At 71.6% G+C, this 224491-nt stretch carries 218 protein-coding genes and 4 tRNA genes (2 of these 222 running past the window's edge); 92 read left to right on the plus strand and 130 right to left on the minus strand.

Annotation, left to right across the window (positions count from 1 at the left end):
- Positions 1-487: the final stretch of an MFS transporter gene (locus tag D7D94_RS09770; RefSeq protein WP_425486970.1), read on the plus strand. 920 nt of this gene lie to the left of the window's left edge; 487 of the gene's 1407 nt are visible here — the last part of the coding sequence; the start codon falls outside the window, past its left edge; the stop codon is at positions 485-487.
- A complete protein-coding gene (locus D7D94_RS09775) occupies positions 484-1323 on the plus strand; it encodes an HAD family hydrolase (protein WP_173024282.1) in 840 nt (279 codons plus the stop codon). Before D7D94_RS09770 ends, D7D94_RS09775 begins: the two co-directional genes overlap by 4 nt.
- A 122-nt stretch (positions 1324-1445) precedes the next feature.
- Here the strand turns inward: D7D94_RS09775 and D7D94_RS09780 are convergent, their stop codons facing one another.
- Positions 1446-2015, minus strand: a complete 570-nt coding sequence (locus D7D94_RS09780) for a MarR family winged helix-turn-helix transcriptional regulator (RefSeq protein ID WP_156242423.1) — start codon at positions 2013-2015, stop codon at positions 1446-1448.
- Between the two features lie 114 nt (positions 2016-2129).
- Between D7D94_RS09780 and D7D94_RS09785 the strand changes: the two genes are divergently transcribed.
- Positions 2130-2735, plus strand: coding sequence for a MarR family winged helix-turn-helix transcriptional regulator (locus D7D94_RS09785; RefSeq protein ID WP_156242424.1), 606 nt, complete (start codon positions 2130-2132; stop codon positions 2733-2735).
- Positions 2732-3097: a YchJ family protein gene (locus tag D7D94_RS09790; RefSeq protein WP_156242425.1), complete on the plus strand. Its 366-nt coding sequence runs from the start codon at positions 2732-2734 to the stop codon at positions 3095-3097. The genes D7D94_RS09785 and D7D94_RS09790 overlap by 4 nt, the downstream gene beginning before the upstream one ends.
- A 3-nt stretch (positions 3098-3100) precedes the next feature.
- Here the strand turns inward: D7D94_RS09790 and D7D94_RS09795 are convergent, their stop codons facing one another.
- Positions 3101-3826 carry a lytic murein transglycosylase gene (locus D7D94_RS09795; protein ID WP_246171762.1) on the minus strand — a complete coding sequence of 242 codons (726 nt, stop codon included), beginning with the start codon at positions 3824-3826 and terminating at the stop codon, positions 3101-3103.
- Between the two features lie 83 nt (positions 3827-3909).
- On the opposite strand from D7D94_RS09795, the gene D7D94_RS09800 reads away from it, so the two are divergent.
- The gene (locus tag D7D94_RS09800) at positions 3910-4449 is read left to right on the plus strand and encodes an NUDIX domain-containing protein (RefSeq protein ID WP_156242427.1); all 540 of its coding nucleotides are present in this window, start codon (positions 3910-3912) and stop codon (positions 4447-4449) included.
- Between the two features lie 22 nt (positions 4450-4471).
- Here D7D94_RS09800 and D7D94_RS09805 read toward each other — a convergent pair whose 3' ends face one another.
- Positions 4472-5944 carry an AAA family ATPase gene (locus tag D7D94_RS09805; protein WP_173024283.1) on the minus strand — a complete coding sequence of 491 codons (1473 nt, stop codon included), beginning with the start codon at positions 5942-5944 and terminating at the stop codon, positions 4472-4474.
- A 1-nt stretch (position 5945) separates the two neighbouring features.
- The gene (dcd, locus tag D7D94_RS09810; protein ID WP_173024284.1) at positions 5946-6551 is read right to left on the minus strand and encodes a dCTP deaminase; all 606 of its coding nucleotides are present in this window, start codon (positions 6549-6551) and stop codon (positions 5946-5948) included.
- A gap of 66 nt (positions 6552-6617) precedes the next feature.
- Here dcd and D7D94_RS09815 point away from each other — a divergent pair.
- Positions 6618-6691, plus strand: a tRNA-Gly gene (locus tag D7D94_RS09815).
- A gap of 41 nt (positions 6692-6732) precedes the next feature.
- Here the strand turns inward: D7D94_RS09815 and D7D94_RS09820 are convergent.
- The 5 genes from D7D94_RS09820 to D7D94_RS09840 form a co-directional block, all read right to left on the minus strand.
- Positions 6733-7527 (minus strand): anti-sigma factor, encoded by a 795-nt coding sequence (locus D7D94_RS09820; protein ID WP_156242429.1) that lies wholly within the window; start codon positions 7525-7527, stop codon positions 6733-6735.
- A complete protein-coding gene (locus tag D7D94_RS09825; protein ID WP_156242430.1) occupies positions 7514-8071 on the minus strand; it encodes an RNA polymerase sigma factor in 558 nt (185 codons plus the stop codon). Before D7D94_RS09825 ends, D7D94_RS09820 begins: the two co-directional genes overlap by 14 nt.
- A 34-nt stretch (positions 8072-8105) precedes the next feature.
- Positions 8106-8843: a class F sortase gene (locus D7D94_RS14525; RefSeq protein ID WP_156242431.1), complete on the minus strand. Its 738-nt coding sequence runs from the start codon at positions 8841-8843 to the stop codon at positions 8106-8108.
- Positions 8843-9670 (minus strand): DUF4397 domain-containing protein, encoded by an 828-nt coding sequence (locus tag D7D94_RS09835; RefSeq protein WP_156242432.1) that lies wholly within the window; start codon positions 9668-9670, stop codon positions 8843-8845. Before D7D94_RS09835 ends, D7D94_RS14525 begins: the two co-directional genes overlap by 1 nt.
- Before the next feature lie 107 nt (positions 9671-9777).
- Entirely contained in the window at positions 9778-10536 is a 759-nt protein-coding gene (locus tag D7D94_RS09840) for an SDR family NAD(P)-dependent oxidoreductase (protein ID WP_156242433.1), read from the minus strand.
- A 136-nt stretch (positions 10537-10672) separates the two neighbouring features.
- Here D7D94_RS09840 and D7D94_RS09845 point away from each other — a divergent pair, with 136 nt between their 5' ends.
- Genes D7D94_RS09845 through D7D94_RS09855 form a run of 3 tightly spaced genes read left to right on the plus strand, consistent with a single transcriptional unit; the run spans position 10673 to position 13371 of the window.
- Entirely contained in the window at positions 10673-11035 is a 363-nt protein-coding gene (locus D7D94_RS09845) for a VOC family protein (protein WP_156242434.1), read from the plus strand.
- Positions 11036-11087: 52 nt separating this feature from the next.
- Positions 11088-11981 (plus strand): alpha/beta fold hydrolase, encoded by an 894-nt coding sequence (locus tag D7D94_RS09850; RefSeq protein ID WP_156242435.1) that lies wholly within the window; start codon positions 11088-11090, stop codon positions 11979-11981.
- On the plus strand, positions 11974-13371 hold the full coding sequence (locus D7D94_RS09855) for a DUF2254 domain-containing protein (protein WP_173024285.1): 1398 nt from the start codon (positions 11974-11976) through the stop codon (positions 13369-13371). Before D7D94_RS09850 ends, D7D94_RS09855 begins: the two co-directional genes overlap by 8 nt.
- Positions 13372-13378: 7 nt before the next feature.
- On the opposite strand, the gene D7D94_RS09860 is transcribed toward D7D94_RS09855, so the two are convergent.
- A complete protein-coding gene (locus D7D94_RS09860) occupies positions 13379-15388 on the minus strand; it encodes a PP2C family protein-serine/threonine phosphatase (protein ID WP_156242437.1) in 2010 nt (669 codons plus the stop codon).
- Positions 15389-15676: 288 nt separating this feature from the next.
- Between D7D94_RS09860 and D7D94_RS09865 the strand changes: the two genes are divergently transcribed.
- Both D7D94_RS09865 and D7D94_RS09870 read left to right on the plus strand, forming a co-directional pair.
- A complete protein-coding gene (locus D7D94_RS09865) occupies positions 15677-16975 on the plus strand; it encodes a cation:proton antiporter (protein WP_156242438.1) in 1299 nt (432 codons plus the stop codon).
- A gap of 88 nt (positions 16976-17063) precedes the next feature.
- Positions 17064-17759 (plus strand): hypothetical protein, encoded by a 696-nt coding sequence (locus D7D94_RS09870; protein WP_156242439.1) that lies wholly within the window; start codon positions 17064-17066, stop codon positions 17757-17759.
- 2 nt (positions 17760-17761) lie between these two features.
- On the opposite strand, the gene D7D94_RS09875 is transcribed toward D7D94_RS09870, so the two are convergent.
- Complete coding sequence (locus D7D94_RS09875) at positions 17762-18520, minus strand: MBL fold metallo-hydrolase (protein ID WP_156242440.1); 759 nt, start codon at positions 18518-18520, stop codon at positions 17762-17764.
- A gap of 191 nt (positions 18521-18711) precedes the next feature.
- Here D7D94_RS09875 and D7D94_RS09880 point away from each other — a divergent pair, with 191 nt between their 5' ends.
- Positions 18712-19641, plus strand: coding sequence for an SDR family NAD(P)-dependent oxidoreductase (locus D7D94_RS09880; protein ID WP_173024286.1), 930 nt, complete (start codon positions 18712-18714; stop codon positions 19639-19641).
- 77 nt (positions 19642-19718) lie between these two features.
- Positions 19719-20153, plus strand: coding sequence for an SRPBCC family protein (locus tag D7D94_RS09885; protein ID WP_173024287.1), 435 nt, complete (start codon positions 19719-19721; stop codon positions 20151-20153).
- Positions 20154-20168: 15 nt separating this feature from the next.
- Here D7D94_RS09885 and D7D94_RS09890 read toward each other — a convergent pair whose 3' ends face one another.
- Both D7D94_RS09890 and D7D94_RS09895 read right to left on the minus strand, forming a co-directional pair.
- Positions 20169-20711: a DUF488 domain-containing protein gene (locus D7D94_RS09890; RefSeq protein ID WP_156242443.1), complete on the minus strand. Its 543-nt coding sequence runs from the start codon at positions 20709-20711 to the stop codon at positions 20169-20171.
- Positions 20712-20744: 33 nt separating this feature from the next.
- Positions 20745-21536 (minus strand): helix-turn-helix transcriptional regulator, encoded by a 792-nt coding sequence (locus D7D94_RS09895; protein WP_246171763.1) that lies wholly within the window; start codon positions 21534-21536, stop codon positions 20745-20747.
- A 73-nt stretch (positions 21537-21609) separates the two neighbouring features.
- On the opposite strand from D7D94_RS09895, the gene ilvD reads away from it, so the two are divergent.
- Positions 21610-23466 (plus strand): dihydroxy-acid dehydratase, encoded by a 1857-nt coding sequence (gene ilvD / locus D7D94_RS09900; protein ID WP_156243411.1) that lies wholly within the window; start codon positions 21610-21612, stop codon positions 23464-23466.
- Positions 23467-23482: 16 nt separating this feature from the next.
- Complete coding sequence (locus D7D94_RS09905) at positions 23483-23995, plus strand: GNAT family N-acetyltransferase (RefSeq protein ID WP_156242444.1); 513 nt, start codon at positions 23483-23485, stop codon at positions 23993-23995.
- Between the two features lie 278 nt (positions 23996-24273).
- Here D7D94_RS09905 and D7D94_RS09910 read toward each other — a convergent pair whose 3' ends face one another.
- The 5 genes from D7D94_RS09910 to D7D94_RS09930 all read right to left on the minus strand — a co-directional run bounded on the left by D7D94_RS09910 (position 24274) and on the right by D7D94_RS09930 (position 28334).
- Positions 24274-24444, minus strand: coding sequence for a CsbD family protein (locus tag D7D94_RS09910; RefSeq protein WP_156242445.1), 171 nt, complete (start codon positions 24442-24444; stop codon positions 24274-24276).
- 102 nt (positions 24445-24546) lie between these two features.
- Positions 24547-24861, minus strand: a complete 315-nt coding sequence (locus D7D94_RS09915; protein WP_156242446.1) for a DUF7882 family protein — start codon at positions 24859-24861, stop codon at positions 24547-24549.
- A gap of 16 nt (positions 24862-24877) precedes the next feature.
- The gene (locus D7D94_RS09920; protein ID WP_156242447.1) at positions 24878-25327 is read right to left on the minus strand and encodes an SRPBCC family protein; all 450 of its coding nucleotides are present in this window, start codon (positions 25325-25327) and stop codon (positions 24878-24880) included.
- Positions 25328-25437: 110 nt separating this feature from the next.
- A complete protein-coding gene (locus D7D94_RS09925; protein ID WP_156242448.1) occupies positions 25438-27081 on the minus strand; it encodes a RecQ family ATP-dependent DNA helicase in 1644 nt (547 codons plus the stop codon).
- Entirely contained in the window at positions 27078-28334 is a 1257-nt protein-coding gene (locus D7D94_RS09930; protein WP_156242449.1) for a cytochrome P450, read from the minus strand. The genes D7D94_RS09925 and D7D94_RS09930 overlap by 4 nt, the downstream gene beginning before the upstream one ends.
- 198 nt (positions 28335-28532) lie before the next feature.
- On the opposite strand from D7D94_RS09930, the gene D7D94_RS09935 reads away from it, so the two are divergent.
- Complete coding sequence (locus D7D94_RS09935; RefSeq protein WP_173024288.1) at positions 28533-28790, plus strand: hypothetical protein; 258 nt, start codon at positions 28533-28535, stop codon at positions 28788-28790.
- Between the two features lie 7 nt (positions 28791-28797).
- Here D7D94_RS09935 and D7D94_RS09940 read toward each other — a convergent pair whose 3' ends face one another.
- Positions 28798-29883: a carboxylate-amine ligase gene (locus D7D94_RS09940; RefSeq protein WP_173024289.1), complete on the minus strand. Its 1086-nt coding sequence runs from the start codon at positions 29881-29883 to the stop codon at positions 28798-28800.
- Between the two features lie 127 nt (positions 29884-30010).
- Between D7D94_RS09940 and D7D94_RS09945 the strand changes: the two genes are divergently transcribed.
- The 5 genes from D7D94_RS09945 to D7D94_RS09965 all read left to right on the plus strand — a co-directional run bounded on the left by D7D94_RS09945 (position 30011) and on the right by D7D94_RS09965 (position 37455).
- Positions 30011-30721 carry a cupin domain-containing protein gene (locus D7D94_RS09945; RefSeq protein WP_156242452.1) on the plus strand — a complete coding sequence of 237 codons (711 nt, stop codon included), beginning with the start codon at positions 30011-30013 and terminating at the stop codon, positions 30719-30721.
- Between the two features lie 105 nt (positions 30722-30826).
- Complete coding sequence (locus D7D94_RS09950) at positions 30827-32314, plus strand: DUF3375 domain-containing protein (RefSeq protein ID WP_173024290.1); 1488 nt, start codon at positions 30827-30829, stop codon at positions 32312-32314.
- On the plus strand, positions 32301-33080 hold the full coding sequence (locus D7D94_RS09955) for a DUF4194 domain-containing protein (protein ID WP_173024291.1): 780 nt from the start codon (positions 32301-32303) through the stop codon (positions 33078-33080). The genes D7D94_RS09950 and D7D94_RS09955 overlap by 14 nt, the downstream gene beginning before the upstream one ends.
- Complete coding sequence (locus D7D94_RS09960) at positions 33077-36397, plus strand: ATP-binding protein (RefSeq protein WP_156242455.1); 3321 nt, start codon at positions 33077-33079, stop codon at positions 36395-36397. Before D7D94_RS09955 ends, D7D94_RS09960 begins: the two co-directional genes overlap by 4 nt.
- Positions 36394-37455 carry an FUSC family protein gene (locus D7D94_RS09965; protein ID WP_156242456.1) on the plus strand — a complete coding sequence of 354 codons (1062 nt, stop codon included), beginning with the start codon at positions 36394-36396 and terminating at the stop codon, positions 37453-37455. Before D7D94_RS09960 ends, D7D94_RS09965 begins: the two co-directional genes overlap by 4 nt.
- A gap of 18 nt (positions 37456-37473) precedes the next feature.
- Here the strand turns inward: D7D94_RS09965 and D7D94_RS09970 are convergent, their stop codons facing one another.
- Both D7D94_RS09970 and D7D94_RS09975 read right to left on the minus strand, forming a co-directional pair.
- Positions 37474-38739 carry a serine hydrolase domain-containing protein gene (locus D7D94_RS09970; RefSeq protein WP_173024292.1) on the minus strand — a complete coding sequence of 422 codons (1266 nt, stop codon included), beginning with the start codon at positions 38737-38739 and terminating at the stop codon, positions 37474-37476.
- A gap of 106 nt (positions 38740-38845) precedes the next feature.
- Positions 38846-40222 (minus strand): ATP-dependent DNA helicase, encoded by a 1377-nt coding sequence (locus D7D94_RS09975; protein WP_173024293.1) that lies wholly within the window; start codon positions 40220-40222, stop codon positions 38846-38848.
- A gap of 107 nt (positions 40223-40329) precedes the next feature.
- Here D7D94_RS09975 and D7D94_RS09980 point away from each other — a divergent pair, with 107 nt between their 5' ends.
- Positions 40330-41448, plus strand: a complete 1119-nt coding sequence (locus D7D94_RS09980) for a hypothetical protein (protein WP_156242458.1) — start codon at positions 40330-40332, stop codon at positions 41446-41448.
- Between the two features lie 5 nt (positions 41449-41453).
- Here the strand turns inward: D7D94_RS09980 and D7D94_RS09985 are convergent, their stop codons facing one another.
- The 17 genes from D7D94_RS09985 to hxlB all read right to left on the minus strand — a co-directional run bounded on the left by D7D94_RS09985 (position 41454) and on the right by hxlB (position 55393).
- The gene (locus D7D94_RS09985; RefSeq protein ID WP_216648714.1) at positions 41454-43382 is read right to left on the minus strand and encodes a bifunctional copper resistance protein CopD/cytochrome c oxidase assembly protein; all 1929 of its coding nucleotides are present in this window, start codon (positions 43380-43382) and stop codon (positions 41454-41456) included.
- Between the two features lie 147 nt (positions 43383-43529).
- On the minus strand, positions 43530-43817 hold the full coding sequence (locus tag D7D94_RS09990; protein ID WP_156242460.1) for an HU family DNA-binding protein: 288 nt from the start codon (positions 43815-43817) through the stop codon (positions 43530-43532).
- A 454-nt stretch (positions 43818-44271) separates the two neighbouring features.
- Positions 44272-44577, minus strand: coding sequence for a 30S ribosomal protein S14 (gene rpsN, locus D7D94_RS09995; RefSeq protein WP_156242461.1), 306 nt, complete (start codon positions 44575-44577; stop codon positions 44272-44274).
- A gap of 2 nt (positions 44578-44579) precedes the next feature.
- On the minus strand, positions 44580-44750 hold the full coding sequence (rpmG, locus tag D7D94_RS10000; RefSeq protein ID WP_155049151.1) for a 50S ribosomal protein L33: 171 nt from the start codon (positions 44748-44750) through the stop codon (positions 44580-44582).
- Positions 44750-44986 carry a 50S ribosomal protein L28 gene (rpmB, locus tag D7D94_RS10005; protein WP_156242462.1) on the minus strand — a complete coding sequence of 79 codons (237 nt, stop codon included), beginning with the start codon at positions 44984-44986 and terminating at the stop codon, positions 44750-44752. Before rpmB ends, rpmG begins: the two co-directional genes overlap by 1 nt.
- A gap of 176 nt (positions 44987-45162) precedes the next feature.
- On the minus strand, positions 45163-46140 hold the full coding sequence (locus D7D94_RS10010) for a zinc-binding dehydrogenase (protein ID WP_156242463.1): 978 nt from the start codon (positions 46138-46140) through the stop codon (positions 45163-45165).
- A 42-nt stretch (positions 46141-46182) separates the two neighbouring features.
- Positions 46183-46770, minus strand: a complete 588-nt coding sequence (locus D7D94_RS10015; RefSeq protein ID WP_156242464.1) for a TetR/AcrR family transcriptional regulator — start codon at positions 46768-46770, stop codon at positions 46183-46185.
- A gap of 33 nt (positions 46771-46803) precedes the next feature.
- Entirely contained in the window at positions 46804-47487 is a 684-nt protein-coding gene (locus D7D94_RS10020; RefSeq protein WP_156242465.1) for a DNA-3-methyladenine glycosylase, read from the minus strand.
- A complete protein-coding gene (locus D7D94_RS10025; RefSeq protein ID WP_156242466.1) occupies positions 47484-48920 on the minus strand; it encodes an Ig-like domain-containing domain in 1437 nt (478 codons plus the stop codon). Before D7D94_RS10025 ends, D7D94_RS10020 begins: the two co-directional genes overlap by 4 nt.
- Positions 48910-49752 carry a TIGR03943 family putative permease subunit gene (locus tag D7D94_RS10030; RefSeq protein ID WP_173024294.1) on the minus strand — a complete coding sequence of 281 codons (843 nt, stop codon included), beginning with the start codon at positions 49750-49752 and terminating at the stop codon, positions 48910-48912. The genes D7D94_RS10025 and D7D94_RS10030 overlap by 11 nt, the downstream gene beginning before the upstream one ends.
- A gap of 16 nt (positions 49753-49768) precedes the next feature.
- Positions 49769-50791 (minus strand): permease, encoded by a 1023-nt coding sequence (locus D7D94_RS10035; RefSeq protein WP_156242467.1) that lies wholly within the window; start codon positions 50789-50791, stop codon positions 49769-49771.
- Positions 50788-51213 carry a Fur family transcriptional regulator gene (locus D7D94_RS10040; RefSeq protein WP_156242468.1) on the minus strand — a complete coding sequence of 142 codons (426 nt, stop codon included), beginning with the start codon at positions 51211-51213 and terminating at the stop codon, positions 50788-50790. Before D7D94_RS10040 ends, D7D94_RS10035 begins: the two co-directional genes overlap by 4 nt.
- A gap of 22 nt (positions 51214-51235) precedes the next feature.
- Positions 51236-52135, minus strand: coding sequence for a metal ABC transporter permease (locus D7D94_RS10045; RefSeq protein WP_156242469.1), 900 nt, complete (start codon positions 52133-52135; stop codon positions 51236-51238).
- Positions 52132-52965: a metal ABC transporter ATP-binding protein gene (locus tag D7D94_RS10050; protein ID WP_173024295.1), complete on the minus strand. Its 834-nt coding sequence runs from the start codon at positions 52963-52965 to the stop codon at positions 52132-52134. Before D7D94_RS10050 ends, D7D94_RS10045 begins: the two co-directional genes overlap by 4 nt.
- Before the next feature lie 62 nt (positions 52966-53027).
- Entirely contained in the window at positions 53028-54038 is a 1011-nt protein-coding gene (locus D7D94_RS10055) for a metal ABC transporter solute-binding protein, Zn/Mn family (RefSeq protein WP_156242471.1), read from the minus strand.
- Positions 54039-54145: 107 nt separating this feature from the next.
- Complete coding sequence (gene hxlA, locus D7D94_RS10060; RefSeq protein WP_156242472.1) at positions 54146-54769, minus strand: 3-hexulose-6-phosphate synthase; 624 nt, start codon at positions 54767-54769, stop codon at positions 54146-54148.
- Positions 54770-54820: 51 nt separating this feature from the next.
- Positions 54821-55393 carry a 6-phospho-3-hexuloisomerase gene (gene hxlB, locus D7D94_RS10065; protein WP_246171764.1) on the minus strand — a complete coding sequence of 191 codons (573 nt, stop codon included), beginning with the start codon at positions 55391-55393 and terminating at the stop codon, positions 54821-54823.
- A gap of 108 nt (positions 55394-55501) precedes the next feature.
- Between hxlB and D7D94_RS10070 the strand changes: the two genes are divergently transcribed.
- Positions 55502-56326 carry a helix-turn-helix transcriptional regulator gene (locus tag D7D94_RS10070; RefSeq protein ID WP_156243414.1) on the plus strand — a complete coding sequence of 275 codons (825 nt, stop codon included), beginning with the start codon at positions 55502-55504 and terminating at the stop codon, positions 56324-56326.
- A 20-nt stretch (positions 56327-56346) separates the two neighbouring features.
- Here the strand turns inward: D7D94_RS10070 and D7D94_RS10075 are convergent, their stop codons facing one another.
- The 4 genes from D7D94_RS10075 to D7D94_RS10090 all read right to left on the minus strand — a co-directional run bounded on the left by D7D94_RS10075 (position 56347) and on the right by D7D94_RS10090 (position 61253).
- Positions 56347-57735: a dihydrolipoamide acetyltransferase family protein gene (locus D7D94_RS10075; protein WP_156242474.1), complete on the minus strand. Its 1389-nt coding sequence runs from the start codon at positions 57733-57735 to the stop codon at positions 56347-56349.
- Positions 57736-57747: 12 nt separating this feature from the next.
- Complete coding sequence (locus D7D94_RS10080) at positions 57748-58728, minus strand: alpha-ketoacid dehydrogenase subunit beta (protein WP_156242475.1); 981 nt, start codon at positions 58726-58728, stop codon at positions 57748-57750.
- On the minus strand, positions 58725-59864 hold the full coding sequence (locus D7D94_RS10085) for a thiamine pyrophosphate-dependent enzyme (RefSeq protein ID WP_156242476.1): 1140 nt from the start codon (positions 59862-59864) through the stop codon (positions 58725-58727). Before D7D94_RS10085 ends, D7D94_RS10080 begins: the two co-directional genes overlap by 4 nt.
- Before the next feature lie 321 nt (positions 59865-60185).
- Entirely contained in the window at positions 60186-61253 is a 1068-nt protein-coding gene (locus D7D94_RS10090; protein WP_156242477.1) for a histidinol-phosphate transaminase, read from the minus strand.
- 61 nt (positions 61254-61314) lie between these two features.
- On the opposite strand from D7D94_RS10090, the gene D7D94_RS10095 reads away from it, so the two are divergent.
- Positions 61315-61713 carry a phage holin family protein gene (locus D7D94_RS10095; RefSeq protein WP_156242478.1) on the plus strand — a complete coding sequence of 133 codons (399 nt, stop codon included), beginning with the start codon at positions 61315-61317 and terminating at the stop codon, positions 61711-61713.
- Between the two features lie 7 nt (positions 61714-61720).
- Here D7D94_RS10095 and D7D94_RS10100 read toward each other — a convergent pair whose 3' ends face one another.
- A complete protein-coding gene (locus D7D94_RS10100) occupies positions 61721-63037 on the minus strand; it encodes a lipase family protein (protein WP_156242479.1) in 1317 nt (438 codons plus the stop codon).
- Complete coding sequence (locus D7D94_RS10105) at positions 63034-63294, minus strand: hypothetical protein (protein WP_156242480.1); 261 nt, start codon at positions 63292-63294, stop codon at positions 63034-63036. The genes D7D94_RS10100 and D7D94_RS10105 overlap by 4 nt, the downstream gene beginning before the upstream one ends.
- 200 nt (positions 63295-63494) lie before the next feature.
- Here D7D94_RS10105 and purB point away from each other — a divergent pair, with 200 nt between their 5' ends.
- Positions 63495-64877 (plus strand): adenylosuccinate lyase, encoded by a 1383-nt coding sequence (gene purB, locus D7D94_RS10110; RefSeq protein ID WP_173024296.1) that lies wholly within the window; start codon positions 63495-63497, stop codon positions 64875-64877.
- Positions 64878-64881: 4 nt separating this feature from the next.
- On the opposite strand, the gene D7D94_RS10115 is transcribed toward purB, so the two are convergent.
- Complete coding sequence (locus D7D94_RS10115; protein ID WP_156242482.1) at positions 64882-65343, minus strand: MerR family transcriptional regulator; 462 nt, start codon at positions 65341-65343, stop codon at positions 64882-64884.
- A 59-nt stretch (positions 65344-65402) separates the two neighbouring features.
- Here D7D94_RS10115 and D7D94_RS10120 point away from each other — a divergent pair, with 59 nt between their 5' ends.
- On the plus strand, positions 65403-66299 hold the full coding sequence (locus D7D94_RS10120) for an NAD(P)/FAD-dependent oxidoreductase (RefSeq protein ID WP_156242483.1): 897 nt from the start codon (positions 65403-65405) through the stop codon (positions 66297-66299).
- On the opposite strand, the gene D7D94_RS10125 is transcribed toward D7D94_RS10120, so the two are convergent.
- Entirely contained in the window at positions 66300-66602 is a 303-nt protein-coding gene (locus D7D94_RS10125; protein ID WP_246171765.1) for an amino acid transporter, read from the minus strand.
- Positions 66599-67258 (minus strand): acyl-CoA synthetase, encoded by a 660-nt coding sequence (locus tag D7D94_RS10130; RefSeq protein ID WP_156242484.1) that lies wholly within the window; start codon positions 67256-67258, stop codon positions 66599-66601. The genes D7D94_RS10125 and D7D94_RS10130 overlap by 4 nt, the downstream gene beginning before the upstream one ends.
- Before the next feature lie 103 nt (positions 67259-67361).
- On the opposite strand from D7D94_RS10130, the gene purU reads away from it, so the two are divergent.
- From purU to D7D94_RS10145, 3 genes are read left to right on the plus strand one after another with little or no spacing between them, the layout of a single operon-like run.
- Positions 67362-68237, plus strand: coding sequence for a formyltetrahydrofolate deformylase (gene purU / locus D7D94_RS10135; RefSeq protein WP_156242485.1), 876 nt, complete (start codon positions 67362-67364; stop codon positions 68235-68237).
- A 34-nt stretch (positions 68238-68271) separates the two neighbouring features.
- Entirely contained in the window at positions 68272-68925 is a 654-nt protein-coding gene (locus D7D94_RS10140; protein WP_156242486.1) for a ThuA domain-containing protein, read from the plus strand.
- A 56-nt stretch (positions 68926-68981) separates the two neighbouring features.
- Positions 68982-70679, plus strand: coding sequence for a long-chain-fatty-acid--CoA ligase (locus D7D94_RS10145; protein WP_156242487.1), 1698 nt, complete (start codon positions 68982-68984; stop codon positions 70677-70679).
- Between the two features lie 66 nt (positions 70680-70745).
- Here the strand turns inward: D7D94_RS10145 and D7D94_RS10150 are convergent, their stop codons facing one another.
- From D7D94_RS10150 to D7D94_RS10160, 3 genes are read right to left on the minus strand one after another with little or no spacing between them, the layout of a single operon-like run.
- Positions 70746-72686 carry a BCCT family transporter gene (locus tag D7D94_RS10150; protein ID WP_246171766.1) on the minus strand — a complete coding sequence of 647 codons (1941 nt, stop codon included), beginning with the start codon at positions 72684-72686 and terminating at the stop codon, positions 70746-70748.
- A 51-nt stretch (positions 72687-72737) separates the two neighbouring features.
- Positions 72738-73592, minus strand: coding sequence for a serine hydrolase (locus tag D7D94_RS10155; RefSeq protein ID WP_156242489.1), 855 nt, complete (start codon positions 73590-73592; stop codon positions 72738-72740).
- A 34-nt stretch (positions 73593-73626) separates the two neighbouring features.
- The gene (locus D7D94_RS10160) at positions 73627-75594 is read right to left on the minus strand and encodes a M13 family metallopeptidase (RefSeq protein WP_156242490.1); all 1968 of its coding nucleotides are present in this window, start codon (positions 75592-75594) and stop codon (positions 73627-73629) included.
- A gap of 54 nt (positions 75595-75648) precedes the next feature.
- On the opposite strand from D7D94_RS10160, the gene D7D94_RS10165 reads away from it, so the two are divergent.
- Complete coding sequence (locus D7D94_RS10165) at positions 75649-76968, plus strand: MATE family efflux transporter (protein WP_156242491.1); 1320 nt, start codon at positions 75649-75651, stop codon at positions 76966-76968.
- Between the two features lie 3 nt (positions 76969-76971).
- Here the strand turns inward: D7D94_RS10165 and D7D94_RS10170 are convergent, their stop codons facing one another.
- The 5 genes from D7D94_RS10170 to D7D94_RS10190 form a co-directional block, all read right to left on the minus strand.
- Positions 76972-77439, minus strand: a complete 468-nt coding sequence (locus D7D94_RS10170; RefSeq protein ID WP_156242492.1) for a VOC family protein — start codon at positions 77437-77439, stop codon at positions 76972-76974.
- A gap of 64 nt (positions 77440-77503) precedes the next feature.
- Positions 77504-78133 carry a TrmH family RNA methyltransferase gene (locus D7D94_RS10175; protein WP_156242493.1) on the minus strand — a complete coding sequence of 210 codons (630 nt, stop codon included), beginning with the start codon at positions 78131-78133 and terminating at the stop codon, positions 77504-77506.
- 18 nt (positions 78134-78151) lie between these two features.
- On the minus strand, positions 78152-80026 hold the full coding sequence (gene iolD, locus D7D94_RS10180; protein ID WP_156242494.1) for a 3D-(3,5/4)-trihydroxycyclohexane-1,2-dione acylhydrolase (decyclizing): 1875 nt from the start codon (positions 80024-80026) through the stop codon (positions 78152-78154).
- 75 nt (positions 80027-80101) lie between these two features.
- Positions 80102-80833 (minus strand): IclR family transcriptional regulator, encoded by a 732-nt coding sequence (locus tag D7D94_RS10185; RefSeq protein WP_156242495.1) that lies wholly within the window; start codon positions 80831-80833, stop codon positions 80102-80104.
- Entirely contained in the window at positions 80833-81612 is a 780-nt protein-coding gene (locus tag D7D94_RS10190) for an IclR family transcriptional regulator (RefSeq protein WP_156242496.1), read from the minus strand. Before D7D94_RS10190 ends, D7D94_RS10185 begins: the two co-directional genes overlap by 1 nt.
- Positions 81613-81725: 113 nt before the next feature.
- Here D7D94_RS10190 and D7D94_RS10195 point away from each other — a divergent pair, with 113 nt between their 5' ends.
- From D7D94_RS10195 to iolB, 3 genes are read left to right on the plus strand one after another with little or no spacing between them, the layout of a single operon-like run.
- A complete protein-coding gene (locus D7D94_RS10195) occupies positions 81726-82613 on the plus strand; it encodes a transketolase (protein WP_156242497.1) in 888 nt (295 codons plus the stop codon).
- Complete coding sequence (locus D7D94_RS10200) at positions 82610-83542, plus strand: transketolase family protein (protein ID WP_156242498.1); 933 nt, start codon at positions 82610-82612, stop codon at positions 83540-83542. The genes D7D94_RS10195 and D7D94_RS10200 overlap by 4 nt, the downstream gene beginning before the upstream one ends.
- Before the next feature lie 5 nt (positions 83543-83547).
- Positions 83548-84444: a 5-deoxy-glucuronate isomerase gene (gene iolB, locus D7D94_RS10205; protein WP_156242499.1), complete on the plus strand. Its 897-nt coding sequence runs from the start codon at positions 83548-83550 to the stop codon at positions 84442-84444.
- Between the two features lie 27 nt (positions 84445-84471).
- Here iolB and D7D94_RS10210 read toward each other — a convergent pair whose 3' ends face one another.
- The 6 genes from D7D94_RS10210 to D7D94_RS10235 form a co-directional block, all read right to left on the minus strand.
- Entirely contained in the window at positions 84472-85317 is an 846-nt protein-coding gene (locus D7D94_RS10210) for a sugar phosphate isomerase/epimerase family protein (protein WP_156242500.1), read from the minus strand.
- Positions 85314-86327 (minus strand): inositol 2-dehydrogenase, encoded by a 1014-nt coding sequence (gene iolG / locus D7D94_RS10215; protein ID WP_156242501.1) that lies wholly within the window; start codon positions 86325-86327, stop codon positions 85314-85316. The genes D7D94_RS10210 and iolG overlap by 4 nt, the downstream gene beginning before the upstream one ends.
- Positions 86328-86351: 24 nt before the next feature.
- On the minus strand, positions 86352-87365 hold the full coding sequence (locus D7D94_RS10220; protein WP_156242502.1) for a Gfo/Idh/MocA family protein: 1014 nt from the start codon (positions 87363-87365) through the stop codon (positions 86352-86354).
- A gap of 1 nt (position 87366) precedes the next feature.
- Positions 87367-88251: a sugar phosphate isomerase/epimerase family protein gene (locus tag D7D94_RS10225; protein WP_156242503.1), complete on the minus strand. Its 885-nt coding sequence runs from the start codon at positions 88249-88251 to the stop codon at positions 87367-87369.
- Between the two features lies 1 nt (position 88252).
- Positions 88253-89452 carry a Gfo/Idh/MocA family protein gene (locus D7D94_RS10230; protein ID WP_156242504.1) on the minus strand — a complete coding sequence of 400 codons (1200 nt, stop codon included), beginning with the start codon at positions 89450-89452 and terminating at the stop codon, positions 88253-88255.
- 126 nt (positions 89453-89578) lie between these two features.
- The gene (locus tag D7D94_RS10235; protein ID WP_156242505.1) at positions 89579-90595 is read right to left on the minus strand and encodes a LacI family DNA-binding transcriptional regulator; all 1017 of its coding nucleotides are present in this window, start codon (positions 90593-90595) and stop codon (positions 89579-89581) included.
- 50 nt (positions 90596-90645) lie between these two features.
- Here D7D94_RS10235 and D7D94_RS10240 point away from each other — a divergent pair, with 50 nt between their 5' ends.
- The 6 genes from D7D94_RS10240 (at position 90646) to D7D94_RS10265 (ending at position 95892) form a co-directional block, all read left to right on the plus strand.
- A complete protein-coding gene (locus tag D7D94_RS10240; RefSeq protein WP_156242506.1) occupies positions 90646-91413 on the plus strand; it encodes a M50 family metallopeptidase in 768 nt (255 codons plus the stop codon).
- Between the two features lie 4 nt (positions 91414-91417).
- Positions 91418-92050 carry a metal-dependent transcriptional regulator gene (locus D7D94_RS10245; protein WP_156242507.1) on the plus strand — a complete coding sequence of 211 codons (633 nt, stop codon included), beginning with the start codon at positions 91418-91420 and terminating at the stop codon, positions 92048-92050.
- Positions 92051-92130: 80 nt separating this feature from the next.
- Positions 92131-93051 (plus strand): ABC transporter ATP-binding protein, encoded by a 921-nt coding sequence (locus D7D94_RS10250; protein ID WP_156242508.1) that lies wholly within the window; start codon positions 92131-92133, stop codon positions 93049-93051.
- A gap of 12 nt (positions 93052-93063) precedes the next feature.
- Positions 93064-93888 carry a hypothetical protein gene (locus D7D94_RS10255; RefSeq protein ID WP_156242509.1) on the plus strand — a complete coding sequence of 275 codons (825 nt, stop codon included), beginning with the start codon at positions 93064-93066 and terminating at the stop codon, positions 93886-93888.
- 97 nt (positions 93889-93985) lie between these two features.
- Positions 93986-95233 carry a sensor histidine kinase gene (locus D7D94_RS10260; protein ID WP_156242510.1) on the plus strand — a complete coding sequence of 416 codons (1248 nt, stop codon included), beginning with the start codon at positions 93986-93988 and terminating at the stop codon, positions 95231-95233.
- Positions 95230-95892, plus strand: coding sequence for a response regulator transcription factor (locus tag D7D94_RS10265; protein WP_156242511.1), 663 nt, complete (start codon positions 95230-95232; stop codon positions 95890-95892). Before D7D94_RS10260 ends, D7D94_RS10265 begins: the two co-directional genes overlap by 4 nt.
- An 81-nt stretch (positions 95893-95973) precedes the next feature.
- Here D7D94_RS10265 and D7D94_RS10270 read toward each other — a convergent pair whose 3' ends face one another.
- Positions 95974-96963, minus strand: a complete 990-nt coding sequence (locus D7D94_RS10270) for an SDR family NAD(P)-dependent oxidoreductase (protein ID WP_246171767.1) — start codon at positions 96961-96963, stop codon at positions 95974-95976.
- 63 nt (positions 96964-97026) lie between these two features.
- Between D7D94_RS10270 and D7D94_RS10275 the strand changes: the two genes are divergently transcribed.
- Both D7D94_RS10275 and D7D94_RS10280 read left to right on the plus strand, forming a co-directional pair.
- Positions 97027-97845: an HAD-IIA family hydrolase gene (locus D7D94_RS10275; protein ID WP_156242513.1), complete on the plus strand. Its 819-nt coding sequence runs from the start codon at positions 97027-97029 to the stop codon at positions 97843-97845.
- Between the two features lie 63 nt (positions 97846-97908).
- The gene (locus D7D94_RS10280; protein ID WP_156242514.1) at positions 97909-98385 is read left to right on the plus strand and encodes a hypothetical protein; all 477 of its coding nucleotides are present in this window, start codon (positions 97909-97911) and stop codon (positions 98383-98385) included.
- 9 nt (positions 98386-98394) lie between these two features.
- Here the strand turns inward: D7D94_RS10280 and D7D94_RS10285 are convergent, their stop codons facing one another.
- Entirely contained in the window at positions 98395-99303 is a 909-nt protein-coding gene (locus tag D7D94_RS10285) for an ROK family protein (protein ID WP_156242515.1), read from the minus strand.
- Positions 99304-99309: 6 nt separating this feature from the next.
- Positions 99310-99888: an orotate phosphoribosyltransferase gene (gene pyrE / locus D7D94_RS10290; RefSeq protein WP_156242516.1), complete on the minus strand. Its 579-nt coding sequence runs from the start codon at positions 99886-99888 to the stop codon at positions 99310-99312.
- Positions 99889-99962: 74 nt separating this feature from the next.
- Between pyrE and D7D94_RS10295 the strand changes: the two genes are divergently transcribed.
- Positions 99963-100805 (plus strand): exodeoxyribonuclease III, encoded by an 843-nt coding sequence (locus D7D94_RS10295; RefSeq protein WP_156242517.1) that lies wholly within the window; start codon positions 99963-99965, stop codon positions 100803-100805.
- 18 nt (positions 100806-100823) lie between these two features.
- Here D7D94_RS10295 and D7D94_RS10300 read toward each other — a convergent pair whose 3' ends face one another.
- On the minus strand, positions 100824-101447 hold the full coding sequence (locus D7D94_RS10300) for a dihydrofolate reductase family protein (RefSeq protein WP_156242518.1): 624 nt from the start codon (positions 101445-101447) through the stop codon (positions 100824-100826).
- 4 nt (positions 101448-101451) lie between these two features.
- Positions 101452-101883, minus strand: coding sequence for a VOC family protein (locus D7D94_RS10305; protein WP_156242519.1), 432 nt, complete (start codon positions 101881-101883; stop codon positions 101452-101454).
- A gap of 153 nt (positions 101884-102036) precedes the next feature.
- Between D7D94_RS10305 and D7D94_RS10310 the strand changes: the two genes are divergently transcribed.
- The 3 genes from D7D94_RS10310 to D7D94_RS10320 are packed head-to-tail and all read left to right on the plus strand — an operon-like array spanning position 102037 to position 104162.
- Positions 102037-103332 (plus strand): sensor histidine kinase, encoded by a 1296-nt coding sequence (locus D7D94_RS10310; RefSeq protein ID WP_246171768.1) that lies wholly within the window; start codon positions 102037-102039, stop codon positions 103330-103332.
- The gene (locus D7D94_RS10315; protein ID WP_156242520.1) at positions 103329-103976 is read left to right on the plus strand and encodes a response regulator; all 648 of its coding nucleotides are present in this window, start codon (positions 103329-103331) and stop codon (positions 103974-103976) included. The genes D7D94_RS10310 and D7D94_RS10315 overlap by 4 nt, the downstream gene beginning before the upstream one ends.
- 9 nt (positions 103977-103985) lie before the next feature.
- Positions 103986-104162, plus strand: a complete 177-nt coding sequence (locus D7D94_RS10320) for a hypothetical protein (RefSeq protein ID WP_156242521.1) — start codon at positions 103986-103988, stop codon at positions 104160-104162.
- A gap of 7 nt (positions 104163-104169) precedes the next feature.
- Here D7D94_RS10320 and D7D94_RS10325 read toward each other — a convergent pair whose 3' ends face one another.
- From D7D94_RS10325 to D7D94_RS10400, 17 genes are all read right to left on the minus strand, one after another.
- Entirely contained in the window at positions 104170-105195 is a 1026-nt protein-coding gene (locus tag D7D94_RS10325) for a helix-turn-helix domain-containing protein (protein ID WP_156242522.1), read from the minus strand.
- Positions 105196-105251: 56 nt separating this feature from the next.
- The gene (locus D7D94_RS10330; RefSeq protein ID WP_156242523.1) at positions 105252-105404 is read right to left on the minus strand and encodes a hypothetical protein; all 153 of its coding nucleotides are present in this window, start codon (positions 105402-105404) and stop codon (positions 105252-105254) included.
- On the minus strand, positions 105397-105771 hold the full coding sequence (locus D7D94_RS10335) for a hypothetical protein (RefSeq protein WP_156242524.1): 375 nt from the start codon (positions 105769-105771) through the stop codon (positions 105397-105399). Before D7D94_RS10335 ends, D7D94_RS10330 begins: the two co-directional genes overlap by 8 nt.
- Complete coding sequence (locus D7D94_RS10340) at positions 105768-106781, minus strand: lantibiotic dehydratase C-terminal domain-containing protein (protein ID WP_173024297.1); 1014 nt, start codon at positions 106779-106781, stop codon at positions 105768-105770. Before D7D94_RS10340 ends, D7D94_RS10335 begins: the two co-directional genes overlap by 4 nt.
- Positions 106766-109183 carry a hypothetical protein gene (locus tag D7D94_RS14285; protein ID WP_216648654.1) on the minus strand — a complete coding sequence of 806 codons (2418 nt, stop codon included), beginning with the start codon at positions 109181-109183 and terminating at the stop codon, positions 106766-106768. The genes D7D94_RS10340 and D7D94_RS14285 overlap by 16 nt, the downstream gene beginning before the upstream one ends.
- Positions 109184-109185: 2 nt before the next feature.
- Positions 109186-110325 carry a zinc metalloprotease gene (locus tag D7D94_RS10345; protein ID WP_156242526.1) on the minus strand — a complete coding sequence of 380 codons (1140 nt, stop codon included), beginning with the start codon at positions 110323-110325 and terminating at the stop codon, positions 109186-109188.
- Between the two features lie 58 nt (positions 110326-110383).
- Positions 110384-110563: a thiocillin family RiPP gene (locus D7D94_RS10350; protein ID WP_156242527.1), complete on the minus strand. Its 180-nt coding sequence runs from the start codon at positions 110561-110563 to the stop codon at positions 110384-110386.
- Between the two features lie 48 nt (positions 110564-110611).
- Positions 110612-110788 (minus strand): thiocillin family RiPP, encoded by a 177-nt coding sequence (locus tag D7D94_RS10355; RefSeq protein ID WP_216648655.1) that lies wholly within the window; start codon positions 110786-110788, stop codon positions 110612-110614.
- A 40-nt stretch (positions 110789-110828) separates the two neighbouring features.
- Entirely contained in the window at positions 110829-111008 is a 180-nt protein-coding gene (locus D7D94_RS10360) for a thiocillin family RiPP (protein WP_156242528.1), read from the minus strand.
- A 34-nt stretch (positions 111009-111042) separates the two neighbouring features.
- Complete coding sequence (locus D7D94_RS10365) at positions 111043-111819, minus strand: nitroreductase family protein (RefSeq protein ID WP_156242529.1); 777 nt, start codon at positions 111817-111819, stop codon at positions 111043-111045.
- Positions 111816-113471 carry a nitroreductase family protein gene (locus tag D7D94_RS10370; protein ID WP_156242530.1) on the minus strand — a complete coding sequence of 552 codons (1656 nt, stop codon included), beginning with the start codon at positions 113469-113471 and terminating at the stop codon, positions 111816-111818. Before D7D94_RS10370 ends, D7D94_RS10365 begins: the two co-directional genes overlap by 4 nt.
- On the minus strand, positions 113464-114147 hold the full coding sequence (locus D7D94_RS10375) for a hypothetical protein (RefSeq protein ID WP_156242531.1): 684 nt from the start codon (positions 114145-114147) through the stop codon (positions 113464-113466). Before D7D94_RS10375 ends, D7D94_RS10370 begins: the two co-directional genes overlap by 8 nt.
- 59 nt (positions 114148-114206) lie before the next feature.
- The gene (locus D7D94_RS10380) at positions 114207-115559 is read right to left on the minus strand and encodes a YcaO-like family protein (RefSeq protein WP_156242532.1); all 1353 of its coding nucleotides are present in this window, start codon (positions 115557-115559) and stop codon (positions 114207-114209) included.
- A 50-nt stretch (positions 115560-115609) separates the two neighbouring features.
- Positions 115610-116653: an ABC transporter permease gene (locus D7D94_RS10385; RefSeq protein WP_156242533.1), complete on the minus strand. Its 1044-nt coding sequence runs from the start codon at positions 116651-116653 to the stop codon at positions 115610-115612.
- Positions 116650-117660 carry an ABC transporter ATP-binding protein gene (locus tag D7D94_RS10390; RefSeq protein WP_156242534.1) on the minus strand — a complete coding sequence of 337 codons (1011 nt, stop codon included), beginning with the start codon at positions 117658-117660 and terminating at the stop codon, positions 116650-116652. Before D7D94_RS10390 ends, D7D94_RS10385 begins: the two co-directional genes overlap by 4 nt.
- 41 nt (positions 117661-117701) lie before the next feature.
- Positions 117702-117872 (minus strand): hypothetical protein, encoded by a 171-nt coding sequence (locus D7D94_RS10395; RefSeq protein ID WP_156242535.1) that lies wholly within the window; start codon positions 117870-117872, stop codon positions 117702-117704.
- 298 nt (positions 117873-118170) lie between these two features.
- Positions 118171-118728, minus strand: coding sequence for an NADPH-dependent FMN reductase (locus tag D7D94_RS10400; RefSeq protein ID WP_156242536.1), 558 nt, complete (start codon positions 118726-118728; stop codon positions 118171-118173).
- 213 nt (positions 118729-118941) lie between these two features.
- Here D7D94_RS10400 and D7D94_RS10405 point away from each other — a divergent pair, with 213 nt between their 5' ends.
- The 3 genes from D7D94_RS10405 to D7D94_RS10415 all read left to right on the plus strand — a co-directional run bounded on the left by D7D94_RS10405 (position 118942) and on the right by D7D94_RS10415 (position 121708).
- Positions 118942-119826, plus strand: coding sequence for an ABC transporter ATP-binding protein (locus D7D94_RS10405; protein WP_156242537.1), 885 nt, complete (start codon positions 118942-118944; stop codon positions 119824-119826).
- Positions 119823-120944, plus strand: coding sequence for an ABC transporter permease (locus D7D94_RS10410; protein ID WP_156242538.1), 1122 nt, complete (start codon positions 119823-119825; stop codon positions 120942-120944). Before D7D94_RS10405 ends, D7D94_RS10410 begins: the two co-directional genes overlap by 4 nt.
- A 176-nt stretch (positions 120945-121120) precedes the next feature.
- Complete coding sequence (locus D7D94_RS10415) at positions 121121-121708, plus strand: nitroreductase family protein (protein WP_156242539.1); 588 nt, start codon at positions 121121-121123, stop codon at positions 121706-121708.
- 99 nt (positions 121709-121807) lie between these two features.
- Here the strand turns inward: D7D94_RS10415 and D7D94_RS10420 are convergent, their stop codons facing one another.
- The 4 genes from D7D94_RS10420 to D7D94_RS10435 all read right to left on the minus strand — a co-directional run bounded on the left by D7D94_RS10420 (position 121808) and on the right by D7D94_RS10435 (position 128527).
- A complete protein-coding gene (locus D7D94_RS10420) occupies positions 121808-123976 on the minus strand; it encodes an ATP-dependent Clp protease ATP-binding subunit (RefSeq protein WP_156242540.1) in 2169 nt (722 codons plus the stop codon).
- 82 nt (positions 123977-124058) lie between these two features.
- Entirely contained in the window at positions 124059-124661 is a 603-nt protein-coding gene (locus D7D94_RS10425) for a response regulator transcription factor (RefSeq protein ID WP_156242541.1), read from the minus strand.
- Positions 124658-125908, minus strand: a complete 1251-nt coding sequence (locus tag D7D94_RS10430) for a sensor histidine kinase (RefSeq protein ID WP_246171769.1) — start codon at positions 125906-125908, stop codon at positions 124658-124660. Before D7D94_RS10430 ends, D7D94_RS10425 begins: the two co-directional genes overlap by 4 nt.
- 90 nt (positions 125909-125998) lie before the next feature.
- The gene (locus D7D94_RS10435; protein WP_156242542.1) at positions 125999-128527 is read right to left on the minus strand and encodes a DUF222 domain-containing protein; all 2529 of its coding nucleotides are present in this window, start codon (positions 128525-128527) and stop codon (positions 125999-126001) included.
- Positions 128528-128771: 244 nt separating this feature from the next.
- Here D7D94_RS10435 and D7D94_RS10440 point away from each other — a divergent pair, with 244 nt between their 5' ends.
- On the plus strand, positions 128772-129320 hold the full coding sequence (locus tag D7D94_RS10440; RefSeq protein WP_156242543.1) for a small multidrug efflux protein: 549 nt from the start codon (positions 128772-128774) through the stop codon (positions 129318-129320).
- 8 nt (positions 129321-129328) lie between these two features.
- Here D7D94_RS10440 and D7D94_RS10445 read toward each other — a convergent pair whose 3' ends face one another.
- The 5 genes from D7D94_RS10445 to D7D94_RS10465 form a co-directional block, all read right to left on the minus strand.
- A complete protein-coding gene (locus tag D7D94_RS10445; RefSeq protein ID WP_156242544.1) occupies positions 129329-130546 on the minus strand; it encodes a glycosyltransferase in 1218 nt (405 codons plus the stop codon).
- 5 nt (positions 130547-130551) lie between these two features.
- Complete coding sequence (locus D7D94_RS10450) at positions 130552-131754, minus strand: glycosyltransferase (protein WP_246171770.1); 1203 nt, start codon at positions 131752-131754, stop codon at positions 130552-130554.
- Positions 131755-131906: 152 nt separating this feature from the next.
- Positions 131907-133334: a CCA tRNA nucleotidyltransferase gene (locus D7D94_RS10455; RefSeq protein ID WP_156242546.1), complete on the minus strand. Its 1428-nt coding sequence runs from the start codon at positions 133332-133334 to the stop codon at positions 131907-131909.
- A 103-nt stretch (positions 133335-133437) separates the two neighbouring features.
- Entirely contained in the window at positions 133438-134484 is a 1047-nt protein-coding gene (locus D7D94_RS10460) for an NAD(P)-dependent alcohol dehydrogenase (protein WP_156242547.1), read from the minus strand.
- A gap of 38 nt (positions 134485-134522) precedes the next feature.
- Positions 134523-136046, minus strand: a complete 1524-nt coding sequence (locus D7D94_RS10465; protein ID WP_246171771.1) for a DUF7059 domain-containing protein — start codon at positions 136044-136046, stop codon at positions 134523-134525.
- Positions 136047-136199: 153 nt separating this feature from the next.
- Here D7D94_RS10465 and D7D94_RS10470 point away from each other — a divergent pair, with 153 nt between their 5' ends.
- The gene (locus tag D7D94_RS10470) at positions 136200-136631 is read left to right on the plus strand and encodes an Hsp20/alpha crystallin family protein (RefSeq protein ID WP_156242548.1); all 432 of its coding nucleotides are present in this window, start codon (positions 136200-136202) and stop codon (positions 136629-136631) included.
- A 58-nt stretch (positions 136632-136689) separates the two neighbouring features.
- Here D7D94_RS10470 and galK read toward each other — a convergent pair whose 3' ends face one another.
- Complete coding sequence (gene galK, locus D7D94_RS10475; protein WP_156242549.1) at positions 136690-137916, minus strand: galactokinase; 1227 nt, start codon at positions 137914-137916, stop codon at positions 136690-136692.
- Positions 137913-139061: a galactose-1-phosphate uridylyltransferase gene (gene galT / locus D7D94_RS10480; RefSeq protein ID WP_156242550.1), complete on the minus strand. Its 1149-nt coding sequence runs from the start codon at positions 139059-139061 to the stop codon at positions 137913-137915. Before galT ends, galK begins: the two co-directional genes overlap by 4 nt.
- A gap of 83 nt (positions 139062-139144) precedes the next feature.
- Between galT and D7D94_RS10485 the strand changes: the two genes are divergently transcribed.
- The 3 genes from D7D94_RS10485 to murJ all read left to right on the plus strand — a co-directional run bounded on the left by D7D94_RS10485 (position 139145) and on the right by murJ (position 144110).
- Complete coding sequence (locus D7D94_RS10485) at positions 139145-140128, plus strand: LacI family DNA-binding transcriptional regulator (RefSeq protein WP_156242551.1); 984 nt, start codon at positions 139145-139147, stop codon at positions 140126-140128.
- A gap of 102 nt (positions 140129-140230) precedes the next feature.
- Positions 140231-142486 carry a DUF6049 family protein gene (locus D7D94_RS10490; protein WP_156242552.1) on the plus strand — a complete coding sequence of 752 codons (2256 nt, stop codon included), beginning with the start codon at positions 140231-140233 and terminating at the stop codon, positions 142484-142486.
- Positions 142479-144110 carry a murein biosynthesis integral membrane protein MurJ gene (gene murJ / locus D7D94_RS10495; protein ID WP_156242553.1) on the plus strand — a complete coding sequence of 544 codons (1632 nt, stop codon included), beginning with the start codon at positions 142479-142481 and terminating at the stop codon, positions 144108-144110. Before D7D94_RS10490 ends, murJ begins: the two co-directional genes overlap by 8 nt.
- Positions 144111-144218: 108 nt before the next feature.
- On the opposite strand, the gene D7D94_RS10500 is transcribed toward murJ, so the two are convergent.
- The 4 genes from D7D94_RS10500 to D7D94_RS10515 all read right to left on the minus strand — a co-directional run bounded on the left by D7D94_RS10500 (position 144219) and on the right by D7D94_RS10515 (position 149492).
- Entirely contained in the window at positions 144219-146231 is a 2013-nt protein-coding gene (locus D7D94_RS10500) for a beta-galactosidase (protein WP_156242554.1), read from the minus strand.
- Positions 146232-146308: 77 nt separating this feature from the next.
- Positions 146309-147634: an ABC transporter substrate-binding protein gene (locus D7D94_RS10505; RefSeq protein ID WP_156242555.1), complete on the minus strand. Its 1326-nt coding sequence runs from the start codon at positions 147632-147634 to the stop codon at positions 146309-146311.
- A 48-nt stretch (positions 147635-147682) separates the two neighbouring features.
- Entirely contained in the window at positions 147683-148609 is a 927-nt protein-coding gene (locus D7D94_RS10510; protein ID WP_156242556.1) for a carbohydrate ABC transporter permease, read from the minus strand.
- Between the two features lies 1 nt (position 148610).
- A complete protein-coding gene (locus tag D7D94_RS10515) occupies positions 148611-149492 on the minus strand; it encodes a carbohydrate ABC transporter permease (RefSeq protein WP_156242557.1) in 882 nt (293 codons plus the stop codon).
- A gap of 233 nt (positions 149493-149725) precedes the next feature.
- On the opposite strand from D7D94_RS10515, the gene D7D94_RS10520 reads away from it, so the two are divergent.
- From D7D94_RS10520 to trxA, 3 genes are all read left to right on the plus strand, one after another.
- Positions 149726-150751, plus strand: coding sequence for a LacI family DNA-binding transcriptional regulator (locus tag D7D94_RS10520; RefSeq protein ID WP_216648656.1), 1026 nt, complete (start codon positions 149726-149728; stop codon positions 150749-150751).
- A gap of 48 nt (positions 150752-150799) precedes the next feature.
- Positions 150800-151768 (plus strand): thioredoxin-disulfide reductase, encoded by a 969-nt coding sequence (gene trxB, locus D7D94_RS10525; RefSeq protein WP_156243420.1) that lies wholly within the window; start codon positions 150800-150802, stop codon positions 151766-151768.
- A 64-nt stretch (positions 151769-151832) separates the two neighbouring features.
- Positions 151833-152159, plus strand: a complete 327-nt coding sequence (gene trxA / locus D7D94_RS10530) for a thioredoxin (RefSeq protein WP_156242559.1) — start codon at positions 151833-151835, stop codon at positions 152157-152159.
- Between the two features lie 75 nt (positions 152160-152234).
- Here the strand turns inward: trxA and D7D94_RS10535 are convergent, their stop codons facing one another.
- The 11 genes from D7D94_RS10535 to rpmH all read right to left on the minus strand — a co-directional run bounded on the left by D7D94_RS10535 (position 152235) and on the right by rpmH (position 161016).
- Positions 152235-152588: a tryptophan synthase subunit alpha gene (locus tag D7D94_RS10535; RefSeq protein WP_156242560.1), complete on the minus strand. Its 354-nt coding sequence runs from the start codon at positions 152586-152588 to the stop codon at positions 152235-152237.
- Between the two features lie 61 nt (positions 152589-152649).
- Entirely contained in the window at positions 152650-152907 is a 258-nt protein-coding gene (locus D7D94_RS10540; RefSeq protein ID WP_156242561.1) for a DUF7218 family protein, read from the minus strand.
- 13 nt (positions 152908-152920) lie between these two features.
- Entirely contained in the window at positions 152921-153838 is a 918-nt protein-coding gene (locus tag D7D94_RS10545) for an SDR family oxidoreductase (RefSeq protein WP_156242562.1), read from the minus strand.
- A 127-nt stretch (positions 153839-153965) separates the two neighbouring features.
- Positions 153966-154982, minus strand: coding sequence for a ParB/RepB/Spo0J family partition protein (locus D7D94_RS10550; RefSeq protein WP_156242563.1), 1017 nt, complete (start codon positions 154980-154982; stop codon positions 153966-153968).
- Positions 154982-155908 carry a ParA family protein gene (locus D7D94_RS10555; RefSeq protein ID WP_156242564.1) on the minus strand — a complete coding sequence of 309 codons (927 nt, stop codon included), beginning with the start codon at positions 155906-155908 and terminating at the stop codon, positions 154982-154984. The genes D7D94_RS10550 and D7D94_RS10555 overlap by 1 nt, the downstream gene beginning before the upstream one ends.
- Before the next feature lie 2048 nt (positions 155909-157956).
- Positions 157957-158598 (minus strand): 16S rRNA (guanine(527)-N(7))-methyltransferase RsmG, encoded by a 642-nt coding sequence (rsmG, locus tag D7D94_RS10560; protein WP_156242565.1) that lies wholly within the window; start codon positions 158596-158598, stop codon positions 157957-157959.
- Entirely contained in the window at positions 158598-159101 is a 504-nt protein-coding gene (locus D7D94_RS10565) for a Jag family protein (protein ID WP_156242566.1), read from the minus strand. Before D7D94_RS10565 ends, rsmG begins: the two co-directional genes overlap by 1 nt.
- 29 nt (positions 159102-159130) lie before the next feature.
- Positions 159131-160171, minus strand: coding sequence for a membrane protein insertase YidC (gene yidC / locus D7D94_RS10570; RefSeq protein ID WP_156242567.1), 1041 nt, complete (start codon positions 160169-160171; stop codon positions 159131-159133).
- A 5-nt stretch (positions 160172-160176) separates the two neighbouring features.
- Entirely contained in the window at positions 160177-160527 is a 351-nt protein-coding gene (gene yidD, locus D7D94_RS10575; protein ID WP_156242568.1) for a membrane protein insertion efficiency factor YidD, read from the minus strand.
- On the minus strand, positions 160524-160862 hold the full coding sequence (gene rnpA, locus D7D94_RS10580) for a ribonuclease P protein component (protein WP_156242569.1): 339 nt from the start codon (positions 160860-160862) through the stop codon (positions 160524-160526). The genes yidD and rnpA overlap by 4 nt, the downstream gene beginning before the upstream one ends.
- A 16-nt stretch (positions 160863-160878) precedes the next feature.
- A complete protein-coding gene (gene rpmH, locus D7D94_RS10585; RefSeq protein WP_156242570.1) occupies positions 160879-161016 on the minus strand; it encodes a 50S ribosomal protein L34 in 138 nt (45 codons plus the stop codon).
- 257 nt (positions 161017-161273) lie between these two features.
- Here rpmH and dnaA point away from each other — a divergent pair, with 257 nt between their 5' ends.
- The 7 genes from dnaA (at position 161274) to D7D94_RS10620 (ending at position 171347) form a co-directional block, all read left to right on the plus strand.
- Complete coding sequence (dnaA, locus tag D7D94_RS10590) at positions 161274-162668, plus strand: chromosomal replication initiator protein DnaA (protein WP_156242571.1); 1395 nt, start codon at positions 161274-161276, stop codon at positions 162666-162668.
- A 455-nt stretch (positions 162669-163123) separates the two neighbouring features.
- Positions 163124-164269: a DNA polymerase III subunit beta gene (dnaN, locus tag D7D94_RS10595; RefSeq protein WP_156242572.1), complete on the plus strand. Its 1146-nt coding sequence runs from the start codon at positions 163124-163126 to the stop codon at positions 164267-164269.
- A 160-nt stretch (positions 164270-164429) separates the two neighbouring features.
- The gene (gene recF / locus D7D94_RS10600; RefSeq protein WP_156242573.1) at positions 164430-165611 is read left to right on the plus strand and encodes a DNA replication/repair protein RecF; all 1182 of its coding nucleotides are present in this window, start codon (positions 164430-164432) and stop codon (positions 165609-165611) included.
- Entirely contained in the window at positions 165604-166089 is a 486-nt protein-coding gene (locus D7D94_RS10605; protein ID WP_156242574.1) for a DciA family protein, read from the plus strand. Before recF ends, D7D94_RS10605 begins: the two co-directional genes overlap by 8 nt.
- Positions 166090-166212: 123 nt before the next feature.
- A complete protein-coding gene (gene gyrB, locus D7D94_RS10610; RefSeq protein ID WP_156242575.1) occupies positions 166213-168285 on the plus strand; it encodes a DNA topoisomerase (ATP-hydrolyzing) subunit B in 2073 nt (690 codons plus the stop codon).
- Positions 168286-168393: 108 nt separating this feature from the next.
- The gene (gyrA, locus tag D7D94_RS10615) at positions 168394-170946 is read left to right on the plus strand and encodes a DNA gyrase subunit A (RefSeq protein WP_156242576.1); all 2553 of its coding nucleotides are present in this window, start codon (positions 168394-168396) and stop codon (positions 170944-170946) included.
- On the plus strand, positions 170943-171347 hold the full coding sequence (locus tag D7D94_RS10620) for a DUF3566 domain-containing protein (RefSeq protein ID WP_156242577.1): 405 nt from the start codon (positions 170943-170945) through the stop codon (positions 171345-171347). The genes gyrA and D7D94_RS10620 overlap by 4 nt, the downstream gene beginning before the upstream one ends.
- 10 nt (positions 171348-171357) lie before the next feature.
- Here D7D94_RS10620 and aztA read toward each other — a convergent pair whose 3' ends face one another.
- On the minus strand, positions 171358-172014 hold the full coding sequence (aztA, locus tag D7D94_RS10625; protein ID WP_246171773.1) for a zinc ABC transporter ATP-binding protein AztA: 657 nt from the start codon (positions 172012-172014) through the stop codon (positions 171358-171360).
- 55 nt (positions 172015-172069) lie between these two features.
- Between aztA and aztB the strand changes: the two genes are divergently transcribed.
- The 6 genes from aztB to D7D94_RS10655 all read left to right on the plus strand — a co-directional run bounded on the left by aztB (position 172070) and on the right by D7D94_RS10655 (position 176650).
- Positions 172070-172957: a zinc ABC transporter permease AztB gene (aztB, locus tag D7D94_RS10630; RefSeq protein WP_156242579.1), complete on the plus strand. Its 888-nt coding sequence runs from the start codon at positions 172070-172072 to the stop codon at positions 172955-172957.
- 17 nt (positions 172958-172974) lie between these two features.
- Complete coding sequence (locus tag D7D94_RS10635; protein ID WP_156242580.1) at positions 172975-174219, plus strand: ABC transporter; 1245 nt, start codon at positions 172975-172977, stop codon at positions 174217-174219.
- The gene (gene aztC / locus D7D94_RS10640) at positions 174216-175124 is read left to right on the plus strand and encodes a zinc ABC transporter substrate-binding protein AztC (protein WP_156242581.1); all 909 of its coding nucleotides are present in this window, start codon (positions 174216-174218) and stop codon (positions 175122-175124) included. The genes D7D94_RS10635 and aztC overlap by 4 nt, the downstream gene beginning before the upstream one ends.
- Before the next feature lie 22 nt (positions 175125-175146).
- The gene (gene aztD / locus D7D94_RS10645) at positions 175147-176370 is read left to right on the plus strand and encodes a zinc metallochaperone AztD (protein ID WP_156242582.1); all 1224 of its coding nucleotides are present in this window, start codon (positions 175147-175149) and stop codon (positions 176368-176370) included.
- Between the two features lie 119 nt (positions 176371-176489).
- A tRNA-Ile gene (locus tag D7D94_RS10650) sits at positions 176490-176563 on the plus strand.
- 14 nt (positions 176564-176577) lie between these two features.
- Positions 176578-176650 (plus strand) — tRNA-Ala (locus D7D94_RS10655).
- Between the two features lie 60 nt (positions 176651-176710).
- Here D7D94_RS10655 and D7D94_RS10660 read toward each other — a convergent pair.
- Both D7D94_RS10660 and D7D94_RS10665 read right to left on the minus strand, forming a co-directional pair.
- Positions 176711-176971 carry a hypothetical protein gene (locus D7D94_RS10660; RefSeq protein WP_156242583.1) on the minus strand — a complete coding sequence of 87 codons (261 nt, stop codon included), beginning with the start codon at positions 176969-176971 and terminating at the stop codon, positions 176711-176713.
- A gap of 69 nt (positions 176972-177040) precedes the next feature.
- Positions 177041-178042 (minus strand): LacI family DNA-binding transcriptional regulator, encoded by a 1002-nt coding sequence (locus tag D7D94_RS10665; protein ID WP_156242584.1) that lies wholly within the window; start codon positions 178040-178042, stop codon positions 177041-177043.
- Between the two features lie 107 nt (positions 178043-178149).
- On the opposite strand from D7D94_RS10665, the gene D7D94_RS10670 reads away from it, so the two are divergent.
- The 8 genes from D7D94_RS10670 to aroQ all read left to right on the plus strand — a co-directional run bounded on the left by D7D94_RS10670 (position 178150) and on the right by aroQ (position 185824).
- Positions 178150-179349 carry a Gfo/Idh/MocA family protein gene (locus D7D94_RS10670; RefSeq protein ID WP_156242585.1) on the plus strand — a complete coding sequence of 400 codons (1200 nt, stop codon included), beginning with the start codon at positions 178150-178152 and terminating at the stop codon, positions 179347-179349.
- The gene (locus tag D7D94_RS10675; protein WP_156242586.1) at positions 179346-180356 is read left to right on the plus strand and encodes a sugar phosphate isomerase/epimerase family protein; all 1011 of its coding nucleotides are present in this window, start codon (positions 179346-179348) and stop codon (positions 180354-180356) included. Before D7D94_RS10670 ends, D7D94_RS10675 begins: the two co-directional genes overlap by 4 nt.
- Positions 180357-180517: 161 nt before the next feature.
- Positions 180518-181780 carry a sensor histidine kinase gene (locus D7D94_RS10680; protein WP_156242587.1) on the plus strand — a complete coding sequence of 421 codons (1263 nt, stop codon included), beginning with the start codon at positions 180518-180520 and terminating at the stop codon, positions 181778-181780.
- A complete protein-coding gene (locus tag D7D94_RS10685) occupies positions 181768-182445 on the plus strand; it encodes a response regulator transcription factor (protein ID WP_156242588.1) in 678 nt (225 codons plus the stop codon). Before D7D94_RS10680 ends, D7D94_RS10685 begins: the two co-directional genes overlap by 13 nt.
- Entirely contained in the window at positions 182442-183317 is an 876-nt protein-coding gene (locus D7D94_RS10690; RefSeq protein WP_156242589.1) for a hypothetical protein, read from the plus strand. Before D7D94_RS10685 ends, D7D94_RS10690 begins: the two co-directional genes overlap by 4 nt.
- Positions 183318-183455: 138 nt before the next feature.
- Positions 183456-184940, plus strand: coding sequence for a threonine/serine exporter family protein (locus tag D7D94_RS10695; protein WP_156242590.1), 1485 nt, complete (start codon positions 183456-183458; stop codon positions 184938-184940).
- 9 nt (positions 184941-184949) lie between these two features.
- Entirely contained in the window at positions 184950-185369 is a 420-nt protein-coding gene (locus D7D94_RS10700) for an NUDIX hydrolase (protein ID WP_156242591.1), read from the plus strand.
- Between the two features lie 14 nt (positions 185370-185383).
- The gene (gene aroQ, locus D7D94_RS10705; RefSeq protein ID WP_156242592.1) at positions 185384-185824 is read left to right on the plus strand and encodes a type II 3-dehydroquinate dehydratase; all 441 of its coding nucleotides are present in this window, start codon (positions 185384-185386) and stop codon (positions 185822-185824) included.
- A gap of 2 nt (positions 185825-185826) precedes the next feature.
- On the opposite strand, the gene D7D94_RS10710 is transcribed toward aroQ, so the two are convergent.
- Together D7D94_RS10710 and D7D94_RS10715 are read right to left on the minus strand one after the other, a co-directional pair.
- A complete protein-coding gene (locus tag D7D94_RS10710) occupies positions 185827-186315 on the minus strand; it encodes an aminoacyl-tRNA deacylase (RefSeq protein WP_156242593.1) in 489 nt (162 codons plus the stop codon).
- A 139-nt stretch (positions 186316-186454) separates the two neighbouring features.
- Entirely contained in the window at positions 186455-186982 is a 528-nt protein-coding gene (locus D7D94_RS10715; RefSeq protein ID WP_246171774.1) for a DNA helicase, read from the minus strand.
- Positions 186983-187079: 97 nt separating this feature from the next.
- Between D7D94_RS10715 and D7D94_RS10720 the strand changes: the two genes are divergently transcribed.
- The 3 genes from D7D94_RS10720 to D7D94_RS10730 all read left to right on the plus strand — a co-directional run bounded on the left by D7D94_RS10720 (position 187080) and on the right by D7D94_RS10730 (position 189494).
- Positions 187080-187637 carry a peptidylprolyl isomerase gene (locus tag D7D94_RS10720; protein ID WP_156242595.1) on the plus strand — a complete coding sequence of 186 codons (558 nt, stop codon included), beginning with the start codon at positions 187080-187082 and terminating at the stop codon, positions 187635-187637.
- A 4-nt stretch (positions 187638-187641) separates the two neighbouring features.
- The gene (locus tag D7D94_RS10725) at positions 187642-188541 is read left to right on the plus strand and encodes a rhomboid family intramembrane serine protease (RefSeq protein ID WP_156242596.1); all 900 of its coding nucleotides are present in this window, start codon (positions 187642-187644) and stop codon (positions 188539-188541) included.
- Positions 188542-188909: 368 nt separating this feature from the next.
- Entirely contained in the window at positions 188910-189494 is a 585-nt protein-coding gene (locus D7D94_RS10730; protein ID WP_156242597.1) for a hypothetical protein, read from the plus strand.
- Here the strand turns inward: D7D94_RS10730 and D7D94_RS10735 are convergent.
- The 10 genes from D7D94_RS10735 to D7D94_RS10780 all read right to left on the minus strand — a co-directional run bounded on the left by D7D94_RS10735 (position 189446) and on the right by D7D94_RS10780 (position 202569).
- On the minus strand, positions 189446-190672 hold the full coding sequence (locus D7D94_RS10735; protein ID WP_156242598.1) for an MFS transporter: 1227 nt from the start codon (positions 190670-190672) through the stop codon (positions 189446-189448). The two genes, D7D94_RS10730 and D7D94_RS10735, sit on opposite strands and share 49 nt — an antisense overlap.
- Positions 190669-193092, minus strand: coding sequence for a helix-turn-helix transcriptional regulator (locus D7D94_RS14470; protein ID WP_156242599.1), 2424 nt, complete (start codon positions 193090-193092; stop codon positions 190669-190671). Before D7D94_RS14470 ends, D7D94_RS10735 begins: the two co-directional genes overlap by 4 nt.
- A 50-nt stretch (positions 193093-193142) precedes the next feature.
- Positions 193143-193379, minus strand: coding sequence for a cell division protein CrgA (locus D7D94_RS10745; RefSeq protein WP_156242600.1), 237 nt, complete (start codon positions 193377-193379; stop codon positions 193143-193145).
- A gap of 38 nt (positions 193380-193417) precedes the next feature.
- Positions 193418-195184, minus strand: a complete 1767-nt coding sequence (gene pknB / locus D7D94_RS10750; RefSeq protein WP_156242601.1) for a Stk1 family PASTA domain-containing Ser/Thr kinase — start codon at positions 195182-195184, stop codon at positions 193418-193420.
- A gap of 77 nt (positions 195185-195261) precedes the next feature.
- Positions 195262-197154 carry a protein kinase domain-containing protein gene (locus D7D94_RS10755; protein ID WP_156242602.1) on the minus strand — a complete coding sequence of 631 codons (1893 nt, stop codon included), beginning with the start codon at positions 197152-197154 and terminating at the stop codon, positions 195262-195264.
- Positions 197151-198614, minus strand: coding sequence for a peptidoglycan D,D-transpeptidase FtsI family protein (locus tag D7D94_RS10760; RefSeq protein WP_156242603.1), 1464 nt, complete (start codon positions 198612-198614; stop codon positions 197151-197153). The genes D7D94_RS10755 and D7D94_RS10760 overlap by 4 nt, the downstream gene beginning before the upstream one ends.
- On the minus strand, positions 198611-199984 hold the full coding sequence (locus tag D7D94_RS10765) for an FtsW/RodA/SpoVE family cell cycle protein (protein ID WP_156242604.1): 1374 nt from the start codon (positions 199982-199984) through the stop codon (positions 198611-198613). The genes D7D94_RS10760 and D7D94_RS10765 overlap by 4 nt, the downstream gene beginning before the upstream one ends.
- On the minus strand, positions 199981-201315 hold the full coding sequence (locus D7D94_RS10770; protein ID WP_156242605.1) for a PP2C family protein-serine/threonine phosphatase: 1335 nt from the start codon (positions 201313-201315) through the stop codon (positions 199981-199983). Before D7D94_RS10770 ends, D7D94_RS10765 begins: the two co-directional genes overlap by 4 nt.
- 10 nt (positions 201316-201325) lie before the next feature.
- Positions 201326-201838 carry an FHA domain-containing protein FhaB/FipA gene (locus tag D7D94_RS10775; RefSeq protein ID WP_156242606.1) on the minus strand — a complete coding sequence of 171 codons (513 nt, stop codon included), beginning with the start codon at positions 201836-201838 and terminating at the stop codon, positions 201326-201328.
- Positions 201835-202569, minus strand: a complete 735-nt coding sequence (locus D7D94_RS10780; protein WP_156243421.1) for an FHA domain-containing protein — start codon at positions 202567-202569, stop codon at positions 201835-201837. Before D7D94_RS10780 ends, D7D94_RS10775 begins: the two co-directional genes overlap by 4 nt.
- 211 nt (positions 202570-202780) lie before the next feature.
- On the opposite strand from D7D94_RS10780, the gene D7D94_RS10785 reads away from it, so the two are divergent.
- Positions 202781-202864, plus strand: a tRNA-Leu gene (locus D7D94_RS10785).
- A 60-nt stretch (positions 202865-202924) separates the two neighbouring features.
- Here the strand turns inward: D7D94_RS10785 and D7D94_RS10790 are convergent.
- Positions 202925-203770, minus strand: a complete 846-nt coding sequence (locus D7D94_RS10790) for a DUF2382 domain-containing protein (protein ID WP_156242607.1) — start codon at positions 203768-203770, stop codon at positions 202925-202927.
- Between the two features lie 267 nt (positions 203771-204037).
- Between D7D94_RS10790 and D7D94_RS10795 the strand changes: the two genes are divergently transcribed.
- Complete coding sequence (locus D7D94_RS10795) at positions 204038-205090, plus strand: YihY/virulence factor BrkB family protein (RefSeq protein ID WP_156242608.1); 1053 nt, start codon at positions 204038-204040, stop codon at positions 205088-205090.
- A 75-nt stretch (positions 205091-205165) separates the two neighbouring features.
- Here the strand turns inward: D7D94_RS10795 and D7D94_RS10800 are convergent, their stop codons facing one another.
- The gene (locus tag D7D94_RS10800; protein WP_156242609.1) at positions 205166-206500 is read right to left on the minus strand and encodes a M4 family metallopeptidase; all 1335 of its coding nucleotides are present in this window, start codon (positions 206498-206500) and stop codon (positions 205166-205168) included.
- Positions 206501-206580: 80 nt separating this feature from the next.
- On the opposite strand from D7D94_RS10800, the gene D7D94_RS10805 reads away from it, so the two are divergent.
- The 5 genes from D7D94_RS10805 (at position 206581) to D7D94_RS10825 (ending at position 212168) form a co-directional block, all read left to right on the plus strand.
- Positions 206581-207573 (plus strand): LacI family DNA-binding transcriptional regulator, encoded by a 993-nt coding sequence (locus D7D94_RS10805; protein WP_156242610.1) that lies wholly within the window; start codon positions 206581-206583, stop codon positions 207571-207573.
- Between the two features lie 218 nt (positions 207574-207791).
- Positions 207792-209399: a xylulokinase gene (locus D7D94_RS10810; protein ID WP_156242611.1), complete on the plus strand. Its 1608-nt coding sequence runs from the start codon at positions 207792-207794 to the stop codon at positions 209397-209399.
- 8 nt (positions 209400-209407) lie between these two features.
- A complete protein-coding gene (locus tag D7D94_RS10815) occupies positions 209408-210121 on the plus strand; it encodes an L-ribulose-5-phosphate 4-epimerase (protein WP_156242612.1) in 714 nt (237 codons plus the stop codon).
- Positions 210118-211638, plus strand: a complete 1521-nt coding sequence (gene araA, locus D7D94_RS10820; protein WP_156242613.1) for an L-arabinose isomerase — start codon at positions 210118-210120, stop codon at positions 211636-211638. Before D7D94_RS10815 ends, araA begins: the two co-directional genes overlap by 4 nt.
- 323 nt (positions 211639-211961) lie before the next feature.
- Positions 211962-212168, plus strand: coding sequence for a cold-shock protein (locus tag D7D94_RS10825; protein ID WP_156242614.1), 207 nt, complete (start codon positions 211962-211964; stop codon positions 212166-212168).
- An 89-nt stretch (positions 212169-212257) separates the two neighbouring features.
- On the opposite strand, the gene D7D94_RS10830 is transcribed toward D7D94_RS10825, so the two are convergent.
- Positions 212258-213535 carry a hypothetical protein gene (locus D7D94_RS10830; RefSeq protein ID WP_246171775.1) on the minus strand — a complete coding sequence of 426 codons (1278 nt, stop codon included), beginning with the start codon at positions 213533-213535 and terminating at the stop codon, positions 212258-212260.
- 10 nt (positions 213536-213545) lie between these two features.
- The gene (locus D7D94_RS10835; protein ID WP_156242615.1) at positions 213546-214238 is read right to left on the minus strand and encodes an HAD hydrolase-like protein; all 693 of its coding nucleotides are present in this window, start codon (positions 214236-214238) and stop codon (positions 213546-213548) included.
- A gap of 92 nt (positions 214239-214330) precedes the next feature.
- Between D7D94_RS10835 and D7D94_RS10840 the strand changes: the two genes are divergently transcribed.
- The gene (locus tag D7D94_RS10840) at positions 214331-217339 is read left to right on the plus strand and encodes an alpha-mannosidase (protein WP_156242616.1); all 3009 of its coding nucleotides are present in this window, start codon (positions 214331-214333) and stop codon (positions 217337-217339) included.
- Between the two features lie 14 nt (positions 217340-217353).
- Here the strand turns inward: D7D94_RS10840 and D7D94_RS10845 are convergent, their stop codons facing one another.
- Entirely contained in the window at positions 217354-218574 is a 1221-nt protein-coding gene (locus tag D7D94_RS10845; RefSeq protein ID WP_156242617.1) for an FAD-dependent oxidoreductase, read from the minus strand.
- A 72-nt stretch (positions 218575-218646) separates the two neighbouring features.
- Between D7D94_RS10845 and D7D94_RS10850 the strand changes: the two genes are divergently transcribed.
- A complete protein-coding gene (locus D7D94_RS10850) occupies positions 218647-219249 on the plus strand; it encodes a TetR/AcrR family transcriptional regulator (protein ID WP_173024301.1) in 603 nt (200 codons plus the stop codon).
- Between the two features lie 37 nt (positions 219250-219286).
- Here D7D94_RS10850 and nucS read toward each other — a convergent pair whose 3' ends face one another.
- Positions 219287-219982 carry an endonuclease NucS gene (gene nucS / locus D7D94_RS10855; protein ID WP_156242619.1) on the minus strand — a complete coding sequence of 232 codons (696 nt, stop codon included), beginning with the start codon at positions 219980-219982 and terminating at the stop codon, positions 219287-219289.
- 159 nt (positions 219983-220141) lie between these two features.
- On the opposite strand from nucS, the gene D7D94_RS10860 reads away from it, so the two are divergent.
- The 3 genes in view from D7D94_RS10860 to D7D94_RS10870 are tightly spaced (each overlapping or abutting the next) and all read left to right on the plus strand, a layout consistent with a single transcriptional unit that may run on beyond the window.
- Complete coding sequence (locus tag D7D94_RS10860; RefSeq protein WP_156242620.1) at positions 220142-223069, plus strand: Na+/H+ antiporter subunit A; 2928 nt, start codon at positions 220142-220144, stop codon at positions 223067-223069.
- Positions 223066-223617, plus strand: a complete 552-nt coding sequence (locus D7D94_RS10865; protein ID WP_156242621.1) for an NADH-quinone oxidoreductase subunit K — start codon at positions 223066-223068, stop codon at positions 223615-223617. Before D7D94_RS10860 ends, D7D94_RS10865 begins: the two co-directional genes overlap by 4 nt.
- A protein-coding gene (locus D7D94_RS10870; protein WP_156242622.1) for a Na+/H+ antiporter subunit D crosses the window boundary here: on the plus strand, positions 223614-224491 show its 5' portion. It continues 679 nt past the right edge of the window; 878 of the gene's 1557 nt are visible here — the first part of the coding sequence; the start codon lies at positions 223614-223616; its stop codon lies beyond the right edge, outside the window. Before D7D94_RS10865 ends, D7D94_RS10870 begins: the two co-directional genes overlap by 4 nt.

A 224491-nucleotide genomic window follows, 5' to 3' on the forward strand; every position in this document is an offset into this window, starting at 1 on the left:
GTTCGGCGCGGTCATCGCCGCCAACGTGTTCGGCTTCGAGTTCCTCGAGGTCGTCGTCTTCGGCGTCGCCGCCAACCTCATCGCCGGCGTCTCCACGATCCTCGCCGGACGCGTGGACGATCGCGTCGGCCCCAAGCGGGTCATCCTCTTCTCGCTCGCGGCGATGACGGTCGCGGGCCTCGCGGTCTTCACGCTCGCCGACGCCGGTCGGGTGGTCTTCTGGGTCGGCGGCCTCGTCCTGTGCGTCTTCGTCGGACCAGCCCAGGCCGCGTCCCGCTCGTTCCTCGCCCGCGTGACGCCCGCCGGGCGCGAGGGCGAGATCTTCGGCCTCTATGCGACGACCGGACGTGCGGCGAGCTGGATGTCGTCGGCGATGTGGTCGATCCTCATCGTCGTGGGGGGTGCCACCTCGTTCGGCATCCTCGGCATCGTCGCGGTGCTGCTCGCCGGCTTCCTCCTCCTGCTTCCCGTGCGGGCCGCGCCGTGACCGCGCCGTTCCGACGGCGGATCGTGTTCCTCGACATCGACGGCACGATCCTGCGGCACGACGGGACCATTCCCGCGGCGACGACCACGGCCATCCGCCGCGCCCGCGCGAACGGCCACCTCGTCTTCCTCGCGACGGGCCGCACGCCGTTGGAGATCGACGAGCAGGTGACCGACATCGGCTTCGACGGCGTCGTGGCGGGCGCGGGCGCCTTCGTCCAGCACGAGGACGAGTGGATCATCGAGCGGCTCATGCCGGAAGCGGCATGCCGGCGACTGCGCGAGGAGTTCGACGCACTCGGGCTCGACTACGTGCTGCAGGGTCGGGAATATGCGTATCCCACTCCGGGCATGCAGGCCCGCCTGCGCGCCCAGCTCGGGCTGCCGGAGCATGACGGCCGCGACGGAGCCGCCGAGCGAGGGCTCGGGCGCTACCTGGGACCGATCGCGCCACTCCGCCACGACCTCACGGCGAAGGCCGTCTTCTCGGGCGATGACCTGGGGGCATATGACGATGTGGTGCGGGCGGTGGGTGCCGAGTTCACCGTCATCACCGGCACCATCCCCGGCATGGGGACCGCGAGCGGAGAGGTGTCGATGCCCGGGGTGACCAAGGGAAGTGCGATCCTCGAGCTGCTGGACCGCATCGGCATGGACCCCGCGGACGCTATCGCCATGGGCGACAACAACAACGATCTGGAGATGCTGGAGGCCGTCGGTCTCGGCATCGCGATGGGCAATGGGACCGTACAGGCCAAGCAGGCGGCGGACGAGGTCACCGAATCCATCGACGAGGACGGCCTCGCCCGCGCCTTCGCCCGCCACCGGCTGATCTAGGGCCGCGCGCGGGCGAGGCGGGACACACCGCAGGAGATCTGAGGGGCTCGACCGCCCGCACCCGCGCCATGACGCGGCCCGCGGCTCGAACCCGAGGCGGATCTCCTGCGGTGTGTCCGGTGTCAGGGCGCGGGGCGGCGGCGCGGGTCGGGCCAGGCGTCGGCCAGCCGCCCCAGGAGATCGGCGAGTTGCGTGCGCTCCTCGGCCGTGAACCCCGCGAGCGCCTGCTCCACCGCCTCGGCGCGCGCGCCATGCGAACGGGCGGCGAGCGCGCGGCCCTCGTCCGTCAGCGCGATGAGGGTGCGCCGCGCATCATCCGGGTCGGCTTCGCGTCGCGCATGCGCGGTCTCCACGACCGCCTGCACGAGCCGGCTGGCGCGGGGCTGGTCCACACCGAGGCGCTCGGCGATCGCTCCGACCGACAGCGGCCCGTCGGCAGCCGCGAGCAGCTCGAGCAGGCGCAGCCGGGCCATCGAGCGCCCGAAGGGTCCGTGCATGTGCGCACCGTGATACGGGCCGTGCGGCCCGCGCTCCGCGTGCTCGCCATGGGGGTGATGCGGATGGCCGTGCTCCCCCGGTGACGGCCGCTCCGCCTGCGCATCTCCGTCCGCGGGAACCGGGCCCGGCCGCCCCAGGCGCAGTCGGGAGAGGGCCGTCGCGATGCGCGCGGTGGGATCCGCCGTCTCTGCCATGCCTCAAAAATACATGACACTTGACATGCACGCTGTTGCATGTCATTCTGCATATACATGACAGATGACATTGAACAGCGATCCGCTCCCGGATCGCCACAGGAAGAGGACCCCATGACCACGACCGATGACACCACACCCCGTCCGCTGCGCTTCTGGCTGAAGGCAGCCGCCGGCCGTCTCGCCGACGAGCTCGACGCCGCACTGCGGAGCGAAGCCCTCGACCGCCGCGAGTGGCGCCTGCTGAAGAGCCTCGCCCGCGCCGATTCCGCCGCCCTCCAGGAGAGGCTGGCCGACCGGCCTCACCGCCTCGAGCGCCTGACCCACCGCGGATGGGTCGCTCAGGCCGAGGACGGATGGCATCTCACCGACGACGGACGCGCGGGGCTCGAGCGCGTGAGCGCGCGTTCCGCGGCCATCCGCGACCGCGTGAGCGCGGCCGTCTCCCCCGACGATCTCGCCGTCACGACCGCTTCGCTCGAGGCCATCGCGCGCGAGCTCGGCTGGGAGGAAGGCCAGCACCACCGTCGCGATCACCGCCGCGGTCACCGTCGCGGTCACCGCGAGGGGCCCCGCCCGCACGGCCAGCACCACCCGCACGAGCAGGGCCATCCGCACCTGCGCAGCCACGGCCATCCGCACACGCCGGACCACGGCCACGAGCACGGCCATCACCACGATCACCCCTGCGCGCCTCGCGGTCGTACGCTCGAGGGATGAGCTTCGCCGAGACGTGCCCCTGCGGCAGCGGTCGCCCCTACCCGGCGTGCTGCGGCGCGCTGCACGCCGGGGCCCGCGTCGCGGCGACGCCCGAGGAGCTCATGCGCTCCCGATACAGCGCCTTCGCGAAGGGCGACGCGGACTACCTCGCCCTCACCTGGCACCCCCGCACGCGCCCCGCGGACCTCGCGCTCGACGCCGCCACCACGTGGACGGGGCTCGAGATCGTCGAGGCCGCGGGCGACGAGGTGTCGTTCATCGCGCACTTCACCGCGCCGAACGGCCCGGGCCGCCTCGCCGAGACGTCCCGGTTCGCGCGTCGCGGCGGCCGCTGGTTCTACGTCGACGGTGACGTCTCGTAGGGGTCAGCCGGCGTCGCCGTAGCGCGTCGCCGCCTCGGCGACCTGCCGCTGGTAGTCGCCTGTGTCGTTGTACGAGCGGATGGCCTCGATCCAGCTGGCCGCGCCGGTGAGGGTCGCGTGCTGCCGGCAGAGGTAGCGCGCGGCGGTCAGTGCCGCGTCGTCGATGTCGTGAGGATCCACGGCTCCGTCGCCATCGCCATCCACGCCCCAGGTCGTCCACGTCTCGGGGATGAACTGCAGCGGCCCCACCGCCCGGTCGCCCTCCGTGTCGCCGTCGAGCACGCCGCCGTCGGTGTCGGCGATGTCCATCGTCTGGTTCGTGCCGTCGAGGGGGATGCCGATGATGGCCGGCCGCGCGACTCCGTCGTCGTCGACGGCCCCGCCCTGCAGCGTGCCGTGCCGGCTCTCGACGTAGCCGATGCCGGCGAGGGTGTTCCAGCCGACTGTGCAGCCGAAGACCGAGCGGGCGTCGAGGTCGGCGCGGGCATAGGCGGCGAGCGCGCGCTCGGGGATCTCGGTCTCCGCGGACACGCGCTCGAGCCACTCCGCCTCGACGTCCGAGCCGTCCGCGGTCGGTGCTGCGGCTGCCGGAGACGCCGACAGCGGAGCGTCCGCCGCACTCGGCCGCGTGGCCACCGCGATCAGCCCGGCGATGACGGCGATCACCGCGACGGCGCATACCGCCGCGATCACCCCGCGCGCTCGCGCTCGCGCGCGTCTTCTCGTCACCCTCTCAGTGTGCCGCACCCGTCCGCCCGCCTGCCTCGGCCATCCGCGTCGGCCATCCCCGTCGTCGTCTCTACGATGGCGACATGGGCTGGCAGACGAGAAGCACGCGCGTGACGTACGAGAACCCGTGGATCCGCGTGCGGGAGGACGAGGTCGTGCGGCCCGACGGCGGGGACGGCATCTACGGCGTCGTGGAGCTGCGGCACCCGGCGGTCTTCGTCGTCGCCCTCGACGCGGACGAGCGCGTGCTGCTCGTCGAGGTCGACCGATACACGGTCGGCTCTTCGTGGGAGGTCGTCGCCGGTGGCAGCGACGGCGAGCCCGCCGAGACGGCGGCCCGGCGCGAGCTGCTCGAGGAGACAGGGCTCGAGGCCGACGAATGGGTCGAGGTCGGGCGGATGGACGCCCTCAACGGGATCTGCATCGCGCCGGAGACGGTCTTCCTCGCGCGCGGGCTGCGGCAGGTGGCGGATGCCGACGCGCACCGCGCCGAGGAGGGCATCACGCGCTCGCGCTGGGTGGCCATCCGCGACGCGCTGCGCATGACGGCGACGGGCGAGCTGACCGACGGCGAGTCGATCGCGGCCCTCGCGATGGCGGCCGTGCACCTCGGGAAGCTCTGACGCCGGGCGCACGTCCGCGCGGTCAGACACCGTCCGCCGGCTCGCCCTCGTCGGGCGTCGGCCCACCGCCGAGCGGCGACCAGCCGAAGCTCCCGGACGTCGACACCGCGTCGTCGGCTTCGAGGAGCGCCGGGTTCGACCCCAGCAGCGTGCGAGTCAGCTGATCGCGGGTGTCGAGCATCTCGTCCAGCGCCTCAGCGAGGTCCTCGTCTCGCGCGTCGCGTCCGCCGAGGACGGCGCGCAGCACGGTGCGACGGATCAGCTCCTTCGCGAACGACGCCGTCACCCCTTCTGCACGCTCGGCGGCCGCGTCGAGAGCAGCGCCCGACAGCGACGACCGCTCGCCGTAGAGCCGGAACAGGCGGCGACGTGCGGCCACGTCGGGCAGCGGGATCTCGACGGCGAGATCGACGCGGCCGGGGCGGGCGGCGAGGGCCGGCTCCAGCAGGTCCGCGCGGTTCGTCGTCATGAGGAACGCGATGTCGGCGTCCTCGCCGACGCCGTCCAGGGCATCGAGGATCTCGAACAGCAGGGGCTGCGGGCCCCCGAACATCCCGCGCTCCATCGCGATGAGGTCGATGTCCTCGAACACGAGCAGCGCCGGCGCCATGGCCCGAGCCAGGCGCGCGGCCTCGGCCACGAACTGGAGGCTGCCGCCCTGCAGGAGGATGGCCGTCCGCTCGGGGGTCGCGGTGAGCAGATGCTGCACGGTGAGGGTCTTCCCGGTGCCGGGAGGGCCGTACAGCAGCACCCCGCGCTTGAGGTGCTGACCGCTGGCGCGCAGCGAGGCGGAATGGACGCCGATGTCCACGACGTGGCCGGCGACGCGCGCCAGCAGCCCCTCCGGAAGGATGACGTCGGACGCGGCCACCTCGGGGCGTCGAAGGAAGGTGAAGCCGCCCGCGCCCTGTCCGAACTCGTCCGGCGTGAAGCTCACGACCTGGCCGCGGATGTGACTGAGCGCGTTCATCCGCCGTCGCACCTCGGCGAGGAGAGCAGCACCGGTTTCGGGGGTCGCCGCGAGCGCCTCGATGGTCACGGCCTCGCGGCCGTACATCGGCGCCGCTCCGCGGAGGAGAACCGCCACCGGCTCGGAGTCGACGTGCAGGAGGTGGATGCCGAACGACACGACCTGGCGGCTCGTGTCCGGACCCGTCGCCGCGGCGCTGTAGTCGACCGGACCCGGCGAGAACGCGGCGTACCGGTGCCGCAGGAACGCCGAGAAGTCCTCGTGGTTGCGCTCCTGACCGCCGGAGACGCCGATCAGCTCGGCATCCGGGTCCTCGGCGGCGAGCGAGTCGAGCGCGGTGCTGACGTCGGCCAGCCGGTGTCGCCCCACGGTGTCACGCGTGACGGGCAGGTCGTGCGCTTCGCGCCCGAGGAAGTCGGCGACGTGCTGTCCGAGGACGGTCGGCCGGGGCTCCCTGGTATCGGGAAGCTCGTTCAGGCGCTGCAGCAGCCGCTGCAGGCCGCCGAGGAGCTCCTCGTCACCCATCTCAGGCGCCCGCGGAGCCGGCGTCGCGCACCGAGACATCGGTGCGGTGGAAGCTCTGGAACGAGCGCGACGCGGTCGGACCGCGCTGACCCTGGTAGCGGTTGCCGTACGGGCCGGAGCCGTACGCGTTCTCGGCCGCCGAGCTGAGCTGGAAGAAGCACAGCTGGCCGATCTTCATTCCCGGCCACAGCTTGATGGGCAGCGTCGCGACGTTGGAGAGCTCGAGCGTGACGTGCCCGGAGAACCCGGGGTCGATGAAGCCCGCGGTCGAATGCGTGAGGAGTCCGAGGCGCCCGAGCGACGACTTCCCCTCGAGGCGCGCGGCGACGTCGTCCGGCAGCGTCACCCGCTCGAACGTCGACCCGAGCACGAACTCCCCCGGGTGCAGGATGAACGCCTCGTCCGGGTCGACCTCGACGAGGTGCGTGAGGTCGGGCTGGTCCTGCGCAGGGTCGATGAAGGGGTACTTGTGGTTGTCGAAGAGCCGGAAGTACCGGTCGAGCCGCACGTCGACGCTCGACGGCTGCACCATCTGCAGGTCCAGCGGGTCGAGGCCGATCCGCTCGGCGTCGAGCTGGGCCTTGATGTCGCGATCGGAGAGCAGCACGGTGCCAGCGTAGTGGGCCGCCCGCGCGCTCCTGTTATGCTGGCGGAGTCGCGTGCAGCGCGATGCGGGGCTGTAGTTCAATGGCAGAACTTCTGCTTCCCAAGCAGATAGCGCGGGTTCGATTCCCGTCAGCCCCTCCACCTTCTCTCCGGCGCCCGGAGTCGTCGGGAACGCCCTTCACTCAGATGAAGTCGAGCTCGCCGCGCACGATGGAGTCCCCGGAGTGCCCAGGGTCGCCGTCCAGCGGCTCGAACGAGATGTCGACGAGGTTGTACTGGCCGAGGTCGACTCCCTCCGGCACGAGGAACGAGCCGGACGCGTCCTCCAGCACGCCGAGACTGATGAGCGCCTCGCCGTCGTTGCGGATGAGCCAGACCTCGCGATAGTCGCCGGCCTTCTGCTCGTCGCCTTCGAGCGTCACCGTGAGCGTGCGCACGCCGTCGCCCTCGTCGGCGACCTCGGCCTCGCCGGCCGACTGCGGATGGTCGGGGAACGCATCGAGTTCGGCCGACGCCACGACCGCGGCCGGGGTGGACAGCGTGCGCACGACCCAGACGCCGGTTCCGAGCGCGACGACGAGAGCCGCCGACGCCGCGAGCACCCACAGGGTGCGCAGCGAGCGGCGAGCGCGCATGGTCGCCCGGCCGGGCACTGCTTCCGCAGCGGGCGCCGCCTCGGCTGCCGGCTCGGGTCGCAGCGACGGCAAGACGGATGGCTCGGGGGAGGCCGTCAGCGGATCCGCGGCGAGCGCCGCATCGAGCCCGAGCTCGCCGTGGATGCGAGACCACACCGCGCCCGGCGGCGTCTCGAGGCTCCCGTCGACGATGCTCGATCGGGCGACGAGCGCCGCGTGCGACAGCTCGTTCACCTCCGCCGCGCAGGCGCGGCACTCGGCGAGGTGCTGCAGGTCGGCGTCGGAGTCGATCCGCTCGCCCATCGCGAGCAGGGCGAGCGTCTCGTCGTCAAGATGCGACACGGTTCACCTCCAGTCGACCGCGCATGCGGGTGAGGCTCCGGCGGATGTGGCTCTTCACGGTACCGAGCGGCATGCCCGTCCGCCTGGCGATCTCCTCATGAGTCAGGTCGTCGTAGAACGCGAGCCGCATGACCTCGCGCGCGTCGGGCGCAAGCTGCTGCAGCTCGCTCGAGATGAGCAGCGTCTCCGACAGGTCGATCTCCTCGGAGACGAGCTCGCCGGGCGGTGTGATGCGCTCCAACTCGGCCTGCAGCTGCTGCACCTTCGCCCTGGCCTGGAAGGTGTCGGCGATGCGGCGGCGCGCGATGGCGATGAGCCAGGTGGAGAGCCGCGCCTTCGACGAGTCGTAGCTCGCGCGGGAGTTCCACGCCGACACGAAGGTCCGCTGTGTGACGTCCTCCGCGTCGCCGCGGTCGTTCAGCGAGCGCAGCGCGAGCGTGAAGACCACCGGCGACCATCGTCGATAGAGCTCTGCGAGAGCGCGTTCGTCGCCCGCGACGAAGCGCCGGTCGAGTGCCGATTCGGCCTCGGTGGCATCGTCCACCGGACCTCTCCTTCCCATGGTGGTCATGCTCGCCTCATCGCGGAACCGCCACCGCGACGACGTTATCGCGATAGTGGCCGGTCGCGCTGTCGAAGGGCCCGCCGCAGGTGATGATCACGAGGGCAGCAGGGCCGCTGCGGGCGAACAGCTCGTCGGCGGGGAGCGCCGTCTTCTCGTAGTACGTGAGCGACTGGATCTCGAAGTCTCGCGCCGCGCCATCCGCCATCGCGATCGATACGGTCTCCCCCTCGCGCACGTCGCGCAGACGGGCGAGCGGACCGATGGGGTACCCGACCTCATCGACATGCGCGGCGATCAGGATGCGCCCTTCCGCGCCCTGCGCGTCGGCGCCGTACCGGTACCAGCCGGCGACGGCGGGATCGTCGGGCAGCTCCATCTGCCCGGTCTCCGCCACACCGACGTCGATGACGCTCATGTCGACGTCGAGCGACGGGAGGGCGAGACGCACCGGCGGCACGACCTGCCGCGCTTCGGGCAGCGTGCCGGGACGGACCGGGACGGTCGGCCGGGGCGTCGGGGCCGGCGTGGGGACGACTGTGGGAGTCGCCGTGGGGATGGCTGTGGCCGCGTCGGGCGCCGTCGCGGCCGGGAAGGAGGCGGGCGAGGACGAGGCGGGGGTTGCCTCGGGAGCAGGGGGAGAGTCCTCGCCCGCCTCGGTCTGGGAGCACGCCGCGAGGCACGCCGCGAGCGCCACGGTCAGTGCCGCCGTGAGGCGCCGCCGTCCGCGTGCTCGCGGCGTGCCTCGGGACATCAGCGCACCGAGGCGCGACGGCGGACCATCAGGCCCGTCCCGACGCTCAGCGCGATCACGAGGGCGCCGGCGCCGCCGATGGCGAGTGCCGTGGTGGACGCGTCCTGCTGAGCGAGGTAGCCCGCGGTGCCGGAGGGCACGCCATCCGGAGCCGAGTGCAGGCCGCCGATGGTCTGCGCGGCGATGGCGAGGTTGCCGTCCTCGGCGCTGCCCCACGCGTAGAGGATGGTGTTGACGCCCTCCTGCACCTCGACGTCGGTGGGGCCGATGACCGGGTCGGTCGTGCCGGCCAGCGCCACCGCGGCGGAGACCGTGCCGGCCGCGAGGTCGAGCTTCTCGTCGTTCGGGTTCGTCAGACCCTCGATCACGGGCGAACCGCCGGCGAGGATGTCGACGGCGGGAGCGGCGGCGGTGTGACGGACGGTGAGACGCCCCTCACCCGGGGCCGTCGCGGAGACGTCGTTCGTGAACACGTCGAGACCGGGCTCGCCGGCCTCGGTGAGGTGGGCGACGGCCGTGTAGTCGGCGCCGCTCTCGAGCGTGACCGTGGCGGGGCCGAGGATGGGCTCGCTGTCATCGGCCGCATCCGGCGCGGTCAGGGCGACCTCGTAGTCGCCGGCGGGGAGCTCCAGCGGGCCCGCCAGGTCTCCGGGGGCGAAGTCGTCGAGGGTGAGGTCGCCGTCGACGTACACGTCCACGGGAGTGTCCGGGATGCCGTGCAGGACCGACAGCTGAGCTGCCTCGTCCGTGGCGGCGGTGGCCGGCATGGCCAGGCCCAGAGCGGTGATCATTCCGACGGCGAGGCCGGCGGCGGCTGTCTTGCGCATCTTCTTCCTCCTGAAACCCGGGGCTGCTCGGTGCTGCCCTTCATAGGAGTTGTTCCTCGAGCGACCCGATCTTGGATGCAGATGAATGAAGATTTCTTCGCGAGCCGCTAGCGCAGGTGCGAGGCGCCGTTGAGATCGAGCACCGCGCCCGACGCCCACCGCGCCTCCGCCGACGTCAGATAGAGGACCGCCGCGGCCACTTCCTCGGGCGTGCCCACCCGGCCGAACGGGCTCTGCGCCTTCACGGCCTCGCCACCCGGCCCCGCCAGTCGCACCTCCTGCCGCTCGGTCGCGATGAACCCGGGGGCGACCGTCGACACTGCGATCCCGTGCGGCGCGAGGGCGACGGCCAGGGACTGCCCGAGCGCGTGCAGGCCCGCCTTCGCCGCGCCGTAGGCGGGGAAGTCCGGCTCGCCGCGCTGCGCACCGCGCGATCCGATGTTGACGATCGCACCGGGGGTGCCGCTCGCGATCATCGCGTTCGCGACGAGGTGGCTCACGTTCGCGACCGCGAGGAGGTCGATGTCGACCATGCGCCGCCAGACGCGCGTCCAGGTGGCGTAGTCGGTCTCGTCCACACGGTGGTACGTGTCGTCGCCCGGTGCGATCGCCGCGTTGTTCACGAGGATGTCCAGGGATCCGAACGCCGCGAGCGTCTCGTCCACCACCCCCTGCGCCACCTCTGCGTCAGCGAGATCGCCGCCGACCAGACGATGCCCCTCTCCGTGCAGAACGGCGAGGGTCTCCTCCGCGGCGGCGGGGTCCGATCCGTAGTGCACCGCCACCTGATCACCGCGTCGACTCAGCGCGACGGCGATGGCGCGTCCGATGCCGCGAGATGCGCCGGTGACGAGTGCATGGGGCATCGAGGTGTCCTCCTGAATCGGGGCGATGGACGGCGGATGCACGTCACCTGTCGACGCTACCCGGCTCGGGCCCGTCGCCGCCCCGAGCGCTCCGAGACCCGTTGACCCGCTCGGGACCGCGCCGTACCCTCCCCCCGTGACCGTCGACACGCTGTTCCCGATCCTCCGCACGACCGACCTCGATCGGCTCGTGCGCTTCTACGAGGAGGCCTTCGACGGCGACGTGCGCTATCGCTTCGCCCCCGAGGGACGCGACGTCTACGTCTCCCTGGCGGTGGGCGGCGGCACCGTCGGCGTCGGGTTCGAACCGGACGCTGCGCGCGGCGATGCGATCGCCCTGTGGATCTACACGGATTCCGCCGACCGCGCCTTCGCGCGCGCGGTCGACGCGGGCGCGGCGCCGGTCAGCGCCCCCGAGGACACGGCGTGGGGCGAGCGGATGGCCCAGGTGCGCGATCCAGACGGCAACCTCCTGTATCTGGCCGTCGCCTCCGCCTGACCGGCCCGCGCAAGCCCTTCCCCCCGCCCCCGCCTCCAGGATGAACTGAGGCATGAGCTCCGCACGCCTCGAGACATTCCGTCGCGGCGACCTCGTCTTCGACGTCGCCGACACCGGGCCGGTCGACGGCCCTGTCATCGTCCTCCTGCATGGCTTCCCCGGATCGCGTCGGACCTGGGACGCCGTCACGCCCCTGCTCGAGGAAGGCGGCGCGCGCGTCGTCGCCTTCGACCAGCGCGGCTACTCCCCCGGCGCGCGCCCCCGTCGGCGGCGCGACTACCGCGCGTTCGACGTCGTGGGCGACGTGCTCGCCCTGCTCGACGCGCTCGACGTCGAGCGCGTGCACCTCGTCGGGCACGACTGGGGCGGATTCGTCGCGTGGCGGATGGCCGCGGTCGCGTCCGAGCGCCTGACCGGGATGACCGTGCTGTCGACGCCGCATCCGAAGGCCCTTGTCCGCTCCCTGCGCTCCTCCGCGCAGGCCCTGCGGTCGCTCTACATCGGCTTCTTCCAGCTGCCCGCGATCCCGGAGGCGGTGCTGCGAGGGCGCCTGGCTCGCTTGCTCGTCGCGATGGGCCTGCCGGCGCCCATCGCGGCGGAGTACCAGCGCTTCCTCGCCGGCCCCGGGGCGCTGCGGTCCGCTCTCCACTGGTACCGCGGCATGGCACTTCCCGACCGTCGAGCTCGCCATCGACCCGCCGGGCCGCGCACGCGCGTGCCCACGACGTACGTCTGGGGCAACGACGACCAGGCGCTCGGACGGCGTGCCGCCGAGCTCACCGGGCGGTACGCCGGCCCCCGGTACCGCTTCGTCGAGCTCGATGAGAACCACTGGCTGCCGGAGCGCGCCCCGTCGAGGGTGGCCGCCGAGGTGCTCGCGGACCTCGCCCCCGGCGGTGCTTCCACTGACGAGCGGCTCTCGAAAGAGGAGCACGGCGATGCCTGATGCACACCGCCGCTCCTCGCTGCGCCGCTGGTGGGCCGCGGTCGCAGAGTCGCTGGACTCTCGCCTGTGGCCCGTCCCCGTCGCCGTGGTCGTCGTGGCCGTGGCGCTCGGCATCGCCATCCCTCGAATCGACATCCTCCTCGACTCCCGCCTCCCGAACGAGGTGGACTCCGCGGTCTTCAACGGCGGCGCGGACACCGCGCGCTCGGTCCTGTCATCGATCGCCGGGTCGCTGATCACCGCCACGTCCCTGACCTTCTCCCTGACGGTGGTGGCCCTCCAGCTGGCCAGCAGTCAGGCGTCCCCGCGGGTGCTCCGGCTCTTCGCGCGGGACCGCCAGGTGCACTGGACGCTCGCGGCGTTCCTCGGCACGTTCGCGTATTCCATCGCCGTCCTCCGCGCGGTCCGTTCTGCGACCGAGTCGGACCCGGAGTTCGTACCCCGCATCGCCGTCACCGTCTCCTTCCTGCTGACGCTCGTCAGCGTGGTCATGCTCGTCTTCTTCCTGGCCCATCTCGCGGCCCAGCTGCGGGTCGAGACGATGCTGAAGGACATCCACGCGGATACCGATCGCACGATCGATCTCGTCGACGCGCGCGACTCCGGCGCGACCGCGTTCTCGGGCGCAGTCGAGACGCCGCGCCGCAGACGAGCGGTCGCGGCGGGCACGAGCGGCTTCGTCACCGGCCGCGACCTCGCCCTCCTCACGGACGTCGCCGTCGATCGAGGGATCGTCGTGGCAGAGGCGAAGGCCGTCGGCGACAACGTCGTCGCCGGGATGCCACTCGCGTTCTGGTGGACCGACGGCCGGAACGAGACCGGCGCGGAAGCAGACGCCGAGGCGACCGCCGACGCGCTCCGGCGCGCGTTCACCATCGAATACGAGCGGAACGCCGTCGAAGATGTCGGGTACGGCGTCCAGCAGATCGTCGACATCGCCCTGCGCGCGCTCTCACCCGGCGTGAACGATCCCGTGACGGCGGTCCACGCACTCGGGCACCTCACGGCGGTGACAGCGCGACGCATCGACATGGCGCGGCCCCCTGCGGCGGTCAGCGGCCCCGACGGAAGCCTCCGCGTCCTCACGCTGCCCCGCACGCCGAAGCAGGACGTCGACGCCGCCTTGACACCACTGCGGCACTACGGTGCCGGCGACCCCTTGCTCGTGCCGCGATTCCTGCAGTCGTGCCTCGAACTGTCCACCCTCTGCAGCGAGCCGTCGGTGCACGCAGCGCTCCTCGCTCAGCTCGCCGCGCTCGAGCGGCAGCTGCGGGCGAGCACCGCCGACCCCGCCCAGGTGACCGAGCTGCTCACTCTGTCGGCCCAGACCCGTCGGCAGATGCAGGAAGCGACCTCCGCTGTCGATGGAGGGCATGACGGCTCCTGCTGACCCGCCGTCACGTCTCCCGACGCAGGGCCAGCACCGTGAGGTCGTCGTCGATGTCCCCGGCTTCGGCCATCCGCACCACCGCCGCGACCGCCTCGTCAGCAGAGCGCGCGTCGGCGGCCGCTCGCCACGCCTCGGCGAGGTCGGCAAGAGACCCGCCGAGGGCGTCGAGCACGCCGTCGCTGACCACCACGAGCGTCTCTCCGACCTCGAGGCGGTCGGTCTCGATCTCGCGGGGCTCGTCCGGCGCGATCCCGAGCGGCAGCCCGTTCGCCCTCAGCCGTCGCACCGAGCCGTCCGGCCCCACGACAGCGGCCAAACCGTGGCCTGCGTCGGAGTAGGTGACGGTGCCGGACGGTCCGTGCACGAACGCGTGGAACAGCGTGACGAACGCGCCGGTGTTCTCGAGGTCCCCGGCCATGCTCCGCTCGGTCTCGACGAGCGGTCGCACGATCTCGTCGTCCCGTCCGTGCGCACGCAGCAGCGATCGCGCCGTGGCGGCGAGGATGGCCGCGCCCGCGCCCTTGCCCATGACGTCGGCGAGCGTCAGCACCACGCCGTGGTCGAGGCCATACCAGTCGTAGAAGTCGCCGCCGACCGACCCGGCGGGCACGACGCGCGCCGCCAGGTCGTAGCCGGCCAGGGAGGGCACCTCGGCCGGCAGCAGGCCCGCCTGAACCTGAGCAGCTCGCCGCAGCTCGGCGCGCTCCACGGTGACGTCGCGCATCATCGTGACGACGCCGCCACCCGCGCTCTCCGGCAGGCGCGCGGTGGTGAACGCGACCACCCGCTCGTCGTCGGGCTGCGCGCGGACCACCAGCGCGAGGTCGCGCACGTCCGTGCCGGCCAGCGACAGCGCGAAGGGCAGCTCCTCCGTGTCGAGGCCCGTGCCATCCAGATTGCGGATGCCCTGCAGGTCCGCCCGTCGCCCGGCCCCCGGCTCCTCCTCATCCGAGATCTCCGAGCCCAGCAGCAGGCGGGTGGCCGCGGCGTTCCGCAGCAGGACCTCGCCGTCGCGATCCACGACCCGCACCCCCTCCGCCATGGTGTCGACGATGGTCTCGAGCAGCTTCGCCTGCGCCTCGGCGTCGTCGCGTGATCGGGTGAGAGCCGAGGCCAGATCCGCTCGGTCGTCGCGTTCGAGGGCGAGCGCCAGACCGACCGCGCAGAACAGCACCCCGTACAGCTGAGCGGCCGCGATCTGCGTGGTCGCGTTGCCCGCCTCGAGGAACGGCCCGGCGCCGTGCGCCGTCAGCCCGATCGTGAGCGCGGCGACGAGACAGCCCTGGAGCGCGACGAGCTCTGCCGGCAGGCGACTGCCGCCCCAGCACGCGAGAGTGAGCAGCGGGAAGACGATCGTGAGCTGGCCCGGGGAGAGGAACCAGGCGAGGTGCACCAGCGGGGTCGCCACCAGCAGCGCGATCCACTCGACGGGCCGCGACCGCACCCGCGCGCCGAGCTGATCGAGAAGCGCACGACGGTCGGTCGTGCGCCGCCGCTGCAGGTGCTCGGCGGTGGCGAACACCAGCGGCACGAGGACCACGATGCTGCCCAGATTGCGCGCGAGCCACAGCAGGCAGACGTCCCATCGCCATCCCGGCCCGGCGAGAAGCGACTCGGCTTCGATCAGCGGCACCGACAGCACGGCTCCGGCGAGCGCGGCGAAGAAGAACCACCACAGCTCGCCGCGGTCGAGCACCCGGGCGCCCGAGTGCGAGCGGAGGCCGGGGCGGCGTCTCCGGAGGAGCGCGGCGGGGACCACCGCCTGCACGACCGCGGCCACGGACCCGAAGAGACTGCCGAGCCACGTTCCGCCGGTGGCGACGACGATCGCGCAGGTGATCGCCGCCATGAGCGCGATGTCCACCACGACACCGCGGCGGCCGATTCGCGCGACCATCCACAGCACCGACACGGCGGCGGCCGGCCAGATCAGGCCGAAGTTGCTCTCCGGCAGGACCGTCGCACGCCCCACGGCGACGGCGAACGCGTAGACGAGGGCAGCGCCCAGCGTGGTCACCAGCTCCGGGATCCCCAACCGTCGAGTCCGGGTCGACGCATGCGCCACAGCTCGGCCTCCGTTCGTGGTCGCCCACTGCCCCCGCCCCCGCGGAGGTGCTGCCTCGAGCCTAGAAGAGATCAGCGGCGGCGGCGCTGCGGAACGGCGGAAGCGGACGCTGTCAAGCACCGACGCACACGGTCTCCGGACCGCTACCGTGTGCGAGCGGCATCCGCTGAGACGTCGACGCGACGGACGCGGTCCGACGTCGGCACCGGCCCCGCGCCGACCGCCGTCAGGAAGGGCCTCATGTCGCTGGATCCCGTCGGGCTGCTCTATCTCGCGGCCAGCATCGCGACGCTGGTCGCCGCCCTCCTGCCGCGCCTGCTGGGGCGCGTGCCGGTGTCGATGCCGATCGTGTTCGTCGCGGCCGGCATGGGCGCGTTCGCCCTCTTCCCCGACCTGCCCGACCCGAATCCGCTGCAGCACCCCGACCTCACCCTGCATCTCACCGAGGTCTGCGTGATCGTCTCGCTGATGGGCGCGGGGCTCGCGATCAACCGCCGTTTCAGCTGGCGCACCTGGTCGACGACCTGGCGGCTGCTGGGGATCACCATGCCGCTGTCGATCGCGGCCGTCGCCTTCCTCGGATGGTGGGGGCTGGGCCTCGGCGTCGCCAGCGCCGTCCTCCTGGCGGCGGCGCTCGCCCCCACCGACCCGGTGCTCGCGAGCGAGGTGCAGGTCAGCGAGCCCCTCACCGATGACGAGGGCGGCGACGACGACGAGGCCCGCTTCGCCGTGACATCGGAGGCGGGGCTCAACGACGGCTTGGCCTTTCCGTTCACGTATGCGGCGATCGCGATCAGCCTGGCCGGGGTCGCGCCATCCGGCTGGCTTGGAAAATGGCTGCTGCTCGACGTGCTCTGGCGTCTCAGCGTCGGCGTGCTCGTCGGGCTGGGAGTGGGATGGCTGCTGCGGCGAATGTTCTTCTCCTCCGTCTCGCAGCGGCTCGGCTTCGCCGACCGGGCGGACGGCTTCATCGCCCTCGGCGCGACGTTCCTCGCGTACGGCGCGGCCGAGGTCGCGGAGGGCTACGGGTTCGTCGCCGTCTTCGTGTGCGCGTGCACCATCCGGGCCGGCGAGCGCGCGCACGGTCTCCATGCGGTCCTTCACACCTTCGTGGAGCAGGTCGAGCGCCTGCTCACGGTCGTCGTGCTCATCCTGCTCGGCGGCGCCGTCGCGCGCGGTCTGCTCGAGGCCGTCGCCATCGAGGACGTGCTGTTCGCGATCGTGCTGATCCTGATCATCCGCCCCCTGCTGGGGTGGCTCGGGATGACGCCCGGCAAGACCGGGCCGCGCGAGCGCGGCGCCATCGCCTTCTTCGGGGTGCGCGGCGTCGGGTCGCTCTTCTACATCGCCTACGCGCTCGAGCACGGCGACTTCCCGGGGGCCGAGCGGCTGTGGGCTGTCGCCTCCCTCGTCGTCCTCGGCTCGGTGCTCGTCCACGGGGTGGCGGCCACCCCGGCGATGGCACTGCTGGATCGCGCGCGACGCCGGCGGGCGAAGCAGCGCGGCGAGCAGACCGGCGAGGTGGACATCCCCGTCTGAGCGACGGCAGGGCTCCGCCGCCTCTGGCCTTCGGCCCGGGGGCTGTCAAGGCCTTCGGCCCGGGTCGCGGTGCTGATCGGATGGGTCCATGCCTCCTCTCGCCTCGGCCGCAGGTTCGCTCCTCGCGCAGTTCTTCGTGGCGCTGACCCGCGTGCGGCACCCGCGCCCCATCCATCCGCACGGCGTCGCTCTCGCGGGCGAGATGCGCTGGCTCGGCGCGAGCGCATCGGGCATCTCGTGGATCGACGAGCCGCCCGCCGGCGCGGTCGCCGTGCGCGCACGCCTCTCGCGCTCGATCGGGGTGCCGGCACCCCTGCCCGACGTCATCGGCCTCGCGCTGCGAGCCGAGGGGTCGGCGGGCCCGGTGGATATCGCCTTCGCGTCCACCGGCCGGGCGCGGTTCTCCCGCTTCGCCCTCCTCCCGCGCCTCTCGCCCTCCGCCGCGTGGTCGAGCACGATCCTCCCGTACCGAGGCAGCCACGGACCGGTCCTGCTCGCGGTGCGCCCGCTCGGTCCCGACGATCTGCCGTCCGACCCGGAGGACATCGCCCGGAGGCTGCGGACGACCCCCTGGCGTCTGCGGGTCTACGCGGCGCGACCGAGGGGGCGGTGGCATCCGTTCGCCGACCTCACGCTGCGCGCCGAGGAGGGCACGCTCGACACCGGCCGGCGCATCGACGTCGGGCGTCACACGCCGCCGGGAGCGACCATCGCGCCGTGGATCTCCGCCCTGCGCGACCCGTCCTACCGCTCCGTGCAGGGGCGCTCCGGCGCCCGCGGCTGACCTCAGCGGGCTCCGCCCGCGCGGGCGGCGGCGACGGCTGCCCGCACCCCGCCCGTCCACGGCTCGCCGTGGCCCGGCAGCATGATGCCCGCCTCGGTCTCCGCCAGCGCGTCGAGCGATGACAGGGCCGTGCGGCTGTCGGCCGTCGCGGCGTTCGCGACGACATGAGGGCCGGTCTCGCCGGTGTACGGGTCGAGCGTCACGATCGCGTCGCCGGAGAACAGCACGCCGAGCTCGTCGAAGAGCAGCGCGCAGTGGCCGTCGGTGTGGCCCGGCGTCCAGAGGGGAACGGGTGCGCCGGGCGCGTCCAGCGACTTCCCGTGCACGAACGACCCGTCGGCGTCCACGCCCTTCACGTTCAGCGCGCCGTTGCGCACCATGCTCGCGAGCACGGGCAGCGCCTGCGGGTAGCGCACGAGATATGGGGGTCGGGCGGCCTCGTGACGGTACCGATACGGATGGCGGGCGAGCCGGCCATCCCGCGGGTGGACCTTCACCGGCACCCGGTGCTGATCGTGCAGCCGGCGCGCCATGCCGACGTGGTCGAAATGCGCGTGCGTGAGGAGGAGCGCATCGATGTCACCGACCCGCGCGCCGAGGTGCTCCAGCAGCTGCTGGAGCGGCCCCCACGTGCGCGGCAGACCCGCATCGACGAGGGTCATCCCCTCCGGACGGACGACGAGATAGCAGTTGACCTCCGCCACGTTCAGGCGGAAGACGCCGTCGGCCGGTTCGCTCCACGGAGGTGTGCTCGTGCTCATGACAGCACCCTGCGGCACCGATCGCGCAGGTTACAGAGGCTTGCCGCCGCGTGCTCGCGGTGTTAGGCGGCATGGTGCCACGCGCCCGGCGATATCGGAACCCCCTGCCCTCGCGGCGGACGAGCGCCTTTCATATGCAGAAGACGCCACCTTCAGGAGGAGCGAATGCCGAGATCAGAATCGAGCGGGGAGTGAAGCGCGCCCTCGGCTCCGACACCGTGGTCGTGATCCTCGGCGCCTCGAGCGGCATCGGCCGCGCGGCCGCGCGCCGGTTCGCGAAGCGGCGCACGCGGCTCGTGCTGTGCGCGCGGTCGACGGAGAGCCTCGCCGCGGTCGCGGAGGAGTGCCGGAAGCGCGGCGCGAGCGACGTCCTCCCCATCGCGCTCGACATCACGGAGTCGGACGCGGTCAGCGAGATGCTCGCGACAGTCGAGGCCCGCTACGGGCGGATCGACGTGTGGGTGGGGTCGAGCTCCGTCTACAGCTTCGGCCCGTACGAGACCCTGCCGCCCGAAGTGGTCCGACGCGTGATCGAGGTCAACCTCATCGGCCAGATGCAGGCGGCCCAGGCGGCCATCCCGCTGCTCGAGCGCGGGCGGGGCGTACTGATCCTCATCGGCTCGGTGCTGTCGGAGCTCGCCGCGCCCTACATCGCCCCGTACGTCGCCAGCAAGCACGGCATCGCCGGCTTCGCCAAGGTCCTGCGTCTCGAGCTGCGCGGTCGCGTCGACGTGTCGCTGGTCCTGCCCGCCACCGTCGATACCCCGATCTACCAGCACGCGGCGAGCAGCACCGGCCGGAGGCAGCGCGCACTGCCGCCGGCCATCTCGCCGGCGCGGGTGGCGCGGGCCATCGTCAAGACCGCGCGGCGCCCGCGTCGACGGATGGTCGTGGGCCGCGCTCAGGGAGCGGCCCTATATCTCCGCCCCTTCAGCCCCGCGCTCGTCGACGGGTTCATGTCGGCGTACATGCGCGTCGTCGGCGTGCGCACGCGCTCGGCCGCCCCCACCGACGGCAATCTCTTCCGGCCGGAGCCCGGCGTCAATGCGGTCGACGGCGGATGGCGCTGGTGGCGCACCGGGGAGGCGAAGCAGAAGGAGCGCTCTCGTCAACCCCATTAAGGCGCGGGGCGAGCAGTGCATACCGTCGAGAGACGACACACCGAGAGAACGCATTCGACGAGATTCCGAGGCAGATCATGGCGACAGTGCTGACAGGACAGATCGACGTGGCCGCCCCTCCGGGGCAGGTCTACGAGTGCTGGACGGACGTGGCGTCCTTCCCGGACGTCCTCGAGATGGTCCAGTCCGTCCGCGTCGTGGATGAGGTGCGGTCGTTCTGGCAGGTGCGGATCGGACGCAGCGTGCAGGACTTCTACGCCGACATCGTGGATGCCGTGCCGGGCCGGCGCGTCGGCTGGCAGAGCACCGACGGCATCCTGCACTCCGGGCACGTCGAGATCGAGGAGCAGGGCGACAGCACGCACGTGACGCTCCGCGCGGTGTGGGATCAGCAGGACCCCTTCGCCGGCATCGGCCTCCCGGTCGCCATCGACCAGGACATCGCGCAGCGCGATCTCCAGCGCTTCAAGCGGATGGTCGAGGCCCGCGCCCGCAGCGACATCTCGCGCTGAGACTCGGGCAGCGGGTCAGGACGCCGGTTCCTCCTCCGGCGGATACCAGACCCGCTGCCCCTCCACGCGCGCGAACGACGTCAGCGTGTGGGGCCGATTCGACGTGCGGCTCATTATGTCGAGCACCTCGACGCCGCGCACCACGAGCGCGTCGCCGATGAGGGAGCGATGGCAGCGCCACGGCACCGCCTCCGCGCACATGATCGCCACGCGCCGCTCCTCCGCGAGCCCGATGAGCTCGTCCACGCCGCCGGCGAATGCCTCCGTCTGCATGTAGTCGGCGTAGCTCTGGAAGCTGTGGTTGCGCCACGCCCCGTTGACGGTGGGCTCGCCCACGCGCGTGTACCGCCGTCCGCCGAGATCCTCGAGGAGGCGATACCCGATGCCCGCGGCCTCCAGGGAGCGGGGCAGCTCGTCACGCCCGAACTGCGGGTTGCGGCGCGATCCCACCACCGAGCGCACGTCGCCGATGAGCTCGACGCCGTTGACCTCGAGCATCTCGAGGAACTCCTCCAGCGGATGGTTGGAGTGCCCGACCGTCAGCACCTGCGTCGTCATGGATCCTCCCTGCCGCCACGCTAGCAACCCGCGTCAGTCGGCGGCCGGCACGTACATCACGACGTGCAGGTCGACGGCGTCGGATGGCACGAGACGGTGATGATCGAAGGCGAGGAGACCCTCCTCGCGATGCCGGAACATCCGCCGCCGCGAGGCGAAGCGCGACACCTCCAGCTCCGACCACTGCTCGCGGAAGTCGAGGCTGGAGGCGAGGAGCCGGTCGACGAGCGCGCGATGTCGCGGTGCGCCGAGACGCACGCCCGCCTCCGCGCGGAACTCCGCCAGGAACCGACGGCTGTCGCGCGCCCAGTCCGGCAGCATCTCGCGGAGCTCCGGGTCGGTGTAGATGAGCCAGAGGAGGTTGCGGTCGGCGACGTCGAGCGTGGCGATGCGCGGATACAGCCAGGCGTACCGCGGGTTCCAGCCGGCGATCGCCCAGTCGGTGGCGACGACGAACGCCGGGAAGTCGAGCGCGTCGACCAGCCGCTGCAGATGCACCGGCACGCTGTCGCGGTCGGGGGCGGATGGCCCCGCCTCCTGCTCCGCGAGGGCGAGCACGTACTCGGTCTCGTCGGCCGTGAGCGCGAGCACACGCGAGACCGCGACGAGCACCTGCCGAGAGACGTTGATGTCGCGCCCCTGCTCGAGCCACGTGTACCAGGAGCCGCTCACCCCGGCGAGCGTCGCGACCTCCTCGCGGCTGAGTCCGGTGTCGCTGCGCCGCGCGGACAGCGGGAGGCCGAGCGCGGTCCGGCTCGCCGATCGCCGCCGCGCCCCGAGGAACTCTCCGAGCTGCTCGCGGCGAGGAGTGCGAGGGCGGATCACTCCCCGATGGTACTCGCAGTACCAGTACCGGCCGTGACTCCCCATGATCCGAGGAAGGTGCGTGACTGAGACCATGCCCGCACTCCGCTCCCGCACGATCACCCACGGCCGCAACATGGCCGGCGCCCGCGCACTGCTGCGCGCCGCCGGCGTTCCCGGAGCGGACATCGGGCGGAAGCCCATCATCGCCGTCGCCAACTCGTTCACCGAGTTCGTCCCCGGGCACACGCACCTCGCCCCCGTCGGCCGCATCGTCTCCGAGGCCATCACCGCCGCAGGCGGCGTGCCCCGCGAGTTCAACACCATCGCCGTCGACGACGGCATCGCCATGGGCCACGGCGGCATGCTCTACTCGCTGCCCTCGCGCGACCTCATCGCCGACTCCGTCGAGTACATGGTGAACGCGCACTGCGCCGACGCGCTCGTGTGCATCTCGAACTGCGACAAGATCACCCCCGGCATGCTCCTCGCCGCGCTGCGCCTCAACATCCCGACCGTCTTCGTCTCCGGCGGCCCGATGGAGTCGGGACGCGCGACGCTCGTCGACGGCACCGTGCGCACCCTCGACCTCGTCGACGCGATCTCGGAGGCGGTCAACGAGAACGTCTCCGACGCCGACATCCAGCGCATCGAGGAGGCGGCGTGCCCGACGTGCGGCTCGTGCTCCGGCATGTTCACCGCCAACTCGATGAACTGCCTCACCGAGGCCATCGGCCTCTCGCTCCCCGGCAACGGCTCGGTGCTCGCCACCCACACCGCCCGCCGCGCGCTGTACGAGAAGGCGGGCTCGCTCGTCGTCGACATCACACGCCGCTACTACGACGAGGACGACGCCTCGGTGCTCCCCCTCAACATCGCGACGCCGGCCGCCTTCGGCAACGCCATGGCGCTCGACATCGCGATGGGCGGCTCGACGAACACGATCCTCCACCTCCTCGCCGCCGCGCACGAGGCGGGCGTCGCCTTCGGCCTCGACGAGATCGACGAGGTCTCCCGTCGTGTGCCGTGCCTGGCGAAGGTCGCCCCGAACGTCGCGGACGGCCGCACCTACTACATGGAGGATGTGCACCGCGCGGGCGGCATCCCCGCCCTCCTCGGCGAGCTCCGCCGCGGCGGTCTGCTCGACGAGAACGTGCACACCGTCCACGCGCAGACGCTCGGCGCCTGGCTCGACGAGTGGGATGTCCGCGGCGGCTCCGCGAGCGACGAGGCGCGCGAGCTGTGGCACGCGGCGCCGGGCGGTCGGCGCTCGTCGACCGCGTTCTCGCAGTCGGAGCGCTGGCGGGAGCTCGACGTCGATGCGGCCGGCGGCTGCATCCGCGACGTCGAGCACGCGTACTCGAAGGATGGCGGCCTGGCGGTGCTGCGCGGCAACATCGCCGTGGACGGCGCGGTCGTGAAGACCGCCGGCGTCGACCCCTCGATCTGGACCTTCACCGGCCCGGCGGTCGTCTGCGAGTCGCAGGATGAGGCCGTGCAGAAGATCCTCGCGAAGGAGGTCGCGGAGGGCGACGTCGTCGTCATCCGCTACGAGGGCCCCAAGGGCGGCCCCGGCATGCAGGAGATGCTCTACCCCACGTCGTTCCTCAAGGGACGCGGCCTCGGCAAGAAGTGCGCGCTCATCACCGACGGCCGCTTCTCGGGCGGCACGTCGGGCCTGTCCATCGGACACGTCTCGCCCGAGGCGGCGGCCGGCGGGCTCATCGCGCTCGTGGAGGACGGCGACATCGTCTCGATCGACATCCCGACGCGCGCGATCTCGCTCGACGTGCCCGACGCGGAGCTCGAGCGGCGCCGCGCCGAGCTCGAGGCGAACGGCGGCTACCGTCCGAAGGACCGCGTGCGTCCGGTCTCGGCCGCCCTCCGCGCCTACGCCGCGTTCGCCCAGTCGGCGGACAAGGGCGCGGTGCGGGTCGTTCCGGAGATCTGAGAGAGAGGATGGTCGGGTGCTGCGCCCCGCCCTCATCGCCGATGCCCCGGCCATCCTCGACCTGCGCGATGCGCTCGCCGACTGGCATGCCTCGCGCGGCATCGGGCAGTGGCGCCGCGGTCAGATCCCGCTGCGCGAGATCGAGGCGCAGATCGCGGATGGCCAGTGGCACGTCCTCGACGGAGCCGCGGGCGTCGATGCGGCCTGCCGCGTGCTCGACGAGGATCCGACCTTCTGGGAGGACTCCGAGACCGCCGACGCCGGGTACATCCACGGTTTGATGGTGGCGCGATCGCGCTCCGGCGAAGGCCTGGGGGCGCGCGTGCTGGACTTCGCCGAGAGCCTCATCGCCGGTCGCGGCTGGTCGTCGTCTCGGCTGGATTGCATGGCGGCCAACCCCGGCCTCCGCACGTACTACGAGGGCCGGGGCTACGCCCTGCGCGGCGTCCGGGCGTTCCCGCCGGACTCGGGCCGCTATCCCGCCGCGCTCTTCGAGAAGAGCCTCGACGCGGACCAGCGATCGCGGTGAATCAGGTCACCGCCCCTTGCGACGGTAGTATCCGTCGGTGAGGGGCGGGAAGTGCGGGATCGGCACGGGCCTCTGAGAGGGGTGCCGTCCCGCCGCAGACGTTGCGCCCTGGGGCGAGCTGCGTCTGTGCGGGTCCGCGTTCGGCAGTGGTTCGATCATGATCCTGCGTCCTCGTCCATCGTCCGTGGATCGTCTTCGATCACGTGATGTCGCACCTGCCCGGCACGACGGCAGCGGGGGCCGCGCACGTGGTGCGCTGCCCCCGCTGAGGATGCCGTTTACTTGAAGGCGTCCTTGACGTTCTCGCCGGCCTTCTTGAACTGGGCGCCAGCCTGGTCGCCTTCGCCCTCGGCCTCGAGCTTCTCGTTGTCGGTCGCGTGCCCGGCAGCTTCCTTCGCCTTGCCCGCGAGGTCCTGACCTGCGTTCTCGATCTTGTCACCGAGTCCCATATGGGCCCCCTCTCGTCGTCCTGCGGTCGAGATCCCATATCACCACGCGCGGGGCGCGAAGGGAACGGGGTTGACAGCGTCTGAGCGAAGAGGCAGGACGGGTCAGGGCAGCTCGCCCGCGATGTGCTCCTCGACGAGGGTCACGCCGCCCAGCACGTTCGCGGAGACGGCGAGCTCTTCCAGCCAGGCGCGATTGAGCTCGGGCGCGACGGGCTCGTCGAATTCGAACCGCAGCGGCACCGCCGGATGGACCCAGATCGTGCTGCGCCCTGCGGGCTCGCCCTCGGGATGGCGCCATGACACGGCGAACCCCTCGTGGCGACGCAGCTTCGTGACGATCACGACCTTCAGATGCGCGAGGGTGCGGTCGTCGATGTGAATCGGAGCCGCTTCGGAGCCGTAGTACAGAACACCCACGGATCGACCCTACCCCTCAGGAGGCGAGGGACCGGTCCTCCACCGCGTCGCCGCCGGTCGCGAGGGCGTCCGCCTCCAGCCCGCTCTTGAAGCCCTCGAGCGCGCGCTGCAGATGCGCGTCGGCCATCTCGCTGCCGTCGGCGACCCCCTCGATGTCCCACGCCATGCGCAGCGTCACCCACGTGCCCGCGCCCTCGGGCGCGAGCTCCACGCGTCCGTTGTGCACGACGCCGTCGGTGCTCTGCCACACCAGCCGATCCGGCGCGACCTGCTCGACGACATCCACGTAGATGTCGTCGACGAAGCCGCCCACGGAGATCGTCCAGCGCGAGCGCACGTCGTCGATGCGCCGGACCGCGGTCACCGTGTCGATGAATCGCGGAAACGCCTCGACCTGCGCCCACTGCCGGTAGGTCTCGTCGATCGGCGCGGCGACATGGATCCGCGCCATCAGGGTCCTGGTCATGATCCCTCCCCAGGGTGCATCGGGCGTCGGGTCGCCCTCGGTGTCCAGATCCTAGACCCGGCTCCGACGTCGGCGCACGCGTTCTCGGCAGATGGACGAGCGCTCCATGGTCAGCCGACGTGCTCGACGAGTCCCTCGTCCTCGACGAGCTCGAGTGCGAGCACCCGGTAGCCGGCGCTCTCGAAGAAGACCGTCATGCGGTCGTCCTCGACGTCCATCACGGTGCCGTCGCCCCACTCGCGATGACGCACCCGATCGTCCACGCGGTAGCCGCTCTCCTGCCCCGACGCCTCGACGTCCGGCGTCTCGGCCGCATGGCCCTCCAGGCACGTGTCGCAGTTGCCGCAGGGGTCGGCGAGCTCCTGCCCGAAGTACCCCAGCAGCACCTGGCGACGGCACCTCCGCGTCTCGGCGTAACCGCGCAGCATCTCGATGCGCGACTGCTCGACGCGCTGCCTGTCCTCGACGTGCGCGAACGCCGCCGCCACCGCCTCCGCATCGTCGACGTGGGCCCGCAGGGAAGCGCCGCGCCGGTTCAAGCGCACCGATCCCGTGTCCGACAGCAGCGCGAGAAGCGCGACCGTGCGGCGCAGCGGGATCCCCGCGGCGTCGGCCACCGCCTGCCGCGCGTGGTGCCCGTCGCGCAGCGCGCCGAGCACGGCGCGGATGTCGTCGGCGTCGGTTCCGCGCGAGGCGAAGAAGCGGCGGATCCCCAGATCCTCCGGCCGATAGTGCAGGGTGGCGCGGGCGGAGCCGCCGTCGCGACCGGCTCGGCCGAGCTCCTGGTAGTACGCGTCGATCGACTCGGGCGCGTCCGCGTGCACGACGAAGCGCACGTCCTCCTTGTCGATGCCCATGCCGAACGCCGACGTCGCCACGACCACGTCGAGGTCGCCGTCGCGGAACTCCTCGTGCACGCGATTGCGCTCGCCCACGCGCAGACCCGCGTGGTACGCGGCCGCGCGCAGTCCGCGCTCCGCGAGCTCCGCCGCGTAGCGCTCGGTGTCGCGCCGCGTGGAGGTGTAGATGAGACCGGGGCCGGGAAGCCCCACCACCTCCTCGACCACCGCGTGCCGCTTGCCGGCGTCGTCGACGTGGCGACGGACATCCAGCGCGATGTTGACGCGGTCCATGTCGCCCACGAGCACCAGCGGATCGCGCATGCCGAGGCGCTGCATGATCTCCTCGCGCACGGGCGTGGACGCGGTGGCGGTCAGCGCGACGACGGGCGGGCGGCCGAGGCGCTCGGCGAGCGACCCGATGAGGAGGTAGTCCGGGCGGAAGTCGTGCCCCCAGGAGGTGATGCAGTGCGCCTCGTCGATGACGAGCAGCGAGATCTCGCGCTTCGCCAGCGCGCTGATCACGTCCTCCTTCGCGAGCTGCTCGGGGGCGAGGAGCACGTACTCCGCCTCGCCCTCCTCCAGCTGCCGCCATGCCTCGCGGCGAGCGCGGGCACCGCGTGCGGAGTTCAACGCCACGGCATGCGGAGCCGCCGGAGCGTCATCGAGGCCGATGAGCTGATCCTCCTGCAGGGCGATGAGGGGCGAGACCACCACCGTGATGCCGGGGAGAAGCGCTCCGGTCACCTGGTACACCGCCGACTTGCCGAAGCCCGTCGCCCACACGGCCAGGACATCGCGCCCCTGCGATGCCGCGTCGATTGCCTCGATCTGCTCCGGACGCAGCTGCTCGAGGCCGAAGCGCTCGCGCGCGGTCTCCTCGATCTCCGCGGTGCGCGGCACGGCCGGGCTCATGCGAAGATCACCGCCATCCCGCTCTCGGGCTGGGCAGGGATCCGCCGGAGACTGATCCGCAGGTCCTGGATCGGCACCTCGTAGGGGCGCCCGCTCACGAGCAGCGACAGCGCAGCGGCGACGAGATCCGACGTGGCGAGCTCGCCGGGGCAGCGGTGCGCGCCGAGCCCCTCCCCCGCTCCCTGCGCCACGATGGCCTTCGGCGAGGCGTCGGCGAACCGGAACGGATCGAAGGCGTCGGGCTGCCGCCACAGATGCGGCGAGTGGTCCGTGCCGTAGAGGTCCAGCAGCATCCACTGTCCGGCCGGAAAATCCACGCCGTGCAGGCGGAACGGATCGGTGGCCACGCCGCCGATCACAGGGAAGAACGGGTAGAACCGGCGCACCTCGTCGGCCATCCAGCGCGTGCTCGATTCTGCTCCCTCGCCTATACGCGCCTTCCAGTCGGGATGGTGGTGCAGCGCGTGCGCGGCGAAGGCGACGAAGCGGGCGACGGCGACGACCGGGCGCAGCAGATTCAGCAGCTCCACGGCGGCCACGGCGGTGTCCAGCCGGCGGCCATCCTCTTCGTGGTGCGCGAGCCGCCCCACGATCGTGACGTTCTCGCCGTGGGCCCTCGCGTCGTCGATCAGTCCGCCCGCCCAGTCCTCCATCCGCCGCCGCCGGGTGCGTGCGGCCCAGTTCACCGGGCCGACGCTCGCGGCGTGGTCGATCATCGAGCGGAGGTCCGCGGCGATCTCCTTCTCCTCGTCGGCGGGGAGCGCGAGACCCACCCAGCGCAGTGCGGCGCGGGCGAGTGCCACGCTGGCGAGATCGAGGAGCTTCACCCGCACCCCGCGGGACTTCTCCACCTCGGCCTCCCATTCGGAGCGGAAGAGGGAGACGAGCGTCCCGCGCCCGCCCTCGGCGAACTCCGTCATCAGGGCGCGCCGCTCGCGATGCCGCTCGCCCTCGAGCGCCTGGACGCTCCCCTCGTCCTGGAGGAGGTGCATCGTCGAGCGGGGAATGGCGCCGCTGCGGCGGAAGCCGCCCGCGCCGAAGACGTGCGCGGCCTCCGCTCCGCGCGCGACGACGACGGAGCGCCCCATCAGGCGCGTACGGAACGCGTCCGCGCCGACGTCGCGGTAGCCGCGGATGCCGAAGGCGTAGCCGTCGCGCACGAACCGCAGGGTGGCGTCTGCGGCGAGGGTCGGGACGCCTGCCTCTGCCGGGCGGTCGGACGGTCGCGGAGCAGCGGAGGCAGAGGCGGTCATGTGTCGAGGAAACCAGGACGCGGTGGCGCCCGCACGGGCTTGACAGCGGATCGCGCGCGGCGCATCGTGGGGTCACCTGGCGACGGCACACCGTCCACAGGGGTGTCAAGCCCGCTCCCCGCACGCGAGAGGCGGGTCGACACTGTCTCTCACGCTTCGCACGCGTTCGACGTCGTCGTCGAGATCGGAGGCACGAACATGAGTCTGTTGGCCGAACCTGCCCGCGATGGAGCTTCGAGCGGAGGTCGCACCGAGCCGCCCGGCCGCGTGCTGGGGGCGAAGGTCATCCCCGTCACGCTGACCCGCTATCAGGTGGCCGTCGGCGACGAGGTGCGGGGGTACCTCTGCTGCGCGGGTGAGGGCTGGGAGTGCTACGCAGGCCGATCCTTCGCGACCGCGGAGCCGATCGGGGTGCGCAAGACGCTGCGCGACGCCGTGCGCGCAGTGGTCGGCTAGCCGCTCGTCAGTCGTCGACCGCGCCGGCGCCGAGCGCGGCGCCGGCGAGCGAGCCCGAGAGCTCGCGGCGGGCGCGCTGCCGTTCGGCTCCCGTGCCGCGCACCAGGATCTCGCGCACGCCGATCTCCGCCGTGTCGGTGTCGCCGTTCGCGGCGAGCGCCGGCCGGACATGCGCGAGCAGCGCCTCGACGACCTCGGCGGCCGGAGCCGCACGACCGGTCCCCGGGTCGACGAGGTCTCCGCGCACACCCCAACGCGCGGCCATCCACGACGCCAGTCGGATGGCCTGGGCCGGCAGCGGGTTCGGCTCGTCGCCGCGCCGCCACTCGTCGACCGCGGTGTCGACGAGCCCGCGGATCAGGACGGCGAGCGTGATGGTGTCCTCGGGGTCGAGGCAGACATCGGCCACCCGCACCTCCACGGTGGGGTGCCGACGGGAGAGCCGGGCGTCGAAGTAGATCTGGCCGTCGTCGAGGATGCCGCCGGTCGCGAGGAGCGACTGCACGAGCTGCTCGTACCGCTCCGGAGTGCCGACGAGCTCGAGGGGCCCCGCGGTCGGCCAGAGGTGCCACACCACGTGCCGATAGCTGGCGAAGCCGGTGTCGGAGCCGTCGCGGAAGGGCGAGTTCGCGCTCAGGGCGAGGATGACGGGAAGCCAGACGCGGATGCGGTCGAGCACCGCGACGCCCTCCGCGGCGTCGTCGATCGCGACGTGCACGTGCAGGCCGCACTCGAGGGTCCCCTGCGCCATCCCGCGGAAGCGCTCGCGCACCGCCGCGTACCGCGGCCCCTCGCTCAGGTGCGTGCGCTGCGGGACGGGCGACGTCGCCAGGGCGAGCGCGCGACCGTCGAGCTCGCGGGCGAGGCCATCCGCCGTCTCGCGCCCGGCACGGACGGCGCGGCGCAGCTCGTCGGCGGTGCGGCAGGGCTCGACGACGACCTCGACCATCTCCTGCGCGACCTCGGAGGTCATCGCGAACCCGCGCAGCTCGTGCTCGCCGGACCGCTCCAGGATCTCCGGCGCGAGCGGCCGCGGCCGCCCCGTGGTCGCGTCGACGAGCAGCAGCTCTTCCTCCACACCGAACGTCCTCATGCTCCGAGTATCGGTGCGCGCGGATGCCGGATGCACGCGCTTGCCAGGGACGAGCCGCATCGGGTAACGCGGATGCGGCTCGTCCAAGATGGGATGCTTCTCGAGACCCACACCTCAGGAGGAGCGCATGCCCCGATCCAGCTTCCCCGGCGGGACCTCCGTCAGCCTGCTCGACATCTACGCGGATGCGGCCCCGGACGGCGTCTGCGGCGGCAGCCCGCATATGCACCTCGTCTCCACCGAGGCGTACATCGTCGTGGCGGGGCGGGGCGCGCTCCAGACCATCGACGCGTCGGGCTTCCAGGAGACTCCGCTGACGGAGGGCGTCGTGGTCTGGTTCACGCCCGGCACCATCCACCGCGCCGTGAACCACGGCGGCCTCCGCGTGGCGGTGCTCATGAGCAACGCCGGACTGCCGGAGGCGGGCGACGCGGTCCTCACCTTCCCCGCCGACGTCCTCGCCGACCCCGAAGCGTATGCGCGGGCGGCGGACCTCGGCGCCCCCGAGGGGCGGGGCGAGCGCGCAGCCCGACGCCGCGACCTGGCGGCGGCCGGCTTCGCCGACCTGCGGATGGCCGTGGAAGCGGGAGACGGATCCGCACTGGCGGCCTTCCATGAGCAGGCGGGCCGACTGGTGCGGGAGCGGTCGAAGGGGTGGGGCGAGCTCGTCGCCGAGGGTCCGCTCGCCCTGGCGCAGCAGAGCCTCGATCTCGTCCGCGCCGTCGAGGACGGCGACGCCCGCCATCTGTCGGAGGCGCGGGTGCGATCCGCATCGACGCCCGCCGAGCCCGGCTACGGCATGTGCGGGCGGTTGCGCCCGTTCGACGTCTCCGACTGAGCCCGCTCTCGGGGGCCCGGGCGCTCCCCGTGAGAGAATCGAGGGTTGCCGCACCCGCGGCGAGCGCCCGGGACCGGGCGCGGCGAGAGGATCGGAGCGGCCGACGTGAGCGGAGTCCCCCGGGATGTCGCGCGCCTCACGGAGGCGCGCGAGGGTGCCGCCCTCGGACTCGTCCGCAGCCGCTGGGCGCCGCTCATCATCGCGGTGTTCCACGCCTCCTTCTCGCAGGAGGTGAAGCGGGTCCGCGCGGAGCGCCTGCACGTGCAGGTCGACACCTATCTGCACGAGCTGCGCGACGCGGGCTTCGAGGTGCCGGCGCAGGAGGAGGGCCGCGCGCTCTGCCTCTCGTGGATGCGCAGCCAATGGCTCCGACGCGTCCCCCTCGACGACGGCGGCGAGGCGTACGAGCTCACCTCGCACGCGCTGGCTGCCATGCGCATGCACAGCGAGCTCTACCGCGAACGCGCGCTCCTCAGCGAATCGCGGCTCACGACCATCCTCGACGCGGTGCGCCGCTGGGCGACCGAGGCGAACCCCGACGAGACCGCCCGAGTCGCGGCGCTCGACGCGGAGATCGCGCGCCTCTCGGCTGAACGGGATCGGCTGGTCTCGGGCGGCGAGGTGGCCGTCGCCGATGACGAGCGCATGCTCGGGGGATACACCGACCTGGTCGAACTCCTCGACCAGCTCCCCGGCGACTTCCGTCGCGTCGAGGAGGCGCTGGACGCCATCCACGATCAGATGGTGCGCGACTTCCGCGCCGAGGAGCGCCCCAAGGGAGAGGTGCTCGCGGACTACCTCGCGGCCAGCACCCGGCTGGCATCGCAGACGCGCGAGGGACGGGCCTTCCAGGGCGCCCTCACGGTCCTCGGCGATGAGGAGCTCCTCGCGACGTTCCGCGAGGACCTCCGCGCGATCATGACGCATCCGTTCGCACGCGACCTGTCTGCGGAGGACCGCGCCGCCTTCGTGAACGCCGACGCCGTGCTGCGGCGCGGCCTCCGCGACGTGCAGACCCGGCAGCAGCGCGCCTCGCAGTCGCTCGCGGAGTACCTCGCCGCATACGACTCCATGCAGGAGCGCGAGCTCACCCGCACGCTGCGGCGCGTGGAGCAGGAGCTCGCGGTGTGGATGGAGACCGCCCGCGCGCGCGACACCGTCCCGCTGCCGTGGATGCCCGCGCGCCTGGAGATGGAGCACCTGCGCACGCGCTTCCACGACCCGAGTCGCGAGCGGCCGGCTCCGCCGCTCGAGGACGTCTCGGCGCAGGCGCCCGCGCCGCCGTCGCTCGACGACGTGCGCCGACAGGGCGGGCCGCTCCTCGGCGAGGTGCGACAGGCGCTCACCTCGGCGGCCGCTCGCGGCGCGGCGACGCTGTCGGAGGCGTTCAACGCGCTCCCCGACGACCTGCGCCGCCCCGTCGAGGTCTTCGGCGTCGCGCACCTCGCGGCCGAGCACGGCCTCCCCGCAGGGCTGGCGGACGATGGCGGGGTCGTCCGGACGATCCGCCCCGACGGCACCGTGCGCGCCTTCGCGCTCCCCGCCCTGCAGCCCCCGACCGAGACACCAGGAGACGGCCATGACGACGCCTGACCACGGCTCCGCTGACCACGACTCCACGGAGAACGCCTTCGCCGACGACGCCTTCACGGTCGCCGACCCGATCGAGGACGCGCCCGACGACACCCGGCTGTCGCTCTTCGAAGGCGACGAGGGCATGCTGACGCTCGAGCAGCGCCGGTGCCTCGTCGTCGTGCTGAAGCACCAGATCATCACCGACGACCGCGACGAGTGGCCTGTGCTCGTCCGCGACGCGCGGCTCATCCGCAGCCGGCTCAACGACCTCTTCCTCGACCTCGTGATCGACCGAGACCGCGGAGTCGCCTACAAGGTGCAGATCCGCTCCGGCGCGTCGGGCTACGTGCCCCCGCTTCTGCGCGACACCGCCTACACGCGCGAGGAGACGGTCCTCCTCGCCCACCTGCGGCAGCGCCATCTCGCCGAGCGCGGCAGCGGCCATCCGCACGCGCACATCGATCGCGACGACTGCCTCGCGGCGGTGGCCCAGTTCCGCCCGGCGACCGCGACCGACCGCTCGGGCGACGAGAAGAAGGCGGGCGCCGCCGTCGACGCCCTCGTCAAGGCCGGCATCCTCGTGAAGGCCGACGGCGACGACCGCTTCCTCATCTCCCCCGTGATCGAGACGCTGCTGCCGATCGACCGGCTCCGGGTCATCCAGGAGTGGCTGGCCGAGCAGAACCGGCCGGAGAACGCGCGGCGACGACGCGACGAGACGCTGCCCGATGAGCCGGACGACGCCCTGCCGGACGACGACGACGACGAGGAGGACGCCGCGTGAGCGACCTGTTGATCGCCGGCTACGACGACGAGACCGCCCAGTGGCGCGCCAGCCACCTGCAGGTGCTCAACTGGGGCGGCTTCCACGGCCACCACCGCGTCGACTTCGACCGCGACGCCACCCTCATCTCCGGCGGCTCCGGCACGGGCAAGAGCACCCTGCTCGACGCGTACATCGCGCTCATGATGCCCGCCACGGTGCCGTTCAACGGCGCCTCGAACGACGCCACCATCGGCCGCGCCCGCGGCGCCGACCAGCGCAACGTGCTGACGTACCTGCGCGGCAAGCGCGACAGCGTGCGCGACGTCGAGCGCGTGCTGCGCGGCGACGGCGCGAGCGTCTGGGGCATCATCTCGATGACGTTCGTCGACGGCTCCGGCCGCCGGTACACGGCGCTGCGCACCTACTTCGCCCCGGCGGGAGCGCAGCGGAGCACCGAGGTGCGCTCGCGGCACCTCACCCTCGAAGGCGACGTGCACCTCCCCGACCTGGCCGAGTTCGCGGACGGCCGCTTCGACCCGCGCGCGATGCGGGCGCGGCTCTCGACGCTGCGCTACCACGAGACCACCCAGGACTTCCTCGCGGCGGTCGCCGCGCGCCTGGGGATCGGCGAGGGCGGCAACAGCGACAACGCCCTGCGCCTCCTCTCCCGCATCCAGGCGGGGCACCAGGTGCGCACGGTCGACCGGCTCTACAAGGAGATGGTGCTGGAGGAGCCGCCCACGTACGCGGCGGCGGACGCGGTGCTCGCGCAGTTCCAGGCCCTCAAGCAGAGCCACGAGAGCCTCGCCGCCGACGAGGCCAAGGAGCGCATGCTCGCCGACATCGGGCAGCTGCACGAGGAGTACGAGAGCGCGCGCGGACGCGTCGCCCGCCTCGACCGCTACGGCCTCCTGCACGCCGACGAGGCATCGCCGTTCCGTCGCTGGGCGGCGGAGGCGGAGCACCGCCTGCTGGTCGAGGCCGAGGAGGCGAACAAGGCCGCCCGGGAGACGCAGAAGGAGGCGCTCGCCGTCGCGCGCGCGGCGGAGACCGCCCTCGCCGTCGAGGTCGAGGACCTCAAGGAGCAGCGCGCGCAGAACGGCGGCGACCTGCTCGCACGCCTCGACGCGCGCCTCGCGGATGGCCGTGCGCGCGTCGCGCGGGTCGCCGACGCCCGGCGCACCCTCGAGGAGCGCGTGGCCGCCCTCGACGTGGACCTCACGTCAGCCGATGCGCTGCGCGCGGCGCAGGATGGCGCGGCATCCTTCCTCGCGGAGGTCGACGACCGGCTCGCGGAGCTGAAGCGCCGGCGCGACGAGGACGTGCTCGCGGTCGGAGATCTCACGCGCAAGCGCCGTGGCGACCTCGCGGAGCTGGAGTCGCTGCGCGGCCGCGACAGCCTCGTGCCCGACGCCTACGACCGCATCCGGCGCGACATCGCCGAGGCCTGCGGCATCGACGCCGCCGACCTGCCGTTCGCCGCCGAGCTCATCGACGTGCACCCCGATCACGAGGCCTGGCGCCACGCGGCGGAGGTCACGCTCTCGGGCATCGGGATGACCCTCCTCATGGACGCGCGTCGGCAGCCGCAGATCCGCGAGGCGATCGAGTCGCTGCGGATCGGCCGGCGCATCCGCTTCGACGGCGTCGACCTCGCCGAGCGCGCGGAGACCCCGGCGGATCCGCGCTGGATCTCCGGCCGCCTCGTCTTCAAGGACTCCCCCTTCACCGACTGGGTGAAGCGCCGGGTCGTCGCGAGCGACCACCTCTGCGTCGACGGCCCGAGCGAGCTGGGCGGCGACGAGCCGAAGGTCACCGTGAACGGCCAGACCTCGCACGGTCGCCGCGGCGCCCACGGCCGCGACCCGCGCGAGCGCTCGATCCTCGGCTTCTCCAACGAGACGCGCCGCGCCGAGATCGAGGGCGAGATCGAGGCCGCCACCGCGCGGATCGCCGAGCACGAGGAGGCGCGAGCCCGGCACGAGCGCGAAGCGGACGAGGTGCAGCGCCTCGCCGAAGCCTGCCGACGCGTGCAGGACGTGGAGTGGGCGTCGATCGACGTCGCGGCCGTCGAGCGCGAGGTGAGCGACCTCGCGGAGCAGCGCGCGGCCATCCTCGACCGGTCGGACCTGCTGGGCGAGCTCGACGCGCGCCTCGTCGACGCGGCGGAGCGGCTCGAGGCGGCCCGCAGCGAGCGCTACCGCCGCGCGGCGGATCTCGAGGACCTGGAGCGGGTGTGGGGCGGCATCGTCGATCGGCAGGACGCCGTCGCCGCCGAGCGCGACCGTCTCGACGTCGTCCTGACCGACGAGGACGCCGCGCACCTGGACGCGGAGCTGCGGCGCATCGAGCCCGACGTCACGGCCGAGCGATTCGCGAAGACCCTCCCCCGCCTCATCGACGAGCTGCAGCTCGACGTGCGGCGCGCCCACGCCACGCTCGACGCCGCCGCCGCATCGCTCGAGCGCATCTTCGCCGCCTACAGCGAGAAGTGGCCCGACCCGAACCGCGGGACGACCGTGGAGGCGTACGACGAGTTCGCCGCGATCCACGAGGAGATCGCCCACCACGGCCTCTCGCAGCACCGGCTCGAGTTCCGCCGTCACCTGCAGGAGGTCAGCACCATGGACCTCAAGATGCTGAGCGACTCGTTCGGCCACGCGCTGCTGAGCATCGAGGAGCGCCTCGAGCCGGTGAACGACATCCTCCGCGACCTCCCGTTCGCGTCCGACGACGACCGGCTCCGCATCGAGATGCGCCACCTCCATCCGGAGCGCATCGAGACCATCCGCACGCAGCTGAAGGAGCTGTCGGCGGAGGTCACCGGCGAGTGGACGGCGGAGGAAGCCGACCGGCGCTTCGCCCGGCTGCAGGAGTTCATCGACCTCATCGACGCCTCGACCGCCAACCCGCGCCGCGACGAGGTGCTCGACGTGCGCCGCCACATCGAGATCACCGCGAGCCGCATCGACGCCGACGGGCGCGAGGTCAGCACCTACTCGACGCTCGGCGACAAGTCGGGGGGCGAGTCTCAGGAGCTCGTGGCGTTCATCGTCGGGGCGGCCCTGCGCTACCAGCTGGGCGACCAGACCCGCTCCTGGCCGCGCTTCGCGCCGGTCTTCCTCGACGAGGGATTCGTGAAGGCCGACAGCGCGTTCACGGGGCGGGCCATCCGCGCCTGGCTGGGGCTCGGCTTCCAGATCGTCGTCGTCGCGCCGCTCGACAAGGTCAACACGCTCGAGCCGCACATGGGTCTCAACCTCTCCGTGACGAAGAACGAGGCGGGGTACTCCTTCGTCACGCCCTTCCGCGACGCCGACGACAGCGCGGCATGATGGGGTCGTTCCTGCGAGACTTCCTCCGCATCCATCCCGCGCGCGGGGAATGGACCGTGGCCATCCGCGCCGCACTGTCGGTGCTGCTGCCGCTGCTCGCGCTCTGGGCGACCGGGCGGCTGGAGTGGGCGATGTACGCGTCGTTCGGCGCGCTGTCGTCGATCTTCGGCCGGACGCTGCCGCTGCCGCAGCGGCTGCGCGCGCAGGGCGAGGCCGGTTTCACGCTCGTCGCGGCCATCCTGATCGGAGTGACGGTCGCCCTCTCCCCCGTGCGCGAATGGGTGCTGATCCCCGTGGCGGCCGTCTTCGCGACCGGGATGGCCGTGGTCGCGCATCGACGCAACTGGCACCCGCCCGGGGTGCTCTTTCAGGTCTTCGCACTCGGCGCCTGCGCATCGACCCCGCATGTGGTCGCCGACCTCGCGCCCGCCGCCCTGGTGTCGATCGCCGCGCTCGCGCTGAGTCTCGCGCTGACGTACCTCACGTCGCTCGCCCGGCACCTCTGGCGCCGCCGGGCGGGCCGCGCGACGCCGGCATGGCCGCGGCAGACGCCCGCTCCCGGCACCCTGCCGGGCGACGGGCCGGAGTGGCCGCTGCGTCACTACGTCGTCCGGTACGCGGTCGGCATCGCGCTGGCGGGCGTCCTCGCGACGGCGGTCGGCGTGGGTCATCCGTACTGGGCGATCGTGTCGGTCGTCGTGCCGATGGCCGCGCCGACCGCCGCGGCCCGCACGCTGCGCGGCGTGCAGCGCGTCGTCGGCACGCTCGCCGGCGTGCTCGTGACGTGGGTGCTGCTGTCGTTCTCGCCGTCGCCGCTCGCGCTCATCCTCATCGTCACGGCGATGCAGGTGGGCGCCGAGCTCTTCGTGGGGCGCAACTACACGGTGTCGCTGCTGTTCATCACGCCGCTGGCGCTCTGCATGGTGCAGCTCGGCCATCCGCTGCCCGTCGCGCAGCTCGTCTCGGACCGTGCGATCGAGACAGTGCTCGGCGTCGCGGTCGCGCTGGCGCTCACGCTCGTCACCCGCGAGCGCCGTCAGCGCGGCGACGCGGACTGAGAGCAGTCCCTCGCCGGCTCAGTCGACGGGGCAGACGGCCTCGTCGGCGACGACCTCGCGGAGCTGCTTGGCGGTCCACGGCAGGCCGAACTCGGGCTGCTTCTGGCCATCCGCCGCCGGCGTCTTCGAGGCGATCGCCGCCAGCTCCTTGGCCAGCGCGTCGACGAGGTCGGCGCCGGCGGCGGAGTTGTTGAGTGCGACGGCGACGGTCATGCCGGTCTGGGGGTCGGCGTAGACGCTCGTCAGGTACCCGAGCGATGCGCCCTTCTGCCCGATGAGGCTGCCGGCGATGTACGCGCCGCTCACGTAGGAGTCGTCGCCGGCGGGCAGCGCGTGCTGCCACCGGGAGGTCAGCTCGCCGTCGTCGTCCACGGCGTCCAGCGCGAGGTGCTGGCCGAAGCGCGCGAGGTCGCCGATCGTGCTCGTGGCGCCGGAGTCGGTGAACCCCATGCTCGAGGAGGCGTCGGTGACGTCCTTCGGCGCCGTGCACGCGGCCTCGCGGTCGTCGCCCGCGGACAGCCATCCGCTCAGGGCGGGGTCGCCGGGCGACACGTCGCGAGGCGCCGGGAGCGACGTGCCGCCGAGGTTCAGCTCGTCGACGAGCTGCTTCTCGAACAGGTCGTCGGCGCTCTCGCCGCTGGCGGACTCGAGCGCCATGCCGAGGAGGAGGTAGGCCGCGTCGGAGTCGCGCACCTCCACGCCCGGACGCTTGCGGTCGGCCATCCCGCCGGCGGCCAGCTCGCGGGGGTTCCACACCCGCAGGGGCGTGGCGGCGAACTGGGCGGCGAGCCGGTCGCGCCCGTCGCCGAGGCCGGACGTGCCGTCGCACAGCTGCTCGAGGGTGACGTCGGAGAGGCTCCCGACGCTCGTGACCCACTTCGTCAGCGGGTCGTCGAGCTCGACGGTGCCCTCGTCGGCCATGCGGTGGAGCACGTCGCACGTCATCGCGCGGGTGACCTCGCCGACCCGGAAGCGCATGTCGGTGGTGACCGGCTCGTCGGAGTCGGGACCGGTCGTGCCGATGCCCTCGACCCAGGCGCCCGCCCACGGGATCCACACCGCGGCCAGAGCGCCGGGAGCGCCGGCGGCCTTCATGGCGTGATCGACGGCGGACTCGAGCCGCTCGACGGTCTTCTCCGGCAGGTCGGACGACGCGATCGGAACCTCGGAGCCGGCGACGGCGGCACTCGCCGTGCACCCCGTGGCCATGAGCGCGATCGCGACGGCTCCCGCGAGAGCGGCGCCCGCTCGCCGCAGTCCCGTGCGCACCGTGGATGTCAGCATTCCACAACCCCCCAGTTGCTCTGCGACGAGTCTAGGCGGCGGGTGCGCGCCTTCCGGGGAGGGTTGCAGAACCGTGACGTTCTGTGTCCCGGCGCGGCCCGGCAGGTCAGGAGCGGGCGGCGGAGCGCATGCCGGCGGCGTCCCGCTCCCACGCCGCGCGCATGAAGCGGCGCACGTCCTCATCCACCCGGATGTCGGATGGCCGCAGCGGCCGGGTGAGGTAGAGCCCTTCGAGCGACGTGAGGCGGCTGAGCGCGACGTACGTCTGCCCCGGCGCGAACGCCCCGGATCCGAGGTCGACGATCGCCCGGTCGTACGTCTTGCCCTGCGACTTGTGGATGGTCACCGCCCATGCGAGCCGCAGCGGGAACTGCGTGAACTCCGCCACGACGTCGCGGCTGAGCTTCTTCGTCGCGGCGTCGTAGGAGTACCGGTGCTTCTCCCACACCGTCGGCTCCACGTCGAACTCCTCGCCGTCGACGTCCACCCGCACGGAGTCGCCCAGGATGCGCGTGACCGTGCCGATCGTCCCGTTCACCCAGCGCGGGCCATCCGGGCCGGCGATGTCGTTGCGCAGGAACATCACCTGCGCCCCCACCTTGAGCTTCAGCTCGTCGTCGGCGGGATACACGTCGCCGCGGCCGAAGTCGCCGCTGATGTCGGCCTTCGCCGTCTGCTCGCGCCCCTTCAGAGCCGCGAGATGGGTCGCATTGATCGCGTTGACGCGGTCGTTGCGGGTCGCGAGGGTGATGACGGGGTCGGAGGGGTCGGACGGCGGGGTCCGCGCACCGGCCCGGTTCAGCGTCTCGGCGATATCGGCCGTCACGCGGCCGTACCGCACCGCGTTCAGCATCGCCTTGAAGCCGTCGTCGGACTGGCGGTGGATGTGCGTCAGCTCTCGGATGTGCAGCTCCGCACCGTGCCGCCCGAGGTCGATGAGGCCGTCGCCGCCGGGCTCGATCCCCGCCCAGACGTGCGCGTCGAAGAACCAGAACGACCGGTAGTGGTCCTGGATGTACCGCGCCTCGTCGCCGCGGGGCGGAACCGGCGCCAGCTGATACGGGTCGCCGAACATCACCACCTGCACCCCGCCGAAGGGCTCGCGGCGGCGCCCGCGCGCCTGCCGCAGCGACCGGTCGATGCCATCCATGAGGTCGGCGTTCACCATCGAGATCTCGTCGATGACGAGCGTGTCGATGGCGTTCAGCAGCTTGCGCGTGGCGTCGCTCTGCTCGAGGTCCTGGTCGGCGATGAGGCCGATGGGGAGCTTGAACAGCGAGTGGATGGTCTGGCCCTCGACGTTGAGAGCGGCCACGCCCGTGGGCGCGCAGATGGCGATCTGCTTGCTCGTGTTCCAGGTCAGATGGCGCAGCAGGGTCGATTTGCCGGTGCCGGCGCGCCCCGTGATGAAGACATGCTCGCGCGTGTCCTCGATGAGGCGGAACAGGGCTTCCTGCTCCGCCGACAGAGCAGGTGCGGTCACCCCTCCATGGTACGAAACGCATCGGGGCGCGACCTGCGCCATCCACATGCGCGACCGGCGCCCCGTCATGCAGGATGCGCGCGGGTGCGCGTTCCTAGACTGGCGGCATGGAGCAGGCGACCCCGGACAGCGCCGTCGCGGCGCCCGAGGTCGACGGCGCCCCGGTTCCGCCGCGCCGCGAGCGCGCGCGTCGGCGGGGTTCGCGGATGGCCGAGGCCGTCGGCTTCGTCGTCATCGGACTGCTGCTGGTTGCCGCGATCGCGGCCGGGTTCGCGTCGCTCTACCGCGCGTTCTGGGGTCCGGAGGCGTTCGTCGAGCGCTACGTGGGTCTTCTCGCGGACGGCCGGGCCGCCGATGCGCTGCGGGTGCCGGGAGTCGCGGTCGACTCCGCGGATCTCGAGGCCGCCGGCATCCCCGCGACCGTGAGCGACGCGCTGCTGCGGGAATCCGCGCTGCCGGACGACCTCGGCGATGTCGAGGTCGTCGACGCGCACCGCACCGGCGACGTCGTGGAGGTGACCGTCACCTACCGCGCGGAGGGGGCGGACGGGCGCTCCACCTTCCGCGTCGAGCAGGACGGCTGGTCGGGTGTGGTGCCCGCGTGGCGCTTCGAGACCACCCCGCTCGCCGTCGTCGACGTCACGGTCCGCGGCTCCATGCGCTTCACCGTCAACCGCTTCGAGCTCGACAAGCGGCAGGTGTCGGCCGACGGCGTGGACGCCCAGCCGCTGGATCCGGTGCCGCTGCTCGTCTTCACCCCCGGCGCCTACCAGGTGTCGGTGGACACGGCCGCCGCGGAGGCCGAGCCGGTGCGCGTGCTGGCCGAGGTGCCGCTGCGGCCGGTGCCCGTCGAGGTGCAGGCGAGCCCCACCCCCGAGTTCAACGACATCATCACCGAGCAGGTGCACGCGTTCCTCGATCGCTGCACCGAGCAGCAGGTGCTGAAGCCCGCCGGATGCCCGTTCGGCTACGAGACGTACGAGCGCGTCCTCACGCCGCCGGTCTGGTCGATCGTGACCCAGCCGAACGTGATGGTCGTGCCCCACGAGGCCTACTGGGCGATCGCCCCGGCCGGCGCCATCGCGCACATCGAGATGGACGTGGCGTCGATCTATGACGGCTCGGTGTTCCACATCAGCCAGGACGTGACCTTCACCGTCGACGGGACGATCGACGTCCTCGCCGACGGATCGGCGGCCATCCGCATCGGGTCGCCCGACGTCTGACCGGGTCAGAGGCCGCGCGCGCGGTCCCGCTCGGCGATCTTCGCGAGCCGCGCGTTGTACTCCTCGAGCTCGGCGTCGCCGGTGCGGTCGGCGTGACGGTCGGCGCGGCGCTGCGTGCGCTCGTCGCTGCGGCTCCACTGGATGGCCACGATCACGGCCGTGATGAGCGTCGGGATCTCGCCGATCGACCATGCGATGCCGCCGCCGGTGTACTGGTCGTCGAGGGGCGACGCGCCCCAGGTGCGACCGAGCGACCCGAACCACTCCGCGGCCATGAGCCCGGAGTGGCTCATGATCGAGATGCCGAAGAACGCGTGCATCGCCATCGTCACGATGAGGATCACGAGGCGCCCCGCGTACGGCAGCCGGTACGGGACCGGGTCGATGCCGACGAGGATCATCACGAACAGGTACCCCGACAGCAGGAAGTGCACGATCATCCACTCGTGCCCCAGGTGGTCGTAGAGCGACCAGCGGAAGAGGTCGGAGTAGTAGAACAGCCACAGCGACCCGATGAAGATGCCGGCCGCGACGAGCGGGTGCGTGATCACGCGCGCGAAGGGGCTGTGGACGGCCCAGAGGATCCACTCGCGTCCGCCGCGGGTGCCGTCGTCGCGCTTGCGGATGGCCCGCGCCGCCAGGGTGACGGGCGCTCCCGGCACGAGGAGCAGCGGGATGGCCATGCTCAGCAGCATGTGGCCCAGCATGTGCATGCTGAAGAGGTAGTCGCCGTAGGCGGTGAGCGGCCCGCACGTCACCCACACCAGGAGCAGCAGGCCCAGCACCCACAGGATCGTGCGGTGGATCGGCCAGCTGTCGCCGCGTCGACGCAGGCGCATCACGCCCGCGACGTAGAAGAAGATGCCGAACCCGGCGACGAAGACCCAGAGCAGGTCGATGTCCCACGCCGTGAACCAGCGGGCGATGGTGAGCTCGGGCGGCAGCGGGGCGTCGGTGAGGATCTCCGCCGGTGTCGTCTGCGGGGCGGCGAGCTCGCCCTCCGGCGGCGCGGTGCGGGCGAGTGCGGCGGCGGCGCCGCTGGCGATGCCCATGAAGACGAGCTCCACCGCGACCAGTCCCCAGAACGCGCTCCGGCCATCCGACGCCTTCGCGAGCAGCCGCCGCCGGTAGAGCGCGCCGAGCACGCCCATCGCCACGAGCGCGACGATCTTCGCCGCGAGGATCGCGCCGTAGGGCGTCAGCAGCTGATCCCACTGTCCGATCGAGGCGAGGGTGCGCGCGTAGCCCGACACCGCGACGACGATGAACGCGGCCAGGGCGAGCGACGAGTAGCGCAGCAGGAGGGCGTGCAGGCGGTCCGCGGGCAGGGCGGGGCGCACCATCACGAGGAGGAGGAGTCCGCCCAGCCACACGGCGGCGCCGACGAGGTGCAGCAGGAGCGCGGTGACGGTGGCGTTGTGATCGGCGAGGTCGCCGGAGTGCCCCTGCGTGGCCATGGGCACGAGCGTCACGGCGGCGAGGATGGCCGTGAGCAGGGTGGGCGTCCACGAGCGGATGGCGAACGCGAGCACCGTGACGATCGCCGCGAGGACGGTGGTGAGGAGCCACGCGCTGCCGAGCTCGGTGTCGACGAGGAAGCGGCCGAGCTGCGCACCGAACTCCGCACCGAGGCTGAGCTGCGGGTTGAACGACGACAGGAAGGTGAGGAAGCCGACGGTGCCGCTGGCCAGGGTCAGGACGGCCGCGCCGATCGACGCCATGTCGAGCGCGACGTCGAACTCCTTCTCCTGCGCGCGCAGGCCGAACAGCGCCAGCACGAGGGCGCCGAGCATGGCCGCGGCGGAGAGGTTGACGACGAGCTTCGCGACCGGGAGCCCCCAGCGGACGAAGGCGCCGGGGTCGGCGGTGAAGCGGGGGGCCGCACCGCCGCCGACGGCCAGGCCCACGATCACCGCGATGACGGCGGCGGCCATGAGGATGAGGGGCCCTGCGGCCCGCAGCGCGCGCGCGTTCACTCTTCAACCCTAGGCGCGCGGTGCTGGGTGGTTCCCCGACGCGGGAGGCCGGGGACGCCGAGAGGGGGCCGCCCGGATGGACGGCCCCCTCTCGCGGCAGGCGTCTTACTTGACGGCGGCCTTCAGCTTCGAGCCGGCGGTCACCTTGACGCGCTTGCCGGCGGGGATGGCGATCTCGTCGCCGGTCTGCGGGTTGCGGCCCGTGCGCGCGGCGGTGTCGACCTGCTCGAACGCGATCCAGCCGGGGATCGAGACCTTCGCACCCTTGGCGACGGACTCGGAGACCGAGGTGAACAGGGCGTCGAGCACGCCGGAGACGGCGGACTGGCTCTGGCCCGTGGCGCTGGCGATGCTCGCGACGAGCTCGGTCTTGGTGATGGTCTTGTCGGCCATGTCATCCTCCAGCGGCGTGAGGACGCCGCGACGTTCGTGTGGACCGGCGACGATTGCCTCCGGTGGTCTTGCGACCGTGTCGAATGTACCAACGACCCGCATGATTCCGCGGATTCTCGGGCAGATGGGCCAGATTCGGTCGGCGTGTCGTGTGACGGCTGTGACGGATGGGGCGGGTGTGACGACTTGGGTCGCCGAGTCGCGGGGCGCGGCCGTTCGGTGGTGCCGTTCTCGTGGGATGCGGGCCGTATCGACGAGTTCGGCACCACCGAGCGCGAGGGCCCGGGAGTCGGTAGTGCCGTTCTCGCGGAATGCGGACCCTATCGGCGAGTTCAGCACCATCGAACGCGACGGCCCGGCAGTCGGTGGTGCGGAACTCGCGGAATACGCGGCCGGAGACGCGGAAGAGGGCGGGACTCCCGAAGGAGTCCCGCCCTCTTCTCGAAGCGGGTGCTTACCAGCTCGACTTGGTCACGCCGGGCAGCTCGCCCCGGTGCGCCATGTCGCGGAAGCGGACACGCGAGATGCCGAACTTCGTCAGCACGCCGCGGGGGCGGCCGTCGATGACGTCGCGCGAACGCAGACGCACCGGCGACGCGTTGCGGGGCAGCTTCTGCAGGCCCACGCGCGCGGCCTCGCGGACCTCGTCCGACGCGTTCGGGTCGACGAGCTGCTTCTTCAGCTCGAGGCGCTTCGCCGCGTAGCGGTCGACGATCACCTTGCGCTGCTCGTTGCGAGCGATCTTGCTCTTCTTCGCCATGATTAACGCTCCTCGCGGAAGTCGACGTGCTTGCGCACGACCGGGTCGTACTTCTTCAGCACGAGGCGGTCGGGGTTGTTGCGGCGGTTCTTCTTGGTCACGTACGTGTAGCCCGTGCCCGCGGTCGAACGCAGCTTGATGATGGGACGGACGTCCTGAGCCTTCTTCGCCATTAGAGCTTCACACCCTTCGCGAGGAGGTCCTTGACGACCGACTCGATGCCACGGGCGTCGATGGTCTTGATGCCCTTAGCCGACACGTTCAGCGTGACCTTGCGGCCCAGCGACGCGACGTAGTACGTCTTCTTCTGCACGTTCGGGTCGAAGCGGCGCTTCGTCCGTCGGTGCGAGTGCGAGACATTGTGACCGAAGCCGGGAACGGCACCGGTCACCTGGCACACAGCAGCCATGGTTCACTCCTTCACTACCGTGGAGCCGGACGGCCCCACCCAAGATCTCTTGTCTGCGCGGCCGTCATCCACCCGGAGACCGGGCTGTGTACGAATGGAGCCGCACGAACTGCACGCAGGAGTGCGTGCAGACAAACGACGAGCCTAGCACACCCGGGCGTGTCGACCGAACCGGCTCAGGGGCGCAGCAGCACCTTGCCAGAGCGGCCCGGCTGCGCGCTGGCTGCTGCCGCCTCCCGCGCGTCGTCGAAGGAGAACACGGCCTCGACCGGCAGCTCGACCTCGCCCGACCCCACGCGCTGGAAGAGCTCGCCCATGAGAGCGCGACGCTTCTCCGGCGCCATGCTCGCGCTCACGCGGTTGCCCCAGAAGCCCCGCACGGTGGCCTGCTTGAAGATGAGGTCGCCGGAGGAGAGCTCGAGCTTCCCCGATCCCATCGCGCCGAACGACACCAGCGTGCCGCCCTCGCCGAGCAGCGAGAGGAGATCGCCCGCCGACGAGCCGCCCACCGAGTCGACCGCGGCCTTGGGCGTCGCACCGTCGAGGATGGCCTCCACGCGCTCGCGCCATCCCTCGTCCTCCGTGGAGACGACGTCGTGGATGCCGATGGCGGCGAGCTCCTCGATGCCCGCGTCGCGCCGCACCAGCCCCAGCACGCGCACACCGCGTGCCCGGGCGAACTGCGCGACGAGGCGGCCGACGGCGCCGTTGGCGGTGTTCTGCGCGATCCAGTCGCCCTCCTGCACCTCGAGGAAGTCCAGCAGGCTCAGCGCGCTGAACGGCATCGCCACGAGCTGGGCGGCGGTCTCGTCGGCGATCGCCTCGGGCACCGGGATGAGCCCGGCCGCGTCGGCGACGAACGCCTCGGCCCAGACGCCGAAGGTCCCGCCGGTCACCACGCGCTGCCCCACCGCCAGGGAGTCGACGCCCTCGCCGAGCGCGTCGACGACGCCGAGCGCCTCGGTGCCGGCGCGGGCGGGCAGCTCGGGCTTGAAGCCGTAGGTGCCGCGGATGGTCCACAGGTCGTGGTTGTGGATGGGCGTGAGCACGGTGCGCACGCGCACCTGCCCGGCGCCGGGCTCGGGAAGCGGAGCCTCGGTCACCTCGAGGACGTCGGTCGCCTCGCCGAAGGAGGAGTGGGTGAGTGCGCGCATGGTGCGGCCTTTCTGTCGGGGCGGGCGGATGGCCCGGATGGGCTAGGAGGTGAGGATGTCGGTGGTGAGGAGAGCGGACCGGAAGGGCTCGCGGTCGCGGCGGAGCCGGTCGACGAGCGCGGCGCCGAGCCACAGCTGGTAGAGCGACGCGCCGAGATCCGCCGCGGGTCGGCGCTCGGGGATGGAGCCGTCGGCGTATCCCGCGGTGACGGCGGCGGCGAGGAGGTCGACGACGCGACGGACGCCGTCGTCGAGCGCGCACCGCAGCGGCTCGGAGAAGTCGGCGACCTCGGCCGACAGCTTCACGACCAGGCAGCGCTCGGCCGACGCCTCCCCCGCCTGCCCTGCCCACGCCTCCGCGAGGTGGCGGATCCGCGCGCGAGCGGAGCCATCCTGCTCGTCGAGAACCGCCTGCATCGCCGCGAGGTAGCGCTCGACGTGCCGCTCGAGCACGGCGACACCGAACGCCTCCTTGGACGCGAAGTAGTGATAGAACGACCCCTTCGGCACGCCGCACGCGCCGAGGATCTCCTGCAGACCCAGGCCGACGAAGCCCTTGTCGCGCATGAGGTCCTCGCCGGTCGCGAGGATGGCGTCGCGCGCGAGCTGCGCTCTCTCGGTCCGGGGCATGCCTCGAGGCTACGCCCGAATTAGACCGGTCGTCTAGAAACGGAGGGAACGCTCAGCATCGGCAGCGCCCCGACCGAACCGGAAGGGCGAGACGGTGGGGTCTCCGGGGATCCAGAACCGCCAGGGGAAGGCGCTCGTGCCGGCTTCACCGGCGACGCCGACGCGCGGACCGGCTTCGCAGACCGGCGGGACATCGAGGAGCCGCAGGCGTGCCACCGCTCCCGCCTGCGGGGCGCCGTCGACGAGGTCGATGCCGTTGTGCGCCGCATGACGCAGGCCGATCGCGTCACCGAGGCGGCCCGGACCGCGGGCGAGGTCGCGGTCGGTGCGGGCGACGCCTCGCTCCTCCCGGCGGCGCCGCGCGACGTCGACTCCCCGCACGATCTCGCCCGCGCGCAGCAGCACTCCGCCGGCGGTGCCCGCCGCGCCGCAGACGACGTTGGCGCAGCTGTGGATGCCGTGACTGAGGTAGACGTAGAGGTGGCCGGGCTCGCCCCACATGGTGGCGTTGCGGGCGGTCGGGCCCATCCGCGCATGCGATCCGGCGTCGGGGACGTCGCCCGTGCCCCGACCGTGGTACGCCTCCACCTCGGTGATGCGCACCGTCACCTCGTCGCCGTCGACGACCGTGGTGAGCAGGCCCCCGAGCAGTCGCGGCGCGACCTCGATCGGCAGGGCGAGCAGCTCCTCGCGGCTCACATCGTGGAAGTCGCTCATCCCATCGCTCCGTCCCAAGGACCCACATCGCACCAGCTGATGCCGAATCCGGAGAGCACGGAGACCTCCTCGCCCGTGGCGATCTCCACGATGTGCGTGCGCAGCTCGCCCGGCAGCGGCTGCAGCGACTCGCTGTCGTAGGGATTGGTGCGGAGATCCGGCGCGACGAGCGTCGCCGCGTAGCGCCCGCTCGGCGAGACGCAGGTCTGCAGCAGGCCGTCGCTCCCCGTCGCCTCGAACAGCGGGGTCACAGCGCCCTCGTCGTCGACGTACGCCGCCCCCTGGGCCTCCGGCAGCTGGTCGCCGCCGAAGCGCACGTACTGCCGGAGCGTGCCCCCGCCCGGCACCGGGAGCACCCGTCCGAGCTGGCCGAGGTCCTCATCCGGTGCGACGAGCGGCGTCTCCTCGCCCGTGGTGAGGTCGAGCTGGACGCCGCCGGCGGCGTCGAGGCGCTCGACGAACGCCGTGTACGTGCCGCGGCTCACCGCGTCGATCGCGAACGCCGTGCCGAGGGCGGTGGGCGCGGGCTCGGCCGCCGCCGGGTCGTAGACGATGAGGTCGCCCGCGAAGTCGACGAAGAGCAGCGCCGAGGCGTCGGGCACGAAGCGCCAGCTCGCGATGCTCGGCTGCTCGTCGCCGACGAGGAGCGGCTGCGGGTCGGCCTCCGGGTCGCGGAGGTCCGCGGTGAAGAGCACGCTCGCGCGTCCCTCCGTCTCACTCAGCGCGAGGTCGGTGTACGTGTAGCCGACGAGCTCTCCGCGCGTGGAGACCTGCAGGCCCGTCACGGTGCCCTCGCCCGGGAGGGTCATCTCCCGGGCGTCCGACCCGTCGAGGTCGGCGACGTACAGCGCCGATGCGTCCCCCTTGCGGACGGAGACGACGAGGTGCTCCCCGGAGACGCGGAAGTCGTCGATCGCGGGCGCGCTGTAGACGGGCACGGCCTCGTCGCCCGACAGGCCGCTGCGGAACACGGTGTCGTCGCCGTCGGGATTCCGCTGCAGCAGGAAGATCTCCGCCGCGGGGGTCGTGAACGACGCCTCGAGCGTCGCCGCCGGGCCGCCGCCGACGCTCTCGGCGTCGTCGATGGTCACGGTGTAGTCGGTCGCGTCGTCGAGGGGGACCGTGAACCGCACCCCGACCATCCGCCCCACCGCGTCGATGGTGAACGGGGTCTCCGGGCTGACGGTGACCTGCCCCGGGTCGATCTCCGACAGCGCCTGGTCGGCGGTGAGCACGAGACGGGTGCCGGATGCCTCCACAGCGGCGTCGGGGTCGACCTCGACGGAGGTCACGCGGGGTCCCTGCGTGAGGCTGACCGCGGCACCGCCGCCGGCGAGGACTGCGAGGCCGCCGATCACCGCGAGCAGAGCGCCGGCGAACCGGCGGGAGCGGCGACGAGGTGCGCGCTCGCGGCGGGGTCCGTCAGTACTCATACGGGTCTTCCGGCTCGTCGATGGGGGTGATGGCGGTCGGCTCGACGGACAGCGCCCCCGCGGCGTCCGCCGTGATGGTCCCCTCGACCTCGATCCACTGCCCGGCCTCGAGGTCCGCCTCGTCGGCGCCGAGCCCGGCGCCCCCGGAGGCGACGGGGATCGAAGCGGGCTGCGCGTCGATGACGCAGTGCGTGATCACGAGCCGCCCCAGGCGCACGCCCGAGGTCTCCTCGTCGGGGGTGACGAACCCGGTGAGCGTGACCTCCTGCCCCGTGTACGCGTCGGGGTTGGTGGCGGTGGCGAACACGGTCGCCCACTCGCCGATCCCGAACGAGCTGGTGTCGCCGCTCGCAGCGAGGGTGACGGTGTCGGCGCCGCCGAAGAGGGGCGGGGTGCCGGTGTCGCGGTCCATCGCGAGGTCGACCGACAGCGACGCGGGCGGGAGGACGAGCGCGGCGACCGCGACCGCGGAGGCGATGACGCCGCCGGCGACGACGAGCGCGCCGCCCGCGAGACGGCGGGGCGTCCGCCGGCGCGTGCGTGTGGAGCGCGCGGAGTCCCCGCCGTGGGCGTGGTCGCCGTGCGCAGGGTCGTCGGCCGCGCCGTGCCCGTGATCGTGGCCGTGGTCGTTCTCCGCGCCGAGGGGCAGCGTGCACGACCAGACCGCTCCCGCCAGCGCGAGCACGGCCATCCCGACCGCGAACCACGCCTGCGCAGGGTTGATGTAGAGCTGCAGGCGACCCGTGACGGCGAGGCCCAGGGTGACCGCCGCGAGCACCGCCGCCAGGCCGACGCCCAGCCAGCGCGCTCCCGCCATCCGGGCCGTCGCCATCCGCTCGGTCGTCTCGTCACGCAAGGAGGTTCACCCCGACTCCGATGACGAACGCCGACAGCAGGACGACGGCGACGATGCCCGCGAGCACGCGGCCGGTGAAGGTGGTGCGCATGAGCGCGAGCATCTTCACGTCGACGAGCGGGCCGACGAGGAGGAAGGCGACGAGCGAGCCCGATGAGAACGTCGAGGCGAACGACAGGGCGAAGAACGAGTCGACGTTCGAGCAGATCGCCACGGTCATCGCCAGCAGCATCATCGCGACGATCGACAGCACCGGATTGGAGCCGACCGCCACGAGCACGCTGCGCGGGATCAGCACCTGCACGGCCCCGGCGAGCGCGGAGCCGATGACGAGCGCGGGCATGACCGCGCGCAGCTCGACGACGAACTGGGCGAGGCTGCGGCGCGCGCGGTCGCCCTGCTCGCCCGCGACGACCTCGCAGGTCTCGCGGAACCGGTCGGTGAGGATCAGCTCGGGGTCGGGATGGCGGCTGTAGAGCCAGCCGATGAGATTGGCGATGAGGTAGCCGCCGAGCAGGCGGGCGACGAGGATGCCGCCGTCCCACCCGAAGGCCTGGTGGGTGGTGAGGATGACGATCGGGTTCACGATCGGCGCGGCGACGAGGAACGTCAGCGCATCGGCCGGGGTCAGCCCGCGCATGAGGAGCCCTCGGGCGAACGGCACATTCCCGCATTCGCATACGGGGATGAGCATGCCGAGCAGCGACAGCACGGCGCGCCGCGCCCATCCGCGCCGGGGCAGCACGCGCTCGATGACGTGGGCCGGCACCCACACCTGCACCGCGATCGACAGCAGCACGCCGAGCACGACGAACGGCAGCGACTCGATGAGCACGCTGAGCGCGAGCGTCAGGCCGTCCTGCGCGCGGGTGGGGAGCGAGTCGGGGAAGAGGGCGGGTGCGAGCGCGTCGATGAGAAACAGCGCGACGACCGCGGCGGCGCCCAGCGCCAGGCCGACCGCCAGCCGGGGCGGTCGCTGCTGCGCGGTGCGCTCGCGGACGGGGGCGGAGGTCACGCCGACGCGTCGTCCTTCTTCGCGGCGTCCGCGGAGTCCTTCGCGGCGCACTCGGCGCAGACGCCGAAGATGTCGACCATGTGCTCGGCGTCGCGGAACCCGTGCTGCGCGGCCGTCTCCTGCGCCCACCGCTCCACGGGCGGCGCCTCGATCTCGACGGCGCGGCCGCAGCGGCGGCAGATCAGGTGATGGTGGTGCCCCTGCGAGCATGCGCGGTAGAGCGCCTCGCCCTCGGGGCTCTGCAGGGTGTCGGCCTCGCCCGTGGCGGTGAGGCCGGCAAGAGCGCGGTACACCGTGGCGAGGCCGATGCCGGTCTCCTCCGCACGGAGGGAGGCGTGCAGCGCCTGGGCGCTCACGAATCCCTCGGCGCCGCTGAGCGCATCGCGCACGCGCTCGCGCTGCCAGGTGTTCCGCTGAGCCATGTGTCGATTCTAGGCGGCGCCGCTATGCGGCGGCCGGGACGGCGATGTCGAGGTCGGCTTCCTCGGCGCTGCGCACCGCCCGATCACGGCGCCACGAGATGAGACGGCAGACGCCCCAGATCGCGAACGAGATCGTCGTGATGTACGGGCTGACCGGGAGCGTGCCCGCGATGGCGAGGAGGATGCCGCCCACCGCGGAGACCAGGCCGAACAGCGCCGACAGCAGCGGCACCGCAAGCGGACCGTGGCTGACGCGCATGGCGGCGGCGGCGGGGGTGACGAGCAGCGCCATCACGAGGAGCGCGCCGATGATGTGGACGGCCACCGCGACGATGAGCCCGAGGAGCAGCATGAACAGGATGCTCACGCGGCGGGTGGGCACGCCGCGCGCCTCGGCGGACTGCGGATCGAGCGAGTCGAATCGGAGCGGGTTCCAGATGAGGAGCAGCCCGAGGAACACGACCGAGCTGATGACGATGAGCCAGCCGAGGTCGGGGTTCGACACCGACACGATCTGGCCGGTCAGCAGGCTGAACCGGTTGGCGCTGCGGCCCTCGTAGAGCGACAGGAAGAGGATGCCGAGACCGAGCCCGAAGGGCATGAGCACGCCGACGACGGAGTTGCGGTCGCGAGCGCGAGACCCCAGGGCTCCGATGATCAGCGCCGCGACGACCGCGCCGAGCAGGGAGCCCACGACGACGCTGCCGCCGAAGAGGAGCGCGGCGGCGGCGCCGGCGAAGGAGAGCTCGCTCACGCCGTGCACGGCGAAGGCCATGTCGCGCTGCATGATGAAGACGCCGATCAGCCCGCCGACGATGCCGAGCGCTGCGGCGGCGATGACGGAGTTCGACACCAGCTGCAGCAGGGCGCCGTAGTCGTCGAACGAGAAGACGTCACTCCAGGCGACACCGGGCACCCTCATGCGTGCGCCTCCGCGTCGTGGTGGTGATCGTGGTCGTGGTGCTCGTGCGGATGGTGCGGCTCGGCGTCGGGGATGCCGACGACCACGAGCCGGCCGCCCGCGCGCAGCACCTCGACGGGTGCGCCGTACAGCTCGCTCAGCACCTCGGTGCGCAGCACCTCCGCGGGCGACCCGAAGGTGAAGCGCCCGCCGGCGATGTAGAGGATGCGGTCGACGGACTCGAGGATCGGGTTCACGTCGTGCGTCACGAACAGCACCGCCGCGCCGTGCTCGCGACGCTCCCGGTCGATGATCGCGGTCACGGCGCGCTGGTTGGCGAGGTCGAGGCTCGACAGCGGCTCGTCGCACAGCAGCAGAGCGGGGGCGTCGGCAAGCGCCTGCCCCACCCGCAGCCGCTGCTGCTCGCCGCCGGAGAGGGATCCCACCGGGTCGTCGGCGTAGCGCGTGGCGCCGACCGCCTCGAGCAGCGCGTCGACACGGGCGTGGTCGCCACGGCGCGGAATCGGGAATCCGAAGCGCGCTCCGTTGACGCCGAGCGCGACGAGGTCGCGCGCCCGCAGGCTCGTGCCCGGGGTGAAGGGCCGCTGCTGCGGGATGTACCCGATGCGGCGGTTGCCCTTCCGCACCGGCTTCCCCTCGACGCGGATGGCGCCGGCGCTCAGCTCGCGGAGGCCCAGGATCGCGCGCAGCAGAGTCGTCTTCCCGGACCCGCTGGGCCCGAGCACGGCGACGAACTCCCCCGGCTGGATGGCCAGGTCGAGCCCCGACCAGAGCTCGCGTCCGCGCAGGCGCAGGGCTGCGCCGGAGATCTCGAGGACGGGTGCGGACATGGTCCTCACCCTATCCCCTACTGATAATCGTTCTCCGAGGTCGATGCGAAGGCCGGACGAACTCACTCGCCGCTCGTCAGCGCGTCCTGCAGCGCGGATACGTTCGACGCCATCCACGAGACGTACGTCTCGCCCTCGGGAAGCGTCTCCGCGTACTCGACCACCGGCACGTCGGCGCCCTCCGCCGTCTCGATGATGCGCGCGGTCTCCGCGCCGCCGGTCTGCGCGTTGGCGACCACGACGTCGACGTCGCCGCCCTCGATCGCCTTCGTGGCGGCGAGCAGGGTCGCGGGGGCGACGTCCTGGCCCTCCTCGACGGCCTCGGCGAATCCCTCGGTCGTCACGTCCTCGAGCCCGGCCGCCTCGGCGAGGTAGCCGCCGACCGGCTCTGTGAAGAACACGTGCGAACCCTGCGCCTCGTCCGAGACGGTCTGCAGCGACGCCTCGAGGCCCTCGATGTCGGCGAGGAGCGCCTCCTCGCGGGCGGCGATGTCGTCGGCGTCGTCCGGGAGCAGCTCCTCGAGCTCTCCCGCGAGGCTCTCGACGAAGTGCGCGACCGTGTGCGGGTCGTACCAGACGTGCTCGTTGAAGCCCTCGATGTGGTCGTGACCCTCGTGCGCGTCCGCCGAGGCCTCGTCCGCGTGCTCGTGGTCGTGCTCGGCCTCGTCGCCGTCCTCGTGCCCCTCGTTCCCGGGGTACGCGTGCGAGAACTCGACGACCGTGAGCACGTGCTCGGTGCCGGCGGCCTCGACGAGCTCCTCCATGAAGTGGTCGTAGCCGCCGCCGTTGAGGATGGCCAGATCGGCACCTTCGACGGCGAGCTGATCCCGGGCGGTCGCCTCGTAGGAGTGCGGGTCCTGTGTGGGCGAGTCGACGATCGCGCTCACTTCGGCCGCGTCGCCGACCAGCTGCTCGGCGAGCGACGCGTAGACGCTCGTCGAGGCCACGACGGCGATGCCGTCGCCCTCGCCGGAGCCGCCCTCCGCGGCGGCACCGCCGCCCGAAGCGCATCCCACGAGCGCGAGCGCGGGGACGGCGAGGACGGCAGGGAGGAGCAGACGGCGTGCGATCATGACACCACCCTAACTCAAATGAGAATCATTCTCGAATCATTCGAGCGTGCGGCTGACGACGAAGCGGGGCCCGGCGTCCACCGGGCCCCGCTTCGTGGTGTCGTGCGTCAGACGAGCTCGGCGCGCAGGGCCGCGGCCGCCGCGCCCACGTCGGGGGCGCCGTAGATGGCGCCGCCGACGACCGCGACGCGCGCGCCGGACTCGGCCACGGCGCCGATGGTGCTGACGTTCACGCCGCCGGCCACGGAGAAGGGCACGCCGGACGCCTTGCCGTCTTCGAGGAGCGTCGAGAAGGTGAAGCCCTCCTCGGCCTGCTCGTCGAGGCCCGCGTGCATCTCGACGAACTCGGCGCCGAGCGCGACGACCTCCTTCGCGCGCGCCGGCTTGTCGGCGACGCCGATGAGGTCGACGACGACGCCCTTGCCGTGCTTCTTGGCGGCCGTGACGGCACCCGCGATCGTGCTGTCGCCCGCCGTGCCGAGCACGGTGACGAGGTCGGCACCCGCGCTGAAGGCGATGTCGGCCTCCAGCTCGCCGGCGTCCATCGTCTTGAGGTCGGCGAACACGATCTTGTCGGGGTGCGCCTCCTTCACGGCGGTGATGGCGGAGAGGCCCACGCTCTTGATGAGCGGGGTCCCCAGCTCGAGGATGTCGACGTGCGGCGCGGCGGCCGCGGCCAGCTCGAGAGCGGCTTCGGTGGTCAGGGTGTCCATGGCGAACTGCAGCTTCATCGTGTTCCTTCGGTGTTCATCGGTGGACGCGGCTCGGCGGAGCCGCGGACGTCATTCGAGATTCGCGTGACGCGGCCAGATCTCGTCGGCGGTCGCGCCGGATCGCTGCCACAGCGCATGGAAGAGCGCGTCGCCCAGCAGCACGACCGACTGCTCGAACAGGCTGCCCGCGTACTGGGCGGAGGCGGCACCCGAGCGGTCGAGCTTCTCGGCCGCCGGCACGACGATCACGGCGTGAGCGAGGCCAGCGAGCGGCGAAGCGGCCGCGGTGGTGATGGCGGCGACCCGCGCGCCGACGGAGACCGCGGTCTGCGCGGCCCGCACGATCCCACCGGTCGTTCCCGACCCGCTCGCGGTGAGCAGCAGGTCGCCGGGGCGGATGGCCGGGGCCGTCGTCTCCCCCACGACGTGGACGTCGAGGCCGAGGTGCATGAGACGCATGGCGACCATCCGCAGCGCGAGGCCGGAGCGGCCCGCCCCATGCACGAACACACGATCCGCGTCGGCGACGGCGCCGAGGAACGACTCGAGCTCCTCGGCCGGCGCCTCGGACAGGCCGCCCAGGACGCCGTGCACCTCGTCGCGGATGCGGCGGATGGCGGGGCCGAGCGCGTCTGTCGTCATGCTCTCCATCGTGCGCCGCCGCCCGCGCGATCGCGGCCCGTCGATCGGGTGGTCCGCCTACCCGAACGGGTAGGCGGGGCGGAGACGTATAGTCGCGGGGTGACCGACATGCTCCCCGACTCCGTCTCGCCGGCCTCGCGTCAGCGCCTGCTCGAGCACGCCCGGGCGATCGCCGAGCAGTCGGACCGCCATGCCGTCACCCTCGAGTCGATCCTGGCCATCCTGCGCTCGTCGCGTCTCGACGACCGGGCGGCGCGCACGGCCGCGATCGACGTGGCCACCACCGCGCTCGTGCAGCTGCGGACGGCGGGCGACGAGCGGCAGGAGGCGCTGCTCGAGCCGGTGACCGGGGCCTTCGCGCGGGTGCGCGACGACCTCCGCCCGCTGGTGCGGCACAGCGATCTCGAGGTGCAGTTCGTCGAGCCGCCCGCCACCGGCCGCGCCCTGCCCGGCGACGTCGCTCATGCCGCGCGGGCGATCGTGCGTCGGGCCGTGCTGACCCTGGTCGATCAGGGGGACACCCGGCGCGTCCGGATCCAGTGGGACTGCGATGGGCTCAACCTGCTCATCGCGATCCGCGACGACGGGCAGGGCACGCTGAGCGCGCACGACGACTCGCTGCGTCCGATGGTCGAGCGGGTGGCGGCGCTCGACGGGTCGCTCTCGGTGTCGTCGACGCCCGGCTGGGGGTCGGAGCTCGCCGTGCGCCTGCCCCTCGACCCGCCGCCCCTCCCCGAGCCGCTGGATCAGGCGGTGCCGCTGAGCGCCCGCGAGCGCGAGGTGCTGAAGCTCGTCGCGGCGGGCGGCCGGAACCGGGCGATCGCGCGCGCGCTCGGCATCAGCGAGAACACCGTGAAGTTCCACGTCTCCAACCTCCTGAAGAAGGCCGGAGTCGACTCGCGGGCCGAGCTCGCGGTCCTCGCCAAGGGCTGACGCGACCGGTCGCCTGCGGGTCAGTCGAGCAGGAGCGCGGGCTCCTCGAGCACCGACGCGATGTCGGCGATGAAGCGGCTGATCTTGTCGCCGTCGATGATGCGGTGGTCGAACGACCCGGAGACGGTCGTCACCCAGCGCGGCCGCACCTCGCCATCCACCACCCACGGCTTCTGGCGGATGGCGCCCATCGCGATGATGCCGGCCTCGCCCGGGTTGATGATCGGGGTGCCGGCGTCCATCCCGAACACGCCGATGTTCGTGATCGTGATCGTGCCGGCGCGCTGGTCCTCGGGCGTGGTCTTGCCGTCGCGCGCGGTCACCGTGAGGTTCTCGAGCGCGCGGGCGAGGTCGCGCATGGAGAGGTCCTGCGCGTCCTTGATGTTGGGGACGAGCAGCCCGCGCGGGGTCGCCGCCGCGATGCCGAGGTTGACGTAGTGGCGCACGTGGATCTTCGCGCCGTCCTCTTCCTCGACCCAGGCCGCGTTGATCATCGGCGTGCGGCGGACCGCCCAGATGACCGCGCGCGCCATGATGAGCAGCGGTGAGACCTTGACGTCCGCGAAGTCGGGCGACGCCTTCAGCCGCTTGACGTACTCCATGGTCCGCGTGGCGTCGACGTCGGTCCAGACCGAGACGTGCGGCGCGGTGTAGGCGGAGCCGACCATCGCGTTCGCGGTGGCCTTCCGCACGCCCTTCACCGGGATGGACTCCACGCGCGCGGGATCCATCTCCCACAGGGCGTCGGCTGCGGCCGCGGGCTCGGCGACGGGGATCTTCTCCTCGCGCACCGCCGGCCACTCCGGCGTCGAGATGTTGCGGAACACCGACGCCTGCTCGGCATGCCGCACGACGTCGTCGCGGGTGACCTCGCCCGCGCTCCCCGTCGCCCGCACGTCGGCGAGCTCGACGCCGAGATCCCGGGCGAGCTTGCGCACCGGCGGCTTCGCGAGGACGCCGCCGGGCTTGCCGTCGGCGGCCTCCGGGCGCTTGCGCCGGCGGCGGGTGGCGGCGTCGCCGCCGGATCCGTAGCCCACGAGCACCGATCCGCTGCGCTCGGGCTCGGCCGGCTTCGCGGGTGCCGACGCGGCGGATGGCGCGGACGGGGCTTCCGGCGCCGCCTTCGGCTCCCCGGCCGGCTCCGACTGGTCGGGCTGGGACACCGGCGCCGGCGCGTCGTCGGCGATGGTGATGATCGCCGTGCCGACATCCACCGTCTCGCCCTCGGTCACGAGGAGCTCGCCGACGACGCCCGCGTACGGCGAGGGCAGCTCGACGACCGACTTGGCGGTCTCGATGTCGGCGACGACGTCGTTCACGGCGAGGGTGTCGCCGGGCTTCACGCGCCAGGCGACGAGCTCGGCCTCGGTGAGGCCCTCGCCGACGTCGGGGAGGTGGAAGGTCTGCATCGGTCGATCCTCTCAGTACGCGAGCGCGCGGTCGACGGCCTCGAGGACGCGGTCGGCGTCCGGGAGGTACGCGCCCTCGAGCTTCGCGGGCGGGAAGGGCACGTCGAAGCCGGAGACCCGCAGCACGGGCGCCTCGAGCGAGTAGAAGGCGCGCTCGGCCACGGTCGCGGCGATCTCGCTGCCCACGCTCGTCGATCCCGGCGCCTCCTGCGCGTAGACCATCCGCCCCGTCGAGCGGACGGAGTCGAGGATCGGCCCGTAGTCGACAGGCGAGAGCGAGCGCACGTCGACGACCTCGCAGCTCACGCCATCGGCCTCGGCGAGCGCGGCTGCCTGCAGCAGCGTCGTGATCATGGCGCCGTGTCCGACGAGCGTCACATCGGAACCGCGGCGAACGACGCGGCTGGCGTGGAGCGGCGCGGAGCGCGTCTCGCGGTCCAGCTCGCCCTTCACCCAGTAGCGGCTCTTCGGCTCGAGGAAGATCACCGGGTCGTTCGAGCGGATGGCGTCCTGGATCAGCCAGTAGGCGTCGCCGGGTGTCGAGGGGCTCACCACGCGGAGGCCGGCGGTGTGCGTGAAGTACGCCTCGGGGCTCTCCTGGTGGTGCTCGATCGCGCCGATGTGCCCGCCGTAGGGGATGCGGATGACGACGGGCAGCGAGAGCGCGCCCTCGTGGCGGTTCGTCAGCTTGGCGAGCTGCGTGGTGATCTGGTCGAAGGCCGGGAAGACGAAGCCGTCGAACTGGATCTCGACGACGGGCCGGAACCCGTTCATCGCGAGTCCGATCGCGGTGCCGACGATGCCGGACTCCGCGAGCGGGGTGTCGAGCACGCGCTGCTCGCCGAACTCGGCCAGCAGTCCCTCGGTGATGCGGAAGACGCCGCCCAGGCGGCCGATGTCCTCGCCCATCATCAGCACGCGGGGGTCGTCGGTCATCGCCTGGCGGAGCCCGGCGTTCAGGGCCTTCGCGAAGGTGGAGGTCTCGAGAGTCATGCCGTGCCCTCCTCGAACGAGGCCTCGTAGTCGGCGAGCCAGCGGCGCTGCTCGTCCATCACCGGGTGCGGATCCGCGTAGACGTGCGCGAACATGTCGTCCGACGTGGGCACCGGGAGCTCGACCGTGCGCTTGCGGACGTCGGCGGCGACATCCGCCCCCTCTGCGTCGACGTCGGCGAAGAACTCCTCAGACGCGCCCCGCGCGGTGAGGTAGGCGCGCATCCGGGCGATCGGGTCGCGCTGCGCCCAGAGCTCCTCCTCGTCCTTGGTGCGGTACTTGGTCGGGTCGTCGCTCGTCGTGTGCGCGCCCCGTCGATAGGTGACCGCCTCGATGGCCTGCGGGCCACGGCCATCCCGCGACTCGTCCATCGCGAGGCGCGTGACGGCGTAGCTCGCGAGCACATCGTTGCCGTCGATGCGGACCGAGTCGATGCCGTAGCCGGCGGCGCGCGCCGCGAAGGACGCGCTGGCCTGCGTGGCGACGGGCACCGAGATCGCCCACTGGTTGTTCTGCAGGAAGAAGACGGTGGGGCTCCGGTAGGAGGCCGCGAACACCATCGCCTCGTGCACGTCGCCCTCGCTGGAGGCGCCGTCGCCGTAGTAGACGATGACGGCCTCGTCCTTCTCAGGGTCGCCCGACCCGGTCTTGCCGTCGAAGGTCAGGCCCATGCCGAAGCCGGTCGCGTGCAGGGTCTGCGAGGCGAGCACGAGCGTGTAGATGTGCGTGTTGCCGTTGCGGGGATCGGTGGGATCCCACCCGCCGTGGCTGAGGCCGCGCATCACGCGGATGATGTCGAGGGAGTCCACCCCGCGGATGCGCGTCACGGCGTGCTCGCGGTACGACGGGAAGATGTGATCCTGCGGGCGGGCGGCGCGCGCCGACCCGACCTGAGCGGCCTCCTGCCCGAAGGACGGCGGCCACAGCGCGAGCTGACCCTGCCGCTGCAGCAGCGTCGCCTGCTGGTCGAAGGCGCGCGTCACCGCCATGTCGCGGTAGAACTGCTCGAGCTCGGCGTCGCCGAGGGCCTCGATGAGGGGAAGGTACCGCTCAGCCGCCGGGGACGGCGCGAACGTGCCGTCCGGTGCGAGGACGCGCACCGTCGCCGGGTCGGTCAGGAAGTCGGGCGAAGTCACCACTCCACGCTAATCGTGTCGGCGTCCGAGCGGCGGGGAACACGGCGGACAACGGATCGCGGATTTCGTCGTCCGGACCCCACAGTCGTATGCGCGGGGGCGGATGGATGGGGCCTGCGGTCGGCGCCGGGGGTCGGCGGCCGGGGCCGGGTTCCTGGGCCGGGTTCCTGAGCTGCCAGACGATGTCGCCTCGCCGCCGGGACACCGTAATCCCCGGTTTTCCGTGTCGCATCGATGAGACGACATCGTCTGGCGGGGGCAGGGGCGCTAGCCGGGCCGGGGGGCGGATGGCCGGAGCCCGCGCTCCGAGGGGACGCCGCGTCAGGCGCGAGGGGCGACGGCCGCCGCGACCTCGAGGATGCGCGCGATGGCCTCCGGCTCGCCCACCGAGATGCGGATGCCCTCGGGGAACGGGCGGACGATGATCCCCGCCTCCTCGAACGCGTCGGCGGCCGTCTGGTCCGCGCCGTCGAGCCAGACGAAGTTCCCCTGCGCCTCGGGCACGCGCCATCCGATCCCGCGCAGGGCCGCGGCGAGCGCGTCGCGCCGGGCGGCGATCTCCGCCACGCGCTCCGCCAGCTCGGGAGCGTGATCGAGGCTCGCCAGCGCCGCGGCCTCCGCATGCGCGGTCACCGAGAGCGGGATGGCCGTGCTGCGGGCGGCGTCCAGCACGCGCGGGTGCCCGATCGCGTATCCCACGCGGAGGGCGGCGAGCCCGTACGCCTTCGAGAACGTGCGCAGGACGACGACGTTCGGGTGCTTCTCGAACACGCGCTCGCGCAGGCCGTCCACGGCACCGGAGGCGAACTCCACGTACGCCTCGTCGAGGAGGACCAGCACGTCGGCGGGCACCCGGCCGATGAAGGCGTGGAACTCCTCCGATGTGATGATCGAACTCGTCGGGTTGTTCGGCGTGCACAGGAGGATCACGCGCGTCCGCTCGGTCACGACCGCCGCCATCGCGTCGAGATCGTGCCGGCCGTCGGGCAGCAGCGGCACCTGCACGTTCTCGGCGCCCGCGACGAGCACGAGTCCGGGGTACGCCTCGAACGAGCGCCACGCGTACACGACCTCGTCGCCCGCACCCGCCGCGGCCTGGATGAACGCGGCGAGGAGCGACACGCTGCCCGCGCCGACGATCACGGCGTCGGCGCTCACGCCATAGCGCTCGCCGAGCCGCTCGCGCAGACGCGCGGCGGTCGCGTCGGGGTACCGGTTCAGGTCGCTCGCCGCATGCACGGCCTCGACGACGCCGGGAAGCGGGGCGAAGGGGTTCTCGTTGCTCGACACCTTGAACCCGCCCGCACCGGCGGCCTTGCCCTGGCGATACGGCGGGAGGGCCGCGATCTCGGGGCGGATGCGCGGGAGGACGGGCTCGGGGACGCTCACGGCACGAGTCTAGGGCGAGCGATCGCGTGCCCTTCGCGGGCGAGGATGCGAGACTGCCCGCATGCGCTTCCTCGTCCGCGTCGTCGTGAACGCGTTCGCGATCTGGGTCGTGAGCCTCATCTCCGCCCTGCAGGTCACCATCACGCCGTTCGCTCCCGGGGGCGACCTGCAGGTCGTGCTGACGCTGCTCGCCGTCGCCGCCGTGTTCGCGATCGTCAACGCGATCGTCGGCACCGCCATCCGGATCGTGGCCTTCCCCCTGTTCGTGCTCACTCTGGGGCTCGCCTCGCTCCTCCTCAACGGCATCCTGCTATGGGTGACGTCGTGGGTGACGGGCTTCTGGAGCTGGGGGCTCGAGCTCGGCGGATTCTGGTCGGCGGTGCTCGCGGGCATCCTCATCAGCATCATCAACTGGGTCTTCGGGATCGTCCTGCGGCCTCAGCGCAAGAAGCGCCGCTGAGCCGCCCTCAGAAGGCACCGCCGCCGCCTCTGCGCTGAGCGCGCTCGGGCGCCTTCTCCGGCCGGAAGTCGAAGACCTCCACCGCGGAGGCGTCCTGCAGCACGGCGATGCGCTCGCGGATACCCGCCACGCGCGGATCGCCGGACCCCTCAAACGCGCGCAGCGTCTCCCGGTACGCCGGCAGGCGGTGCGCGGGGATGACGAGGTCGCGCGGGGTGCTCATCGGATGGACCGTGCCCTGCACGAGCACGCTCTCGTCCGACCCCAGCGAGTGGGGCGCCGCTCCGCCGACGAGGAGGGGCACCGGGTCGTCGTCGTGCCTCACAGTCACGACGAGGGTGCGGGGCCGTGCCTCCACCTCCGCCGGCGCCCCGAGGGTGACGAGCGTGCGCACGTCGTAGCGCCCCTCGGCCGCCAGCCACCCCGCGATCATGCCGCCCTGCGAGAAACCGACCGCATGCAGCACGTCGCCCGGCGTCGCGCCCGCCTCGCGCAGCGCGAGCTCGACGGCCTCCGAGGCCTGCGAGCGGCGGCCGCTGTACAGCCGCAGGTTCGACTCCCAGTCGAGGACCGTCGTGCCGCCGCCCTGCGTGCCCGCGACGTACACGGCGAACTCGCGCCGGCCATCCGCCATCGTGTACCGCTCGACGCGGATCGTCGCGTCGGCGCCGTCGGGCACGCGGTCGCCGAGGTCGCTCAGCGAGCCCGGTGCGCGCCCCGGCCTTCCCCGCGCGCCGGGGTGCAGCTCGGGTCGGTGCGCGCGACCGCGCAGGTGCGCACCGTCGCGGATGCGCCCGGTGCCCGCGCGGCGCAGCCCCTCGACGAGGAAGGGCACCGGCGCGAGCATGAGCGGCGACGACAGCCCGAACATCGCCAGCAGCCGCCCCGGGCCGCCCTGCAGCTGGCGCGCGAACTCGTCGCCGTGCGCGGCGCGCCACTCCGCCAGGAGGCGCTCGGCCTCCCCTCCGGCGCCGGGGCTCCGCTCCTCCAGCTGCCGCGAGCGCAGCCGCAGCATCTCGGCGAGCGCGTCGTCCTGCTCGTCCATGAGCGCGCGCGCTCGCAGCTCGACCAGCTCGTACGCGTCGGCGGCGAAGCGCATCGCCCGCGCGAGGTCCGCCGCGCCCGAGGCATGGGCGGCCACGAGCACCGCGCACGCGTACATCCCGTCGAGACCGACGACCGCGTCGCCCAGCTCGTGCGCGACCCGCCGGATGTCGCCGGCCAGGCCCTCGAGACGCGCGGCGTCGCCATCCGCCGCGGCCGCCAGCCGACGCAGCTCGTCCGGATCGACGGCGACCGCCCCGCCCGACCCGACGTCCATCACGCCACCGGGAACATCATCGTGGCGGTCAGCGCGGGCAGCGCTCGGCCTTCCGCCTCGCACCGGAACGCGGCCGCGTACAGCGCGACCGCGAGATCCCGCGACGTCGCGCGGAACCGCTCCGCGGCCGCCGAGCGCCAGCTCGTCAGCAGCGCAAGCGCCTCCGCGGCGGCCGCCAGCTCGCGGAGCTCTGCGACGACCTCGTCCATCCGCCGCTGGGCGAGATCGACCCGCTCGCGCAACTCCTCCTCCGTCACCATGTCTCCACGGTCGTCCTCCTCGGCCCGGCGCGGATGGCCGGGGCCGGGTTGGGGAGGGAGGTGCGGCGCGTCCCGGCGCTGTGGAGGAGACGACGGGCGGAGGGTCGCTGAGTATGATCGGGGGGCCAGCTCGGCGCCATCCCGTCGCTTCCGTCGTCCGCGGGAGCGCGCGCCCGCCCGTCTCGACTCGGAGGCTCCCCGTGACCGCATTCCCCATCCAGCCCCTGAGCCCGCTCGACGGCCGCTACCAGCCCGTCGTGTCTCCGCTCGGCGACTACCTCTCGGAGGCCGGCCTCAACCGCGCCCGCGTCGAGGTCGAGGTCGAGTGGATCATCGCCCTCACCGACAACTCGCTCTTCGGCACGTCCGCCCTGTCGGAGGACGACAAGGCCCGCCTGCGCGCGCTGTACCTCACCTTCGGGCAGGCCGAGATCGACTGGCTCGCCGAGCGCGAGGCCGTGACCCGCCACGACGTGAAGGCCGTGGAGTACCTCGTCCGCGACCGGCTCTCGCAGCTCGGCCTCGACGACATCGCCGAGCTCACCCACTTCGGCTGCACGAGCGAGGACATCAACTCCCTCTCCTACGCGCTCACCGTCAAGCGCGCGGTCACCGGAGTCTGGCTGCCCGCGCTGCGCGCCGTGGTGGAGCGCCTCCGCGCGCTCGCCCTCGAGCACGCCGACGCCGCGATGCTCTCGCGCACCCACGGCCAGCCCGCGACGCCGACGACCATGGGCAAGGAGCTCGGCGTGTTCGTCTGGCGCCTCGAGCGCGTCATCGGCCAGCTCGAGAGCACCGAGTACCTCGGCAAGTTCTCGGGCGCCACCGGTACCTGGTCCGCGCACCTCGCCGCCGCCCCCGTCGTGGCGTGGCCGAACATCGCGCGCGCCTTCGTCGAGTCGCTGGGCCTGACCTTCAACCCGGTCACGACGCAGATCGAGTCGCACGACTGGCAGGTGGAGCTGTACGACCGCGCTCGCCACGCGGGCGGCATCCTCCACAACCTCGCGAGCGACATCTGGACGTACATCTCGATGGGGTACTTCGCGCAGATCCCCGTCGCGGGCGCCACGGGCTCCTCGACCATGCCGCACAAGATCAACCCCATCCGCTTCGAGAACGCGGAGGCGAACCTCGAGATCGCCGGCGGCCTGTTCACGACCCTCGCCCAGACGCTCGTCACCTCGCGCCTCCAGCGCGACCTCACCGACTCGACCACGCAGCGCAACATCGGCGTCGCCTTCGGGCACTCGCTGCTCGCGCTGGACAACCTCCGCCGCGGCCTCGGCGAGATCTCGCTCTCGCGCGACGTGCTCCTCGCCGACCTCGACGTCAACTGGGAGGTCCTCGGCGAGGCCATCCAGACCGTCGTCCGCGCGGAGGTCGTCGCGGGCCGCTCGCAGATCACCGACCCCTATGCGCTGCTGAAGGAGCTCACGCGCGGCCGCCGGGTCGGCGCCGCCGAGCTCGCCGAGTTCGTGCAGGGCCTCGACATCGGCGACGAGGCGAAGGAGCGCCTGCTGGCGCTGACGCCCGCGACCTACACGGGCCTGGCGGAGCGGCTCACGCGCACCTACCTCTGAGGCCTCAGGTGCGGCCGAGCCGGGCTCCGACGGGAACGTCGGGGCCCGGCTCCGTCCACCCCATGCCGCGGCGCGTGCCCGCGACGATGTCGGCCACGTTCGCCCGGAAGTTCGGGCAGGTGGAGATGTCGTGCGCGCGACACTCCAGCGCGTGTCGCGCCATCGCCCGCGCGCGCTCGAGCGCCGCGATCCGCTCGTCGATGTCCGACAGCTGCCCCTCCAGCACCTCCCGGCGCCCCGCGGTGCCCGCGTCGAGGAGCGCGCGGATCTGGTCGAGCCCCATCCCCGCCATCCGGCTCGCGAGGATCACCGCGACCCGGTAGGCGTCGGCCTCGCCGTACCGCCGACGACCCGCGCCGTCGCGGTCGGGCTCCAGCAGCCCGCGATCCTCCCAGTGCCGCAGGACGTGAGTCGCGAGGCCGAACCGCTCCGCCATCTCGCCGATGCTCCACGCGCTTGACTTCATGTGGACATGAAGTCACACACTGGCTCCCGACGCAACTCGCGCATCGAGAAGGAGCCCCCATGAACGACGTCGCCATCCTCGGCGGAGGCCCCGCCGGCCTCCAGTCCGCCCTCACCCTCGGCCGCATGCACCGGTCCACGGTGCTCATCGACTCCGGCGCCTACCGCAACGCCGCCACGAGCGCCATGCACAACCTCGTGACGAACGACGGCCGCGCCCCCGCCGACTTCCGCGAGGTCGCCCGCCACGAGATCGAGGAGTACGCCTCGGTGACCTCGCTGACGGGGAGCGTGACGTCGATCGCGGGGACCCCGGGCGCCTTCGCGCTCGCCCTCGCCGACGGCTCGCAGATCGAGGCCCGACGCGTGATCCTCGCGACCGGCGTCGCCGACGCGCTCCCGGCCATCCCCGGCCTCGCCGAGATCTTCGGCGACGTCGTCGCCCACTGCCCGTTCTGCCATGGCCACGAGTTCGCCGGCCGGCGCGTGGGCATCCTCGGCGCCGGGGAGCACGCCGCGCGCCTGGCGGTCATGCTCGCGCCCATCGCGAGCGAGGTGGTCGTGCTGCCCGGCGACGCGGCCGCGCCCGACGCTCTCGCGCGCACCGGCGCGCTCGCCCTCCCCGGTGACATCGCCCGCGTCGCCGAGATCGCCGACGGCGTCGAGGTGACCTTCGCGGATGGCCGGAGCGAGCGCTTCGCGGGGCTGTTCACGTCGACCGCATGGCGGCAGGCCGCCCCCTTCGCCGACGACCTGGGCCTCGCCGTGAGCGAGAGCGGCGGCGTGCTCGTCGACGGCTTCGGGCGCACGAGCGCGGCCGGGATCTACGCCGCGGGCGACATCGCGCAGCCTCCCGGCCTGCCCGCCCCGCTGCACTCGGTGGCGATGGCCATCTCGACCGGCATGCTCGCCGCCGCCGCGTGCGTGCAGGACGAGGTCACGGCGGTGCGGGGATAGCTACCGCTTGCCGGCGTCGTCCTCGTCGTCGGGCAGGAGGATCGGACGGTCGATGGTCTTCGTCACATCGGCGGGGTCCACGACGAGCAGGAGCATCGCGACGAACAGCAGCACGACGATGAAGACGATGCCGGCGATGATCGCGGCCACCGTCCAGGCCTGCGCGATGACCTCGGCGGGCTGCTGCGTGAACGCGCCCATCGACATGGCGCCCACGAGCAGCGCGAACACCGCGGAGCCGAAGGCGATCGCGAGGAGCTGGACGGGACGCATGAGCGCGCGCCTGGTGGGTTTGTCGGTCACGGACGGTCCTCCGGGGTGCGGGCTTCGGGCCCGCTGGTCGATGCTGCGGTCGTCGGCTCGAGCTCCGACGAGGCCGGCGAGAGGCCGGCGATGGCGAGGAACACGGCGACGATGGCCGCGTACCCGCCGAACAGGCCGACGGCGATGATCTCGCCGGTGAGGGTGAAGGTGCGCCCGGCGTCCTCGATGAAGTAGTCCAGCGCGTAGCCCGAGGGCACGAGGAGCGTGGCCACGCCGATGACGAGCGTGAGCACGCCGATCGTGAGGGTGTCGCGCGCCACGACGCGGTCGCCGTGCCGCCGCTCGAACACGCCCATGCCGGTCTCCAGCGCGCCGGCGATCACGGCCCAGATCGGGATCACGGCGAAGTAGAGGGCCGCGCCGCGCGCACCCGTGATGCCCGCGGCCATCCCCGCGAAGACGTACGCCAGCGCGAGGAGGGTCGGCACGGTGCGGTGCCCGGCGCGCGTCACCATCCAGGCGCCGAGGCCCAGGACGACGCCGGTGGCGATGGCCCAGCCGCTGAACACCGACAGCCCGACGGATGCCGAGTGGTCGGGCGAGAAGGTCACCATGAGCGCGGCGAACGCGGCCAGGAGCGCGCGGAGCAGCTGGACATGGCGAGTGCTCGGTGCGAACGGCTTGCGTGCGGGCATGGCAGGACCTCGTGCGTGCGAAGGGACACCCCCAGTCTAGAGAACGCGGCCCTGTGAGGGTCCCCCGTCACGGGCTCCCGCCCGATCGCGAGAGAATGGGGCCATGACGCCCCAGAGGGAAGACCTGATCGATCACGCCTGCCTCATCGTCGACGGACCCGACCAGTCGGGAGTCGTCGCCGCGATCGCCGCGCTCATCGCGCGCAACCAGGGCAACATCGTCTCCCTCGACCAGCACTCCACCGACCCCTCCGGCGGGCGCTTCTTCCAGCGGGTGGTCTTCCACCGCGCGAACTTCGCCGTCGTGAAGGACGAGATCGAGGCGGACCTCGCCGCCACGCTCGAGCCGTTCGGCATGAGCTGGACCCTCGCCGACCTGTCGATCCCCAAGCGGATGGCCATCCTCGCCTCCAAGGACGACCACTGCCTGCTCGATCTGCTGTGGCGGCACCGCCGCGGGGAGCTGCCCGTGAGCATCCCGATGGTGATCGCCAACCACACCACCACCGCGGAGGACGTGCGCTCGTTCGGCGTGCCCTTCTTCCACGTGCCCTCGCAGGCCGGACCCGACAAGTCGCAGTCCGAGGCCGAGATCGTGAGGCTGCTGAAGGGCAACGTCGACTTCGTCGTGCTCGCCCGGTACATGCAGATCCTCTCCAGCGACTTCCTCGCCCAGGTGGGTGTGCCCGTGATCAACATCCACCACTCCTTCCTGCCCGCATTCATCGGCGCGAACCCGTACCGCAAGGCGAAGGAGCGCGGCGTGAAGCTCATCGGCGCCACCAGCCACTACGTGACCGAGGACCTCGACGAGGGCCCGATCATCGAGCAGGACGTGGTGCGCGTCACGCACGCGGACTCGGCCGACGACCTGCGCCGCCGCGGCGCCGACGTCGAGCGCGCGGTGCTCTCCCGTGCGGTGCTGTGGCACGCGCAGGACCGTGTGCTGCGTCACGGGAACCACACGATCGTCTTCTGACGCGCGTAGCATCGAGCGCGATCGAAGGAGATCCATGCGCGCCCTCATCGCCACCGGAACCGGCCGCTACGCCGACCCCTGGCACCCCTATGCGAAGACCAGTCCGCTCATCGCCGAGGTCCTGACCGAGGCCGGCTTCCACGTCGGCATCGATCACGACGTCGATCACGCGATGACGCGCCTCGAAGGCGTGGACCTCCTGGTCGTGAACGCCGGCGATCCGTGGCGCTCGGAGACGACCGAGCCCCTCGACCCCGCGTCGCTCGCCGGCTTCCGCACGGCGCTCGCGCGCGGCATCGGCGTGATCGGCGTGCACGCCGCGCTGTCGTCGCTGCGCGACTACCCCGACTGGCCGGTGGCCATCGGCGGGATGTGGGTGCCCAGCCTCTCGTGGCACCCGCCCCTCGACACCGTCCACGTCACCGGCGGCGCTCTGCCCGATGGCGCGCGCATCGACGACTTCGACGTCGTGGACGAGCGCTACTCGCGCCTGCAGGCGTTCGGCGAGCGGATGGTCGTGGCCGAGCACGAGACGGAGGGCGAGCGGATGCCCACCGCGTGGGTGCGCGAGCACGGCACCGCGCGCGTCGCCGTCGACGCGCTAGGGCACGACGAGCGGTCGTGGGCGTCGGATGGCCATCGCGCGCTGTTCACGCAGCTCGCGGGCTGGGTGACGAGCCGGGCGTGACGCGTGCGCTTGTCAAGACCGGGGGCCCGCTGCGCGCACGCCGCTAGCGTGGAGGCATGACGTCTCCGTACGACTCCCGCCCCTGGCTCGCGGCGTACCAGCCCGATGTGCCGCATGAGATCGGCCCCGTGACCGAGACCCTCAGCGACATGATGGACGCGAGCGTCAAGGCGTACGGCCGGAAGACGGCGCTGGAGTTCTTCGGCGCGCAGACGACGTACGCCGAGCTCGGGGATCGGATCGCGCGCGCGGCCGAGGGCCTGCGGCGCATCGGCGTGGAGCGCGGCGACCGCGTGGCGCTGATCCTGCCGAACTGCCCGCAGCACGTGGTGGCGTTCTACGCGCTGCTGCGCCTCGGCGCGATCGTCGTCGAGCACAACCCGCTCTACACGCCGCGGGAGCTGCGCCACCAGTTCGAGGATCACGGCGCGCGCTTCGCGATCGTGTGGGACAAGGTCCACGACACCGTGGCGGCGTTCCCCGAGGACCTGCGCGTGACGGGCATCGTCAGCGTCGACATCACCCGGTCGCTGCCGCTCCCGCAGCGGATGGCCCTGCGCCTGCCGATCCGGAAGGCACGCGAGACGCGCGAGCGGCTCACGCAGCGGCCATCCGCCCGCCGCGTGCTCACGTGGGAGACCCTCGTCGACGGCCGCCGCCTCTCGCGGAAGACCCCACGGCCCGCGCTCGACGATGTCGCGCTGCTGCAGTACACCAGCGGCACGACCGGATCGCCCAAGGGCGCGATGCTCACGCACCGCAACCTGCGTGCGAACGCGCAGCAGGGTCAGGCGTGGGTTCCGGGGCTGCGGGAGGGCGAGGAGACGTTCTACGGGGTCCTGCCGCTCTTCCACGCGTACGGGATGACGCTCTGCCTGACGTTCGCGATGAGCATCGGGGCGAAGCTCGTGCTCTTCCCGACCTTCGACCCCGATCTCGTCGCCCGGGCGGCGCGGAAGAGCCCGCCGACGTTCCTCCCCGCGGTGCCGCCGATCTACGACCGGCTCGCGCGGGCCGCCCAGCAGGGCGCCATCGATCTGAGCTCGATCCGCTTCGCGATCTCCGGCGCCATGAGCCTGCCGACCTCGACCGTGCGGAAGTGGGAGTACGTCAGCGGCGGCCTCCTCGTCGAGGGCTACGGCATGACGGAGACCTCCCCGGTCGCGCTCGGCAACCCGATCGGCCCCAGCCGCCGTCCCGGCACGGTGGGCGTGCCCTTCCCCAGCACCGACATCCGCGTCGTCGACCCCGAGGACCCCGACCGCGACCTGCCCCCGGGCGAGGCCGGCGAGCTGCTCATCCGCGGGCCGCAGGTGTTCTCCGGCTACTGGCAGCGCCCCGACGAGACCCACGCGGTGCTCCTCGACGACGGATGGCTGCGCACCGGCGACATCGCGACGGTCTCGGAGGACGGATTCGTCACGATCGTCGACCGACTGAAGGAGCTCATCATCACGGGCGGCTTCAACGTGTCGCCCAGCGAGGTCGAGGAGACGCTCGTCTCGCACCCGGACGTGGACGAGGCGGCGGTCGTCTCGCTGCCGCGCGCGGAGGGCGGCGAGTCGGTGGCCGCCGTCGTCGTGCTGCGGGCGGACGCCGAGCAGGAGGCCGAGGCGCTGCGCGACTTCTGCCGCACGCACCTCGCCGCCTACAAGGTGCCGCGTCGGATCGAGTTCGCGAACGAGCTGCCGCGGTCGCTCGTGGGCAAGGTGCTGCGCCGGGAAGTGCGCGAGCGCCTCATCGCGCAGGACTGACTACCAGCAGCATGACGACGCCCCCGCCCCTGACGGGCGAGGGCGTCGTGGAACGGACAGAAGCGATCAGTCTCCGAGCTCGCGCGGCTTCTCGCGCTCGTGCGACTCCTCCTCGGGGAGGCGGTCGCCGCCCGGTGCGGCCGAGCCGCCGAGGTCGGGCTCGGTCTCGTCGAGGATGGGGTGCGCCTCGGTCTTCGCGTACAGCTCGGTGAACGCCTCGTCGACGACGGGGTCGACCCACGCGAGGTCGTCGGTGGAGTGATCGTAGGGCGCCGGGACGAGCGCGAAGTCGTCGCCGTACTCCTCGAGGCCCGCGCGCACGCTGTGACGCACCGCGCGCTCCGCGTACTCGTCGCGCAGGATGAGCGGGTCGCGGTTGAGGTCCTTGATGAACGCCACCATCATGAACGCCATGATCACCGCGAACGGCAGCGCCGCGATGATCGTGACGTTCTGCAGTGCGGTGAGGCCGCTGCCCTCGGCGCCGCCGGCGGCGAGCAGCACGGCCGCGATGATGCCCACGAGCGAACCCCAGATCACCGTGACCCACCGGGTCGGCTCCGGGTTGCCGCGCTGAGACAGCGTGCCCATCACGAGCGATGCGGAGTCGGCGCCCGTGACGAAGAAGATCGCCACGAGGATCGCGAGGATCACGGTCGTCACCGCCGAGAGCGGCAGATCGGCCAGCACGCCGAACAGCACGCTCTCCGGCGGGTCGACGGTCAGGCCCGCGCCGTTCATCTGCTGATCCATCGCGGTGGTGCCGAAGATGGCGAACCAGATAAACGAGATGACCGACGGCACGACGACGACGACCGACACGAACTGACGCAGGGTGCGCCCGCGCGAGATCTTCGCGATGAACATGCCGACGAAGGGCGACCACGAGATCCACCACGCCCAGTAGAAGATCGTCCAGCTCGAGAGGAAGGCCTGGACCTCTTCGCCCTGCGACCCGGAGCGGGCGGCCATCGTCGTGAAGTCGGTCAGGAACTGCGCGGCGACCGACGGGATGATGTTGATGATGAGCATCGTCGGGCCGACGAAGAACACGAAGAACGCCAGCAGGAGCGCGACGACCGCGTTGATGTTCGACAGGGCGCGGATGCCCCGGGAGACTCCCGAGACCGCCGACGCGATGAACGCGGCCGTGAGCACCGCGATCACGCCGATGAGCAGGCCGTTGCCGACCGCGCCGATGCCCGTGATGAGCTCGACGCCGTGGCCGATCTGCAGCGCCCCGAGGCCCAGCGACGCGGCGGTGCCGAACAGGGTCACGATGATCGAGAAGACGTCGATGGTGCGCCCGACGCGGCCGTTCGTCCGCCGCTCGCCGAGGAGCGGGGCGAAGATCGAGGAGATGAGCGGCGTGCGGCCGCGACGGTAGGCGCCGTACGCGATGGCTCCGCCGACGAGCGCGTAGAACGACCACGCCTGCGGGCCCCAGTGGTAGAGCACCTGGGTGAGGGAGGTGTGCATCGCCTCGATGGTCGCCGCCTCCGCGGTGTTCGGCGGCGGGCTCTCGAAGAACGTGAGCGGCTCGGCCGCCCCCCAGAACACGAGGCCGATGCCCATGCCCGCGGCGAACAGCATCGAGATCCAGGAGAACACCGAGAACTCCGGCGCCTCGTCGTCGCGCCCGAGCCGGATCCGGCCGAACCGGCCGAACCCGACGTAGAGCATGAAGACGAGCACGACCGTGGCGATCACGGTGAAGAAGACCCCGAGGTACTCGATCACCCAGTCCAGCACGCTGCTCGCCGTGCCGGCGAGGTTGTCGGGCGCCGCGATGCCCCAGCCGATGAAGGCGACGGTGGCGGCGATCGCGATGCCGAAGACCAGCCGGTCGGTGCGGAAGTCGCGGCCGGTCTGCTCGACCCCGATGCCGGGGATCAGCGCCGGGTGCACACCCTGCGGCGCCGGGTCTGCGATGTCGCGGACGATTCTCTTCGCAGCGTCGGCGGCTCCTGATGGCCTGCCACTGCGATGCTTCTCAGTTCCGGTCATTCTCGCCATCCTGCCAAAGTCGTATGTACGGCGCATGAATGCGCTGAGCGGTCATGCGGTGTGCTCCATGAGCTCCCGCCCCAGCACCCGGAACGCCTCGTGAGCGCGATCCCGATGGAGAACGCCGGCGTCGTCGAATTCGACGATGAGGGCGTACGCGGCTCCTCCGTTCGGGCCGGTGAGCGCGCCGGCCTCCGCGCGCACGCCCTGCGCCCTGCCCGTGCGGTTGACGAGCAGCAGCCGATGCCGGTCGTCGGAGGAGAGGGGATCGACCCCCGTGGCCGCGCCGACGAGGCCCAGGTCGCGATGAAGGCCCAGCCACTCCGCCACCTGCGCGCTCGCGCCCGGGTGACCCGCGCGCCCGGTGGCGACGGCACGGAAGAGCCCCGCGAACTCGCGGGCGGTGCCGATCGCGACATGCGGTGCGTCGTCGGGCCCGCGGTGCGCGCGGAACCGGTCCAGCAGCGCCGAGCGAGGCATCCCGAGCGCCACGAAGCGCCGCGTCACGCGCTCGAGCCCCACGCGGGCGAGCAGCGCGTTGGCCGCATCCGCGTCTGCCGGGGCGAGCGCGGCGAGGTCGCCGAGCGGCAGCCGGTCGGCGTGCAGCCGTCGCCAGATGCCGGGCAGGCCCGAGAGCTCGTCGCGGGCGGCGAGCTCGAGCGGATCGAGCTCGCCCGCCCCGAACTGCACCGCCGCCTCCACGAGGAGCGGCACGACGCCGAGGCCGGCCACCGGCATCGGGTCGTCATCGCCCTCTCGCGCCAGCACCGCCGCGCGGTCGAGGGTCTCGACGTGCAGCGCGACGCGGGCGCCGGCTGCGGTCAGCGCCTCGAGCGCGGCGAGCGTGCCGGCGAAGGCCCCGGCCGCCCGACGACGGGACCGCCAGCTCTCCCGCGGCGACGACATCTCCCCCCTGGACATCGCTCCCCCCGCCGTCAATTCACCAGATGGTGACGCGCTCGTCCTCGGGGAGCCACAGCGCGTCGTCGGGCTGCACGTCGAACGCCTCGTAGAACGCGTCGACGTTGCGGACGATCTGGTTGCACCGGAACTCGTTCGGCGAGTGTGGGTCGATCGTCAGCAGGCGGATGGTCTCGGCCTCGCGCGACTTCTGCTGCCAGACCTGAGCCCACGACAGCAGCAGGCGCTGCACGCCGGTGTATCCGTCGATGACCGGGGCCTCCTCGCCGGCGAGCGAGAGCTCGTAGGCCTTGAGGGCGATCCCGAGGCCGCCGAGGTCGCCGATGTTCTCGCCGATCGTGAGCGCGCCGTTCACGGTGTGCGACGCGTCGAGCCCGCGCGGGACGAGCGCGTCGTACTGCGCGATCAGCGAGCGCGTGCGCTCCTCGAACGCCGCGCGGTCCGCCTCGGTCCACCAGTCGTCGAGAGCGCCGGTGCCGTCGTACCGGCTGCCCTGGTCGTCGAACCCGTGGCCGATCTCGTGGCCGATCACGCCGCCGATCCCGCCGTAGTTCGCCGCCGGATCGCGGTCCGCGTCGAAGAACGGGTACTGCAGGATGGCCGCGGGGAAGACGATCTCGTTCATGAGGGGGTTGTAGTACGCGTTCACCGTCATCGGCGTCATGAACCACTCGTCGCGGTCGATGGGCTGGCCGACCTTGCCGAGCTGCCGGTCGTGCTCGGCGATGTTCGCGCGCCGCACGTTGCCGATGAGGTCGGCGGCGTCGATCTCCACCGCGTCGTAGCCGCGCCAGGTCGCGGGGAAGCCGATCTTCGGGGTGAAGGTGTCGAGCTTCTCGAGCGCCTTCTCCCGCGTCTCGGGGCTCATCCACTCGAGCGTGGAGATGCTCTCGCGGTACGCCGCGATGAGGTTCGCGACGAGCTCGTCCATGGCGGTCTTCGCCGCCGGCGGGAAGTGGCGCTCGACGTACACGCGGCCGATCGCATCGCCCAGGGCGCCCTCGGCGAGCGCGACGCCGCGCTTCCACCGCTCGCGCAGCGTGGGAACGCCGGTGAGCTCGGTGCCGTAGAACGCGAAGTTCTCGTCGACGAACGGGTCGGCGAGGTACGGCGCGAGGGCGTGCACGACCTGGAAGCGCAGCCACGCCTTCCAGTCCTCGAGCCGGTCGGCCACGAGCAGCGAGCCGAGGCCCTCGAGCGCGGACGGCTGGTAGACCACGGCCTCGGCGAACGCCTCGGGGCGACCGGGTGCCACCGCGTCCCGCCACGGCGCGAGGTCGACGCCCGCGAGCTGCTGGATCTCGTCCCACGTCTTGAGGTTGTAGGTCGCGACGGCGTCGCGGCTGCGGACGTTGTCCCAGTGGTGCGACGCGATGTCCTGCTGCAGCGAGAAGACGCGCGCGGCCTGACCCGCGCCATCCGCCACCCCCGCGAGGGTCAGCATGCGCTCGATGTGCCCGCGGAACGCGTCGCGCGTGCCCGCGAAGTTCTCGAGGCGGAAGTAGCTCTCGTCGGGGAGGGAGATGCCCGACTGCACGAGGAACGGCACGTAGCGGGTCGGGTCGCCCGGGTCGGGCTCGACGAACACGCCGATCGGGCTGCCGAGGCCCTCGCGGTCGAACTCGCCCGCCGTCCGCAGCAGCGAGGCGACGTCGGAGACGGCCTCGACGCGCTCGAGGAGCGGAGCGAGGGGCGCGGCTCCCTGGGCGTCGACGCGCGCGGTGTCCATGAAGCTCGCGTAGAGGTCGCCGACCTTGCGCGTCTCGGTGCCGGGGTCGGCGCCCTGCGCCTCCTCGACGATCGCGCGCACGTCCTTCTCGGCCTGCTCGGCGAGCTGGTGGAAGGCCCCCCACCGCGCCTTATCGCCGGGGATCTCGGTGCGATCGATCCACGCGCCGTTGACGTGGCGGTAGAGGTCGTCCTGCGGCCGGATCCCCTCACTGAGCTCGTCGAGGGCGATACCGGAGGGGAGCGATTCAGCCGTCATGCGCTCCATCGTAGGCACAATGCCGGCAGCCGCGGCGGGCCCTAGGCTCGGACGGTGACCGACCGCCGCGCCCTCGACCGCGACATCCTGCGACTCGCGGTCCCGGCGCTCGGCTCGCTCATCGCCGAGCCGATCTTCCTCGCCGTCGACGCCGCCATGGTCGGCCATCTCGGGGTCGCCGAGCTCGCGGGCCTCGGCATCGCGTCGGCCGTTCTCACCACGGTCGTCGGGCTCATGGTCTTCCTCGCGTACTCCACCACACCGGCCGTCGCGCGGCGCTTCGGCGCGGGTGACCTGCGCGGCGCGGTGTCGGTCGGCATCGACGGACTGTGGCTCGCCCTCGCGATCGGAGCCGTGCTGGGGGTCGCGGGATTCCTCGCCGCGCCCGCGCTCGTCGCGGCCTTCGCGCCGACGGCCGACGTCGCGCCGCACGCTCAGGCGTACCTGGCCGTCTCGATGGTGGGCCTGCCGGCCATGCTGCTCGTCTTCGCCGCGACGGGCCTCCTCCGCGGACTCCAGGACACGGTCACCCCGCTCCGGGTCGCCGTCGTCGGATTCACCGCGAACGCGCTCCTCAACGCCCTGTTCATCTACGGGTTCGGGTGGGGCGTGGCAGGCTCCGCGGCCGGCACGGTCGTCGTGCAATGGGGGATGGTCGCGGCGTACGCGCTCCTCATCGGGCGCCTCGCGCGACGTCACGGCGCACCGCTCCGCCCGCACCGCGCCGGGCTGCGGGGCTCCGCGCGCTCGGGCGGGTGGATGTTCCTCCGCACCGCGAGCCTGCGCCTGGCGACGCTCGCCACCGTCTGGGTCGCGACCGGGCTCGGCACGCGCGAGCTCGCCGGCTGGCAGGTCGTCTTCACCATCTTCACGACCGCGGCCTTCGCGCTCGACGCGCTCGCGATCGCCGCGCAGGCGCTCGTGGGCAAGGCGCTCGGCGAGGGCGACCCCGACGCCGTGCGGGCGGTCACCGGCCGCACGATGCGCTGGGGCGTGTGGTCGGGCGTCGTGGCGGGGGCGGCCATCGCCGCGCTCTCCGGCGTCATCGGGCTGCTCTTCACGGGCGACCGCGCGATGGCCGACTTCGTGCAGCCCGCGCTCCTCGTGCTGGCGGTGTCGCAGCCGATCGCCGCCTTCGTGTTCGTGCTCGACGGCGTGCTCATGGGCGCCGACGACGCGCGCTATCTCGCGCTGGCGGGAGGTCTGAACCTCCTCCCCTACCTGCCGGCCCTCTTCGCGCTCGCCTGGCTCTCGCCATCCGGCCCCAGCGGGCTCACCTGGCTCGCTGCCGCGTTCGGCGGAGTGTTCATGGTCGCGCGCGGCATCACGCTCGGCCTGCGCGTGCGCGGGCGGGCGTGGCTCGGAACCGCGTGAGGATCAGGCGCTCTCGAGCTCGGCGATGACGATCTTCTTCTGCTGCATCATCACCTGGATGGCCGCGGGCGTCTTCATGAGGGCGCTCATGTCGCGCGGGATGATCTGCCAGCTGACCCCGAACCGGTCCTTGCACCATCCGCACTGCTCGGCCTCGGGCACGTGCGAGAGGGCCGCCCAGTAGCGGTCGATCTCCGTCTGGTCGGCGCAGGTGATGACGAAGGAGATCGCCTCGTTGAAGCGGAACAGCGGTCCGCCGTCGAAGCAGATGAAATCGAGTCCGTTCAGCGTCACCTGGCCGTTGATGACCTTGCCGCTCATGTTCGCGAAGTGCTCGTCGAGCTTCTCGTCGGGGTACTCCTCGATGCTGCGGATGCGGGAGTTCGGGAACACGCTGACGTAGTACTCCATCGCCTCGCGCGCGTCGTCGTCGAACCACAGGCAGGGCTGGATGGGTGAGAGATCGGCCATGACTCCTCCTCGAATCGGCTCCTTCGCGCTCACCGTACGCCCGCGCGCACCCACCGGTCGAGCCTCAGGCGTGGCGCCGCGCCCACTCGTACATCACGATGGCGCCGGCGGCGGAGGCGTTGATGGAACGGGTGGAGCCGTACTGCGTGATCTCGATGTGCGCGGACGCCGCGGCGAGCGCCTCCTCCGTCAGCCCCGGGCCCTCCTGCCCGAAGAGCAGCACGCACCGCTCGGGGAGGTCGGCCCGGTCGACGGGAACCGCGTCGCCCACGTTGTCCACGGCGATGATGGGCAGGTCCTCGGCGGCCGCCCACGCGGCGAAGGCGGCGACATCCGGATGGTGCACGACGTGCTGATAGCGGTCGGTCACCATCGCGCCGCGCCGGTTCCAGCGCTTGCGGCCGATGATGTGCACGGTGTCGGCGAGGAACGCGTTGGCGCTGCGCACGATCGAGCCGATGTTCATGTCGTGCTGCCAGTTCTCGATGGCGACGTGGAACGGGTGCCGCCGGGTGTCGAGATCGGCGACGATCGCCTCCATGCGCCAGTACCGGTAGCCGTCGACGACGTTGCGGGAGTCGCCGTTCGCGAGAAGCTCCGGGTCGTAGTGGTCGCCCTCCGGCCACGCCCCCGGCCAGGGCCCGACGCCGTGGGTGGACGCCTCACGGCTGGGCTCTGGCTGGGGGTCGCTCACCGCTCGAGCGTAACCGGGTCAGAGATAGAGACGCTGGTGCGCCTTCTCCTCGTCGTACTCGGCACGGGCGCGGATGGTCGACTCGAGTTCGGAGACCTCCGCCACCGGGACATCCCACCAGGCGCCCGAACCTCCGAAGCGGCCCTGTGCGTCGACCTGCACGTACACGACGCTCGTGCCATCGCAGGCCTTCGCCTCCTCGAGGGCCGCGCGGAAGCCATCTGCGGTGTCGGCCGACCAGACGCGCGCGCCGTAGCTGGCGGCGTTCGCCGCGAAGTCGACCTCGATGCGCGCGCCGTCATGGCGGCCGTCGCCCCCGCGCTCGTGGAAGCGGGTGCCGAAGGCCTGCGCGCCGCGCGTCTCCGACAGGGCCGCGATAGAGCCGTACCCGTAGTTGTCGACGATGACGAAGGTGATCGCGAGGTGCTCCTGCACCGCCGTCATGATCTCCTGCGACAGCATGAGGTACGTGCCGTCGCCGATGAGACCGAAGACGCGACGCGAGCGATCGGCGAGGGCGTTGCCGATGGCGCCCGGGATCTCGTACCCCATGCAGGAGTTGCCGTACTCGATGTCGTAGCCCTTGAGCGAGCCCGGTCGCCACAGGCGGTGCAGATCGCCGGGCATCGAGCCCGCCGCGTTCACGACCACGTCGCGCTCGCCGGCGGCCTCGTTGAGGATGCCGAGCATCTGCGCCTGGGACAGCGTCGGGCTGCCGTCGAGCTCGATGATGCGGTCGATCTCGGTGCGCCAGGCGGTGGCCGACGCGACGGCGGCCTCGCGCGCCGACGCGTCGACCGACCAGCCGTCGAGCGCGGTCAGGAGCTCCTCGAGCGTCTCGCGGGCGTCGCCGAGAAGCGCGGTGGCCGACTCCTTGTGCACGTCGATCTCGGCGACGTTGATGTTGACGAACTTGACGTCGGGGTTCCGGAAGAGCGTGTTGGACGCGGTGGTGAAGTCGGTGTACCGCGTGCCGATGCCGATGACGACGTCGGCCTCGCCCGCGGGACCGTTGGCGTACTGCGACCCGCTCGCGCCCAGCGCGCCGAGGGCGAGCTCGTGGTCGTGCGGGAACGAGGCCTTGCCGGCCTGGGTGACGCCCACGCCGATGCCGGTGGATTCGGCGAAGCGACGCAGCGCATCCGCGGCGTCGGAGTAGATGACGCCGCCGCCCGAGATGATGACCGCCTTCGAGGCGGACCGGATGATCTCCGCCGCGCGCTGGATGGCCGCGCGGTCGGCCCGGTTGCGTGCGACGTGCCAGACGCGCTCGCGGAAGAGATCGACGGGGAAGTCGTGTGCTTCGGCCTGCACGTCCTGCGGCAGCGCGATGGTCACCGCTCCCGTGTCGGCGGGGCTCGTGAGGACGCGCATCGCCTCGAGCAGTGCGGGGGCGAGCTGCTCGGGGCGCCAGACCCGGTCGAAGTAGCGGCTGACGGCCCGGAATGCGTCGTTGGCCGTCACGTCCTGCGCGTACGGCATCTCCTGCTGCTGGAGCACGGCGCCGGTGCTGCGGGTCGCGAACACGTCGGAGGGGAGCAGCAGCACGGGAAGGTGGTTCACCGACGCGGTGCCGGCTCCCGTCACCATGTTCGTCGCCCCCGGGCCGATGGAGGTGCTCACCGCGAGGGCGCCGAGTCGGTTGCGCATCTTCGCGTAGCCGATCGCGATGTGCACCATGCCCTGCTCGTTGCGGCCCTGGTAGTAGGGGAACTCGTCCTGGTACTCGAGCATCGCCTGGCCGATGCCCGCCACGTTGCCGTGGCCGAAGATCCCGAAGGCGCCGCCGAAGAAGCGCTCGGTCACGCCGTCGCGCTCCACGAACTGCGCGTTCAGGAACCGGATCACGGCCTGACCGACGGTGAGGCGGATGGATTGAGGCTGGTGCGTCATTGCAGCTCGCTTTCTCGATGAGCGGATGTCACCGACAGTACCGAGAAGCGGACCCGCTGTCCATTGTCCGAGAAGCTACGCGGGCGAGATGCGCGTCACCGCGTCCCGCAGGACGCCGACGTACTCCTCCTCCGCCTCTCGGATGGCCTCGGCGAAGCCGCTCAGCGAGAGGCTCGCGCGAACCGCTCCTCGCGCGTCGCGGACGGGGACGCCCAGCGCCCCGATGCCGACCGTGACGTCCTCGTCGGAGACCGAGTAGCCGCGCTTCCGCGTCGCGGCGATGTCCGCGCGCAGGGCGTCGGCGTCGACCAGAGTGCGCGGCGTGAGCGCCGGGAGCGGCGCGTCGGCGATCAGGGCCTCGGGGTCGGGCTGCTGGAAAGCGAGCAGCACGCGCCCCGCCGCACCTGCGTGGTACGGCAGCGACCGACCCGGCTTCAGCAGCAGGACCCCCACCCCCCGGCCGGGTGACCAGGCGACGCAGACGGCGCCGTTCGCGCGCGGGACACTGAGGAACGCGGTCTGCCCGGTCGCGTCCACGATGCCGTCGAGCACGGCATCGACGCCCGCCCACTCCGTCGTCGCCGACCGCGCCGCGTCGGCGAGGTGCAGCCACCGGCGGCTGAGGGCGATGCGGGCGTCGGGAAGGGTCTCGACGAGGTCGACGGCCTCGAGCGCTCCCGCGAGACGGTACACGCTCGGGCGCGGAACGCGGATGAGCTCCGCGGCCTCCGCCGGCGAGAGGGGGCCGTGCTCGGCCAGCGCGTCCACGAGCTGCCGCGCATTGGCGAGGACCTTGATGGTGGCCATCAGCGCTCCTCCTCGCGGAAGCCGAGCTGCGCACTGGCGGCGCGCGCCGCCGATCGCACGCGCTCCGGCACGTCGAGCGCGGGATCCAGCACCTGCCCGCGGATGCCACTCACGGAGATGGCGGCGGCGACCTGACCGCGGTGGTCGAAGACGGGGGCGCCGACGGCGGCGATCCCGGGGGTGACGTCGCCGTCCGACAGCGTCGATCCCGCCGCGCGCACGGCAGCGACCATCCGCTCGATCTCCTCGTCCGTCTCGGTCACCGGGTCCGACCGGTCCGTGCGCAGCGAAGCGACCACGGCCATCCGCTCGGCCTGCGGCAGGAACGCGAACAGCGCCTGCGGCGCCGCGCCCCGGTGCAGCGGAAGCGACTGCCCGAGCGCGAGGGCGAGCGAGCGGACGTCGCGGCCGTCGAAGCGCTCGACGCACACCGCGCGGTCGCCCGCGCGGATGCAGAGGAAGCTCGTGAGACCCGTGTCCGCCAAGAGGCGGCGCAGGCCCGGCACGGCGGCCTCCCGCACGCTCAGTCGATCCTCGACGGCGCCGCCGATCCGCATGAGGTCGACGGAGAGGCGGAACCTGCCGCGCGCGGGGGCCGATTCGATGAGGTCCACGGCCGCCAGACTCGTCAGCAGCCGGTAGGTGGAGCTCGTCGGCTCGCCCACCGCGGCGGCGATCTCGGCGGCGGACAGGTCGTTCTCCGCCGTGAGCACTCGAAGCACGGCGTCGGCCTTGTCGATGATCTCGAGGCCCGGACGGGCGGCGGTATCGGAGGTCACGCGGCAACTCTCTCACGGAGCGGACAGCAGGAGAACCTATTCTCTCTCGCTTAGTGGACATTACGTTCGTCTTGCAGTAGGAATGACGCACTACGTCGATTCGAGGAGGAACCATGGACGCTGCTGCCACCCGGCCGCCCAACGACGAGCTCGCCGCGCTCGCGCGGGAGGCCCGCTGGAGGATCGTGGAGACGGTCGCGGCGAGCAAGGCGGGTCACATCGGCGGCCCGCTCTCGGCGACGGACCTCCTCATCGCGCTGTACTTCGCCCAGCTCGCTATCGACCCCGCTGACCCGCAGCGGGAGGATCGCGACCGCTTCATCCTCTCGAAGGGGCACTCGGCCATCGGGCTCTACGCCGTCCTCGCCCTGCGGGGCTACTTCCCCGTCGAGGAGCTCGCCACCTTCGACCACGGCGACTCGCGCCTGCAGGGCCACCCCGACATGCTCCTCACCCCCGGCATCGACGCCTCGACCGGGTCGCTCGGCCAGGGTCTGTCGGCGGGCGCCGGGATGGCCCTCGGCGCCAAGCGACTGGGCCGCGACTTCCACACCTGGGTGATGGTCGGCGACGGGGAGCTGGAGGAGGGGATGGTCTGGGAGACCGTGCTCTCGGCCCCGCGCTTCGGCCTGGACAACCTCACCCTCATCATCGACCTCAACGGGCTGCAGCAGTACGGCTGGCCGGCGGGCGACGCCGACCGGTTCGACCGCAGCGAGCCCGTCGGACACGTGGACCTCGAGCGCGTGTTCACGGGCTTCGGCTGGAACGCGCTGACCATCGACGGGCACGACTTCGACGCCATCCTGGGCGCCTTCGACCGCGTGACCGCTGACCGGGGCGTCTCCGGCCGGCCCACGGTCATCATCGCCCGCACGGCGAAGGGGCGCGGCATCTCCTTCACGGAGGGGACCTACAGGTGGCACAACGGCGTGGCCACGGAGGAACAGCTCGAGACGGCTCGCACGGAGCTGCTCGGAGCGACGGGAGCGGGTCGATGAAGGCACAGCGGGTGGTGTGGGGCGAGACGATCGCGGACCTCGCCGCGACGGACGACCGGGTGGTCGTCCTCGACGGCGACCTGGCGACCTCGACCAGGGCCGACATCGTCGCGGATCGCGTCCCCGACGCGTTCGTCCAGGTCGGCATCGCCGAGCAGAACATGGTGGGGATGGCCTTCGGGCTCTCCACACTCGGGTACCGGCCGTGGCTGTCGACGTTCGGGGTGTTCCTCACGCATCGGGCGGTCGACCAGATCCGCATGCTCGTCTCTCAGACGAAGGCGCCCGTGCGCATCGCCTCCGCCTACAGCGGGCTGCTGAACGGCTCCAGCGGCAAGACCCACCAGGACATCGAGGACCTCGCGATCATGCGCGCCATGCCGAACATGACCGTCATCGCGCCCGCCGACGAGGTCGAGGCCGAAGCGGTCTTCCGCTGGGCGGCAGACTTCGACGGGCCCGTCTACGTGCGCGTGGCACGCGACGCCGTCACCCCGGTGTTCGAGGCGCCCTACACGTTCGAGCCGGGGCAGCCGCTGCTCGTCGCGGACGGCGAGGATGTCACGCTCATCTCCACCGGCGTGCAGACGTCCCGCACGCTCGACGCGGTGCGCATCCTCGCAGAGCGCGGCGTGCGCGCGAAGCTCATCCACCTGCCCACCCTCAAGCCGCTGGACGCCGACGCACTGTGCGCGCTCGTCGGAGATGCCCGCGAGGTCGTGACCGTCGAGGAGCACAGCCGCATCGGCGGACTGGGCGGACTCGTCGCGGAGGTGCTGTCGGAGCGCGGCACCGCGCGGCTCGTGCGGATCGGACTCGAGGACCGCTGGTCGGAGTCGGCGCCGAACGACTTCCTCCTCGACAAGTACGGGCTCTCGCCCGAGCGCGTCGCGGACGCGGTGCTCGCGCAGACCGCCGTCGCCGTCTGATCGCCATGGGCACTTCCACGACACCCTGGCTGCATCCGCAGGGATCGCTCTCCGACGGCCCCTGGGAGACCGTCGTCGACGACTCCCTCGAGGGCTGGCAGCACACCGGACTGCGCGTCGCCGAGCTCGATGGGAACACGGCGGAGCTCCCCGCCGGCGACATCGAGCGCATCGTCGTCCCCCTCTCCGGGTCGTTCAGCGTGACGTACGCCGAGGAGGACGGTGACGAGCAGACTCAGGAGCTCGTCGGACGCCCGACGGTGTTCTCCGGCCCCACCGACGTGCTGTTCCTCGGCGCGGGAACGCGCGCGACGCTGACGGGAGCCGGCCGCGTGGCGGTGGCGGAGGCGCCGACCGCCACCCGCACCCCGGCGCGCTATCTTCCCGCGACCGACATCGCCGTGGAGCTGCGCGGCGCGGGCCGCTCGTCGCGGCAGGTGCACGGATTCGGCCTGCCGGGCGCCATGGACGAGCCGGCGAAGCTCCTGGTGTGCGAGGTCATCACCCCCGCCGACAACTGGTCGTCGTATCCGCCGCACAAGCACGACGAGGATCGGCCGGGGCACGAGGCGGTGCTGGAGGAGATCTACTACTTCGAGTCGTCACGCGACCCCGGGCGCGCCCGCGACGACGACGCCCTCGGCGTCTTCCACACCTATCCGGCGGCGGGCGACGACATCCGCATCGACGCCGTCGTCCGCTCCGGCGACGTCGCCCTGGTGCCGCGCGGGTACCACGGGCCGGCAGCCGCTGTCCCCGGCTACCACCTCTACTACCTCAACGTCATGGCCGGCCCCGGCGACGCCCGGGCGTGGGTCGTGGCGGACGACCCCGCGCACGCGTGGGTGCGGGGGAGCTGGGACGACCAGCCCCTGGACGAGCGTCTCCCGTTCACGCGCTGACGACGCCGAGAGGAGAGGGCTGTCGGCTCACGCCCGAGCGAGCGTCTCCGCGGCCGTCGCGTACGCGACGCGCATGGCCTCGTCGAGGGGGCGGCGCCGATGCTCGGCGGAGAGGATCTCCACTCCCCACGGGCCCCGGTAGCCGATCTCGCGGATCGTCCGGATGAAGCCGACCACGTCCTGCGCGCCCTCGCCGATCAGCCGCCGATTGTCGCGCGTGTCCTCGAAGAGCGTCCCGCTGACCTCGAACTCGGCATCGCTGAGCTCGACGCCGAAGAGGATGGCCGGGTCCAGCACCTCGCGGAGCTCCGCGAAGGAGGTGCCCGGTCGGAAGACGTGCCAGAAATCCACGAGCAGGCCGAGGGCGGGATGGTCGGCCGCGCGCACCGCCTGCACGCCCTGCGGGATGGTCGCGATGGTTCCGAAGGGGAAGGGCTCGAGGGCCACCCGCGTCCCCGCGTCGGCCGCCTCCTCCGCGAGGCGGCGCAGCGGCGCGGCGAACACCGTCACGTCGGCCGGCGGCTCGCCCATCCCGGGACCCGCCTTGATGAACACGGCGCTGAGGTCGTGGGCGGCGTCGAGCAGCAGATCCCACGTGCCACGCCAGGCGTCATCCTCACGCCACCAGTCCGTGGCGAGCTCCACCTCGACGTGCGACAGCCCGGCGTCGTCGATCTCCGCGCGGAGCGCCGCGAAGCCGATCGTGTCGCGCGCGTGACGCAGGTCGTCCTGCCCGAACCCGATCCCCGACCATCCGGCCGCGGCAGTCGCCCGCACCCGATCGAGGATCGGGAACGGGCTGAGCTCGCGGCCCTGCGGCTGCGCATCGCCGGCGCTCGTCCAGCAGGTGGCGACGAGGCGGTCCGCGCTCATGCGCTCAGGTCCACCGCGACGGAGACGCCCTCGGCCGCTGAGCGCACGGCGGCGTCGGCGAGGACGAGGGCGGCGCGGCCGTCCTCGAAGCCGGGGCTGCGATCCTCGCCGCCCCGGATGAGGTCGGCGAACGCCTCGAGTTCGAGCCGGTACGCGTCCGCGTAGCGCTCGAGGAAGAACCGGCGGTAGGGCGCGAGGCCCTCCACCTGCGCGCCCGTGTAGGCGCGCACCTGCGTCGCCGGGATGTTCCCGACCTGGAGCAGGCCCTGGGGCCCGAACGCCTCGATGCGCTGGTCGTAGCCGTACGCGCTGTGGCGCGAGTTCGTGATCGTGATGAGCTCGCCGCCGGCGCCGCGGAGGGTGACCACGACCGCGTCGTAGTCGCCGGCCGCCGCGATCGCCGCGTCGAACTGGCGGGCGCCCCGCGCGGTGACCTCGACGATGTCGGGGACGAAGAACCGCGCCATGTCGAAGTCGTGGATGGTCATGTCGCGGAAGATGCCGCCCGACACCGCGATGTAGGCCGCCGGCGGCGCCTCGGGGTCGCGGCTCGTGATCGAGAGCTGCTCGAGCGCGCCGATCTCGCCGTCCGCGACACGACGGCGGAGGTCGGCGAAGTGCGGGTCGAAGCGGCGGTTGAAGCCGAGCACGACCGGCGTCGACGACGACGCGGCCTTCTCGCGCAGCGCGTCGACGCGCACGATGTCGAGGTCGATGGGCTTCTCGCACAGCACCGGAACGCCGGCGTCGATGGCGGCATCGATGAGGTCGACATGCGTGGGGGTGGGCGAGGCGATGATCACGCCGTCGACCTCTCCCGAGCGGATGGCCTCGAGCGGGTCGGCGGTGACGTTCGCGCCGCCGTAGCGGCGGGCGGTCTCGGCCGCGCCGTCGATGAACGGGTCGGCGACCCACGACAGCTCGGTGCCCGGGATGGCGGCGACGCTCGCGGCGTGCACCTGGCCGATGCGGCCGGTGCCGATGAGCCCGAAGCGGAGGGAGGAGGTCATGACGGCCTTTCGTGGGGAGGGATGTCAGAGAAGGGAGACGGTCTCGCCGGTGCGGAGCGATCGTGCGGCGGCGTCGGCGATCCGCAGGGCGACCACGCCCTCGCGCGGCGGGGTGAGGTTCGCGCCGACACCGGCCACGAGGTCGACGAACGCGCGCATCTCCGCGCGGAACGCGGGAGCGAAGCGCTCGGCGAAGTCCTCGTACCCCCGAGCGGGTGCAGGGACGCCCGGCTCGGCGGACGTGACCGGGGTGCGGGCGTCGAGGCCGACCGCGGCGGTGTCCCGCGTGCCGAACACCTCGAGGCGCACGTCCTGCCCCGCGCCGTTGCGGCGCACGCCGCTGACCGTGGCCGTCGCGCCCGACTCGAGCACGAGCACGGCGAGCGCGGTGTCGACGTCGTCGTGCTCCGCATGCACCGGGGCGTCCAGCACGGAGCCGGCACCCCAGACCGACACGACCCGCTGGCCGGTCACCCACGGGATGCTGTCGAAATCGTGGACGAGCATGTCGTGCCAGATGCCGCCGGAGACCGGGACGTAGTCGACGGGGAGCGCGTGGTGATCGTGCCCGGTGGCGCGGACCGCGCGGACAACGCCCAGCTCGCCCGACCCCACGCGGCGGCGGAGCTCCTGATGCGCGGGGTCGTAGCGCCGGTGGAAGGCGACCATCACCTCGGAGCCCGTCGCCTCGATCTCGTCCGCCAGACGCTCCAGGCTCGCGACGTCCAGCGCGAGCGGCTTCTCCACGAGCGCGGGCACCCCCGCGCGCGCGGCCCGCCGCGCGAAATCCGGGTGGGTGCTCGTCGTGGTGGCGACGACCACCCCGTCGAGGCGATCGAGCTCGGCGTCCCACCCGTCGCCGGCCACGAGCGGCGCGGCGCATGCCCCGAGCCCAGCGAGGTCGACCCGCTGCCGGAACTCCTCGGCCCGTTCGCGCGAGCGGCCGATGAGCACGACCTCGTCGACGCCGGCCGTGGCCGCGAGGTTCCGGGCGTGCATGGCGCCGATGCGCCCCAGGCCGACGACGCCGATCCTCATGTCAGCCCTCCCGCTCCGCGAGGAGGGCGCGGAGGTACTCGACGCTCGCGCGGGCGTCCTCGATCGGGCCCTCGCCCTCGGCGGGCTCCATGGCGACGACCTTGTCCTGCTCCAGGACGAACCAGCCGGTGTACCCGGCGTCGACGAGGCTCGCCACGATCGCGCGCACGTCCACGTCGCCCTGCCCGAGCGGGCGGTAGAGCCGATCCGCCGCGATCGCGTCGAAGTAGGTCAGATCGCCGGCCTTCACCCGCTGCATGCCGTCGAGCGACACGTCCTTGAGGTGGGTGTGCGCGATCCGCGACGCGTGGTCCCGCGCGAACGCGACGGGGTCCACCCCGCCGATCATGAGGTGGCCCGTGTCGAAGCAGAACAGCGCGGAGGAGCCCGCGATGACGCGCTCGACGTCGTCGGCGGTCTCCACGACGGTTCCGACATGCGGGTGGATGGCCGCGGTCACGCCGCGAAGAGCCGCGCGCTCGCGGATGGCGTCGAGATTGCGGAAGAGGGTCTCCCACTCGGCGTCGGTCAGCGCCTCGCGCTGCACGTCGTAGCCGTCCTGACCGGTGACCGCCGCGACGATGAGCACGTCGGCACCCGTGGCGGCGTAGTCGTCGAGCTCGCGCTCGATGCGGGGCAGCGGGTCGGACGCGACATCGTGCAGCACGACCGGCACGAAGCTCCCCACCGCGGTGATGCCGAACCGCGCGAGCTCCGACGCCTTGGCCGCCGGCGCCGGCGGGAGGAAGCCGTCGGGCCCGAGCTCGGTGGCGGTGTGGCCGAGCGCGCGCATCTCGCCGAGGACCCGCTCTGGCGCGAATTGGAAGCCCCAGTCGGGGACCTCGCTGATGCCCCAGCTGATGGGAGCGGTGGCGATCCTCGCCATGTCATGCCCCCTTCACGTTGCCGGTGTGCCCCTCGACGACCGGGGTCGCCACCCACTGGCCCGATGCCGCCGACTCCTCGGCCGCGGTCAGGACCTGCGCCGATGCCAGCGCGTCGTGGATGGTCGAGTTGTCGGACGACCCGCCCGTTGCGGCGAGGAGGAACTTCTTCGCCTCGATGGTCTTGAGGTCGTCGTAGCCCATCGGCGTGCCCGATCCGGGCTGGAAGCGCGAGTACTCCGGGAAGGTGTCGTCGGCGAACAGGCGCGTGTAGCCGAGGCTCTGCCCGGGGCGACGGATGGCCAGCTCGAGCTCGTTCATGCGCTCGAAGTCCCAGCGCAGCGACCCCTCCGTGCCGAAGATCTCGATCGCGTACTCGGCCTTCGGACCGACGGCGAGCCACGAGGCGTCGAGTGTGCCGAGCGCCCCGGCCGCCACGGCCGAGTCGTCGAAGCGGAGGAGCATGTTCGCGTAGTCCTCGTTCTCGACGGGCAGCATGCGCCCCTCATCGGGCGTGCCCGGCAGCCCCGGACGCTCGGTGATGTACGTGCCGGTCGAGGCCGTCACCGACGAGACCGGCCCGAGCAGGAAGTGCACGAGGTCGACGAGGTGGCCCATGAGGTCGCCGAGGACGCCGGATCCGCTCTGCTCGCGGACGAATCGCCACGCCCGCGGAGACTGCGGGTCGGCGCTGAAGCCGCCGAAGAAGCGCCCGCGGACGTTGGTGATCTGCCCGAGCGCGCCCTCGCTGATGAGCTGCCGGGCCCGCTGGATGGCCGGCGGCTGCCGGTAGTTGAACCCGATGCTCGAGGTCACGCCCGCGGCGATGACGGCGCCGCGGATGGCCGCGGTCTCATGCGCGCCGCGTCCGACCGGCTTCTCGATCCAGATGTGCTTGCCCGCCTGCGCGGCGGCGATGCCGACCTCCGCGTGCAGGAAGTTGGGCGCGCAGATCGACACCACGTCGACCTCCGGGTTCGCAAGCACCTCCCGGTAGTCCGAGACCGCGGAGTCGTAGCCGAGCACCTCGGTCGCGTACGCGCGGCCGGCTTCCGCGGTGTCGGCGGCCTGCACGAGGCGCGGCGTGATGCCGAGCTCGGGGTAGACGAGCGGGAGGTTGGCGTAGGCGCGGCTGTGGAGGCGGCCCATCCAGCCGACGCTGACGAGACCGACGCCGAGAGGGCGCGAGGGGGTGGTGGCCATGACGGGCTCCTGGAGGACAGGGCGGCGTCGGGTCCTGCGCGACGCTGCGCCGAGTAAGTTCTGGACCGGTCCAAAGTAGCGTCGGCACTCACCCTTGTCAAGACATGGGTGAACGAACCGCTCGCCTCAGCGCGGCGATGGCGTCGAGGTGCGCACCACCAGCCGGGGGGCGATGAGCGTCTCGGGCTGCTGCGGCGCCGCACCGCCCTCCACCTCGATGACGCATCCGGCCGCAGCGGCGCCGATCTCCGCATTGCGCGGGTCGACGCTCGTGAGTCCGACCTGCGGCAGGCGGGCCACCTGCGAGTCGTCGTACCCCGTCACCGCCATCGCGACGCCCGCGCCGGACGCCGCGGCGAGCGCGCCCACCGCCGCCAGATCGTTCACGGCGACGATCCCCGTCGGCCGGTCCCGGCCATCCGCCTCGAGCAGCTCTCGAGTCGCCGTGTATCCGGCGCGCTCCGTGAAGTCGGCGGGCGCGACCAGCGGCTCGATCCCGTGCTCGGCCACGACGGCGAGGTAGGTCTCGAGACGCCGCTCGGCGACGACCCCGCCCCGGCCGCCGATGTGCGCGATGCGGCGGTGGCCCTGCTCCAGAAGGTGCTCGACGGCGAGCCGGATGCCGGCGGCGTCGTCGGAGCGGACGGTCGCGGCGACGGGGACGTGCTCGCCGACGGCGCTCGCGACCACGAGGGGCGTGCCCGCGATGATCTCGGTCAGGGCGGCGAGGTCGGGGATCGAGCCGACCACGAGGATGCTCCGGGGGCGGAGGTCGTGGAAGACCGCGAGGGCGCGCTCGTCGAGGTGCGGCACGCCGTCGGGGTCGGGCATCATCGCCGAGGTGAGGAGCGCGCTGCGTCCGTGGCGCGCCAGCTCGGCGCGCGCGGCGTCGACGACCTCGGCGAACACCGAGTTGTGCAGGTCGGCCACCAGGACGCCCGTGAAGCCGCCATCCGCCGACGACAGCGCCCGCGCCGTCAGGTTCGGCCGGAACCCGAGCCGGTCGGCCGCGGCGAGGATGCGCTCGCGGCGTTCGGGCCCAACGCTTCCGCCCGCGTAGAGGAGGGACACGAGGGACTTCGACACCCCGGCCGCCGCGGCGACGTCGCGGATCGTCGGCCGCCTGCTCGCGCCATCCTCCATCTCCTCATTGTGCCCGGGGTCCGGACAGCTCGGTGTGATCTCCTGCCGGGATGGACCGCGTCGGCGAGCTGCTTCACACCCTCGGACAGGCCGTCACCGCCGTCTGGGCGAGCGCGACAGCGCAGGTCGCGCCGCCGGCCGTCCCGGTCGCGCTCCTCACGGGAGCCGTCGCCCTCGCGGTCGTCCTGTGGCGCCCGGCCTGGCGGGTGACGCGCCACGCCATCACGATCGCCCATGAGGGCTTCCACGGCGTGGCAGCCCTGGCGACCGGGCGCAGCCTGCGCGGCATCCGCCTGCACTCCGACACCTCGGGGCTCACCCTGTCGCGCGGCAGGCCTCGCGGCATCGGCATGGTCCTCACCCTGCTGGCGGGGTACCCGGGGCCGGCACTCGCCGGTCTCGGATCCGCCTGGCTCGTGCACCGCGGCTATCCCCTGGCGATGCTGTGGCTCGTCGTCGCGCTCCTCTGCCTGCTCCTGCTGCAGATCCGCAACCTGTTCGGGCTGTGGTCGGTCGCCGTCTCAGCGGCGACCCTGGTCGCCGTGTCGTGGTGGGCGCCCGCGGACGTCCGCGGCGCGGTCGCCGCCACGGTCACGTGGTTCCTCCTCCTCGGGTCGGTGCGTCCGGTGCTGGAGCTGCAGCTGCAGCGCACCCGGAGGCGGGGCGCGGCCCGCACGTCCGACGCCGATCAACTCGCCGCGCTCACACATCTCCCGGGAGTCGTGTGGATCGGGGTCTTCCTCGCCCTGTGCCTCACCGCGCTCGCGATCGGCGGGTTCTGGCTCCTCGGCGACCCCCGGCACCTCGCCCTAGGCTGATCCGGTGGCTTCACCCGCGGCGGACGACTACCTGAAGACGGTGTACTCGCACACCGAATGGCAGGACGACCCCATCACGCCGTCGGTGCTCGCGGGCAAGCTCGGCGTCGCGCCGTCGAGCGTCACCGAGATGGTGAAGAAGCTCGCCGCCGCGGGCCTCGTCACGCATGTCCCCTACGGCGCGGTGCGTCTCACGCCGGAGGGCGCCCGACGCGCGGTGGGCATCGTGCGGCGGCACCGGCTCATCGAGACCTGGCTCGTCCGCGAGATGGGCTACGGATGGCACGAGGTGCATGACGAGGCGGAGATCCTCGAGCACGCGCTGAGCGACCGGCTCCTGGCGCGGATCGATGAACGGCTGGGCCACCCGACGGCCGACCCGCACGGCGACGTGATCCCCGACGCCGACGGCGCCCGCGAGCGCGAGCCGTTCGTGCTGCTCGCCGACGCGCCCGCCGGCCACACCGGACGCGTGCTCCGGGTCCGCGACCGCGACCCCGAGCTCCTGCGCGAGATCGAGGCCGCCGGCATCGACGTCGGCCGCGAGGTCGCGGTCACGGCCACCGGCGTGCGGATCGACGGCGCCGATGTCGCGCTGCCCGTCGGCGCGGCCGAGGTGATCTGGCTCACGGCGTAGTACCGCGGTACGAACCCGCCCTCGGATATCCGCCCTGGTGCCGATGCGCGCGACCCCGCCGCCTCCGTAGCGTCGGAGACATGATCACGGCAGAGAACCTCACGAAGCGCTTCGGCGCCAAGACGGCGGTCGACGGCATCTCGTTCGAGGTGCGACCGGGGCAGGTGACCGGCTTCCTCGGCCCGAACGGCGCCGGCAAGTCGACCACGATGCGGATGGTCGTGGGTCTCGATCGCCCGGACGCCGGCTCGGTCACGGTGAACGGACGCCGCTTCGCCGAGCACGCCGCCCCGATGACGGAGGTCGGCGCGCTCCTCGACGCGAAGGCCGTCCACCCCGGCCGCACGGCCGAGGCGCACCTCGGCATGCTGGCCGCGACGCACGGCATCGGGAAGGCGCGCGTCGCGGAGGTCATGGAGCTCACCGGCATCACCGAGGTCGCGCGTCGCCGCATCGGCGGCTTCTCGCTCGGCATGCACCAGCGCCTCGGCATCGCGGCGACCATGCTGGGCGACCCGCACACGCTCCTCCTCGACGAGCCGGTGAACGGCCTCGACCCCGAGGGCGTGCACTGGGTGCGCGGATTCGTCCGCTCGCTGGCGGCCGAGGGGCGCGCGATCTTCCTCTCCTCGCACCTCATGAGCGAGATGGCGCAGACCGCCGACCACATCATCGTGCTCGGCAAGGGCCGCGTCCTCGCCGATGCGCCGGTGGGCGACTTCCTGCAGGGCGCCGGCCGCGAGCGCACCCGCGTGCGCGCGTCCGACGCGCGGGCGCTCGGCTCCCTCCTCGCGGCCGACGGCGTGTCCATCACGCAGGTGTCGTCCGACGTCCTCGAGGTCGAGGGTGTTCCCGCGGCACGCATCACGCGCGTCGCCGTCGGTGCCGACCTCGACGTGCACGAGCTCGTGCCCCTGCGCGGCTCCCTGGAAGACGCGTACCTCGCCCTCACCGGCGACGCCGTCGAGTATCGCAGCGACCCGGCCGCCCTCGCGGCCTGAACGGAGACCCTCATGACCACCGCCACCGCCGCTCCGCGCCGCGCCGCCTCGCTGGGCACCCCGCGCCTGTCCTTCTCGCACCTCATGCGCGCGGAATGGATCAGCCTCCGCAGCCTGCGCGCCACGACCATCTCGCTCCTCATCGGCGGGGTCCTCTCGCTCCTCATCGCCGTGGGCTTCTCGCTCATGCTCGCCGCCATGGCGCGCGACCAGGGCGCGGGGCTCGCCGCCATGCCCTCGGCGGACACCATGGGCACGAACGCCGTCCTCATCACGCAGCTGGTGGCCGTCGTGATCGGCGTCGCCGCCTACGCGAAGGAGCACGCGACGGGATCGCTCCGCACGCAGCTCGCCGCCGCTCCCCGACGGGTCTCGATGCTCGGCGCGAAGGCGGCCGTCGTCGCCCTCGCGATGTTCGTCTGGAGCGCGATCGTCCTCGCGCTGTCGTTCGTCGGCGTGGCGGTCGTCTACGCCGCCTTCGACTTCCCCCTCCAGCTCTCGGCGGCGCGGGTCGTCGTCCCGATCCTCGGCGGCGCCGCGCTCGTCGCGCTCTCCGGCATCCTCGGCCTCGGCGTCGGCGCGCTGCTGCGCTCCGAGAACTGGTCGGTGACGGTCGTGCTGGTGTTCCTGCTCCTCGTGCCGACCGTGCTGATGTCGCTCCCGTTCGAGTGGGCTCCGCAGGTCGCCGACCTGCTCATGGGCGAGACCGGCTCGGCGCTCTACACGGTGCCCGCGGCGTTCGACGCCGACGTCGTCCGCGACATCCTGCTGACGATCGCCTGGCCGGCCGCCGCGCTCATCGCGGGGATGGCCGTGGTGCGGCGCCGGGACGCGTGACCGCACGCACCCGTCGACTAGCCCCCTCCGCAGCCGGAGGGGGCCATCCGCGTAGGGTCGTGACCGTGACGCGGACACGACCCCGGGGAGGCTCGGCATGAGCGACTCCGACCTCGCGCTCCCGCGCCCGCCCGGAGTCCTCCGGCGCTGGCTCGATGCGCACCCGCGGACCGTCGACGGTCTGCTCGTGTTCGCCTGCGAGGTGCTGCCGGCCCTGCTCGCCCTCGTCCTGGCGGCGGCGGTGCCCGAGGGCGAGGCCGTGCCGGTCTGGACGCTCGTCGCGACGGGAATCGGGATCGCGGCGGGATCGGCCGCTCTCATCGCGCGGCGACGGCGCCCGCTGACCGCCGCCATCGTGTGCGGCGTGGTCGCCGTCCTGCCGCTGCCCCTCAGCATGGGCGGGCAGCTCGCGGTCTTCGTCGCGCTCTACGCCCTGGGCGTGCACAGCACGACGCGGCGCGCGTGGACCGGCTACGGGATCGTCGCCGGCATCACCCTCGTCGTCTCGGGGCTCGCGACGTGGCTCGCGCTCACCCGCCCCGACCTCCCCGCCGATCCGCACTTCAGCGTCAGCTCGCCCGCCACGGCGCTGCCGAACGCCATCGTCTTCCTCGTGCCGACGCTCCTCGGGCTCACCGTCGGCAACCGCCGTCGCTACATCGACGCCCTCCTCGCCCGCGCCGCCGACCTCGCGCGCGAACGCGATCAGCGTGCGCAGCTCGCGGTGGCCGACGAGCGCGCGCGCATCGCCCGCGAGATGCACGACATCGTCTCGCACAGCCTCACCGTGATGATCACCCTCTCCGAGGGCGCCGCGGCGCAGGCGGAAGCGGGACGGCCGGGTGCCCCGGCGGCCATGCGCACGGTGGCGGAGACGGGCCGCGCCTCGCTCGCCGAGATGCGCCGGCTGCTCGGCGTGCTGCGCTCCCCCGACGAGGGCGCGGCTGTCGCGCCCCTGCCGGGTGCCGACGATCTCGATGCCCTCGTCGAACGGTTCCGGGGAGCGGGCCTCGCCGTCCGCCTCACCAGGGATGGCGCGCCGATCGCGGACGCCGCGCTCGCGCTCACGGTGTTCCGCATCGTGCAGGAGGGCCTCACGAACGTGCTCCGCCACGCACCCGGGGCCCGACGAGTCGCAGCGGTCGTGCGCCGTGAGGACGGCCGGGTCGTCGTCGAGATCGTGAACGGGCCGGGCACCCGCCCGGACAGCGGTCCATCGGGCCGCGGCACGGGCATCATCGGCCTGCGGGAGCGCGCCGCGCTCTACGCGGGCACGATCGAGGCGGGCGCGACGGCGGATGGCGGATGGCGGCTCCACGCGGAGCTGAGGGAGGGACAGGGATGACGAGCGAGCCGATCAGAGTCGCGATCGCCGACGACCAGCAGCTCGTGCGGCTGGGGCTGCGGATGGTCCTCGATGCGCAGCCCGACATCGACGTGGTCGCCGAGGCCGAGGACGGCGAGGAGGCGGTGGCCATCGCCCGCTCGACCGACCTCGACGTGCTCCTCATGGACGTGCGCATGCCGCGGCTGGACGGCATCGGGGCCACCGAGCGCATCGTGGCGCACGGTCCGCGGCCGGGCATCCTCGTGCTCACGACGTTCGACCTCGACGAGTACGCGTTCGCGGCGCTCCGTGCGGGGGCGAGCGGCTTCCTCCTGAAGGACGCGCTGCCATCCGACCTGCTCACCGCCATCCGCGCCGTCCATGCCGGCGATGCCGTGCTCGCGCCGAGCGTCACGCGGCGGATGATCGCGCAGTTCGCGGCGTCCGCGCCCGCCGCACCGCGGCCATCCGCCGCGCTCGCGACGCTCACCCCGCGCGAGCGCGAGGTCTTCGCGGCCATCGCCGAGGGCCTCACGAACGACGAGATCGCCGAGCGGTTCTTCCTCGCGCCGTCGACCGTGAAGACGCACATCGGCCGCCTGCTGCAGAAGCTCGACGCGCGCGATCGCGTGCAGCTCGTGATCCTCGCCTACGAGGCCGGCGTGGTCGGCGGCTGACGGGCAGAGGCTGAGGGGCGGCTGACGGGGTCAGCGGCCGACGGGCGGCCGCTGACGGGCAGGGTCAGCGGCCGGGCGAGGTCAGCGGCCGGCGAGGCGCGCGGCGCGGGCCAGCGGCCACTCCATGCCGGAGAGCCGCTCGCACGTCTCCCAGATGCGCTGACGCACCTCGGGGTCGGCGGAGGTCTTCGATGGCTGCTGCAGCGTCGGCAGCCCGCGGGTGAGATGGCGCGGGCCCCAGTACTCCCCGCCGGAGACCTCAGGATCGACGAGCGCGCGGACGAGCGAGGCCGCACCGTCCTCCTTGGACTGGGAGACGGGCGCCTGCAGGGTGTCCTTCACGCGCTTCCACAGGCCGGGCTCGTTGACCCCGGTCACGCGCGGCGTGCGACCACCGATCGAGTAGCCCGGGTGCGCGACGACGCTCTCCACCGGCACGCCCGCGGCCTTGAGGCGCGCGTCGGCCTCCATCCCGAGCGCCTGCACCACGACCTTCGACTGCACGTACGCGCGCCAGGCCCGGTACCCGCGCTCGAGCTGGATGTCGACGGGGTCGTAGGCGCCCATCCGCGTCGACATGCTGCCGAGCCAGACCATGCGGGGCGTCCAGGTGCGGCTGGCCGACTTCGACAGGGTGGTGAGCAGCTCCGCGGCCAGCACGAAGTGGCCGAGCGCGTTCGTCGCGAGGACCAGCTCACGGCCATCCCGCGTCGTCATGCGCTCGCGCGGCGTGTGCACGATGCCCGCGTTCAGCAGCACGCCGTCGAGCCGCTGCCGCTTGAAGAGTCCGCCGCGGACGCTGGCGGCGGCGGCGCGGATGGAGCCGCTGTTGCTCACGTCGAGCAGCAGCGTCTGCACCGACGCCCCGGGCACGCGCGCCTCGAGCGCGTCGCGCGCGGCGGTGAGGCGGTGCGGGCTGCGACCGCTCAGGATGACGTGGGCCCGGGCCCGGGCGAGCTGCTCGCTGGCGAAGTATCCGAGGCCGGCGTTGGCGCCGGTGATGAGGAACGTGCGGCCGGACTGGTCGGGCAGGCGCGCGGGATCCCAGCTCCGGGGCGCGCGTTGGGTCACGTCATGAAGATACGCGTGAAAGCATGCCTCCGGGAGCATGCCCGCGGAACCTAGGCTGACACCATGGCGCGACGCGATGAGATCGAGTGCTGGCTGACCGACATGGACGGCGTCCTCGTGCACGAGGAGAAGCCGATTCCCGGGGCTCCGGAGCTGCTCGCGCAGTGGCGCGACACCGGCACGCCCTTCCTCGTGCTGACGAACAACTCGATCTTCACGCCGCGGGATCTCGCGGCCCGGCTGCGCGGCTCGGGCATCGACGTGCCCGAGGAGAACATCTGGACCAGCGCCCTGGCGACGGCCGCGTTCCTCAAGCAGCAGAGCCCGGGAGGGTCGGCCTTCGTGATCGGCGAGGCCGGCATCCTCACCGCCATGCACGAGGCGGGGTTCATCATGACGGAGACGAACCCCGACTACGTCGTCGTCGGGGAGACGCGCAACTACTCCTTCGAGGCGCTGACGAAGGCGGTGCGCCTCATCAACCGGGGGGCGCGCTTCATCTCCACCAACCCCGACGCCACCGGCCCGAGCGCGGAGGGGGTGCTGCCCGCCACCGGCGCGATCAACGCGCTCATCACGAAGGCGACCGGCAAGGAGCCCTACATCGTCGGCAAGCCGAACCCGATGATGTTCCGCTCGGCGCTCAACCGCATCGGCGCGCACAGCGAGAACACCGGGATGATCGGCGACCGCATGGACACCGACATCGTCGCCGGCATCGAGGCGGGTCTCCACACCGTGCTCGTGATGACCGGCATCAGCTCGCGGACCTCGATCGAGCAGTACCCGTTCCGCCCCGACGAGATCGTGGCGTCGGTCGCCGACCTGCTGGACCTCCGCGCCGAGGGCGAGGGCGGCGGCGAGCTCGTGGCCGGGGTCTGACCGGCACGTCGGTCTCAGCGCGGTCTCGCCGCACTCCGAGCGGGCGCGGGTACGATCTCCGGCGTGAGTCTGAACGAGGTGCTGCTGCGCGTCGACCGTCTCGCCGCCGGGCGCCAGCGCGACGTGCGGGTCCCCGCCATCGCCGACCCGACGCTCCGCCGCGACTGGCTCGTCGTGCGGGTGCTCCTCGGCGTCGCCATGATGCTGGGCGTGAGCGCGATCGGCATCGCGTTCTGGCTCACCATGCAGGGGATGGCCGAGCCGCTTCCCGTCTGGATGCGCAGCGTGGTCGTGCTGGGGCTGACCGGCGGCCTCGGCTACTTCTCGTTCCGAGCCGAGCAGGGCTGGTACTGGGCGTACGCGCGAATGCGCATGTTCGCGTTCATCTTCCCCTGCGTGACCCTCGTCTTCGCGGCCGTCCCGGGGCTCTACCCCGCGTGGATGACGCTCGAGCAGCTCGCCTTCGCCGCGCTCATGCTGACGGTCGGCGTGCTGCTGACGACACCGCGGATGCGCGCCGCCTACCGGCGCGACGCCTGAGCGACCGCGTCAGGCGTCGCGGAGGACGAGCGCGCCCGCGCCGATGATCGGGCCGTCGCCGCCGAGGGCGCTGCGGACGACGCGCGTCCGCTGCGCGTAGGGCAGCCCAGCCCACTCGCGCAGGGCGGCGCCGACGAGGTCGACGTAGTCGTCGGCGACGTTGGAGAACCCGCCAGAGATGGCGATCACCTCGAGGTCGAGCAGCGACGACGCGTCGGCGAGCGCCTGCCCGACCGTCTTCGCCGACCGCTCGATCGCCGCCCGCGCGACGCGGTCGCCCGCCGCCGCCGCCGTGGCGAGGTCCTCGCCCGTCTCGCCCTGCCATCCCTGCAGCTGCGCCCACCGCACGCTGGCGGGGCCGGCCGCGATCTCCTCGACCGTGAGCTCGCCGACGTGCATCTGCCCGAGGTGCCCGGCATTGCCCGATGCCCCACCCACGGGGATGCCGCCGAGGACGACGCCGCCGCCGACCCCCGTCGACACGACGAGCGAGAGCGACGCGCGGGCTCCCGCCGCGGCGCCCAGCCACGACTCCGCGAGCGCGAGGCACCCGCCGTCGTGCCGCAGCCGCACGACCGGGTCGAACTCGCCGGTCGAGGCGATGACGGCGTCTCGCACGGCTTCCAGGAGCGCGAACCCGCGCACGCTCGGCATGTTGACGGGGTGGATGGCCCCCGCCTGCAGGTCGATCGGCCCCGCGCTGCCGATACCCGCGCCGACGAACCGCGCGCCGTCCGGCAGGTGCGCGAGCGCGTGCGACACGACCTCGGTGACGGCACGGTGGAGTCCGTCGGGCGTGATCTCCGGGCCGGTGGGCCGGCGGTTGCGGCCCTCGGCGAGGACGCGTCCGTCGGCGTCGATGAGCGCGGCGTCGATCTTCGTGCCGCCGAGGTCGATGGCGAGTGCGATGCGTGTCATCGGGATCTACTGCGCTTCCAGGCCGAGGTCGTCGAGATCGATCGCGGCGAGCCACTGCAGGCCCTCCGCCTCGATGCGCTCCTGCGCACCGGTCTTCCGGTCGACGATCGTGGCGACGGCCAGGACCTCCGCGCCGGCATTCCGCAGCACCTCGACGGCCTTCAGCGGCGAGCCGCCCGTGGTCACCGTGTCATCGAGCACGACGACGCGCTTGCCGGCGACCTCGGCGCCCTCGATCTGGCGACCGCGGCCGTGGTCCTTCGGCTCCTTGCGCACGACGAAGGCGTCGACCGGACGGCCGGCGGCCACCGAGGCGTGCACCATCGCGTTGGCGATGGGGTCGGCTCCGAGCGTGAGTCCGCCCACGGCGGAGACCCCGTCGATGTCGCGGATGAGGTCGAGCATGATGCGCCCGATGGCGGGAGCGGCACGGTGGTCGAGCGTCAGCTTGCGCATGTCGACGTAGTACGTGGCCTGCTTGCCGCTCGAGAGCGTGAAGTCGCCGTGGAAGACGGCGTCCTCCGTGACGAGGCGGATGAGCTCCTGCCGGTCGGCTTCGAGTTCGGGCGTGGATGCGATGGCCATGCGACCAGCTTAGAGAGCGCCGGGCGGAGACCCCGTCCGCGAGTGACGGCGGCGGAGCGAAATAGGCTGGAGTCATGCGCCTCGCCACCTGGAACGTGAACTCGATCCGCGCCCGCGTCGACCGCATCGTGTCGTTCGCCGAGCGGGAGAGCATCGACGTGCTCGCGATGCAGGAGATCAAGTGCAAGCCCGAGCAGTTCCCCTATGAGCGCTTCGAGGCCGCGGGGTACCACGTCGAGGCGCACGGGCTCAATCAGTGGAACGGCGTGGCGATCGCCAGCCGCGAGCCGCTGGAGGACGTGCAGCATGCGTTCGTCGGCATGCCCGGATTCCAGAAGGGGCATGTAGGCGACGACGCCCCCCAGGAGGCGCGGGCGATCTCCGCTCTTATCGGCGGGGTGCGCGTGTGGAGCCTCTACGTGCCGAACGGCCGCTCGCTGAACGACCCGCACTACCAGTACAAGCTGCGATGGCTCGAGGCCCTGCGGGAGGCGACCCGCGCGGAGCTGGCCGCCCAGCCCGACCTGCCGCTCGCCCTCGTCGGCGACTTCAACATCATCCCGTTCGAGGAGGACAACGGCGACCCCGACATCGTCCAGGGCGTGTCCACGCACGTGTCGCAGCCCGAGCGCGACGCCTTCTTCGCGCTGGAGACAGCCGGCGTCTCCGACGTCGTGCGCCCCCTCATCCCCTCTGGCTTCACGTACTGGGATTACCAGCGACTGAAGTTCCCGCGCAATCAGGGCATCCGCATCGACTTCGTGCTGGGATCGCGCGCGCTGGCCGACGCCGTGACCGGCGCCTCCATCGCGCGCGATGAGCGCAAGGGCGAGGCGCCGAGCGACCACGTGCCGGTCGTCGTCGACCTCGACCTCTCCCCCGAGGACGATGACGACGTGCCGATGATCTTCGGCTGATCGGCCGCGGCGCGCGTCTCAGAACGAGCCGGTGCGCGGCTCGAGGTCGACGGGCGCGTAGCGGAGGAGCACCGCGCCGCTCTCCCCCACCACCGGAGCGGACGTGAGCCGGAGATTCGCCGGCGCCGCGCCATCCGGGAAGACCTTCTTCCCCTGGCCGAGCACCACCGGGTACACCCACAGGCACAGCTCGTCGTAGAGCTCGTGCGCGAGCAGCGTGTGCACGAGGTCGACGCTGCCGATGACCGCCGTGAGCCGGTGACGGGCGCGGATGGCCGCGATGTCGGCGGCGAGATCCGCTCCGATTCGCTCGCTGCCGCGCCAGGAGAGGTCGGGCTCGCCGCGGCTGGCCACGTACTTCGGAACCGCGCCGAACTTCACGCCGATCTCGCCGTCCTCGCCGGTCTCATGCTGCGGCCAGTACCCCGCGAAGATGTCGTACGTGCGCCGGCCGAGGAGCAGCGCGTCGATCTCGTCGATGGCCCGGCCCACCTCGCGGCCGACCGTCTCGTCGAAGAGCGGCGCCTGCCATCCGCCATAGGGGAAGCCGCCGGACGGATCCTCCTCCGGACCGCCCGGCGCCTGCGCGACGCCGTCCAGCGTCGTGAAGAGATCGATCCGGATCCGGCCCTGCCCGGTCATGTCGTCAGCCGCCCTGCTGGTCGAAGAACGCCTCGGGGCCGTCCTGCGCGGCGACCGGGTCCATCCACATGAACTCGATGATGTTGCCGTCGGGGTCGGCCATGCTCACGGAGTACATGAAGCCGTGGTCCTGCGGCTCCTTGTTCTCGGATCCGCCGGCGGCGAGGATCCGCTCGCGGATGGCGTCGACCTCCTCGCGGGATTCGCGACTGATCGCGGTGATGACCTGCGCTCCCTCCGTGCCGAGCACGACCGGCCGGGAGGTGAAGGTCGCGAAGTACTCGCGTGTCAGCAGCATGAAGAAGACGTTCTCATCCCACCGGATGGACGCGGCGTTCTCGTCGGTGAAAGCGGGCACGATCGTCGCGCCGAGGGCCTCGTAGAACGCCTTCGCCCGGTCGAGGTCGGCGGTGGGGAGATTGACGAAGATCTGTATGGCCGTGGGAGTGCTCCTCGCATCGTCGCGGTGGCCGCGTCCCTCGCGGACCTGGCAGAAGCCTCGCGAGCCGCTCGCATCCGTGTCAAGAGCGTCACCGGCTCCGTCACCCGGGGGAGGGAGGCGGGTCCCTCATTCCTCTACCGTGGAAGGGTGACCGCCGCGACCGACGCCCCCCGCGCTGCCGAGCGGAGCGCCGAGGTCGCCCCGCCGATCAGCCCGCAGGATCTGCGGCGCGACGTCCTGCTCGCCGGAGCCCTCTTCGTGGCCGCCGTGATCAGCATCGCCCTCGCCACGCTCTCTGGCTCGTTCCTCTCCACGCCCGAGAACGCCGGCTGGTCGCTGCTCGCGAGCGCGTTCATGACATTGCCGCTCGCGCTGCGCCGACGTCTCCCGATCGGCACCGCCGTCGTCGTGTGCAGCGCCTATTTCGTGGCGGCATCGCTGCAGTTCACGGAGCTGTACGTGAGCCAGGTGGCGATCTTCATCGCGATGTTCACCGTCGGAGCCTGGGTCGAGGACCGCCGACGAGCAGCGCTGTCCCGCGTGCTCATCATGGTGGGGATGGCGCTGTGGCTGCTCGTGTCGACGTTCACGGGAGCCACGGACGCCGACCATCTGGAGGAGAACTTCGCGGGAGCGCTCTCCCCGTACGTCGCCTACATGCTGCTCATGTGGCTGATCAACGCCGCCTACTTCGGCGGCGCGTACTACATGGGGAATCGGGCCTATGCCGCCGCCCGCGACCGCGCGGTGCTGCAGCGGCGCACGCGCGAGCTGGAGGAGGAGCGCGAGCTCACGGCCGCGCAGGCCGTCGCGCTCGATCGCGTCCGCATCGCGCGGGAGCTGCACGACGTGGTCGCCCACCACGTCTCCGCGATGGGCGTGCAGGCGGGCGCCGCCCGGACCGTCCTCGACCGCGATCCGGAGTCCGCACGCCGAGCGCTCGCGGTGGTGGAGGAGTCCGCACGCTCGGCGATCGCCGAGCTGCGGCACCTGCTCGACACGTTGCGCTCTCCCGACGGCGACCCCGACTTCGCCGAGGGAGCGCCGTCGACCCTGAGCCTGACCAGCCTCTCCGAACTCGCCGAGGCGATGACCGCGTCGGGGACGCCGACGCGTCACGTCGTCGTCGGCGAGCCCGCTCCCGTTCCCGACATCGTGCAGGTGAACCTGTACCGGATCGCGCAGGAGGCTCTCACGAACGCCCGCAGGCACGGCGGGCCGGAGGCGCGCGCCGAGGTGCGCGTCCGCTACACCCGGGATGCGGTCGAGCTCGAGGTCACGAACACCGGTCGGATCGCCCTCGGCGCCCGCCCCGGTCTCGGTCAGCTGGGCATGCGCGAGCGCGCCATCGCATCCGGCGGCGTCCTCGAGCTGCACGCCCGAGAGCAGGGCGGCTACCGCGTGCGGGTGACCGTTCCCCTGCACGCGGGAGCAGAGTCATGACAGCCTCCACTCGCGTCCTCCTCGTCGACGACCACGCCACGATGCGGACCGGCTTCCGGATGATCCTCGAAGCCGCCGGAGTCGACGTCGTCGGCGAGGCGGGCACCGGTCGGGAGGCCGTCGCGCTCGCCGCCCAGCTGCGCCCGGACGTCGTGTGCATGGACGTGCAGATGCCCGACATGGACGGCATCGAGGCCACGCGTCGCATCGTCGCGGCCGGCACCGCCGCCCAGGTGGTCATCGTGACGACCTTCGACCGGGACGACTACCTGTTCTCCGCGCTGGACGCGGGCGCGAGCGGCTTCCTGCTGAAGAACGCCGGGCCCGAGGAGCTCGTGAACGCCGTCCGCGTGGTCGCCGGCGGCGACGCGCTCCTCGCACCCGAGGTCACCCGGCGCGTGATCGAGCGGCATGCGCGCACAACTCCGACGCCGGCACCGGCCGCATCCGAGGTTCCGCTCACAGACCGCGAGGCGGAGGTCCTGCAGCTGCTCGCCCAGGCGATGAGCAACTCCGAGATCGCTCGTGCCCTGTTCATCGGGGAGGCCACCGTGAAGACCCACGTGTCGAACGTGCTGCTGAAGCTCGGGGTCCGCGACCGGGTCGCCGCCATCGTCTACGCGCACCGCCATGGGCTGGCGTAGGGTGCCCTCATGACCGAGCACATCGAAGACCTGGACGTCTACGCCGCCTCCTCGTATCGCGTGGCTGTCTCCTCCGGCAGTCGCATGCTGCGCAAGGTGCCGCTGTCGGCACGCGTGGACGTCGAGACCGGCGAGGTGACGTTCTACGTGCCGAAGGAGGACATCCCCACCCTGCGGCGCGACTGACAGGCACTCAGGAGGCCGCCCGCACGGACGCGAGGCGCGCGGCGGCGGGGTGCGGGATCCAGCCCCGGCCGACGGCGAGCACTCCGGCCTGGAATCGGCTCTCGGCGCCGAGCATCTCGAACAGGGTGGCGATGTGTCGGCGGCAGGTGCGCACGCTGATGTCGAGACGACCGGCGATCGCCTCGTCCGTCAGCCCCATGCTCAGTCCGGAGAGGATGGCCGACTGCACCGCAGTGAGCCCGTGTCCATCGCCGACGCGGGTCTCGTCCTCCGCATGGAACGGGGAGGCGAACTCCCAGGCCGCGTCGAAGACCGACACGAACGCCGCCACCACGTCGGGCGCCCTGATGACGAGGGCTGCGCGGTCGTCCGCGTCGCGCTGCCGCCCCACGAGTGCCAGTGAGCGGTCGAAGATCAGCATGCGGAAGGGCACCACCGGGAGTGTGCGGAACCGGGCGCCGAGCGGCTCCAGCTCTGCGACCGTCCGCTGCGTCGGGATGTGGTCGCGCCGCCGGTCGTGATACAGCGTGCGACGGGCGACACCCTGCGCCAGCAGCTGCCTGTCCTTCTCGTTCGACTCCTCGTGCCGCTCCACGCTGCCGCTGGCGCCGGGTTGCACGATGAGCACTTCGCGCGACACGCGCCGCCCGATGTCGACGAGAAGGCGCATGACCGTCTCCGGGTCCTCGACGACCTCGACCTGCGCATCGGTCGCCGCTCCCTCCCTGGCTCGGCGATACGCCGGCAGCAGCGCCATCAGCTCGTTGCGCCGATGCGCCACCGACGAGCGCAGCTCGTGGATGCGCCGTTCATCGGCGTCGACGAGCTCGGCGAGCGCGACGTCCGGTGCGACGGCGACGAGCGTCGCTTCGCCCCCGTGCGGCTGCACGAGCAGTCGGCGCTCGCGCAGCTCCTCCCGAGCGGCCTCGAGATCGCGCAGTCGGACGCCCAGGTCCATCGACGCGGACTCGATCGTCCAGTCGTCGTGCGCGCACACGTAGAGATACAGGTCCGCCGCGTGTTCGCTGAGCATCCGACTCCCCTCGTCGTCCCGTGCATCCTATCGAGGGCGGCACCGGGCGACGGGGATCACGGCTGCCAGAGCCGTTCGGCCCACTCGAGGTCACGATGCGCACGCGCCTGCTCGTCGTCTGTGTCGTCATGCCCGCTGTCGGGATCGAGGTCCGCGTCGGCGGCGGGCCGACCGCGGGGACGAGCGCCCTCGTCTCCCCGGTCAGGCATGGCGCCCGCTTCGCGCCGAGACGACCGCCAGCACCGCCATCTCGACTGCCACAGCGAGGCAGAAGACCCCGAACACCAGCGCGCCGCCGAGCGCGAACATGGGTGTCATGGCGGCGAGGGCGATCATGGGCGAGACCAGCCCCACGACGAGGGCCGGGTCGGGCCGCCCGTGCGAACGGCGTCGCACGAAGCCGACCACGGTCACCGCGGCGGTCGCGACGGCGACGAGCAGGACCGCGACGACGAGTCCGAGCGCCTGTGCTCCGGTGAGCAGCAGGGCGGCCAGCCCGGCCCAGCTCGCACTCGCCAGGACGGCGGGAAGCGCTCCGGAGCCGGCTGCGCGGGCAGCGGAGGTCGATGAGGTCATGAGGATGTCCTTTCGTCGGGGGGTCCGTCGGGCCCCGTCTTCTCGCGCTCGGTCGGGCACGGCGCCATCCAGTCGCGCGCGTGCATCCCGAGCAGCGCCTCCTCCCTGGGCAGGTATCCCAGGCGGTTCATGAGCATGTGGTTCTGATGGAACGCGAGATGCTGCGGCGTGCGCGGCACCGCAAGGGAGCCTGCGGTGGCGAGGTAGTCGTCCATCGCCCGGAACCAGCGTCGACGCCAGGCGTTCACGTCCGGTTTCGCCGCGACCGCCCGCATGCGCTCGTGCACGACGTGCCGGTGTGCGGACGCGTGGCGCTCGAGGCGGTCCCGCAGCGCGGCCGCGCCGGTGCGCGCGCCGGTCCACCAGTCGGCGTGCGTCATCCAGTAGTCCCGCCACGACCAGGAGCGGCGCCGCTCCCAGCGCGCGGCACGAGCGCCGTAGCAGAGTGCACCGACCGTGTCGGCCAGCAGCAGGGCCGCCAGGCCGTCACGGCTGCGTCCCTTCTCATGCTCGCTCACGCCCCACAGCGCGAGCTCCGACGAGAACTCGAACATCTGCTCGGCGATCTCGACGCCCTCGAGACCGCCGTACTTGTCGATCTCCGGCTCGTAGACCGCGACCCGCTGCCCGACGGTCCTGCGCTCGCTTCCCAGGATCGCGGCGGCGGCGCCCGGCACGAGTTCGACCTGTCGCGCGCGAGGAGCGGTCGCGATGAGCTCGAGATGCGCACCCAGATCGGTCATCGTCCGGACGAGCCGGTCGAGGCTGCGCCCGGGTCCGAAGACCCGCAGCCGGATATGCGGCCCGCTCTCATCGAAGTAGCGGATGAAGAACCACCGCGAGGCGCCGAGTGCCCGCACCTCGGCCAGCAGCGGTGGGAGGAGTCCGGCGATGACGTCGTCGGCGGCCTCCATGCCGCCGGTGTAGAGGCATGCGTACCACCACTGCGGGGTCGTGGCGATGTCGTCCGGGTGCGGAGCTGATCCGAAGGTGATCATGGGCGCGTCCACGAGAGGAAGACAAGATGCTCGACCGCACGGTGGCCGCCCTCGCGATCGACGTGCGGGAACTGCGCCCGACTGGGCAGCGCCTCGGTGATCTCCAGTCCGATGACCGTGTCGTCGATCTCCGCGGCCAGGTGGCGCAGCGCGTGCGGACTGCGCAGCTCCACGGGAATGGGCTTGCGCGTCACGGGGTCGAAGCCCGGACGCTCGCGGATGAGGCGCACGAAGACCTCGGGCGGGATGCCGTGCTCGCGTCGCCATCGTCCTGCTGCCCGCAGCAGTGCGGCGTCGGCGTCGGGGAAGGACGGCAGGAGCTCCCGCGGCACGCTCCATCGCGCTCGCTGAACCACCACGCTCCCGTCGGTGCGCCGCGGCTCGTCGACGATGCGCTGCGGATCCGAGAGCGTCGGGAACACGCTCGCGCCGACTCGCGGCACCCGCCAGGGGTTCGCGAGCACAGCGAGGATGCGATCCGGCCCGCTCAGAAGGTGCGACGGCACGAGCCCGAGGTAGAACGGCGCGACAGGCCGCCCCGCCAGGTCGACGAGCTCGAGGGCGTCAGCGACCGGATCATGGCGGATGGCGAGCGCCGCGACCGCCGTCTCCTCGTCGCCGGCCCTTCTGCAGGGCCCGTCCACGGGCAGCCGCAGGCGGGGCAGGACGCCGCTCGCGGCCGCCTGCATGCCGTTCACATCCGCCGACGGGACGAACTCCACCGCCCGCGCGCCCGCTGCCAGCCGCCGGGCGCGAGCGGCCACCCGCGCGGCGATGCCATCCGGGCCGTCGTGCAGGCGGGCGAACCGGGTGGCGATCCCGCCTTGGCCGTCCAGCACCTGGTTGACGACGACGAGCGACTCCGGACCGGCGATCTGCACGGTCATCGCGGCCGACGGCATCGGCATCGACGTCCCGCGCGGTCGGTCGGACGCGCTCGCGCGCGGCGCGTGCACCTTCGACAAGAGCGCCTCGTCGCTGCCGGCCTCCAGAAGCCACGGCCACGCGGACGGCACCGTGGCGCCTGCTCCGTGGCGTGCGACGAAGTGCGCCACGACCGCCTCGTACGCGGTGGAGCGGCGCACCCGTGCTCCGAGTGCGTCTGCGAAGCGCTCGATCTCCGCCGAGGCGCGCTCCTCCGGACCGGATGCCGCCTCGCCGGGCGCCGTGTCGACGTACAGCTCGAAGCGGCTGCGGGCCGCACTCGCCCCCCGCTCGCGAAGCGCGCGCTGCGCACGGTCCCGCAAGGAGACGCGGCGGGTCGCGCGGTCGCGTCCCCGTCCGTCGAGCACACCCTGCGCGCCCTGTACCAGGTCGGACAGCGTCACGCTGAGCGGATGGCCGGGAAGGCGGGTGCGCAGGTGCTCGGAGAGCACGGCGAGAGCGTCGTGCTCTCCGAGCTTCCACGGCGCGACGACTCGCAGAAGTCCGGAGTCGAGCAGGCGCACGTAGACGGCGAACGGGTCCTCTCCGCCGATGATCTCGAGGAGCGCGGACGCGGAGACCCGGCCGACCCGTTGAAGCCGAGCCAGCACCGGCCCTGCCTGCCTGAGATGCACGACCGCGCTGCGGCGCCAGATGAACTCGTCGCTCTCGACGAGGACCGGAACCGCCACGGCGTCCGATGCGGGGTCGAGACCCCCGGTGTCGAGGGCCTCGACGTCGAAGGCGAGCATCGCGGTCTCGTCGTGCGCGAGGACGTCGAGCCAGGCCGCCGCGTACGCGTGCGTGACCGCCGCGGTCGAGCGAGCCGGCCGCGAGCCGGCGAGTCCCACGGTGGTGAGTCCCGCGAACGGACTGGTCTTGAGAGCCGCGCGAGTGGCGTAGGCCAGCAGGCTCCGGGCGGCGTGGCGGCCCGGCAGCAGAGGCTGTCGGCCCGGCGCCGCGGCGAAGTCGCAGCTGGCGTCCGCCACCGCCGACATGAAGTCGTCGTCATCCCGCAGCGCCTCGAGCGCCCGAGTCGCACGCCGCACACCGGAGGCCGTCGCGGCGACGAGCGCCTCGTCGAGCTCCTCGCAGCGCCGCAGCGCACCGACCCAGGCCTCCAGAGCCGCGGCGTCCAGGCGATGCCGCTCGAGCGCCCCGTGCACGCGGTCGAGCAGCGGCGGTGCGGGAATCCTGGCCCCCTCGGCACGGGTCGCACGCCGCAGCGCGAGCACGCCGCGGCGCAGCGCGCGGTCGTCGTCGAGCAGGGGCACCAGCGCATACAGGGCCTCGCTCAGTCGCTCGCCGGTGGCGGCGAGCTCGGCGGCCTGCGCGTCCAGCAGCGCCGCGAGATCGTCGGCTTCGACGAGCGCGGGAGGCAGCCGCTCCACGGCGAGACCGGCGACCCGGTCGAGCCGCAGCCCGGCATCGGAGGCCGGGTCCGACGCGGCGACGGGCGCGGCGGCGGCGGGCGCGGAAGTCGAGGACATCATCATGCGATCGCTCCGATCAGGAAGCCGACGGTGCGGGCGATGCCCGCCACCAGCAGTGCGAGGAAGGCCAGGCAGGCCAGGCCGTACCAGACGAAGAAGCGCCGGCGAGCGCTCGTGGTCGCGGCCAGGGCCGGGGTCAAGGGGAGGCGCAGGACACGGTGCGCGAGGTACGACAGCGCCTGTCCGCGCACGTTGACCTCGCCGACGAGGGCGCACACGGCGTGGTACCCGTCCGAGGGGGTGACCGGATTGACGTTCATCACCGTCAGGAGCACCTGGAAGATGAGCAGGAGGAAGGCGATGTCGCCGGCTTCGCCGGGCGCTGTCAGCGCGACCGCGCCCGTCGCGCCGAACCAGATCTGGTCGTTGACGGGACCGGCGAGGGAGAGGAACGCCCGGGAGCGGCGATCCTGCACCCGGTAGGCGTCGGTCCGGTCGACGTATCCGACCGGCATGACGTACAGCATGAGGCCGATCCCCGCCTCGCGCACCGGGACCCGGAGGTACTGGCAGACGAGCGCGTGCGAGAGCTCGTGCGCCGCGATCTGAGCGAACACGATCGGGTAGATGAGCCACGCGTGCGCGGGTGGTTGCCATCCGGCCCCCGCTGTCGTCAGGGCGACGGCCCCGACCACGAGGCCGACGAGGGCCACAGATGTCCAGATCGCGACGAGCACCGAGCCCGGGACGCTGCGGATGGGGGCCACCGCAGGCTCCAGCACACGTCCCACGGAGCGGGTGAGCGGCAGCCGCAGGAGGTGCTCGCGGCGCATGAAGCGGGCGACGCCGCGGCGACCGCCGAGGCGCTCCGGTGGCTCAGCGAGGGCCCCCGCCTGGCGCAGACCATGGAGAAGACGGGCCAGCCGGTCCTCGACGAGATCCTCCGGTCGTCCGCCGCCGATCTCGGCGGCGAGCTCCGAGCCGGTGCACCGGCCGTCGAGACGCGGCAGCAGCGGCACGACATCGCGGCCGACCGCCACATAGCGACCCGACTCGCCGATGAACAGCAGCGGACGCTCGTCGAGTCCTTCGAGCAGCTCGACGTCGTCGCGCAGCCGCGGCCGGCACTCGCGGAACCAGGCGACAGGCGCCGACTCGGCGGACTCCGTCGCCTCGCGGCGGGGGACTGTGGTGCTCATGGATTCCTCGATTCGGGGTGAGGGGTGCGGTCCGGCCGTGCCGGACCGCACCCGCATTTCAGTCGCCGGCGCTGGAGAAGCTGCTGCCCGTCGACGCCGACGAGGCGGGGCAGGAGGCGGAGCCTCCGGTCGCGAAGGAGCCGGCCGTGGTGAAGCCGGCGGCCACCTGGTTGTCGAGCTCCTCGACCGTGAGGTCCTGAGCGAAGAGGTCCTGGTTCTCACCGGGAATGTGCGACATGGTTGTTGTCCTTTCGGTGGTGCGTGTGGTGGTGGTCGGAGTGAGAGGTCAGCCGAACGAGGAGGCGGATCCGCCGGAGCTCGCCGTCGATGCGGGGCAGGACGCCGAGCTGAAGGTGCCGGCGGAGCCCCAGGTGCCCAGGGCCGTCTGCGCGTCGAGCTCGTCGATGCCGAAGTCGCCGTCGAGGTCCTGCGCGGTGAGGTCGTCGCGATTCATGTCGGTCATGAGGGTTCCTTCTTCGTGAGGGGTGGAGGGATGGGAGGGGTCAGCCGAAGCAGCCGACGGTGCCGAGCGTCGACGCCGACGAGGCGGGGCAGGAGGCGGAGCCGACGGTCGAGCCGCTGCTCAAGGAGGCGAGCGCCGCGTCGCTGGGCAGCTCGCCCACCTCCAGGTCCTCGATCTCGACGGAGAAGAGATCCTCGCGGGGTGCGTCGTGGTGGGTCATGATGGTGTCCTTTCTGAGGGAGGGGTGATGCGCCTCAACGAGGCCGGCCCGTGAAGGCCTCGCCGCCGTCGACCGGATGGCCGAAGGAGGCAGCGAACAGCTGCGCGTTCGCGTAGCCGTCGACGTCGAGGAGCCGACGGAGTCCTGAGGTGAGGAAGCCCGCGAAGGGGCTTCCGACGAGACCGAGCGCGGCGGCCTCGTGCAGGGCGGCCGCGATCGCGGCGCCGGAGCGGATGTTCACGAGGCGCTCGCCGTGGTCGCCCCAGCGATCGAGGGCGTCAGCGAGGGGCGCCACGGCCATGAGGATCACCGGCGACCACGCGTACTCGATCTGGAGCACGAGGTCGTCCGCGTCGTCGAGGGGCGCGAGCGGCGTGAAGCCGCCCTCCTCGAGTCGGTAGATCGCGGGAGCGGCGCCGGCCATCCGCCGGGCGGCGACGATGAGGTCGATCCCGAGGCCTGCCTCCGCCTCGGCCGGCCACGCCGTCGCGTCCGCGTGCCGTCCAGCCCGCACGACCTGCGCGACCGTCCGCGCTGCGACGGGCTCCTCGCGGTAGAAGCGCACCGACTCCCGGCGATCCAGCACGTCGTCGAGGCTGTCCCCCGGCTGGGACGGCGCCGCGGTCAACGGGACGAAGGGCAGCTCCACCGGCGCCGCCCCGGTCGTCCGCGGCCGCGAGGAATGGGCACGCGGCCGGGCGGCGAGTTCCGCGGGCCCCTGGCGGGCGCTGCGCTGCAGCTCCGCGATGAGCGCGTGCTGCGGCGCGAGTCGCTGCAGCGGCGTCGCCCCTGCGGGGGTGGTGGAGGTCATCTGCGGCTCCCTTCGGGGCGGCGCGTCGTCAGCGAGACGACGGCGGTGATCGGCTCGGCATCCTGGTCGATGCCGAGGAGTGCGGCGACGGCGTCGTCATCCCACGCGGGCGCGACTTCGGTGTGCACGCCGTGAGCGGCGGCCAGCAGGCGGGCCTGAGCGAGCGCGACGCCGGCGTCGAGGTGCACGATGCGCCAGGAGAAGGCCGCGTACTTCGACGCCACGCGACCCAGTGCTCCCGTCAGCACGAGCACCGCGTCGGCAGACTCCGACACTCCCGCCAGATCGGCGGACGGGTCCGCCCAGGGCAGCAGCGCGTAGGAATCGTCTCCGCGCTGGTACCCGTACACGCCGGCGGCGAGGCCGTCCACGCGGCGCGCGAGCACATAGGCCTGCACGGAGCCGAGGTTTCCGCCGGTGGCCGCCCACCGGCGGACCTTGCCCTCGCGCGGCGTGCCCTCGTCGCGATTGCCGGCGGTCCGAGTGACGATGTCCGCCAGCATCCCCGCCGTGAGATCCGTGGCCGTCGCCGGAGCGGCGGGATCGGGAAGGCCGTCGACCTGCCGGATGGCGGCGCGCTGCGTAAGCGGAGTGGTGGGCGCGCTCGGCCACCGTTTCGACTCGCGCTGCAGGACGATGTTCGACTGCTTGTAGTGCACCTGGTGGTCCTTCGGCGAGGCGAGGGACCGCGGTGGGAACGCCGTGGACGCCTCGAACGCGTACGCGAGCGGGATCCCGTCGGGCGTCGACGAGACGGCGACGAGCCGCTCCTGCACGAGAGTGCGCAGATCCAGCCGCACGAGTGACTGCTGGGAGGGCACGGCGCCCACGCGCGAGAGCAGTGCGAGCACATCGCCCGCCACCATCGCGGCGGCGAACGCCGGCTCGTCCGTCGGCTCCGCCGTCCCCGCCTCCGCGTCGATCTGGAGAGCGAGGTCGTCGTAGTGCGGGGTGTACGACGGTTCCACGAACGGGCCGTACAGCAGCTGCTCGCCGTCGAGGCGCACCGGGTAGGCGCCGGCGCCCTCGGCAGCGGCCGCTGCAGCGGTCCGGCTCAGCAGGGGTGACGCCCCGACGAGCAGGACGAGGGCGCTGTCGACGGCGGTCGATCCCGCGTCGACCAGGTCGACGCTGCCCACTCCGCCTGCCGTGAGCTCGGCGGCGATCATCTCGGCGAAGCCCCGTGAGCGAGCGTCGGCGGCCACGACCGCACGACTGGCGCGGAGGCGCTGCATGGCCTGCGCACCGGACGCGTTCACCCGCGTGGAGTCGATCGTCCGCGCATAGAACGCGATCGCCTGCGGATCGGCGTCGCCGACCTCGGGAGCGACCGCGCCATCCTCGAGGAGCCCGCTGGCGTACAGCAGCGCGACCGTCGCGTGAGTGTCGGCGAGGGAGCGCCCGGACTCCGCCGCGAGCTCCTCCAGCCCGTGCTCGCCGTCGAGCAGGGGAATGAGACGGTCCAGGACGGCGGCCGCGGATCTCCCTCCGAGCAGCTGGCGGGTGGGGCCGCCCTCCACGATCACTCCGCCGTCCGAGGGGACGACGACGAGCCCCTCCGCGAACCGGGGCCGTGACGGGAGCCGGAACTGCGGGTCGCTGAGGGCGGCGTGGCTCATCGCGACGGCTTCGAGCACTCCGGAGTCAGACATGCGCGAGACCCTCCTCGGACACGGCGCCGAATGCGGCGGCGAGGTCGGCCCACGACGCGTCGGCCCGGGGCGCTCCGCATCGCGCACAGCCGTGCACGGGGATCAGCTCGCTGCGGTGGGTGGTGCCCTGCAGCAGGTGCAGGGCGCGCACGACGTTGCGCTCGTCATCGAGGTGCCCCGTCCTCGCCTGGCGCGCCACCTGGTCCAGCAGCGCCACGGCGGCCGAGACATGGTGGGGCAGGTATCCGAGCGGGCCGGCGGTCGCGTCCTCGTCGTAGCGTCGCCACAGCGGCTCGGCCTTAGCGATTCCGGCATCGTGCTGGCGCTGACGACCCTCGAAGCAGCGCTGGCATCCGCCGGCGGCGTCGGCCGATCCGCCTGATCCTCGCGGGACGACGGTCGGGCCGACACGCAGGCGAGGGTGCGCGAAGACGGCCTGCGTGTACGGCACGCCGGTCTCGGCCGACGAGCGGTCCACCGCCTCGAGGAGCGCGCGCGACTCCCGCCACGCCACGACGATCCTGAGGTCGGCGTGCGGCCACAGCGACGGATCCACCGCGACGCGGCCGACGGCGTCGTCGATCCGCACGACGTCCCCCTGAGATCGCAGGGAGGCCGCGAGCCGGGCGGCGACCGCCTGGGCCACGGGGCCGGCCGCGAGCAGATGCACTCTCATGTCCAAGTCCTTGTCTGTCTGTCTGTCTGTCTGTGTGTCTGCGTCTGTCCGCTCGCCGCTCAGGCGAACGGCTGCGGCAGGGGATTGATGCCGGCCTCGTCGGCCACGGGATAGCCCATCGCCCGCGGCGCCTCGTACAGGCGCGGATGAGCGAGGTAGCGCCCGGTGTGGACGAAGGAGAGCGGCATGAGCTCCGGAACGATCACCCGCACCACTCGGAATCCGGCGGCCCGCGCCTCGTCCGTCGTGATCTCGACGACGAGCACCTCGGCGCCGATGCGCTCGAGGCGGGCGACCATCTGCCGCAGCTCCTCGTCGGCGTCCCCGGTGAGCTGACTGGGGATCTCCGAGAGCCGACGGGTGCTGTCGGACCCCGTGAGGAAGTCGTAGTCGCGGATGCGCTCCGGCTCCCCCATATAGCTGGCGCCGTGGAAGACGGAGGTGAACTCGTCGATGTCATCGGGCCTGCCTCGGGACGCCTGCATGGCGATGCGCGACGACGCCGACTCGCGCATCATCTTGGCGACGGAGTCGACCGGATCGAGCGAGGTGTTGCACATGACGAGCTGGCCCAGCACCTCGTTGTCGGGAGTGACGTCCATCGAGTAGAAGGTGGGAACGCCGACGTCGGTGGTGGCGTCGAAGAAGAGCGTCTTCACGTGACTGGACCGATAGCGCTCCGTGAAGGGGGCGAGGCGCTCGTCCTCGACGTCGATCTCGAGGCGGGGCCACGGGATCCGCTGCAGCCAGGTCAGGGCGATCGAGTCGCGTTCGATGACCTCGCTCAGGCCGTTGATGACGGCCTGGGTCAGCGAGGTGTGCGTGGCGCATCCGGTCGAGATGGGCATCGTGAAGCGCTCGGCCATGGTGCGCGCGGGGATGTGCAGCCACGTCGAGACCGCCGGGACGTAGACGGCCCTGCCCCTGGTGAGCGACCAGCCGCGAACCCATCGGATCGGCGCCGCGGTGTCCACCGGTGCGTGGATGGAGCGCGGATTGCGCAGCTCCGCGTCGGAGCACTGCGGGAAGCGCCGGAGATCGACGGCCTCGTCTCCGAGCTCGTCGCTGCTCGCCCACACGAGCTGGTCCTCGGGGACGAAACAGGAGGCGTATCGCTCCACGGCCTCGGCGAGGCAGAGACGCGACGCCTTCTCGGCGTCGAGAGCGCCGCCGGCTCCGTCGATCTGACCTCGCGTGGAGGCGCCCGCCGTGGACTCGGCGACGTTCGCCGAGAGCGGGGTGAGGTCGCCGATCTGAGCGACGTAGATCGGGAAGCCCGGCTCGCCCGGATGATTCGGAAGGCGGTCGACCCCGTGCACGACCCCGTACGGACCGACGAGCTGGTCGAGGTCGGCGAGCTTGCCGAGGTCGTGCTGGGCGCCGGGAGCGGCCGTGGCGGTTCGGAGGTCCATGTGCGCTCCTTGCGAGGCGGAGGTGGGAAGCGGAAGGGGAAGGGAGGAGCTCATCGCCGCTCCCCCTGGTCCCATCGGAAGAGAGCCGTGGCGAGCAGCGCTGCCGCGATGGCGACGCCGGCCATCACCATCCAGGCGATGGGGAGGTTCGCGGCGCTCGAGTCTCCGACGAGGTCGACGGCGAGAGCGTCGGCGAGCACAGTCGTCGGCAGCCAGCCGATGACCTCTGCGACCTGCGGTGGGAAGACCTCGAGCGGGATGACCGACCCGGAGAGCATGAGCGCCACCGGGATGAGCAGCGAGACCACCGTCGTCGTCGCCTCCGCGTTGCCGGCTCGGGAGCCGATCAGGTAGCCGAGGGCGAAGAGCATGATGAGTCCGAGCAGCGCCGTGAGGATGAGACGGGGGACGGCGCCGGGGCTGAGGTACCCCAGGGCGGCCGTGACCGTCACCACGAGCGCGAGCTGGGCGATGCCGAGCAGGAACCGCGAGGGGGTCTGCGCGGCGATGAAGGTCGCGCGTCGCAGCGGCGTCGTGCCGAGCAGGCGCAGCGTGCCCTTCCCACGCAATGCGACGACGGGCACCGATGTGCCGAGCATCGCGAGCGTGAGGAAGGAGACCATGACGATCGAGGCGAGACTGCTGCGCAGCGGATCGAAGACCGCGCGTCCGTCGCTGTACGCGGTGGCGATGTCGGCCTTCGCGATGCCGGTGCCGGCCACGGCGTCGACCAGGCCGCGCCACTGCGGCTCCTCCTCGGCGTCCAGCAGCACGGTCGCCGACGAGCCCTCGACACTGACGATCGCGGTGGCTTCGTCGGTCGTCCGACCGTCCGGCAGCTCGGAGACGGTGAAGCCGGCTTCCTCGAGCTCGTTCACGACGGCTTCGCTGCCCGAGGATGCGGTGACCGCGACCACCGGCTGCGGAGACTCCGCGTCGATCGTATGAGCGAGGAACCAGAACAGGCCGAGGAAGAACAGCGGGAAGAAGAGGATGAAGAACATCGTCTTCCCGTCACGCAGGAGCTCCCGCGCGTTGGTCATGCTGAGTTCTGCGAAGGCCGCGCGCGGCTGCTTCGTGAGGAGGGCGCTCATCGGCTCGACCGTCCTTTCCGCTTCTTCCCGCGATCGCTCCGGGAGTCGTAGTCGCTCGTCTCCGCGAGCGCGAGGAAGACGTCCTCGAGCGTCTGGGCCGCGATCGTGAGATCGCGGGCGTGGAGCCCCAGGGCCGGGAGATCGACGAGGAGAGCGTCGGAATCCGACGTGACCACCGTGATCCGGTCGCCGGTGGCCGTGCTCACGGCCTCGACGGAGACGACGGATGGTCGTCGGCGCAGGTTCTCGAGGCTCGCGCCATCCGGAACCGTGAACGAGACGCTGCGCTGCTGCGAGCGCTGGCGGATGAGTTCGTCGGGCGCTCCCAGTGCGACGACCGCGCCGTCCACGACGATGGCGACCCGGTCGCACAGCACCGTCGCCTCGTCCATGTGGTGCGTCGTGATGAGGACCGTGGTGCCACGCTCGCGGAGCGAGGCGATGAGCGACCACAGGGCCTGACGCGCCGCGGGGTCGAGCCCCGCCGACGGCTCGTCGAGCACGACGACCTCCGGGTCTCCGATGATCGCGACGCCGAGAAGCAGGCGTCGGCGCTGGCCGCCCGAGAGCTTCTTCACGCGGACTCCGGCCTGCTCGTCGAGGCCGATCGAATGGGCGATCTCCTCCACGGGCCGCGGGCCGGCGTGGAACGAGGCGAACAGCCGCAGCGTCTCGGCGACGGTCAGACTCTCGAAGAGGCTCGCCTCCTGCGGCTGCACGGCGACGCGAGCGGTGAACTCCGCACGATCCGCCGACGGGTCGAGTCCGAGCACCCGGACCGTGCCCTCGGTGGGCGTGCGCAGCCCGACCAGGAGGTCGATCGTGGTGGTCTTGCCCGCTCCGTTAGGTCCCAGCAGTCCGAAGATCTCGCCGCGCGCCACCTCGAGGTCGATTCCGGCGACGGCGCGGAATCCGTCGTACGTCTTCACCAGGCCGTCCACGGCGATGACGGGTGCGCCCTCGTCGTGGGGCCTCATCGCCTGTCCGGTCTTCTCCAGCGTCTTCATGCTCCTCCTCCGTCCGTCGATCCGGTCGCGACGTCGTCGCGTCACCAGTCCCAGATCTGCGCGGCGACCCGGGCGCCGCCGACGGAGACCTCCACGCTCGCGCTACTCGTCTCGACCGGCGCTTCGGAGGTGGCCGCGAGTGCCGGCGTGCCGACGGCGACGATGCCGAAGGCGAGAGCGGCGGTGAGGAGGATGCGGGGGGACTTCGACATGACGTGCTCCTTGTGTGCGTCGATTCGTGATGTCGTCCCGGTTCCCGGCTTCCGAAGCGGTGGCGACAGGACGAGGCTCGCGGGCGACGCAGGGCGCGCACAACGTCAGCTTCCGGGCATGGCCGGAAGCTGACGTCGGCAGCGGGCACGACCGCGAGAAGCCCGGGCGGCAGGCGGGTTCAGCGCTCCTCGCACACCGTCGGCAGGTTGTGGACACGGCCCGTTCCGGCCACCCCCGATATGCCGAAAGCCGGCCCGGGGAAGATCCCCGGACCGGCTTTGTCTGCTTCAGGCTGCGTTACGCGTACGCCTTCTCCACCCGCTCGATGAGCGCGACGAAGGCGGCGAGGTAACCGGTGAGGAACTCGCGTGTGCCCTCGTTCGTGATCTCGCGGTCCTCGGAGATGAGGCCCGGCGTCGCCTGGATCATGCCCTCCGGCTGACCCATGACGATCGCGTTGAAGTGACCCATGATCGCGCGGAGGTGCTGCTGCGCCGCGGCGGTCGAGATCGGGCCGCCCGAGGCGCCGATGATGGCGACGGGCTTGCCGCTGAACGACATCTCGCCGTAGGGGCGCGTGGACCAGTCGAAGGCGTTCTTCAGCACGCCGGGGATCGAGCGGCTGTACTCGGGCGTGGCGATGAGCACGCCGTCGACATCGGCGATGGCCTGCTTGAAGTCCCGTGCGACCTGGGGGAAGTCCGCCTCGAGATCCTGCGAGTAGAACGGCAGGTCCTTGATCGGGATCTCGACGAGCTCGACGCCCTCGGGGGCCAGTCGGGTCATCGCCTCGACGAGGGCGCGGTTGATGGACGTGCTCGACAGGCTGCCGACGATGTAGCCGATCTTCGTCACGGGCTTCTCCTCAGGGGGTGGGGGGACGGACGTGTCGATACACGTCCATTCAAGTGAAAGCACGCAGGGCCATCCGCTATTCCCTCCCACGCTCTCCCCCTTGAGGCGGATGGCGCGGGTGCGGTCGTCGGGGGAATCCGTCGGGAGGCGGAGGCGGCGGGGGCGCGCGGATCAATAGCGTGGGAGCACACACCGAGAAGGAAGGCGACGCGGATGCTCAGACTGCGTGGGATCAGCAAGCGGTACGGCGAGCGGCAGGTGCTCGACGACGTCTCGTTCGACGTCGCCCCCGGGCGCCTCACTGGCTTCGTGGGAGGCAACGGCGCCGGCAAGACGACGACCATGCGCATCGTGCTCGGCCTCCTCGCCCGCGACGCCGGCGAGGTGACGCTCGGCGGCGCGCCCCTCAGCCCCGAGGAGCGCCACCACTTCGGGTACATGCCAGAGGAGCGCGGCCTCTACCCGAAGATGAAGGTGCTCGAGCACATCGTGTACCTCGCACGGCTCCACGGGTTCGACAAGGCGGACGCCACGCGGCGAGCCACCGAGCTCCTCGAGCAGCTCGGCCTCGGCGAGCGCCTCGGCGACAACATCGAGTCGCTCTCGCTCGGCAACCAGCAGCGCGCGCAGATCGCGGCCTCGCTCGTCCACGGCCCGAACGTGCTCATCCTCGACGAGCCGTTCTCGGGGCTCGACCCGCTCGCGGTCGAGGTCGTCGCGAACGTCCTGCAGCAGCGCGCGGCCGACGGCGTCGCCGTGCTCTTCTCGTCGCATCAGCTCGACGTCGTCGAGCGGCTGTGCGACGACCTCGTCATCATCGCCGACGGCACCATCCGCGCGGCGGGCGGGCGTGACGCGCTGCGCGAGCAGCACTCGTCGCACCGCTACGAGCTGGTGACGGATGGCGATGCCGGCTGGCTGCGGACGGAGCCGGGCGTGCAGGTGGTCGACTTCGAGGGCGGCTTCGCCCGCTTCGACGTCGACTCCGACACGACCGCCCAGCGCGTTCTCCGTCGCGCCGTCGAACTCGGCGCGGTCGCGAGCTTCGCCCCGCAGCACCCCTCGCTCTCGCAGATCTTCAAGGAGGTCATCCGATGAACACGCCGGCCGCGGTCCGCACCACGCACCGCACCCCCACGCTGACCACGCCGCAGAGCATCTGGCTGGTCGCCGAACGCGAGCTCGGCGCGAAGCTGCGCAGCAAGGCGTTCCTCATCTCCACGGCCATCCTCGTGATCGGCGCCCTGGCGGCCGTCATCTGGCTGGGCTTCACCGCTTCGAGTTCGGGGGCCACCCCGGTGGCGGCGACGCCCGGCGTCGTCTCGCAGCTGGAGGGCGCACCCGGCTTCGAGGTCACCGAGGTCGCCGACCGCGCGGAGGCCGAGGAGCTCGTCTCCTCGGGCGAGGTCGACGCCGCCGTCGTGTCCGACGACACCTCGCCGACCGGGGTGACGGTCGTCGCCGAGAGCGAGGCGCCGTCATCGCTCGTGGCAGCCCTCTCCGTCTCCCCCACCGTCGACCTGCTCGACCCGCAGGGCGAGAGCGAGGAGGGCATGCGCTACATCCTCGGGATCATCTTCGGCCTGGTGTTCATGATGGCCGCCATGACGTTCGGCACCCCCATCACGCAGAGCGTCATCGAGGAGAAGCAGACGCGCGTCGTCGAGATCCTCATCTCGGCCATCCCCGCTCGCGTGCTGCTGGCCGGGAAGGTGCTCGGCAACACGATCCTCGCGATCGGACAGATCCTGCTGCTCATCGCGGTCGCCGTGATCGGGATGATCGTCACCGGTCAGACGGAGTTCCTGCGCGGGCTCGGGGCGCCGATGGTGTGGTTCGCCGTCTTCTTCCTGTTCGGGTTCATCCTGCTCGCGGCGATGTTCGCCGCCGCCGGATCGCTCGTCTCGCGCCAGGAGGACTCGGGGCCGACCCTGACCCCGCTCATCTACATCACGATGATCCCGTACTTCCTCGTGATCTTCTTCGGCGACAACCCGCTGGTGATGGGCATCCTCTCGTACGTGCCCTTCTCCGCGGCCGTGGCCATGCCCATCCGCCTGTTCTTCAACGAGGCCGGATGGTGGGAGCCGCTGCTGTCGCTCGTCGTGCTGCTGGCGTCGTGCGTCGTCGTGATCATCCTCGGCGCGAAGATCTACGAGAACTCGCTGCTGCGCATGGGCGCCCGCGTGAAGCTGAAGGACGCGCTGAAGAGCTGACGGCCTGCCCGCGAGAGGCCGCCATCCCACGCGGATGGCGGCCTCTTCTCGTGGCGCCGTGTTGCGTCGCGTGGGGGAAGATCATGCGTCGGAATACACTCGGCCTGCCGGAGGTTGAAGCGTCCGACAGGGCAACGGCGCCCGACCAGATCCCCCTGAACAGAAGGAGCACCGACATGGGCGCCACCACCCTCGACCGCACCGCGGCCACCGACCACCCCGTCCTCGACGTCCTCGCGGAGCGCTGGAGCCCCCGCGCGTACGACGCCGCGGCTCCGATCGACGAGCAGAAGCTCGCGAGCGCCCTCGAGGCCGCGCGCTGGACCCCGTCGGCCAACAACACGCAGCCGTGGCGCTTCATCGTCGCGCGCCGTGGCACCGCCGAGCACGCCGCCATCGCCGAGTCGCTCGCCGGCTTCAACGCGCTGTGGGCGCCCTCGGCCGCCGTGCTCATCGTCGCCGTGGCGGAGACCGCCGCCGAGGACGGCACCCCCTACACGCACGCGGGCTACGACCTGGGTCAGGCCGTCGCGCACCTCTCGGTGCAGGCCCACCACGACGGCCTCGTCGTGCACCAGATGAGCGGCTTCGACCCCGCCGTCGTGCGCGAGCGCTTCGAGCTGCCCGAGCGCTTCGCCCCGACGACCGTCATCGCCCTCGGCGAGCTCGGCGACATCGACGCCCTCCCCGACGCGCTGCGTGAGCGCGAGCTCGCTCCCCGCGTGCGCCGCGCGGTCGCCGACTCGGTCATCGTCGACGCCTGACCCCGTCCTCGCTCGTTGAGCGAGCGAAGCGAGACGAAACGCCGCGACCAGTTCTCGAGAATCGGTCGCGGCGTTTCGTCTCCTCACTGCGCTCGTCGCTCAGCGTCCGGAGTGAGGGTCCTGCTCTTCGGGCTGCCCCTCGCTCGCGAGAGCCAGGCGGTCGCCCGTGGCCTCGACGTCGACCTTCACGAGGTCGCCGTCATGCACGCCACCCGACAGGATGGCCCGGGCCAGACGGTCCTGGATCTCCTGCTGGATGAGACGACGCAGCGGACGCGCGCCGTACACCGGGTCGTAGCCGCGCTCGGCGAGCCAGGCCCGCGCGTCGGGCGTGACGGCGAGCGTGAGGCGACGATCGCCGAGGCGCCGCTGGAGAGCGTCCACCTGGAGCTCGACGATCTGCGCGAGGTCGTCCTGGCTGAGGGCCTGGAACATCACGATGTCGTCGAGGCGGTTCACGAACTCCGGCTTGAACGCCTGGCGGACGAGCATCATGACCTGCTCCCGCTTCGCGTCCGGCGAGGTGGTCGGATCGATGAGGATGGGCGAGCCGAGGTTGGAGGTGAGGATGAGGATGACGTTCTTGAAGTCGACCGTCCGGCCCTGGCCATCCGTCAGTCGCCCGTCGTCCATGACCTGCAGCAGCACGTCGAACACCTCGGGGTGGGCCTTCTCGACCTCGTCCAGCAGAACGACGCTGTAGGGGCGCCGGCGCACGGCCTCAGTCAGCTGTCCGCCCTGCTCGTACCCGATGTACCCGGGAGGGGCTCCGACGAGGCGCGAGACGGAGTGCTTCTCGCCGTACTCCGACATGTCGATGCGGACCATGGCGTGCTCGTCGTCGAAGAGGAACTCCGCGAGCGCCTTCGCCAGCTCGGTCTTGCCGACGCCGGTGGGGCCGAGGAAGAGGAACGAGCCGGTCGGACGGTTCGGGTCGCTGATGCCCGCGCGCGAGCGGCGCACCGCGTCGGACACGGCTCCCACCGCCTCGCGCTGACCGATGAGGCGCTTGCCGAGCTCGGCCTCGAGGTGCAGGAGCTTCTCCGATTCGCCCTGCAGGAGGCGGCCGACGGGGATGCCCGTCCAGGCGGCGATGACCGACGCGATGTCGGCCTCGGTGACCTGATCCCCGACCATCCGCTCGTCGCTGTGCTCGGCCTGCTCGGCCGCGGCGAGCTCGCGCTCGAGGCCCGGGATCTCGCCGTACAGCAGGCGGGACGCGCGCTCGAGGTTGCCCTCGCGCTGGGCGCGCTCGGCCTCGCTGCGGGCGGCGTCGAGACGGGTCTTGAGGTCACCCACGCGGTTGAGCGACGCGCGCTCGGCCTCCCACTTCGCCTGGAGCTCGGCGAGATTGCCCTCCTCGTCTGCGAGCGTCTCGCGCAGCTTCGCGAGGCGCTCCTTGGAGGCCTCGTCCTTCTCCTTCTTGAGGGCGAGCTCCTCGAGCTTGAGGCGGTCGACGTAGCGGCGCAGCTCGTCGATCTCGAGCGGAGCGGAGTCGATCTCCATGCGCAGGCGCGACGCGGCCTCGTCGATCAGGTCGATGGCCTTATCGGGGAGCTGACGGCTGGGGATGTACCGGTGCGACAGCGCGGCGGCCGCGACGAGAGCGCCATCCGAGATGGCGACCTTGTGGTGGGCCTCGTAGCGCTCCTTGAGTCCGCGCAGGATGGCCACGGTGTCCTCGACGCTCGGCTCGCCCACGTAGACCTGCTGGAAGCGGCGCTCGAGAGCGGCGTCCTTCTCGATGAACTCCCGGTATTCGTTGAGCGTGGTCGCGCCGATCATGCGCAGCTCGCCGCGCGCGAGCATGGGCTTCAGCATGTTCGCCGCCGCCACGGAGCCCTCGCCGCCGCCCGCGCCCATGAGCACGTGGAGTTCGTCGATGAACGTGATGACGCGGCCCTCGGACTCGGTGATCTCCTGGAGCACGTTCTTCAGGCGCTCCTCGAACTGGCCGCGGTACATCGCGCCCGCGACGAGCGCGGAGATGTCAAGGGTGATGACGTCCTTGCCCTTGAGGCTCTCGGCGACGTCGCCTGCGACGATGCGCTGCGCGAGGCCCTCGACGACGGCGGTCTTGCCGACGCCGGGCTCGCCGATCAGCACGGGGTTGTTCTTGGTGCGTCGCGTCAGCACCTGGCTCACGCGACGGATCTCGCCATCCCGCCCGATCACGGGGTCGAGCTTGCCCTGTCGCGCACGCTCGGTGAGGTTGATGCCGAACTGCTCGAGGGCGCTCTTCTGCTCGTCTGTCGCGGGGGTGCTCATTCGGTCCTCCGAGGATCTCCTTCAAACTTGAGTAGGTCTGACTCAAGTTTAGCAGTGCGCGGATGGTCGAGGAAGAGGCGTTCTAGATCCATCCGTTGGTCTCGGCGAGCAGCACCGCCTGCTGGCGCGTCTCGACGCCGAGTTTGCCCAGCACCATGGAGATGTGATTGCGCACGGTGCCCGGAGCAAGCGACAGCGCGCGCGCCATCTGCCCCGTGGTCTCCCCCGACCGACCGACGCGCAGCACGTCGAGCTCCCGATCCGTCAGCGGGCACCGCTCGTTCGTCAGCGCATCCGCGGCGACTTCGGGGTCGATGTACCTCTCGCCGGCCGCGACGCGTCGCACCACGCGGGCGACCTCGTCCGCTCCCCGCGACTTGGGGAGGAAGCCCGCGACCCCTGCGGCGAGAGCGCGGCGCAGCACACCGGGCCGCGCGTGCCGCGTCACGACGACACACCGCGACGCGACGGCGCCCCGCAGGCGAGCGGCGACCTCGACCCCGTCCAGCTCGGGCATCTCGAGGTCGAGCACGCAGACGTCCGGCTCGAGACGCAGCGCCTCTGCCACCGCCTCCTCTCCGTCGGCGCACTCGGCCACGACATCGATGTCGTCCTCAAGGCGCAGCAGAGCGGCCAGGGCAGAGCGGATCATCGCCTCGTCATCCGCGAGCAGGACTCGGATCATCGGTTTCCCTCCGCGGGGATGAGGACGGTCAGGGCGAACACATCGCCGCCGCGGTGGACCTCGACGCTGCCCCCGACCTCGCCCGCTCGCCGTCGGATGCCCTCGAGGCCCGCGCCATCATTCCGTTCGGAGGCGTTCGCCCCGCGGTCGTTCTCGATCGTGTACCGCCAATCGTCCGCCACCCGATCGAGGGAGAGGTTCGCCCATCCGCCCCCGCCATGGCGCAGCACGTTGGTCGTCGTCTCGCGAACGATCGGACCGAGGACCCTCGCGGGAGCGCCGTGGAAAAGGGGAACGGAGTCGCTGCGGGACGCGGACCCGAGGCCCGGCGCGGGCTCGTCGTCGGGCGCGAGGCGCAGCGTGACCGCGATGCCCGCCGCTTTCAGCAGATCGCGCGCATTGGCGAGCTCGTCGCCGAGCGGCACGGCCCGGAAAGTCGCCGCGAGATCGCGCGTGCCCTGCGTCGCCTCCGCCACACTCGCCCGCGCGGCCCGGACCTGCTCGAGGGACATCTCCGGATCGCGCGGCATGAGCTTCTCCGCGAGTTCCAGCTGCAGCGCGATGACCTGAAGGTGATGTCCCTGGAGATCGTGGACGTCTGTCGCCACCCGCAGGCGCTCCTGAGTTGCCGCGAGTCGTGCCTCGGCGGTGCGTGCTCGGTCGAGCGCGACAAGCACGTCCCACCACCAGAGCGAGGTCACGGACATCGCGGGGAGGAGCACCGAGTACACCGAGGCGACCCACCCGGCGCTCTCGGCCGCGAGCTGCGGCGCGAGCAGGCGGGCGTCGACCAACCAGCAGCAGACGAGTGCGACGGTGAGCAGGGTCACCACGCGGAGCCGAATTCCGCGCGGCCAGTTCAGAAGCGCGATCGATTGCGCCACCATGACCGTTGGCCACAGTGCGCTCCCGGTCACAGCGAGCAGCACCACAGCGCATGCCGTCGCAATCAGCAGCGCCGGCAGCTGGCGCAGGGTGGTGAGGGGCGCGACCTCGGTGCGGCCGCGATAGGCAGACAGCAGCGGCAGCGTGGCCCCGACCCAGACGAGCGCTGCACCGCCCACGAGGATGAACCCGCTCGCCGACTCGGGCACCGTTCGCCAGATCACCGCCCAGACCGTCCCGAGAACGAGCTCGAAGAACAGAACCGCGGTCGCTGTGTACCACCAGGTGGCGGAGATCCCACGTGTCAGGTCGACGGCATGCCGACCACCTTCCGCCCGCGCTTCCACCGCTGTGCTGCTCACGACTCCAGGCTAGGCGCAGCCCTCCCGCACACCTGGCCCTCGGCCTTCGGAGCGCCCTGGCAAGGCCAGGTGATGTCGATCTGCTCCGACTCATCGTTCATCCTCGTCGGAACCGGAGAGGCGGGCTGCGTCTGAGGAGTCGGCGACGCTGGCTGGGTCCGCCGGGGTATCCGCCGCAGTGGCCTCGCGCTTGGCGTTATCGACGATGTGGAAGCGGACTTGTGGGAGGGGGTGGTCGACGTAGCGGCGGCCGGTGGGGCTTGTCCATTCGAGGACGCCAGGGCGGATCTGCCGCACCGTCCACGGGGTGTGGTGCTTGTCCTTGTGACACCCCGGACACAGCGCCTCGAGGTTCGAGATATGGGTGCTCCCGCCTTGGGAGTAGGGGATGGTGTGATCGAGGTCGGCGTGGATGGCGAGGTTCTCACATCCCGGGGTGCGGCACACCTCGTCCCGGGCGCGGAGGAACCGCTTCTGCGCCGGGGTTGGCGTGTACCGGTCGACAGTCTCCAACGCCCCCGTGTCGGGGTTCAGGAACAGGCGGTCCCAGCCGGGTTGATCGCTGGCGAGGTGTCTGGCGGTGGCGGGGTCGACGGGCCCGTTGCCGGTGAGGAATCCGGGCTCGTCGCTGATTCCGGCGAGGATGGTGGCAGGGACGGTGACCTGGATATTCGCCCGAATGGCGCCGAGGGCGAGGTCTTCCCCGTTCATCCGGGAATGCGCGTCGACGGTTCCGGTGAGGAGCATCTCCAACGCCATGTCGGAGGCGACCTGCGCCCGGGTGCGCTCATCCGCCCACGCCTCGGCCCGCTGCCGGTACTCGGCGACTCTCTCCAGGTCGGCGGGCTCGGACACAGCCCTCGCCAGCGAGCCGGGAGCCGAGCCTGCAGAGCCGGGGGCTGAGTCGGATCCCTCGTCCGGGCCGAAGTCGCCCAGAGCCTCCCAGGTGTGTTCGCCCGTGCTCTGCCGCCACAGCTCTTCCGCCATCCCCGCGAGCAGGTCGGACTCCTCCGGGACGTCAGGGGCTACGTCGGCCGGGTCGACGTCGGCGGGATCCGCGTCAGGGGAATCCGCTGACCACCAGGGATCCCCGGGTTCGGCGTGGAGGATCCGGTCCTCGATGGACCGCAGCCAGTCCTCCACCTCCTCCACACTCGCGACCGCCACGAAATCGACATCCTCTGCTTCGTCGTCCAGCCACGCATCTGGCGACGATCCGTCGGGAGGCCCTTCGGAAGGCCCGTCGGAAGGCCCGTCGACGATGGGACCCGAAGCAGGAGCGCCGTTTATGCCCGCCAAGGAATCCGTTCCGTCGCTCCGGCCGGCGCCCATGCCGTACCGGGTATCGGGTCGGTTCGCCGTTCCGCGGAGTCTTCCGCCGTTGCCCGTGCACGAGGCTTCGAGGAGCTCGCCGAAGAGCTTCTCGTCCTCCTCCGAGACGTTCAACCACCACCGATCCACCCCCGGGTCACCACCCTTCGGCTTGCCCGAGGACTGCGAGGGCTCCGAGGCGTCCGAGGAACCCGAGGGCTGCGACGGATTCGACGAGGTCGCGTCGTCCTCCGTTTCCGGAGAGAAAGCTTCCGCCTGCGCCTCACCGGAGCCCGCCTGCTCAGATGGCTCCCGCTCCTCACGCTCCCGTTCCGACTGCTCGGCCTCCGTGCGTCCAGCGCGCTCTTGTGCTGCTGCCGACTCGCCTTCCGACCGCTCGGGCTCGACCGGCTCGCCATCCGCTCGCTCAGTGGCGGCCCTCTCACTCTGCCCCTGCTCGGCGTGCTCGCCCTGACCCTGCTCACGCTCGGCTTGATCCCGCTCGGCTTGCTCGCGCTCGGTCTGCTCACGCTCGGCCCGCTCGCGTTCGGCTTGCTCCCATTCGCGCTGCTCCCGGTCGGCGCGCTCTTGCTCGGCGGCTTGCTCGCGCTCTCGTTGACGTTCCTGCGCGCGCACGTACCGGGTGTACGCGCGCGCCATCCGCTGCAACCGGTCGCGGACGGCGTGGATCTTCACCGCATCCCCCACCACGTGCAACTCCGCGAGGCCGTCGGGGAGGTCCTCGGACCACACCGTCCGCCGCTTCAACGCGTCCTGCTGCCGCTCCCGGAACGACCGCGGATTCAACTCCTCCGCCACCCGCACCGCGAAACCCCGCAACACCCCCGGCGACACCTCCTCCGCCACCGGAAGAAGAGCCTCCTCGAACAGGCCCAGCACCTCCTCCGGCAGGTTCCCCGACTCCCGCCGGATCACATCCGCGTGGCGGAGCGTGATCCGCCCCTCCCGGAGTGCTTCCACCGTGGTGGGGAACCGTTTCGACAGCTCATCCGCGTCCGCCATCCGCGTCTGGGTGCGGCCCTTCGACTCATGCACCGCCGCGGCGATCTCCCCCGCCATCGACCGCATCGGGAACACGTACCGCGAATCCGACTCCGCCCGCCCCATCTGCCCCCACGCGATCGAAGACGCCTCCGCGAGAGCATTGACCTCCATCGCATCCGCCACCGCCCGCAACCGACGCGCCTCCACCAACCGGTCCAGCACGTGAAGAGTCGCCGAGATCTCAGCGTCCGTGGGCTCCCACGGAACCCCCGACACCTCACCCGGCTCTGTCCCCTTCGACATACCCCCACGCTACGAACCACCACCGACATTCCCGCCAGTTATCCACAGGGCAGAAGCGCGGAGATTCAGAACGTCTCACCGGCCTCTCGTCCCGCCGCTGACTGAACCACTAAGAGGTGACACTTGTCACCCCTGGCACATGCGGATCTCACGAGAACCGGTGACAGGGGGGCACTGCCGCGCGCCGACGTCCCGCGATGGACTGAGAACACCACCAAGGCCACAGCCGAGACAGGAGCAGCTCATGACCCTCATCCACACCTTCCAGGACCTCGTCGACCAGGTGCCCGACCTCGTCCAGCCGCTCATCGTCGCCGCAGCCGGCGCCGTTCCCTTCATCGAGGGAGAGGGCGCCGTGGCCGTCGGGATCATGGGCGGCATCCACCCCGCCACCGCGGCGGTCGCCGCGATGCTCGGCAACTTCCTCTGCGTCGCGGCGCTGGTGATCCTGAGCTCGGGAGCGCGCCGCGCGATCGTCACCCGCCGCAGTGCGCGCGTCGCTGCGCGCGAACACGCCTTCGCCGGGGCGCCGACGACCGTCGCCGCCCCGCCGACCGAGACCGCGGCGCCCTCCCCGCGGCGCGTCAAGTTCCAGCGCGCGTTCGAGCGCTATGGCGTCCCCGGCGTGAGCCTGCTCGGACCGCTGCTTCTCCCCACCCACTTCACCGCGACCATGCTGGCAGCCGCCGGCATCGGCAAGGTGCGCATTCTCGCGTGGCAGGCTGTCGCCATCGCCGGATGGACGACCGTCATCGCCCTGCTCATCGCCGGAGCGGTCGCCGCGGTCGGCTGAGCCCTTCCTCAGCCCCGCAGCACCCGCTCGTAGACCGCGATCATCGCCGCCGTGCGCGACGACTGCAGAAACTCCTCGGCGACCCGAGCGGATGGCACGGGCGCGGTTCCCGACGAGATCTCGCCGGCCGCCTGCCGCAGGACCGCGGCGAGCGCGGCCATCCGCTCGGGCTCGCCGGAAGCCGACGGAACCGGCCAGATGCCGCCGTCGAACTCGCCCGCGACGTCGGGGTCGCTGATGATCGCCGGCGTGCCGAGGGTCGCGGCTTCGAAGGGGGTCATCCCCTGGGTCTCGAATCCGATCGACGTCTGCACGAGCGCGTCGGCAGAAGCGATGCGCGACAGCGTCTCCTCGTACGGGAGCCGCCCCGCGAACGTCACCCGGTCGCCGAGCCCGCGCTGCGCGACCAGCCGGCGAGCGCGCTCGAGCTCTCCCCCGCCCCCGACGATCTCGAGGTCGGCATCGACGCCCGAGGACGCGAAGGCCTCCAGCATCGGTAGAAGGCGCTTCTCGGGCGACATGCGTCCGAGCCAGATGAACCGAGGCCGCGCCGGCATCCGCTGCGCAGGAGCGGCCGCGAGCACGCGCTCGCGCACCTCGTCGTCGATCCCGTTCCACACGACATCCACCGACGGGAAGACCCCGTGCTCCTCGAGGCGCCGCGCGAAGTGGTGGGATGGCGCGGTGACGGCCGACGCCTCCCGCGCGAATCCGCGGAGGTAGTCCCACCCGGACGATCCCCCACCCGACCCCGGCAGCGCGCGGCTGCGCCAGAGGTTCAGCGCGCGCAGGACGACGTGCGGGAAGGGCGCGGTCGCCTCGATGCCGACGTCCACGCGGTTGTGCATCGTGTGGACGACGGGCACCCGCAGGCGCCGCGCGAGACGGTAGCCGAGCACTGCGCCCCAGAAGTCAGCCTGCACATGCACGAGGTCCGGCATCGGCGTCCCGGAAGCGACGCGACGGGTCAGCGCGCGGTCGATGAAGGCGTCGGTCGATCGCCCCGGCCATCCGAACGAGTACTCGCGGTCGAGAGTCACCGGAACCGACGGGATGTCGAGGTATCCGGGATCGTCGGCGTTCGGCCTCTCCCGCGACCAGCGCCTCGGCGCGACGACCGTGACGACGTGCCCCGCGCGCTCGAGGTGCTGCCGCTGCAGCCGGGCGGAGACCTGGGCGCCCCCGAGGGTCTCCAGGTGCTGGTCTCCGAAGAAGACGACGTGCACGACGCCTACGCGGGGATCGGCTCGCCGCGGTACAGCGCCTCGAAGGTGTCGAGGGTGCGCGTGATGTCGTGCGCCTCGACCATCCGCAGCGAGGCCCGCTGCATGCGCCCCCGGTCCTCGGCAGACGCCGTCAGCACCGTCGTGAGCCGCTCGGCGAGGCCGTCGACGTCACCCGGTGCGAAGAGGTAGCCGTTCTCGCCCTCGTGCACGAGGTGCGGCAGCGCGACCGCGTCGGCCGCGACGATCGGCAGCCCCGACGCCATCGCCTCCATGGTCGCAATGGACTGCAGCTCGGCGATCGAGGCGATCGCGAACACCGATGCGCGCGTGAGCGCTCCGCGCAGCACCTCGTCGGTGGTGTGCCCGTGAAAGGTGATGCGATCGCGGATGGCCAGCTCGTCCGCGAGCTTCTCCAGCGACGGCCGCTGGTCGCCATCCCCCACCAGCTCGAGGTGCACGTCGAGCGCGGGGTCGAGCTTCGCGACCGCTCGCAGGATGACGTCCACCTGCTTCTCGCTCGTGAGGCGTCCGACGAAGACGATCCGGTTCTCCGTGCGCGGCTCGAGATCGGGCGTGTACTGCGACATGTCGATGCCGCAGCTGACCGGCAGGACCCCGGCGACGTCGATCGTCTTCTCGAGGAAGTCCGCGGCCTTCTGCGTCGGCGTCGTGACCGCGGCGGTCAGCTGGAAGGTGCGACGGGCATCCGCCCATGCCAACTTCACGAAGACGCGGTTGAGCGCATCCGGCAGCCTGGTGAAGTCGAGGATGTTCTCCGGCATCACGTGGTTGGTGGCGATCACCGGGATGCCGCGCTTGCGAGCGATCCGCGCGAGCCCGCGCCCGATGACGATGTGCGACTGGATGTGCACGACGTCGGGGCGCACCTCGTCGAGCACGCGTCGCGCCCAGTGCTTCGCACGCCACGGCCAGACGAAGCGCAGCCACTCGTGCCACCAGAGCTTCACGGAGGGCAGCCGATGCATGATGAGCGGCTCGCCCTCGATGACCTCGGTGCGCGCGGGCACATGCCGCCATGCGGTGTTCGGAGCGCTGACGTGCACCTCGTGGCCTCGCTGCACGAGGCCCGCTGCCAGGCGCTCCGCGAAGCGGGCCGCGCCGTTGATGTCGGGCGAGAACGTGTCGCAGCCCAGCAGGATGGTGAGCGCGCCGGGCGCCCGTTCGATCTCGGGCTCGGTAGGGGTCACGGATGCCTCGCAGTGCAGTTCGTGGCGGCGCCATGCAGCCGGGGACGTCCTCTCGAGCCTATGCCACCACCTGGGAGGAGCCCGAGAGGCGTGCCGCCTGCTCATGCCGGTCAGCCCCGGTCGGCCCCGGGCTCAGCCCGACTCGACCCCGTTCAGCCCTGCTCGGTCCACCAGGCGCGCAGGCGCCGCGCGGCCTCCTCGGGGCCCAGGGCGCCCTCGTCGAGCCGCAGGTCGAGGAGGAAGCGATAGGCCTTACCGACGAGTGGGCCGGGAGCGATGTCGAGGATCTGCTGGATCTCGTTGCCGTCGAGATCCGGGCGGATGGCGTCGAGCTCCTCCTGCTCGCGGAGCGTCGCGATGCGCGCCTCGATGTCGTCGTACGCGCCGGCGAGACGCGCGGCCTTGCGGCGGTTGCGTGTGGTGACGTCGGCGCGCGTGAGGATGTGGAGCCGGTCGAGCTCCTCCCCCGCGTCGCGCACGTAGCGCCGCACGGCCGAGTCGGTCCAGGCGCCCTCCGCGTAGCCGAAGAAGCGCAGGTGCAGCTCGATGAGCTTCGTCACCGACCCGATCGTGTCGCCGTCGTAACGCAGCGCCTGGAGCCGCTTTCTCGCCATCCGCGCCCCCACGAGATCGTGGTGGTGGAACGAGACCGCACCACCCGGCTCCAGCTTGCGCGTGCGCGGCTTGCCGATGTCGTGCAGGAGAGCTGCCAGTCGCAGGGGCACGTCAAGCTCGGCATCCGGATGGCGGAGCTTCTCATGCTCGATGGCCTGCGCGAGCACGGTGAGGGAGTGCTCGTACACGTCCTTGTGGTGGTGATGCTCGTCGACCTCGAGCCGCAGGGCGGGGATCTCGGGCAGGAACTGCTCGATGAGCTGCGTCTCGACGAGCGCGCGGAGACCCCGCACCGGGTCGTCGGTCTGCAGGAGCCGCGTGAGCTCGGCCTGGATGCGCTCGGGGCTGACGATCGTGAGCGTCTCGCGGAGGTCGCCGATCGCCTGCAGCGTGCCGGGCTCGATGTCGAACTCGAGCTGCGAGGAGAAGCGCGCGGCCCGCAGCATGCGCAGCGGATCGTCGCCGAAGCTCACGCGCGGCTCGATGGGCGTGCGCAGGACACCGGCCACGAGGTCCTCGACGCCGCCCGTGGGGTCGACGAGCGTGACCGCGGGCACCCGCAGGGCCATCGCGTTGACGGTGAAATCGCGTCGGGTGAGGTCGGCCTCGAGCGTGTCGCCGAACTCCACGGTCGGCTTCCGGGTCTCCCCGTCGTAGCTGTCGGCGCGGTAGGTCGTGATCTCGACCTGCTCGCCCCTGACGCGCGCGCCGATCGTGCCGAACGCGCGTCCGATGTCCCACTGCGCCGACGAGATGGGCGTGACGATGCGCAGGATGTCGTCCGGTCGCGCGTCGGTGGTGAAGTCGAGGTCGTGCGTGCGGCGCCCGAGCAGCGCGTCGCGCACGGGCCCGCCGACCACGGCGAGGTCGAATCCGGCGTCGGCGAACGCCTGCGCGAGCGATGCGACGACGGGCGATGCCGCGAGGTCGCCCAGGCGCGCGAGACCGGCGGCCATGTTGAGCATGGCTTCCAGGGTATCCGGTGCGCTCAGGCCGGAGCGAGGAAGCCGTCGAGCACGAGCTCGGCCCGGCCGGAGACGAACGCCGCCGGCCGAACCCGCGCTCGCGTCAGCTCTGGTGGGGAACGACCACCGCACGTCCGGACAGCTGCCCGGACTCCAGCTTGCGGTAGGCCTCGAGCGCCTCATCGAGCGAGTAGCGCTCGACGTCGGGACGGATCTGCCCCTTGCGGTACATGGCCACGACCTCGTGCAGCTCCTCGATGGTGCCCCAGTAGGTGTTGGTGATCGTCGACTCGTACGGGGTGGCGAAGAACGACCACTCCGTCACGCCGCCTGCGATGCCGACGACCGTGAGCCGCCCCATCTGGGCCATCGAGGCCTGCGCGGTCTTGATGGTCGGCGTCGCTCCGACGAAGTCGAAGGCGGCGTCCACTCCGCGGCCGCCAGTGATCTCGCGGATGCGCTCGACCTGACCCTCGCCGCCGGCCACCGTGATCGCGCCGTTCGCCTCCGCACGCCGCATGGCGTCTTCCTTCATGTCGGTCGCGATCACCGTCGCGCCGGTGAGCGCGGTGAGGATCTGCACCGCGATCTGCCCGAGGCCCCCGAGGCCGATCACGAGGGCGAATCGACCGCCCCCGGAGAGGTTGGGGAGGGAGTTCTTGATGGCGTGGTACGGGGTGAGAGCGGCGTCGCTGAGCGGCGCAGCGTCGACCGGGTCCGCATCGCCGAGGGGCACGAGGTTGCGCGCGGGCACGACGACGTACTCGGCCATCCCGCCATCGCGCCCAATCCCCGTCGCGAGGTACGGCATGGTCGCTGCGTTCTCGCAATACGTGTCCTGGCCGCGCGAGCACGCCTTGCAGTGGCCACAGCCGATCGGACCGTACACGAGGTGCGCCTCGCCCTGCGCGAAGCCTTCGACGCCGGGGCCGACCTCCTCGACCCATCCCGACACCTCGTGCCCGAGGACGAAGGGAGGGTTCTGCGCGCCCGGGGCGCCCTCGTCGAACTCGTTGTAGATGGCGACGTCGGAGTGGCACGCGCCGGAGCCGGCCACCTTCAGCAGCACCTCACCGGCGCCGGGCACCGGCTTCTCGACCTCCGTGAGCGAAGGGAATGTGTGGAACTTCTCGAAGACGACTGCTCGCATACCGAAAGGCTACGCCTGTCGAAGAACGCGGGACTCGCTCAGGCCGGAGCGAGGAAGCCGTCGAGCACGAGCTCGCGCACGGAGGGCAGGAGCGCGGTCCGCAGTGCCGCCTCGTCCACCTCCAGCAGCTGCGCGAGCGCGGCGACGATCTGCCCCAGTGACAGTTCGCCGTCGCTCGCGCCGACCAGCGCGGCCAGCGCGGGATCGGCCTGGACCGAGCGGCCGAATCCGCCGCCCTGCCGCAGCTCGATCACGCTGGGGTCGGCCGCGCCCGGCAGGTGGTGCCGCGACTCCGTCACGTCGGACGCCGTCTTCAGGTGCAGGGCGAGCAGCGCGTGGTCGTCGAGTGCGGCCACGCGGTCGTGCGCGGCCAGGACCGCGGCCAGGTGCGACCCCAGCGCGCCCTCTGACGGGATGGCCTGCGTCACCCGCTCGTAGCGCGCGAGGGTCGGCGCGCTCTCGGCTCGCCGCAGCAGGACGTAGCCGAAGCCGATGGCGCTGACCTTCCGCTCGGCGAAGTCGTCGAGCCATGCGTCGAGCAGGCGGTCGTGCTCGGGCGAGCCGGGAATCGTGCCGCCGTCTCTGATCCACATCTCGGCATACGCGATCGGGTCGAGCTCCTCGCGCTCGACGATCCAGGCGTCGAGAGGGATACCGGCGGACTCCACCCAGCCGCGCAGTCGGTCGAGTCCGTCGACGCCGGCGCGCGTCTCCCAGTTGCCCAGGAACTGCGCGACTCCGCCGGGAGCGAGATGAGCGCCCACGCCCTCGACCACGCTCTGCATGAGCGCATCGCCGACGAGCCCGCCGTCGCGGTACTCGTACTCGGGAACGCCCTGCACGCGCGGCGTGATGACGAACGGCGGGTTCGAGACGATGCGCTCGAAGGTCTCCCCGGCGACCGGCTCGAACAGCGATCCGCGACGCGTCTCGATCGCGCCCGTTCCCGCGAGCGCCGCGTTCAGATCCGTGAAGCGGAGCGCGCGCTCGGAGATGTCGGTGGCGACGACCCGGTCCGCGTAGCGGCACGCGCGCAGAGCCTGCACCCCGCAGCCGGTGCCGAGGTCGAGCAGGGAGGCGGCGGATGCGGGCAGCTGCAGCCCCGCCAGGGTGAGCGATGCTCCGCCCGCGCCGAGCACGTGGTCCTCGGCGAGCGCGCCGCCGCCCAGGGCGATCTCGTCGAGGTCGCTGGCGAGCAGCCACTCCCCGGGGCCGCGATCATCATGGAACGACTGCGGGCGGAGGACGGCGCGCGGCGTGACGACATCGGCGTCCAGCGTGGCGAGTCCGAGGTCGGCCAGCCCGCGGGCGCCGACGCGCGGAAGCGCTCGGTCGACGTCGGCGACCGGCTGCGCGACGCCGAAGATGAGCACCCGTGCGAGCACGGCGAGCGCGTCGTCGCGGTCTCGGATGGCGCGGAGGGCCGGGGCGCGCAGGCTGCGGCCGATCGCGTCATCCGCTGCCACTCCCCACATCGCGCGCAACGCCTCCGAGCGGAAGCGCGCGGCCGCGAGGTCGGCGGCGAGGTCGCGGGCGAGGGGGAGGTCGGGATGCGAGGTCACCCGCCCATTCAACCGCCTCCACCCTCAAGCGATCTCGAAGCGAGCTCTCAGCGCACTTTTAGCACTCTTCCCATGAGAGTGCTAAAACTGAAGTTGAGTCAGCAAGACTCAAGAAACATCCGGACACCGCCGAGCAGAGGGAGGACGATCACCATGGCGATGTTCTTCGATCCGTTCCGGGAGTTCGACCGCATGGCCGACCAGCTCATGGACCGTCAGGCGCCGCGGCTCATGCCGATGGACCTGTACCGGGAAGGCGACCACTACGTCCTGAGCGCCGACCTGCCGGGCATCGACCCCGGGAGCGTGGACATCGATGTCGACGGGCAGCTCCTGACCATCCGCGCGCAGCGCACCGGCCGGGGCGGCGAGGGCGTGAAGTGGATCACGCGCGAGCGCTCCACCGGCTCGTTCCTGCGGCAGCTGAACCTCGGTCAGGGCATCGACACGGAGGGCATCACGGCGACGTATGAGAACGGCGTGATGAGCGTGCTCATCCCGATCAGCGAGAAGGCCAAGCCGCGCAAGATCGAGGTGCAGCAGTCGGGCGAGGGCGCGCAGACGCTCACGCAGATCACCTCCTGATCCCGCAGACCGGAGAAGGGCCGAGGCCGGTGGCGTCGGCCCTTCTTCCTGCGCGGGGTCAGACGTCGCGGCGCGCGCCCTCCGACGGCGTCACCGTGAAGGTGTGCGGCGCGGTGAAGCCGCGCTCGGCGAACGCCTCCTCGACCGCGCGCGAGACGACGTCGAGGCTGTCGGCCTCCACGAGCGCGATCGCCGCTCCGCCGAACCCGCCGCCCGTCATGCGCGCACCGAGCGCGCCGGCGCCGAGAGCCGCATCGACGGCGGTGTCGAGCTCGGCGACCGAGATCTCGAAGTCGTCGCGCATCGAGGCGTGCGACGCGACGAGGAGCTCGCCGATCGCCAGCGGCCCCGCCGCCCGCAGGGCCTCGACGGTGTCGAGCACGCGCTGGTTCTCCGTGACGATGTGGCGCACGCGCCGGAACGTCACGTCATCGAGCGCCTCCTCCGCGCGGGGCAGGTCCGCGACGGACAGATCCCGCAGCGACGGCACGCCCATCTCCGCGGCGCCCTTCTCGCACGACGCCCGGCGCTCCCGGTAGCCGCCCGTCGAGTGCGCATGCTTCACGCGGGTGTCGATGACGAGGAGCGCGAGGCCGGTCGCCGTGAAGCCGAGGTCGACCGACGCGGTCTCGAGCGTTCGGCAGTCCAGGAACGTCGCCGCGTCCAGCCGGCCGAGGGTCGACGAGACCTGATCCATGATCCCGGTCGGCGCTCCGACGGCCTCGTTCTCGGCGGTGCGGCCGATCTTCGCGATCGACAGGCCGTCGAGGCCGAGCTCCCACAGGTCGTTCAGCGCAGAGGCGGTGGCCCCTTCGATTGCGGCGGAGGACGACAGCCCGGCGCCCACCGGCACGTCGGACGCGAGCGCGATGTCGAGCCCGGCGACCTCGGCCGCCGGCCGCCCGGTCGCGGCGAGCGCCGCCCACGCGACGCCGAGCGGGTACGCCGCCCACGCGACGCCGAGCGGGTACGCCGCCCATTCCGGCACCGTGCCCTCCGCCACCGCGTGCCCGGCCGGTCCGTCGAACGTCGCCGCCAGCGCGTCGAGCGACAGCGCGAAGGGCTGGCGATCCAGCGTCGAGATCACGCGCAGGGTGCGATCCGCACGGATGCCGACGGCGGCATACGTCCGGTGCTCGATCGCGAACGGCAGCACGAAGCCCTCGTTGTAGTCGGTGTGCTCGCCGATGAGGTTCGCCCGGCCCGGCGCCGACCAGACACCATCGGGTCGGCCGCGGCCGAACTCGCCGAAGAGCTGCTCGGCCTGCTCACGTGCCCCGGTCATGCGTTCACCGCCTCGCGCAGCCGATCTGCGGACTGCTCCGGCGGCACATCGCCGATCCACGCGCCCATGGCGGCCTCCGATCCGGCGAGGTACTTCAGCTTGTCCGCCGCGCGCCGCGGCGACGTCAGCTGCAGGTGCAGCCGCACGGTGTCGCGCGCGACGTCGACGGGCGCCTGATGCCAGGCGGCGATGTACGGCGTCGGGGTGTCGTAGAGACGGTCGACGCCGCGGAGAAGTCTGAGGTAGACGGACGCGAGCTCATCGCGCTCGGCCTCGGTCAGCGCGGCGAAGTCGGGAGCGTGCCGGCGCGGCGCGAGATGCACCTCGACGGGCCAGCGCGCCGCGAACGGCACGTACGCGATCCAGTGCTCGGCCTCGAGCACCACGCGCGGGCCCTCCTCCTCGAAGGCGATGATCCGCTCGAACAGGTCGGCGCCCTCGCGCTCGATCGCCGCGAGCAGCAGCTTGGTCCGCGGCGTGATGTAGGGATACGCGTAGATCTGGCCGTGCGGATGGTGCAGCGTCACGCCGATCTGCTCGCCCCGGTTCTCGAAGGGGAAGACCTGACGGATGCCCGGCAGGGCCGACAGCGCGGCGGTGCGGTCGGCCCACGCCTCAATGACGGTGCGCGCGCGGGTGACCGACTGCGTGCCGAACGAGCCCTCGCGCTCGGGGCTGAAGCAGACGACCTCGCAGCGGCCGACCGAAGTGCGACTGCGACCGAGGCCGGGGGCGTCGAGGTCCGCCAGGCCCTGCGGCGGGTCGACGGCGACCGGAGCGTCGCCAGTGGCGGCGTCGAGCGCGGGCCCGAACGACGGCGACTTGTTCTCGAAGACCGCGACGTCGTAGAGGTCGGGCACCTCCGAGGGGTTCGTCGGGCTCTGCGGCGCGAGCGGGTCGAGGTCGGCGGGCGGCAGGAACGCCCGGTTCTGCCGTGCGGCGGCGACCGAGATCCAGTCGCCCGTGAGCACGTCGCGGCGCATGGTGGCGGTCTCGGGGCGGCCGCCGAGCTCGCGCTCGTCCAGGCGCCGCGCGGCGGGCAGCGTCGTGCCGGGGTCGTCGTAGTAGATGAGCTCGCGCCCGTCCGCGAGGCGCGACACGCGCTTCACGACTCCGGCGCCCAGCGTCGTGGCCGGTGCCTCCATGGCTTCTCCTTACCGCGCGAAGCCGCGCGTGTTGACGTCAACATGAGGGTAGTGCAAAGTGGGTCGGAGGAGAAGGGAGCGCCATGCCTCAGGTCTCGGCGGCTGACGTCGCCCGGCTCGCCGGCGTCTCCGGACAGACCGTCTCGCGCGTGGCGAACGGCTCCCCCCGAGTGGATCCGACGACGCGGGCGCGCGTCGAGGCGGCCATGGCGCAGCTCGGCTACCGCCCCAACCGCTCGGCTCGCGCGCTGCGCACGGGCCGCACCGGCACGATCGGCGTCGTCGTGCGCACGCTCGCCTCGGTCGGCAACACCCGCATGCTCGAGGCGGTGACGGCCGCGGCGTCCGCTCGCGACCACGCGGTGCTCGTCGTCACGCTCTCCGCCGCCGACGACCGGGTCGCCGCCGATGCCGCCTTCGCCGCCCTGCGCGACCACGGGGTCGACGGCGCCGTGGTCCTCAACGAGGCGACCCCGACCATCCACGACGCCGCCGAGCCCGGCTTCCCGGTGGTCGCCGTCGACGCCGACGCGAGCGAGCGGTTCGCCGCCATCGCGTCGGACCACGCCGGCGGGGCGGCGAGCGCGACCGCGCACCTGCTCGCGCGAGGGCACCGCACGGTCCACCACATCGCCGGGCCGCGCGGGTCGCTCGCCGCACGTGAGCGCGAGCGCGGATGGCGGGAGGCGCTCGAGGCTGCGGGAGCGCCGGTTCCCGAGGTGCTGCGGGGCGACTGGACCGCGCAGACCGCGCGCGAGCTCGCCGACGGGCTCGTCCCGGACCTCGCCGTGACCGCCGTCTTCGCCGCCAACGACCAGATGGCGCTCGGCGCGCTGCACGCCGCGCATGCGGTCGGCCGGCACGACCTCGCCGTCGCCGGCTTCGACGACGTGGTGGACGCGGCGCACTACTGGCCGCCGCTCACCACCGTCGCGCAGGATTTCGAGGAGCTCGGGTCCGCGGCCATCCGACTGCTGCTGGGACTGCTGGACGGCGAGCCGACACCCCCGCACACGGTGGTGCCGACGCGGCTGATCGTGCGGGAGAGCTCCCGGCCGCCGCGCTGAGGCGACCGCTCGCCCGGCACGCCTCGCAGGGCGCGCCCAGCCGTGTTCGTAGGATTGAACGGTTCCGTGCGCCCCCAGCACGACCCGACGAGCAGGAAGCCCATGACGCGACGCGGCACGGCCGAGGCCCCCCGATGCCTGCGGCTTCTCGGTGCGCCCGTCGCGGTCGCGCTGGCCCTGCTGGGTGCGGTGTCGCCCACGGGGGCATGGCCCGCCGCGGCCGCCGCCGTCGACCCGGATCCTCCCGCGCGTTCATTCGGCACGGCCGACACCGACAAGGGCGCCGACGACCGGGTCGGCATGCTGGCGGAGGTCGACGAAGGCGGCGCGGAGGAGCCCGTGCTGTCGCTGCTGCCCGACCAGGACGGCGTCGTGCGCTCGCCCGATCAGCTCGCGGCGACCGCCACGGTCGAGAACCGCGGCGGCGAGGCGCTGCCCGCGGGCACCCTGACGCTCGGCATCGGCCGCGACCCGCTGACCGATCGGGCGGCCCTGGACGCCTGGGTGTCGGAGGGCCGCACCGACATCCCCTTCGTCGCCGCGCAGACCACACGCATGGACGAAGTCGGCCCCGGCGACACCGCGACCGTCGAGCTCTCGCCCGACGACGTCGACGACCTGCGGCCGGGCGTGTATCCGCTGCGAGCGACTCGGGAGGCGGCGGGGTCGTCGCTGCGCGGCCGGAGCGTCATCGTGGTGGCGGGCGACGACAGGGCGCCCGCATCGGTCGTCGTTCCGATCACGGCGCCACCCACCGCGGAGGGCCTGCTTTCGGCGGATCAGATCGCGCAGCTCACCGAACCGGGCGGCGCGCTCGCCCAGACGCTCGACGCCGTCGCCGGCACGTCCGCGGTGCTCGCAGTGGACCCGGCGATCCCGGCGGCGATCCGAGTGCTGGGCACCGCCGCCCCCGCCTCCGCTCTCGACTGGCTCGAGCGCCTGGAGCAGCTGCCGAACGAGCGCTTCGCCCTGCAGTTCGGCGATGCGGATGCGGCCGCACAGGTGCAGGCCGGGTTGCCGGCGCCCCTCGCGCCGACGAGCCTGCGCGCCTTCGAGAGCGGGCAGAACTTCGAGGCGACGGTGCCGACCCCGTCGGCCGCGCCCATCGACGAGGCCACCCCCGAGCCGGCACCGGAGCCCGAGTACCCGTCCCTGGAGGAGCTCCTCGCCATCGGCGAGGAAGCCGCCCGCGTGTACTGGCCCGCCGAGGGCACCGCCGGGCCGGATGTCGTCGAGGCGCTGTCGGCCGACGGCGGGCTCACGCTGCTCCCCTCCACGGCCACGAGCGAGGGGGCGGATGGCACGGGCGTGCCGTCTCGAGCGGAGGGCGCGCTCGTCTACGACGACGGCGTCTCCGACGAGCTCACCGCCGCCGCGTTCGACGACGACGCCCACGAGCAGGCGCTCGTGGCATCCTCCGCCGACCTGTGGTTCGCCGCCCGTGAGACGGGCGACACGCCTCTTCTCGTCGCACTCGACCGCGTCTCGTACGCGACCGCCGAGGAGGACGCTGCCCCGGCCATCCGCACCGAGGACAGCCTGCGCGACGCCATCGAGAGCGTCACGCGCAACCCGTCGATCGCGCCGGCCCGGCTGAGCGACGTGCTCGACGCGACGCCGCACGCGGTCACGGTCGACGACGGCGCGCGAGCCGACGAGCGGATCGACGCGGTGACGGCGTTCACATCGGCCGAGCCGCAGCTCGCGCACATCGCCACCGCGCTCGCCGAGCCCGAGCTCCTCACGGGGCAGGCGAGGGCGGAGGCGCTCCAGCTGCTGGCGGTGGGGTGGCGCGACGACGAGGACGCGTGGCGCGCGGCCCTCGGTGCGCACGCCGAGAAGACCGCGCAGCGCATCGACGGCGTGGGCGTCACGGTGTCGGAGCAGGTGCAGCTGCTGAGCGCGGAGGCCCCGCTGCCCGTCTGGGTGCGCAACGGCCTCGCCTGGCCGATCACGGTCGTGCTGGACGTCTCGCGCGACAGCGTGCGCCTGGACGTGCAGGAGCGCATCGAGGTCGAGGTGCCGCCCGGCAGCAACCCGCGCGTGGAGATCCCCGTCGAGGCGCGCGTGGGCAGCGGCGAGGTGCAGCTCGCGGTCTCGCTCTTCACTCCGACGGGCGAGCAGATCGGGCCCGTGCAGAACATGAACGTCACGGTGCGCGCCGAGTGGGAGCGCATCGGCATCGTCGTGCTGTTCGGCCTCGTCGCGATCCTCCTCGTCGGCGGCGTCATCCGCACGGTGCTGAAGACGCGACGTCGGCGGCGCGAGCGGGCGGATGGCGCGGGTGCGAACGGCATGGATGACGCGAGCGGGTCGGATGGCGCGAGCGCCGGGAAGAAGGACGCATCGGATGAGTAGTCTCGGCCGCTCCAGCGCCATGATCGCGGCCGGAACGCTCGCCTCGCGCGTGCTGGGCCTCGTGCGCTCCATCGTGCTCGTCACCGTCATCGGCGGCGCCGCGACCGCGGCCGGCGACGCGTTCACGAACGCGAACCAGCTGCCCAACAACATCTACATGGTCATCTCCACGGGCATCCTCACCGCGGTGCTCGTGCCGCAGATCGTGAAGTGGAGCGCCCGGGAGGACGGCGGCAACGCCCACATCTCGAAGCTCATCACGCTCGGCGCTGTCCTCCTCGCCGGCGTCGCGCTCCTCGCGATGGCGCTGGCGTGGCCGCTCGTCTGGATTTACTCGAGCCGCTTCTCGCCCGAGCAGCTGACGCTGGCCGTGCTGTTCGCGTACTGGTGCCTGCCGCAGATCTTCTTCTACGGGATGTTCGCGCTGCTCGGCGAGACCCTCAACGCGCGCGGCGTCTTCGCCCCGTACGCGTGGGCGCCGATCGTCAACAACGTCGTCTCGATCGCGGGGTTCCTCGGCCTGCTGTGGGCCTACGGCGGCGACCGGGTCGCCCTGGCCGACTGGCAGCATCCGGACGGCTCGTGGGATCTGCTGCGGATCGGCCTCCTCGGCGGCATCGCCACCCTCGGCATCGTCGCTCAGACGGCCGTGCTCGTCCTGTTCTGGCGGCGCACGGGGCTCAGCATCCGCCCCGACTTCCACTGGCGCGGCATCGGCCTGCGCGCCGTGGGCAAGCTCGCCGGGTGGACCTTCCTCATGATGCTCATCGGGCAGGCGCTGTCCGCCTACCAGCAGACGCTGCTGTCCGGCGCCTCGAGCCAGGGCCCCGCGTCGACGACCTGGTTCAACGCGTGGCTGGTCTTCATGCTCCCGTACTCGGTCATCGTGCTCTCGATCGGCACCCCGTACTTCACCCGCCTCAGCGAGCACGCCGCGGCGGGCCGGGACGATGACGTCCGCGCGGACATCGGCCGGGCCATCCGCACCCTCGGCGTGCTCTGCGTGCTGGCGGCCGCCGCGGTCATCGTCGCTGCAGCCCCCGCTGCGCGCATCTTCAACAACAGCCGCGACGACGCCCTCGCGGCCGCCCCGGTGCTCATCGGCTTCCTCATCGGGCTCGTTCCGCTGGCGGTGCAGTTCGTCGTGCAGCGCACGTTCTACGCGTACGGCGACACTCGCACCCCGTTCTGGTTCACGGTCTTCCAGGCGGTGGTGGCGGCGGCGCTCGCGACGGTGTCGTTCCTCGTGTTCTCGACCGACGAGCGGCTGCCGTTCCTCGGCGCCGCCATCGCCGCGGGGCAGTCGATCTCGAGCCTCGCCCAGGTGATCCTCGCGTCGTGGCTGCTGCGCCGCCGGCTCGGCCCGCTCGGCATGGGCGGCTCGCTGCGCGCGCTGCTGCGGTTCACGGTCGCCGCGCTGCCGGCCGCCGCCGCCGGATACGGCGTGTACCTGCTCACCGGGGGCGCCGACGGCTGGATGCTCGCCGAGAAGCTCCCGGCCGTGCTGGGCTGCGCGGTGATCGGCGCCGTCGTGGCGCTCGTCTACGTGCTGGCGCTCGCGGTGCTCCGTGCGCCCGAGCTGAAGGCGATCACGCAGCTGCTGCGCGGGCGCCTCCGGCGCTGACCCGCGCGCGGGTTCGCCAGCCCGCGGGTCTGGTTCGCCAGTGCGGGGGAGCCGGAGATCGGCGCGGAAGCGTGTCGCCCGCACTGGCGAACCGAGGGTCGTGCGCGCTCAGTTCTCCTGGCGGAGCACGGCCACCCCGCGCGGGGGCAGCACCGTGCCGCCGATGAGCGGTTCGCCGGCCACGCCGTCGAGCGGCAGCTCCTCATCCGTGCGGTTCAGCACGAAGGCGAAGCGCGCATCGGCCGTGCCGCGCACCGTGAGGGCCGCGCGCCCGCGCAGCGCCTCGGGAAGCTCCGACACCACGCCCGCGCCCGACAGCAGCTCCGGCACGATCGACGCGAGGCCATCCGCCGCCAGCCGCGTCGTGACGTACGCCGCCGAGCCCTCGCCGACGCGGCGACGCGTGACCGCGGCACCGCCCGCGAGCTCGTCGTCGGCGTAACGCGCGAGCACCTCGACTGCCGGATCGACGACGTCGACGGGCTCGCTCCACAGCGAGCCCTCGACGCCGGAGTCGAGCGCGATCGTCTCCCCCGGGTACAGCGGACGGAACTCCTCGACTCGCACGCCCAGCAGGTCGCGGAAGGCCCCGGGGTAGCCGCCGAGCCAGGCGCGATCGTCCTCGTTCACGACGCCCGAGAAGTACGTCGTGACGAGGTGGCCGCCGGCCTCGACGTAGCCCGTGAGCGTGGCGGCGAGCGCCTCCGGAACCGCGTAGAGAACCGGGGCCACGACCATCCGATAGCCGGACAGGTCGACATCGGCCGGCACGACGTCCGCGCGGACACCCGCGTCGCGCAGCGCCGTCCACCAGTCGAGCGCCTCCTGCCGATAGCGCAGCAGCTCGGTCGGGTGCGAGTCGAGCTCGCTCCCCCACCACGAGTCCCAGTCGAAGAGGATGGCCACGGGTGCGGCCACCGCGTCGGAGCCCGCGACCGCATCGAGGTCGCGCAGCAGACCGCCGAGCTCGACCACCGACCGGAAGATGCGGCTGTCGGCACCCGCGTGCGGCACCATCGCGGAGTGGTACTTCTCGGCGCCGGCCGCCGACTGCCGCCACTGGAAGAAGCAGACCGCGTCGGCGCCGTGCGCGACGTGCGTGAGCGAGTCGCGCACGAGCTCGCCGTCGCGCTTGGGACGGTTGACGCTCTGCCAGTTCACCGCGCTCGTGGAGTGCTCCATGAGGAACCACGGCCGCCGATGCGAGATGCCCGACACCAGCGCGGCCGAGAAGGCCAGCTCGTCGTACGACTGCGGACCGGGGTGCCGGTAGTGGTCGTTGGAGACGAAGTCGAGCTCGTGCGCCCAGTCCGCGTAGTCCGCGTGCTGGGTCTCGCCCATCACCATGAAGTTCGTGGTCACCGGGATGTCGGGGGTGATCCGGCGCAGGATCTCGCGCTCGGCGACGTAGTGATCCTTGAGCGCATCGGAGGAGAAGCGCTTGAAGTCGAGCTGCTGCGTGGGGTTCGGGTGGGAGTCGACCTCGCGCGGCGGGAGGATCTCGTCGAAGGCGCCGTACTGCTGCGACCAGAACGCCGTTCCCCATGCGTGATTCAGGCGCTCGATCGAGCCGTAGCGCCGTTCGAGCCACCCGCGGAACGCGCGCGCGGCGTCGTCGGAGTAGTCCCACGCGTTGTGGCACCCGAGCTCGTTGTTGACGTGCCAGGCCACGAGGGCGGGATGGTCGCGGTACCGCTCGGCGATCGTCTCGACGAGGGTGAGCGCGTAGTCGCGGAAGATCGGCGAGGTGGGTCGCCAGTGCTGGCGGGCGCCCGGGGAGAGGATGCGCCCGTCGTGCGTCACGGGCAGCACCTCGGGGTGCTTGCGGGTGAGCCACGGGGGCGGCGACGCGGTCGCGGTGGCGAGGTCGACGCCGATGCCGTTGGCGTGGAGGAGGTCGATGACGTCGTCGAGCCACTCGAAGTCCCAGCGGTCCTCCGCGGGCTGGAGCTTCGCCCACGAGAAGATGCCCACCGAGACGACGTCGACGCCGGCCTCCCGCATGAGACGCACGTCCTCGTCCCACACCTCGCGCGGCCACTGCTCGGGGTTGTAATCCGCGCCGTACGAGATGCGCGGGGTGGTGCCGTCGGGGGTGCGCAGCCAGCGGTGCGTCTGCATGGGGTGTCCTTCTCTGCGGATGGTCGTGGGCAGGAAGCGGGGCGCGTCGCGTCACGACGCGCCCCGCCGCCATGGGATCAGTCGGTCGTGAAGCCCTGGTCGGCGCCGTACTTCTTCAGCGTCTCCTCCCAGTCGGCGAGGCCGTCGGCGACGGTGGTGTCGCCGAGGAACGCCTGGCCGACGGAGTCGCCGAAGACGGTGTTCGCGTAGACCTGGAAGGGCAGGTACTGCCAGCCCTCGACGACCGCGGCCGACGAGTCCGCGAACACCTGGTTGGCCTGCTGGCCGCCGAAGTAGTCGAACTCGGCGTTCAGGAACTCGTCGGACTCCAGCTCGGCGACGGTCGCGGGGAAGGCGCCGCCGTCGATGCGGGTCTGCACGCCGTCGCCGGCGTTGGCGTACTCGATGAAGGCGTACGCGAGCTCCTTGTTCTCCGCCTCAGCCGGGATCGCGAGCGAGCTGCCGCCGTTCTCGGACGACGTGACCTCGCCCTCCTCCCACTGCGGCATCGGGGCGACGCGCCAGGCGCCCGCACCGTCGGGTGCGCTGCCCTCGAGATTCGCGGGCATCCACGCGCCGATGGGGAGCGTCGCGATGGTGCCGTCGGCGAGGCCGGCGAACCACTCGTCGCTCCATCCCGCGATCGGCGAGATGAGCTCCTCGTCCAGCATGGTCTGCCACAGGTCCGAGTAGCGCTTCGCGCCCTCGTCGCCGGTGAGGTCGAGGGACACGTTCGTGCCGTCGACCGTCCAGGGAGTGCCGCCCGCCTGCCACATGATCGAGCTCGCGAGGCCCGCGTCGCCGGAGTCGTTCGTGATGTACATGTCGGGGTTCGCCTCGTGCAGCGTGCGGGCGGCCTCGAGGTACTCGTCCCACGTCGTCGGCACCTCGATGCCGTACTCGTCGAACACGTCCTTGTTGTAGAACAGCGCCATGGGGCCGGAGTCCATCGGCAGGCCCACGATCGCGTCGCCCGACTGCACCGACGACCAGGGTCCGGGCGCGTAGGTGCCGTCGAGGTCCGACGCCCCGTAGTCGCTGAGGTCCTGCAGCGAGTCCTGCAGGGCGAACTGCGGCAGCGCGTAGTACTCGACCTGGGCGACGTCGGGGAGGCCGTTGCCGGCGGTGATCGCGTTCTGCAGCGCGGTGTACGAGTCGATGCCCGTGCCCACGTTGACGAGATCGACGGTGACCCCGGGATTGTCCGCCTCGAAGTCCTCGACGACCTGGTCGAGGGTGGGCTCCCATGCCCAGACGGTGATGGTGCCGCCCTCCTCGACGACGGCCTCGGTGTCGACCTCCGCGTCTGCTCCCGAGCAGCCCGCGAGGGCGAGGGCGGCGACGCCGGTGAATGCGGTGCCGATCAGGACGCGGCGGCCCGTACGGCGGATGGTGCTGGTCATCTGGATCTCACTCCGTTGTGTGTAGGGGGTTGGCGGAAGGGACGAGGGTCATTCCTTGACGGAGCCGGCAGCCAGACCCGACTGCCAGAACCGCTGGAGGAACAGGAACGCGATGATGAGCGGCACGATCGTGAGGAGCGAGCCGGTGAGGACGAGGTCGAAGATCGCCGTGCCGCCGGCCGTGGCCGCCTGCGCGTTCCACTGGTTGAGGCCGATGATGAGCGGGTACCAGTCGGGGTCGCGCAGCATGATCAGCGGCAGGAAGTAGTTGTTCCAGGTCGCGACCATCGTGAACAGCAGCACCGTGACCATCCCCGGCGCCAGCAGGCGGATGGCGACCTGCCAGAAGATGCGGAACTCGCTCGCGCCGTCGATCCGCGCCGCCTCCATGAGCTCGGTGGGCACGGCCTCCGCGGCGAACGTCCACATGAGGTACAGGCCGAACGGCGAGATGAGCGACGGGATGATCACCGACCAGGGCGTGTTCGTCAGGCCCATCGAGCTGAACATGAGGAACGTCGGCACGGCCAGCGCGGTGCCGGGCACCGCGACCGCGCCGATGATGACCGCCAACACGGCCTTCCGCCCCGGGAATTCGTACTTCGCGAGCGCGTAGCCGCCGAGGACGGCCAGCAGCGTCGCGCCGCCCGCGCCGACGACGACGTAGAGGAGCGTGTTCGCGAACCAGCGGAGGAAGATGCCGTCGTCGTACGTGAGCGCCCGCGCGATGTTGTCGAAGAGGGCGAAGTCGCGCCCGAACCACAGCCCGAACGTCGAGAAGAGGTCGGACTGCGTCTTCGTGGCGTTGATGACGAGCCAGATCAGCGGGATCAGGGAGTAGACGAGGATGATGCCGGTCAGCACCGTGAGGAGCACGCTGCGGCGCGGGCGGTCGATGGTTCCGGCCGACGAGCGGCGAGCTCCCTGACGGGCGGCACCGGGGCGAACCGTGACGAGGCGGGTGGTGGTGCTCATGTCAGTCGGCCTTCCGCATTCCGCGCAGCTGCACCACATAGGCGATGACCATCGTGATGAGGCCCATGATGATCGCGACCGTCGCGGAGTAGTTGAGCTGCTGCCCCGCGAAGGCGAGGTTGTAGGCGTAGAGGTTGGGCGTGAACGAGGTCGTGATGGCGTTCGGCGCCAGCGACGACATGATGCTCGGCTCGTTGAAGAGCTGGAAGCTGCCGATGATCGAGAAGATCGTGGCGACCACGAGCGACCCGCGGATGGCCGGGATCTTGATCGCGCGGATGATCCGGAACTGGCTGGCTCCGTCGATCGCCGCGGCCTCGTAGAGCGATGTCGGGACGACGCGCAACGCGGAGTAGAAGATGAGCATGTTGTAGCCGACGAACTCCCACGTCACGACATTGCCGATCGACGCGAGGATGAGGTCGGGCGAGAGCAGGTCGGGCAGCTGGACGCCGAGGAAGTCCTCGAGGTTGCGGACGAGGCCGAAGCGGTTGCCGTACATGAAGCCCCACATGAAGGAGGCGACGACGGCCGGCACGGCGTAGGGCAGGAAGATCGCGATGCGGAAGAAGTTCCGCCCGTAGAGGCGGCCGCTGTCGATGGCGAGGGCTGCGATCAGCGAGATCGCCAGCATCACCGGCACCTGGATGGCGAGGAACAGGACGACGCGGCCCAGCCCCTGCCAGAACGCGCCGTCGCCGAAGGCGCGCAGGTAGTTGTCGAGGCCGACGAACGCCGTGCCGCCGACGAGCTGGGAGCGGAAGAGGCTGAGGTAGATCGAGTACACGATCGGCGCGAGGAACACGAGCGCGAACACGATCATGAACGGCGCGAGGAAGCCCCATCCGGTCCAGCGGCCGCGCGCATGACGCGCCGCTCGCATCTGGGTCCGTCCCGGTGGCTTGACCGGAACGACAGGCGACCCTGTTGTCATCCTGAGATCCTCCGCTGCATCGACAGGAGTGGTGCGAACCACTATGTTTGCGTAAACATAGCATTCCCCCCGGATGGCCGTGCAAGTCGTCCGGGTCACGATACGGTTTCAGGACGATGGCAGAAGACCCAGTTCCCCCGCGGACGCGGCGGCGGCGTTCGACGGAGAACCGACCGGTCTCGATGGCCGACGTCGCCACGCGCGCGGGCGTCTCGGCCCAGACCGTCTCGCGGGTGGCGAACGGATTCGGCGGGGTGCTCGACGAGACGCGCGCCGCCGTGATCGCGGCCATGGAGGAGCTCGGGTACCGGCCGAACAGCGCCGCCCGCGCGTTGAAGCTCGGGTCGTTCCGCACCATCGGCGTCATCTCGAGCACGCTGTCGACCATCGGCGACGTGCGCACCATCGAGGCGATCGCGCACTCGGCGGCGCTGGAGGGGTATACGACCACGCTCATCCCGCTGCGCGCGCAGGGCGAGGGCGGCGTGAAGCGGGTGTACTCCCGTCTGCAGGAGCTCGCCGTCGACGCGCTGATCCTCAACATCGAGAAGCAGCTGCTCGACCGCGCTGAGGTCCTCGTGCCGCCCGGGGTGCCGATCGTGCTGATGGACACCAGCCCGGACGGCATGCACATCGTCGTCGACACCGACCAGTTCGACGGTGCGCGTCAGGCCACCGAGCATCTCCTGAGCCTCGGCCACCACACGGTGCGGCATCTCGCCGGTCCTGAGGACTCCCACCCCGCGCAGCGCCGCCTCGAAGGGTGGCAGCGCACGCTCGAGGACGCGGGCCGGCCGGTGCCGGAGCCGGTGCGCGGCGACTGGACCGCGCAGTCGGGATACGAGCGGGGGCGCATCCTCGCCGAGGACCGGTCCTGCACGGCGGTGTTCTGCGCGAACGACCAGATGGCACTCGGCCTGTACCGCGCGCTCCGCGAGGCGGGGCGACGCGTGCCGCACGACGTCAGCGTGGTGGGCTTCGACGACACCGCCGACGCGATCGCGTACGACCCTCCCCTGACATCGGTGCGTCAGGACTTCGCCGACGCCGGACGACGGGCCGTCAGCGCGGCGCTGGCTCAGCTCCGCGCGGGCGAGGAGAGCACTCCCCGCATCGACGTGGTGCCCACCGACCTCGTCGTGCGCGCGAGCACCGCAGCGCCCTCCGGTCTCCCGGCCATGGCCATCCGCCCAGCCCGCGAGGAATAGGCCGGACGTACCATGGGTTGACCCATGCAGACACCTCAGGAGGCGTGCGTGCGACAGCTCATCATCATCGGTTCCGGCCCCGCTGGATTCACCGCGGCGATCTATGCGGCGCGGGCGAACCTGCAGCCGCTCGTGATCGCCAGCTCCGTGGAGGTCGGCGGTGAGCTCATGAACACCACCGAGGTCGAGAACTTCCCCGGCTTCCCCGAGGGCGTCATGGGCCCCGACCTCATGCAGAAGATGCAGGAGCAGGCCGAGAAGTTCGGCGCGGAGATCCGCTACGACGACGTCACCGAGCTCGATCTCTCGGGCGCCGTGAAGAAGGTCACGCTCGGCAGCGGCGGCGTGGAGGAGGCCGAGGCGGTCGTCTTCGCCACCGGCTCCGCGTATCGCAAGCTCAACGTGCTCGGCGAGGACCGTCTCTCCGGTCACGGCGTCTCGTGGTGCGCGACCTGCGACGGCTTCTTCTTCCGCGAGAAGGAGATCGCGGTCGTCGGCGGCGGCGACTCCGCGATGGAGGAGGCGACCTTCCTCACGAAGTTCGCCTCGAAGGTGTACGTCATCCACCGTCGCGACAGCCTGAAGGCGTCGAAGATCATGCAGGACCGCGCGCGCGCGAACGACAAGATCGAGTTCGTCTGGAATGCGGAGATCGCCGAGGTCCTCGGCGAGTCCGAGGTCGAGGGCGTCACGCTGCGCGACACGGTGACCGGTCAGACGCGCGATCTCGCGCTGCAGGGGCTCTTCATCGCCATCGGCAACGACCCCCGCACGCACCTCGTGCACGGTCAGCTCGACCTGGCTCCCGAGGGCACCATCGCGGTCGACGGGCGCTCCTCGCGCACCTCGATCCGCGGCGTGTTCGCCGCTGGCGACGTCATCGACCCCTCCTACCGCCAGGCCGTCACGGCTGCGGCCTCCGGGACGGTCGCGGCGCTCGACGCCGAGCACTACCTCGCGTCGCTCGCCGACGCCGGGCAGCCGGAGCCCGCCGAAGACCAGCTCGTCGAAGCCTGACCCGGGAACAGCGGAGCGCCATCCGCTGTTCTCCCCGATAGCACTGCTGAAAGAAGGAGATCTCATGAGCAACGTCAAGGCCACCACCTCGGCCACTTTCGAGCAGGATGTGCTCCAGGCCGACGGCCCGGTGCTCGTCGACTTCTGGGCCGCCTGGTGCGGTCCGTGCCGCATGGTCGCGCCCGTCCTCGACGAGATCCAGTCGGAGAACCCCGACAAGATCACGATCGTCAAGCTGAACGTGGATGAGAACCCCGACCTGGCCATGAAGTACCAGATCACGTCGATCCCGGCGATGAAGGTCTTCCAGAACGGCGAGGTCGCCTCGACCATCATCGGCGCCAAGCCGAAGTTCGCCCTCGAGCAGGACCTCGCGCCCTACCTCGCGTAAGACGCCCTGCACTTCCCGTGAAGCCTCGGACTCCGGTCCGGGGCTTCTCGGCGTCTCAGGCCCGATCTGAGGCAGTCAGCCTCGGTCGACGACGCGCACGACCGCGTCCCAGCGCCGGTGCGTGTTCTCCTGCCCGACGAGGCGCCAGACGGCCTTCGTGAGCTCGGGATACTCCGCGGCGATCAACCGCAGCACGCGCTGATTGCGGGCGTGCGTCGGACGCAGGCCGCCATCGGCCTCGATGTGCTCGGCGCGGAGCGTGAAGACGACGAGCTCATCGACGGTGGGCAGGTCCTCCATGAAGTCCCAGGGATCCTCGCCCTCGCGCAGCCGCTCGTGGATGAGGGCCGCAAGCTCGTCCTTCGCCTCCGCGCGCAGGACCTCGACGCTGGCGCGTCGACGGGGAAGCGAACGGTCGGGGAGATCCACCTGTCCAGGGTACGCGTGTGCGCCCGGCCCAGGGCCGGGCGCACACGTCGAGCAGCGGCTCTCAGTGGTTCTGCAGTCGGTCGATGAGCTCGCCCTTGCGCAGCTTCGAGTAGCCGGTCATGCCCAGCTCCTTGGCCCGCTTGCGCAGTTCCGGAACGGTGCGGTCCTCATAGCTCTCCGCGTGGCCACCGCGCTCTCCGACGGCGCTCCGGCCATCCCGCGCGGCCGCGTTGGCGATGCGAGCGGCCTTCTCTGCCGATGCGCCGTCGTCGCGGAGCTTCTCGTAGAGCTCCTCGTCCTTGATCCTCGGATTCGGCATGTCGTCTCCGCTCTCAGAAGGGGCGGCCTCCGGTCACGGGGATGACCGCGCCGGTGACATAGGTCGACTCGTCGCTCGCGAGGTAGACGTACGCGCCCGCGAGCTCCGCCGGCTGCCCCGCCCGGCCGAGGGGCGTGTCGGAGCCGAAGGTCTGCACCTTCTCCGAGGGGAACCCGGTGGCGGGGATGAGCGGCGTCCAGATGGGTCCGGGAGCGACGGCGTTGACGCGGATGCCCTTCTCCGCGAGCTCCTGCGCGAGGGCCTGCGTGTACGCGACGAGCGCCGCCTTGCTCATGGCGTAGTCGAGCAGGCCGGGCGAAGGCTCGGACGCCTGAATGGACGTCGTCACGATGATCGAGCCGCCGGCGGGCATCTGCGGCACGGTCTCACGCGCGAGGACGATCGCCGAGATGAGGTTCGTCCGGAAGACCTTCTCCACCTCCGCGACCTGCATCGAGTCGATTCCCTCGCGCTGGCGCTGGTACGCCGCGTTCGGAATGAGGATGTCGATGCCACCGAGCGCCTCGCGTGCTGCCCGCACGAGCTCCACCGTCTCCTGCTCGGACGTCAGGTCGACGGGGAACGTCGCGCAGACGCGCCCCTCGGCTTCGACGAGGCGCCGGGTCTCCTCAGCGTCCGCGTTCTCCTCGGGCAGGTAGGCGATGGCCACGTCGGCGCCCTCACGGGCGTAGGCGATCGCCACCGCGCGCCCGATGCCGGAGTCTCCACCGGTGATGAGCGCCTTGCGACCCGTGAGCCTCCCCCGACCCACCCAGCTGTCCTCGCCGTGATCTGGCTCGGGCGTCATGTCCTCGGTCAGGCCCGGCTGGTCCGGCTGCTCCTGCTCAGGGAACGGTCCCCCCGACTTGGCGTCGCGCGGATCCGCGCCACCCTGCGCTGCGGTGCTTCCTGCATTCTCGGTCGTGCTCATGCGGCTTCGTCCCCCCGGCTCGGATTCGACAGGTCGTGCACTGCCGACGCTACGAAGCGCGGGAGACGGCCGCACCCCCTTGACGGGGCCGCGACCGATGACCTAGTTCCGCGGAGAACGGCTGCGATCAGTCCTGGTAGGCGGTCTCGCCGAGCTCCTCGAGCATCCGATTCAGGTCCTGGATGGACGCGAAATCGATTGTGACCTGGCCTTTTCGCGCCGTCAGCTTGATCTTCACCTTCGTGCTCAGCCGGTCCCCGAGCCGATTGGCCACGTCGTCGAGGTACGCGCGGCGCGCGCCTCCCTGCGGACGCGTCGTGCGCGTCGGCGAAAGCGAGCCGACAGCCGTGATCTGCTTGGCGGCGGCTTCGGCAGCGCGCACAGACAGATCCTCGTTCACGATCTTGTCCGCGAGCTGCTGCATCTGCTCCTCGGTCTCGAGAGAGAGGATGGCCCGTGCGTGCCCTGCGGACAGGACGCCGACGGCGACGCGCTGCTGCACCGGGACGGGAAGGCGCAGCAGGCGGATGGTGTTGCTGATCTGCGGCCGAGAGCGGCCGATGCGCTGCGCCAGCTGCTCCTGCGTGATGCCGAAGTCCTCGAGCAGCTGCTGGTAGGCGGATGCCTCTTCCAGGGGGTTCAGCTGCGAACGGTGGAGGTTCTCGAGGAGAGCGTCCCGCAGAAGGTCTTCGTCTGCGGTGTCGCGGATGATCGCGGGAATCTCCGTCAGACCGGCGTCGCGCGACGCACGGGTTCGCCGCTCGCCCATGATGAGCTCGTACGTGCCGTCGCCCTTGTCGCGCACGACGACGGGCTGCAGCACACCGAACTGCTTGACACTGTGGACGAGTTCGGCGAGATCGTCGGGATCGAAGTTCGTGCGCGGCTGACGGGGGTTCGGCACGATGGAGGCGGGATCGATGTGCACGAGCCGGGCTCCGGGCACCGCGATGAGATCATCCGCGGCGGGGGCGGTCGGCGCCTGGCGCGCCTCACTCCCCTGCTTCTTCGTGCGGGAGGACGGCGTCTTGGTGTCGACCGGCGCGGAGGACGAGAAGAAGACGTCGACAGGACGCTCGTCGCTCAGCTCCGACGTGGGGATCAGCGCGCCGATTCCACGCCCTAGACCAGTTCGTTTCGCCATCAGGCTCTTCCTTCCTCGGCACCGGCGACGCCACGTCGCACGATCTCCAGCGCTGCTTCGCGGTACGCGATCGCGCCCGCGGAATTGCCGTCATATGAGATGACCGTCTTGCCAAAGCTCGGCGCTTCGGACACACGCACGGACCGTGGGATGACGGTCTCCAGCACCTCGCCCGAGAAGTGCCCGCGCACCTCGTCGGCGACCTGCTGCGAGAGGCGCGTTCGCGCGTCGAACATCGTGAGCAGGATGGTCGTCAGCCGCAGACGGGGATTCAGATGCTTCTGGATGAGCTGGACGTTGCCCAGCAGCTGACTCAAGCCCTCGAGGGCGTAGTACTCGCACTGAATGGGGAGGAAGACCTCCGTCGCAGCGGTGAAGGCATTGATCGTGAGCAGCCCGAGAGACGGCGGGCAGTCGATGAGCACGAAATCGAGAGGCTCGTCGCGATGCTTGAGGTACTCCGCGAGGGCGGTCTTCAGACGCTGCTCGCGGGCCACCTGCGTGACAAGCTCGATCTCCGCGCCGGCGAGGTGAATGGTGCTCGGCGCACACAGAAGGCGCTCGTTCTCCGGGCTCGGCTGGATGACATCCGCAAGCGCGACGTCTTCGATGAGCACGTCGTACACGCTCGGAGTCTCCGCCGAGTGCGGGATGCCGAGCGCCGTGGATGCGTTGCCCTGAGGATCCAGATCGATCACCAGCACCTGCCCGCCGAGCGAGGCAAGGGCCGCTGCGATGTTGACGGTGGTCGTGGTCTTTCCCACCCCGCCCTTCTGGTTCGAGATCGTCATGACTCTCGTCGCACCAGAGAACGACACCTGCGTCTTCTCGAGGGCCCGACGGCGTGCCGACAGATTCGCCAGTTCTCGCGCGATCGGGCTGTCATCGGGCTGTGACACGTTCCCGGACTGTTTCACGTGAAACACTCATCCCTTCGCTGCGGTCAGGCCTCTCCTACTCTAACCGGCACACCGGCCAGCTCCCCGCATTGCGCGGCACCCTCGTCGGGACCCACAACGCGGTGCGATGCATTGGGAGCATCGCCTTTCCGCGGAACCCACGCGGTGGAGAGGGCCGTTTCACGTGAAACATCAAGCGTCCTGCGGCATCCATGCAGCCACCGGAGCGGGCGGTACAGGGATCCCGGCTGCGGGCGCGAAGCCGCGGGTGCGGGCGCGACAGGGCAGCCATCTCGCCTCGCTCCTCCTGCCACTAGACGCAAGGGGGCGCTTCGGAACCAGTCCTGGGTGTGACCTGGCGATATATTGCTGTGGTCGGGAGATCGGAGATCGAGAGTTGGACGAGGGCCGAACCGTGGAGCACGGTGGCACCCACGGCGCCATCGTCAACCTTGGTGCGGCCGATGTTTCACGTGAAACGTGGGCGCTGACCCCACAGAGGCGGATGCCCCGCCAGTTTCGCACTGGCATGATGCTCGAACGAGGCCTGCAGGCGTTCCTTCTCGTCGCCCGGCCGAGCGTTCACCACCCCACGCTAATCACACTTGATGACCTAGAAAGCGCGGCTGCCCGTCGAGGTACTGGGTACACAGCCGACGAGGCGCTCGTCCGCGACTTCGTATGCAGCGCTGTGGCACCCCGGTACGAGCGTTTCACGTGAAACGGTGGCGTGCGGCGCCGGCCGTGAGTACTACGCTGCCGCCCACGACGATCGCTTCGTCGAGGCCGCGCACTGAACGCGTGCGATGTGCGCTGGACCGCGTCACCCGACCGTACCGGTCCCTCAGTCGCGTTGAGGAGACGGTATGCCCGTCCGCCCTGCCCCCGCAGATGTTCGCGTCGGCCGCTCCCGCCGCGCCTGCGCGCTGGCTGTGTCGACGGTGGCCCGCAAGCGCACGGTGGGAACGCGCAAACAGTGCCGTCGGACGCGCCTGCCGCCAACCACTATTCTCGCCCGCGGCGGGACGCGATCCCGCGGGGTCGTCCGCGTGCGATGACGCACAGGCGCGGTGCCGGTGACCATCTGTGCTCACCTGGTCACGAAAACACCAGGCGAACCTTGGCGGTCCGGGGGCGCCCTGCCCATACGATCCCGGACCAGCCGCGGTTGCGTAACGGCGCCGCGGTCGTGTTTCACGTGAAACGCTCCCTCACGGGTCTGCGAACGAACGTTTCGTTTCACATGAAACATCACGTGCATCGCTGCGTCTCGGCGACCAAGAACACACGTGCACACTGCGTGACTAACCTCATCGCTTGGAGGCGACTCCGAGGATGATCTGCGGGGCCCGAATGGCCGAGGAAGAAACGACCGCGCCCATGTCGATCAGAAGTCCCTCGCCACCGCAAACGCCCCGTTTCACGCGAAACGGAGATGTCGAGCGTCCACCCGAACATTGCCCCACTCCACGGAGGAAACCAAACTCTGCATGTGCGGAGCGCCACGTCATTCCTCACGAGGGCATGACAATGGCGCTAGAACGACGCCCTCGGTTCCGTCGTCATCAACCCCATTGTCCGACCCCGCCGGTGTCCCGCATGTCGGCCAGTTGCGCGCGGCGGTCGCCGTTGGTCTCGGGTCACAGGTGGCGGAGGGGTGAACACTGCGACCAGACGGTTGATCCACTTCGCACCGGAACGGAGCCGCAGACGACCCGCAGAACACGAACTGAGCTCCCGCCACCGCGTACCCACCGCGTCACTAGGATAGCCACACAAGACACACCTGATGGGAAGTACGGGACACCACGGCATGTGGCCACCCGCGATGGCCCGCAAATCTCCTGCGCACATGGCAGCGATATATTGGTAGCTCAGCGTGAAGGGAGCAACCATAGAGCGCAAGCCCGGCGACGAATGCTCGCCGTGGCACACCACGGTCTTACCCACGACGTAGGCCGGACACCGCTGCACGGTTGCTCATACGGCGGGCTGCTCACGCTGACCGCGGACGGGGGAGGCGAACCAACGGACCGCCGGCGACGCAGCCGGCTACCACACAGAGCAGGGACGCCTCAGCGGACGATGGCGCGAACCACTCGGGTGGGCTCCGCAACCACGCCCTCGCCGATGACCTCGACGCGGACATCCGAGAGCTTGTACTTGCGGATGGCCTTGGCCGCGGCATCGACCTCGGTCGGCGCGTTATGACCCTTGAGCAGGATGAGCTCTCCGCCGTCGCGCACGAGGGGAGCGGTCCACGGAATGAGGGTTCGCAGCGCTGATACCGCACGCGCCGTCACCGCATCGAGCATTCCCTCGTAGCGTCCGGACTCCTCAGCGCGCGTCCGCTCGACGACCACGTTCTCGAGACCGAGCGCGTCCACCTGCTCGTTGAGCCAGATCGTCCGACGCTCCATGGGCTCGATGAGCACCCACTGCACATCCGGCCGAGCGATCGCGAGCACGATCCCCGGAAGGCCGGCGCCCGACCCCACGTCTCCGACGCGGCCACCGGCGGGGAACAGGGGAGCGGCGACGGCCGAATTGAGGATGTGCCGCGACCACAGCCGCGGGACCTCCTGCGGGCCGATCAGGCCGCGCTCCTCGCCATGCTCCGCCAGGGCCCGGGCGAACGCCCGCGCGCGTTCGATGCCCTCACCGAAGAGCGCTGCAGCCTCTGCCGGCTCCGGCTCGAGGGCGTCGAGTGCCGACATCAGGCGCGACGGATGACGGTGTGGCGGTCCGGGCCTTCGCCGTACGACTCCGACACCAGACCGCGGTCGGCGGCGATGTCGTGGATGAGCTTGCGCTCGTACGACGACATGGACGGCAGGGACGCCTGCGACGCGCCTTCCTCGAGCTTGGCCATCGCGGCGTCGACGAGCGTCTCCAGCTGACGACGACGGACGTCACGCGAGCCTCCGACATCCAGGATCAGGCGGGAGAACGAGCCCGTCTCGTTCTGCACGGCGAGGCGTGTGAGCTCCTGAAGCGCTTGAACCGTGTCGGGGTGCGAGATCACGCGCAGTGACGCATCATCCGACTCCACGGAGACGTAGGCGCGCCCCTGCCGCACGTCCAGCGTCAGATCGCCGTCGATGTCGGCGATGTCCAGCAGCCCCTCCAGGAAGTCGGCCGCGACGTCGCCCTCGCGCTCGAGCTCCGCGTCGGAGGGGGCGTCGGTCTCAGGTGCGGTGGGGGAGTTCATGGCGTCCATTCTCAGATGATGCGGGCGGGCGTGCGACGTCAGCTCGCGCTGCCGTCGTCGCCGACGGGCCGCTGCTGCTTCTTGGCGCGCTTCGCGCTCATCGGCTGCTGACGCTTCGGCTGCTTCGCGCGAGCCTCCTCAGCGCGGCGCAGCAGCTCCTGCTGCTCTGCCTCGTACTCGGCGATCGTGACGACCTTGCCCTGGCTGTTGAGCGCCTTGCCCTTGCGTGCGAGGCGCTCCTCCCGCGCCTTCGCCGCCTCGGAGCCCGGGGTCGGCAGCTCGCGGATGACGAGGAACTGCTGGCACATCGTCCAGAGGTTGTTGAAGAACCAGTACGAGACGACGCCGAGCGGGAAGAAGACACCCGAGAAGATCATCGCGAACGGGATGATGTAGAGCATGATGCGCTGCATCTGGTACGCCTGACCGCTCTTGGCCTCGGCAGACATGTTCTTCGACACGATCTGCAGCTGCGTGAAGAACTGCGTGCCGATCATGAGCGCGACCATGATGACCAGGATGACCGTCGTTCCCACCCAGCCGTCGGGGCGAGTCACGAAGGCGTCGCGGAGGGTCTCTGACAGTGGCGCGATGTCGAACAGCTTCGCGTTGTTGAACTGTTGCGTGAGGTCCGCGGAGAGCAGGCCCACGCCGCCGATGCCCTCGTTCGCGTGCGCCTTGACGTCGAGCAGCGTGTAGTACAGCGACAGGAAGACCGGCATCTGCACGAGCAGCGGCAGGCAGCTGGAGACCGGCGAGGTGCCGTGCTTCTTGTACAGCGCCATCGTCTCGCGGCTCATCGCCTCACGGGAGAGCTGGTCCCGCTTGCCCCGGTACTTCTCCTGGACCTTCTTCATCTCAGGAGCGATTTCCATCATCTTGCGCTGGCTCTTGATCTGCTTCACGAAGAGCGGGATCAGGACGGCGCGGACGACGACGACCACGCCGGCGATGGAGAGGACCCAGGTGAGTCCGCCATCGACCTGCATGCCGAGGAACGTCAGGAGCGAGTGCCAGCCGACGAGGATCATTTCGATGACCCAGCGGATGGGCCAGAGGATGATTCCGAGGAAGTCCACGGAGGTCAGTCCTTTCGTAGCGGCACGACGAAGCCGTGACGGGTGAGGTCGTAGCGGAAGTGCGGGTGCGGCGTGACGTCGTCTTCGCCGCCCGCGGCCCAGGGATGGCACCGCGCCAGGCGTGCCGCCGTCAGGCCCGATCCTCTCACGAGCCCGTGCTGCTGCACGGCCGTGACCGCGTACGCGGAGCAGGAGGGGTAGTACTTGCAGACATCCCCATAGAGGTGCGAGATCGTCGCGCGGTATCCGTGCAGGAGCACGAGCCCTGCATTGCGCGGAGCCAGCGGGACCGAGCGCACGACGTCGGATACGCGAAACCGCGCCGACCCTGTGGCCGACGCGGGAAGCACGCTCATGGCGCCGCCTTGCGCGCGAGACAGCGCGTCACCTCGGAGCGCAGCTCCTGGAACGTCGCCTGAGCTGCGGAGGGCAGCGCGCGGATGACGACATCAGCCCCCGGGCGCACGCCCGGCAGCGCCTCGGCGCACACCGCCTTGAGGCGGCGTCGCACCGTGTTGCGCGTGACGGCGTTGCCGACGGCTTTGCTGACGATGAATCCGAACCGCGGTGCGCGCTCCTCATGGGAGTGCACGACGTGCGTCACGGTCGACGCACCGGCGCATCGAGAGCCTCGGCGCACGACCATCCGATAGTCGGCGCCGAGGACCAGGCGATGCGGCCTCGCGAGCACGGACTCGTCGGCGGGATTACGCCGAGAGCTCGACGCGCCCCTTGCCGCGACGAGCGGCGAGGATGGCGCGGCCGGCGCGGGTGCGCATGCGTGCGCGGAAGCCGTGCTTCTTGGCGCGGCGACGGTTGTTGGGCTGGAACGTGCGCTTGCTCATGGAATCACTCCGAAGGGACGGTCACCGGAATCGTGTGACCGGAGACGAGAGTTGTGGGAGCCCCGAAGGGCATAAGTCAACCGATTCAGCGTACGCCGAACGACGACCATCCGGCAAATGAGCCAGACAACCTGACAGTATCTCCACAGCGACACCCCTCGACGATGCAGGACACGCAGGGGAGCGCGAAGAGGGAGTTTGCCGTTCAGGATCCATCCACTAGCGTGTCACCGAGTTATCCACAGGCTAGGAGAGGCATGAGCGCGCACGACATCCCAGACGTCCCCGTCTGGCGAACGGTGCTGGCGGAGCTGGCCGGAGACGGTCGGATCACTCCTCTTCTGGAGGGATATCTGAGCCTCGCTGTCCCGCAGGGAGTCATGGGCGGCACCCTCTACATCGACGTCCCGAACGATCTCACCGCTGCGCAGATCAACAAGCGCATGCGCGAGCCGATCATGGAGGCGCTCGAGCGCATCGGGGCGGACGCGAAGTCCTTCCGCGTCTCGGTGAACCCCGAGCTCACAGAGGCCGCGCTCGATGCGCCCGCTCCCGCAGCTCCCGAGGAGACGGCTCCGCAGCGCCCGGTGGCTCAGACCTCCGCGCCGGCGACCCGCTCCCGCGACGACACCCGGCTCAACCCCAAGTACACGTTCGACAACTTCGTCATCGGGCAGTCGAACCGCTTCGCCCACGCGGCGGCGGTCGCCGTCGCCGAGGCGCCGGCGAAGGCGTACAACCCGCTCTTCATCTACGGCGACTCCGGCCTCGGCAAGACGCACCTCCTCCACGCGATCGGCGACTACGCACTCAACCTCTATCCGGGTGTCCGGGTGCGCTACGTCTCGAGCGAGGAGTTCACGAACGACTTCATCAACTCGATCGCGAACAACCGCGGCGCGGCCTTCAACGCGCGCTATCGCGAGGTCGACATCCTGCTGATCGACGACATCCAGTTCCTGCAGGGCAAGGCCGAGACGCAGGAGACGTTCTTCCACACGTTCAACACCCTGCACGATCACGACAAGCAGGTCGTGATCACCAGCGATGTCGCCCCGAAGCTCCTCACCGGCTTCGAGGACCGCATGCGCAGCCGGTTCGAGTGGGGGCTCATCACCGATGTGCAGGCGCCCGACCTCGAGACGCGCGTCGCCATCCTCCGGAAGAAGGGGCAGGCCGAGCGCCTGGACATCCCCGACGACGTGATCGAGTACATCGCGTCCAACGTGTCCACGAACATCCGCGAGCTCGAGGGCGCGCTCATCCGTGTCTCCGCCTTCGCGAGCCTGAACCGCTCATCCGTCTCGCTCGAGCTCGCTCAGACGGTGCTGCGTGACATCGTCGATCAGGCGGAGGACACCGTCGTCTCGCCGAACGACATCATCAGCGTGGTCGCGAGCTACTTCAAGCTGACCGCCGACGATCTGCACGGCTCCAGCCGCGCACAGTCGGTGGCGCAGGCGCGGCAGATCGCCATGTACCTCTGTCGCGAGCGGACCAGCCTCTCGCTGCCGAAGATCGGACAGCTCTTCGGCGGACGCGACCACACGACGGTGATGTACGCGTACCGCAAGATCAACGAGCTCATGAAGGAGAAGCGCTCGGTCTACAACCAGGTGCAGGAGATCACCACGCAGCTCGGACGCCGCTGAGCGCACGTTCTTCGACGAGGGGCCCGGAACCGACGTTCCGGGCCCTTTTGGCGTCCTCAGAGCCTCCTGGGCGCGCTTGACGCGGCCTGGGAGAAGCCCCTATAAGAAGTTCTCCCCATGTGAAAACTCCTGTGGATAACTGGGGAGACACGCCTCGGAAGCTGTGTAGGACACGCCCTCTCGATGTGGAGCGGCCTGTGACAGCGAGGTCGGCGCCCTTCTCCGTCTCCACGGAGCGTCCTCACGTCATCCACAACTCACACACATGTCGTTCCCTACTCCCGTCTCGCATCCACAGAGTTATCCACACTCTCCACAGCGGTTAACACGGTTAAGAGATCTCTTTCTCTGAAGGGGCTCCGATGACCTTCTCGACGGACCGCGACACCCGGGGCACTAGCATGGGAGACCCGTGGGCGGTCTGCGCCCGTTTCGTCATCCGAGGGGAGCGACCCGTGAAGTTCCACGTGAACCGCGACGTGTTCAGCGAGGCCGTCTCGTTCGTCGTCAAGCTGCTGCCCCAGCGGAACCCCCAGCCGATCCTCGCCGGCGTCCTCATCGAGGCGACCGAGGACGGGAACCTCGCGCTCTCAGCCTTCGACTACGAGGCTTCCGCACGCACGACGATCGAGGCCACGGTCGACGAGCCCGGCACGATCCTCGTCCACGGGCGCCTGCTCTCCGACATCGCCAGCCGGCTTCCCAACCAGCCGATTCAGATCTCCACCGAGGACGACGGCAACATCTCTCTCACCTGCGGCTCCGCCAGCTTCGCGCTCGCGTCGATGCCGGTCGAGGAGTACCCCGCGATCCCCGAGGTCACCGGCGAATCCGGTCTCGTCCCCGGCGACGACTTCGCGACCGCGATCTCGCAGGTCGCGTTCGCCGCCTCACGTGACGACGTCACCCCGGTGCTCACGGGCGTGCAGCTCGAGGTCTCGGGTCTCGGTCTCAGCCTCGTCGCCACCGACCGCTATCGCGTCGCGGTGCGCGACATCCAGTGGGATGGCAGCGAGCAGCAGGCCGCAGCGCTCGTTCCCGCCCGCACGCTTCAGGAGGTCGGCAAGACGTTCTCGCACGGCGGGAACATCTCCATCGCCTTCTCCGGCTCGGGCGACCGCGAGATCATCGCGTTCACCGCGGGCAACAAGACCGTCACGTCGCTGCTCATCAAGGGCAACTTCCCGCCCGTGCGCCGCCTCTTCCCCGCGCAGACCGAGCACTACGCGGTCGTCAGCACGGCCGACCTGGCCGAGGCCGTCCGCCGTGTCTCGCTGGTGCTCGACCGCTCGGCGCCGCTGCGCTTCACGTTCTCGACCTCGCAGGTGACGATGGACGCCTCGGGCGGCGAGCAGGCGCGCGCCTCCGAGTCGGTGGACGCGCACCTCACCGGCGGCGACGAGGTCACGCTCGGTCTGAACCCGCAGTACCTCCTCGAGGCGCTCGGCGCGGTGAAGAGCGAGTTCGTGCGCGTCACGTTCACGTCGAGCGACAACGCGAACAAGCTCAGCCCGATCCTCATCACGAGCCAGACCTCGGTGGATCAGGCCGGCCAGGACTCGTTCAAGTACCTGCTGCAGCCGAACCTCCTGCTGCGCTGAGCGCGGGTTCTCCGCCCGCGCCCACCCGCCAGACGATGTCGTCTCATCGAGGCGACACGGATTTCGGCGGCAGAGCGTGTGCGTTCGGTGAGACGACATCGTTTCGCGGACTGGCGCGGACGACCGGGGCAACGTCAGACGTCGATGAGAGGGTGATTCGATGATCGTCGAGCACCTCAGCCTCGTCGACTTCCGCAACTACGCCCACGCGGAACTCGCGCTGCAGCCCGGGCCCAACGTGCTCGTGGGGCGCAACGGCCAGGGGAAGACGAACCTCGCCGAGGCCATCGCCTACCTCGCGACGCTCGGCTCGCACCGGGTCTCGTCGGATGCCCCGCTCGTCCGGGAGGGCAAGGATGCCGCCTTCGTGCGCGCGCGTCTCGCCCACGGTCAGCGCCGGGTCACCCTCGAGCTGCAGATCAACAAGCAGGGCTCCAACCGGGCGCGCGTCAGCGGTTCGCCCGTGCGCACATCGGAGCTGCCGCGCTATGCGCAGGCCGTGCTGTTCGCGCCCGAGGATCTGCAGATCGTGCGCGGCGACCCGTCCCAGCGGCGGCGGTTCGCCGATCAGCTCCTCATTCAGCGCACCCCGCGGATGGCCGGGGTCATCGCCGACTACGACCGCACCCTCCGGCAGCGCACGGCGCTGCTGAAGTCGGCTCGAGCACGGGGGATGAAGGGCGGCCAGCTCACGACGCTCGATGTCTGGGACGACAAGCTCGTCGCCCTCGGGTCCGAGCTCATCGACGCCCGTGTCCGCCTCGCGCAGGACCTCGCCGACCCGGTCGCGCAGGCCTACGCCGGCGTCGCGGGCGAGGATCACCGCCCCGAGCTCAGCTGGGTGCTGTCGGTGCGCGGCGCCGACCCCGAGGAGGGCGAGGAGCTGCCGGCGGGCGAGGGCGGCTCGACGCCCGAGCTCTTCCGCTCGGCGCTCGCGGCCCGTCGTTCGCAGGAGCTCGAGCGCGGTCTGAGCCTCGTCGGGCCGCACCGCGACGACCTCCTCCTCACCGTGCGCGGGCTCCCCGTGAAGGGGTACGCGTCGCACGGCGAGTCCTGGTCGGTGGCTCTCGCCCTGCGCCTGGCCTCGGCCGGGCTCCTTCGCGCGGAGTCGCAGGGCGGCGACCCGATCCTCATTCTCGACGACGTCTTCGCCGAGCTCGACGCCGATCGCCGCCGACGTCTCGCCGACGTGGTGGCCGACTTCGAGCAGGTGCTCGTGACCGCCGCGGTGGCCGCCGACGTCCCGGCGCCGCTTCGGGCGAACGCCGTCCGCATCGAGGCCGGCGCCGTCCTCGGGCCGCTCTCCGACCATCCGCTGACGCCGGAGGCGACGGATGGCTGAGCCGGAGGTTCCCGAGACGATCGCCACGTACCTGCGCCTGCGGGGCCTCGAGCCGAGCAAGCGGTACAAGAAGAAGCGGCGCGTCGTCGATGACGACGACGAGAACGCGCCGTTCGCGCCGGGACGCGATCCGAAGCCGCTGGGCGAGGCGATCGATGTGCTCACGCGCTCGAGCGGGTGGGAGCCGCACCTGCAGCGGGAGGACCTCGCTCTCAACTGGGAGGAGATCGCCGGCGCCGAGAACGCCGCGCACTCCCACATCGAGACGTTCTCGCGCGGCGTGGTGGTGGTGCGATGCGATTCCACCCCCCGCAGCAAGCAGATGCACATGATGCGCTCGCACTTCCTCACGCGGGTGATCCAGCTGTATCCCGAGGCGGGGGTCACCGAGATCCGCTTCTTCGGGCCCGACGTGCCCTCCTGGAATCACGGCATCAGGCGCGTTCCAGGGCGCGGCCCGCGCGATACCTACGGCTAGGACGGGTCGGATCCTAGGCCCGCCGATTTTCTCCCGGCAGAAGGGCCTGTGGAGGGGGCGTCGAGGCGCCGCGCACGATAGAATGGGAAGGCTGCCGATCCCAGATGTGGAGCACTTCTTCCTATGACGAGCGAAACCCCTCAGAACGAGTCCGAGCCGATCGACGACGGTCGGGACGACGAGAGGGGCGACGCCGCACCGGCCCCCCGGAAGGTCGAGAACGAGTACGGCGCGGATGCCATCCAGGTCCTCGAAGGACTGGAGGCCGTGCGCAAGCGCCCGGGCATGTACATCGGCTCGACGGGACCCCGCGGTCTGCACCACCTCGTGTACGAGATCGTCGACAACTCCGTCGATGAGGCGCTCGCCGGGTACTGCGACACCATCGCCGTGACCCTGCTCGCGGATGGCGGCCTGCGCGTCGTCGACAACGGCCGCGGCATCCCCGTCGGGATGCACAAGACCGAGGGCAAGTCGACCCTCGAGGTCGTGCTGACGGTCCTGCACGCGGGCGGCAAGTTCGGCGGCGGCGGATACGCCGTCTCCGGCGGTCTCCACGGCGTCGGCTCGTCGGTGGTGAACGCGCTCTCCACGCGACTGGACGCGGTCGTCATGCGCGACGGCTACGTCTGGCGCCAGTCGTTCTCGAACGGCGGCGTGCCGATGGCTCCCATCGAGCAGGGGGAGGAGACGGAGCAGACCGGGACGACGATCACGTTCTGGCCCGACGCCGAGATCTTCGTCGAGGGCGTCGAGTTCGACTACGAGACGCTCCGCACTCGCTTCCAGCAGACGGCGTTCCTCAACAAGGGCCTCCGCATCGAGCTGACCGACGAGCGCGAGTCGTCGGCGGAGGAGGTCGAGACCGCCGACGGATCGACCGAGATCGTCAAGCGCCACAACGTCTTCCACTACGAGCGCGGCCTCGTCGACTACGTCGAGTACCTCAACAAGGTGCGCAAGGCCGAGCGCGTGAACGAGGACATCGTCGTGCTCGAGCAGGAGCAGCCCGACGGCCGGATGGCCGTCGAGATCGCGATGCAGTGGACGACGAGCTACACCGAGAACGTCTTCACCTACGCGAACATGATCAACACCCACGAGGGCGGCACGCACGAGGAGGGCTTCCGCGCGGCGCTCACCTCGCTCGTGAACCGGTACGCGCGGGCGAACGGCATCCTCAAGGACAAGGACGACAACCTCACCGGCGACGACGTCCGCGAGGGCCTGACCGCCGTCATCTCCGTCAAGCTCTCCGAGCCGCAGTTCGAGGGTCAGACGAAGACGAAGCTCGGCAACACCGAGGCCAAGGCGTTCGTGCAGAAGGTCGTGAACGACCAGCTCGCCGACTGGTTCGAGCGCAACCCGCAGCAGGCGAAGAACGTCATCCGCAAGGCGATCGACGCCGCGTCGGCGCGGATGGCCGCGCGCAAGGCCCGTGAGACCGCTCGCCGGAAGAGCGTGTTCGAGTCCGCCGCGATGCCCGACAAGCTGAAGGACTGCACGTCGAAGGACCCCTCGATCAGCGAGGTGTTCCTCGTCGAGGGAGACTCCGCCGGCGGCTCTGCCGTGGGCGGGCGCGACCCGCGCACGCAGGCGATCCTCGCCCTCCGCGGCAAGATCCTCAACGTCGAGCGCGCGCGCATCGACAAGGCGCTGGGCAACCGCGAGGTCCAGGCGATGATCCAGGCCTTCGGCACGGGCATCGGGCCGGAGTTCGACCTCGCCAAGGCGCGGTATCACAAGATCGTCCTGATGACGGATGCCGATGTCGACGGCCAGCACATCACCACGCTGCTGCTGACGCTGCTCTTCCGCTACATGCGCGGTCTCATCGAGGCCGGCTACGTGTACCTCGCGATGCCGCCGCTCTACCGCCTCAAGTGGTCGAACGCGCCGCACGAGTACGTCTACAGCGACCGCGAGCGCGACGCGCTGCTCAAGGAGGGCGCCGCGGCGGGCAAGCGCATCCCCAAGGACGCCGGCATCCAGCGGTACAAGGGTCTCGGCGAGATGAACGACTCCGAGCTGTGGGACACCACCATGAACCCGGAGACGCGCACCCTGCGTCAGGTGACCATCGACGACGCGGCCGCGGCCGATGAGATCTTCTCCGTGCTGATGGGGGAGGACGTCGAGTCCCGCCGCGGGTTCATCCAGCGCAATGCGAAGGACGTCCGCTTCCTGGACATCTAGTACTCCGCGAGCGCAGCGAGCCGCCCCCGGTCGTTGAGCGAGCGAAGCGAGCCGAAACGCGGTGACCAGACGTCCTCGACGCGACCGCACAAGTGAGATGAAGAGAAGATGACTGACGAAGTCCGCCCCGACATCGACGACGCGCACAACCACGGCCGGATCGACCAGGTCGACCTGCAGTCGGAGATGCAGCGCAGCTACCTCGACTACGCGATGAGCGTGATCGTCGGTCGCGCGCTGCCCGACGTGCGCGACGGGCTGAAGCCCGTGCACCGTCGCGTCGTCTACGCGATGTACGACGGCGGCTACCGTCCCGACAAGAAGTTCTCGAAGTGCGCGCGCGTCGTCGGCGAGGTGATGGGTCAGTACCACCCGCACGGCGACACCGCGATCTACGACGCCCTCGTGCGTCTGGTCCAGCCGTGGTCGCTGCGCTACCCGCTCGCGCTCGGTCAGGGCAACTTCGGCTCGCCCGGCAATCAGGGCGCTGCGGCACCGCGGTACACCGAGACGAAGATGGCCGCGCTCGCCCTCGAGATGGTGCGCGACATCGAGCAGGAGACCGTCGACTTCCAGGACAACTACGACGGCGAGACGCAGGAGCCCACGGTCCTGCCGGCCCGGTTCCCGAACCTGCTCGTCAACGGCTCGGTCGGCATCGCGGTCGGCATGGCCACGAACATCCCGCCGCACAACCTGCGCGAGGTGGCCGACGGCGCGCTCTGGGCGCTCGACCACCCCGACCTGCCGCGCGAGGAGCTGCTGGGCGGCCTGATGCAGCGGATCCCGGGACCGGACTTCCCCACCGGCGCGCAGATCCTCGGCAGCAAGGGCATCCACGAGGCGTACCGCACCGGCCGCGGCTCGATCACGATGCGCGCGGTCGTGGAGATCGAGGAGATCCAGGGCCGCACGTGCCTGGTCATCACCGAGCTGCCGTACCAGGTGAACCCGGACAACCTCGCCGTGAAGATCGGCGAGCTCGCCCGCGAGGGCAAGGTCACCGGCATCGCCGACATCCGCGACGAGACCTCGGGCCGCACCGGCCAGCGCCTCGTCGTCGTGCTCAAGCGCGACGCCGTCGCCAAGGTCGTGCTGAACAACCTCTACAAGCACACCGAGCTGCAGACGAACTTCGGCGCGAACATGCTCGCCATCGTCGACGGCGTGCCGCGCACGCTGCCGCTCGACGGCTTCATCCAGTACTGGATCACGCACCAGCTCGACGTCATCGTGCGCCGCACCCGCTTCCGCCTGCGCAAGGCGGAGGAGCGGATGCACATCCTGCGCGGCTACCTCAAGGCGCTCGACGCCCTCGACGAGGTGATCGCGCTCATCCGCCGCTCGCCGACCGTCGACGATGCGCGCGAGGGTCTGAAGGACCTGCTGGAGATCGACGACATCCAGGCCGACGCCATCCTCTCGATGCAGCTCCGCCGTCTCGCGGCGCTCGAGCGTCAGAAGATCATCGACGAGGCGAACGAGCTCGAGGCGCAGATCGCGGAGTTCCGCGCGATCATCGCCGACGAGCTGCGACAGCGCGCCATCGTGCGCACCGAGCTCACCGAGATCGTCGACCGCTTCGGCGACGAGCGGCGCACGCACATCCTCCACGGCTTCGACGGCGACGTGTCCATCGAAGACCTCATCGCCGAGGAGGAGATGGTCGTCACCATCACGCGCGAGGGCTACATCAAGCGCACCCGCAGCGACAACTACCGCTCGCAGCACCGCGGCGGCAAGGGCGTGAAGGGCGCGCAGCTGCGCGCGGACGACGTCGTCGAGCACTTCTTCGTGACCACGACGCACCACTGGCTGCTCTTCTTCACGACGAAGGGCCGCGTCTACCGCACCAAGACGTACGAGGTGCCGGAGGCCGGCCGCGACGCCAAGGGCCTGCACGTGGCGAACCTCCTCGCGCTGCAGCCCGACGAGCAGATCGCCCAGGTCATCGAGCTGAAGTCGTACGACGACGCCGAGTACCTCGTGCTCGCCACGCGCACCGGCCTCGTGAAGAAGACGCGCCTGACCGAGTACGACTCGAACCGTCAGGGCGGCATCATCGCGATCAACCTGCGCGAGGGCGACGAGCTCGTGAGCGCGCTCACCGCGAACGCCGACGACGACATCCTCCTCATCAGCCACCGCGGCATGTCGCTGCGCTTCTCGGCGACCGACGAGGCGCTGCGTCCGATGGGCCGCTCGACGAGCGGTGTGAAGGGCATGTCGTTCCGCGAGGACGACGACCTGCTGTCGGCGTCGCTGGTCTGGCCGGACTCGTACGTCTTCGTCGTCACCGACGGGGGCTACGCCAAGCGGACGGCCGTGGACGAGTACCGCGTGCAGGGGCGCGGCGGTCTCGGCATCAAGGTCGCCAAGCTCAACGACGATCGCGGCGTGCTCGCGGGCGGACTCATCGTCCAGGCGGATGACGAGGTCCTCGTGGTTCTCGAAAAGGGCAAGGTGGTACGCTCTGCCGTGGCCGAGGTGCCCGCCAAGGGGCGCGACACCATGGGAGTCGTCTTCGCACGGCCCGACAAGAACGACCGGATCCTCGCGATCGCTCGCAATGCCGAGCGGCGGATCAGCGAGGAGATCGGGGAGGAGCCCGAAGAGGCAGCCCCGGCAACCGACATCTCCGAAGGAACGACTGACGCATGAGCACCGTAGCGGACAAGCTCGCCCAGAAGCAGGCGCATAAGACCAGCGCCAAGCAGGTGCGGCTGCGCCTGGTCTACATCGACTTCTGGTCGGCCGTGAAGCTGTCGTTCCTGGCGGCCGTGGCGCTGGCCGTCGTGACGATCGTGTCGTTCTTCCTCATCTACATGGTCGTGCAGACGACCGGGCTCATCGGCCAGGCCGACGAGTTCTTCACGATGTTCTCCGACGGCGAGCTGTCGCTGTCGTCGTTCCTCGGGCTGCCCCAGGTGATGGCGTTCGCCGCCGTGGTGGCCATCCTCAACCTCATCGTCGTGACGGTGCTCGGCGCCGTCGTCGCCGGCATCTACAACCTCGCCGTGAAGATCACCGGCGGCCTGCTCGTGGGCTTCACCTCGAGCTGATCGCACCCCTTCACGCAGCGCCCCGGCTCACCGGCCGGGGCGCTGCGTCGTTCTCGGGCACCGGGCGTCCGCCCTCCAGGCGGATGACGCGGTCGGCGACCGCGATGGACGCGTCGTCGTGGGTGACGCATGCGACGGCGGCGCCCCGTGCGGCCTCCTCGGCGAGGATGGCGCGGGTCCGGTCGCGACTGCGCCCGTCCAGTCCCGCGGCGGGTTCGTCGAGAAGCAGGATGGCCGGACGCCGCACGATGCCCTGCGCGAGCAGCGCGCGCTGACGCTGGCCGCCGGAGAGCTCCGCGAGGGGGCGGGTCTCGAGCCCCGTGAGCTCCACCCGGGCGATCGCCTCGTCGACCGCGGCGCGGTGAGAGCGGCGCCCGCCCGCCCAGGTGCCCATCGCGACGACGTCGCGCACGGTGAGGGGGAGCGCGTCGGGCGCCTCGACGCGCTGGACGACCAGGGCGAGATCCCCTTCGCGGACGACCTCCCCGGCCCGAGGTGCGATCACCCCGGCGAGCAGCTCGACGAGCGTCGACTTGCCGGAGCCGTTCGGGCCGGCGATGGCCACGACCTCGCCGGGCACGAGCGCGACGTCGACATCGTGCAGAGCGTCTCGGTCGCCGTAGGCGAAGCACAGCGATCGGGCGATGAGAACGGGTGCAGGGGACACCCGCCCCAGTCTAGCAATTGATAATCATTCTCGTTTGACGCTAGGCTCGGCGCTCGTGTCCTGGCTCATCGACCCCCTCACCACCGCGTTCGTCCTGCGCGCCCTCGGCGGCGGCGCGCTCGTCGCGGTCATCTGCGGCATCGTCGGCACCTGGGTCGTCATCCGCGGGATGGCCTTCCTCGGCGAGGCGATCGGGCACGGCATGCTTCCCGGCGTGGCTCTCGCCACCGTGCTCGGTCTCCCCGCGCTCGCCGGCGCCGCTGTCAGCGCGGTCGCCATGAGCGCGGCGATCGGCGCACTGCAGCGACGCGGTCGACTGTCGTACGACACGAGCATCGGGCTGCTGTTCGTCGGGATGCTCTCGCTCGGGGTGATCGTCGTCTCCCACTCGCGCAGCTTCGCCACCGACGCCACCGTTATGCTCTTCGGCGACATCCTCGCCGTCGACGAGGGCGACCTCGCGGTGATGGCCGGGGCGCTCGTCGTGACGCTCGTCGTGGCCGCCGTCTTCCACCGCGCCTTCGTCGCCTCGGCCTTCGACCGACGCATCGCGCACACGCTCGGACTCCGACCGCGCCGCGCGCAGCTCGCGCTGGTCGGGCTCGTGACGCTGGCCGTGGTCGCGTCGTACCAGGCCGTGGGCTCGCTCCTCGTCGTCGGACTGCTGCTCGCTCCCGCCGTCGCCGCGAGGCCCTGGACGGCCAGGATCCCCGCGATCATGGCGCTCGCCAGCGCCTTCGGCGTCCTCGCCGTCCTCCTCGGCCTGCTGCTGTCGTGGAACGCCGGCACGGCCGCCGGCGCATCCGTCGCCGGCACGGCCATCCTGCTCGCCGCCCTCTCCGCGACCACGTCGGCTGCGCTCACGCGGATCCGATCCGCGGGGGCTTCGCACGCTCCGGCCGAGCGGATGGCCCCGGCCGCTCGCGCGGGCGCCCCACGTTGACCTCCCGAAAGGAACGCATGTCCCCTCGAAGCCGTCCCGTCCGCCTCGCCGCGGCCACCGCCATCCTGCTCATCACGCCCGCCTGCGCGACAATCGACCCGGTCGCGGGGCCCTCGACCTCCGCGGCTCCGTCCGCGGCCGCCGGACACGGCGAGATCGCGGGCGCGGCCGAGGTCGCCGAGCCGCCGCTGCAGCTGGTGTCGGTCGACGAGTCCGGCGCGCTCGGCGCCCTCGACCTGCTGGATGGCACCACGGCCGAGATCGCGCGGGTCGGTGCGCCCGAGGCGCTGGCGTCCGACGGACGCTACCTCTTCGTCACGACCGATGCCGGCGTCGAGATCGTCGACAGCGGCGCCTGGACCTGGGATCACGTCGACCACTTCCACTACTACCGGGCGGAGCCACGGACCGTCGGCACCGTCGACGGCGCCGGTCCGGCGACCGTGTCGACGGGGCTGCTCTCGACGGCGGGGGCCACGGGCATCTTCCTCTCCGGAAGCGGCCAGGCCGTGCTGCTCGACAACGCCGCGCTCGGCGACGGGCGGATCGACGAGCTGTTCCGCATCGAGACGGGTGCCCCCGAGGGAGTGGCGGCGCCGCTGGGCGGTGGCGCGCTCGTGAGCGCACCGGGGGAGGACGGCGGCATGCTGCGGTTCCACGAGGCGGACGGCGCAGTCACGCCGAGCACGACGGAGTGCGTGGACGCACAGGGCTCGATCACGACCCGCGTGGGACTCGTCGTGGGCTGCGCGGACGGCGCAGTGCTGGCGACGATGGACCGCGGCGAGCCCGTCTTCGAGCGGATCCCGTACCCCGCCGACGCCACGGCCGAGCGTGCCATCGGGTTCGACGGCCGGAAGGGGCGGCCGACCGTCGCCGCCATCGCGGGAGATGCCGGGCTCTGGCTGCTCGACACCCGTGAGCGGGAGTGGACGCTCGTCGAGACCGACGCGCCGCTGCTGCGGGTCGCGGCCGTGGACGATGCGGACGGGCACGTCGTCGCCCTGGACACCGAGGGGCGGGTGCGCGTGCTGCTGGCCGGGACGGGCGAGGAGGTGGCCGTCACCGAGCCGCTGCTGCCCGAGACGCTCGACGCCGACGCGCTGACGGGCGTCTCGCTGACGGTCGACGCGCAGCGCGCGTACCTCAGCGCACCGACGGAGGGCGTGGCCTACGAGATCGCGTACGCCGACGGCGCCCGGATCGCCCGCACGCTCGAGACGCCGACGGAGCCCGCCTTCCTCGCGGAGGTCGGGCGATGAGGCGGATGCCCGCCGTCGCCGCGCTCGTCACGCTCGCAGGAGCGCTGGCGCTGGGCGGGTGCGCGCCCTCGTCGTCCGAAGCCCCGGAGATCGTCGTCACCACCAACATCCTCGGCGACGTCGTGGAGAACCTCGTCGGAGACGAGGCGGAGGTGATCACGCTCATGAAGCGGAACGCGGACCCGCACTCGTTCGAGGTCTCCGCGCAGGAGGCCGCCACTCTCGGCGATGCGGAACTCGTCGTGTCGAACGGCCTGGGCCTCGAAGAGGGGCTGCAGCAGCACCTCGACCGCGCGGCCGCCGACGGCGCGCGGATGCTCGCCGCCGGCGACGCGATCGACGTACTGGCGTACCGCGACGCCGACGGCGCACCGGATCCGCACTTCTGGACCGACCCGCAGCGGATGGTGCAGGTGGTGGCAGCCCTCGAGGGCGAGATCGCGACGATCCCCGGGATCGATGCCGAGGCCATCCGCCGACATGCGGACGCCTATGTCGGCGAGCTGCAGCGGCTCGACGAGGAGATGACGGCCGCCTTCGCGGAGATCGACGCGGACCGGCGCGCGCTCGTCACCAACCACCACGTGTTCGGGTATCTCGCCGACCGCTTCGACTTCCGCGTCGTCGGCGCGGTGATCCCGGGCGGCACGACGCTCGCCGCCCCGAGCGCGGCGGACCTGCGCGATCTCGCCACGGCCATCGAAGACGCCGGCGTCTCCACGATCTTCGCCGAGTCGTCGCAGCCGGATCGCCTCGTGCAAGTGCTTGCCGACGAGGTCGGCATCGACGTGGATGTCGACGTCCTCTTCACGGAGTCGCTGACGGAACCCGGCGGCGGCGCCGACACCTACCTCACCATGATGCGCGCGAACACCGAGCGCATCACCCAGGGCCTCAAGGACTGAAGGCCGGATCGAAAGGAAGAGCATGAGACGACAGACGAGATGGATGGCCGCGCTCGCGGTCGCGGGAGTGTCGCTGCTGGCGACGGCGTGCGCGAGCACGTCCGAGAGCGCACCCGAGTCCGCTGCAGAGGCGGCGCCCGAGGCCGCGCCGGAGAGCACGACCGAGGGCGCTGCGGCGGAGGGGCGACTGGCCGTCGCGTACGAGAACGGTCTCGCCGTGCTGGACGGCGAGACGCTGGAGGTCGTGGACCGCTTCGAGACCGAGGAGTTCACGCGCCTCAACCCCTTCGGCGACGGGCGCACGGTCGTGGTCACGACCTCGCAGGGCTTCCAGGTGCTCGACACCGCAGAGCCCGCGCTGACCGACCTCGTCTTCGACGCGACGACGCCGGGGCACGTGGTCATCCACGAGGGGAAGACGGTCCTGTTCGACGACGGCACCGGCACCACGACCATCCTCGACACCGACGCGTTCGGCGGCGGGTACGACGGCCTGCCCGAGAGCGAGACCTACGTCGCGGACGCCGCGCATCACGGGGTCTCGATCGTCCTCGACGACGGCACGCTCGTCACGACGGTGGGCGACGAGACCGCGCGCACCGGCGCCGTCGCCCTGCACGCGCATGACGATCACTGGGACGAGGCCGCCTCGAGCGACCAGTGCCCCGGCATCCACGGCGAGGGCACGGCGGCCGGCGAGGCCGTCATCTTCGGCTGCGAGGACGGCGCCCTGCTCTTCCAGGACGGCGCCTTCACGAAGCTCACCGCGCCCGACGACTACGGCCGGATGGGCAACGCGTACGTCTCCGAGACGAGCCCGATCGTCGTCGGCGACTACAAGAGCGACCCCGACGCGGAGGGCTACCTGCTGAACGCGCTCACGCTCGTCGACACGGAGGCCGTCACCTACGAGGTCGTCGATCTGCCGGACGACGTGCAGTTCACCTACCGCGACGTCGCGCGCGGACCGGAGGACCTCGCGTACATCCTCGCGACGGACGGGCGCATCCACGTCCTGGATCCCGAGACGGGCGGGCTGACCGACGCCTTCGAGGTCGTCGCTCCGTGGGAGGGCCCGGCGGAGTGGCAGGACCCGCACCCGGCCATCAAGGTGTCGGGCGACATCGCGTACGTCACCGAGCCCGCGGCGAACGCCGTGCACGCCGTCGACCTGACGACGGGGGAGACCGTGGCGTCCGCTGAGCTCGACGCAGCGCCGAACGAGCTCGCCATCGCGCTGGGCTGACCGCGTGACGTCCGGGGGTGTCGGATCTGCGACACCCCCGGGCGGACCGCCTCGATTGGCGCAGGGGGAGCGGTTCCGGTATGCTCTTGCAGGTTGAGAACTTCGGTTCTCGATGAGACGGGGCTATAGCTCAGGCGGTTAGAGCGCTTCACTGATAATGAAGAGGTCCCAGGTTCAAGTCCTGGTAGCCCCACTCCATCTCCTCGCGGGGCCTTAGCTCAGTTGGTAGAGCGCTTGCTTTGCAAGCAAGATGTCAGGAGTTCGAATCTCCTAGGCTCCACAGTTCGAAAGGCCGCCCGCGGGCGGCCTTTCCTCGTATCCGGGCTGGACGACCCGCGGCTCACCGCCAGCGGTGGATCACGAGCCACCGTCCGGCGTCGTCGACGGCGAGATCCGCGACCTCCGTCACACCGTCGCTCGCCCGCCGGATGGTGGCACGCCAGCCGTCCCCGGCCGGGCGGCCGTCGACGCGGGGTGCCGAGCCGAGAGCGGTGGGGCGGTCCACCACCCGCCAGCGCTCGCCGTCGAGCACGAGGCGCTGCGGACAGCCGGCCGGGTCCGCCCAGACGGCGACGGGGACGGGAGCGGGTGCGATGCGCATGACGAACCTCCGAGAACCAATGTTCTAGAAGCGTACGCGGATACCCCGACATTGTCTCGGTGCTGCGTTCTATTCTCCTGAACGTCGGCCTCGGGGCGGGGCCGTGGTTCCGCGCTCGATGAGGGTCGGCGGGATGAGCACGTGCTGCGGCTCGGCCGACGCGTCGTCGATGCGAGTGAGAACGGCGCGAGCGGCTGCGGCACCCACCTCGCGGCTGCGGTCGTCGACGGTCGTGAAGGAGAGGTAGCGGCTGTTGGCGAGAGGGGAGTCGTCGTAGCCGACGAGGGAGACGTCTTCGGGAATGCGGTGCCCGTGCTCGCGGAGCGCGGCGGCGGCGCCCAGCGCCATGACGTCGTTGGCGGCGAAGACCCCGGTGACATCGGGGTGGTCGGTGAGCAGGCGCCGTGCGGCCTGGAAGCCGCCCTCCTCCGTCGTCTCGTCCTGCCCGCCCGCGACGAGCGGCTCGAGGCCCGCCTCGCGCGCGGTGGCTACGAAGGCGTCGCGGCGCAGCGTGGCCGAGCCGCCAGCGCCCGTGAGGTGCCCGATGCGCCGATGCCCGAGATCGAGGAGGTGCCGCGTCGCGAGGGCTGCCCCCTCCGCGTCGTCGTTCGCGACGGTGTCGGCACCCGGCACTCCCTGTGCGCGCCCTCCCACCAGGGCGACGGGCACGGGGACGCGCGCGGCGGCGGCGTCGGGCTCGGCGGCGATGACGATCGCCTCGGCGTGCGTGGCGACGAAGCCGTCCACGGCGTGGCTGTCGCGTCGCAGATCGGCCACACTCACCTGGAATCCGCGCTCGTCGAGCACGTCGCGCATGCCGTCGAGCAGGTCGACGAACCAGAGGTTGCGGAAGTCGTCGATCACGAGGCCGATGTTGCGCGTGCGCACGCCGGCGAGCGCCGTCGCGGCGCGGCTCGGGCGATACCCGAGCTCCTCGATCGCCGCGTGGATGGCCGCGCGGCTCTCGTCACCCACCTTGGGTGACCCGCGCAGCACGAGGGAGACGAGCGACTTCGAGACGCCCGCCCGCACGGCGACGTCGTAGATCGTCGGTCTGCCGGCACCGGCCATCCGACACCCCCTTGCGAAAGTCTTTGACAGGACATTAAGTCGTGACCTAGTCTACCCGTTGTACCGCTCCAACGGACGCCACCCCCCATCCTCGAAGGAGAGATCCGATGCCCGAATCGCTGGGAGTCGCCGTCATCGGCGCCGGCATGGCGGGGCGCGCCCACGCCGCCGCGTACCGCACGGCGCCGACCGTCTACGACAGCACCCTGCCGCCTATCCGCCTCGTGTCGATCGGCGATGTGAACGCCGAGTTCGGCAGCCTGGCCGCGCGCCGCTTCGGCTACGAGCGGAACGACACCTCGTGGCAGGCGATCGCCGAGGCCGACGACATCGACGTCGTGAGCGTCGTCGTCGCCAACCACCTGCACCGCGAGATCGTCGAAGGGCTCCTCGCCGCCGGCAAGCACGTGCTGTGCGAGAAGCCGCTAAGCGACAGCCTCGACGACGCGATCGCCATGGCCGATGCCGCGCGCTCGGCCTCGAGCATCGCGCGCATCGGCTTCACCTACCGCCGCTCGCCCGGCATCGCCTACATCCGCGACCTCGTGCAGTCGGGCGTTCTCGGCCGCGTGCTGCACTTCAGCGGCCGCTACTGGACGGACTACGCCGCCGACGCGCACATCCCGATCAGCTGGCGCTTCAAGGGCGCCCCCGGCTCGGGCGCCCTCGCCGACGTGGGCAGCCACCTCGGCTATATCGCCGAGTTCATCGGCGGCGACATCCGCGAGGTCTCCGGCGGACGGTTCGCCACCGTCATCTCCCAGCGTCCGAAGCCCCTCGGCGCCGTCATCGGCCACGAGCACGGCGCGGTCTCCGACGAGCTCGACACGGTCGAGAACGACGACTACGCCGCGTTCTCGTTCGACTTCGCGGATGGCGGTGCCGGCGCGATCGAGGTCTCCCGCGTCGCCGCCGGCCACGCGAACTCGCTCTTCCTCGAGGTGTTCTGCGAGAACGGATCCGCCACGTTCGACTTCCGCAACCCGACCGAGATCGGCCTCATGCTGAACGAGGGCCCGACGGCCCAGCGCGGGTTCCGCCGCGTGCTGCTCGGCCCCGAGCACCCCTACATCCGCGGCGGCCTGGCGATGGATGCCACCACGGTCGGCTTCGGCCAGAACGAGGGCTTCGTCTACCAGGCACGCGCCTTCCTCGAGGAGGTCGCCGGACTCCCGGCGGAATCCTCTCTTCCCCGCTGCGCGACGTTCGACGAGGGCGTGCACAACATGCGCCTCCTCGGCGCGGTCGCGGAGTCCGCATCCCGTCGCGGCGAGGCCGTCGACGTCACTACGGAGGTGTTCGCATGAAGCTCGGCGTCTACAACGCGATCCTGCACGACCGCTCGCTGCCCGAGGCCCTGAAGGTCGTCGCCGACCTGGGTCTCACGGGCATCGAGCTGAACTCCGGCGGCTTCCTGCCGGCGGTGCACATCCCGACGTTCGACGACATCCTCGTCTCGGATGCCGCGCGCGATGACTTCCTCGGCCTCTTCGAGGGCACCGGGGTCGAGATCGCCGGCCTCAACGCCAACGGCAACCCGCTGCACGCGAAGCAGGAGATCCGCGAGAAGCACGCAGAGGACATCCGCCGCTCCATCCGCCTCGCCGAGCGCCTGGGCCAGACGCGTCTCGTGACGATGTCGGGCCTGCCCGGCTCGGACGCGACGGCGAAGTACCCGAACTGGATCGTCAACGCGTGGAACTCCGCCGCGCTCGACGTGCTCGACTACCAGTGGGGTGTCGCGGCGGACTTCTGGCGTGAGACCGACCGCCTCGCGGCCGATCACGGCGTGAAGGTCGCGCTCGAGCTGCACCCTCAGAACATCGTCTTCAACACCCGCGACGTCCGCAAGCTCGTCGAACTCACCGGCGCCACGCACGTCGGCGTCGAGCTCGACGCGTCGCACCTGTTCTGGCAGCAGATGGACCCCGTCGCGGTCGTCCGCGAGCTCGGCGAGCTCGTCTTCCACGCCGCGGCCAAGGACGTGCGCGTGAACCCCGAGACGGCGAAGCTCTACGGCGTGCTCGACAACGGCTTCCGCCGCCTCGACCCCTCGGAGCCGCGCACCAACCTCGGTGGCGACGAGTGGGCGAACGAGTGGCCGAAGCCGGCGGCCTGGGACTTCGTCGCACTCGGCAAGGGCCACGACACGGCGTATTGGACGGAGTTCCTCCGCGCCCTGCACGAGGTCGACCCCGAGATGCGCGTGAACATCGAGCACGAGGACGTCGAGCTCGGCCGCATCGAGGGCCTCGAGGTCGCCGCGAAGGTCCTGCGCGACGCCGACCGCGCCCTGCAGGAGTCGCTCGCCTGAGCCGGCTCGCCTGAGCAGCACGGCCATCCGCTCGCTCGCACTCGCGCGCGGGGCGAGCGGATGGCCGTGCGCGTGTGACGACGACGGGTTATGGAAAACCCGAAAGAAGGTCTCCGGCTGACTCGGCGGCGCCCGAGGGGGCGCCGCCATAGCGTGGAGGCATGACCACACAGCTCGCCCCCGCGACGACCGCTCGGACGTCGACGCTCCTGCGCGTCGCGGGCGCCGTCGCGCATCTCGCGGCACTCGCCTTCCTCGGCGCCGTCGCGTTCACGGTGCTCCTCACGCTGCTCGGCGTCGGGATCGGCCTGGTCCCGGTCATCGGGATCGGCCTCCTCCTCCTCGTCGGCCTCGTCTACCTGCTCTACGGCGTCGCATGGCTCGAGACAGCCCGGGTCGACGGCCTGTACGGCTTCGGGCTCCCCGCTCTCACCTGGCGGCCGCGCGTCGGCCCCGGCTTCGGCGGCTACCTGCGCACCCTGCTGCGCCAGGCCGTCGACCCGCGCATGTGGCGGGCGCTCGCCAACCTCGCGATCGCGACGTTCTTCGGCGCGCTCGTCCTCACGCTGCTCCGCGCCCTCGTCGCGTCGATCGTGACGTGCTTCGCGCCGCTCGCCGGCGCCGAGACCGTGCGGACGGTCTTCGGCCTCGAGATCGCGACCGCGTGGGCCATCCCCGTGGGCATCCTCGGTGCGGTGGTGTCGGCGGCCGGCATCATCGGGCTCGCGCTGCTCCACGGCGTGCTGAGCCGAGCCATCCTCGTGCCGTCGCAGGAGGAGCAGCTCGCCGCCCAGGCCCGCACCTCCGATGCGCAGCGAGCCGGTGCGGTCCGCGCCTCCGAGGTGGAGCGCACGCGCATCGAGCGCGACCTCCACGACGGCGTCCAGCCGCGCCTGGTCTCGGTCGGCATGACGCTCGGCCTCGCTCAGCAGAAGATCGACAGCGACCCCGATGCCGCCCGCTCGCTCATCGAGGAGGCGCACACGTCGACGAAGGCCGCCATCACCGAGCTGCGGCAGCTCGCCCGCGGCATCCACGCCTCGGTGCTCGACGACCGCGGCCTCGACGCCGCGCTGTCGGCCCTCGCGGGGCGCTCGCACATCCCCGTGCACCTCGATGTGCGCATGGAGGGCCGCTGCAGCCGCGAGGCGGAGGCCGCGGTGTACTTCGCGATCGCCGAGTCGCTCACCAACGCCGCCAAGCACTCGCGGGCAGCCGAGTGCCGCGTCACGGTGCGGCGCCGCGACGACGGCGTGCTGTGGGCGCGCGTCGAGGACAACGGCATCGGCGGGGCCCGCGTGCTCCCCGGCGGCGGCCTCGACGGCATCTCGAACCGCATCCTGTCGGCTGGCGGCGCCGTCCGCCTCGACAGCCCGAACGGCGGCCCCACCGCCCTGGAGGTGAGCGTCCCGTGCGCATCCTGATCTGCGAGGATTCCGTCCTCCTCCGTGAGGGCCTCGTCCGCCTCCTCGAAGACGCCGGCCACGAAGTCGTCGCGGCTCTGCCCGACGCAGAGGAGCTGCTCGGGGCGGTCGCGGCGTCGGTGCCCGAGCTGTGCATCCTCGACGTCCGCCTGCCGCCCACGTTCACCGACGAGGGCATCCGCGCGGCGATCGCCGTCCGCGCCGCGCACCGCGAGCTCCCCGTCCTCGTGCTGTCGCAGTACGTCGAGGAGCGGTACGCGAGCGAGCTCATCAGCGCGCACGGCGCGGCGATCGGCTACCTGCTCAAGGACCGCGTCGCCGATGTGGCGGACTTCCTCGAGTCCGTGTCGCGGATCGCCCAGGGCGCGACCGTGCTGGACCCCGAGGTGGTCGCGCAGCTGCTGAGCCGCCGCACCCGCGACGAGCGGATGGCCCGGCTCACGGAGCGCGAGCGCGCGACGCTCGCGCTCATCGCGGAGGGCAAGTCGAACCAAGCGATCGCCGGCGTGCTCTTCGTCTCCGAGGCGAGCGTCGAGAAGTACGTGACCGCCATCTTCCAGAAGCTCGGCCTCGAGCCGGGCGAATCGGGCAACCGCCGCGTCCTCGCGGCCCTCGCCCACATCGAGAACACGGGCGGAACGCCCCAGACAGGAGCGACACGATGAGCACCCCCACCACCCCGCCGCCGTTCGAGACCGCGGCCCGTCCGCCGGCGCCGGAACGGCCATCCGCCCCTCCGTCCGGCGGCAAGACGGTCGCCATCGTCGTCTCGGTGATCGGCGGTGTGGCGCTTCTCGGGGCCGCCGTCGGCGCCGGGGTCTCCGCCGCTCGCGGCGCCGCCGCAGGCGACGAACTGCTCACCGCGGATGCCCGCGGCGTCCAGGCCCTCTCCGTCGACGCATCGGCGTCGTCCTTCTCCGTCGCCTACGCCGACGTCGACGAGGCGGTGCTCGAGGTCACCGCGGGCGCGGGCGGCGGATGGTCGCTGTCGCGTCGCGGCGGCGAGCTGATCGTCGACCGACGTGGCGGGCTCTTCGGAGGATGGTCGTTCGGCGACTGGTTCGGCGACGGCGAGGACACGGCCGTGCTGACGCTGCCCGAGGGGCTCCGCGACGCATCGCTCGACGCCGACCTCTCGCTGGGGGGCGGCAGCCTCACGGCGGAGGGGACCTTCGGCGACGTGCAGGCCGATGTCGGCGCGGGGTACCTGAGCCTCGAGGGAGCCGCCCGCTCCCTCGACCTCGACCTCAGCGCCGGGCAGGCCGAGGTGACGCTCGCGGGGGTCGAGCGCGCCGACTTCTCCATCGCCGCCGGTCGCGTCGACGCGGTGATGCGCGACGAAGCCCCGACCGAGGTCTCGGTGGACGTCAGCGCGGGCTCGCTCGACCTCGCGCTGCCCGACGTCGAGTACGCGGTGACGTCCGACGTCGCCGCCGGCGACCTCGACAACCAGCTCGACGTCTCATCGGCGTCGCCGCACCGCATCCAGGTGGAGCTCGCCGCCGGCGACGCCACCCTGCGCCCCGGCGGGCGCTGAGCGAGCGGGGCGAAACGCCGCTCCGGCTCATATTCCGAGAGCGGCATCCACCCCCTCATTGCATGCCGTTCGGACCATCCGCACGCCCCCGCCGCTCGCTTTTCGCGTTCGGCGGGGGCGTGCCGGAGGATGGATGCCATGGCCCAGGATCGTCACCGCCGCGTCATGGAGAGCGTGCGCAGAGCGCTCTGGAGCGACTCCTCCCACGCGGCGCCGACCGAGATGCTCACGGTCATCGACGACGCCATGGTCGTGCGGATCATCGACCTCGCGATGCGCGTGTGCGAGGTGATGCTGTCGGTCGGCGCATCGGCCAAGGAGGTCGTGCTCGCCGCGCTCCGCATCACCGGCGCCTACGGCCTGAAGAGCGTTCACGTCAACGTGACGTACAACTCGGTGACGGTCTCCGATCATCGCGGCGGCGACGGCCATCCCGTCACCCTCATGCAGGTCGTCCGGTCGGCCGTGCCCGACCACGCGAAGCTCCAGCGGCTGCAGGCGCTCGTCACCGACATTGAGGAGGGCCTGGACCTCCGGGAGGCGCGGACGCGCTTCCGCGAGATCCGCCGCACGCCGTTCCTCTATCGACCCGGGGTCGTCATCTTCGCGCAGGCCATGCTCGCCGTCGGCGTCGGGGTGATGTTCGGGGCGTCGTGGATCGTCCTCGTCGTGACGTTCCTCGCCGCGCTCGGCGTCGCCGGATCGCAGGCGGGGCTCGCGAAGCTGCGCGTGCCGATGTTCTTCACGCAGATCTCCGGCGCCTTCGTCCTGACCATCGCGACGGTGATCACGGCCGTGCTCGCGCAGATGGGCGTGGAGCCCTTCACCGACGTGCGACCGACCATCGTCGTGTCGTCGGGGATCGTCCTCATGCTCGCCGGCCTCGCGGTGGTGGGCGCCGCGCAGGACGCCATCGACGGCTTCGCGCTCACCGCGGGCGGGCGCATCCTCGAGCTCACCCTGCAGACCCTGGGCGTGGTGCTCGGGATCGTGGTCGGCCTGCAGCTCGCGAGCGCGCTGGGCGTCGGGCTGCAGCTGCCAGCGGAGGCGCTCCCGCTCGGATCCTTCCCGGGTCAGATCATCGGGGCCATCCTCGTCGCCGTCACCGTCGCGGTCGTGAACGGCGCGGGGCTGCGCATCGTCGTGGTGAGCGTGGTGCTCGCCGCCATCGGCTGGATCGGGTACGCGATCCCGTCCACGGCGGGGATCGACGCCGCCGCCTCGAGTTTCGTCGGCGCCTTCGCCGCCAGCCTCTTCGGAGCCTTCATCGCCTACCGCCTGCGCGTGCCATCCGTCGCTGTCACGACCGCCGCGATCGTGCCGCTGGTGCCCGGCTCGGCCGTCTTCCGCGGGCTCCTCGGGTTCGTCGAGGCGGGGGACGACACCGGGCGGCTCATCGTCGCCGCCCAGGCCCTCGTGACCGCCGGGATGATCGGCATCGCCCTCGCCGCGGGCGCGACGCTGGGCCTCTTCATCGGATCGCCCCTGCGCGCCTCGCTCGACGGCGTCCGCATGCGCGTCCGGACGACCGCGCGGCCGCGCGCCGCCGCGGGGGCGGGGCGCATCGTCGCGGTGCCGCGCCGCGAGGAGGGTGAGCCGGGGGCCGCTGCTCCGGGTCAGTAGGCTGGCGCCATGGATCTCAGAGTCGCCGCGTACGCCGTCATCGTCGACGACCAGGACCGCCTGCTGCTCTCGCGTTGGATCGAGGGATCGAAGCCCGCGTGGACGCTCCCCGGCGGCGGCATGGACCCGGGGGAGCACCCCGAGCACACCTGCCGCCGCGAGGTGCGCGAGGAGACGGGCTACGAGGTGGCGCTCGGCGGCGTCCTCGGCGTCGACTCCGCCGTGATCCCCGCGCGGAAGCGGCTGTCCGGAGTGGGGGACCTCCAGGCGCTGCGGATCATCTACCGGGCGACGATCACCGGCGGATCGCTCGCCTACGAGATCGACGGCTCCACCGACATGGCCGAGTGGATCCCGCTGTCGCGGGTGCGGTCGATCGAGCGCGTCTCGCTCGTCGACACGGCGCTGCGGATGGCGGGGCTGCTGTGAGAGAGGAGCGCCCCGTGCACAACCGGATCCTGCTCGTCAACGGACCGAACCTCAACCTCCTGGGCGCCCGCGAGCCGGAGATCTACGGCTCGGACACGCTCGACGACGTCGTCTCCCGCGTGGAGCGCACGGCGTCGGAGCTCGGCTTCGCCGTGCGGGCGGTGCAGAGCAATCACGAGGGCGTGCTCATCGACGCCATCCACGCCGCGCGCGAGGACTGCGACGCCGTGGTGATCAACCCCGGCGCCTTCACGCACACGTCCGTGGCCCTGCGCGATGCGCTCACCGGCGTGCACCTGCCGTTCGTCGAGGTGCACATCTCCAACGTGCACGCGCGCGAGCCGTTCCGGCACCACTCGTACCTCTCCGACGTGGCGAGCTGCGTCATCGTCGGAGCGGGCGTGCAGGGGTACGTCTTCGCCGTCCAGCGGATCGCGGCCCTGCTCGCGAGCTGAGATCAGCGGATGGCGGCGATCGGGTCGGTGATGTCGGCGACGGTGGCGCCGTAGGCCGCGATCAGGGCGTCGGCGTCGACATAGAGGGTGTAGCCGCGGGCTCCCGCCCCCATCGAGACGCGCTTTCCGACCATCCGCTCGTCGGCGTAGACGGGCCAGTCGTTCGCGGAGCCGAGCGGCACGATGGTGCCGCGCTCGTAGCCGGTCGCGGCGAGGGCGAGTGGCGGCTCGGGCAGGCGCAGTTTGTTGACGCCGACCACCGAGCGGAGCTTGCCCCACGAGATCGCGCGGTCGCCCGGCACGAGGGCGAAGTAGTACTGATCGCCCTTGCCCTTGACGACGAGCGTCTTGACGATGTCGGAGGGCGCGATGCCGCGCAGCGCCGCCGCCTCTTCGAGGGAATCCGCGGCGGGCGACGCCTGCACGTCGATGTCCAGGCCGCGCGCGTCGGCGGCCTCGCGCACGCGGCGCGTGGCGTCGTCGGCGGTCATCGGGGAGTCAGCCCGAGCCATCCCGGCGCGCCCATATCACCAGACGATGTCGTCTCACCGAGGGGACACGGCCGGCTGCGGCATTGCGTGTCGGTTCGGTGAGACGACATCGTCTGATGCGGGAAGGACGAGGCGCGGCTCAGGCGTCGGGCGCGGCCAGCGGGTCGTCCGCCACCCACAGCTCGTCGTCGGCACGCAGCGTCTGCCATGCGGCGTAGAGCACGCCGACCGCGGCGCCGATGCCGAGGATGAGGGCGATGACCGGACCGGCGCTCGACTTCTTCTTCGGCGGGGGAACGGGAGCCGAGCCCAGGTGGGCGAGCTTCGCGCGCGCGTCGGCCGAAGCGTCCCACGCGGAGAGCGCCTTGCCCGCAACGGTGCCGGCGACCGGCAGCAGCGAGAGCTGGACGAACTTCTTCGAGGCGCTCATGCCGCGATCGACATACGGACGTGCGCGGTCCACGTAGGGTCCGACGTGCTCGTGGTACTTCTCCTCGACCGTCGGAGCGACCTGCTGCCGTCCGAACGTCTCGAGCTGGCGGCCCGCCTGCTTGGCGAGCTCTGCAGCGCTGGCGGCGACGACCTGCTGTGCCTCCCAGACATGCGCCGCGGACTGCTGGAGCTTCTTGAGCTCCTTCTTCTGCTTTTTGCTGAGGTCGAGGCTCACGTGTGCCCTCCCGCGTCGATGGGGTCTGCTTTCGACCATCCTGCCAGATGGTGCCGCGGATCAGCGCCGCCCTTGCGGACTCTGCGAGAATGTGCGCATGACTCAGCACACCGCCGTCGCGACCATCCACACCAACCACGGCGACATCGTGGTCAACCTCTTCGGCGACCACGCGCCCAAGACTGTCGAGAACTTCGTCGGGCTCTCCGACGGCTCGAAGGAGTGGACCGACCCCCGCACGGGCAAGCCCGGCGAGGGAGCGCTCTACCAGGACGTCATCTTCCACCGCATCATCCCGAACTTCATGATCCAGGGCGGCGACCCGCTCGGCCAGGGCGTCGGCGGCCCCGGCTACCAGTTCGACGACGAGATCCACCCGGAGCTCGACTTCAACGCTCCCTACAAGCTGGCCATGGCGAACGCCGGCAAGCGCCCCAACGCGATCACGGGCAAGATGAGCGGCACCAACGGCTCGCAGTTCTTCATCACCACCGACCCGACGCCGTGGCTGCAGGGCAAGCACACGATCTTCGGCGAGGTCGCCGACGACGCCTCCCGTGCGGTCGTCGACGCGATCGCCGCAGTGCCGACCGGCGCCGGCGACCGTCCCCGCCAGGACGTCGTCATCTCGTCGATCGACATCGCGTCGGTCTGACCGCGTGACCGCCGCCGACCGTCCTCGCAATACGGACGACTTCTGCTACCGGCATCCCGATCGGCAGAGCTTCGTCCTGTGTCAGCGGTGTCTGCGCACCATCTGCGCGGAGTGCCAGACGCAGGGGCCGGTCGGCGTGGTCTGCCCGGAGTGCATGAAGGAGCAGCGGAAGAGCCGCACGAGCGCGCAGCGACGCGCTGAGCGCCGCTGGGGCGGCCGGTCCGTCTCCGCGGTCGGCGGTCGCCCGCGCGCGATGGGCTGGATCGCGGGCGTCACCGCCGCGGTCTACCTCCTCCAGATGCTCGACACCTACGCGCTCGGCGGCGCCCTCGGCGTGCAGTACTGGCTGATGTTCTACGCGCCGGCGCTGTACCCCGACCTCACGGCCGTGTTCCAGCCGTGGCGGCTCGCCACGGTGGCGCTCGTGCACGGCGGCTTCTGGCATGTGGGGCTCAACCTGCTCTCGCTGTGGATGATCGGACGCATCCTGGAGCCGATCATCGGCACCGCGCGGTTCCTCGCCGTGTACGCCCTGTCCACGATCGGCGGCTCCGTGGCGGTGGCGCTCCTGGCCTTCTCGACGCCCGTCGTCGGCGCCTCCGGGGCGGTGTTCGGGCTTCTCGGCGTGCTGCTCGTGATCGGCCGGCACCTCGGCGGGGACATCCGCGGCATCCTCGTCGTGCTCGGGATCAACCTCGTCATCGGATTCGTGCCGGGCTTCAACGTCTCCTGGCAGGCGCACGTGGGCGGGCTCGTGACCGGCCTCATCGTGGGGCTCATCCTCGCGCGCACGAGCGAGCGCAGCCGACGCGGGCTCCGCATCGCGCTGCTGTCCCTCGTCCTCGTGGGACTCCTCGCGCTGCTGGCACTCCCGCCGGTGCTGCATCCCGCCGCGTTCGCCTGACGCAGGCCTCTCTCGCACAAGGGCCGGACCCCTCGGGGTCCGGCCCTTCGTCGTTCTCCCGGCGGAGTTCTCCACAGGTTCTCCACAGCTGTGGGGAGGTTCTCCACGGTTAACCCGGCGTTCTGCACGGGCTCTCCACCGGGTTCTCCACCTGATTTCCCCACTTCTCCACCGAGTTATCCACAGCGTTATCCCCACTTGGGGATGAATTACACGGCTGTTGTTCACAGCTGTGGGCGGCCCTGGGGATGAATCACACGGTTGTCATTCGCTCACGGATCCCGTGAGACGCCGTAGAGACCCCCGCCCGTTCTCCTGCCGGAAACCTCGTTGGCGTAGGCTCGCTCTCGAGCGCGAAAGGATCTGCGATGACCGACCCGCTGCAGCTCGGCCCCGAGCACGACTCCCCGCGGCGCGCCAAGCGCACCGCGAAGAAGCGCCGTGGCGCGTGGACCGCGGTTCTCACGATCTTCGGCGTCCTCCTCCTCGTGGGGGGAGTGGCGATCGGCGCCTCGACCCTCCTGGCGCCGCAGGCCGTCGAACACGCTTACGGCACCGTCAAGGTCAGTGTGGCCGAGAAGGTGCAGGAGGTGCAGGAGGAGGTCTTCGAGGAGCTCCCCAGCGTCAAGAAGGGCGCGTCCGGCGGGAAGACCGAGCTCGACTGGTGCGACGGCACCTTCACGGAGATGCTCTCGTACGAGCGCGAGGGCGTGCCACCGGTCTGGGCCGCGCACAACAACTGCGGCGGCGACGTCATCCTGCCGTGGGAGAAGGGCCAGCGCCTGCGCATCGAGGGCAGCGACCAGGTCTACGAGATCGTGGACATCCGCTACACCTCGAAGATCTGGTCCTCGACCGCCGACCTCGTCGGGCTGAAGGGCGAGTTCGCGCTCCAGTCGTGCTTCTACGGCGAGGACCGCATGAAGTTCATCGGCCTCGAGCCCGTCGAGTAGCGCAGCCACGGCAGCACGCCGCCGCACGCCAGCACGGGCACCGCGAGCAGGACGTACATCGCCCCGTACGCGTCGGGCAGCCATGACGCGGGGCTCGGCAGGAGCAGCGCCCCCGCGAGAAGCGGCGCGACGACCGGCGCCAGCGTGTTCGCGACGTTGAAGACCCCGAGGCCGAAGGCCGACGCCTCGGGCGGCAGGGCAGCCTGAACGAGCGAGCGGGTGGCGGTGTATCCCGCTCCCACGCCGACCCCGGCGACGGCGGTCGCGATGAGGAACGGCCCCATCGCCGTCGCGATGCCGCGCCCGATCATCGCCGCCGCGACCAGCACCAGCGCCGCGCCGAGGAGCCTGCGGGGGTCGGCTTTCGAGAGCGGGGTCGCGGCGATGGCGCTCGCAGTCGCGGTGACGGCGACCGCGCCCAGGAGCGTGGCCAGCGACACCATGCGCACGGCGTCGGCCTCCGACAGGTGCCACCGATCGAGAAAGAGATACAGCCCGAAGGTGAGGCCGGCCGCGAGCTCGACCGCGAGCACGAAGCGGATGAGCGATGCGGCCAGGAAGGCGCGCGTCAGCACCGATCGGATGGCCGGCCGGCCACCGGTCGCGGCGGCGGTGGACGGGGCGTCGTCCCGCGGCAGACGACGCACGATGAGCAGGATGGCCGCGGTCGCGAGGGCGGGGACGGTGAGGATCATCCCGGTCAGGCTGTGCGGGAGGAGCGCCGCGAGAGCGAGCCCGGGGAGCGTCCCGACGAACGACGCCGCGGAGAAGACACCGGCCGCGCGCGTGCGGTCGGCCGGGGCGAGCCGTGCGGAGAGGAGGCCGTTGATGGCTCCGAAGCACGCGTTGTAGGCCGCCTGCGCGAGCATCCACGCCGCGCCGAGCCAGGCGATGTGCGTCGCGCTGATGAGCGCCCCGGAGGCGAGCAGACCGACCACGGCGCCACCGACCAGCCAGCCCCGTCGCCCGGTCCGGCTGCGATCGGCGGCCCAGCCGAAGAGCGGATTGGCCACCATCGCCGTCGCGGAGCCGGCCGCGATGATCGCCGCGAGGGCGGATGGCGCGCCGTCGTCTCCGACGAGGTCGCGCGTGAGGACGGAGAGCCCGACGACGGCGGGGGCGGTGAGCGAGCCGAGCACTGCGCACTGCGCGATCGCGAGCAGCAGGATCCGTCTCATCGCGCCTCGGGCGGGTCGAGCAGTCTCAGGACCGCCGCTCGCGCCAGAGCCTCGTCGCGCGTCGTCACACCCAGCTTCCGATAGAGCGAACGCAGCTGCGCCTTCACGGTGTTGACGGATACGAAGAGGCGCTCCGCGATCTCCGCGCGGCTCGCCGTCTCGGCGAGAGCCTGCAGCACGATCGCCTCGCGCGGGCTGAGCACGGGATGCGCGTGGTCCTCGGCGATCGGCTCGGGGCGCGCGTCGAAGGCGTCGAAGTCTCGGCGGAGCACCTCGGCGGTGCCGCGCTCATCCGCCGCGACGAGGAGCGCGAGGAGTCGCTCGCGATCGGGCGCCGTCATGAGCTGCAGAGGCCACCGCAGCTCATGCTCCGCCACCGTGGCGGCGATGCGCGCGCCGGCCTCGTGCGCGGCGCGCGCCTCCCCGCTGCGGAGGGCGCGCCGCACGTCCGCAATGGCGGCGAGCATCTCCTCGATCGGATGGGCCCCCGCGGCCGGCAGCGGACCGTCCGCCGGGGTCTGCAGGGACAGCAGCGTGCGCAGGAGCGATGACGGTCTGCGGCTGCCGGCGCGCGGAGGTTCCGGTGCCGCCCCGGCGAGGAGGTCCAGGAGCACGCTCGTCACCGCGAGGCGCTCCCGCGCGGCGGGCAGCGTCGAGCGCCGCACGCGTGTGCTGCAGGTGCGCTGGAAGCGGTGGGCGGCCTCCTGACGACGTCGCAGCATCGTCTTCGCGATCACCCGCGGTGTGAGGATGAGGTCCCAGTGCTCGATGGTCTGCAGGTGCGGATCCAGGACGTCGAGTTCGGCGAGGGCTGCCGCCGGGTCGGCGTCGTCGATCATCGTCCACGCGCGAGCGATGCGCGCAGGCGCGCCCATGTAGCCATCGCGCCAGGTCTCCGGCCAGTCGGCGTCGACGATCGCCGCAAGACTGCGCCGTGCCGCGTGAACTCGTCCCTCCAGCGTCTCCAGGAGCGCGAGGCCCGCCAGCGCCGCGTTCCGACGATGCCGGAAGTCGTGCCGTTCTGAGAACTCCACAAGCAGGGCGAACGCTCGGCGGGCGGTCGGATGGTCGCGCGCGTAGAGCGCGCTGATCGCGCTCTGGCACAGGACCGTGCCCACGATCTCGGCCAGTCGGGGATCGGACGGGAGGCCGTCCAGCAGATCGACGCAGCGTCTCGCGGCCTCGGCCATCCGCCGTTCCTGTCCGAGCATCCGCCAGACCAGGCTCTCCAGCCCGCGGTGCACGGCGGTCTCGAGGGGGCCGAGGCTGCGAGCCTGCACGCGCGACATCACGGCCGCCGATGCGAAGAACTCGGGAGCGCGTCGCTGTGTCGCGGGTTCGGCGTTGAGCACGAGCCCGTACCAGAGGGCGAGCAGCGGATGGCGGTGGATCTGCACCGCGGGGATGCGTCGGAGGAGCGCCACGACCCGTGAGCCCTCCTCCCGCCGAAAGGGGAAGGCGCGCAGCGCGACGTGGGCGGCGAACTCCAGGTCGCGCGCCTCGAGCGCGTACTCCAGCGCGGAGAGGTCGTCCTTCAGCTCGTCGAAGAGCCAGCGGGCGATCAGGCGCCGCAGCTCGGCGAGGCGGCGCGGGTCCTGCGCGCTGAGGTCGGCAAGCGCCTGCTCGCGCACTGCGGTGCGGAAGCGGAAGAGCTGCGTCCCGTCACCCGCCTCGCCTCGATGACCCGCGCCGGCCTGCTCGAGACGGCGGAGGAGAGCTTCCGCATCGCCTCGCCCCGTCACCTCGGCGATGAGCGCGGCGCTGACGGCGGGGGCGAGAGCAAGCTCCGCGACCAGGCGGCGCAGGCCCGGTTCCCCCATCCGCTCCGCGACCTCGAGTGGAGTGGTCGCGAGGGCGGACGCGGTCGACGCGAAGTCCTGCTGCGCGATGACCCGGCGGGAGACCGCAGTGTTCGGCGTCTCGAACGCGGTGGCGGAGCGCGTCGCAACCACGCAGCGCATCGTGGCGAGCTCTCCCAGCACCTCGAGCAGGTCGGCGGCGATCCGGTCCGACACGGTCGTGTCGCGCGGGAAGCCGTTCACGACCAGCGTCACGGGCGGGTCGGCTTCGCGGAGCGCGCGAATGAGGGCGGCGACCGCCATCTCGGGGGCCTCGGAGAGCGCGGTGATCTCGCGGTAGAGCACGGCGTCGGGGAGGAGCCCGCGGGCGTGCGCCTGCGTGAGGGCGCGCAGCCAGAACGCCGCCGCCGTCGGGGCGGCAGACTCGCCGTCGATCCACACGATCGCCGTGCCCGCGTGGTCTGCTCGCGCCACCCAATGTGCGAGGACGCTGCCAGGATCGTGGAGGTCGCGCAGGACGCACAGCCGCTCCGGGCCGCCGAGCGCCGCGACGAGATCGTCGGCGACCGCGGCCTCCGCCGAGGGGAGGAGCAGCGCCGGGAACGACGCGCGCGAGGTCATCGAACAGGAAAGGTCGGGCCCGCCTCAGGCGAGCGCGCGGTGCGGCGCCGTCACCGCCACTGCGTCGTCATGAGGAAGCCGACGAAGGCGATCCCGAAGCCGATGACGAGGTTCCATGCGCCGATGTCGGGGATCGGGAAGGCCATCCCCGAGAGGTAGAAGACGAGGATCCACACCAGCCCGATGAGCATGAAGGCCACCATGACGGGCTTGAACCAGACGGGGTTCGGGCCCTTGCCGGTCTCGGGCTGCTCGAGGGGTTCGTCGCCCTGGGATGCTCGTGCCATGGGCAGGAGTCTACTAGGACGCCCGAGCGGTTCCGCCGCTAGCGGCGCGCGGCGTCGGCGGTGGGCTTGGGAGGAGTGGGCGTCGGCGAGGGGGTGGCTTCCTCGCCCGTGCACACGCCGAGGCGGATGGTCGACTTGATCGGGACGGAGCCGATGGCCGACTGCGAGACGACGCCCGGCTGCGACGACGGCTCGCACGTGTCGTCCTCGACGACCTCGGGGGTGAGCCCGAGCTGGGTCAGCGCGCTCTCCGCGGCCTTCAGCGAGAAGCCGCGGAGGTCGTTCACCTGGACCCGCCCGGTCGCGACCTCGAGGTCCACGGTGGCGCCGGCGGGCAGCTCGTCGCCCTCGGCGACCGTGTCGCCGTCGGAGTGCACGCTGAGGACGGTCGACTCCGCGTGCTCGGCGTCGTCCACGGGGAGGATCGCGCCGAGGGAGAGACCCGCCGCGGCGATGGCGTCGCGCGCCTGCTTCTCGGTCATGCCGACGAGCGCGGGCAGCGCGGCGACCTCCGGTCCGTCGGAGACGTGCACCTCCACCTGCTGCCCCGGGCTCATCGAGAAGCCCTCATCGGGCTGGGTCTCGATGACGATGCCCTCCTCGACGGTGTCGCTCGCCTCGTCGCGGCGGACCGGCGCGAGATCCGCCGCCTCGAGCTCCTCGACCGCGCGCTCGTAGGTCATCCCCGCCACGTCGGGCACGATGCGCGCACTCGCCGGCGTGCCGTCCCAGGGGCGGATGGTCGCGAGCCAGAACACGAGGGCGACGATGAGCACCGCGATGAGCGTGACCGCGGACCAGATCCAGGCGACCGGCGGGCCGGACTGCGTGCGCGGCATGGTGGTGTCGCTGGAGAGCTGCCGCAGCGTCTGCGCGGTCTCCTGCGCCTGCCGCGGGCTCGGCCCGTAGAGCTCGCTGGTGAGCGTGTCGAGCTCGCGCTGCGTCGGCGCGCGGCCATCCAGGGCGGCGTCCAGCGCCTCGCGGAAGCGGGCGGCGTCCTGATAGCGCTGGAACGGGTCCTTCGCGAGCGCGCGCAGCACCACGGCGTCGAGAGCGCGGGGCAGCTCGGGGTTGAGCGCGGAGGGCGTCACCGGAGTCTCGCTGACGTGCTGGTACGCGACCGCGACGGGGGAGTCGCCTCGGAACGGCGGACGACCGGTCAGCAGCTCGTAGAGCACCACCCCCGCCGAGTAGAGGTCCGCGCGTGCGTCGACGGCCTCGCCCTTCGCCTGCTCGGGAGAGAAATACGACGCAGTGCCGAGGATGGCGGTGGTCTCGGCGACCGTGGACGACGAGTCGGACACGGCGCGCGCGATGCCGAAGTCCATGACCTTCACCTGGCCGGACTCCGTGATCATGACGTTGCCGGGCTTGATGTCACGGTGCACGACGCCTGCGCGGTGGGAGTACTCGAGCGCCTCGAGGATCCCGTCGACGTACCGGATGGCGACCGTCGGCGCGACCGGGCCGCGCGCGACGATGTCCTTGAGGAGCGTTCCGCTGACGAGCTCCATGACGATGAACGGCACGGGGCGCAGCGTGCCGGTCGCATCGGTCTCGCTGTCCTCGCCGGCGTCGAACACGCGCACGATCGACGCATGCGCCATCCGGGAGGCTGCTTGCGCCTCGAGCCGGAACCGGGTGCGGAACGTGCTGTCGCTCGCAAGATCGCGTTCGAGGATCTTGATCGCGACCGTGCGGCCGAGCTTCTCGTCGTAGCCGCGGAAGACGCTGGCCATGCCGCCTCGGCCGATCAGCTCGTCGACCCGGTATCGGTCGTTGAGCACGCGTGTCTCGGCCTTCACGGATGGACCCCCCTGGAGAAGCAGGCGGGGTCAGCTTAGCCTCACCCGCTGAACGTCGGCCCGGCAGGCCCCCGCCGTCAGCCGGCGGTGTTGCCGGAGCCGTTCGCGCCGGTCTGCGTGCCGTCTCCGGTCTGCCCGCCGCCGTTGCCCGCACCCGCGCCGCCGTTGCCGCCGGCGTTGCCCGTGCCGTTCGCGCCGTTCTGCGTGGCGGGCGTCTCGGTGGGCGTCGGCTCGGGCTCCTCCGTCGGCTCCGCCTCGATCGTGACGGTGGGGCTCGACGCGGACACCGTGCTGTCGGGCATGCCGCTGCACGAGATGGTGGAGGTCGCGCTCACGCTCTCGCCGGGGCCCGCGGTCGCGACGATCACCGCGCTCGTCTCGTCGACGAGGAAGGGGTCGCGGGTCGGCGCACCGGAGTCCTGGAAGTTCGCGCCGGACAGCTGCACCGTGTAGGTCGCGTCGCCGAAGCCCTCCGGGCAGGAGTAGCGGTCCCAGCGGACGACGAACGAGCTGCCCGCGGGCACGCTGCTCGGGGCGGTGCCGTTGTACTCGAACGCGAGCGGTCCGGCCTCGGGCATGCTCGGGGCGGTGTAGACGGTCAGCGTGATCGTCGACCCCTCCGCGATGTTGCCGCGCGGCGAGACCTCGGCGACGGTGTTCACCTGCTCCGCGCTCGTCGCCTGCGAGCCGTCCTGGCGGGCGGCGGCGAGGCCGGCGGCGCTGAGGGCGTTCACGGCGTCGTCGTACGTCATGCCGACGAGATTCAGCCCGTCCACGTTCACGAGGGCGGGGCCGGTCTCCACGGGCGTCGGCGTCGTCGACGGCTGGCTGGGCGCGCTCGCCGACGGCGTCGGGCTCTCCGCCGTGCTCGGGTCGTCGTCCTGGTTGAGGAAGAACGCGGCGACCGTGCCGCCGAGCACGAGCACGAGCAGCGTGATCAGCGCGATGAGCGGCCACGTCCACGGGCTGCGCTTCTTCTTCCGCGGCTCCTCGGCGACGGCCGCGGGCGGCGCGTCGAAGGGGATGGGCCGGGTCGAGTTCATGAGGCGCGTGGTGGCGTCGTCGCCGACGCCCAGCAGCTGCGTCAGATCGTCGTCGGCCGCGGCGGACCCGGCGGCGATCGCGGGCACCGCGGCGGCGGCCGAGGCGATGTCGCCGCGGCGCAGCGCATTCGCCGCGCGGGCGACGGCGGCCGACGACGCCGGGCGCTCCTCGGGCTTCTTGGCGATCATCGCCATGACGAGGTTCTGAACCGGCTGGGGCACGTCGGAGGGGAGCGGCGGGGGCTGCTCGTTGATCTGCGCCATGGCGATCGCGACCTGCGATTCGCCCGTGAAGGGGCGCTTGCCCGCGAGGCACTCGTACGCGACGATGCCGAGCGAGTACGTGTCGGTCGCGGGGCTCGCCGGATGGCCGGATGCCTGCTCGGGGGACAGGTACTGGACCGTGCCCATCACCTGGCCGGTCGCCGTCAGCGGCACCTGGTCGGCGATGCGCGCGATGCCGAAGTCGGTGATCTTCACGCGCCCGTCGGGCGTGATGAGGAGGTTCCCCGGCTTGATGTCGCGGTGCACGAGACCGGCCGCGTGCGCGGCCTGGAGGGCCGCCGCGGTCTGCGCGGTGATGTCGAGCGTGCGCTCGGGCGGCAGCGCGCCCTCGCGCTCGAGGATGGTCGACAGCGCCTCGCCGGGCACGAGCTCCATCACGAGGAAGGCGGAGCCGTTCTCCTCGCCGTAGTCGAACACGCTCGCGATGCCCTCGTGGTTGACGAGCGCGGCGTGCCGAGCCTCGGCGCGGAAGCGCTCGAGGAACCCGGGGTCGCCCATGTACTCGTCTTTGAGGATCTTGATCGCGACCGATCGTCCGATGACGTGGTCGGTCGCCTCCCAGACCTCGCCCATTCCGCCGATGGCGATGCGCGAGTTGAGCTCATAGCGGCCGCCGAAAGAAACACCTCGTGTAGGCCTCATCGTCCCAGCACCGCCTCCATGACTTCCTTCGCGACGGGAGCCGCGATCGTGTTCCCGCTCCCAGACTGGCCCTGGCCACCGCCATCCTCGACCACGACGGCGACCGCGACCTGCGGGTCGTCCGCCGGAGCGAATCCCGTGAACCAGAGGTCGTACGGGCCGTCGTTCGGGGTCTCGGCCGTGCCGGTCTTGCCGGCCACGTCGACCCCGTCAATTCTTGCATTGGTCGCGGCGCCATCCTGGACGCTCGCCTCCATCGCCTCGGTCAGCGCGTCGGCGAGATCCGCATCGAGCGCGCGCCCGAACTGCGTCGGCTCGAACGTGTCCTGCACGGACAGGTCGCTGCCGATGACGTCGTCGACCATCCAGGGGTTCATGACGACGCCGTCGTTGGCGATCCCGGCCGAGACCATCGCGATCTGCAGCGGCGTCGCCTGCACCTGACCCTGCCCGAAGCCGGTCAGCGCGGTCTGCGCCTTGTCGTCGAGGTCGGGGTAGGAGGAGGGCGTCGACACGAGCGGCGTCTCGAAGCTCTCGTTGAACCCGTACGCCTCGGCCGCCTTCCGGATGGCGTCGTCGCCGAGCTTCACGGCGAGCTCCGCCATCGGGACGTTGCACGAGAGGCGGATGGCCGTGCGCAGCGTGACCTCGTCGCCGCCACCGCAGGTGCCGCCGGTCGAGTTGCGCACCACGCTCGAGGAGTTGGGGAGCGTGTAGGACGCCGGGTTCGGCATCGTGGAGTCCATCGTGTAGTCGCCCGACGCGATCGCGGCGGACACCGTCACGAGCTTGAACGTCGACCCCGGGGGGTAGAGATCGCCGGCGATCGCGCGGTTCTGCAACGGCTGGGCGGGATCGGCCTGCAGCTGGTCGTATGCCGCGTTCGCCGCCTCGGCGTCGTGCGCCGCGAGCTGGTTCGTGTCGTAGCCGGGCGTGGACACCATCGCGAGGATGCGGCCGGTGTCGGGCTCGATGGCCACGACGGCTCCCGTGAAGCCGCGGTTCGTCAGGGCGTCGTAGGCCGTGCGCTGGACAGCGGGGTCGATGCTCAGCTCGATGCTCGAGCCGCGCGGGTCCTGACCGGAGATGACCTGGTCGAGGCGCTGGAAGAACGCCGACGCCGCCTGCCCCGACAGCTCCTGGTTCATCTCGCGCTCGAGCTGCGTGACGGACTGCAGCGCCGGGTTCATCCAGCCGGTCACGGCCGACCACAGCTGCGCGTCGGCGTACTGCCGCTGCCACGCGTAGACGTCGTCGGACGCGCTCGACGTCGCGATCTCCTGGCCGCCGGCGATGATCGAGCCGCGCTGCACCTCGAAGCTGTCGTAGAGGGTGCGGCGGTTGTCGGGGTGCGCGTTGAGCGAGGGCGCCGAGACGACCTGTATCCAGCTCGTCGCGACGAACAGCGAGAGGAACATGAACAGCACGATGATGCTGAGCCTGCGGAGCTCCTTGGTCATCCGATCACCGCCCTGGGCTGCTGGCGCACCGCATCGCTGATGCGCAGGATGAGCGCCACGATGAGCCAGTTCGCCAGCAGCGACGAGCCTCCCGAGGCGAGGAACGGCGTCGTGAGACCCGTGAGGGGGATCACCCGGGTCACACCGCCGACCATGATGAACACCTGCAGCGCGAGCGTGAACGACAGCGCGGTCGCGAGCAGCTTGCCGAAGTCGTCCTGGCCGAGCACGCCGATCCGCAGGCCGCGCGCGGTGAAGACCAGGTACAGGCAGAGCACGGCGAACAGGCCCACGAGCCCGATCTCCTCGCCGAGGCTGGGGAAGATGTAGTCGCTCTGCGAGACCGGCGTGAGGTACGGCCGGCCCTGGCCGAGTCCGGTGCCGAAGAGGCCGCCGTGCGCGAGGCCGAAGATGCCGTTGACGAGCTGGAAGCTGCCGCCGTCGGCCTGGATGACGCTCTGGTCGAAGGCGTGGAGCCAGTTCTCGAAGCGCCCGCGCACGTACGACAGGACGAAGGAGGCGCCGATCGCGCCGCCGACGGCGAGGATCACGCCGATGAGCATCCACCCCGTCTTGCCGGTGGCGACGTACAGCGTGGCCACGAACATCCCGAAGATGAGCAGGCCGGTGCCGAGGTCGCGCTGGAAGACGATGATGGCCATCGAGATGAGCCATACGACGATGAGAGGGCCGAACTCGCGGGCACGGGGGAAGCTGAACCCGAGGATCTTCCGGCCCGTCGATGCGAGGCTCTCGCGGGTGCGGACGAGGTAGCCGGCGAAGAAGATCGCCAGGCAGATCTTCGCGAGCTCGCCGGGCTGGAAGTTGAAGCCGAAGATGTTGATCCAGACGTCGGCGTTGCCGCCGCCGTGCAGGAACGGCACGAACGGCAGCATCAGCAGGACGATGCCGGTGAGGCCGAAGATGTACGTGTACCGGAACAGCACGCGGTAGTTGCCGAGCAGCCACACCAGCAGGATCGCGAGCACGATCGACACGGCCGCGTACGCGATCTGGTTCTGATAGGCCGTCGCATAGAGGCCATCCGAGTCGTTCTGGATGTCGATGCGGTAGATCATCGCGATGCCCAGCCCCGTCAGCAGGGTCGCGATGGGCAGGAGGAACGGATCGGCCTGGGATGCCTGGATGCGCATCACGATGTGCAGCACGAGGGTCAGCGCGCCGACCACGCCCAAGCCGATGAGGACTCCGGGGCGGAGCTCCCCGATGGCGCCGAACTGCACGAGCACGACGGCCCCTGCCGACACGGCGAGGGCGAACAGCAGCAGGAGCAGCTCGCGGTTGCGCAGCGGCTGCGGTCTCCGCACACGGCGCAGGGCCTTGTGGATCTGGGTGTCGGCGGCGGTCATTCCTCGCCCTCCGGCGTCGGCGTGGGTGTGGGCGTCGAGAGATCCTCGCTCGCGCTCTCGTCCTCATCGAGGGTCTCGTCGATCTCACCCGGGGCGAGCCGGTACGAGCGCAGGCGCTCGACGATCGCCTCGGCGTCGGCGAGCGAGCGCGCGGTGATCGTGCGCTCGACCTGGGCGCGATACGCCTGCGGCAGATCGGCGAGGACGACGTCGGTGTCCTCGCGGACCTCGGACAGCGAGACGGGCCCGAGCGACTGCTGGATGCCCTGGTAGATGACGACGGAGTCGTCGTCGGCGCCGACGAAGTAGCGCGTCTGCGTCCAGCTGAAGAACGCCGCCAGGCCTGCCGCGATCGCCGCCACGAGGACGAGGAGCGCGACGATCGCACCGAGGCGCCGACGGCCGCGGCGGCGGCGGTCCTCGGCGATGAGCTCCTGGAGGTACTCCGGCTCGGGCTCGAAGTGCGTCGGCACGTTCGCGGCCGCGCGGTTCGGATGGAACCAGCTCGTCGGCAGGACGGGCCGGCTCAGCGGAGCGTCGGCGACGATGCCCTGCGGGTTGGAGGCCGAGCCCACGATCGTCGCGGTGCCGGTGTAGAGCGGATGCTGCCCGCCGACGTCGACGATGACGATCGTGACGTTGTCGGGGGCGCCGCCGTCGAGGGCGTACTTCAGCAGGATGTCCGCGGTGCGGCCGGGGGCGAATCCCTGCCGCAGCGCCTTCGTGACGTGCGTCTCGTCGACGACGCCGGAGAGGCCATCCGAGCAGATCAGCCAGCGGTCGCCCTCGTGCGTCGGCATGACGAACGTGTCGACCTCGGGGTGGGCGTCCATGTCGCCGAGCACGCGCATGAGCACCGAACGGCGCGGGTGGTAGCGCGCCTCCTCGGGTGTGATGCGGCCGGAGTCGACCAGGCGCTGCACGAAGGTGTGGTCGGCGGTGATCTGCGTGAGCTCGTCGTCGCGGTAGAGGTAGATGCGCGAGTCGCCGATGTGGGCGATGACGGCGTAGTCGTCGACCATGATGATCGAGCTGACCGTGGTGCCGAGGCCGGCGAGCTCGGGGCGGCGCGAGGCGATCTGGATGAGGTCGCCCGCGGTCGAGGAGATCGTGTGCTTGAGCGCGTCCTCGGCCTCCGCCGGCGAGGCGTAGACCTGGTCGAGCGGCTCGAGCTTCTGGATGGCGACGGCGGAGGCCACGTCGCCGCCCGCGTGGCCGCCCATGCCGTCGGCGACGACGAACAGGTTGGACCCGGCGTAGCCGGAGTCCTGGTTGTTCGATCGCACCTTCCCCGTGTGGGAGATGGCGGCGCTGGAGCCGGTGAAGACCATCGGGCGGCGGCTACTTCCGCAGCTCGAACGTCGTGGCGCCGACCTTCACCGGCACCCCGAACGGCACCGGGACGGGGGCGTCCGGCGAGACGCGGTGGCCGTCGAGGAAGGTGCCGTTGGTGGACTGCAGATCCTGCAGCAGCCACTGCTCGCCGCGCAGGAGGAGGCGAGCGTGATGGCTGGAGGTGTAGTCGTCGCGGATGACGAGGCCCGACTCGCTCGAGCGGCCGATCGTCAGCGCATCGCGGCCGAGGGGGAGCTCGAGGCCGGCCTTGGGACCCGACGTGATGACGATGCGGGTGGCCGCGCCGCCGGACGACGGTGCGCTCTGGGCGGGCGCCGGCGCTGCGGCGGGAGCGGGTGCCGCAGGCGCGGGAGTCGCCGCCGCGGCGCCGCTCCCCGGCAGCTTGCGCACGCGCACGCCGAAGATGTCCGCGCGCAGCGAGAACACGACGGCGAACACGAACAGCCACAGCACGAGGAGGAAGCCGTACTGCAGCAGGAGCTGGGTGAGCGGGTTCATCGGTCCCCTCCGCGGAAGTCGTACAGCTCGGTGGCTGCGTCATGTCGCGACACGCGCTGCGGTGGCGCCGCGAGCGGCACGAGGCGGAAGACGATGTCGGTGCGGCCGATCGTGATGACCTGCCCGTTGGAGAGGGCGGCCTGCCCGACGGGGACGCCGTCGAGCTTCGACCCGTTCGTGGAGCCGAGGTCGCGCACCATGGCGCGCTCGCCATCCCACAGCACCTCGACGTGCTTGCGGCTCGTGCCGGGGTCGGCGACGGTGATGTCGGCGTCGCTGCCGCGGCCGATCACCGTGCGCGCTCGCGAGAGCGGATGGCGGCGGCCGGCGATCTCGACGACGGCCCGCCATTCGACGCGCCCCTCGGCCGTGACGGAGTCCACCGCGATCGTGCCGGTGGCCACCTGCTCGTCGGGCCGCAGGGAGATCGAGACCGGGCCGGGGAAGCTGTAGCCCTGCTTGGCGGCGTGCGCGCGCACCGCCTCGTCGAGCTCGTTCGTGAGCGCCGGGCCGAGCGCGGCCATCCGCTCGCCGTCGGCGGGGCTCACCCGGACGGTGAGGCTGTTGGGCACCAGCACCCGGTCGCGCGTGACGATGGCGGCCTTCTTGTCGAGCTCGCTGCGCAGGGCGGAGGCGATCTCGACGGGCTGGAGCCCGCTGCGGAAGGTCTTCGCGAACGCGCTGTTCACGGCGCGCTCGAGCCCCTTCTCGAAGCTGTCAAGTAGTCCCACTGGGCTCCTCATGCAGGGCGGCTGGTCAGGGTCATCGTAGCCAGAACGTCTGGAAACGCGGACGCCCTGCGCGAGAAGACGTCTGCAGGCGGATGGCCGTCATCCTGACGACGGACGGCGTCGGGGGCGCGACGCGCCCGTGATCCCGCTTTCGCGAGGCCCCGTCGGTCGTGTTATTCTCGGGAAGTTGGGTTCGGAGGTCTCGGACTCTGCGCGAGTGGCGGAATAGGCAGACGCGCTGGCTTCAGGTGCCAGTGCCCGAAAGGGCGTGGGGGTTCAACTCCCCCCTCGCGCACAGCGGATGTCAGGAGAAAGCCCCCGGTCGGATCGACCGGGGGCTTTCTCGTGCCCGGAGTCAGACGCCGCGGCGCCCGTCGGCGTCGCCGTCGAGCTCGACCTCCTCCTTGCGCACGTCGGCCTCGACGCGCTCGGTGTCGCTGACCGTCTCGGTGTCGAGGCGCACGCGCTCGACCGGGACGGTCTCCTTGTCGACGACCGGACGCTCCTCGGTCAGGACGACCTCGTGCTCGGCCTCGCTGATGTCGGGGCCGTCGAGGGCGTCGCCCGCGTTGCCGTCCGTGATGGGCTCGCGCTCGAGGCGGACCTCTTCGCGCTCGACGGGGACGGTGACCGTCTCGTGGTCGGTGACGACGTACTTGCGGAGGCGCGCGCGGCCCGTCTCGACGCGCTCGGTGCCGACGTTGAGCCGCTCCTCCGAGCGGGTCATCGCGTCGTCGCCGCCGACGCCACGTCCGCGGTCGCGGTCAGCGTCATCGACGAAGGTGCGGCCGGTCGTGCCCGTGCCGACACCGGTGGTGCCTGCGGTGCCCGCGCCGAAGTCGGATCCGGTGCCGTTCTCGGCGAAGTCGTCGCCCGCTCCGCCCGATCGGCTCGAGTCGCGGTAGTAGGAGTAGAGCTCGTCCTCCTCCGCCTCGGAGAGCTCGCCGTCGCTCTCGATGCGCGGAGCGTCCTTCACGAAGTCCTTCGAGAAGGGGACGCGGAGGTCGCCTCCGGTCTCCTCGGCCTGCTCGAGGGGGACGAACGACTCGGACGTGCCGAAGAGACCCGTCTTGACGGTGGCCCAGCTGGGACGACCCGAGTCCGAGTCCACGTAGATCTGACCGACGGTGCCGATCTTGTGCCCGTCGCTGTCGACGACGTTCGCACCGCTGAGGCTGTTGAGGTTCTGCTCGTTGATCATCTCGATCGTTCTCGCTTTCTTCTCCGGAGAGGGCGTCGACGGGTTCGCCGACGTGCCCCGCGCCGATCCCCATGAGAATCAGTCACGCCGTGAACGCTAGGGGACCCGTCCGCTCAACTCCTCGGGTTGTCAGGGTCCGATCGGCCCCCTATCCTCGCGCCCTCCGCGGCCATCTGGAGGGCTTGCATACCGGGGCGCACGGGTCAACCCGTGCGCAGGAGCGGCCTGAGCCGCGTTACATCGAGGGGAGACGAGAAAGGCACGGACATGACGCCATCGCAAACCGCCCAGAATCCGGACGACGCCCACACGTCAGCGCCCGAGCATCCGGATCAGCCGGACTCCCCGACCCAGATCGACAAGAGGTCGTGGGCGTTCGTCGCGCGGAAGTCCTTCCGCGAGTTCCTCGCCGACCAATGCCAGGACATCGCCGCGAGCCTGACCTACTACGGCGTCCTGGCGCTGTTCCCCGGCCTGCTCGCGGTCTTCTCCCTTCTCGGCGTCGTCGGGCAGGGGCAGCAGGCAGCGGACGCCGTGCTCGGGATCATCGGCTCGATCGCGCCGGGCGACACCGTCGACATGCTCGAGGGCCCGGTCACCGACATCGCCAACTCGCCGGCAGCCGGATTCGCCCTCATCAGCGGTCTCGTGCTCGCCATCTGGTCGGCCTCGGGATACGTCGGCGCGTTCACCCGCGGGATGAACCGCATCTACGGCGTCGACGAGGGCCGCCCCTTCCTGAAGCTCAAGCCGCTGCAGCTGCTCGTGACCCTCATCACCGTCGTGATGATCGCGCTCGCCGCCGTGCTGCTGGTGATCTCGGGCCCGATCGCGCAGGCGATCGGCGATGCCATCGGGCTGGGAGACGTCGCGGTGACCGTGTGGAACATCGCACGCTGGCCGGTCCTCGCCGCCATCGTCGTGCTCCTCATCGCGATGCTGTACTACGCGACGCCGAACGTGAAGCAGCCGAAGTTCCGCTGGATCAGCATGGGCGCCATCCTCGCGATCGTCATCCTCCTGATCGCGTCGATCGGCTTCGCCTTCTACGTCGCGAACTTCTCCAACTACAACCGCACCTACGGCTCGTTCGCCGGCGTCATCGTGTTCCTGCTGTGGCTGTGGATCGCCAACATCGCGCTGCTCATCGGCGCGGAGTTCGATGCGGAGATGGAGCGCGGCCGCGAGCTCGAAGCGGGTCTGCCCGCGGAGGAGCGCATCCAGCTCCCCCTGCGTGACGACAAGCGCATCGAGAAGGCCGCGGAAGCACATCGCAAGGACGTCGCGAAGGCCCGCGAGATCCGACGCGACAACGACTGACGCTCGCACCGTCGCGGAGAGGCGGCCGCCCGAGAGGGTGGCCGCCTCTTCGTGCGCTCAGCCCTTTCGGCGCGCTCAGCCCTCCTGCTGCGAGCCGCGCTCGCCGCGCTCGAGGATGTCCCGCAGCAGCGCGAGCACCTCGTCGGGGAGGCCCTGCTCGCCGACCGTGATGTCGACGCGCTGGGAGATCTCGATGCGCCAGGTGTAGCCGTCGGGCACGGGGCGCGCCTCGGGGGCGACGGTCTCGGCGAGGGAGACCAGTCGGTCGCGCTCGGGCTGGGCGAGTGCTGATTCCGGCACCTCGGCGACGTGCACCCGGCCGAGGAGACCGCCCGAGCGCTCCACCCGCACGGTGTCCGCGTCCGCGGGAGAGCCGGCCCCCGATTCCGCCGGTGCGACACCCACCTCCGCCCACGCGGACGCCACCGCCGACTGCTGCGCGGAGCCGTCGCCGAAGCGCTCGCCGGCCGCGCGGATGGTCGCGGTCGCGAACGCCGCGAAGTCCGCGTCTGAGGCGACCATCCTGCCCTCGAGGACGTCGTACCAGACGCGGCCCGCGCCATCCCACGAGTAGCCCCCGATGCCCGTCGCGGCGAGGTGGAAGGCGCGGTTGGGGATGCCGGAGTTGATGTGGACGCCGCCGTTGTCGGTCGTCGTGTCCACGTAGTCCGCCATGGAGGCGGGTTGCGGGTCGGCGCCCAGCACGTCGTCGTCGTACGCGGTGCCGGGAGCGGCGAGCGAGCGCAGGGCGACGCCCTGCACCTGGTCCGTGAAGATGCCCGCGCCGATGAGCCAGTCCGCCTCCGCCGCCGTCTGCCCGAGCAGCCGCTGCTTCACCAGGCTGCCGATGACGTCGGCGACCGACTCGTTGAGCGCGCCGGACTGGCCCTGGTACACGAGATCGACCGTCGCCTGCACGAATCCGTGCGCGAGCTCGTGCCCGACGATGTCGACCGCCGACGTGAATGAGCGGAAGACCTGGCCATCGCCATCCCCGAAGACCATGCGCTCGCCATCCCAGAAGGCGTTGTCGTACCGGTCGCCGTAGTGGACCGTCGCGAGCAGTGGCCGGCCGGCGCCATCCAGCGAATCGCGGCCGTACTCCTCCTGCAGGAGCGTCCATGTCGCCCCCAGCGCGTCGTACGCCTCATCCACCGCGACGTCGCCGGTGGCGGGATCGCCTTCGCGCCGCACGGTGGTGCCGGGGAGGGCGGTCGTGTTCGCGGCGTCGGAGATCGTCCGCTGCGGATGAGGCGCGACGAGGGTGGCGCGCACGGTCGGCACGGCGACGGCGCGCTTCACGCGCAGCGTCTCGTCGACGGTCAGGGTGCGCGCAGCACAGGCCGACACGCGCTCGTCGGCGTGGGTGGTGAGGCGCTCCAGCAGGTATGGCGGCACGATCCCGTTCATGCAGCGACGGTATCCCCGGTCTCCGACATCCGCCACGGGTGCCGCCCCGGTGCCGCTAGCGTGGAGCCCCGGGAGGACCGATGGCGGATCAGCGGCGCGGGCCGAGCATCTACGACGTGGCGCAGCGCGCGCAGGTCTCGCATCAGACGGTGTCGCGGGTGCTCAACGACTACGCGGGGATCCGGCCGGCGACCCGTGAGCGCGTGCTCGAGGCCATCCGCGAGCTGGGGTACCGCCGCAGCGTCGCCGCCCGCACGCTGGCGACGAGCCGCACCAGGTCCATCGGCGTGCTGACGCCCGCGACGGCGGGGTTCGGTCCGGTGAGCACCCTGCTCGCGGTCGAGCATGCCGTGCGCGCGGCCGGTTACCGGCCGCTCGTCACGAGCGTCGTCCCCGAGCCCGATGCCGTGCGGGCGGGAGTGGAGTTCCTCCTCGACCACGCGGTCGAGGCGCTCGTCGCGATCACGCCGTACCGCGTCATGGTGGCCGAGCTTGAGGGACTGGAGCTCCCCTTCCTCACGCTGCAGGGCGGGGGAGAGGGGCTCGACGCGGTGAGCGTCGACCAGTCCGCCGCGATCGACGCGCTCGTCGACCATCTCCGCGCCCTCGGGCACACGGCCATCCAGCACATCGCCGGACCCGCGGGATACATCGAGGCCGACCTGCGGCGCGACGCGTTCGAGCGCTCGGCGCGCGAGCGCGGGCTGCCGCTGCTGCCCGTGCTCGCGGGCGACTGGACCGCCGACGCCGGCTACGCGCTCGCGGCATCGCTCGACCCGCGCGCGACGGCGGTCGTCGCCGGCAACGACCAGATGGCGCTCGGCGTGGTGCACGGGCTCGCCGATCGGGGCGTGCGCGTGCCGGAGGACGTCAGCGTCACGGGGTTCGACGACATCCCGGAGGCCGCGCACTCGTTGCCGCCGCTGACGACCGCGCACCAGGACTTCGCCGAGATCGGGCGCCGCGCGGTGGCCCGCCTCGTCGCGCGGCTCGACGGCGCGTCGGCCCCGCCGCTCGAGGCCGTGGCCCCGCGCCTCGTCGTGCGGCGGTCGACCGCAGCGCCGCGCGCCTGAGGCTCCTCCCGCGGATGCCCGGGCGGGACACTGCGCAGGAGATCCCGGGCCTTCCCGGGCTCGAACCCCTGCCATCCTGCGGCCCGACCGCCTCGGCGGCGCCGGATCTCCTGCGACGTGTCCCGCCTCGCCGCGCATCCGCGATTGCGGCGCGGCGGAACGGCCGGTAATCTTGCCGAGGCGCCCGATGTGAGCGCTCACATGGTCGAGGAGGACGGATGTCGGAAGCAATCGCGCAGGCATCGCTGGGGATCGAGCTGGGCTCGACCCGCATCAAGGCATGCCTGGTGGCACCGGATGGCACGACGCTCGCCACCGGAGGGTTCACGTGGGAGAACCAGCTCGTCGACGGGCTGTGGACCTACTCGCTCGACGATGTGCGCGCGGGCCTGCAGGCCGCGTACGCGGAGCTCGCCGACGCCGTCGAGCGGGAGCACGGCGCGAAGCCGACCTCCTTCGCCGCGATCGGTGTCTCGGCGATGATGCACGGCTACCTCGCGTTCGACGAGGCCGGCGAGCTGCTCGTGCCGTTCCGCACCTGGCGCAACACGAACACGGGCGCGGCCGCTGCCGAGCTCAGCGAGGCGTTCGAGTTCGCCATCCCGCTGCGGTGGTCCGTCGCGCACCTGCATCAGGCGATCATCGACGGCGAGGAGCACGTCTCCCGCGTGCACGCCATCACGACTCTCGCCGGCTACGTCCACGAGCTGCTGACCGGGCGCCGCGTGCTGGGCGTCGGCGACGCCTCCGGGATGTTCCCCATCGACACCGCCACGGGCACCTACGACGCGACGATGCTCGCCACGTTCGACGAGCGCGCTGCCGCCCACGGCGCCGCCGGTCTGCGCATCGCGGATCTGCTGCCCGAGGTGCGCAGCGCGGGGGAGGACGCCGGCGAGCTCACGGCTGCGGGGGCCGCGCTCCTCGATCCGACCGGCTCGCTGCAGCCGGGCGCTCCGCTCTGCCCGCCCGAGGGGGATGCCGGAACGGGCATGGTCGCGACCGGAGCGGTCGCCCCGCGCACCGGCAACGTCAGCGCCGGAACCAGCATCTTCGCCATGGTCGTGCTCGAGGAGGGGCCGCGCACCCCGCACGAGGAGATCGACATCGTGACGACGCCGGCCGGCGACGCCGTGGCGATGGTGCACTGCAACAACGGCGCTAGCGAGCTGAACGCCTGGGCCGATGTCTTCGGCGAGTTCGCCGCCGCGCTCGGGCACCCCGCCGCCCCCGACGCCGTGTTCGAGGCGCTGCTCGGCTCCGCGCTCACGGCCGAGGCCGACAGCGGCATGCTCGTCTACAACTTCCTCTCCGGCGAGCCAATCGCCGGCCTCGACGAGGGGCGGCCGCTCTTCGTGCGCACGCCCGGGTCCCGCCTCTCGCTCGCGTCGTTCGCCCGCGCTCAGCTGCAGGGCGCGTTCGCCGCACTCAGCCTCGGCATGCGCACGCTGACCGACGAGGGCGTCGCGATCGAGGCGATGCGTGCGCACGGCGGCATGTTCCGCACCCGCGGCGTCGCGCAGCGGATCCTCGCGGCCGCCCTCGGCGCCCCGGTCTCCGTCGCCGAGACGGCCGGCGAGGGCGGGGCCTGGGGGATCGCCGTGCTCGGCCAGTACCGGCGCGCGGTGCTCGACGGCTCGGCGGATGGCCGGGACCTGTCGTCCTGGCTGGACGAGGAGCTCTTCGCCGACGCTGCCGCCGAGGCCGTCGTCCCCGAGGCGGCCGACGTCGCCGCCTTCGACACCTACCTGCAGCGCTGGCGCCGCGGCCTCGCGGTGGAAGCCGCGGCGGTCTCCGCCGTCCCCAGCTCAGACCCCCGAGAGTGAGGATCGTCATGACCGACTTCAGCCCCGAGGTCCAGGCCTCGATCGACCGCGTGCGCGCCGACGTCGCGAAGCTCCACGGCGAGCTCACCCGCTACGGGCTCGTGGTGTGGACCGGCGGCAACGTGTCCGGTCGCGTGCCGGGCGCCGACCTGTTCGTCATCAAGCCGTCCGGCGTCAGCTACGACGATCTGGCGCCGGAGAACATGATCCTCTGCGACCTCGACGGCGACGTCATCCCCGGCACCCCCGGGTCCGACCGGAGCCCGTCGAGCGACACCGCGGCGCACGCCTACGTGTACCGCAACATGCCCGAGGTCGGCGGCGTCGTGCACACGCACTCCACCTACGCCGTGGCCTGGGCCGCGCGCGCTGAGCCGATCCCCTGCGTCATCACGGGGATGGCCGACGAGTTCGGCGGCGAGATCCCGGTCGGCCCGTTCGCCGTCATTGGCGACGACTCGATCGGCCGCGGCATCGTCGAGACGCTGCGGGGCCACCGCTCGCGGGCGGTGCTCATGAAGAACCACGGCCCCTTCACGATCGGCAAGGACGCGAAGGACGCCGTCAAGGCGGCCGTCATGGTCGAGGACGCCGCGCGCAGCGTGCACATCGCCCGTCAGCTCGGCGAGCCCGTGGCGATCCCGCAGGAGAAGATCGACCACCTCTACAACCGCTATCAGAACGTGTACGGACAGACGCCCCAGGGAGGCATGAACCGATGAGCCGCAGCATCATCCCGGATCTCGCACAGCAGGAGGTCTGGTTCCTCACCGGGAGCCAGCACCTCTACGGCGAGGAGACGCTCCGCCAGGTAGCCGAGCAGTCGCAGCAGGTCGCGCAGGGGCTCGTCGACTCGCCGGATGTCCCGGTGCGGGTCGTCTGGAAGCCGGTCCTCACCGGGTCGGACGAGATCCGCCGGCTGATCCTCGAGGCGAACGCCGACGACCGCGTGATCGGCCTCGTCGCATGGATGCACACTTTCAGCCCGGCGAAGATGTGGATCGCCGGCCTGAACGCGCTGCAGAAGCCCCTCCTCCACCTGCACACCCAGGTGAACGTCGAGCTCCCGTATGCCGAGATCGACATGGACTTCATGAACCTGAACCAGGCCGCTCACGGCGACCGCGAGTTCGGGTACATCGAGACGCGCCTCGGCGTGCCGCGCACCACGGTCGTCGGCCACGTCAGCGACCCGCAGGTCACCGCCCGGGTGGGCGTCTGGGCCCGCGCCGCCGCCGGCCGCGCCGCCGCGCAGGGGCTGAAGCTCGCGCGCTTCGGCGACAACATGCGCTTCGTCGCCGTGACCGAGGGCGACAAGACCGAGGCGGAGATCCGCCTCGGCGTGCAGGTGAACACGTGGGGCGTCAACGACCTCGTCGAGGCCGTCGACGCCGCGAGCGAGGCCGACGTCGACGCGCTCATCGAGGAGTACCTCGACCTCTACGACGTCGCGGAGGAGCTGCGTCCGGGCGGCGAGCGGGCCGACTCGCTGCGCTACGGCGCGAAGGTCGAGATCGGCCTGCGCTCCTTCCTCGAGGCGGGCGGCTTCAGCGCCTTCACCACCTCGTTCGAGGACCTCGGCGGGCTGCGTCAGCTCCCGGGCCTCGCGGTGCAGCGGCTCATGGCCGACGGCTACGGCTTCGGCGCGGAGGGCGACTGGAAGACCGCGGTGCTCGTGCGCCTCGCGTCGGTCATGGGCGCGGGCCTCCCCGGCGGCGCGAGCCTCATGGAGGACTACACGTACCACCTCGAGGCGGGCAATGAGCTCATCCTCGGCGCGCACATGCTCGAGGTCAGCCCGTCGCTCACCACGACGAAGCCGCGCCTCGAGGTGCACCCGCTGGGGATCGGCGACCGTGAGGACCCGGTGCGCCTGGTCTTCACCACCGACGCCGGCCCCGCCGTCGTGGTCGCGATGAGCGACATGCGCGACCGCTTCCGCCTCGTGGCGAACGTCGTGGAGAACGTCGATCTCCCCGCGCCGATGCCGAAGCTGCCCGTCGGGCACGCCCTGTGGCGTCCGGCGCCGGACTTCCACACCTCGGCGGCCGCGTGGCTCGCGGCGGGCGCCGCGCACCACACCGTGATGTCGACGCAGGTCGGCGTCGAGGTGTTCCGCGACTTCGCCACCATGTCGGGCATCGAGCTCGTCACGATCGACGACGACACGACGCTCCACGGCTTCGAGCGCGAGCTCCGCTGGAACGCCGTCTACTACCGGGTGGCGCAGGGCCTCTGAGCGACGCAGACGCCCGTCGCGCCTCCGGTCGGCGCGGCGGGCGTCCGCGTATTCATGCTCCTGAATGGCTTTTTTCGCCGATTTCGCCAATCTGTCCCCCAAATGGGGGACAGATGCCGTAGTCTCTTCTCAGACGCACCTCTCGGTCGTCCAGCCCTCATCGCCATCCCCCCTGGTCGATGAGGGCTGATCTCGTTTCTGGCGATCTGCCGACCATCTCGTCATTCGCGGTCGCAGGCCTATCCTTTTGCCCCGCACTCCCGTACGGTGGGCCTAAGCCGGTGCGAAATCTGCGCCGGTACCTCTAAATAGAACGGCAGTACATGAGCACGCAGGGCACCGTCAAGTGGTTCAACTCGGAGAAGGGCTTCGGCTTCATCGCTCCTGACGAGGGCGGCTCCGACGTCTTCGCGCACTACACCGCGATCACCGCGAGCGGCTACCGCTCGCTCGAAGAGAACCAGCGGGTCGAGTTCGAGATCGCCCAGGGCCCCAAGGGCCTGCAGGCGGAGAACATCCGACCGCTGTAAACCTCAGCCTTCGGGGGCCCGCGCGATCAGTTCGCGCGGGCCTTTCCCATGCCCGGGCCGCCTCCCTCGTGGACGTCGCCCGGGCATCGTCATGTCCGGTCGCGCGCGAGGTCGTCGTAGTCGGCCAGCGCCTTGGCGTCCTCCGCGTGACGGATGGCGCGCCGCGCGTCGTCGAGAGCCTCCACCGGGTCGGCGGTCTGCCGGGCCTGGGCGAGCTGTGTCCGCGCGGCGTCGAGGCGCACCCGTGCGTCGAGCGATGATCCCCGGCCCACGGCCGCCTCCGCGCGCGCGAGGGCGCTCCGTGCGGCGGCCAGGGTCCCGGGCAGGGCGCTGCGTGCGCCGAGGAGGCGCTGCTGCGCGGTGCGGGCGTCGGCGAGCGCCATGTCGAGGCGGTCGCGCAGGCGCGCGATGGCCTCGTTCGTCGCGACGGGGCGACGACCCGCCTGCGCGCGCAGCCGGTCGAGCTCGTCTGCCGCCCGCGCGATCTCCTCGCCCAGGCGCTCCGCGTCGGCCGGCTCGAGGGCGGCGCGCATGGCCGTCGCCGAGCGGATGGCCGCGGCCGCGGCCTCGAGCTCGTCCGGCACCGCCTGCGCGGCCTGGAGCACGATCCGGTGGCGCTCCTCGAGGGCGCGACTGCGCTGCTCGGCCGTCCGGAGCCGTCGCTCCGCCTCGGCGAGGTCGTCGAGCGGCGACTGCGTCGGATCCTCGGCGCAGCGCGCGGCCGCATCGAGCCGGCATGCCGCGTCGTCCAGCGCGGCGCGGGCCGCGGTCGCGGCATCCGCCGCATCCGTCCACTCCTCGGGGTCGGCGTGCTCCGCGAGCTCTCGCAGCAGGATCGCCGGATCGCCCATCAGACCCTCGACCTCGGTCAGGCGCCCGCGGGCGGCGTCGATCTGCGCGCTCGCGGTCACGTTCGCCTCGATCCACGCGTCGTGCGCGGTCCGCGCCGCCGCGAGCGACCGCAGGGCCGAATCGAGGCGCGCGGCGAGGGCGCGCGTCCGTCGCCGGATCCGCGCGGGAAGGTCGGTCGACTCCCGCAGGTCGCGGTACGCGGCGAACGCGTCGTCTCGCGTGTGCTGCGCGGTCATGCGCGCGCGACGCAGCGCCGGGGGCGGATCGCCGCCGTACAGAGCCCCCGACAGCGACAGCTCCAGCTCGAGCTCGTCGAGGTCGTCGTCGAGCCGCACCAGGGTGGCGCCGACCGCGTCGAGCGCGGCGCCGGCCTTCGCGCGCGCTCGGCGCCCGCGGCGCGCTCGCTTGACGATCCAGACCGTGAGCACGACCACGAGGGCGGCGCCCGCGAACACGATGGCGGCGGGCACCAGCCAGACGAGCACGTCCTCGAGCTCGATGTCGATGTCCAGCACGGCGGGAGGACTACGCCGCGTCGCGGTGCTCGGAGATCAGCACGGCGCGCAGCTGATCGATGTCGTCGACGACGGCGATCGCGCCCTCCTCCTCGCCGGGCGTGCCGAAGCCCCACCGCACGAAGACGACCGGCACCCCATGCTCGGCCGCGCCATCGACGTCGTGGTGCCGGTCGCCGACGAGCACCGGACGCGAGGTGTCGACGCCGGCCTCCTTCAGGCGCTTCAGCGCCTTCGCGAGCACCGTCGACTTCGTGTCGAGGACGTCGGCGTCCGACGACGCCCCGTTGATCGAGACGAAGCAGCCATCGAGGCCGTAGTGCTCGAGGATGGCCTGCACCTGGTTCTCGGGCTTGGTGCTGGCGGTCGACTGCGGGACCCCGGCCGCGTTCACGGCGTGGATGAGGTCGGCGACTCCGGGGTAGAGGGCGACGGACTCCGCATAGCCCTCGCGGGCGGCGAGCTCGCGGTAGCGCGCCACGGCGTCGACGGCCTCGTCGGGGCTCAGCATGCCGCGCACCTGGAAGGACTCGAGCATCGGCGGGCCGATCCAGGCCGACAGCTCCTCCACCGGCGGCGGGGTGCGACCGAGGTCGGTGAGCACCTGCGTGATGCGCGGCAGGATGCCCGCCGAGGCGTCGGCGACTGTGCCGTCGACGTCCCAGAGGATGCAGGACCAGGGGGAGTTCTCGGGCGAGGCCATGAAGCCACCCTATCGACGGCCCGGATGGGCGGCCTGCCGCGATCCCTGCGCGCCGCCCGCGGTCGGCCATCCGCTCGTGCTTGTCTCCCGATATGCATGACGACTCCGCTCTGCTCGTCCGCCGCATCGCCCGCGCCTATCGCGACCGCGTCGTCCCGGCCGTCCGCGCCGAGCGGCTGCCGCTGGCGGTCGCGGCCTGGGAGGCGCCCGGCGAGCCGGTGCCGTTCGAGGAGGCGCGCGACCGGTCCTACCGACCGCTCGCGCGCGGGGAGTGGTGGGGCCGCGCGTGGGGCACGACCTGGATGCGCGTGCGCGGCGAGGTTCCGGAGGAGTGGCGTCGTCGCGTGGCGGCCGGCACGCATGCGGTCGAGCTCGCCGTCGACCTGGGCTTCCGTGGCGGGCAGCCCGGCTTCCAGGCCGAGGCGCTGGTGCGGATGGCCGATGGCCGGGTCGTGAAGGGGATCGAGCCGCTGAACGACTGGGTCCCGATCGACGGCGCCGCGAGCGAGGGTGCCGCGTTCGACGTGTTCCTCGAGGCGGCGTCGAATCCCGACATCGCGCAGGAGTGGACGTTCCGCGAGACGCCGCTCGGCCATCCGCAGACGGCGGGGGAGGAGCCGCTGTATTCCTTCGGCGGCATCGACCTCGCTCTGCGCGATCTCGAGGTCGCCGCGCTCGAGCGCGACTGGGCGGTGCTGGAGGGCCTCCTCGCCGTGCTGCCCGAGCGGTCACTGCGGCGCGCGCGGCTGCTGCGCACGCTCGAGGTCGCCGTCGACGTCCTCGACCCCGACGACATCGCGGGGTCCGTGGCCGCCGTGCGCGACGTGCTCGCGCCCGCGCTCGCCGCGTCGGCGGCCGGCTCGGCCCATCGGGTCGCCGCGGTCGGGCATGCGCACATCGACTCCGCGTGGCTGTGGCCGACGCGCGAGACGATCCGCAAGTGCGCGCGGACGTTCTCCAACGTCCTCGACCTGATGGACCGCCATCCCGAGCTCGTCTTCGCCGCCTCGTCCGCGCAGCAGTACGCGTGGATGCAGGAGCATCACCCCGACGTGTTCGCGCGCATCCGCGAGCGCGTCGTGGAGGGGCGGTGGGTGCCCGTCGGCGGGATGTGGGTGGAGTCCGACACGAACCTGCCGGGCGGGGAGGCGCTCGTGCGGCAGTTCGTCGCGGGCAAGGGGTACTTCCTGCGGGAGCTCGGCGTCGAGACGACCGAGGTATGGCTGCCGGACTCCTTCGGCTACTCCGGGGCGCTGCCGCAGATCGTGCGGGCGTCGGGATCGGACAGCTTCCTCACGCAGAAGATCTCCTGGAACGAGACGAACGCGATGCCGCACCACACGTTCCTCTGGGAGGGGATCGACGGCAGCCGCGTGTTCACGCACTTCCCGCCCGTCGACACGTACAGCTCCGACCTCGGCGCGATCGAGCTCGATCGGGCCGAGCGCCAGAACGCCGAGCGGGGGATCAGCGACCTCTCGCTCGTGCCGTTCGGCTTCGGCGACGGGGGCGGCGGGCCGACACGCGAGATGCTCGAGACCGCGCGCCGGAAGTGCGACCTCGAGGGGTCGCCGCGCGTGGAGATCATGCGGCCCGATGCGTTCTTCGCGGCGGCGAAGGCCGCGCTGCCCGACCCGGCGACGTGGTCGGGAGAGCTCTACCTCGAGTTCCACCGCGGCACGTACACCTCGCAGGCGCGCACGAAGGCGGGCAACCGGCGCAGCGAGCACCTCCTCCGCGAGGCGGAGCTCTGGGCCGCGACCGCGGCCATCCGGCACGGTGCGCCCTACCCCGCGGCGGCGCTGCAGGGGGCATGGCGGACGGTGCTGCTGCAGCAGTTCCACGACATCCTGCCCGGCTCGTCGATCGCGTGGGTGCACCGCCAGGCGGAGGAGCGGTACGCGCAGGTCGCCGCCGCCCTCGAGTCGATCATCGACGAGGCGCTCGCCGTGCTCGGCGGCGACGGCGACGACGAGGTCGTGTGGAATGCGGCCTCGGTGCCGCTCGACGGTGCTCCGGCCCTCGGCGCCGCGGTCGCGCGAGCGGATGGCCGGGGCTCGCTTCGGCGGGATGGCCGCGGCTTCGTGTTCGAGAGCGACGCGGTGCGGGTCGTCGTCGACGACGCGGGAGAGATCACGTCGTTCGTCGACCTGCGGACCGCTCGCGAGGCCATCCCGCCGGAGGGCCGCGCCAACGTGCTCGCGCTCTTCCGCGACACCCCGAACCAGTGGGACGCGTGGGACATCGACCGTCACTACGCCCGCACGCCGCTGCCGGCCGCCCGCGTCGTCGCGGTGCGCGCGGAGGGCGACGTGCTCGTCGTGGCGCGCGAGATCGGCGCGTCGACCGTGCACCAGCGGCTGCGACTGGCGCCGCACGGCCGCGCGCTCGACATCGAGACGATCGTCGACTGGCGGGAGCGGCAGAAGCTGCTGAAGCTCGGCTTCGACCTCGACCTGCTGGCGGAGACGGCGGCGTCGGAGATCCAGTTCGGGCACATCCGGCGGCCGGTGGCGGCGAACACCTCGTGGGACGCCGCGCGCTTCGAGACCGTGGCGCACCGGTGGGTGCACGTGGACGAGCCGGGCTTCGGCGCGACCGTCGCCAACGACCGCGTGTACGGCCACGACGTGACGCGGCGGCCGCGCCCGGGTGGCGGCGCGTTCACGCGGGTGCGGGAGTCGCTGCTGCGCGCGCCGGTGTACCCCGACCCCGAAGCCGACCGTGGCGTGCACGTGTTCCGGCACGCGCTGTCGACGGGCGACGTTCTCGACGCCGTCGCCGAGGGGCACCGCCTGAACGTGCCGCCCCGCGTGCGCCGCGGTCGTGCCGTCGCGCCGCTCGTGCGAGTGGACGGTGCGCCCTCGGTGCTCGTGGAGGCGGTGAAGCTCGCCGAGGACGGCTCGGGCGACGTCGTCGTGCGCGTGTACGAGGCGCGCGGCGGGCGGGCGACGGCGCGCCTCGTGCTGGGGTTCGACATCGCGAGCGCCGTGCGGACGGACCTGCTCGAGCGCGCCCTCCCCGATCAGCCCGCGGATCCGCTCGCGCTCGCCCTGCGCCCGTTCGAGCTGGTGACCCTGCGCCTCGTCCCCGCGCGCTAGATCCCCATCTCCGGTCAGCGGTCGAGGGCGGCGCGCGCGGCGGCATCGGGGTCGGGGCGCTCGTCGAGCAGCCGGAGGATCGGGCCGAGGGCCGCGCGCACGCTCAAGAGGCGCATCGTCGTCTCGCGCAGCCAGGCGATGGTCGCCCCGCGGCGGAACATGAGCTTCGCCAGTGCGCGCGAGTTCGCCTGCGCCCGCTCCACCCGCGGGCGCTCGATGCGCTCCCAGGCCTCGAGCACGGCGCTCAGGGTGCCGCGATCGGCGTGGGCGAGCATGCGGGCGAGCATCCAAGCCGACTCGATCGCCATCCCCGCCCCGATCCCCGCCGTGGGCAGGAACCCCGCGGCGGCATCGCCGAGCAGGATGCCATGCGGCATCACCCAGCGCGGCGTGCGGGCGTCCTGCAGGCGCCACAGGTACGGGTCGGGATCCGCGACCACCGCGTCGAGAGCCGCCGCCAGTCGCGGGTCGAGGGCGTCGACGCGACGTCGGACGGAGGCGGCGAACGCTGCGGGCCCCGCCGCGAGGTCGTCATCGGGGCCGCCGAGGAAGACCCCGAGACGGTCCTTCACGGGATAGACGCCGAGGAAGAAGCCATCGCCCCAGAGCTCCTCGCCGAGTCCGCGCTCGCCGCGGTCCTCCGTCCACGAGACCCACCCCGACCATCCGGGGTCGACGACGTCGGGCGGAGCGGCCCCGAGCACGGTGCGCATCCGCGAGCGCACGCCGTCGGCGCCGATGACGAGGTCGAACGAGGCTTCCGCGCGGACCGCACCATCGCCATCCGCCAGCTGCGCGACCCCGTCGTCGACCCGCGCGAGCGTCGTCGCCCACGTCACGGGGCAGCCGTCGGCGGTGAGCACGTCGATCAGGGCACCGCGCGAGATGCCGTTGTAGTCGCCGTGCACGCGCAGCTGCTCGCCGAGGGCGTCCGTCCGCAGCGGATGGCCGCGGTGCGAGTGGAAGCGGTAGCGCGCGAGCGGCGTGCTGGCGGCGCGGTAGCGCTCCTGGGCGCCGAGGTCGATGAGGGCCTGGTCCACGGTGGGCATCAGCGCGAGCATGTAGCCGGGATGCGTCATCGCCGGCATCCGGTCGACGAGCACTGGGTGGAGGCCGCGCCGGCGAAGCAGCTGCGCGACGGTGATCCCGGCGATGCCCGCGCCGACGACGAGCACGCGCAGTCGGTCGTCGCGCTGCGCGGCGAGCTGAACGGAGAGCGGGGTGCCGGTGAGCATGATCCTCCTTTGGACCAGGTGGTCCAGTCGAGGCTACTCCGGCTGGACCAGCTGGTCCAGTACGCTCGTCGGATGGCGCAGCTCACGGGACCCCACCGCGACGCCCTCATCGAGGCCACCGTCGCGGAGTTCGCGGCGCAGGGGTATGAGGGCGCTTCGCTGAATCGCATCGTCCGCGCGGCGGGCATCAGCAAGAGCTCCTTCTATCACGCGGCCGGATCGAAGGCGGAGCTGTTCGATGCGGTCGTGACCTCGCTCATCGCAGACGTGCGAGCCCGCTGGACGCCGCCGCCGCCGGAGCAGTTCGCGGGGGCCGACTTCTGGCCGCTCGTCGAGCACGTCCTCGCCGAGCTGACCGCGCTCGCCGCAGCGGATCGCGCGCTGGAGATGCTCGGCCGCATCTTCTACCTCCCCGCGGGCAGCACGGCGGATGGCCGCAGCGCGCTGCTCGAGGCGGGCCACGGCTGGGTGCGCGAGGCGCTGCGCGTGGGGGTGGCATCCGGTGCGGTCCGCGATGATGTGCCGGTCGACGCGCTCGCCGCGGCCGCCTTCGGTCTCCTGCGCGGGCTCGATGAGTGGGCGCTCACCGAGGCGCCCCCGGCCACGCGCACGGCGCTCGCCGCGTCCGCCCCCGCCGCACTGCTGCGCGCGATGCTGGAGCCCGCTGCCGCGTGAGCTCGGGTTCGACGGCGGGGGCGGTTCCGCCCGGGGCTCAGAAGAGGCGGGGGACGCCGGACTCGATGCCCTTCATCTCCTCGTAGTCGAGGGTGAGGCAGCGGATGCCCCGATCCTCCGCCAGCACGCGCGCCTGCGGCTTGATCTCCTGCGCGGCGAACACGCCCTGCACGGGCGCGAGGTGCGGGTCGCGACCGAGCAGCTCGAGATAGCGCGTGAGCTGCTCGACGCCGTCGATGTCGCCGCGGCGCTTGACCTCGACCGCGATGGCCACGCCCTCCGCGTCGCGCACGAGCAGGTCCACCGGGCCGATGGCCGTGGGGTACTCGCGGCGCACGAGCGTGGCGCCGGCCGAGACGAGGTCCACCTGCTCGGCGAGGAGCCGCTGCAGATCGGCCTCCACGCCGTCCTTGATGAGGCCGGGGTCGACGCCGAGGTCGTGACGCGTGTCGCTCAGCACCTCATGGATCCGCACCGTGAGCGCGTCGCCCGTCTTCTGGTGCGTGACCTTCCAGACCTCGAGGACGCCGGCTGCGACGAGCTCCTCGTCGGGTGAGACGACGTCGAGGCGACAGGGCGGGCTCATCCAGTTCAGCGGCTTGTACGACCCACCGTCGGAGTGGATGAGCAGGCTCCCGTCGCCCTTGTGCATGAGCACGCGGGTGGCGAGGGGCAGATGCGCATGGAGTCGACCGGCGTAGTCGACGGAGCAGCGGGCGATGACGAGACGCACCGCACGAGCCTAGCCGCCTCGCCTCGCCTCGCGACCGCTCACGACGCATGCCGTTGACGGCATTTTGCGTCATCTGGCCGCTCCCCAGCCCGCCGCCCCGTAGAATGGACGCTGACCCCCCACCTGACCCGCCGCGTGCGACGAGCCAGAGGAGAAGCCATGCTCGTACTCCTGGCGTTGTTCGCGGGCGGGTCGCTTCTGCTCCCGGTGCTCGCTAAGTGGCTCGGGGCGCGGGTGTTCTGGGTCGGCGCGCTCTTCCCTCTCGCGGCCTTCGTGCACGCGCTCGCGATCACCCCGCACGACGGTTCCATTCCGTTCGAGTCATACAGCTGGATCGGCCCGCTCGACGTCGTCATCTCGATGCGGATGGACACGCTCAGCTGGCTCCTGACGCTGGTCGTCACCGGCGTCGGCACGCTCGTCATGGCGTACTGCCGCGTGTACTTCCGCGGCAAGGACGCCGGGCTCGGGCAGTTCTCGGCGGTGCTCCTCGCCTTCGCGGGAGCGATGTACGGCCTCGTCCTCACGGACGACGCGGTCATGCTCGTCATGTTCTGGGAGGTGACGAGCATCCTCTCGTACCTCCTCATCGGGCACTACCACACGCGCGCCGCCAGCCGCCGCGCGGCCCTGCAGGCCCTCCTCGTCACGACCCTCGGCGGTCTCGTGATGTTCATCGGGATGGTCATCCTCATCGTCGAGACCGGCACGACGAGCATCTCCCGCATGCTCGAGCTCGCGCCGACCGGCGCCCTCGTCGACGTCGCGCTCGTGCTCCTCCTCGTCGGCGCCGTGAGCAAGTCCGCCCTCTTCCCGTTCCACTTCTGGCTGCCCGGCGCGATGGCCGCGCCCACGCCCGTCAGCGCGTACCTCCATGCCGCGGCGATGGTGAAGGCGGGCATCTACCTGCTCGCGCGCTTCGCGCCGACCTTCGCCGAAGCGGGGCCGTGGCGGCCGATCGTCATCGTGCTCGGCGTCGTGACGATGCTCCTCGGCGGCGTCCAGGCGCTGCGCGAGACCGACCTCAAGCGCATCCTCGCCTTCGGCACGGTGAGCCAGCTCGGCTTCATCTCGACGATCATCGGCTACGGCGGGCGCGACACCGCTCTCGCCGGCGTCGCCCTGCTGCTCGCGCACGCGCTGTTCAAGTCGTCGCTCTTCCTCGTCGTCGGCGTCATCGACCGCCAGCTCTCCACCCGCGACATCCGGCGGCTGAGCGGCGTGGGCCGCCAGGCCCCCACGATGGCGGCGATGTCCATGGTCGCGATCGCCACCATGGCGGGACTGCCGCCCACGCTGGGCTTCGTCGCGAAGGAGGCCGCGTTCACAGCCCTCCTCGACGAGGCGCTCGCGGGCAGCGCCTGGGCGCTCGTGGCCCTCATCGGCGTGGTGATCGGCTCCGCGCTGACCCTCGCCTACGGGCTGCGCTTCCTGTGGGGCGCCTTCTGGACCAAGCGCGACCCCGAGGGCAGGCTCCGCGAGGACACGCCGTGGCCCGACCCGCCGATCGGCTTCCTCACCTCGCCGCTCGTGCTCGCCGCCCTCGCGCTCGCCGGCGGGCTCGTCGCGCCGCTGCTCGACGCGCTGCTCGCCGACTACGCCGACACCGCGATCGGCGAGGGGCACTACCACCTGGCGCTCTGGCACGGGTGGGAGCCGGCGCTGCTGCTGTCGCTCGTCACGGTCGTCGGCGGCGCCGCGATCTTCTGGCTCGTCCGCGTCACCCGCTGGGATGTCCGCGGTCGCGTCCTCCCCTTCCAGGCCGCCGATCTCTACTACGCGAGCACGCGCGGCGTCGATCGGCTCTCGGTCGCGGTCACGTCGCTCACCCAGCGCGGATCGCTGCCGCTGTACGTCGGCACGATCTTCGTCGTCCTCGTCGCGGCCGAGGCCTCGGTGCTCCTCGCGGGCGGGGAATGGCGCGCGGAGCTCGACGCGTGGCAGCACCCGGTGCAGCTCGCGCTCGCGCCGCTCATGATCGTGGCCGGCTTCCTCGCCGTCCGCGCGCGCAAGCGCTACACCGGCGTCGTGCTGGTGTCGGCGACGGGCCTCGGGATGGTCGTGCTGTTCGCCGTCGAGGGGGCGCCCGACCTCGCCCTCACGCAGGTGCTCGTCGAGTCGGTCACCCTCATCGCGTTCGCCCTGGTGCTGCGCCGGCTGCCCTCGCGCCTCGGCACCCACAACGACTCCGTCGCCCCGGTGGCCCGCGCCATCCTGGCGATCGCGGCGGGCGTGACCATGGCGGTGGTCGCGGTCATCGCCTCCAGCGCGCGCATCCATGAGCCGGTCTCGACGGCATGGACCGAGCTCGCGTACGAGATCGGCCACGGCCGCAACGTCGTCAACGTCGCCCTCGTCGACCTCCGCGGCTGGGACACGATGGGCGAGCTCTCGGTGCTCGTCCTCGCCGCCACCGGCGTCGCGTCGCTCGTCTTCGTCACCGACCGCGCGGACTCGCTGCACCGCATCGCCCGGCGGCTGCCGCGCTCGGCGCGCCGAGCCGCGCGTCGGCGCCTCCTCGTGGAGACCACCGGCGGCATCCGGGTGGAGAACGCGGAGAACCGCGAGCATCCGCGGGCGTGGCTCGTGGGTGGCCAGCGGATGAGCGCGGAGTCGCGCTCAATCCTCCTCGAGATGATCGTCCGCATCCTCTTCCACACGATCATCGTGGTCTCGCTCTACCTGCTCTTCGCCGGGCACAACCTGCCGGGCGGCGGCTTCGCGGGCGGCCTCGTGGCGGGGATGGCCCTCGTCATGCGGTACGTCGCCGGCGGCCGATACGAGCTCGGCGTCGCCGCTCCCGGCGATGCCGGCCAGCTGCTGGGGTTCGGGATGGTGCTCGCCGTCGGCACCGCCGTCGTGCCGGTGCTCTTTGGGCTCGATCCGCTCACCCGAGGCGTCTGGGAAGCCGACCTGCCGCTGCTCGGACACGTCGAATTCGTCACCTCCACGATCTTCGACATCGGCGTCTACCTCGTCGTCATCGGACTCGTGCTCGACGTGCTGCGCAGCCTCGGGGCCGAGGTCGACCGCCAGCTGCGCGAGGAGCGCCGCGCCGCCGCCGAGCAGGGGAGCGCGACGACATGACCACCTCGTTCGCCCTCGTCGCGACCATGGCCGCGCTCTACGCCGCCGGCGTCTACGCGATGCTCGAGCGCAGCCTCACCCGCGTGCTCATCGGGTTCCTTCTCCTCGGCAACGCCACGAACCTCCTCCTCCTCACCGTGATGGGGTACCCCGGCGTGTCGCCGTTCCACGGCGACGAGGGGCGGCAGAGCGACCCGCTCCCGCAGGCGCTCATGCTCACGGCCATCGTCATCACCTTCGCCGTGAGCGCGTTCCTCCTCGCGCTCATCTACCGCTCGTGGCAGCTGGGCCGCGCCGACACGGTCGAGGACGACGAGTCCGACGTCTCGCTGCGCGCGGTCGCCATCGAGACCGAGGACGCGCTCGAGGCCGAGGAGGAGGACGCGGAGACCGGCGACGAGTCGGTCACCGACTTCGTCGGCGTCGACGCGTCGCCGATCACGCTGCTGCACGCCGTCGACGCGTCCGCGCTCGACGACGACGCACCCGTCGACCGTCCGCGACGCGGGCGGGACGACCGCGACGACCGAGGAGACCCCACCCCGTGAGCGACCTCGTCCCGCTCCTCGTCACCGTCCCGCTCCTCGGGGCGGCGCTGACGCTCATCTTCGGGCGCCGTCGGAGCCTGCAGGTGGCGGTGTCGATCCTCACGCTCAGCGTGACGTTCGTGCTCGCCATCGTGCTCCTCATCGCCGTGGACCTCGGCACGCCGCTCGCGGTGTCGGTCGCCGGATGGCCGCTGCCCTTCGGGATCGTGCTGTACGTCGACCGGCTCGCGGCGCTGCTCGTGGCGGTCTCCAGCGCGGTGCTCCTGGCGGTGCTGCTGTTCTCCGTGGGTCAGGGCGCGGCCGACGGCGACGACGAGACGCCGGTGTCGATCTTCCACCCGTCGTACCTCATCCTCGCGGCGGGCATCTTCAACGCGTTCATCGCGGGCGACCTGTTCAACCTCTACGTCGGCTTCGAGATCCTCCTCGTCGCGTCGTACGTGCTCATCACGCTCGGCGGCACCAAGGCGCGCATCCGCTCGGGCGTCGTCTACATCGTCGTCTCGCTCGTGTCGTCGATCCTCTTCCTGTCGTCGATCGCGGTGATCTACGGCGCCCTCGGCACCGTGAACATGGCGCAGATCGCCGAGCGGATGGTCGAGCTCCCGTCGGACGTGCAGCTCGTCATCCACGTTCTGCTCGTCCTCGCCTTCGCGATCAAGGCCGCGGTCTTCCCGCTGTCGTTCTGGCTGCCCGACTCGTATCCCACGGCGCCCGCACCGGTCACGGCGGTGTTCGCGGGCCTGCTGACGAAGGTCGGCGTCTACGCGCTCATCCGCACCGAGACGCAGCTGTTCCACGAGTCCGACCTGAACACGCCGCTGCTGATCGTGGCGCTCGCGACGATGCTCGTGGGCATCCTGGGCGCCGTCGC

Source organism: Microbacterium oryzae (genome assembly GCF_009735645.1).
Classification (GTDB): domain Bacteria; phylum Actinomycetota; class Actinomycetes; order Actinomycetales; family Microbacteriaceae; genus Microbacterium; species Microbacterium oryzae.

Coding starts and splice junctions, on each gene's coding strand:
- D7D94_RS09780 (WP_156242423.1), bottom strand. CDS start 2,015: ATGGCAGAGACGGCGGATCCCACCGCGCGCATCGCGACGGCCCTCTCC.
- D7D94_RS09785 (WP_156242424.1), top strand. CDS start 2,130: ATGACCACGACCGATGACACCACACCCCGTCCGCTGCGCTTCTGGCTG.
- D7D94_RS09790 (WP_156242425.1), top strand. CDS start 2,732: ATGAGCTTCGCCGAGACGTGCCCCTGCGGCAGCGGTCGCCCCTACCCG.
- D7D94_RS09800 (WP_156242427.1), top strand. CDS start 3,910: ATGGGCTGGCAGACGAGAAGCACGCGCGTGACGTACGAGAACCCGTGG.
- D7D94_RS09805 (WP_173024283.1), bottom strand. CDS start 5,944: ATGGGTGACGAGGAGCTCCTCGGCGGCCTGCAGCGGCTGCTGCAGCGC.
- D7D94_RS14525 (WP_156242431.1), bottom strand. CDS start 8,843: ATGTCCCGAGGCACGCCGCGAGCACGCGGACGGCGGCGCCTCACGGCG.
- D7D94_RS09835 (WP_156242432.1), bottom strand. CDS start 9,670: ATGCGCAAGACAGCCGCCGCCGGCCTCGCCGTCGGAATGATCACCGCT.
- D7D94_RS09840 (WP_156242433.1), bottom strand. CDS start 10,536: ATGCCCCATGCACTCGTCACCGGCGCATCTCGCGGCATCGGACGCGCC.
- D7D94_RS09850 (WP_156242435.1), top strand. CDS start 11,088: ATGAGCTCCGCACGCCTCGAGACATTCCGTCGCGGCGACCTCGTCTTC.
- D7D94_RS09855 (WP_173024285.1), top strand. CDS start 11,974: ATGCCTGATGCACACCGCCGCTCCTCGCTGCGCCGCTGGTGGGCCGCG.
- D7D94_RS09865 (WP_156242438.1), top strand. CDS start 15,677: ATGTCGCTGGATCCCGTCGGGCTGCTCTATCTCGCGGCCAGCATCGCG.
- D7D94_RS09870 (WP_156242439.1), top strand. CDS start 17,064: ATGCCTCCTCTCGCCTCGGCCGCAGGTTCGCTCCTCGCGCAGTTCTTC.
- D7D94_RS09875 (WP_156242440.1), bottom strand. CDS start 18,520: ATGAGCACGAGCACACCTCCGTGGAGCGAACCGGCCGACGGCGTCTTC.
- D7D94_RS09885 (WP_173024287.1), top strand. CDS start 19,719: ATGGCGACAGTGCTGACAGGACAGATCGACGTGGCCGCCCCTCCGGGG.
- D7D94_RS09890 (WP_156242443.1), bottom strand. CDS start 20,711: ATGACGACGCAGGTGCTGACGGTCGGGCACTCCAACCATCCGCTGGAG.
- ilvD (WP_156243411.1), top strand. CDS start 21,610: ATGCCCGCACTCCGCTCCCGCACGATCACCCACGGCCGCAACATGGCC.
- D7D94_RS09910 (WP_156242445.1), bottom strand. CDS start 24,444: ATGGGACTCGGTGACAAGATCGAGAACGCAGGTCAGGACCTCGCGGGC.
- D7D94_RS09920 (WP_156242447.1), bottom strand. CDS start 25,327: ATGACCAGGACCCTGATGGCGCGGATCCATGTCGCCGCGCCGATCGAC.
- D7D94_RS09925 (WP_156242448.1), bottom strand. CDS start 27,081: ATGAGCCCGGCCGTGCCGCGCACCGCGGAGATCGAGGAGACCGCGCGC.
- D7D94_RS09930 (WP_156242449.1), bottom strand. CDS start 28,334: ATGACCGCCTCTGCCTCCGCTGCTCCGCGACCGTCCGACCGCCCGGCA.
- D7D94_RS09935 (WP_173024288.1), top strand. CDS start 28,533: ATGAGTCTGTTGGCCGAACCTGCCCGCGATGGAGCTTCGAGCGGAGGT.
- D7D94_RS09940 (WP_173024289.1), bottom strand. CDS start 29,883: ATGAGGACGTTCGGTGTGGAGGAAGAGCTGCTGCTCGTCGACGCGACC.
- D7D94_RS09945 (WP_156242452.1), top strand. CDS start 30,011: ATGCCCCGATCCAGCTTCCCCGGCGGGACCTCCGTCAGCCTGCTCGAC.
- D7D94_RS09955 (WP_173024291.1), top strand. CDS start 32,301: ATGACGACGCCTGACCACGGCTCCGCTGACCACGACTCCACGGAGAAC.
- D7D94_RS09965 (WP_156242456.1), top strand. CDS start 36,394: ATGATGGGGTCGTTCCTGCGAGACTTCCTCCGCATCCATCCCGCGCGC.
- D7D94_RS09970 (WP_173024292.1), bottom strand. CDS start 38,739: ATGCTGACATCCACGGTGCGCACGGGACTGCGGCGAGCGGGCGCCGCT.
- D7D94_RS09980 (WP_156242458.1), top strand. CDS start 40,330: ATGGAGCAGGCGACCCCGGACAGCGCCGTCGCGGCGCCCGAGGTCGAC.
- D7D94_RS09985 (WP_216648714.1), bottom strand. CDS start 43,382: ATGGCCGCCGCCGTCATCGCGGTGATCGTGGGCCTGGCCGTCGGCGGC.
- D7D94_RS09990 (WP_156242460.1), bottom strand. CDS start 43,817: ATGGCCGACAAGACCATCACCAAGACCGAGCTCGTCGCGAGCATCGCC.
- rpsN (WP_156242461.1), bottom strand. CDS start 44,577: ATGGCGAAGAAGAGCAAGATCGCTCGCAACGAGCAGCGCAAGGTGATC.
- rpmG (WP_155049151.1), bottom strand. CDS start 44,750: ATGGCGAAGAAGGCTCAGGACGTCCGTCCCATCATCAAGCTGCGTTCG.
- rpmB (WP_156242462.1), bottom strand. CDS start 44,986: ATGGCTGCTGTGTGCCAGGTGACCGGTGCCGTTCCCGGCTTCGGTCAC.
- D7D94_RS10010 (WP_156242463.1), bottom strand. CDS start 46,140: ATGCGCGCACTCACCCACTCCTCCTTCGGCGAGGCGACCGACGTCCTC.
- D7D94_RS10015 (WP_156242464.1), bottom strand. CDS start 46,770: ATGCCCCGGACCGAGAGAGCGCAGCTCGCGCGCGACGCCATCCTCGCG.
- D7D94_RS10020 (WP_156242465.1), bottom strand. CDS start 47,487: ATGAGCGACTTCCACGATGTGAGCCGCGAGGAGCTGCTCGCCCTGCCG.
- D7D94_RS10025 (WP_156242466.1), bottom strand. CDS start 48,920: ATGAGTACTGACGGACCCCGCCGCGAGCGCGCACCTCGTCGCCGCTCC.
- D7D94_RS10030 (WP_173024294.1), bottom strand. CDS start 49,752: ATGGCGACGGCCCGGATGGCGGGAGCGCGCTGGCTGGGCGTCGGCCTG.
- D7D94_RS10040 (WP_156242468.1), bottom strand. CDS start 51,213: ATGGCTCAGCGGAACACCTGGCAGCGCGAGCGCGTGCGCGATGCGCTC.
- D7D94_RS10045 (WP_156242469.1), bottom strand. CDS start 52,135: ATGAGGGTGCCCGGTGTCGCCTGGAGTGACGTCTTCTCGTTCGACGAC.
- D7D94_RS10050 (WP_173024295.1), bottom strand. CDS start 52,965: ATGTCCGCACCCGTCCTCGAGATCTCCGGCGCAGCCCTGCGCCTGCGC.
- D7D94_RS10055 (WP_156242471.1), bottom strand. CDS start 54,038: ATGATCGCACGCCGTCTGCTCCTCCCTGCCGTCCTCGCCGTCCCCGCG.
- hxlA (WP_156242472.1), bottom strand. CDS start 54,769: ATGAAGCTGCAGTTCGCCATGGACACCCTGACCACCGAAGCCGCTCTC.
- hxlB (WP_246171764.1), bottom strand. CDS start 55,393: ATGACGACAGACGCGCTCGGCCCCGCCATCCGCCGCATCCGCGACGAG.
- D7D94_RS10070 (WP_156243414.1), top strand. CDS start 55,502: ATGCTCCCCGACTCCGTCTCGCCGGCCTCGCGTCAGCGCCTGCTCGAG.
- D7D94_RS10075 (WP_156242474.1), bottom strand. CDS start 57,735: ATGCAGACCTTCCACCTCCCCGACGTCGGCGAGGGCCTCACCGAGGCC.
- D7D94_RS10080 (WP_156242475.1), bottom strand. CDS start 58,728: ATGACTCTCGAGACCTCCACCTTCGCGAAGGCCCTGAACGCCGGGCTC.
- D7D94_RS10095 (WP_156242478.1), top strand. CDS start 61,315: ATGCGCTTCCTCGTCCGCGTCGTCGTGAACGCGTTCGCGATCTGGGTC.
- D7D94_RS10105 (WP_156242480.1), bottom strand. CDS start 63,294: ATGGTGACGGAGGAGGAGTTGCGCGAGCGGGTCGATCTCGCCCAGCGG.
- D7D94_RS10115 (WP_156242482.1), bottom strand. CDS start 65,343: ATGAAGTCAAGCGCGTGGAGCATCGGCGAGATGGCGGAGCGGTTCGGC.
- D7D94_RS10120 (WP_156242483.1), top strand. CDS start 65,403: ATGAACGACGTCGCCATCCTCGGCGGAGGCCCCGCCGGCCTCCAGTCC.
- D7D94_RS10130 (WP_156242484.1), bottom strand. CDS start 67,258: ATGCCCGCACGCAAGCCGTTCGCACCGAGCACTCGCCATGTCCAGCTG.
- purU (WP_156242485.1), top strand. CDS start 67,362: ATGACGCCCCAGAGGGAAGACCTGATCGATCACGCCTGCCTCATCGTC.
- D7D94_RS10140 (WP_156242486.1), top strand. CDS start 68,272: ATGCGCGCCCTCATCGCCACCGGAACCGGCCGCTACGCCGACCCCTGG.
- D7D94_RS10145 (WP_156242487.1), top strand. CDS start 68,982: ATGACGTCTCCGTACGACTCCCGCCCCTGGCTCGCGGCGTACCAGCCC.
- D7D94_RS10150 (WP_246171766.1), bottom strand. CDS start 72,686: ATGACCGGAACTGAGAAGCATCGCAGTGGCAGGCCATCAGGAGCCGCC.
- D7D94_RS10155 (WP_156242489.1), bottom strand. CDS start 73,592: ATGTCGTCGCCGCGGGAGAGCTGGCGGTCCCGTCGTCGGGCGGCCGGG.
- D7D94_RS10160 (WP_156242490.1), bottom strand. CDS start 75,594: ATGACGGCTGAATCGCTCCCCTCCGGTATCGCCCTCGACGAGCTCAGT.
- D7D94_RS10170 (WP_156242492.1), bottom strand. CDS start 77,439: ATGGCCGATCTCTCACCCATCCAGCCCTGCCTGTGGTTCGACGACGAC.
- iolD (WP_156242494.1), bottom strand. CDS start 80,026: ATGACGCACCAGCCTCAATCCATCCGCCTCACCGTCGGTCAGGCCGTG.
- D7D94_RS10185 (WP_156242495.1), bottom strand. CDS start 80,833: ATGGCCACCATCAAGGTCCTCGCCAATGCGCGGCAGCTCGTGGACGCG.
- D7D94_RS10195 (WP_156242497.1), top strand. CDS start 81,726: ATGGACGCTGCTGCCACCCGGCCGCCCAACGACGAGCTCGCCGCGCTC.
- D7D94_RS10200 (WP_156242498.1), top strand. CDS start 82,610: ATGAAGGCACAGCGGGTGGTGTGGGGCGAGACGATCGCGGACCTCGCC.
- iolB (WP_156242499.1), top strand. CDS start 83,548: ATGGGCACTTCCACGACACCCTGGCTGCATCCGCAGGGATCGCTCTCC.
- D7D94_RS10210 (WP_156242500.1), bottom strand. CDS start 85,317: ATGAGCGCGGACCGCCTCGTCGCCACCTGCTGGACGAGCGCCGGCGAT.
- iolG (WP_156242501.1), bottom strand. CDS start 86,327: ATGACCTCCTCCCTCCGCTTCGGGCTCATCGGCACCGGCCGCATCGGC.
- D7D94_RS10220 (WP_156242502.1), bottom strand. CDS start 87,365: ATGAGGATCGGCGTCGTCGGCCTGGGGCGCATCGGCGCCATGCACGCC.
- D7D94_RS10225 (WP_156242503.1), bottom strand. CDS start 88,251: ATGGCGAGGATCGCCACCGCTCCCATCAGCTGGGGCATCAGCGAGGTC.
- D7D94_RS10230 (WP_156242504.1), bottom strand. CDS start 89,452: ATGGCCACCACCCCCTCGCGCCCTCTCGGCGTCGGTCTCGTCAGCGTC.
- D7D94_RS10235 (WP_156242505.1), bottom strand. CDS start 90,595: ATGGAGGATGGCGCGAGCAGGCGGCCGACGATCCGCGACGTCGCCGCG.
- D7D94_RS10240 (WP_156242506.1), top strand. CDS start 90,646: ATGGACCGCGTCGGCGAGCTGCTTCACACCCTCGGACAGGCCGTCACC.
- D7D94_RS10250 (WP_156242508.1), top strand. CDS start 92,131: ATGATCACGGCAGAGAACCTCACGAAGCGCTTCGGCGCCAAGACGGCG.
- D7D94_RS10255 (WP_156242509.1), top strand. CDS start 93,064: ATGACCACCGCCACCGCCGCTCCGCGCCGCGCCGCCTCGCTGGGCACC.
- D7D94_RS10260 (WP_156242510.1), top strand. CDS start 93,986: ATGAGCGACTCCGACCTCGCGCTCCCGCGCCCGCCCGGAGTCCTCCGG.
- D7D94_RS10265 (WP_156242511.1), top strand. CDS start 95,230: ATGACGAGCGAGCCGATCAGAGTCGCGATCGCCGACGACCAGCAGCTC.
- D7D94_RS10275 (WP_156242513.1), top strand. CDS start 97,027: ATGGCGCGACGCGATGAGATCGAGTGCTGGCTGACCGACATGGACGGC.
- D7D94_RS10285 (WP_156242515.1), bottom strand. CDS start 99,303: ATGACACGCATCGCACTCGCCATCGACCTCGGCGGCACGAAGATCGAC.
- pyrE (WP_156242516.1), bottom strand. CDS start 99,888: ATGGCCATCGCATCCACGCCCGAACTCGAAGCCGACCGGCAGGAGCTC.
- D7D94_RS10295 (WP_156242517.1), top strand. CDS start 99,963: ATGCGCCTCGCCACCTGGAACGTGAACTCGATCCGCGCCCGCGTCGAC.
- D7D94_RS10300 (WP_156242518.1), bottom strand. CDS start 101,447: ATGACCGGGCAGGGCCGGATCCGGATCGATCTCTTCACGACGCTGGAC.
- D7D94_RS10315 (WP_156242520.1), top strand. CDS start 103,329: ATGACAGCCTCCACTCGCGTCCTCCTCGTCGACGACCACGCCACGATG.
- D7D94_RS10320 (WP_156242521.1), top strand. CDS start 103,986: ATGACCGAGCACATCGAAGACCTGGACGTCTACGCCGCCTCCTCGTAT.
- D7D94_RS10325 (WP_156242522.1), bottom strand. CDS start 105,195: ATGCTCAGCGAACACGCGGCGGACCTGTATCTCTACGTGTGCGCGCAC.
- D7D94_RS10330 (WP_156242523.1), bottom strand. CDS start 105,404: ATGCCTGACCGGGGAGACGAGGGCGCTCGTCCCCGCGGTCGGCCCGCC.
- D7D94_RS10335 (WP_156242524.1), bottom strand. CDS start 105,771: ATGACCTCATCGACCTCCGCTGCCCGCGCAGCCGGCTCCGGAGCGCTT.
- D7D94_RS14285 (WP_216648654.1), bottom strand. CDS start 109,183: ATGTCCTCGACTTCCGCGCCCGCCGCCGCCGCGCCCGTCGCCGCGTCG.
- D7D94_RS10345 (WP_156242526.1), bottom strand. CDS start 110,325: ATGAGCACCACAGTCCCCCGCCGCGAGGCGACGGAGTCCGCCGAGTCG.
- D7D94_RS10350 (WP_156242527.1), bottom strand. CDS start 110,563: ATGTCGCACATTCCCGGTGAGAACCAGGACCTCTTCGCTCAGGACCTC.
- D7D94_RS10355 (WP_216648655.1), bottom strand. CDS start 110,788: ATGACCGACATGAATCGCGACGACCTCACCGCGCAGGACCTCGACGGC.
- D7D94_RS10360 (WP_156242528.1), bottom strand. CDS start 111,008: ATGACCCACCACGACGCACCCCGCGAGGATCTCTTCTCCGTCGAGATC.
- D7D94_RS10365 (WP_156242529.1), bottom strand. CDS start 111,819: ATGACCTCCACCACCCCCGCAGGGGCGACGCCGCTGCAGCGACTCGCG.
- D7D94_RS10370 (WP_156242530.1), bottom strand. CDS start 113,471: ATGTCTGACTCCGGAGTGCTCGAAGCCGTCGCGATGAGCCACGCCGCC.
- D7D94_RS10375 (WP_156242531.1), bottom strand. CDS start 114,147: ATGAGAGTGCATCTGCTCGCGGCCGGCCCCGTGGCCCAGGCGGTCGCC.
- D7D94_RS10380 (WP_156242532.1), bottom strand. CDS start 115,559: ATGGACCTCCGAACCGCCACGGCCGCTCCCGGCGCCCAGCACGACCTC.
- D7D94_RS10385 (WP_156242533.1), bottom strand. CDS start 116,653: ATGAGCGCCCTCCTCACGAAGCAGCCGCGCGCGGCCTTCGCAGAACTC.
- D7D94_RS10390 (WP_156242534.1), bottom strand. CDS start 117,660: ATGAAGACGCTGGAGAAGACCGGACAGGCGATGAGGCCCCACGACGAG.
- D7D94_RS10395 (WP_156242535.1), bottom strand. CDS start 117,872: ATGTCGAAGTCCCCCCGCATCCTCCTCACCGCCGCTCTCGCCTTCGGC.
- D7D94_RS10405 (WP_156242537.1), top strand. CDS start 118,942: ATGCTCAGACTGCGTGGGATCAGCAAGCGGTACGGCGAGCGGCAGGTG.
- D7D94_RS10410 (WP_156242538.1), top strand. CDS start 119,823: ATGAACACGCCGGCCGCGGTCCGCACCACGCACCGCACCCCCACGCTG.
- D7D94_RS10415 (WP_156242539.1), top strand. CDS start 121,121: ATGGGCGCCACCACCCTCGACCGCACCGCGGCCACCGACCACCCCGTC.
- D7D94_RS10420 (WP_156242540.1), bottom strand. CDS start 123,976: ATGAGCACCCCCGCGACAGACGAGCAGAAGAGCGCCCTCGAGCAGTTC.
- D7D94_RS10425 (WP_156242541.1), bottom strand. CDS start 124,661: ATGATCCGAGTCCTGCTCGCGGATGACGAGGCGATGATCCGCTCTGCC.
- D7D94_RS10435 (WP_156242542.1), bottom strand. CDS start 128,527: ATGTCGAAGGGGACAGAGCCGGGTGAGGTGTCGGGGGTTCCGTGGGAG.
- D7D94_RS10440 (WP_156242543.1), top strand. CDS start 128,772: ATGACCCTCATCCACACCTTCCAGGACCTCGTCGACCAGGTGCCCGAC.
- D7D94_RS10455 (WP_156242546.1), bottom strand. CDS start 133,334: ATGCTCAACATGGCCGCCGGTCTCGCGCGCCTGGGCGACCTCGCGGCA.
- D7D94_RS10460 (WP_156242547.1), bottom strand. CDS start 134,484: ATGCGAGCAGTCGTCTTCGAGAAGTTCCACACATTCCCTTCGCTCACG.
- D7D94_RS10470 (WP_156242548.1), top strand. CDS start 136,200: ATGGCGATGTTCTTCGATCCGTTCCGGGAGTTCGACCGCATGGCCGAC.
- galK (WP_156242549.1), bottom strand. CDS start 137,916: ATGACCGGGGCACGTGAGCAGGCCGAGCAGCTCTTCGGCGAGTTCGGC.
- galT (WP_156242550.1), bottom strand. CDS start 139,061: ATGGAGGCACCGGCCACGACGCTGGGCGCCGGAGTCGTGAAGCGCGTG.
- D7D94_RS10485 (WP_156242551.1), top strand. CDS start 139,145: ATGCCTCAGGTCTCGGCGGCTGACGTCGCCCGGCTCGCCGGCGTCTCC.
- D7D94_RS10490 (WP_156242552.1), top strand. CDS start 140,231: ATGACGCGACGCGGCACGGCCGAGGCCCCCCGATGCCTGCGGCTTCTC.
- murJ (WP_156242553.1), top strand. CDS start 142,479: ATGAGTAGTCTCGGCCGCTCCAGCGCCATGATCGCGGCCGGAACGCTC.
- D7D94_RS10500 (WP_156242554.1), bottom strand. CDS start 146,231: ATGCAGACGCACCGCTGGCTGCGCACCCCCGACGGCACCACCCCGCGC.
- D7D94_RS10505 (WP_156242555.1), bottom strand. CDS start 147,634: ATGACCAGCACCATCCGCCGTACGGGCCGCCGCGTCCTGATCGGCACC.
- D7D94_RS10510 (WP_156242556.1), bottom strand. CDS start 148,609: ATGAGCACCACCACCCGCCTCGTCACGGTTCGCCCCGGTGCCGCCCGT.
- D7D94_RS10515 (WP_156242557.1), bottom strand. CDS start 149,492: ATGCGAGCGGCGCGTCATGCGCGCGGCCGCTGGACCGGATGGGGCTTC.
- D7D94_RS10520 (WP_216648656.1), top strand. CDS start 149,726: ATGGCCGACGTCGCCACGCGCGCGGGCGTCTCGGCCCAGACCGTCTCG.
- trxA (WP_156242559.1), top strand. CDS start 151,833: ATGAGCAACGTCAAGGCCACCACCTCGGCCACTTTCGAGCAGGATGTG.
- D7D94_RS10540 (WP_156242561.1), bottom strand. CDS start 152,907: ATGCCGAATCCGAGGATCAAGGACGAGGAGCTCTACGAGAAGCTCCGC.
- D7D94_RS10545 (WP_156242562.1), bottom strand. CDS start 153,838: ATGAGCACGACCGAGAATGCAGGAAGCACCGCAGCGCAGGGTGGCGCG.
- D7D94_RS10550 (WP_156242563.1), bottom strand. CDS start 154,982: ATGGCGAAACGAACTGGTCTAGGGCGTGGAATCGGCGCGCTGATCCCC.
- rsmG (WP_156242565.1), bottom strand. CDS start 158,598: ATGTCGGCACTCGACGCCCTCGAGCCGGAGCCGGCAGAGGCTGCAGCG.
- D7D94_RS10565 (WP_156242566.1), bottom strand. CDS start 159,101: ATGGACGCCATGAACTCCCCCACCGCACCTGAGACCGACGCCCCCTCC.
- yidD (WP_156242568.1), bottom strand. CDS start 160,527: ATGAGCGTGCTTCCCGCGTCGGCCACAGGGTCGGCGCGGTTTCGCGTA.
- rpmH (WP_156242570.1), bottom strand. CDS start 161,016: ATGAGCAAGCGCACGTTCCAGCCCAACAACCGTCGCCGCGCCAAGAAG.
- dnaA (WP_156242571.1), top strand. CDS start 161,274: ATGAGCGCGCACGACATCCCAGACGTCCCCGTCTGGCGAACGGTGCTG.
- recF (WP_156242573.1), top strand. CDS start 164,430: ATGATCGTCGAGCACCTCAGCCTCGTCGACTTCCGCAACTACGCCCAC.
- D7D94_RS10605 (WP_156242574.1), top strand. CDS start 165,604: ATGGCTGAGCCGGAGGTTCCCGAGACGATCGCCACGTACCTGCGCCTG.
- gyrB (WP_156242575.1), top strand. CDS start 166,213: ATGACGAGCGAAACCCCTCAGAACGAGTCCGAGCCGATCGACGACGGT.
- gyrA (WP_156242576.1), top strand. CDS start 168,394: ATGACTGACGAAGTCCGCCCCGACATCGACGACGCGCACAACCACGGC.
- D7D94_RS10620 (WP_156242577.1), top strand. CDS start 170,943: ATGAGCACCGTAGCGGACAAGCTCGCCCAGAAGCAGGCGCATAAGACC.
- D7D94_RS10635 (WP_156242580.1), top strand. CDS start 172,975: ATGTCCCCTCGAAGCCGTCCCGTCCGCCTCGCCGCGGCCACCGCCATC.
- aztC (WP_156242581.1), top strand. CDS start 174,216: ATGAGGCGGATGCCCGCCGTCGCCGCGCTCGTCACGCTCGCAGGAGCG.
- aztD (WP_156242582.1), top strand. CDS start 175,147: ATGAGACGACAGACGAGATGGATGGCCGCGCTCGCGGTCGCGGGAGTG.
- D7D94_RS10660 (WP_156242583.1), bottom strand. CDS start 176,971: ATGCGCATCGCACCCGCTCCCGTCCCCGTCGCCGTCTGGGCGGACCCG.
- D7D94_RS10665 (WP_156242584.1), bottom strand. CDS start 178,042: ATGGCCGGTGCCGGCAGACCGACGATCTACGACGTCGCCGTGCGGGCG.
- D7D94_RS10670 (WP_156242585.1), top strand. CDS start 178,150: ATGCCCGAATCGCTGGGAGTCGCCGTCATCGGCGCCGGCATGGCGGGG.
- D7D94_RS10675 (WP_156242586.1), top strand. CDS start 179,346: ATGAAGCTCGGCGTCTACAACGCGATCCTGCACGACCGCTCGCTGCCC.
- D7D94_RS10680 (WP_156242587.1), top strand. CDS start 180,518: ATGACCACACAGCTCGCCCCCGCGACGACCGCTCGGACGTCGACGCTC.
- D7D94_RS10690 (WP_156242589.1), top strand. CDS start 182,442: ATGAGCACCCCCACCACCCCGCCGCCGTTCGAGACCGCGGCCCGTCCG.
- D7D94_RS10695 (WP_156242590.1), top strand. CDS start 183,456: ATGGCCCAGGATCGTCACCGCCGCGTCATGGAGAGCGTGCGCAGAGCG.
- D7D94_RS10700 (WP_156242591.1), top strand. CDS start 184,950: ATGGATCTCAGAGTCGCCGCGTACGCCGTCATCGTCGACGACCAGGAC.
- D7D94_RS10710 (WP_156242593.1), bottom strand. CDS start 186,315: ATGACCGCCGACGACGCCACGCGCCGCGTGCGCGAGGCCGCCGACGCG.
- D7D94_RS10720 (WP_156242595.1), top strand. CDS start 187,080: ATGACTCAGCACACCGCCGTCGCGACCATCCACACCAACCACGGCGAC.
- D7D94_RS10730 (WP_156242597.1), top strand. CDS start 188,910: ATGACCGACCCGCTGCAGCTCGGCCCCGAGCACGACTCCCCGCGGCGC.
- D7D94_RS10735 (WP_156242598.1), bottom strand. CDS start 190,672: ATGAGACGGATCCTGCTGCTCGCGATCGCGCAGTGCGCAGTGCTCGGC.
- D7D94_RS14470 (WP_156242599.1), bottom strand. CDS start 193,092: ATGACCTCGCGCGCGTCGTTCCCGGCGCTGCTCCTCCCCTCGGCGGAG.
- D7D94_RS10745 (WP_156242600.1), bottom strand. CDS start 193,379: ATGGCACGAGCATCCCAGGGCGACGAACCCCTCGAGCAGCCCGAGACC.
- D7D94_RS10755 (WP_156242602.1), bottom strand. CDS start 197,154: ATGAGGCCTACACGAGGTGTTTCTTTCGGCGGCCGCTATGAGCTCAAC.
- D7D94_RS10760 (WP_156242603.1), bottom strand. CDS start 198,614: ATGACCAAGGAGCTCCGCAGGCTCAGCATCATCGTGCTGTTCATGTTC.
- D7D94_RS10765 (WP_156242604.1), bottom strand. CDS start 199,984: ATGACCGCCGCCGACACCCAGATCCACAAGGCCCTGCGCCGTGTGCGG.
- D7D94_RS10770 (WP_156242605.1), bottom strand. CDS start 201,315: ATGGTCTTCACCGGCTCCAGCGCCGCCATCTCCCACACGGGGAAGGTG.
- D7D94_RS10775 (WP_156242606.1), bottom strand. CDS start 201,838: ATGAACCCGCTCACCCAGCTCCTGCTGCAGTACGGCTTCCTCCTCGTG.
- D7D94_RS10790 (WP_156242607.1), bottom strand. CDS start 203,770: ATGATCAACGAGCAGAACCTCAACAGCCTCAGCGGTGCGAACGTCGTC.
- D7D94_RS10795 (WP_156242608.1), top strand. CDS start 204,038: ATGACGCCATCGCAAACCGCCCAGAATCCGGACGACGCCCACACGTCA.
- D7D94_RS10800 (WP_156242609.1), bottom strand. CDS start 206,500: ATGAACGGGATCGTGCCGCCATACCTGCTGGAGCGCCTCACCACCCAC.
- D7D94_RS10805 (WP_156242610.1), top strand. CDS start 206,581: ATGGCGGATCAGCGGCGCGGGCCGAGCATCTACGACGTGGCGCAGCGC.
- D7D94_RS10810 (WP_156242611.1), top strand. CDS start 207,792: ATGTCGGAAGCAATCGCGCAGGCATCGCTGGGGATCGAGCTGGGCTCG.
- D7D94_RS10815 (WP_156242612.1), top strand. CDS start 209,408: ATGACCGACTTCAGCCCCGAGGTCCAGGCCTCGATCGACCGCGTGCGC.
- araA (WP_156242613.1), top strand. CDS start 210,118: ATGAGCCGCAGCATCATCCCGGATCTCGCACAGCAGGAGGTCTGGTTC.
- D7D94_RS10825 (WP_156242614.1), top strand. CDS start 211,962: ATGAGCACGCAGGGCACCGTCAAGTGGTTCAACTCGGAGAAGGGCTTC.
- D7D94_RS10835 (WP_156242615.1), bottom strand. CDS start 214,238: ATGGCCTCGCCCGAGAACTCCCCCTGGTCCTGCATCCTCTGGGACGTC.
- D7D94_RS10840 (WP_156242616.1), top strand. CDS start 214,331: ATGCATGACGACTCCGCTCTGCTCGTCCGCCGCATCGCCCGCGCCTAT.
- D7D94_RS10845 (WP_156242617.1), bottom strand. CDS start 218,574: ATGCTCACCGGCACCCCGCTCTCCGTTCAGCTCGCCGCGCAGCGCGAC.
- D7D94_RS10850 (WP_173024301.1), top strand. CDS start 218,647: ATGGCGCAGCTCACGGGACCCCACCGCGACGCCCTCATCGAGGCCACC.
- D7D94_RS10860 (WP_156242620.1), top strand. CDS start 220,142: ATGCTCGTACTCCTGGCGTTGTTCGCGGGCGGGTCGCTTCTGCTCCCG.
- D7D94_RS10865 (WP_156242621.1), top strand. CDS start 223,066: ATGACCACCTCGTTCGCCCTCGTCGCGACCATGGCCGCGCTCTACGCC.